Below are 230,686 nucleotides of genomic sequence, written 5' to 3'. Positions count from 1 at the left end.
CCTTCCCTCGCTTCTTCCTCATAAGCAACCAGTTTATAAGTATACTTACCGCTTGCTTTGATCAGTTCTTTAAGACTGACCGGTTCTTTCACTTCTGGAACATAACTGCGATGCGACTGCTCAGCAGCTTCCTTGGCAATCTTCTGCCAGCGATCAACCTTTTTGGCAGCTTTCTTGCCGTCCCATTTAACAATAGAGCGGGATGCGGTAAAAGGGACAAATTCAAAGGCACCCAGTTCAGTACCCTTCTGAATAATTAATTCGAGCTTATCCCCTTTGGGCAGACCGCTCGCAATCACGACATGGACCGGGAGCTCAGTAGTCCCTTCCTCCCATTTTACAACGTTTGCCACAACGATTTCATCGGTAATTTCTGCAATCTGGCAAACCGCACTTTTTCCCATGGGCATGACACAGATGATTTCGTCACCAGCCTTCATCCTCATGACACGTACAATGTGATGATAATCATCGCCGCTAACATGGAACTGGTCCATATTACCTTGTTCATCAATAAAATATCGCTGCATCACAACACCTGCTTTCTGAAAAGCGCAAGCGCCTGGATCAGCCTCGAAAAGCTTCGGGGAACTAGGCGCTGGAGCTAGACATTTCTCAGATTTAAGACATATGATTTAAAAAAGACAGAAAAAAGGGGTTAAGCTTTTCCCCTTTTCTCCACATTATTTCTTTTTACTGATGATCGCAACCCAGTCTTCCATAGAAATAATCTCCTCTATTTCAAACCCTGAGTTGATCATTGCATCCTTGACGACTTCTTTCTTCTGCTGGATGATACCAGAAGTAATGAAATATCCGCCATTTTTCACGACCTTGCCCGCATCATCAGCAAAGCGCAGAATTACTTCTGCCAGGATATTCGCTACTACAATATCCGCTCCTTCTTCAACACCGTCAAGAAGATTGTTTTGTGAAATGGTTGCGACATCGTGGACCTTGTTCAGCTTGAGGTTGAGTTTTGCAACCTGCACTGCTACATCGTCCAGGTCCATCGCTTCCACTTTCCCCGCCCCCAGCTTAGCTGCTGCAATACTGAGAACACCTGAACCAGTTCCAACATCCACGACTCGGTCACCAGGCTGGACAGTTCTTTCCAGCGCCTGGATACACATAACAGTCGTCGGGTGCGTTCCTGTGCCGAATGCCATGCCCGGGTCAAGCTCGATGATCAATTCATCGGTGTTGACTGGCGTGTAATCCTCCCATGTTGGAACGATCGTGAATTTCTCGGAAATTTTCACAGGATTGTAGTATTTCTTCCAGGCAGTTGCCCACTCTTCCTCATTCACTTCACTGATTGAAACTTTATTCAGCCCAATATCGATATTGTAGATAATCAGGCTATTGATTGCTTCTTTTATCTCATCGACTGTTTCTCCAAGAAAACTATTTACCGGCAGATATGCTTTGACAATAACTCCTTCTTCCGGATAATCGTCTGGATTAAGCTGGTATATTTCTCCGAACTGGTCCTCTCTCTCCTTTTCAAGCTCCAGCGGATCTTCGATAACAACTCCGCTCGCGCCTGCTTCGTGCAGGATATTGGAAATCGGCTCAACCGCTTCATTTGTAGTTAAAATGCTGATTTCAGACCATTTCATTTATACCAACTCCATTCGATTAATCACCTTTAAAGGCACGTTTTACTTTGGAAAAAAAGCTTTCCTCCTGCTCTCCAAGCGGAGACTGACCGCTTACTTCGGCAAACTCACGGAGAAGCTGTTTCTGCTTTTCAGACAGTTTGGTTGGAGTAACGATTCGAACCAGGACATGCTGGTCTCCAGTACCATATCCGCGGACATTTGGGACACCTTTGCCCTTCAAGCGGAACTTTGTGCCCGTTTGTGTTCCAGCAGGCACTTTCAATTTAACTTTGCCATGCAATGTAGGGACTTCAACTTCATCACCCAGTGATGCCTGGACAAATGTAATCGGCATTTCGCAATAAATATCATCGCCGTCACGCTCAAAGAATTCATGCGACCTGATGTGGAAGACAATGTAAAGGTCGCCTGGAGGACCGCCATTGATACCGGCTTCTCCTTTTCCTGCCACCCTCAGCTGCTGGCCATCATCGACACCGGCAGGAATTTTAACATGAATCTTGTTCCTTCTGGTAACCTTCCCAGTGCCAGAGCAAGTTGAACATTTTTCTTTGATTTCCTTACCTGTTCCATTACAGTAATGACACACTCGGCGGTTAACAATACGTCCAAAAGGCGTGTTTTGTTCTACACTGATTTGTCCGCTGCCATGACAGTGTTTACATGTATCGACTTTAGTACCAGGTTTGGCACCAGTTCCGTCACAAGTATCGCACTCTTCTTCACGAGGGATCTCGATATCTGTTTCCTTGCCAAATACAGCTTCCTCGAACTTCAAGGTCATTGTGTACTGAAGGTCAGCACCCTGTCTTGGCGCGTTCGGATCACGGCGCCTGCCGCCTCCGCCGCCGAAGAAGGAATTGAAAATATCTTCGAAACCGCCAAAGCCGCCGCCGAAATCGCCGCCGCCTCCAAATCCCTGGTTAGGGTCCACATGGCCGAACTGGTCATAATGAGCACGCTTTTGATCGTCGCTCAATACTTCATAAGCTTCCTTAACTTCTTTGAACTTTTCGTCTGCTCCCGGCTCTTTGTTAATGTCCGGATGGAATTTTTTAGAAAGCTTACGGTAAGCCTTCTTTATTTCATCCTTCGAAGCCGAATTACTGACTCCGAGGACTTCATAGTAATCCCGTTTACTCATGATTACCACTCCCGAATCTTTTCACATAAAGATAATTCTAACATTCCCGTACATTCATACGCAATATTTAAAATATCTGGATATGCGTTATTTTGAATCTCTTTTTTTATCCAATGGCTATGATTAATTAGTCAGTTGGCATTAAAAAAGCCAAAGCCAAGTATGACCTGACTTTGACTTTTTGGTTGCTATGACAGTTTATTATTTATCGTCATTTACTTCTTCGAATTCTGCGTCTACGACATTGTCGTCTTTCTTTGTTCCTTCTTGACCTTCTGCGCCTTGCTGTCCCTGCTGTTGCTTGGCAGCTTCTTCGTAAAGCTTGACGCTTAGGTTTGTAACGATCTCTTGAAGAGCATCCTTCTTAGTGCGGATTTCTTCAATTTCGCCTTTTTCGATTGCAGCCTTCAGCTCATCTTTAGCTTCGTTTGCCTTCTTGACTTCTTCTTCATCTACCTTGCCTTCAAGGTCCTTCAAAGTCTTTTCAGCAGTGAATACTAACTGATCAGCTTCGTTGCGAAGTTCTACTTCTTCTTTAAGCTTCTTGTCAGCTTCAGCGTTTTCTTCCGCTTCTCTTACCATGCGGTCGATTTCTTCATCAGATAATCCTGTAGAAGACTTGATTGTGATCTGCTGTTCTTTGTTTGTACCAAGATCCTTCGCACGTACGTTTACGATACCGTTCTTGTCGATATCGAATGTTACTTCGATTTGAGGTACTCCGCGTGGCGCTGGCGGGATATCAGCCAACTGGAAGCGGCCAAGTGTCTTGTTGGCAGAAGCCATTGAACGCTCACCTTGAAGCACGTGGATATCAACGGCAGTCTGGTTGTCAGCAGCTGTTGAGAATACCTGTGATTTTGAAGTAGGAATTGTTGTATTGCGATCGATCAGCTTTGTGAATACGCCGCCCATTGTTTCAATACCAAGTGAAAGCGGAGTAACGTCAAGAAGAACGACATCCTTTACATCACCAGAGATAACGCCGCCCTGGATCGCTGCACCCATGGCTACAACTTCATCAGGGTTTACGCCTCTGTGAGGGTCTTTTCCAGTTTCTTTTTTGATTGCTTCCTGTACAGCCGGGATACGTGTAGATCCACCGACAAGGATAACTTTATCCAGTTCAGATGGGCTTAAACCTGCATCTTTAAGCGCCTGGCGAGTTGGTCCCATTGTACGCTCTACCAAATCTGCAGATAGCTCTTCGAATTTAGCGCGAGTCATGTTCACTTCAAGGTGAAGCGGTCCAGCTTCCCCAGCCGTGATGAACGGAAGTGAAATCTGTGTAGAAGTTACCCCGGAAAGGTCCTTCTTTGCTTTTTCTGCAGCATCCTTCAAACGCTGAAGAGCCATTTTATCTTTTGAAAGGTCAATGCCATTTTCTTTCTTGAATTGTTCTACCAAGTAGTCAATGATTACCTGGTCAAAGTCGTCACCGCCTAGACGGTTGTCACCTGCAGTAGATTTTACTTCGAACACGCCATCGCCAAGTTCGAGGATGGAAACGTCGAATGTACCGCCGCCAAGGTCATAAACAAGGATCGTCTGGTCTTCATCCATTTTATCAAGACCGTAAGCAAGAGCAGCAGCCGTTGGCTCGTTGATGATACGCTCAACTTCAAGGCCTGCGATTCTTCCCGCATCCTTAGTTGCCTGACGTTCTGCATCGTTGAAATATGCAGGAACAGTAATGACGGCTTTAGTCACAGGCTCACCAAGATAATCTTCTGCATAAGACTTCAAGTATTGAAGAATGACTGCAGATAATTCCTGCGGTGAGTAATCTTTTCCTTCAGCTTCCACCTTATGGTCTGTTCCCATGTGGCGCTTGATGGAGATGATTGTATTAGGGTTAGTGATTGCCTGACGCTTTGCCACTTCACCAACCTGGCGTTCGCCATTTTTGAACGCGATGACAGAAGGAGTCGTTCTGTTACCTTCTGGATTTGGGATTACCTTTGGTTCGCCGCCTTCTAACACGGCAACACAAGAGTTAGTTGTTCCTAAGTCAATACCAATGATTTTACTCATTTTCAATTACCTCCTGGTTCTTTTATGTAGGCTCTTTTCGTAAACTTTGTTGCTTTTTCAAGCAAACCGTAAAAACCGGCACCTGGGTTTTTACGAGTATTAATATAATCTTTCTTCAGAAATCTCCTCGAAAAGAGCCCTGATACCTTTATTAATACGGATGCTAGAAATGGTACGAAAAGCGACAATCACTGTAAAAACAGCCTTTAATAACCACTGTTATTGGTTCACTTTTACCATTGCCGGACGAATAATGCGGTCCTTGAGCATATAGCCTTTTTGAAACTCTTCAACAACAATGTTAGGACCGAAATTTTCATCTTCAGCCTGCATAACAGCCTGGTGAAGATGCGGATCAAATTCCTTGCCGACAGCTTCAATTACCTCAACGCCTTCATTTTTAAGCGCATCAAGCAAGCTGCGGTACACCATTTCCACTCCCTGCTTAAGGGATTTCGACTGTTCATTATCCACTTCCATCTTCAAAGCACGCTCGAAATTGTCGATAGCGGGCAGAAGATCCGTAATAATGCTTTGGGCTCTATATTTAGCGCTCGCTTCAAGTTCAATCCTTGAACGACGGCGGAAGTTGTCAAAATCAGCCTGAAGGCGCAAGTAACGGTTGTCGGCTTCATCAAGCTTCCCTTGCAGTTCAGCCACTTTCTTCTCCATCGGATCTTGCTCTTCCTCTTGAGATGGCATCTCTTCAGTTTTTTCAGAAGCTTCATTTTCAGCAAAAACTTCCTCAACCGTTTCTTCATCCGTCTGGCTGTTCAATTCTTGCTCAGTATTTCTCTCTTCTGTCACGTTAACTCACCTCCCTCAAAGTATCGCGGCCGTGTAGTGCCGCTGTTCCAGGTGGTCTGGATTGGTTTATATTTCAACGAAGCAAACATGCTTCAGTAGAAAACACATGACGATTCAGGATGGAACAGGCTGCTCCACCCTTAATCAATATTTCCATGCTTATTTATTTTGATACAGCTGTGTCAGCACCTTGGACAAATCGGTACTGATCAATTGGAGCAAGCTGATGACTCTCGAATACTCCATTCGTGTCGGTCCCAAAACCGCGATGGACCCTAGCTTTTCTTCACCCATGGAATAAGTCGCAGTAATCAGGCTGCAATTTTCCATTGCAGAGTTATCATTTTCTGTTCCAATCTTGACATTGATTCCAGCCGGGTTTTGCCTGATCAGATGATATAAACCATCTTCATGTTCAATCATATTCATCAGGTTACGGATTTTCTCGACATCATTGAACTCTGGCTGACTGAGGATATTCGTCTTGCCGCCAAAGAACACCTTCTCACTGGCCGGCATGTTCAAAGTATCCATGATGGTATTCAGGAGTGTGTCATAGCTGCTGATATGCTGGCGCAGCAGCATGGCAATCTCCTTGTAGATCTTGGAATTCAGATTGGTAAGCGGAACGCCTGCCAATCGTTCATTCAGGATATTCACCATTTTTTCAACATCTGATGGATCAATGCTGGTTGGGAAATGGAAAATCCTGTTTTCTACATGCCCTGTATCAGTTATGATGATGGCGATAGCCGTATCCTTATTCAAGGGAACGATCTGCAACTTTTTCAGCCTGTTATCCTTTACAGCCGGTCCTAAAACAATCGACGTATAATTCGTCATTTCCGATAAAATTCTCGCTGATTTCTGGACGATTTTTTCTAATTCGTAGATCCGCTCAGCAAAAATCGATTTTATAGCCGCCATATCTGAATGATTCACTTTTTGCGGCAGCAGAAGGTTATCTACATAAAAGCGATATCCCTTCTCGGATGGAATCCTTCCAGAGGATGTATGGGTTTTTTCAATGAATCCCATATCCTCCAAATCCGCCATTTCATTCCGGATCGTCGCCGAACTGAAATTAATTTCTTCCTTTTTCGACAAGCTCCTTGAACCTATCGGTTGAGCTGAACGAATAAAGTCATCAACAATCACCTGCAAAATGAGCACCTGACGATCTGTTAACAACATCATCACCTCTGTTAGCACTCTATAAGAACGAGTGCTAATTCTAAAAATAATTTATCAATAAACGCTGAGGATGTCAATGATTTGATACCCCGATGAAGGATTGAAAAACTTCATTACCGAGAAGGCGCCCCTGTCTCGTGAGGAAGATTTTTTCTCCATCCGTTTTGAGCAGACCTTTTCCAGACCAATCCTTGATTTGATCTGAAAATAAATGCAGCGGATTCCGGCCGAATTTTTCTTCGAAGTGTCGAATTGAGACACCTTCCGTTTTCCTTAGTCCGAGGAACATCTCTTCTTCCATTTTTTCCTCGACGGTAACCTTGTGGGCATCCATAATCGGAAGTTCACCTTTGGATAAGGGCTCCATATATTTTTTCAAGGGCCCATAATTTGACTGCCTGATTCCATTGACATAACCATGGGCTCCGGCACCGAATCCAAAATACTCCTCGTTGTTCCAATAGGTAAGGTTGTGTCGGCTTTCAAATCCAGGGACAGCAAAATTGCTGATCTCATATTGTCTAAGGCCGCCGCTTTCCATTTGCTCCATGAGTGTTTCGTACATTTCCGCTTCCGTATCCTCGCCTGGAAGCAGCAACTTTCCTTTTTGCAATAAGTTATAGAATACCGTTTTAGGCTCAATGATCAATGAATAGCCTGAATAATGGACCAGTCCCAATCCGAGGGCTGTTTGGATTGATTGTACGAAATCCTGCTTTGTCTGGCCGGGAAGGCTGTATATCAAGTCGATGCTGATATTATCAAAGGCAGCTGCTTTCGCATTTTCAATCGATTCAAACACATCCTTCGCCCGATGGCTTCGGCCGATTTTTTTTAAAAGTTCATCATTAAAAGTCTGTACTCCAAAACTCAGACGGTTCACACCAGCATCTTTCAGAATGGCGAGTTTCTCTCTTGAGAGATCGCCTGGATTTGCTTCAAAGGTATATTCAGTGTTGCTGTCTATATGAAGCTGCCTGTTTATACTTGAAACAAGTCTCTCCAGTTGTTTTTCATTCAAGGCAGTAGGTGTGCCGCCCCCGACAAACACCGTTTCCATAATTTGTTTGTTTGCTGAAAGGCTCATTTCATTCTCCAGGGACTCCAGGTAATCATCAACCGGCTGCCCTTTCATGAATACCTTGTTAAAATCACAGTAATGGCAAATGTGGTGGCAGAAAGGGATATGGATGTATGCTGCTTTCATTATTTGTTCACTTCCCAGGTGGCTTAAAAGCCAGATTTAGCATCAATTACTTTTCAAGAGATTTATTGAAAAAAAGAGGCCAGAATCGCTTGCTTTAACAAGCACATCCAGCCTCCCCCGCTATTTTACTTCTTTGTATTGCTGTCGTCCATTTTCAGGACTGCCATGAAGGCTTCCTGCGGTACTTCTACAGAACCGACTTGCTTCATGCGTTTTTTACCTTCTTTTTGCTTCTCAAGGAGCTTACGCTTACGTGAGATATCCCCACCGTAACATTTTGCCAATACGTTTTTACGCATTGCCTTTATCGTGGAACGAGCAACGATTTTCTGTCCGATCGCCGCCTGGATAGGCACTTCGAATTGCTGTCGTGGAATTAGGTCTCTCAGCTTATCCACGATCACCTTTCCGCGTTCATATGCAAAGTCCCTGTGAACGATGAAGCTCAATGCGTCTACTTTTTCAGCGTTAAGCAGGATATCCATCTTTACAAGCTTGGAAGGCTTGTACCCGATCAGTTCATAATCGAAAGAAGCATAGCCTTTCGTGCTTGATTTTAGCTGATCGAAGAAATCATAAACAATTTCAGACAACGGGATTTCATACACGATGCTTACACGCGTTTCATCCATATATTGCATATCGATAAAGATACCGCGCTTTTCCTGGCAAAGCTCCATGATCGCGCCAACATAATCATTCGGTGCCATCATTGTAGCTTTTACATAAGGCTCTTCAACACGGTCAATCTTCTGAGGGTCAGGCATATTGGACGGGTTGTCTACCTTCAGTTCAGTACCATCAGTCATGATGACATCATAGATAACACTTGGCGCAGTCGTAATCAAATCAATCTTGAATTCACGTTCGATACGCTCCTGGATGATTTCCATGTGAAGAAGTCCGAGGAATCCGCAACGGAAACCGAAGCCTAACGCCTGTGAAGTTTCCGGTTCGAACTGTAGCGCTGAATCGTTAAGCTCCAGCTTTTCAAGAGCTTCCCTTAGATCATTGAATTTCGCTGAGTCAATCGGGTACAGACCGCAATATACCATTGGGTTTAAGCGGCGGTAACCTGGAAGCGGCTCAGCAGCTCCATTCTTCGCGTTCGTAATCGTATCACCAACACGTGTGTCGCCTACATTTTTAATTGCTGCTGTTAAAAATCCAACATCTCCGACAGTCAGTTCTTCCGCAGGAGTGGCTTTCGGAGTAAACACTCCAACCTCTGTTACTTCAAACTCTTTGCCTGTCGCCATCATCCTGACTTTGTCGCCAACTTTTACCGTTCCATCGACGACTCGGATATAAGCAACTACGCCGCGGTATGCGTCGTATAATGAGTCAAAAATCAAAGCCTTCAAAGGTGCGTCCGGGTTCCCTTGTGGCGCCGGAACCTTTTCAACGATTTGTTCTAGGATTTCCTCAATTCCGATTCCTGCTTTTGCAGACGCAAGAACAGCTTCAGAAGCATCCAGACCTATCACTTCTTCAATCTCATTTCTTACACGCTCAGGATCCGCACTCGGCAAATCAATTTTATTGATGACCGGCACGATTTCAAGATCATTGTCGATTGCAAGGTAAACGTTCGCCAATGTCTGTGCCTCAATTCCCTGGGCAGCATCGACAACAAGAACCGCTCCCTCACATGCTGCAAGGCTTCGGGAAACCTCATACGTGAAGTCTACGTGACCAGGAGTATCAATTAAATGGAATGTATAAACCTCTCCATTCTTTGCCTTATACTTCAATTGTACTGAATTCAGCTTTATCGTGATTCCGCGCTCACGCTCGAGATCCATGGAGTCCAAAAGCTGATCCTTCATTTCACGGGCAGTCAATGCATTCGTCTTTTCAAGGATACGGTCAGCCAGCGTGGACTTACCATGGTCAATATGGGCGATGATCGAAAAATTTCGTATTTTGCTTTGTCTATTAAGTCTATCTTCTCTGTTCATTGCGTTCACTCCTACTTTACTCGCGCATGTACACTATTGTTGATTATATCAGCACGAATATCAAGATTCAATAAATAATAGAGGAAGTCTCGCGGACAGCAGCCTGAACTCGGCTGGACTGCGTCCATAGATTGTTCACAGAATATTGGGAACTTATTAGGTAAAATAAACTGTAGAAAGGATGTGGATTATGTTTATAAAGAATCGCTCTGAATCGGAAGAGTTAAGAGTGCTTAAGGCGCTGAACCCAAGAATGGATTTAAAAGAGAAGCAGAAACAATATTATTTCAATCTAAAAAAAGGATTTGAAGGAGAGGTGATGTTTGATGGGTATCTCAAACGAATACTTATTCAATCTCTTATCCTTAACGATTTGCTGCTTGAACAGAATCATTCCCATTTCCAAATAGACTCACTGATGATTTCACAAAGCCTCACCTATTTATTTGAAGTTAAAAATTTTGAAGGAGAGTATTATTTTGACGGTGATACATTCAGGAAAATTAACGGGACCGAAGTTAAGAATCCACTGCTCCAACTTGAAAGGAACGTATCACTGTTAAGACAATTTTTCAATAGTATCGGATTTAAAATCCCCATCGAACCCTATCTTATTTTTGTCAATCCAGATTTCACTTTGTACCAGGCTCCCCTCAACAGGCAAATCATCCTCCCGACCAACCTAAATCGCTTTATCCAACATTTGAATAACCAGAAGTCTAGTCTAAACTATCAACATTCCAGACTGTCTGAATCATTATTATCCTCTCATTTGACCAGATCTCCATTCACTAAAATACCACCATATGAATATGCACAGCTGCGAAAAGGTGTGTTTTGTCATTCTTGCGGGGCGGTTTTGGAGGAGTTTCGAGGGGTTATACTAACGTGCAAGAAATGCGGGAGACATGAGAATACAAAAGAAGCTTTGTTAAGAAGTATTGAAGACCATCGAATCTTAAGTCCGACTAAAAAGATTTCTACGAATATCATCTATGAATGGTGTGGTGAAATATTACCCAAACCAGTAATAAGGCAGGTTTTAAAGGAGAATTACAGCGTTTCAGGCTATGGTCAATGGTCGTATTATGAATAAGTAACTTTTAAATCACTAATGCCTTAGTCGTTAGTGATTTTCTTTTGTTTTGTCTGCTTTCATGAGCGTTTTTACCATAAATTAGAGAAAAAAGATGCCAATCAACTATATTGTTGTTGAGATTTTCTTTAATCTGGATTTTTCTGTTACAAATAAGCCTTATTGGTGTTGAGAATTTCCTTAATTTGGATTTTCTCACTACGAATATGCCTTATTGGTGTTGGTAATTTCCTTAATTTGGATCCCCTAACTACCAATAAGCCATATTGGTGCTGATAATTCCCTTAATCTGGATTTTTCCGTTACCAATACGCCTTATTGATGATGATAATTCCCTTAATCTGGATTTTTCTGTTACCAATACGCCTTATTGATGTTGGGAATTCCTTAATTTGGATTCCCTAACTACCAACACGCCTTATTTGTGTTGATAATTCCCTTAATCTGGATTTTTCTACTATCGCTCATCTTAATTGGGTTATCCAATAACCTCAAAACAAAAAACAGCGGGCCAAGGCCCGCTGCTCTACTCACTTCCCTGCAATCAATTCAACTGTTTTCTCGACGATGGCGGATACTCCATCTGCGAGTTGTTTGCCTAGTGATGAGAAGAGGTTGAATGCTTTCATTTCTTCTAGTTTTTTTCGTTTTTGTTCGAGGTCATGGCTGGAAATGTCATTTCCTAAAATGGCGGTTTCAAAGCTCCCGTTTTCGTTTTCGTTTATGCTGAACGCACTTTTGAATTCAGGGTCTTCATAGCCTTTCATTTTATGGATGCCTTCATTTGCCTGCTGCATGCCGAACAATACGGATATGAACATTAAAGAAGCAAGCATGAAGCTTTTAAGCATGAACATTTTCATCTCGATCACCTATCGATTTTTTATTGTTTGTCAGAAGCTTCCTGCGATGGTGCATCTACTTTTTCCGCCTGCCAGTAGAATTCGCTGAAAACATCTGCAAGTGCGTCGGCGGACCGATTCAGCTCTTCAAAGGTGTTATCAACCCCGCCAAACTCTATTAGTAATGCATTACCGGACAAGTCCTGATTGAACTTTCCATTCGTCGAGGCACCCTTTTTCTCGATAATCCCCCTGCTTAAGCCCTTGCCGTATTTTTTATCAAGGAGATTATGCAATTCCCGGGCGAGAGCAAGGTTCTTTTCGTAATTGGCGTTTTCCCCGCCGATGACAAATGCAAGTTTCGCGTAAGGCTTTCCGTTGATATCAATCGTCGTTTTGTCTTTGCGGTAACCGTCTCGGTGGATATCAATAAAGTACTGAAGGTTCCGGTTCCCAGCCATAGCGGCTTGCACAACCGGCCGTGATTCCTGATAGGCTTTTCCAAACCCAAGCCCTTTCTTGCTGAGATTAGCCATTACATCGGTTTTATCTACTGTTGTTCCGATTCCGCGCTGCTCCAGGCTTGACTTCAGCTGGTCGCCTATCTTCGTGACATTCACCTGTGAGTGATAAGCCTTATTCGGATCGGTCACTCCCTTTAAATATGGAAGATACGATTCTCTAGTATGTGTAAAATAAATATAGACAGCTTTGCGGTCTCCAGTGGACAGTAATGGTGCCGCGGTATTTCCCGGAGACCCTGATGTAAGGTCTTCCGTATTTTGCAATGCTGCTTCCTGCTCCGCCTTTAATACATCTACTGGAGGAGCCGATTCCATTGGCATATTGGTATAATTCGTGCCTTCACCTGCAACTAATATTTTTCCGTCAAAAAGTGAGAATCCCGGAAGCTCCCTGCCGAGCAAACTCCTTGGATCATCCAAATTAATATTGGTAGAAAGCTTGAACATGACGTTCGACAGCTTCGGTGTCTCATAGTCCTCTGGAAGCGCCTGCAGGAATTGATGGTTTTCCCAGCCCATCAGGCTGAATAGCAGCTGGCCATTCAGGTTGGTCGCCGCCTGATTAACAGAATCCGAGGTGATTCGATATTCAGGCCGCAGTGAAGTCATCGCTCCGCTTATTGAAAAAATCCCAATGAGAAAAAACACAAATGCTAAAGCCGCTTTTACTACTTGAGTCCCTTGGACAGCTACAATTATTCCGGATCGTTTACTAAGTCTCATTGTTCCACCTCTCTAGTGCAAGTCTAGTAAATGTTATGACTTTGCTAGAGAAGATAGAACATAGAATCCATCCGTAATATATTTGAAATAAACCTATAAATAAAATAGCCCTAGTGTGTGTACATGCCCGTATTATCCTGGTCAATATTCGAATGCAGTGCAGAATTGAGCCCGCTGGCAATCAAATTTGCCATGTCATCTATGAATACATCCACTTCTTTAGGAGTCACCATCAGGTTGTGGCCCAATGGAGACAGAACCTCATAAATCAGCTTCCGCTTTTCTTCATCTTCCAGTGTTCCTATCATTCCGAGGAAGGTTTGACGGTGTTCTGCTTCCGGCAGGTCTTCTTCTGTCAGTTTCTTTCTTTTGCCAAAACTCATCCCGGCCGGCACAAGGGATCTCGAAGGCTTATCCCCTTCTCTCATTTCCTTTCCAAAGTGTTTCAAAATGAAATCAATCGTATCACTTGTAATCGAAACAGCATCTACTACTGTTGGCACCCCAATGGCAATCACTGGAATACCTAGCGTTTCTTTGCTAATTTCCTTCCTTTTATTACCTACGCCTGACCCAGGGTGGATACCAGTATCTGAAATCTGGATTGTCGAATTGACTCTTTCGATTGAACGGGAAGCGAGCGCATCGATTGCAATGACAAAGTCAGGCTTCGTTTTCTCGACGACCCCAAAAATAATGTCAGAGGTTTCAATACCGGTTAAACCCATTACCCCTGGGGAAAGCGCGCTGACAGAGCGATAGCCTTCTTCTACGCTTTCGGGCTGAAGATCGAACAGATGCTTAGTCACCAATAAATTTTCACATACAAGCGGCCCTAAAGCATCCGGAGTAACATTCCAGTTCCCCAAACCAACAATCAGACAGGATGCATCTTCCTTAATCCCGGATTGTTTGATAAAATGCGCAAACTCGTTTGCGAATACTTTCTCTACTTTTCCTTGCAGCTCGGTGTCCTGCTGGCGTATGCCGACCACTTCGATTGTCAAATATTGCCCCTGCTTTTTGCCGAGGCTCTTTTCTCCTTCAGCGGTCACCTCGACCAGGGAAATCTTTATATCATTTTCTTCTTTTTCCTTTATGATGACGCCTTCAATATGGGAGAGATTTTCCTGGGTATGGACAGTTGCCGCCTGGTCTGCCAGCACCATCTCCCTCGCTTCCACAGCCAGGTCAGTCCTGATTGAATACATGCTCAAGTCTACCGGTTCCTTCATTGTCGCATTCCTCCCAACACAGTTTGGCTGCTAAACAGCATACTATTGCCTATCTTTTCCTTTTACATAAAAAAACATTCACGATACACTAGACTTAAATTAACGCAGAGTATTGCATTATTAACCCCTGTTTGATAAAATATCATTTGTTCTTAATAAATAAGAAATGTACTGGAAATGTCGAGTTCCATAAAATCTCGATGCTTTTTAGGAGGTGAACGGAATGCCAAACATTAAATCTGCAATCAAACGTGTGAAAACTAGTGAAGCGAGCAAAGCTCACAACATTACTGTTAAATCTTCTATGCGTACAGCAGTTAAAAAAGCTGAATCAGCAATCGTAAACAACGATACTGATGCAAAGGCTTCATATGCTCAAGCAGCTAGCAAGCTTGATAAAGCAGCAGCTAAAGGTCTTATCCACAAAAACGCAGCTGCCCGCAAAAAAGCCCGTTTAATGAAAAAATTACAAGCTAATGGCTAATTTTTTTCATACTGCTAATAAAAAAACGACCTTTACGGGTCGTTTTTTTATTTTGCCTCCTATGTAACGGGTCATTTCCTGCCATTGATCTGGAACAAAATCATTTCAATCAGCATTTCTTTTTTCATGCCGCCGGTTTTCATCTGGTAATCAGCATCCGCAAGAAGTTTCATAATCCTGGTCAATTCCTCATCTGAAAATGCTCCTGCCTGTCCGGCTGCCAGTTTCACCCTGAACGGATGGATTTTCAAAGCCCCTGCAATCTGCTGTTGTCCATAACCCTTTCGAGCCAGCTCCTTCACCTGATAAATCAGCCTGAATTGACCCGTGATCACGGCTAGAATCTTAATCGGTTCCTCGTTTTGTTTTAACAAATCATAATAAATCCTCAAGGCAGATTCAACATTACGGTGTACAACCTTGTCGACGAGTGAGAATATATTCTGTTCCAACGATCTGGCAGTCAGACGATCGACAATCTCCCTGCTGATTGGCTGGTTTTCTCCAGCATAAAGTGCCAATTTATCAATTTCAGAAGTAAGCATGAACAAATTCGTCCCTGCAAGCGTCAATAGAAGCTCGATTGCATCGTTATTGATCAAAGCTCCATTTGCCTCAGCGCGTTCTTTTACCCAGGCTTTTGTTTCTTGTTCACTCAGCTTCTTGGCTTCAATGACCGTCGCTTTCCGCTTTAGCTCCTTCGTTACCTTCTTTCGTTCATCCAGTTTTTCGTATGGTGCAGAGAAAACAACGATTGAATAGGGCGCAGGCTGTGAAAGATATTCCTCCAGTTTCACTAAGTTATGTTCTACCTTACTTTTCGGCTTTTCCGAAGTCAAAAACACTGGATTCTGCAGGATGACCAATCGTTTTTCTCCCATGAACGGGAAAGTTTCAGCATCTTCCAGCGCTGCCTCAATCGGCGTTTCTTCTAAGTCGTAAACCGAGAAATTGAAATCTTTTTCTTCTTCATCCAATACATTGTCCACAAGCATCTGCTTTGTTTCATTTATCAGGAAGGTTTCTGTTCCAAACATTAAGTAGACAGGATCAACCTGTTTTTTACTGATTTTTTTCCAAATGTCCAATACCACTTTTTTCCGCTCCGTTCAATCCAGTTTTTCCATATATCTATCGTAAAGAAGCTTGGACATTTTGACAAGCATTCTAAGGGAATTGACCCAGGTTCGGGCCAATTCCCCTATTTATATTGAACGCTGAGATATAAGGCCTAGGATACTTAAATCTCAGCGGTGCATCGAAGTTAAGATTATTTTAGCCGCAGGCGGGAAAAGTATTTGTGACAACTCTTGGTACATGGCACAAAATAGAGGAAAGCCTGCAGAATTGTTCTGATCTCTTCAATTCGAATGCTGAGCAGACAAACACTGGATTTTTTAATTTGAATCGCTTATACTATTATAGAATTAATAGGGGGGATTGACTGTGAATCAATTCGAAGAAAATGTCCAAAGCAATCGTAATGACGCTGTTGACTCAGGTGTTGGATTCATCGTTTCTTTTGGATTCTTTGCAACAATGTTCATTATTGCGACAGTCGTGCAGTTAATCGGGAGTTAATCACGGCTACATAGGATAAACTTTTGGAGACTGCATTTACTTAAATGCAGTCTCTTTTCATGTTTTGTGATTATCAGGGGAGAAAACTGTTTGTTCTTGCTATATACTATGGAAATTGAGTCGAAAACGTTCCTGAATTGCCTGTAAACTTATAAATGATTGCGCCATCTTTATCGGTCCTGAAAATCTGGATGCCACGCTCTTCTAATCTTTTGATGACTTCCTCACCAGGATGCCCATACCTATTTTTCTCTCCAACGGAAATGACTGCAAAGTCCGGGTTTGTCCTTTCCAGGAAAAGTTCAGAACTGGAATATTTACTGCCATGATGCCCAACCTTTAAAACGTCGATGTCAAAGTCAGCGATTTTCCGGGCCATTGTGTTTTCTCCTTCAATGCCCAAATCGCCTGTAAAAAGCCATTTATTTCCTCCAATTGCTGCTTGAAGAACAATTGACTGGTCGTTTCGCTCTCCCATGCTTTCACTCGGGTTAAGAATCAAGAAATCTCCCTGGGCAGTTTTCCATCCAGTGCCCATTCCCGCTAAATAAACATCTGTACCTTTCTCACTGGCAATTTTGATTATACTTTGCTCTAAATCAGATCGATCCGATATACGCGGTATGATCAGCTGCTTTACCCGTATTTCCTCCAATAAAACAATGGCTCCCCCTATATGGTCCGCGTCTCCGTGGGTTAAAATCAATTTGTCCAAAGTCCTGATTCCTTCACTTTTTAAAAATGGAACTACAATTTTTTCACCAGGGTCGAAAGAACCCCCCCTCTGCTGCCAGTTTTCCTTTTCAAAAGACATGACACCGCCTGTATCGATAAGATAATTTCCCTGATTATACGGCATTTTAATGAAAATGCTGTCACCCTGACCGACATCCAGGAATATAACCTGCCCATATGGGTCTAAATAGGGCACGAAAACTTGGATTAAAAGCGGGATAACCGGAAGAGCAAAAATCCATAGAGGCGGCTTTAATTTTCTCAATATAAAACCTTCCCATATAAAAAAAAAGATTGGAATCAAAATGATTAGCAAAATCTGCAAAATTGGTTCCAGCTTACCAATTATGAATGTCGACACCGGAAGCACCGATAGTTGAATGGCCAAAAAATTCACCAGGTGGATAAGATTTTCCAGAAGGTTTAAAAAGAATGCAGGCAACTCTCCCAAAATTGACAAGATAATATAGGATATCAACAAAATCGGCAGCAGCACGAATGAGAATAGCGGCACAAAAAGGAGATTGGCGAAAATCGAAACCGCAGAGACTTCATAGAAGGTGGCAAGGATGACCGGAAGACTTGAGAACTGGGCTATAAAAGAAGCACCAGCAGTTTGTTTTAGAAAAGATGTAGAAGCTTTGAGTATAACTGGGGCTGAAATGATAAGGGAGAAGCTGACAGCAAAAGAGAGCTGAAATCCGGTATTAAATACGATGAGGGGCTGGAAAAGCGCCATGAGCATGAAGGCTGCCGAGACTGCGTCGAGCGGGGTCATACGCAGCGCCAAACGCCTTAAGCCGATCAGCATCAGCAACATGGCAGCCGCCCTTACAACAGGCGGAGCAAGGCCCGTCATAATGGCATAAATGGGCAGGAAGATCATTAGCAATATTTCCGTTTTTTCCTTCGTTATTCCCACCCTGATAAAAATGAAATAAATCATTCCTGTAAGCAACCCGACATGAAGGCCGGAAATCGCTAGTAAATGCACGATTCCGATTTTTTGATATGAACGTTCTGTTTCGGGATCGAAGAGATTCCTTTCACCAAATATTAACGCTGCTGCAAGAGCAGAGGTTTCCTCTGGCAGGGTATCTTTTATCCTGGCAATTTCTCTATGCCTGAAAGCTTTTAGTGATGTAATAATACCTGTTTGTTGAGAGCAGGTTTCCAGTGAAAGTGTATCGACATCTAAAATCCAGGAGATTTTGTTTCGTTGAAGATACAGTTTGTAATCAAACGCATTGGGATTTCGCGCAGGTGATGGACTATTGAGGCTCCCGGAAGCTTGACAGTACATCCCAGGGATGAGGAGTTCTTGAATTGATTGTTGTTCTGCTAATGACTTGATTCTGTATCTTACCGCAAGCTTTTCATTGGAGGGCATGGTTTTAGCATAAGCAAACACCAGGTCGCCGTCCACTTGGATTTCATCATCAAAAAAAATGAGGAAGCTTTTTTCCCTGCCAGTAAATTCGGTTTCAAATTGAACAGAATCAAAGTATCCTGCAGCTATAAATAAGAAATAGCAGCCTGTCATCAGCATCAGATGGGAAGCAGGAAGTTTTTTCAGCTTTTTTAACAGGATCATGCCGAACAGAAACATTGCCCCGTATACGAGCTGTTTTTCGGTGATTGTCAGCAGACCCAATAAGGAGACAGCCGCCAGGAAAAACAGCTGCCCTTTCATTGGCCCAAATCGAATTGGCTTCATATTTTTTTATTCCTTAATCTCATTATTTAGATAAGTGGACAACCTCTACATCCCTTAAGAACAATTCATTATACTTGTTAGGATAGGCGCTGCGGTACACGATCCTTTTAATCCCTGACTGCGCAAGTGTCTTTGAGCACTTTTCGCAAGGCTCATGAGTCACGAAGGCTGTTGCACCTTTCAGCAGACCTCTGTCGGCATGGATGACTGCGTTCTCTTCTGCATGCAAAGTCCTGATGCATCTTCCTTGTTCGTTGATCAGGCAGCCGGCGTCCTCGCAGTGGTCATGCCCATGTATAGAACCGTTGTAACCAGTTGACACAATGTGCTTGTCCTTTACAATGACACACCCAACATGCAGCCTCGGGCAGGTAGAGCGCGTGCCTACCTCTTCTGCGATATCCAAAAAGTATTGATCCCAACTCTTTCGTTCCATGCTGTTTTCCCCCTTTTAAAGACTCAAAATATGTAAAGGCATTATTAATAAACCCTTTCCCTGTCTCTAATTTTAATACTTATCATCAAAGAGTCAATTTCAATGCAGCTACTTAACTGAAATCAGGTCCTTCAGTTTTTCGAATGTTTTAACCCCTATCCCACTGATTTCCTTTAAATCTTCGATCGATTTGAACGGACCGTTTGTTTCCCGGTGCTTAATAATGGCGTCTGCTTTTGCAGGCCCTATCCCCGGTAATGTCTGCAGCTCGCTGGATTCGGCGGAATTAAGGTTCACTGTCCCTTTCCCATCACTCTCCCCCAACTGGGCTGGCAAAACTGCCTTAACCTCCTCTCCGATCCTCGGTACGTATATCGCCATTTCATCATGGACATACAGCGCAAAATTAATGGCAGCCGTATCTGCATCCTGTTCAAGGCCTCCAGCCAGTTCGATCAGGTCAATCACCCTTCCCCCTTCATTGATCTGATAGACACCCGGATTAACCACAGCTCCTTTGATATCAGCCATCATCGGTAATGCTTCTTCATCGAGGATGGTTTTGTTTTTTTCATCTGTGGCAGTTTCTTCGTTGGCAGCCAAAGCCAAAGCTTCTTTATTCATTTCGGTCAATTCTGCTTCTTTATCGAAGGAGGCATAGAGAAAAAATAATAAAGCGCTTATTCCTGCTATAATATAGATTTTGTTTTCCTTGATCCAGGCCATAAAATGTCAACACCTTTCTAAATGTCATAAACTGAAATTTAAAATCATATGGATATAGGAGAATAAATGTATGAAGGAGGGAAGGGTTATGAAAATAGGGATTATTGGCACAGGAAATATGGGGAGAATTCTCGCCGAAGCTCTCATTGATGGGAATGCCGTTTCCCCTTCTTCAATGAAGATTACAAACAGAACCTTATCAAAAGCTATAGAGATTCAAAAAATATATCCAGGCTTATCAGTTGGAAAGAATGCGGCAGAAGTTGCTGAAAATGCTGACGCCATTTTTGTCTGCGTGAAGCCTCATCATGTTTCGGGGGTCCTCAAGTCCATTAATCCTGTGCTTACTAGGGATAAATGCGTAATCTCCATAACAAGCCCAATCAGTGTGGAACAAATTGAAAGCATTGTGGATTGTTCTGTCATGAGAATAATACCAAGCATCACGAACAGGGCGCTCGCGGGTGTTTCGCTATTCTCATTTGGAACCCGATGCACGACAGAATGGAGGGAAGAACTGTTTACCCTGTTTAAAAAGGTTTCTGTTCCTCTGGAGATCGAGGAGAATATCACAAGAGTGGCGTCCGATATTGTCAGCTGCGGTCCAGCTTTCTTCAGTCATATTGTGCAGAGTTTTATCAATGCAGCCGTCAAGGAAACGGAAATTGACCAGGAAACTGCCACCAAGCTTTCAAGTGAGATGCTTATTGGATTAGGAGAACTCCTTAAGCAAAATCATTATACTTTACAAACATTACAGGAAAAGGTTTGCGTGAAAGGCGGCATTACAGGAGAAGGAATCATCGTACTCGAAAGTGAAACAGGAGATATGTTTGAAAAATTGTTTCAGGCGACACATAGAAAATTCGCAAAAGAATTGGAAAAGACGGAGGAACAATTCCGTCCTTAGAAGATTTCTCTACCAGCCTTTATAATCCTCCCTTATAAATGTGACAAATTTAGTACAAGAAAGGCTCCCAAATATTGGGAGCCTTTAAAAATCATTTCTTTTTCATAGCAAAAAACAACCGCTCTGCTGTTGGCTCAGGAGCCTTCAATGTGTAGTCCCCGGTGACCTCAATATTTGCAAAGCCTGCCTGCTCTAGCCATTTCACAAAAGAATCCTCTGGATATGTACGCTGGTAATGAAATTCTTCGACTCGGTCATATTTACCTGATAATTCATCACGGACGAAGAAAGTAAGCTCATGTTCAACACTGTGCGCGCCTTCACCTTTGAAGCTATTCCAAATATAAGTGATTTCTTCATTATCCCAGGTAAACGTCGCATCGGCAAAAATATGTTCCATTTTATAGACCGAATGGACATCAAACAGAAATAAGCCGCCTTTTTTCAAGAGGCGGTGCACCCCTTCAAGGGTCTGCCGGACCGCCTGTTCATCCTCCAAATAATTCAGGGAATCACAAAAGATGCCAATGATATCAAATTCACCTAATTCATCAAGCTCCGTCATGTCCTGCTGGAAAAATTGAATTGGCAATGACATCTCCTGAGCTTTTGCCTGGGCTACCGAAAGCATATCAGTTGATAAATCCGCGCCGGTGACATCAAAGCCTCTTTGCGCAAATCTTACAGATAGCTCCCCGGTACCGCATGCGAGGTCGAGGAGCTTCATTCCGTTCACTTGAAATTTCTCTTTGTATGCCTCTGCTATCGAAACCCATTCATCATAGGGAACGTCCTGCATAAGCTCATCATACAAATAAGCGAAACGTTCGTAAGACATTAATTTAACTCACTCTGTACGTTTTCGATCGGAGCATCTCCCCATAGGCGCTCGAGATTATAGTAGCTTCGCTCTTCTCTGTGGAAGACATGGACAACCACATCACCGATATCAATAAGCACCCATCTTGCTTCATCAAAACCTTCCATCCTCTTAAGACTATATCCCTGCTCTTCTGCTTTTTCCCTAATTTCACGGGCTATAGCCTGAACCTGCTTATCTGAATTCCCGTGGCAAATGATGAAATAATCGGCAATCAGTGAGATGCCTTTCATGTTCAGTACCATAATATCTTCTGCTCTTTTATCATCCGCTGCTTTTACCGCTGTCATTAATAATTCGCGATCACTCATTAAATCAACCTCCTGAATTTTGTACGATGCTGTTATATGCATTGAATGTATCCGGAAAGACCGGCTGGTTTTTCTTCATTAAAAAATTAATTGTATTTTTCATCGATTGAACCAAGGCCATGTCCAAATCATCCTCTGCCATTTTCCTGACTTCGTCCACTCCAGGAAAATGACGGCCTGGTTCAATATAATCAGCCAGATAGATGACCTTATCAAGAAGCGTCATGCCAATCCTTCCTGATGTATGATACCGGATTGCATCAAGGATTTCCTTGTCATCGATGCCGGCTTCCTTTTCGGCTAGATACGCTCCTACTGGCGCATGCCAGAGCTCGCTGTTAAACTCGAGCAGGATTGCCGGCATTTTTTGTTCCTCGATGATCTGTCTCATTTCATCCTTTGGGCGGAATTTAGCGTAATCATGAAAAATAGCAGCCAGTTCCGCCTTCTTTAGATCTGCTCCATGTTTCCCGGCAAGCTTGATGGCTGTCTCCATCACGCCAAGAGTATGCTGGTAACGATGTTCGGTTAGCTGCGGCTTCACAATCTGAAGTGCTTGTTCACGTTCCATATAAGCTATGCTCCTCTATATAAACCCTCACCGGTTCGGGCAGCAGATAGCGGATGCTCTTTCCGCCCTTTACTCTTTCTCTAATCATACTTGATGAGATATCCATTTGCGGTGTATCTGCATAAAGAATATCATAAGGTGATTCAGTGCTGTATGAAGGTCTGCTGACACCGACAAACTTGACCATTTTCACAAGTTCATCAATTTTATGCCATTTTGGCAGATATTCAACCATGTCTCCGCCAATGATAAAATGAAAATCAATTTCTTTATACATATCTTTTAATATTTTCATCGTTTCATACGTGTAAGATGGACCACTTCTCTCGAGCTCTGCTTTTTCAATCCTGAATTGCTGGTTATCACCTACAGCAAGCTCGAGCATAGCCAGCCTGTCTGATTGGCTGATAGGCTCATCCACTGTTTTATGAGGCGGCACCTGATTCGGCATGAACCAAACCTCATCCAGCCCATAGGCATGCAGCACCTCATTTGCAATCACTAAATGTCCGGTATGCGGCGGGTTGAAGGTTCCGCCTAAAATGCCAACCTTTTTCAAACAGGCACCTCCCAGTAATTATCTTGGAAGAACGATTTGCTTATTTTCTCGGGACTCTTTATATAAAACGATTGTATTACCGATTACCTGGACAAGCTCTGCTTTGGCACCGCGGGAAAGCTGTTCAGCCACAGTGTCCCTGTCCTCGTCACAGTTCTGCAGGATGCTAACCTTGATCAATTCTCTCGCTTCCAGCACATCTGTGATTTGCTTGACCATATTTTCATTTACCCCACCTTTTCCAACTTGAAAAATCGGAGTGAGATGATGGGCTTTCGATCTTAAAAAACGTTTTTGCTTACCTGTTAACATGTGTTAACCTCCTAAATTTCTTAAAACATTCATTTCCATTCTATCAACGTCAGGAAAAATCCCTGTCCATTTTTCAAAAGCAAGCGCTCCCTGGAAAACAAACATTCCTACACCATTCTGGACTTCAGCTCCCCTTTTGGAGGCTTCTTTTAAAAACTCTGTTTGCATTGGATTATAAATTATATCACTAACTATCGTATTTAGGGTTATGTTTTCAGGAGACAGCGGCAAACTTTCTGTATCTGGCACCATACCAATAGAAGTCGTCTGGACGATCAGCTGATAGTCAGCCAGTGACTTTTCGGCTTCTTCGCGGCCAAGAACATTTGTATCCACCTTGAAAGGGCAAGAAGCTGCAAGTTCCTCAGCTTTTTCAGCAGTGCGATTATACAGGTCAATTCGCTCAAACCCTGCCTGGGCCATCGAAAAGTAAATGGCCCTCGAAGCTCCGCCGGCACCAATAATCAAAGCTGATCTTGAATCAAGATCAGCAGCCATATATTCAAGCCCTTTAACAAAGCCCGGACCATCCGTATTATAGCCTACCAGAAAGCCATTTTCGTTTTTGACAGTGTTGACCGCTCCTATTGCTCTTGCCAGTGGATCCACTTTATCAAGGTGCGTCATGATTGCTGTTTTATGCGGAATGGTTACATTGAATCCGCTCACACCCAGCGCTTTCAATCCTTTCACAGCATCCTCAAGATTCCCTTTGCTTACATGAAATGGCAGATAAACAGCATCAATTCCATAAAGCCCGAATAAATCATTGTGCATGGCAGGAGACATCGAATGCGCAATAGGAGCACCGATGACACCGAACAATTTTTTCAATTCCTCTCCCGCCCTTTCTATTTAAGTTGGATTACGTAACCTCTTATTATAGACGGCCCTTACCGGCTCTAAATAAGTGACCTTCTCAGCATAACATGAACGCCTTTAGGGACATGCGCGGCGATTTTTGCGCCTGCGTCATTGACCGTTACCCAGCCAAGTCCTGAAAAAACAACATCAGTTTTCGCTTCCTTGATCGTGAACTCATGACGGACAAGTTCAGGGAATTCATCCATCTGCTCACGGCGCGGCGGTGTCAGCAGCTCACCAGCATGGTTCTGATACAACTCATCCGCCTTTTCAAGCTTTGTCCGGTGTATGCTGATTTCATTCGGCACATAACAGGAGAAAGATCTTCTGCCGCCAGATATATAATCGAAACGGGCCAGACCGCCGAAAAACAGCGTCTGCTGTTCATTTAGCTGGTATACCTTCGGCTTGATTTCTTTTTTTGGTGTGATGAACTTCAAATCTCGCTTATCAACGTAGTGCGCCATCTGATGATGGTTGATGATACCCGGTGTATCAACAATCGCTTTTCCATCCTCAAGCGGGATTTCTATCATATCAAGAGTAGTTCCCGGAAAGTGAGAAGTCGTGATGACATCTCCTTCCCCTGTTACTTCCTTGATGATCCTGTTAATAAACGTAGATTTCCCTACATTTGTACAGCCTACAATATAGACATCCTTGCCATTGCGATATTCATCTATTACTGCAGCAGCTTCCCTGATATTATATCCTTTTGCAGCACTGACGAGGGATACATCAATCGGATTGAGTCCCAGTTCCCTGGACTCTTTCTTCATCCAGTCAATCAATTTTCGCTGCTTGACCGATTTAGGAACAAGATCGGCCTTATTGCCAATCAATAATACCGGGTTTTTTCCGGCAAAACGCTGGATTCCTGGCAGCCAGCTCCCATTGAAGTCGAAAATATCAACAATCTTGACAATCAGGGCATCCCTGCTGCCCAGTTCATTCAATATTTTTAGGAAGTCGTCATCCGTCAGGCTAACATCCTGGATTTCATTATAATTTTTCAAGCGGAAGCATCTCTGGCAGACGACAACCTCTTTTTCCAATGAAGAGGCCGGGGCATATCCCAATTCCTCTGGCTTCTCCGTCTGGATTTTTATACCACAACCTGTACAGTTAAATTGCTCACTCAAATCTTAGTCCTCCCAATTAAGCTTTCCTTGTTTCCTGAACCAATTTAAAATTCTTCTTTCTACTTTCCTGTTGAACCTGGTCACAAACCCATCCGTCTGTGCAACTGGAACAACGAGAATCGTATGGAAGCCGCTTTTGTTACCGCCTAGTACATCGGTTAAAAGCTGGTCACCAATTACGACTGTTTCTTCCTTTTTAATTCCCATTTCCTTCAAAGCTTTATTGAAAGCTCGTCCCATCGGCTTTTTCGCCTGAAATATAAATGGTATTTTAAGTGGATCGGAAAATGCTTTTACTCTTTTTTCATTATTGTTTGAAACGATCGTTACGAGTATTTCATGTTTCCTCATATTATCAAACCACTCGATAAGCTTTGGAGTCGCACTTGGGCGGTCCCATTCAACGAGTGTATTGTCGAGATCTGTTATGATGCCCTTTACGCCCTTTTCCTTTAAGCTCTCAGGCTGGATTTCAAATATACTTTTCACATGCTGGTCCGGCAAAAAATGCTTTAGCAATTTCATTACACCTCATTAAATAAATTCCTATCATACCGTTAACATCATACCCAATTTTATCCTCGTATTCAAAACAAACATATAAATAGATAAGAAATAAAGAATTTAACCCGCTAAAGATCGTCAAAAATACTATCAATTCGCCTGTATTCGAAATTTTTAAAAAAAATCTCAAAAAACTTTTCGACAAAATCCAGCCATTTCCAGTCCTGTGGATAACCTTATACACAAAATACACATTGATTCTATTAATAATTTCCCATTTATAAACAAATTAATCACAGGTTATCCACCGCCGTTTGTGGATAATTAGAACAGTTGTTCTCTAAGTTTCATTCTGATAGAGTAAGGGTAGAACAAAACAACTTACAATTATATGCAATTAGCATCTGTTTTAGAAGATCCTTTTGGGGGTGAATGACTGGAATGCGTAAACTGTCGGACGAGCTGTTGATCGAGTCATATTTTAAAGCAAGAGAGTTGAATTTAAGCTACGAGTTTATTCGTTTGATTGAAACCGAAATACACCGGCGTTCATTATCTAACCGAATTAAAGCCTCATCCTGACAGCCCCTAAAAGGGCTTTTTTTTTGCTATTTTTCAGACAGCCTTATTCATTAACATTATAAAAATGGCTAAAGGCACAGATTCATTCTGTGCCCCCTCGCCTTTTAGACTTGTCCATTTAATGTGCCGATCTTCTCGCCATACTTAATATGATAGGGAGGAGTGATTTCCGGCAGCAGGTCAATAGAATTTTTCTCGAACAATAAGACTACAGTTGAGCCAAAGGTGAAGTATGCCATTTGCTCACCTTTTTCCAGCTTCTGGCCGTCGTGGGTTGTTTCAATCGAATTGACGAACATGGCCCCTACTTTGATTACAGCTGCCATCCCCGCTTCATGTTTGATTTCAGTAATCTTCCGATAGTTTTTAGACAATGGGTAGTTTCCATATTTCAATCCCATTTTGTTAACTGGATGCGACTTCTTTCCCAAAGTCCACTGATTAACGACCTCACCAGTCACCGGGCTATGAATTTGATGGTAGTGGCTTGGGCTCAAGTAAAAAATCATATAAGTCCCCTGCTCATACCTCGCCATCGCTTCATCATTACCGAGCATTTCGGATATAGAATAAACCTTCCCTTTTACCATGATCGTATGATCAGCTTCAATTTGGCCCACTTCTTCGATTACCGAATCTACTGGACTAACTACTGAATGAGGCTCCTGATCTATCTCCCTAGCGCCCTCTTTCAGGTTCCGGATGAAAAATTGATGGAGACTTTCATACTCCCCAATCGGCCTTTCCATTTCCTCCTGGTTGATTTTATACGTCTTAGCAAAGGAAGGAATAATCCTTTTGCTGCTTTTGGATTTTGCGAATTTATGCAGAATGGCTGAAGTCCACTTCCCATTTGTCAATTCGATGAGCAGACGATATATAGATTGGAACAATGCGATTACCTCCGATTATTATCTATGCGTGCACCGAATAGATTGTTTGTTTTGCTTTAATTAATCAAAATTTCCGAAAAGTATCAAAAAGAAATCTTTACGAAAAAGCATAATCAGCTTAGAATTATATATTATTATATAATAACCCAATGTGCCAGTTCCCTTTTCTGATTTCGAGGAGTGAAAATATGTTTCTGCATGATGTACTTGACAATACTGTCAAGAAAGTAAAATCCCAGACAGCCAATCTACTGACATTGGCAAATCTTTCTTTAGGCGGATTCGCGATCATCTTTGCCATCAACGGCAATCTGAATTTAAGTCTTTTACTGATTTTTATAGCAGCTCTGGCTGATCGTTTTGATGGCATGGTTGCAAGAAAGCTCAATATCGAATCCGATCTTGGAAAACAGTTAGATTCCATGAGTGATATTATATCATTCGGGGTCGCGCCTGCACTATTAATCTATCAGGGAATTTTATCCGATTTTGGTGCTCCCGGGGCCTTCTTCATCGTTTTCTACATAGGCTGCGGGGCCTTCCGCCTGGCACGATTCAATATCACCGAGAATACCGGGTATTTCACAGGATTGCCGATTACAGCAGCAGGAGTACTGGCAACACTGAGCTTCCTGGCCATCCCCCTCCTTCCACCACAGACATTCCTGTTCACTATGATGACCCTCAGCCTGCTGATGGTCAGTCCCTTCAAGCTGAAAAAAGTATAAAAACCCAGCCTGATAACGGCTGGGTTTTCGTATGTTTTTTATGGCTATAGAAGCCTGTGTAACCAAATTCCCTCTTTTTAGGGGGACATTACTGCTGCCAATTTGGGAACCGCTTTAGCAAAGCTATTTACTCCTCAGTCAAAGCCATAAATTCCTCGACATCCTCTACACACATACGGACAGCTTTTTCCCAGAAATCCTTTTTCGTAAGATCGACGTTCAAGTGCTTTTGAGCAAGGTCCTCGACTGTCATAGAAGCAGAGTCCTTCAACAAAGCAATATATTTCTCCTCATACCCCTTACCTTCTTCCTGGGCCAATGCATAAATCCCAAGAGAGAATAAGTAACCGAATGTATACGGGAAGTTATAAAAAGGTACTCCAGTGATAAAGAAGTGCAGCTTTGAAGCCCAGAATAATGGGTGATACTGATCCAGCGCGCCGCCGTATGCTTCTGTCTGTGCATTTTCCATCAGTTCGCCCAGTCTTTCTGCAGTGACGACTCCTTGCTTGCGTTCTTCATAGAATTTTGTCTCAAACAGGAACCTCGAATGAATATTCATCAAAAGCGCAACAGAACGCTGGATTTTATCCTCCAACAGACCAAGTTTTTCTTCTTTTGTTTTTGCGTTTTTGACAGATGCATCAGAAACAATCATTTCAGCAAAAGTCGATGCAGTTTCGGCAACATTCATCGCATAATTACGATTCAGTAAATGTAAATCCCTCATCGCATAAGTGTGGAAACCATGTCCAAGCTCGTGCGCAAGTGTAGAAACATTGGATGGTGTTCCTGAGTAAGTCATGAAAATCCGGGATTGGCTGCTCTCAGGGAAGAAGGTATGGAATCCGCCTGGAGCCTTCCCAGGGCGATCCTCCGCCTCAATCCAGTTGTTTTCAAATGCCATCTTCGCAAAGTCTGCCTTGTCCTTGCCAAATTGCTCAAAATTCTCGATGATAAAATCTGCGCCTTCCTGATAGGACATTTTCGTCTCGGTACTGCCAATCGGTGCATCTAAATCGTACCAGCTCAACTTTTCAAGTCCAAGAAGCTTTGCCTTCCGATCGAGGAACTGAACAAATGGCTCCTTATTGTCGGAAATGACCTCCCACATGGCATTAAGTGTTTCTTTTTTCATCCGGTTAATATCAAGCGGCTCTTTCAATACATCTTCCCAGCCGCGGAGTTTATAGACATTCAAACGAAAGCCCGCAAGATGGTTAAGAGTTTTTGCGAAGGCCTCCTCATTCTCTCCCCAGGCTTTTTCCCATTGAGCAAAAATCTCCTTACGGACAGAGCGGTCAGCATCGGAGAGCTTATTGGCTGCCTGGCCGACAGATAAACTTTCTTCTTTATAATTGATTTTCGTATTGCCAACAAGAAGGTCATACATCTGACCCCAGCTATGGTAGCCGTCTACACTCAAGGCATTGATTGCTGATTCTTCTTTTTCGGAAAGTTTTTCCGCAGCACGCTCGCGTCGCTCTGACAGTACAAAACGCAGCTCATGCAACAATCCTTCCTGGACAAGCTCCTCCCAAACACTTTCCGAAAAGCTGGATAGCTTCTGGTCAAAGATTGTCAGCGCCGTTTGCAATGACGCACTTAGTTCTGTGACTGCCGATTTTAATTGTCCGGCTTTTTTATCACCAGTATTCTGAGCATGCAAACAGCTTACAAAAGCCCCTGCCTGCCTTACCTTCCTGGCTGCTCCATCAAACATTTCTACAAGACTTGCCAGCCTTTTCCCCTCGCTTTTCTTGTCTGCTGGCTGCCAGCTCTCAACTTCCTTCTTGAAACTTGCGATTTCCTTACCTGCAGACTTAAGGTGCTCAGCGAATACGGGTGAATCACTTCCCCCTTCAAAAAACACGTCTAAGTCCCAAACTTCAGAGTATGTATTGGACATTGAATAGTACCCCCTTTTTTTCTATTATATTATTATAATGTTATTTTTCTAAAATTTCTATTTTTTCAAATGTTTTTCTGGATATGATTCTGCAGGATGATGCAGAAAATGTTTTTACCCTTAAAAATTTTATTATTCGTAAGGGAATAATGTAAGCAGGAATCAAAATAATAGGCTGTTTTCGTAAAGAGTGTTGTTAACATCCTAAAGCCGATTTTAACGTGATAAAAAGCCATTTTGCAGTGCGGAATTAAGTGTCAAGCTCTTTTCTCATGATAAACTTTATTTTTGTGAAGAAGCATAGGTCATTCAATCCTATTTTGTAGTTTGAGAAAAGAGCCAAAGAACAACAAGCGCAAGCGCCTCGTTAAGCCCCGACAAGCGCTGGAGGGCCTGACAGTGAAGTCGTTCTTTGACTTCATTGGCAGGACCGAAACGACTCGAGGGGCTAGGCGCTGGAGCTGGATTAATAAAACTTCAGAGAGTTATCCACAACTCAATAACTTTTATAAATTCCTTAACCATAATAAAGGTTTACCCTTGATTGCAGGATAAACCTTCTGCCTTCTATCCGTAGAAGTACCACCAGCCGCCAAAGATCAGGACTATGACCAGCAGGATGATGAACAGTGCAAACCATACACCACTTCCGCCGTAATATCCCGGATAACCTCCATAAGGTGCACCGTATGGTGGATAATAACCGTAAGGCATACTTTCACACTCCTTTTCTATATCCTATTATTACTTTATGGGATTCTGTCCATTTTGGTTTGGGCTTTTGGCGAACCTTTTCAAAAATGTTATGTAAAACTCGTTATACGTGCACAGTTTTTCCAAACTTTTAAGGTAGGATGAACTTAACAATTACATTTTCAAGGAGTTTTTTTATATGGCTACGATTTTGTTAGTAGATGATGAAACGCGAATGGTTGATTTGCTTGCGCTGTATTTAACACCATTAGGATATAAATGCATAAAAAAAACTTCAGGCAGTGAAGCCATCAGCTTTCTCGAGAACGACAACGCTGATCTCGTTTTGCTTGATGTCATGATGCCTGAGATGGATGGCTGGGAGACATGCAATGAAATTCGCAAACATTGGGATATCCCCGTCATCATGCTTACTGCAAGGAGTGAGAAGCCTGACATTGTCCGAGGCTTGAAAATTGGAGCTGATGATTATATCACCAAACCGTTCGATGAAGGTGAATTAGTTGCAAGAATTGAGGCAGTGCTGCGGAGGCAAACTGCCCAAAGTCCCCTTCTCTCTTTCAATGGTTTAAAACTTAATATAGATTCCTATGATGTGCAGTTCAACGGGACTTTGATTCCGCTTACCCCTAAGGAATTTGCCCTGCTAAGCCTTTTCCTGCAAAACGTCAACAAGGTCTTTACAAGGGAACACTTAATTTCCACTATATGGGGATATGGAGTTGATACAGAAGACCGTACGATCGATTCACATGTAAGGAACCTTAGAGATAAACTTCGCAAATCTGGTTTTGCTGCGGACAATCATCTATCTACCGTTTGGGGTGTAGGTTATAAGTGGGTTGATTGATTAAACTTTTTGCCATAAATAGTTTCAGTCATAACCCTTTGGATAAAGAGAGATAATAGTGACGTTAACTTTTAGGCAGGGGGATGATAGAATGGAGACTTTATATGATCGCCTGAGCGGACAGGAAGCCATTTCAAAAGTAGTAGATGTATTTTATGAAAAAATACTGGCTGATCAAACAGTCAATAAGTTTTTCGAGGAAACAGACATGGAAAAACAGCGCCGACACCAATCATTGTTCATAAGCTGGGCATTAGGCGGGCCTAACCAATATTCCGGAAGAAGCATGGAGCTTGCGCATAAAGGCATGAATCTTAATGATGAGCATTTTGGAGCGATCGCCAATCATCTTGCTGCTAGCCTGAGGGAATTCAATGTACCGGAAGAAGACATCAACGAAGTACTGGAGAAACTGACAGGCATGAAGAACGAAATTCTTTATAAATAATGAAGAAAAGGAGAGGAAAATCCCCTCTCCTTTTCTATTTACGCTGTTTTCGTAAACTATGTTGCTTTTAGATCCAATTGACGCATATTCGATTCGGAAGCATCTCCGAGAAGAGCCCGAAACCTCTAAGAATGCGGAAAACTGTATGTGTTCGTAAAGCAACAATCAGTTGCGAAAAACAGCCTTTATTTATTTAATTGTTTAGGCAGGTTTTGCAGGAAGGAGATCATCAATGTCATGCCTTCCCTTGTTTCTTTCTGGGTGACCGCCTTCATAAGCTGCATGGATGACAATGGCTCTTTATCCTTTGTTTCCTCTTGAGCATGATGAAAAGCAGTTAGCATTCCATCTACAAGGTCAATGGCACCAAGCTGGACGAAGGAATCTGCAAGTTCTACACCTTTGATTGCCTTCTCAGCCATATCTGTCACCATCGGGCCAGTCATGGCACCCTTCATGGCAGCTGCCATATCCGCAAGCTGCATCAAGGATTTCAAGACACCTGTTTCTTCCATGCGTTTTACTTCCATTAAAGTACGCTCAAGGTTCTCAGCCACCTCAGGAAGGGCCTTTAATAAGGAAAGCGTTTCAGGCTGAAGCAGATCGTCGGCCATCTCGACCATCTTTACCCCTGTTTCGGCAATCGTCGAGACCATTTCACCGGTTACTGCATTCATGGCAGCATCGGTGAAGCTGACAAGTTTATGTTGGTCTTTTTGTTGAGCTTGAGGTGTTTCTGTAGCCATCTCAACCACCCCTTCTATAAAATCCCTTTGGCATTTAACCAGTAAAGCTCATTGTATACAGCTTTGAACCAGTGCAGCAGGTCGGAAGTTTCTGCAGGCTGCGGTGGATTATTGTAATCGAATGTAATCATGCTGGCATCTTCAAGGCTGTTTTCAAGGAAGCACGCGACCTTTCCATTGTACACAGCAGTTTCAGGACGGCCTGTCAATCTGCTGATGATGTTCGCAACCAGCGATTCAGACTGGTAGTGTGCCGTTGAACCAGCTTTGCTGATTGGAAGATTTGTAGCATCACCAATTACATATACATCATCCCGGCCAATCATCTTCAATGTTGTACGGTTTGTCGGAATGAAGCCTGATTCATCGCCGATGCCGGAATCAATCACAGCTTTAGCGCCTGTATGGGCTGGAATAGTTATAAGCATGTCATATTCATGTTCTGAACCATCCATTGTGATGGCCACTTTGCGCTTTGGATCCACTTCTTCCAGGTTGAAGAATGTTTCGTACTTGATATCGCGTTTCTCAAACTGTGGCAAGCCCCACTCAGCAACAGGAACAAGTGAATGGATACGGCCGATTGGATAAGCGTATTTTATTTCAATATCCTTGCGTCTTCCATTCTTGCGGTAATAGTCATCCAGCATCAATGCAAGCTCAAGCGGAGCAGCAGGACATTTATGCGGCACATCAATCGTGATCAGAATTTTTCCTTTTTCCATGGCTGCAAGATCCTCGCGCAGGCGTTCAGCACCTTCAAGCGTATAGAAGTTATGCGCTCCTTCTCTTAAGCCAGGTACACTGTCGAAATCAGGATGTGATCCTGTTGCGATGACAAGGTAGTCATACTGATACTGCTTCTTGCCTTTGACCGTCTTCTTTTCAACATCAATTTTTTCAACATCATCATATACCAGGTTCACATGACGATGAACGAGTGTTTCCTGCTTTCTGATGAAATGCTCGGATGGCTTCTCATTGAAAGCGATGAATAAGTATCCTGGCTGGTAGATATGCTTTTCTGTATTGGAAATCAACGTGACTTCGACTTCATGCTTCTTGATTTCTTCCCCAAGCTGGCGGGCTAGTCTGTTTGCGACCATAGTACCCGCGCTGCCGGCTCCAAGAACGACGATTTTCTTTGTCATTTGGTCCACACCTCTTTATCGGATTCTTTGATGAAGGCTCTTACTGTTTAAACAGCAATCACTTACTTTACCTTTTTAACCGCGATCTTGAATTCATCGCCTTCATTTTCGAGGTAGGCAATTTCGTGGCCCATTTTGTTTACCCATTCAGGAATATCGACTGCTGAACCTTTATCTGTTGAAAGAACTTCTACAACATCGCCAACTTGTGCTGTCTTGATTCCTTTTACCAATTCCATTAACGGACCTGGGCAATATGCCCCTCTTGCATCGATTGATTTAGTTACTTGTACTTCACTCATGATTTTTTCCTCCTGTATAGTTAAGTGTTATGTTAAAATTAGAAAAGATTTTATATTTTTGCATGAAGGGGAAAAGGTTGAAAGGCCTGCACGCCATCCACTTTTTCCTGCTTCTGCAGCTTACATTGTAATAACTGTTGCTCCCTGAGTCATTCCAAGGAATTTCGTAACCCCGATTACTCCATCAAATACATCAATCATGTCTTCTTCTTGCCAATCCATGATGTCCATCGCTAATGCGCAGCCGTAAATATTAAGTTCTCCCATATCTTTTCCTTCCTGTAAAAGTGAATCAAATAATGGGATCTTTTTAGCCAGCATTTCCTTGCCAATAGTTCCAGTGATAAAATCAGTAGTTTCAAAGCTGTCTTTGCGGAAAGATTTTAATGCGTTCATCGTGACGAAGACATTCACAGTCATGCCTGACATTGATGCGACTGATCCGACCAATGCACCAGCATGCAGCTTCTCAAGATCTTCTGATAATAAAATAACGGCTAAAGATGGAGCTTGTTGTTCCATAATTTATTTCCTCCTAATAAATTCGAATGATTTACCTTACACTTGAATTATACCTATACCCCTATGTCTATGTCTGTTTCTTTTATGTGAACTTTCTTAGTCTAAAAAGTGACAAAACAAGGTGTTCATAGAATTATCTCTTGCTTCTACAAAATATTTTTCTGGCTTAAATTTCCAATATAAAATATTTATGCGGACAGACACAATCGTCCCCCTTCAGACATAGGAATTTATTATAGGCGAAAGCCTAAAAATGCGGGGGTGGAAACATGTCGGGCATACTAGCAGCACTCGGGTACTTAGTTAAAGAAGTGATCCTTCTTGTTTCGTATGTTAAAAACAATGCATTTCCTCAACCGTTATCTGCAGCTGATGAGCGAAAGTACTTAAGGTTGATGGCTAATGGCGATCCACACGCAAGAAATATGCTGATTGAGCACAATCTGAGGCTTGTCGCACATATCGTGAAAAAATTCGAAAACACCGGCGAGGATTCGGAGGATTTGATTTCTATCGGAACAATCGGTCTGATCAAGGCTATTGAAAGCTATTCGGAAGGCAAAGGCACCAAACTCGCAACATATGCTGCCAGATGCATAGAAAATGAAATCCTCATGCACTTAAGAGCATTGAAGAAAACCAAGAAGGATGTATCATTGCACGATCCCATCGGCCAGGACAAAGAAGGAAATGAAATTTCGCTCATCGATGTCCTGAAGTCAGAATCAGAAGATGTCATTGATACCATCCAGCTCAATATGGAGCTTGAAAAAGTAAAAGAATATATCGATGTCCTCGATGAGCGTGAAAAAGAGGTCATTGTTGGCCGATTTGGCCTTGATTTAAAGAAGGAAAAAACACAGCGTGAAATTGCGAAAGAACTTGGCATCTCAAGAAGTTATGTATCCAGGATCGAGAAGAGGGCATTGATGAAGATGTTCCATGAATTTTATCGGGCGGAAAAAGAAAAGAAGAAGAATAAAGGGAAGTAACGCAGAAACCCGGGCAACGCTCCGGGTTTTTTCAGTATCAATTTATCCAGGGAAAAGAACAAAAAGCGCAAGTGCCTCGTTAAGCCCCGACAAGCGCTGCCCGCCTATGACGCCACGTCCTGTGGCTGGCGGGTCTAGCACATCGTGTGCCTCGGAGGGCCTGACAGTGAAGTCGTTCTTTGACTTCATTGGCAGGAACGAAGCGTCTCGAGGAATTAGGAGCCGCAGCTAGACAAGCGACTCGAGGGGCTAGGCGCTGGAGCTGGATTAAGAAAACTTCAGAGAGTTATCCACAACTCAATAACTTTTATAAATTCCTTAACCACAAGAAAGGTATCAACCCAAATTGGATTGATACCTTCAGAAACTCTATTCCACGCTTACTTCTGCAGCAACTACGAGACCGACAGCGCCGCAGATCACCAATCCCATGACAATCAAGAACATGCCTATCACCCCTTCAGCATTCACCCGTATTTACACCAAATTTACCATATAATGACGGTGCTAAAAGGAAGAGGTTGTGAACATTTTGTTAACGATGGGATTTCTTTTTCCTGAATATTAGTGTTAACAGCAATACGTGCAGTGACATACAGATTACCTCCCGACCCCGTCGTTAGGTGGTGTCCTTCTCCACCCATAAGCTAGCCAGTCTTCTTTGAATTAGATAAACCATTTTCATTCCACCTTTCTTTAGTTGATTATTCAAATGAATTAAAACAGGCGCAGCATTGTTTGACGAGTTTTGTTGTCTTCAACCATTTTTTCTACCATTTCGTTATGGCGAATCTCTTCCAAAGACATTTGGCGTTTGTTAATTGTAATTGTAAAGAACAAGATATTTAAGGTCATAATCGGTTCACCTCCTTTTTTATTTCCACCCCAAAAAGCCGCAAGGATTCCTCCCCTGCGGCAAAATGGGCACAAAAAAGCCACAGGGCACGATTCTCCCTGCGGCCATGGATGTATAAGTGTCAAAAAACAGCTTAAATAATCCATTCCGATCCGGTCGAATGCGTATTGCGATATGAAGTTTGTGCGTTATCCCAGTATCCATTCATGATCATTTCACTCGACCTCCTTTTGAATTATTTAACCACACTGGTAAGTATATCCACTTTACTTTAATTTGTAAACCTTTTTTTGCCCGATTTTCCCAAAAAGCATTCGTCAAAATCCAACAAAAAAAACGCCCAAAGGACGTTTTATTTCTTCATTAATAACTCCTGGCCTTCTTCTGACTCAATCAGCTCGTTGCGGTATTTTTTCGCAAAAGAAAAAAATACGATAGAACCAGCAAGAAACACGATGGACGCACCAGTAGCAATATATATATCTGTCATCACTTTCGTTTCAGACGGAAGGATCGTTCCAAGATAAAAGAAAACTCCTACAGCAAGCAGGACTGTCGCAAATTGTTTAACGTCAACCATTTTCTCATAGAGTTGCTTAGCCTTCATTAATATCACCTGCATTTTAATAGACTTAACCACAACCCTACTGTAACATCTTTTAAACGTTTTTTACGTATGTAATTTTTGGAAAATGGGTGAGTTGAGATATTTTGTGAGGAGATTAAGGTTACGTTAATATTTTCGGATGCACCAGAGCTGCTGCTTCGGGTAAAACTAGCGGCTTCAGCTTTGATTTTGTCCGAACCCGGGGCTACTTCGGACAAAACTAGCGGACTTCCCTTTGATTTTGTCCGAACCTGGTACTACTTCGGACAAAACTGACTGCTCCTGCTGAGATTTTGTCCGAACCTAAGGCTACTTCGGACAAAACTGACTGCTCCTGCTGTGATTTTGTCCGAACCTAAGGCTACTTCGGACAAAACTGGCGGCTCCAGCTTTGATTTTGTCCGAACCTAGGGCTACTTCGGACAAAACTACCTGACATCCCTTTGTTTTTGTCTGAACCTAGGGCTGCTTCGGACAAAACTGGCGGCTCCAGCTTTGATTTTGTCCGAACCTAGGGCTACTTCGGACAAAACTAGCGGACTTCCCTTTGATTTTGTCCGAACCTGGGGCTGGTTCAGACAAAACTAGCTGCTCCAGCTGTGATTTTGTCCGAACCTGGACTACTTCGGACAAAACTACCTGACATCCCTTTGTTTTTGTCCGAACCTAGGGCTGCTTCGGACAAAACTAGCGGACATCCCTTTAATTTTGTCCGAACCTGGGGCTACTTCGGACAAAACTAGCGGACATCCATTTAATTTTGTCCGAACCTAGGGCTACTTCAGACAAAACTGGCGGCTCCAGCTGTGACTTTGTCCGAACCTAGGGCTACTTCAGACAAAACTGGCGGCTTCAGCTGTGATTTTGTCCGAACCCGGGGCTACTTCGGACAAAACTAGCGGACTTCCCTTTGATTTTGTCCGAACCTAGGGCTACTTCAGACAAAACTGGCGGCTCCAGCTTTGATTTTGTCCGAACCTGAGGCTGCTTCAGACAAAACTAACGGCTTCAGCTGTGATTTTGTCCGAACCTAAGGCTACTTCAGACAAAACTAGCTGCTCCAGCTGTGATTTTGTCCGAACCCGGGACTACTTCGGACAAAACTACCTGACATCCCTTTGATTTTGTTCGAACCTAGGGCTACTTCGGCCAAAACTAGCGGCTTCAGCTGTGATTTTGTCCAAACCTAGGGCTGGTTCAGACAAAACTAGCTGCTCCAGCTGTGATTTTGTCCGAACCCGGGGCTACTTCGGACAAAACTAGCGGACTTCCCTTTGATTTTGTCCGAACCTGGGACTACTTCGGACAAAACTACCTGACATCCCTTTGTTTTTGTCCGAACCTAAGGCTACTTTGGACAAAACTAGCGGACTTCCCTTTGATTTTGTCCGAACCTGCGCCCCCTCTCCAATTTTCCTCCAGAAAAAATAGCGTGGAATAAATTCCACGCTAAAAAAAGATTCACATTCATTAATTCTTCCAGTTCTTCACCATCTCATTGACGATCTCGAAAGAATTCTTGGATGCGAGTTTCGTAAATTCAAGGAAGTTAACGTCTGCTGAGCCGTCTGCCTGGTCAGACATTGAACGAATGATCACGAATGGGATGCTGTTCATGCTACATACTTGTCCCACGGCTGCGCCTTCCATTTCTGTACAATATCCATTAAGCTCCTCATAAAGAAACTTTACCTTATCACGGTCGGCGATGAACTGATCGCCTGACAGTATTCTCCCGCTGATAATTTTCTTATCCGCAACAATTTCTTCGGTTGCTGAAATTGCCAAATCCACCAAACGCCCGTCGGCTTTAAATACAGATACTTCCGTATATGGGATTTCCCCTAGTTTGAAGCCCAGTGCACGAACATCCATATCATGCTGCACACAATCAGTGGAGATGACAATGTCCCCAATTCTCAGGTCAGGATTTACAGCACCCGCTACGCCTGTGAAAACAATCTCGGATGCAGAGAATTCATCAATCAGGATTTGAGTACATACACTCGCGTTCACTTTCCCTACACCAGATTTACATAGTACAATGTCATACCCATTGAAGGTGCCGACATAGAAAGTGATGCCTGCTTTCTTTTTCTCATCATAATCCTTCATGGCGTCGAGGATATGCTGTATTTCTTCATCCATTGCACCAATAATACCAATTCTGCTCATCTTTTTGTCCTCCAATTTATAATAAGTTCTTTATCTAACTTCCGGTCTCTCCTGGCTTCTGCGACTGTTTTTCGTCCTATCCCCTATGTCCATTTACTAACTATGTAAAATTTCATGACAGGAGTTTCGACATTCGATTTGCTTCATAGAGTACTTTTTCTTCATCTATCGTTGTAAAATGTCCGTTGGCAAGAATTTGTTTTCCCTGTACATAGACATCCTTTACATCCCGTCCAGACCCGGAATAAACAAGGTGGGAAACTGGATTATGCTTAGGATAAAAGAAAGACTGATTGGAATTTACGACGATAAAATCTGCGTCTTTTCCTGCTTCAAGAGATCCAATCCGATCATTCAGCCAGAGGGATTCTGCTCCATGGATCGTAGCCATCCTCAAAGCTTCCTGAGCGGTGATTACCGTCGCATCCTGGGCAAATCCTTTATGGATCGTCGCGGCAGCTTTCAGCTCTTCAAATAAGTCGAGATTATTGTTGGAAGCTGCACTGTCTGTCCCAAGGCTGACGGTCACTCCCTTTTCCAGCATTTTGCCAATCGGGGCAATGCCGCTGCCCAATTTGAGGTTACTGATGACATTATGTGATACCTTCACATCTTTTTCCGCGAGGATTTGAATATCTTCGTCATTCACATGCACCGCATGGGCGACAAGCGAAGGCCGTTCAAAGAATCCTAACTTTTCCAGGTGGCGTACCGGTGTAGCGCCGTATTCCTCGATATTCTTATCTACTTCAAATTTCGTTTCGGACATATGAGTATGCAGCGGAACATTCAGCTCGGCCGATTTATCAATGATCTGGGAGATATACTCTGGTGAGCAGGTATACGGGGAGTGAGGTGACAGCATCGTCGCAATCCTTCCATTGGCGCCGTTATTCCAGCTTTTCGCAAAATCTGCCGCTTCCTTAAGCTTGCTCTGTCGAAGTTCCTCCGAACCAAAGCCTATCACACCCCGGCACAGCACTCCACGGATGCCTGCTTCCTCAACTGCCATTGCGACCTCATCCATATTGTCATACATGTCAACAAATGTCGTTGTACCAGTGCGGATCATTTCAAGGATAGATAGCTTCGCACCCCATCTTGCATGTTCAGGTGTATATTTAGCTTCAAGCGGCCAAATTTTGTCCTCCAGCCATGTCTGCAAATGCAAATCATCCGCATAGCCTCGCAGCAGTGACATCGGCGTGTGTCCATGGGTATTGACCAGGCCAGGGAGCAGGGTATTCCCTTTTAAATCTACTTTTTCCTCATAAGAGGTAAAATCATCAGGCGTGATGCCCACAAAGATGATTTTCTCCCCTTCAACGGCAATAGCCCCATTCTCGATCACTGCATGTTCTGTGTTACTCGTAACAATCGTCCCATTATAAAATATCTTCCTCGTCATATTAATCTCTCCTATGTAAGAACACTTACTTACTAGAATCTGGTGCTAGTCATTAAAATATGCCTGCCGTTTTAATTTATCAAAATAAGTTTCATTTTTATAGAGAATTTGCTATTTTATTTTGTGTAGATACTGTTGAATCAAAAGGAGAAGGAATATATGGATTTCCAATTTGAACTGATAGAAGACAAGGTTGAATTTTTTGAAGCGGTCGATTTAAAAGCTCTTGAAAAAAAAATCAATAAGCAAATCGAAATCAATAAAGCGATCATGCTGTCTGTCCATCATGTGTCCCACCAGATGCATCTAGATGATAAAGGAAGGCTGTTCTATTCCGCTGTTGTCCACTTCAAGGCAAAAAAATAAAGGGGCTGCCATTCTTTCGCCCCTTTCCCTTTACATCTTTATCGCTTATCGTTTTGAATCAATTCTTCTACCTTTACTGGCTTCCAGCCTTCGCCGTCCACCCACTGAATCCAAACTCTGAATGTCTGGTCACTGCCTTTCTCAGAAATCGTTCCAACCGCTGTATTAGGCGCACCGCCATTTTCATTCCACCATACTGTCATGTTGTCTTTATTGATTCCGGTAGCGTAGGAATAGGCCAGAATCATTTCCTGCCAATCTACTGCATTTTGGTCGAATACGGTATTATGTTCGCCGGATTGGGTAGTACCGACGGGTTTCCATTCAGGGTTTTCAATTGTTTGTTTCACATTGGCATCACTGCCGCCCTCAGTCACAATTGGATCAGCCAATTCTTCATCATTTTCAGACTCATCAACAGCCTCTTCTGACTCTGTTTCATCAGCCGCTTCCTTATCTGAATCCTGGCTATCGTCTTTTTTGGCCGTATCCTTGGTGTCCTCTTTTTTATCTGGAGAGGCTGCGTCCTTATCCTTCTCGGCCGCAACACCGTTTTGATCGGCTGCCCCTTCATCATTGCTGAAGAAAATGTTAAATGAGACAATTCCAATTAACAAAATGACGACAACAATCAAGCTATTTAAAATAAGGTTCGTTTTTCTGCGCTTAGCCCTTAATCGTGAACGTGTCCCCTCATTTAGGTTATCATAATCATCGTGCTTCAAGATCTTTCCCTCCCTTATAAGGTTGTCAACATTCTACCATGACTGGGGGCAAACTTGAAGGATTTTATATTCATCTAATGATGGCTCAATTGTTTTCAGGACCTTCAGCATGGTTAAATGCATACACCTCTTTTACTATATCTGCAAAAAGGGGATTCACACCGCCTTCATCTTCTAAAACCCCTAAGTTGACAGTTACAAGAGCATACTTAGGTTTTTCATAGGGAAAATATCCGGCGAACCACTTATTATGCAGCTGCTTGTCGCTATTATTGTAAATCCCGGTTTCCGCTGTTCCAGACTTTCCCGCCACGGCATACGGCAAGTCCCTGAACCACCTACCCGTTCCCTGCTCATTCACAACAACCTCTCGTAAAAGCTTTTGTAGTTTCATCGCGGTGAATGGAGATATTTTGTCTCCTTCAAGCTTCTGTTTAGGAAATTCAGTCATTTCAGCACCATTTTGATACTGGATGGACAGAACAGCCCTGATCATGTCTTTTTCCCCGCCCCTGGCGATTGTAGCCATCATGTTCGCAACGGCGAGGGGAGACACCCTTACTTCATGCTGGCCAATTCCCGATAAAGCTGCAAAATTTTTATCTTTCCGTGCTTCATCAGATAAAAAGACCCTTCCCTTTTCCTCGTCCTGAAGCTGGCTGAAATCTTCAAGATTGAAAATATCACCCTTCCATCCTGTACCGCCAGTGATTGACAGCTTCTCTGCGTATTTTTCGAGCATATTGGGGTCCTGCTCCTGAAGCTCCCTGGCCACTTCTCCAAAAGCCCTGTTGCAGCTTACTGCAAAGCTATCAGTGAAATTGAGCATTCCATAGTCATATTTCAAATCTGGTGCACCGCTGATTGTTTTGCTGCAATCAAATTTCCTGGCTGGATCATCAAGTCCCTGATCGATCGCTGCCGCCGCAACAACCGTTTTAAAGATGGAACCGGGTATATGCTGCTTGACCATCATATTTTCTATTCCTTCATCATCGAAGGGTTTTCCCTGATTTATGACAGGCCTTGACACCATTGCCAGTATACTGTTTGTTTCAATATCGAGAAGCACCACACCGCCTCTGTTGATGTTGTGCAAATCAACTTTGTCCTCTAAAAGCAATTGCAGGTCTTTGTCTATTGAAGTCTGGAGGTTAATTGGATAAAAAGGATTTGCTGGGTCAATGTATTTTACATTAATCCCGAATAGTGGCGCTCCTTCTCCGTCGACATGATAAACCAGCTTTGATTTCCCTTCAGCAACAAGGAACTCGTCAAAGCTCTTTTCCAATCCGGAGAGACCAATCAAGGTTCTTGGCAGGAAATCTTTCTCGCCATACCTTGATTTTAGAAGTGCTTCATTCTCGCCTATGATACCCAGAAGCTGGGCAGCCGGCACTTTCTCCATTGGATACTTCCGCTCAACGGCAAAAACTCCCGGGATTTCCAGCTCATTAATAATTTCCATCTGACTCTTTGTCAAAATCACCGGGTCCGGATCGCCAAAAGCAAATGGTTCCTTGGACTTTTCCACTGCTTTTTTCAATGAGTATACAGATATGCCTAGAGTACGCGCAACCTTGTCAGCTTCCCAGTCCATCTTCTTTAAAAAGGGGAACAGGACGAGAACGGACGAAGTTTCATAGGATAAAGGGGCCCCTGAGCGGTCGAGGAAGTTTCCTCTCCCATTATCTACGACCATTTCCTGCGACCTTTGCTTGACGCTTGCTTCTATAAGATTAATTTCATGCCTGGAAAAGGATTCCGTTTCAAATAACTGCAGCTGGGCCAGCCTTAAAATCAGCAGACAAAAGGCAGCTATACAAATGGAAATCCATGCCACCATTCTTTTTTTTCGCATAAAAAACACCTCGTCAAAAGTGTTGACGAGGTGCCGAGGTTTCAAACATATGGTATTTACTTTATTGTCGTGATGCGAACGTTCATTTCACCGCCAGGAGTCTGGACAGTCACTTCGTCCCCTACTTTTTTGCCCATCAGGCTTTTCGCAATCGGAGAGTCGTTCGAGATTTTGCCCTCAAACGGGTCAGCTTCAGCGCTTCCTACTATTGTATAAGATTCTTCATCGCCATCAGGAAGCTCGACGAAAGTCACTGTACGGCCAAGGCTGACTGCATCTGTGCTCACTTCATTTTCCTGGATGATTTTTGCATTGCGGATCATATTTTCAAGAGTCGTGATACGTCCTTCTACAAAGGCTTGTTCCTCTTTTGCGGAATCGTACTCAGAGTTCTCTGAAAGATCGCCAAAGCTGCGAGCGATCTTGATTCTCTCAACAACTTCTTTTCGTTTAACAGTCTTTAATTGTTCCAATTCTTGTTCCAGCTTTTCTTTTCCTGCCTGTGTCATAGGAAACACTTTTTCTGTAGCCAAAATACTTCACTCCTTCTAGTCTTCACAAATCCCCAATAAAATAGATTGTGTAATATTATATTATGTATCCTGAAAAATATACAGGAGCGCGTCCTTGGGCAGGGCGCGCGATTTAAATAGAGCCATTTCAGGCCATTTATTTCTCATTGGACAAAAGGAAGCACTTTATTCAAGTACTTCCATGTCCACATTATCTATGCTATTGTGTCATAAAAATGATTTTTGTTCAAGAATTGTTTGAATTTTTGTTACCATCAGGTCGATCGCAACATGGTTGTGGCCGCCTTCCGGAATGATCACATCTGCGTAACGCTTCGTCGGTTCGATGAACTGGTTGTGCATCGGCCTAACCACAGTCACATACTGTTCGATGACCGAGTCCATTGAACGGCCGCGCTCCTTGATGTCTCGAAGCAGCCTGCGGATGATCCGCAGATCGGCATCTGTATCGACATAAAGCTTGATATCCATCAGATCGCGCAATCTTTCGTCCTCAAGGATCAGGATTCCTTCAAGGATGATAACATCCTTCGGTTCAACATGGACAACTTCGCTTGATCGAGTATGGACGGCATAATCATAAACCGGCTTCTCAATCGCCTCGTGGCGGAGCAGCTTTTGGATATGCTCGATCAACAGATCATTGTCAAATGCCAGCGGATGGTCATAATTTGTTTTTAAACGCTCTTCCATTGGCAGATGGCTTTGGTCCTTGTAATAGTAGTCTTGTTCAATCATCAGGATTGATTGACTCTTAAAGCTATCATATATTGCTTTTGTTACACTAGTCTTTCCTGAGCCGGAGCCGCCGGCTACACCAATTACAACAGGTTTGCGGTCCATTGATTTACTTCTCCTTCCGCATCATGTTATTTGGGTAGACAGGCTTGTCCATCTTGAACTTGACGATTTGCAGCGGATGGCGGGCAACATCCAGTTCATTGCCATCTTCATCCCAAATCTTCTCGACAACATGAGTGAAGTTCTCGATTTCAGGCCCAAAGAATTCAACCTCGTCGCCAGGCTTGAAGTAGTTCCTTTGCTGAAGTGTCACCATTTGTGTCTCAGCATCGTAATCAAGCACTAGGCCGGCAAAATCAAAAGTTGTCTTTTTGCTATGGTTTCCAAACATTTGCTCTTTATACCCTGGAACTCCTTCAAAGAAGGCAGTTGCTGTCTCACGGTTTGCACATTTATCCAATTCCTCAAGCCATTCCTGCTTGATAACGAAGTTCTCAGGATCCGCGCAATATGCATCAATCACTTTGCGGTATACACTGACTACCGTTGCAATGTAGTGGATCGACTTCATGCGGCCTTCGATTTTAAGGCTGTCGATGCCAAGCTCGATCATGCGCGGAATTGATTCAATCAACTTAAGGTCCTTAGGGCTCATCGCGAAAGGTGAGTCGCCTTCTGCAAACAAAGCGTTCTCTTCATTTCCTTCAAGTGTATACAAATCATAATCCCAGCGGCAGGACTGGCAGCAGCCTCCGCGATTCGAATCGCGTGCCGTCATGTGGTTGCTCAATGTACAACGGCCTGAGTAAGCAATACACATTGCACCGTGGATGAAGGTTTCGATTTCGATATCTACCTTTTCCTTCATTTCCTTGATTTCATCAGCACTTGTTTCACGCGCAAGAACAACTCGCTCCAGACCTTCTTCCTTCCAGAACTGGACAGCCTTCCAGTTTGAAAGGGATTGCTGTGTGCTCAGGTGGACCTCGATTTCAGGTGCAACCCTGCGGCAAGTTTCGATGATTAATGGATCAGCAACGATGATGCCGTGCACGCCGGCTCCCTTTAAGCCTAAAAGGTAGTCCTCAAGCCCATCGATGTTTTCGTTATGTGCAAAGATGTTTGTTGTAACATAGATTTTTGCTCCGTATTTCTTGGCGAACTCCACGCCTTCCTTCATTTCCTCAAAAGTAAAATTGTCTGCGTTCGAGCGCAAGCCATATTCCTGTCCGCCAATAAAGACGGCATCTGCACCATATTGGACGGCAATCTTAAGTTTCTCAAGATTTCCGGCTGGCGCAAGCAGTTCTGGTTTTTTGACAATCACGCGTTTTCCGTCAACAATCTGTGAGATTTTATCTGCTACTGCTGTCATCATGCAACCTCCTTATTGTTCTCTCTGTTAATAAACCGTCTCTTTGAAAAAGAATCCTGTATCCAGCGGCCGGTTTGGCGGCTGCAGTGCTTCCGCCTCATCAAGCAACCCGTCTTTTTCTTCATCATATTGATCTTGATCCTCAACAGCCAAATCAATGGCTTTACGGTAAAGCTTCGTTACTTCAAGAATATATTCAGGGCTCTTCAGGATGCCGTCAATTTTAAAAGAATCGATCCCGGCTTCCACAAGCTCCGTCAGTTCATCAATAATGCAAATATCATTAGGACTCATAATATGTGTGCCATTTTCATCTTCGAAAATAGGGTACTTATTCTCGCGCTCTTTATCGTGAAGAAACATATTGCGTTCCTGTTTTCGGTTTTCAACTTCCAGCGCTTTGCCTTGATATTCAAAGTAATGTCCGAGCAACGAGCGTTTTGACTGGAACATATTCATCATTCCGTGAACCTGTACCTCAATTTCAACCTCGGCATTTTCCTTGATTTCAACAATCGCGTCCATATTGATTTCCCTTGCAAGAACGGCGCGTTTAGCACCCTTTCTGCCCCAATAGTTGCAAGTATACCAGTTCGTGCCTGTTATTTCCGTGCTCCAATGAAGCTTCATTTCCGGAGCATATTCCTTTGCGGCCATCAAAACAGCAGGGTCGCCGAATGTGACTCCGTCCGCATTGACATCCTTAAGGAAAGTCAGGTAATCACCAAGCAAGTCCACTTTTTCATTATGAAATAACGCATTCATAGCGACATACACTTTCTTGCCTTTTGAATGAGCCTGTTCGATCGCCTGCTTTACATCTTCACGGTTAAACTCGCCAGCTAAGCGCAGGCCGAATTTCTGTTCACCAATCAAGAAAGCATCTGCTCCTGCCTCTGCGAGTGGAATAATATCCTCAACGCTCTTTGGAGTTACCAATAATTCAGGTTTATTCATTCCGTTCACCTCTTCTTACTAATCGCTATACCATCGCCAATCGGAAGGATGACAGTATCATACTCCTGATTGGCAGCAAGCCAGCGATTGAATTCATCTATTTTTTTTACCAGGCTGCGAAGTCTTCTGCTATCGGCTTCCTGATTATATACAAGCCCTTTAAAAAGGACGTTATCCGTAATGATCATTCCTCCTGGTTTCAAATACCCGGAGTACATTTCGAAAAAGCGCTTATACTGCCCTTTGGCCGCATCAATAAAAATGGCATCAAACGGAGCATAGCCGGCAACTTCCTCAACCAGCTCAAGCGCATCTCCACTGATTTGGATGATCTGCTGCTGCCTGTCTGCCCTCTTAATATAATCAACAGCAAGCTTAAACCGTTCCTCATCACGTTCCAAAGTAACGATCTTTGTTTGCGGCAGGGCGAACGACATCCTTAGTGCGGAATAGCCAATTGCCGTTCCTACCTCCAGAATCGCTTTCGGCTGCTGTATTCTTAAGAGCTGCAGCATGGTTTCAATACCTGCCGGCTCCATAATCGGGACACCATTTTGATCTGCATATTCCTCCATCTCTAACAGGAGGCCATTCCTGGGCTGTATTAAAGTATCTATATAACTTTGCAGCTCTTGACTAAGCAAGCTGCTTCACCTCTATTCAAAAGCTGAATCTCAGCAAGAGTAGATATTTTTAAATGACTATCCGAACATGAAAAAAATAGCGTTCACAGGTTAAGAGGAACACCTTCAGGCAATGCTGCCTACAGGTTCATAAGCTAAAAGCCACAACTCCTACTTCTGCAATACACGCTATCAAATGAATCTGAGCTCCCATCGAGAGCCCACACTGGACAGTAATATTACTACAAAAAAACACTTGTATTATTTTATCACAATAAGAAGGGAAATGCTAACCTTTCTGCATTTCCCTTAAATTTACAGTTATTTCTTGTTTGTGATATGTTCATTCACTTTGCGGTTATGCTCTGCGAGCGTTTTAGAGAAGAGCACTTCCCCTGTAGAGGTGGCAAGGAAATACATATCATCTGTGTCAGCAGGTGCAAGCGCAGCTTCGATTGACATTAGCCCCGGATTGGCGATTGGACCCGGTGGCAGACCCTGAATTTTATAGGTATTATATGGATCATCGATTTCAAGATCCTTGTAAAACACCCTGTCTTTATGTTCTCCATGCGCATAGAGAACAGTTGGGTCTGTCTGCAGCATCATTCCATCTTCAAGGCGGTTGTAGAACACGCTGGCGATTTTATCGCGGTCTACTTTCTCAGTAGCTTCCTCTTCGATGAGCGATGCCATCGTCATCAATTCATGTGTAGTCAGTTCTTTTTCTTCCATATGCCCCTTGAATTCACCGAGCACTTCCTTCGTCTTTGTAAGCATGACAGTTACTATTTCCTCGACTGTCGGCTTTTCTGAATAAAAAGGATAAGTTGCCGGGAAAAGATAGCCTTCAAGCGGATACTTGACATTATCTTTCAGGATTTCCTCTGTGAGAACATCAGGGTATTTGCCCATCATCTTATTGATGAATTCTTTATCGTTCAGCTGTTTGAAAATCTCTTCCTCGTCCTGCTGTGTCTTTTCGGCAATAATCCCAGCAATCTGCTTTAATTGCTTACCCTCGGGAATCGTTATTTTCATGACAACTTCTTGCATGACCTTCCCGGTTTTCAAGCTTGTGATGATTTCAGGAAGCGTCATGGAAGGCTTCATTTTATAATCGCCCGCCATAAAGCCGGCTTCGTTTTTAAACTTCACATAATATTTAAAGACTCTGGCATCCCTGATGATCCCTTCATCCTCGAGAATTTGTCCGATTCCGGTTGTTGAGGAGCCTATCGGTATATTGACGTCCACTGTTTTCTTGCTGCTCTCATCCACTGGTTTCAGGGCTTCCTTGATATAATAATAGCCGCCCCCGCCAATTGCCCCAATGAGCAGAATCCCCACGATCGAGGTGATGAAGACAATCTTCCTAACGATTCTCGCTTCCTTCTGCTGTTCAACCAGCTTTTCAGCAATCAATTGCTTTTTATCTGTTTTCGAATCTTTTATATTTTTCTCGTCTGACATAGTTCCCCCTCCAGTTAACAAAAACTTACTTCCTGGATACTCTCTAATATCACATCTCGAACCATTATACTATAATTTCTATTTTTATTTGCAAATAATTACGAAAAAATACTGCAGACGACAAATTAACCTAAATTTCGGCAGCGAATTCACGCTTGTTTTTATATGAATATAACCGACTCATTAATTAGTAGTGCTGGGCTTCAATAACTCGATACGATACCTCGTTTTTATCGGACACTTTTCACGATTTCTCTCTTCTGTTTGGCCGATAGATCCCTTCTATCGGACACTTTCCGCAGACTCTCCCTTCCGTTTCGCCGATAGGAGTATCCGAGGAAAAATAAAAAGACCAGGCATTATTCGCCTGGTCCCAGTTTGAATATTTTATTCTTCGTCTTGCTCAGCAAGGAATGTTTCCAGCATTTCTTCGATCATGTCCCATTCTGCGTCAGTTTCAATTGGCATTAGTTCGCCATCTTCATTGTCTTCTGAAGGGTTGAATGCGGAAGCGTGGATTTCGATTTCTTCGTCATCGTTGTCCTCTGCACCTACTGGATAATAAAGCACATATGACTTGCCGAATTCTTCTGAGTCAAATGTGAAAAGTACTTCGCATAATTGTTCATTGCCGTTTTCGTCTACTACTGTGATGTTGTTTTCGCCGTGGTCCATTATAGTCACCTCAATTTAATTTTGGCTGTTTAAATAGCCTTGTAAAATCATTACTGCAGCCATCTTATCAATGACCTTTTTCCTTTTTTTTCGGCTCATGTCTGCTTCGAGCAAAACCCGCTCGGCAGCCACTGTCGTCAGACGCTCGTCCCAAAGGATGGCAGGCACACCGAACCTTTCTTCCAATTCACGGGCATAGAATTGGCTCGCCTCTCCGCGAGGGCCGATTGTGCCGTTCATGTTTTTTGGCAGCCCGACGACAACCTTGTCGACTTCATACTCTTTTATTATTTTACCAATTTCATCAAAACCAAACACATTTTCTTCTTCGTTGATTTTCAATGTTTCAAGCCCCTGAGCTGTCCATCCCAGTTCATCGCTCAGTGCAATGCCGACTGTTTTCGAGCCGACATCTAGTCCCATGATCCGCAATTTATTTCCCCTCTCGATGGTTCCTTAAATAGGATTTAACCAGTTCCTCGATAATTTCATCCCGCTCCAGCTTGCGGATGATGTTACGGGCATCCCGATGGCGGGGAATATAGGCCGGGTCGCCGGAGAGCAAATAACCGACAATCTGATTGATCGGGTTATATCCCTTTTCCTGCAAGGCTTCATACACCTGCAGCAGGACTTCATTGGCATCATGCTCAAAAGGCTCTTCGGGAAAATTAAATCTCATCGTCTTGTCAAACGAGCTCATCGAATGCACCTCACTTTTAAAAAATGGCCGGTAAAATTTTCTTCAAGATACCTTCATTCTACACTACTTTACTTTTATATCAAATTGATTTCACCCATTCTTCGGCAAATTGAAGCGCATTGTCGAGTTTTGAAGGGTCTTTTCCGCCAGCCTGGGCCATATCCGGACGGCCTCCGCCGCCTCCGCCGCAAATTGCCGCTGCTTCCTTGATCAGTTTCCCAGCCTGATAGCCTTTCTTGATCAGGTCATCTGTCACTGCTGCAATCAGATTCACTTTACTGCCGTCGGTCATGCCAAGGAGGATGACTGCTGAGCCAAGCTTCTGCTTCAAATCATCAGCCATATTTCGCAGGCTGTTCATATCAGCTGCATCGACACGGGCTGCCAGCAGTTGGACACCATTCACTTCTTTGACCTTAGAAGTAAGGCTTCCTGCTTCAATATTACCCAATTTTGCCGAAAGGGATTCATTTTCGCGCTGAAGCTGCTTCATTTCAGCAAGCATTGAGTCAATTCTGTTTGCAACATCTTTAGGAGATGTCTTCAATTTGGCTGCAGCATCTTTCAGGATACCGATTTGGTCATTCAGCACTTTGTAAGCCGCTTCCCCTGTTACAGCTTCAATCCTTCTAGTTCCTGCACCGATGCCGCCTTCAGATACAATCTTGAACAGTCCGATGACGGATGTGTTTGGAACATGGCAGCCGCCGCAAAGCTCAAGACTATAGTCGCCGACTTTTACGACACGGACAATATCGCCATACTTTTCGCCGAATAATGCCATCGCGCCCATGGCTTTGGCTTCAGCAATCGGCTTGAAGCTGGTCTCAACCTGAATGCTTCTCCAGATTTTTTCGTTGACGATTGATTCTACTTGCTCAAGCTCTTCTGCAGTCACCTGACCAAAATGAGAGAAGTCGAAACGCAGTCTGTCAGGCTCGACAAGAGATCCTGCCTGGTTTACGTGACCTCCGAGCACATCCTTCAATGCCTGGTGAAGCAAGTGTGTCGCTGTATGGTTCTTGATGATTCTTGCACGGTTTTCCTGGTCCACTTGAGCTGTTACTTCAAGGCCTTTGGTTACCTTGCCTTCTTCTACAACTGCATGGTGAAGGTTTTGTCCGTTAGGAGCTTTCTTTACATCCTTGACAGATACCTTAACACCATTCGCTGCAAGGGTTCCTTTATCGGCAATCTGGCCGCCGCTTTCTGCGTAAAAAGGTGTAACATCAAGGATGAAATGGATCTCATCGCCTGCATTCGCTTCTTCAACAAGCTCGCCTTCTTTGACCAATGCAACAATCTTGCTGTTTGTTTCGAAATTATCATAGCCGATGAATTCACTGCTCTCTTTAATGTCGCCAAGAATACCGCCCTGAACCTGCATGGAACCTACATCCTGACGTGCAGCACGTGCTCTTTCACGCTGCAGCTCCATCTCTTTTTCAAAGCCTTCATGGTCGACCTTCAAGCCTTCTTCCTCAGCATACTCTTCTGTCAGCTCGACAGGGAAACCATAAGTGTCATATAGGCGGAAGACATCTTCACCCTGGACCATGCCGCTGCCTTTTTCCTTCTCCTTCTTGATTAGCTCAGAAAGAATCGAAAGTCCTTCATGAAGCGTTTCATGGAAACGGTCTTCTTCATTCTTGATGACCTTCTGGATAAAGTCGGTCTTTTCTTTTACTTCCGGGTAGAAGTCATGCATGATTTCACCAACCACAGGCACAAGCTGGTACATGAATGGACGGTTGATGTTCAGCTTCTTGGCATAACGCACAGCGCGGCGCAATAATCTTCGAAGTACATACCCGCGGCCTTCGTTTGAAGGAAGGGCACCATCGCCGACAGCAAATGCTACCGTACGGATGTGGTCAGCAATAACTTTAAACGCCTCATCCTTCTCTTTGGACTGACCGTATTTTTCACCGGAGATTTCTTCAGTCGCATTGATGATGGGCATGAACAAATCTGTTTCAAAGTTTGTCGGAACGTCCTGAACGACAGAAGCCATACGCTCAAGCCCCATACCTGTATCAATATTTTTCTTTGGCAGCGGTGTGTATGTTCCGTCAGGATTATGGTTGAATTCAGAGAACACAAGGTTCCAGACTTCTAAATAACGGTCATTTTCTCCTCCAGGATATAATTCCGGATCTTCAGGATCATTGCCGTACTCTGGTCCTCTGTCATAGAAGATTTCTGTGTTCGGACCACTTGGACCTTCACCGATATCCCAGAAGTTCCCTTCAAGGCGGATGATGCGCTCTTCAGGAACACCGATTTTCTCTCTCCAGATATTGAAAGCTTCGTCGTCTTCCGGATGGATGGTTACGGAAAGTTTTTCAGGATCAAAGCCAATCCACTTTTCATCCGTAAGGAATTCCCAAGCGAATTCAATTGCTTCTACCTTGAAATAATCACCGATCGAGAAGTTTCCAAGCATCTCAAAGAAAGTGTGGTGGCGCGCTGTTTTGCCGACATTTTCGATATCGTTCGTACGGATGGATTTCTGCGCATTTGTGATACGCGGATTTGCCGGGATCACACGGCCGTCGAAATACTTTTTCAATGTAGCTACACCACTGTTGATCCAAAGAAGGGAAGGATCATCGTGAGGTACGAGCGATGCGCTCGGCTCGATTGCGTGGCCCTTTTCCTTAAAAAAATCAAGATACATTTTTCTGATTTCAGCACCTGTCAGTTTTTTCATAAAACTAACCTCCTAAACCCAAGTGAAATTTTAGCTTTCAGGGATTTTAGACAACAAAAAAAGCCCTCATCCCTGGACAGGGACGAGAGCTTGCTCGCGGTACCACCCTGATTATGGACACAAAGACACGCGCCCATCTCTCAAAAACGCTTTAACGCAGCTGCTACGGCAGGTTTTGCCTGCACTCCGGAATAGCCTTCTGTTATCCTTCACCGGGAATTCTTTCAGCCTGGGAATCCCTCTCTGGACAATGGTCTATAACATACTCGTTCCTTCTACACTTTTCGAATTATTAATCTATAGCCGAATTATATATAGCCAGGTGCGGTTTGTCAAACGACTTGGCAAAAATTATGAAGGTCGTTCTTTCTTTCTCTCAAGGATGATATGATCTTTTGCATGAATCAATGCCGCCCTCAATACAACCAGGACAGGAACAGCAAGAATCAATCCAAGAATGCCGCCAACCTCTTCTCCTGCCAGCAGCGCAAACATAATCATCAGCGGATGCATGTGCAGGCTTTTCCCGACAATAAGCGGGGAAAGGATATTACCCTCGAGGAACTGAAGCGAAAATACAATCACGAGTGATAAAAGCACCATCTTCACCGACATGGTCGCTGCGATGATCACAGCTGGAATAGCTCCGATAATCGGACCGAAATAAGGGATTACATTCGTTATCCCAACGATTGCTCCCAACAGCAGCGAATACTTGATGCCCGCCATCCAAAAAAACAACGAAGATAGAACACCAATGATCAGACAGATGAGCAGCTGGCCCCGGATATAGCTCCCGAGCGACTTGTCGACTTCGTGCAGGAACTTTGTGCCTGGCTGTCTCCATTGCCGCGGTGTCAGATACCATGCCGCTTTCTTCATGACATCGAAGTCCTTCAGCATGTAAAAAGCGATAAACGGGATAACCGCTATCGTCAATATCGAATTTATGATATCCATCAGGAAAGCCATCGTACCTGCAAGCACTCCATCAAGCCATAGCTCCATCCGTGTAATTCCCTCCTCGATTCTTTCGTGGATCCCTGCCGGCCAAGTCGAGGTCTGGTCGACAATATTGTTTACCATTTGCCTATATTGCTCGGCAAAATACGGAGCATTCTCCGCCAGGTCACCCAGCTGGCGAATCACTGCGGGGACCCCTTTGTAAAAAGCAAACCCAGCACCGCCAAAGAACAAAATATAGATGATCAGGATCGAAACCCCGCGATGAAGGCCCTTTTGATGAAGGGCCTCAACAATAGGATGGAGCAAATATGTAATAAACGCAGCCACGGAAAAAGGAACAAGCAGTGAAATCAATACTTCCAAAAACGGAATCCAAATGGACTGTAATTTTATGAAAATAAATAGCACAATGAATAAAAGGAGAAGAAATCCGAGCCGGTAATACCATTTCATCTGGATATTCAATATCTTCACCTACCTTCCTGTTTATTCTTGAAAAAAAGGTGGCGGATTATGCATTTTTGGCCTCGCGAGGATGCTTATAGAGACTTTTTTTGAGATTATGTAGCTATTTTTGTTATCAGTTAGCGAAATTTTTCCTGCTTAATGCTTTTTCGTGACTAGAAATTGTGTTTTTCAGTTAATATTTGTAAAACAAATCCAGAACAGTGCAATTGGAAAAATTATTCTCTTAATAATCGATTATAATTAAGCAAAAAAACCAAATAATCTCCCAAATATGATGCTTAATTGAGCAATGAAAGCTGATAATCATGCCGTCTGCATAAATTTAGGAAAAACAAAGCTTGTTTTCCTGTTAAACAGTAAAAAACCCCTGCAAAAATTACAGGGGTTTATCATTAAGCAAATTAAAATAAAGCTTTCGTCATTTTCCTGCCAAGCCTCTTCATTTTTCTTCCAGACAACATATTATTGTTGGACGTATAGTTGTAAGCTGCCATGCCAGCACCAAAAGCGATTACGGAGGTTAACATTCTATTCAATGTGCTTCACCTCCTCGATTTATTTTATATGCCGTATTGACGTTGATCTTCTTCAAATAAATCATCAAGTGAGCTCAATGTTCCATCTTCTTCGACTTGATGGGTATGGATCAAGCCATTGTTCAGAGACAGTTCGATGAAGCAATTCCAGCAGTAATATTGGTTGATGCCAATTTTACCGATATCCTTGCTCCTGCAATTGGGACAACTTAACATAAGGACACCTCATCTCGATTTAACAGTGACGACGATGGCATCCTTTCCGATTGCAGGTGGACCAGTGGTCTTAATGACACGCTTCCCATTCGCGATATCCGAAAAAAAGCCATCCGTTAATTCGTACCCTACAATCGTGCCCACTTCTTCCATGAAATATACATCCTCCAGCAAGCCCAGCTGCTCCCCTTCCTTCGAAAGAAGCTTTTTCCCAGCGAGGCTCTCATTATGTTCAAATGTATATTCAGGCTCTGTCTCCAATCGCTCCAAGGCTGACTTGTCTTTCACCATGACCCCATCTTCACCAAAGGATGAAACCTTGTCCACTTTGACCTGAAACGTTTTCTTGATGAACGCTCCCTTTTTTACAAGTAAGCCTACTACGCTTCCATTACCAGAAATGCTCACATCACAAACTTCGCCCAGTTTCTGACCACTCGCCAATTCATATACAGGCAGTCCCTTTAAAAGTGAAAATGTCCGCAAAAGTGTGTCCCGCCTTTCCGAACACTCTTAGTTTCCACTGACTGCAGGCAATTCATGAGGTGTAAGGTTTTCCATGGATAATATAAAAGAATCCGCAATAATCGCAGATTCTTAAGCCTCATTTTCCTCCATGAAATCATAAGGAGTCAGATTGCCCATCCCTATCAGCGGATCAGCTTTTTTGATGATGTCGATATAATCCGTTTCCTCATCTATTGGGATATTTTGTCCACTTAGATTTTCCGGCTGGGGCTTGCCTTGTTCCTTTGTGCCTGCTTCACCATTCAATCCAGGCAGCATTTGTACAAGCTTCTCAACCAGTGTGGTATTCCTTGCTGTATCCTCAGAGCGTTCAATCCCCATTTTCAGTGCTTCTTCTTCGCCAACAAGAATGAGGAATTGCTTACTTCTGGTGATCGCTGTATAAATCAGATTCCGGCGCAGCATCCTGTAGTAGCTTTTTACCACCGGAAGGACAACTATCGGAAATTCACTGCCCTGGGATTTATGTACTGAACAGCAATAAGCATGGGTGATTTGCGACAGGTCCGGCCTGTTATAAGTGACTTCAATGCCGTCAAAGGAAACAATCAGCTGATCTTGTTTTTCTGTGTTTTCCTTTGCGTAAAGGATCGCGACTACCTCACCCATATCCCCATTGAATACATTGGCTTCCGGCTGGTTGACTAGCTGGAGGACCTTATCGCCGATCCGGTATTTCACATCGCCAAACGCCAGCTCTTTCCTGGTGCCATCAGCATTCGCATTGAATAAATCCTGCAGCAGCTCATTTAAACGGTCAATACCGGCTGGACCCCTGTACATCGGTGCCAGTACCTGGATGTTCCTAGGGGAATACCCTTTCTTTTTGGCATTCGCGACTACCTTTTCGACTACCTGTGGAATCTGGCTGGTCGTACATTTTATAAACGATCGGTCCGGCTGTTGTGCGGAAATATCGTCTGGCAGATAGCCTTTTTTGATTTGGTGAGCGAGTTCAATAATCGACGAACCTTCAGCCTGCCTGTAGATATCCGTCAGCCTTACGGTCGGGACCCTTCCAGAATCCAACAGATCCTTCAGTACCTGGCCGGGTCCTACTGATGGAAGCTGGTCTTCATCTCCCACTACGATGACCTGTATATTGTCAGGGAGCGACTTGAACAATTGATGAGCCAGCCATATATCAACCATCGAGGTTTCATCGATGATCAAGATTTTCCCTTCAAGAGGCTGGTCTTCGTTATGGTCAAAGCCTTCCGCGCCATTCCAGCGCAGCAGCCTGTGGATGGTCACGGCAGGCAGGCCGGTTGACTCAGTCATCCTCTTAGCTGCACGACCAGTCGGAGCTGCAAGCAAGAACGGATAAGGTTCTTCTTTTTTATAATCTTTAGGATCCAAAGAACAGCCATGCAGCTCTGCATATAGCTCAACAATTCCCTTGATGACCGTTGTTTTCCCTGTGCCGGGTCCGCCCGTCAGGATCATCATTGGTGACATGAGCGCAGTCTGGATTGCTTCCTTCTGACTTGGTCCGTATTGGACACCCAGGCGCTCCTCTAGATTACCGAGAGCTAGCAGAAACTCTGACTCAGGAAATTGATTTTCATATTCAGTCTGGTCAAGAATCCTTTTTATGTTCACAACCAGTCCCTTTTCCGAGTAATAAAGGGACGGCAGATAAATCCTGTGCTCTTCAGCAACCAGCTTACCTTCTTCACCAAGCTGGATGATTTCGTTCGAGATATCAGTGAATTGTATCTCTATATTCTGATTGTCCTCAAGCAGTTTTTTCACATCGACGAGCAGTTCCTCTGCATCCATGAAAACATGCCCGCCCTGGATGCTTGAAGCCTCGAGAGTATAAAGACAGGCCGCTTTGATACGATCCGGATGGCTGCCTGTCAAACCCAGCTGGCTCCCCAGTTCATCCGCCCTGCCGAACCCGATGCCTTGGATATCCTCCACCAGCTTATAAGGGTTATTTTGGATTACCTCAATGGCCTGTTCTTTGTATACCTGATAAATCTTCATCGACAGCTGAGGGCCAAATCCATATTCGTTCAATGCGACCATTACTTGTTCAAGGCCCTGATGCTCCATCAAAGTGTCATATAGTTCCTTCGCTTTTTCAGGAGCCAGCTTTGGAATCTGGTCAAGTACTGACGGGTTCTCAATGATTCGCGTTATCGCCTTTTCCCCAAGTGTATCGACGATTTTCTCTGCCGTTTTTATCCCGATTCCTTTGAAGAGATCACTTGATAGGTAACTGATGATCCCCTGCTTTGACTGTGGCAGATCCTTGCGGAAATGTGTCGCATGGAATTGGGCGCCGAACTTAGGGTGCTCTTTTACCTCACCAAAGAAAATATAAGTCTCCTGCTCATGAATCCGGGGGAAATAGCCTGTTATGACTGCTTCCTTATCCTCGTACTGCTCATTCGTTTCCTCAACCCTGATCCTCAGGACTGTGTAAAGATTTTGTTCATTATGAAAAATGGTGACAAGATGCTTTCCTTTCATGAACTTACCCTGTTCTGAAAACAAATCAAGCGAGTCCTGTTTGTCCAAAGCACTTCCCCCTTCCCTCCATTGACTTTTGATTGATGACTGATTTCGCATTAATTCTTGCTTTGTATATCTTAGCCGGTTGTTGTAAGGCATCAAGCTCTCTTCTTACTGCCTCTCATTGAAGAAGTCACAACACCCGTAAAAATTCAGCAGCCAATGATTACTGAAGCAACAAAGTTTACGAAAATAGGCTAATTAATTGAGATCCTGGCCCTCAATCAATTTCTTGCCGTGTCCTGCAAGCAAGTGATCTGGCTGGACTTCCAATGCACGTTTGAACATATCGAGTGCCTTGTCGCCATCTTCTTTGTACCCATAAGCTACCCCTAGATTATAAAGTGCGTCCGCATGCTCCGGGTCCAGTTGGGTTGCCTGTTCAAGCGCAATAATTGCTTCATCGATAAAAGCTTCCCTGGCCAGGCATAGGCCATATTGAAAATGGGCTTCAGCATCATTTTCGAGAAGCTCCGTGCTGCGCTGTAAATATGGCAGAGCCAGCTTGCTGCTGCCCAACTGTGCGAGACTCATGCCCAGCATAAAAAAATTGTCTCCATTGTCCAGCCCTTTTTTCATGGCCAGCTCAAACATCTTTCTGGCTTCATCGAAATCCTGGTTATCGTAATAAACACTGCCCTTGCTGTAGTATGCTGCGGTAGCATTTTCATCAAGATTGATTGCTTTATCGTAAAAATTCATCGCTCTTTCCGTATCGCCTACCGCGGTAAGAACGTTCCCGAAATTTATGTATGCAACTGGATCCTCTGGATGGTCTTCAATCGCTTCGGCGAATGTCTTGGCTGCATCCTCCCACTTGCCTTCTTTCATAAACTGAATACCTGTCTGATTTTTATCCATATATAACACTCCATTCTCCATGAAAGTATACCATACTAAAGGGAATTTAGACTCTATAGTGGGTGACTTCCCAAACTGTAAATGCGTTAAAAACTCCTAAAAAAGCCTAGTCAAAAAACAATCCCCGGCGAAGCTGGCCCGCCGGGGATTTGATCAGGATTAGCCGACATATGTCAGTTTGCTTCCGTCCTTGAAAATCTCGTCAATCGTTCCTCCGCCAAGACATTCATCACCATCATAGAAAACGACGGCTTGTCCGGGTGTCACAGCACGAATTGGTTCTTTGAACAGGACTTTTGCTGTCCCATCATCCTGAAGTTCGACCGTCACAGCGTTATCTGGCTGGCGGTAGCGGAATTTTGCAGTACATTCGAAAGTCTTAGGCTTTTCCCTATCAGATACAAAGCCGACATTAACCGCCGTGATGCTGTCTGAATACAGCAGTTCGTTGTGGAAACCTTGTTCAACCAGCAAGACATTACGTTCAAGGTCCTTGCCGACAACAAACCAGGGTTCACCTGAACCGCCAATGCCAAGGCCCTGGCGCTGGCCGATTGTGTAATACATCAGACCGTCATGTTTTCCTTTTACAACACCGTCCATTGTCTCCATATTGCCTGGCTGTGCCGGCAGGTAATTCCCAAGGAACTCCTTGAAATTCCTTTCACCTATGAAGCAGATGCCTGTACTGTCTTTTTTGGTTGCCGTGGCAAGGTTTGCTTCCATGGCAAGCTCCCTGACTCGGGATTTTTCCAGATTCCCGATCGGAAACAATACTTTTTCAATCTGGCTTTGACTCAATTGGTTCAAGAAATAGGTCTGATCCTTATTTTCATCAAGGCCGCGGAGCATTTGGCGTTCCCCGTCCCGGTCTTCGACTCGAGCGTAATGTCCTGTCGCCAAATAATCAGCTCCAAGGTTCATCGCGTGCTCAAGGAATGCTTTGAATTTGATTTCCTTGTTGCACATGACATCTGGATTCGGCGTCCTGCCTGCTTTATATTCATCTAGGAAATAAGTGAAAACTTTATCCCAATATTGTTTTTCAAAATTGACCGCATAATATGGAATGCCGATCTGGTTGCAGACGCGGATCACATCCTCGTAATCCTCGGTCGCCGTACAGACTCCGTTCTCGTCCGTGTCATCCCAGTTCTTCATGAAGATGCCGATCACATCATAGCCCTGCTCCTTTAAAATGAGCGCAGCAACAGATGAATCAACACCGCCGGACATCCCTACCACCACTCTCGTATCCTTTGGTGATTTTTCCATTATGCTTCACCTCTTTTCTCTTCCTTTAAAACTTATTCTTCCCTTAAACCTGGCTGTTTTTCTAAAACTAGCTAGTTTTCGCAAGCCGGCTGACAATTTTCGCCGTATTCTCAGCTGCTTTTTCAATCTGTTCCTTCGTATTGTGCAACCCAAAGCTAAAGCGGATGGAATTGGTCAGCTTATCATCTTCTTTTCCGAACATCGCGACCAGCACATGGGAAGGATCGATTGATCCAGCAGTGCATGCTGAACCGCTTGAAGCAGCAATGCCAGATAGGTCAAGATTGACAAGCATCGCTTCGACATTCGTGCCCGGAAAGCTTAAGTTTAAAATATGAGGAAGTGATTTATCAAGCAATCCGTTCAGCTGGAAAGAGATTCCGCTCATTTCGAGTTGGTCAATGAACAAATTCCTTAAATCGTTATAGAAGCTGCGTTTTGTTTCAAGCTCCTTCTGGGATAGTTGAACGGCTTTGCGGAACCCGGCAATAGCCGCTACATTCTCGGTTCCGGCACGGCGCTTACGTTCTTGTTCACCACCGAATAGCTGCCTGGACAGCTTGATTCCTTCCCGGATATAAAGAAAGCCAATCCCCTTGGGTCCATTGATTTTATGGGCTGAAACTGAAAGCAAATCAACCTTCAGATCTTCGACGTCCAAATTTTCAATCCCATAAGCCTGGACAGCATCCGTATGAAAAACAGCTTGATGCTCAGCTAACATTTCACCAATCTCTTTGATTGGCTGTATTATGCCCACCTCATTGTTTCCGTACATTATTGTCACAAGGATTGTGTCATCACGTAAGGACTCATCCAATTTCCCCAAAGAAACCAGGCCATTTTCATCTACTGGGAGATAAGTGACCTCAAATCCGCGCTTCTCCAATTCCTCACAGCTGTGAAGGACAGCATGATGTTCAATCTGTGTCGTAATGATATGCTTTCCTTTAGAGCGATTGCTTTCCGCATAACCGATTATGGCCAGGTTATCTGCTTCGGTACCGCCGCTGGTAAAAATGATATTGTTTCCCCTCGTCCCGATGCTTTTCGCCAGTTCATCTCGGGTATCGTCAAGGATCTTCCTTGCCTCACGACCGAAATGATGGATGCTAGAAGGGTTACCGAATTCAGCTTCCATTACCTTGACCATTTCAGCCAGCACGTCCGGATGCATTGGTGTAGTGGCTGCATGGTCCAAATAGATTCTTTCCAAAGTCTTACCCTCTCTTCAGAAGATTTTTTAAAATTGCCGTTATTGCATTTCCCTTAATAATGGACTGTGCAGGCAACAAATTTTTACGAAGAAAATCTAAATATAAAACATATAAGCGTCAGACTCGCCAAAGTTGTCGGAATGATTGGCTAGGTCCTCGATTGTTGTATTGTCAAGTACGTCCTTGACAGCATCCCTGATTCTTGTCCAGAGTTCGCGCTTGGCAGGCTCCTCATCCTCGATACCCTCGACGATGCTGATTGGCCCCTCGAGGACACGAATGATGTCCCCAGCCGAGATGGTTGATGGTTCTGAACTGAGAATATACCCGCCATATGCTCCCCTGATGCTTTTCACCAGGCCGGCATTCCTTAGCGGAGCAACCAATTGCTCCAGGTAATGCTCTGATAAATCATTCGTTTGCGCAATGGACTTTAGTGATATCGGGCCTTCACCATATTTCTTAGCCAGCTCGATCATGATCGTCAATCCGTAGCGTCCTTTCGTTGATATTTTCATATTGCACCTCTATTCCAATTTTTCTTAAAAAGTTAGCTATTTTTTCAGATATATTCATAATGCCCCATATGGCATTCTCTCACTATAAATAGTATCAAAATCCTCAGTCAATAGGTAGGCTTTTGCAATTATAGCACAAATTGCGTGCCCCATGCGCAAGTCCCTCGTTCGTGTTATTGTATATATACGAAATATGCGTTATTGGAGCGATGAGCATGAATATTAAACCTCTTGCTTTCAGGATGCGGCCGAGGACGATAGAGGAAGTGATCGGCCAGCCACATCTTGTTGCTGAAGGAAAAATCATAAACCGGATGGTCAAGGCTCGGCAATTATCCTCCATGATCCTTTACGGTCCGCCTGGCATTGGAAAAACTTCGATTGCCAGTGCCATTGCGGGAAGCACGAATTTCGCGTTCAGGACCCTGAATGCTGTTACCAATAATAAAAAAGATATGGAAGTAGTCGCCGCTGAGGCTAAAATGTCAGGGAAGGTGATCCTGCTTCTTGATGAGGTCCACCGCCTTGACAAGGCAAAGCAGGACTTCCTGCTTCCTTACCTTGAAAATGGAATGATTGTCTTGATTGGAGCGACGACGAGCAATCCTTACCACGCAATCAATCCCGCGATCCGGTCAAGATGCCAGATTTTCGAACTGAAGCCGCTTGAACCAGATGATATTAAAACTGCATTACGCCGGGCTATTGCCGATGAAGAAAGAGGCCTTGGGGACTTAAAAATTAAGATTACCGATGCGGCTCTTACCCATTTCGCCACAGCTTCAGGCGGAGATGTGAGAAGCTCACTGAATGCTCTTGAACTCGCTGTGCTTTCCACCGAACCAGATGGAGACGGGGTCATCCATATAGATGAAGCTGATGCAGAAGAATGCATGCAGAAAAAAAGTCTCTCTCACGATAAAGATGGTGATGCCCATTACGATGTACTGTCAGGTTTCCAAAAATCGATCAGAGGCAGCGACGTGAATGCCGCCCTCCACTATCTTGGCAGATTGATAGAAGCAGGCGACCTCGTCAGCATTAGCCGCAGGCTCCTTGTCATTGCCTATGAAGATATTGGACTGGCCAGCCCGCAGGCGGGACAAAGGACGCTGACAGCCATCGAAGCAGCGGAAAGGGTCGGTTTTCCGGAAGCAAGGATCCCACTGGCCAATGCGGTTATAGAACTATGTCTGTCTCCAAAGTCCAATTCGGCGTATGTTGCTCTTGACTCCGCACTGGCTGACATCCGTTCCGGGATCAGCGGCGAGGTTCCTGACCACCTCAAGGATGCCCATTATAAAGGTGCGAAAGACCTGGGAAGAGGCGTTGATTATCTTTATCCGCATGATTATGAAGGCGGTTGGGTCAAACAGCAGTATCTCCCGGACAGGATCAAGAACAAGGTATATTACAAGCCCAAGAAAACCGGTAAATTCGAACAGGCCATTGCTGCAATCTATGAAAAGATTACAGGGCAAAAAAAATAAGCGGAAGGGCCGACTTACGGCTCTTCCGCTTATTTTTAGCTATTCACGCGTTCAATTTCAATATCTTTCAACAGCTCTCTGACAACATGACTTGCCATGATGAGTCCTGCTACTGACGGAACAAAAGCATTGGAAGATGGCGGCATCTTCGCTTTCCTGATTTCCGCATTATCATTGCCGACCTCTTTTCGGACATCTTCGCGGATTACGATTGGGCTTTCATCTGAAAATACGACCGGAATCCCCTTTTTGATGCCTTCTTTGCGTAAACGAGTACGAATGACTTTTGCAAGCGGATCAGTATGCGTCTTGAAAATATCAGCAATCTGGAAGCGGGTCGGATCCATTTTGTTAGCTGCACCCATGCTCGAAATCATCGGGATGTCACGCTGGATCGCTTCTTTGATCAAATGGATTTTATAAGAAATTGTATCCGATGCATCAACAATAAAATCCAAGTCATAGCCAAAAATCTCTTCATATGTTTCTTCTGTATAGAACATTTTCAATGCAATGACTTCGCATTCAGGATTTATATCCATAATCCTGTCGCGCATCACTTCTACCTTCTGCTTGCCGACAGTGGAAAGAAGGGCAATAAGCTGGCGGTTGACATTCGTGATATCCACATCATCCTTGTCAATCAAGATCAACTTGCCAACTCCTGACCTTGCCAGAGCTTCTGCCGCAAACGAACCGACCCCGCCTATTCCCAAAACAGCGACGGTACTGTTCTTCATTATATCAAGGCCTTCCTTGCCAATGGCCAATTCATTACGAGAAAATTGATGAAGCATCCATACTCACTCCAAATATAAGATTCATGTTACTATCTATACCCGCTTTTGAATATAACATACCCTTCATTAATTTCAAGTATTTTTATAGGAATTAATGTGTATGTTTTTGGATATGGGTTTGGGTAATTGTATTAAGCTTAAGTTTGGGGACGTTTTCACCTATCTGACGGACAAGAATTGTGGATTTTTCCGTATCTGTCCATCATCACACTTATGACGGACAAAAATGGCGCATTTTCTCTTATTTTTGTCCATCATAATCAATCACACCGCTTCGAATCAGCCCAACAAAGCAAAAAAACCATGCATTTCCGCATGGTTTTTGGTTACGTATGTAGGAAGAGTCCCAATCGTGCCGTCGTGTTGGTTGCCTTCGTCTTGAACCCGCTCTCAGCAGGTGGGTGCCCTGTTCCGGATTTCTGTAAGTCCTCTAGCCAGAGGCATTTACGCGGCCCGGAAACGCGAACTCCCGAAGGATAGATGTTAGGTCAAAACTTCAGGTTAAACAACGAACACATCAGGACTCTTCATCTGTTGTTATTATATTACCACACGCCTGAATGAACTTCAAGGATATGGCTAATGGATATTACTGGTCTTTTTTAACATTTAATGACAAGTGAAGTTCATCCAGCTGTGCTCCGCTTACCTCTCCAGGAGCGTCTGTCAGTAGGTCGCTTGCGCTTGCTGTTTTCGGGAAAGCAATCGTATCCCGCAGATTTGATCTGCCAGCAAGGAGCATGACCATTCTGTCCAGGCCAAGCGCTATTCCTCCATGAGGAGGCGTTCCATATTCGAATGCCTCAAGAAGGAATCCAAACTGCTCGACTGCCTGCTCCTTCGTGAAGCCCAGAACGGAGAACATTTTTTCCTGGACATCTCTTTCAAAAATCCTTAGTGATCCGCCGCCAAGTTCATAGCCGTTCAGGACAAGGTCATACGCTTGTGCCTTGACACTTGCCGGATCGCTCTCGAGTAAAGCCAGGTCTTCGCGAGCTGGCATCGTGAATGGATGGTGGGCGGCGAAATAGCGATCTGCTTCCTCGTCGAACTCCAATAGGGGCCAGTCTGTAATCCAAAGGAAATTGAATTTGCTCTGGTCAATCAATCCAAGCTCTTTCCCAAGCTTTAAGCGTAAAGCACCAAGCGCATCTGCTACAACAGACTTCTTATCGGCAACGAATAAGAGTAGGTCTCCAGCTGAAACTCCCAGCTTGCCTTTAAGTGAATCTTGTTCTTCTTCCCCAAAGAACTTGGAGATTGGGCCTTTAAGTCCATCTTCTTCTGCTTTCAGCCAGGCAAGGCCTTTGGCACCGTACACAGAAACAAACTCTGTCAAAGCATCAATATCTTTGCGGGAGTAGTTAGCTGCCGCACCTTTTACATTGATGGCCTTTACCTGCCCGCCGTTTGCGACTGCTGATGCAAATACCTTGAAGCCTGAGTCTTTAACCGTTTCCGACAGATCGACAAGCTCCATCCCAAACCGAGTATCTGGCTTGTCTGATCCAAAGCGGCTCATTGCTTCTTGATAGCTCATACGCGGGAATGTCGCAGGGACATCCAGGCCTTTTACATCCTTCATGACCTTTTGCATCATTTGTTCAGTCAGACCCATGATTTCTTCCTGGCTCATGAAGCTTGTTTCAATATCGATTTGCGTGAATTCCGGCTGGCGGTCAGCTCGCAGGTCCTCATCGCGGAAGCAGCGGGCAATCTGGTAATAACGCTCAAAGCCGCCAACCATCATCAACTGCTTAAAAATTTGCGGTGATTGAGGAAGAGCGTAGAACTCACCCGGATGGACACGGCTTGGTACCAGATAGTCACGCGCTCCCTCTGGCGTGCTTTTCGTTAAAATTGGCGTTTCTACATCAAGAAAGCCTTCTCCATCAAGGAAGTCACGAATCGCTTTTGTTACCTGGTGCCTCATCTTGAATGTTTCGAACATGACCGGACGACGGAGGTCAAGATAGCGGTATTTCAAGCGCACATCTTCTGATACATCTGTTTTATCAGCAATCACGAAAGGAGTCGTTTTTGCTTCATTGATGATTGTAAGCTCTTCAGCCTGGACTTCAATTCTGCCAGTCTTTAGATTTTCATTGATGCTTCCTTCACTGCGGGCGATAACCGTCCCTTTCACATCAAGAACGTATTCTGTACGAACTTTTTCTGCAAGCGACAGCGCCTCTTGTGACACATCAGGATTGAAAACAATCTGAACAAGTCCTGTCCTGTCACGCAAGTCGATGAAAATCAGCCCGCCAAGATCCCGGCGCTTCTGCACCCAGCCTTTCAGCGTTACCTTTTCACCGATTGCTTCTTCTGTTACTTCACCGCAAAAATATGATCTCCCAAACATCGAAACTCCCCCTCTACTTGCAAATATCCTTGAATTTTTCAACAAAACTTTCAAGCGGCAGTTGAATTTGCTCTCCATCCGCCATTGATTTCAGGTTAATCTTCTTCTCTTTTAATTCGTCTTCTCCCAGCACTGCTACATATCTAGCATTCATCCTGTCAGCAGCCTTGAACTGGGCCTTGATTTTGCGGTCTTGATAATCTCTTTCCGCAGAGAAACCTGCCATTCTCAAATTGTGGAGCAAGCCTACAGTATAATCCTTTGCTTCATCCCCCAATGAAACGAGGTAGCAGTCGATTTCTTCTTTTACAGGAAGTTCAATCCCTTCCGCCTCCAGTGCTGCAAGCAATCTTTCAAAGCTTAGCGCAAAACCGATACCCGGTGTTTCCGGTCCGCCGATTTCTTCGACAAGGCCATTGTATCTGCCGCCGCCGCAAAGAGTTGTGATTGCACCGAAGCCTTCTGCATCACTCATGATTTCAAATGCTGTGTGGTTATAGTAGTCCAGTCCGCGTACTAGATTGGCGTCAACCTCGAATTTAATCCCAAGATCAGTCAAATACTTCGTCACTTTACTAAAATATTGAGCAGACTCATCAGTCAGGTAATCAATGATCGATGGTGCCGACTTCATCAGTTCATGGTCACGGTCAGCTTTGCAATCCAGGATTCGCATTGGATTCTTTTCAAGTCGGTTCTGACAATCGCTGCAGAATTCCCCGATTCTAGGCTGGAAATGGCTCACTAAAGCATCCCTGTGAGCTTTCCTGCTTTCCTTATCACCGAGACTGTTCACGACAAGCTTGAGCTTTTTCAATCCAAGTTCCTTATAAAGGGACATGGCAAGGGAAATCACCTCAGCGTCAATCGCCGGGTCTGCACTGCCCATTGCCTCAACACCAAACTGGACAAACTGGCGGAAACGTCCAGCCTGCGGGCGTTCGTAGCGGAACATCGGTCCCATGTAGTAAAGCTTCACTGGCTGATTAGGACTTCCGAACATTTTATTCTCGACAAAAGAGCGAACAGCCGCTGCCGTGCCTTCAGGACGGAGCGTCAGGCTGCGGTCACCCCTGTCAGTGAACGTGTACATTTCTTTTTGGACGATATCTGTTGTATCACCAACGCTTCGCTTGAAAAGGTCTGTATGCTCAAAAATCGGAGTCCTTAATTCCCGATATTGATATCTTTCACAAAGTTCTCTTGCCTTCGCTTCTATAAGCTGCCATTTCTCTGTCTGGCCTGGCAAAATGTCCTGTGTACCGCGTGGGATATTGATTTGATTAGCCACAGTGCATCCTCCTCCATTCATTTCAAATCATTACTTTATAGGCACCTTTACTTTTTTCTTTGCTTTTAACTTGTTGGGAACTTCACAGATAAAGAACCCCTTCTTAAAGCAACATTCCAATGCAAAACCCAGCCTTATGTAAAAAAAAGAATACAAAAAAGCCCCCAATCCCTTGCTATAATAACAAGGGACGAGAGCTTTGAATTCCCGTGGTGCCACCCTAATTGAAGCGCTTGAATGCACTTCCTCTTTAACAGTTAACGCCTGATTACGTCTCCTCCTAATGATGGGACAGCCCATGTTCAGAGAAAATCCTACGGAGTGTTCATTCGCCAAGTCATCGTGCAGAAATGCTTTCAGCCAAGGCATTTCCTCTCTTTTCACTTGTTTCATGGCTACTGTGCTCCATCAACGGTATGTTTTCTATATAACATTTTATTTATATTATAATACGGAGTCCAAATGGCCTTGTCAAGCACAATTCAAGATCGTTCAATCTGTTTTTTCAGTTTTCGGACATCACGGAGTGAAAGCCCAAATTCCGAAGCTAATTCTACAGTGTTGGAGCTTTGTTCCTTTTGGATAAAATCGTGAAAATCCACTCCGAATAATTGATTCTCCCCGAATGATGCAGAATTTCCTTTGTCACTGAACCGCATGGTATCACCTTCCAATGTTTATTGCTAACTATTCTGCCCAGCCTGTGTGAAAACTTTTCATGATTTTAAGATATTCTTCAACACTTGAATTTTTTTCGTTCTTTACCGATATAAGAGAAAAGTCCTCGTGATTTTACCGGAAAAATCCGGTAATATATTTTTATAGAGAGTAAGAGAGGGAGGGAGAGTATTGCCCAGAAATAAAATGGTTCCGATCATCCTGTGCTTGATGCTCATTTTCGGGAGCCTTCCAGCTTTAGAATCGGCTCGGGCGGATAATGGAAGTGTCTCGATTACTGCCACAAGCTTGAATGTAAGGTCGGGACCGGGACTAAGTTACCCGGTAACAGGATCAGTCAAAAAAGGAGAGAAGTTTTCAATCGTAAAGGAAGAAGGCGATTGGATACAAATCAGCCTTGGCGGCAGTAAAAACGGATGGGTCGCTGAATGGTTTACCGCTAAGGAGTCTCCCAAGACAGCAGTTTCACCAGCTGTTTCGGCAAATTCCAAAGGCTCAGGCAGCGTTAACGTCAATGGGTTGAGAGTAAGAAAAGGGCCGGGCACCAACCACCAGGTCATAGGGTCTTTTAACAGTGGACAAGCTGTCGAAATTCTTGGCTTCAATGGAAATTGGGCCGAAGTGCGCAATAGTAACATAAGCGGCTGGGTCTCAAAGGAATACATATCTGTAAAAGAAAACAAGGCTGAAGAAGCACCGACACCTAGCACTAAAACAAGCGGGACGGTCACCGCTACTTCCTTGAATGTAAGAGAAAAGCCTTCATTGAACTCTAGCAAAGTGGGTCAATTAGGTTATGGAGCTGCAGTGACTGTCCATTCACAGTCCAATGGCTGGGCCGAGATTACATACGAAGGAAAAAATGCCTGGGTAAGCGCTGAGTATGTGAAAATCGGAGGAAAACCAACGGATGACAGCAGCAAGCCCTCACCCCCTGCTGATCAGTTCACAGGCACTGTAACTGCCTCACAGCTCAATATCCGGGATAAGAACTCACTGGATGGCAGCGTTATAGGTTCTGTATCAAAGGGACAAAGCTTTAAGATTCTCGATGAACAAAACAATTGGGTCCAAATTGAATACCAGCCGGGCAAAACAGGCTGGGCAGCAGGCTGGTTTTTCGAAAAAAAGAAAAACGGGCCAACAGCTGCACCTAGCCAGCCTGTTAAAAACAGCAGCGTTTCCATGCTCCACAACGGGACAAACATTCGCAAAGGCCCAGACACAGGCACAGCAGTCATTTTCCGAGCCAATCAGGGTGACAGCTTTGAAATCTTAAGCGTTGAAAAAGATTGGTATAAAATCGCGCTTCCGAATGGGGCGAGCGGGTTTGTAGCCGGCTGGATTGTTTCTGTAAAAGGAACTGCACCGCAAATAGAAAGACCGGGAGCAGAGAAACACACTAAAAATAAAACTGTCGTCCTTGACCCTGGCCACGGCGGCAGGGATAACGGGACAACGGGTGTAAGAGGTACCCTGGAGAAGGCTCTTACACTGAAAACAGCTCAGCTTTTATATGACAAACTAAGAGCTGCCGGCACAAACGTCATCCTGACCAGGAACAATGACCAATATATTTCACTTGGTTCAAGAGTCAGCAGCTCTCATTACCATAATGCCGATGCGTTTATCAGCATCCATTACGACAGCATTAACGATCGGACCGTCAGGGGCATGACGACTTACTATTACAATTCAAAACAAAAACCTTTGGGTGAACAAATCCACTCTTCTGTAATAAGCAAAACGATGTTAAAGGATCGAGGCACTCGTTTTGGAGACTATCACGTCATCAGGGAAAACAAGCAAACAGCCGTCCTCCTGGAATTAGGCTATTTAAGCAACCCTGCGGAAGAGATGCTTGTCAATACACCTCAATATCAGGAAGCAGTAGCAAACGGGATATTTGAAGGACTTGCCCGCTATTTTAAGAATAATTAAGCAGAACGACTGAAGACATCCCAACTGTCTTCAGTCTTTTTTTGTGTGAAGAAGGGAATGCCCGATAAATCATAAGGATATCTTTCGGCGCGTGAGGTGCCCTTATCTCTTCGAATCCTTCTCCATAAGGGTATCTATAGGAACGACAAGTCCGCTATATACTAAAAAAAGAATCCCGCTATCGGGATTCCTTCTTTGAATTATTTACTGTCAATGATTAATGTTACCGGACCGTCATTTGTCAATTGAACGTTCATCATTGCGCCGAATACACCTGTTTCGACCTTGATTCCCTTTTCGGAAAGGAAACGGTTGAATGCTTCATAGACAGCTTCTGCGTGGTCTGGCTTGGCTGCGTCCATGAAGTTTGGACGGCGTCCCTTGCGGCAATCACCATACAGGGTAAACTGTGAAACGGAAAGAATCTCTCCCCCTACATCGAGGAGGGACAAGTTCATCTTTCCTGCTTCATCTTCAAATACCCTGAGATTCGCAGCCTTCTCGGCAAGAAAAGCTGCATCTTTTTCCGTATCCTCATGTGTAACACCCACAAGGATGACAAATCCTTTATTGATGGAGCCTGTTACTTCCCCATCAACTGTCACTTTTGCTTCTTTGCTTCTCTGTATCACTAAACGCATCGGTAATCTCCTTACACATCGGTGTCACAGTTTTTGCTTCATGACTACTAAGTCTGCTTAACTCATTACCCTTCTGACCGCATAGATATCGGGAATTTGCTTAATCCGGTCGACGACTCTTTGCAGATGGCTGACATTATGGATGGCGATGGACATATTGATGGTTGCCATTTTATTTTTGTCAGATTTCCCCGAAACCGCGGTAATGTTCGTCTTTGTTTCATTTACCGCCTGCAGGACTTCGTTCAACAAGCCCCTGCGGTCATAGCCGCTGATCTCGATATCCACATTATATTCCTTGCGGTCATTCAAGCCGGTCTCCCATTCTACCGGAATCAATCTGGCCTGCGCATCCTCAGTGTGGATGTTCGTGCAGTCAGAACGGTGAACAGATACTCCCCTGCCTTTTGTGATGAAACCTACAATATCATCCCCAGGTACAGGGTTACAGCAGCGGGATAGCCTGATCAGCAAATTATCGATACCCGACACTCGGACTCCAGACTCTCGCTTCTTAGCAGGTGAAAATGATTTAAGCTCGGACACAGCATTCGAAATATCCTTTTCCTGTTCCAGGTCACGCTGCTTGCGGAGCTTTTCTGTCAGCCTGTTGGCTACCTGGAGAGCTGTTATTCCGTTGTAACCGATTGAAGCAAACAAATCGTCTTCATTGGTAAAATTATATTTCTCGGAAACCTTTTTCAGGTTTTCAGTTGTCAAAATCTCTTTAACATCGAAATCCATATTGCGGATTTCTTTTTCCAGGAGCTCACGGCCCTTTTCAACATTTTCATCCTTCTGCTGCTTCTTGAAGAATTGGCGAATCTTGTTTTTTGCCTGGGAGGTCTGTGCAAGCTTTAGCCAATCTTTGCTCGGTCCATAAGAATGTTTTGAAGTAAGGATTTCAATGATATCCCCAGTTTTCAATTGGTAATCCAAAGTCACCATCTTGCCATTGACCTTGGCACCGATCGTCTTATTGCCGATTTCAGAGTGGATTCGATAGGCGAAATCGATTGGCACTGAACCAGCTGGCAACTCGATAACATCGCCTTTCGGTGTGAAAATAAATACCATATCCGAGAAAAGGTCAATTTTTAGAGACTCCATGAACTCTTCTGCATTTGCAGTATCATTCTGGAATTCAAGAATTTCACGGAACCATGATAGCTTTGTTTCAAAATTGGAAGCATCAGTTGGTTTGCCCTCTTTATATGCCCAGTGGGCCGCAACCCCAAATTCCGCGATCCTGTGCATTTCATCAGTCCTGATCTGGACTTCCAGCGGATCACCTTTAGGGCCGATCACTGTCGTGTGCAGGGACTGATACATATTAGGCTTTGGCATCGCGATGTAGTCTTTGAATCTGCCTGGCATCGGTTTCCAGCATGTATGGATGATTCCCAGGATTGCATAGCAGTCCTTGATGCTGTTGACGACAATACGGACAGCCAGCAAATCGTATATTTCATTGAACTGCTTGTTTTGCAGGACCATTTTCCGATAGATGCTGTATATATGCTTAGGCCTTCCTGAAATTTCAGCCTTGATTGAAACCTCATTCAGCCTTTCCTTCACTTCATCGATGACTTCATCAAGATATTGCTCGCGTTCTGCCCGTTTCTTTTTCATCAGGTTGACGATACGGTAATATTGCTGGGGATTAAGATAGCGTAAAGCAGTATCTTCAAGCTCCCATTTGATTTTTGAGATACCGAGCCTGTGAGCCAGCGGTGCAAAAATCTCCAGCGTTTCATTCGAAATCCTCCGCTGTTTTTCACTCGGCAAATGCTTCAAAGTCCTCATGTTATGAAGGCGGTCAGCAAGCTTGATCAAGATGACACGGATATCCTGTGCCATTGCAACAAACATCTTCCGGTGGTTCTCCGCCTGTTGCTCTTCATGCGACTTATACTTGATTTTACCAAGCTTCGTGACCCCATCAACAAGCATGGCCACTTCGTCATTGAACGCCTCTCTTATATCACCAAGAGTCACATCCGTATCCTCGACAACATCATGAAGAAAACCAGCTGCGACCGTCGCCGGATCCATCTCCAGGTCAGCGAGAATCCCTGCTACCTGGATAGGGTGGATGATGTACGGTTCCCCGGATTTCCTGAATTGATCATGATGAGCCTGTCTGGCGAACTCATATGCCTCTCTTACCATTTCAACATGTTCATCATTCAAATATGATTTTGTACAGTCAATGACTTGTTCTGCGGTCATTACCTGGTCATTCGCCATAGGATCACCTAATTTAAATTTCTTTATATTAACCCGCATTTTCTCTCCAGCGGGAACCAAGGGAAAAGTCGACAAAAATATTAAACATCCTCTATATACAATAATTATTCTTATAAAGGATTGTTACTATTATCAAAGAAAAAATTGAAGATGTAAAGAGAAAGGAAGAGATTTTACAGCAGAAATTAAAAAAATTGTCGAAAGATATTTTATTATAGGTTAATTTTAGCAAACCTGCCTGCCATTGGATGAATTTCTTTTTATAAAAAGCTGTTTTCGTAAAGATTGTTGTTAAAATCCTAAAGCCGATTTTAACGTAATAGATGATCATTTTGGAGGTCGGTATAAAGCTTGCATGTTCTTTTCTCACAAAAGAGTTAACCTTTCGAAAGAAAGTAGATTATCCAATCCTATTTTGTCGTCAATAGCAACAAAGTTTGAGAAAAGAGCCTTATAAAAAAAGGGCACTTCGCAATGAAGCGCCCGGTCGATTTAATATTGCATCAAGGTTAAAATATCGTAGCCATCCAACTTGTTACGGCCATCGAGATAAGTAAGTTCAATCAGGAAGGCGATTCCTGCCACGATTCCCCCTAGTTCTTCAACTAGCTTGATCGTTGCTTCAATCGTTCCGCCAGTTGCAAGCAGGTCGTCGGTAATCAGGACTCTTTGTCCAGGCTTGATCGCGTCTTTATGGATCGTCAAGACGTCACTGCCATATTCAAGTCCGTAGTTGACCTTGATTGTCTCGCGCGGAAGCTTTCCTTCTTTTCTGACAGGAGCAAAACCTACTCCATGCGCATAGGCAACCGGGCAACCGATAATAAAGCCGCGTGCTTCTGGTCCGACTACAAGATCAATTTGCTTTTCACGGGCATAGGCCACGATTTGGTCTGTTGCATATCTATAAGCATCGCCATTGTCCATTAAGGTTGTGATGTCCTTAAATTTAATGCCGGGCTTTGGCCAATCGGGAACGATTGTTACAAATTGTTTCAAATCCATTGAATAATTGCCTCCTCATTTTTCACCGACTCTTGAATGAATTGGTCAAACCAGTTCTTCAATTGCTCATACGATGAGTAGAGCAATTCATTTTCAAGAGTGAATGCTTGCACCTTGTGCTGATATGTTTTGGATTCAGTCAGATCCCTTTTGGGGACATTTTCTTCTAGTGAAATAAACCCATTGTTTATTTTAACAAAATCTAGTTCAAAAAACACCTTCGACATGAAATCTATTGTTTCTTTTGTCCACCCTCGATGCTTGGCCAAATCGTCGCCATACCGTTTAAGATCGAATGGCCCTTTCTTGGCGAGGAAAGCGTAAAACCATTTGAAGTGCTCCCTCGTTGGCATCGTCGTGAAGAAATCGCTGCTTTCTTTATAAAAATGGACATAGACCCTTCCCGGATTTTTCCCGGAAAATAACTTCTCCAGAATCTCTTTGGATGGCGGCAGGTCCAATAGAACAACATACGAATGATCAAGATTCAGCTGTTCAGCTTGTTCATCGGTGTTTACCAGTTCCAATGAGTCTCCGATAATAGGAGAAAACTTATTTTTCAAATCAGCGTTAAAGAGAACCCACTTAATATGATCCCCCGGAATCATTTCGGGAAGCTTTTCCAGTCTTTTGAGACCGCGGAAATCGAATAGCTGCCAGGACTTGACCGCCACATCCCTGAGAAAAATTTGCGGCTTCCTGATATTGTTCCATTCGTTGATGGACAGTTCGCCAATGACTGACAGCTTCGAGCTCGGCGAGATATGATCATGGAGATGGCCTAAGCCGAATCCAATTCCATCAATAACAGTACCTTCCTCTTCCAGTGCCAGCTTAAGATGCGACTGATCTGCCCCTATCTTTCTAAGGGTTGATATATTTGCTCCATCAATCAGGACCTTGGGTTTTGGGTTGCTGACGCCATATGGAGATAGCAGCCCAAGTTCGTTTATGGTCTCAATCGTAATCTCTTTAACATCTATTCTCGCATCGATATGGGAGACAGGAGTTAAATCTTCTTCTTTCAGCTGCTCTTTTGCGAGTGCATTCAATCTTGACCTTAATTCATCAACATCATTAAGATTCAACGTCATTCCCGCAGCCATGGGATGACCGCCAAAATGCGGAAGGATTTCTCTGCAGGTTGAAAGGTTTTTGAAAAGATCGAAACCAGCGATACTTCGTGCTGACCCCTTCGCAAGTCCCTTCTCTTTGTCAAAACTAAGGACGATCGTTGGCCGGTAATATTTTTCGACAAGCTTGGAAGCTACGATGCCGATGACCCCTGCGTTCCAGCCTTCCTTACCGACGACAAGGACTGAGTTATCATGGATTGGGTAATTCATTTCCACTTCAGAAACTGCTTCTTCGGCAATTTGTGAAACGATGTTTTGCCGCTCTTTATTGATTGAATCTATTTCTTCCGCAAGCATTTTCGCTTCTTCCGAATCAGCTGTCATCATTAATTGCACAGCTGGGTCAGCACTGCCAAGCCTCCCTGCTGCATTGACCCTCGGTCCAATCATAAAACCTATTGTTTCTTCATCAATAGAAGATCTATCCGTTTTCGCGAGTTTAAGCAGCGCATTCAAGCCAGGTGTCTGGCTCGACTTCAACTTCTCGATTCCCCTCAGGGCAATCAGCCTGTTCTCTCCCATAAGTGGAACAAGGTCGGCAATGGTCCCGATAGCCGCAAACTCCAGCAAATGCTCTGGGACTCTCCCCAGCAGGGCATGGGCAACCTTAAAAGCGACACCTACACCAGCTAAATCCTTAAAAGGGTATACACTGCCGTCCAGCTTTGGATGGATGATCGCAAATGCATCCGGCAGGACCGGTCCAGGTTCATGGTGGTCTGTAATGATCAGGTCGACACCTATTTCTTTTGCAACTGCTGCCTCATGGAGAGCAGAAATGCCCGTATCGACAGTGATGATCAAGCCCACTCCGCTGTCTGCCGCACTCCTGAAAGCTTTTTCATTAGGACCATATCCTTCTGTAAAACGGTTCGGTATGTAATAGTCGGCGTTCGCCCCGAGTTCAGCCAGGGCTTTCATCATGACCGTCGTACTGCTCACACCGTCTGCATCATAGTCACCAAACACCCAAACGGGCTCCTGCGTTTCTACTGCTTTTTTGATCCGCTCAACTGTCTTATCCATGTCCTTCAGCAAATAGGGGTCGTGAAATTCGCTTTTTTGCCCAAACAAAAAATACCGGGCATCTTCCACGGTATCCAGTCCGCGATTGACTAGCAGAGAAGCAGTCAGATGATTTATGTTCAATTCCTTGGCGAGTGAATCTATTATTGTCCGGTCGGATTTTTTTACAATCCACCTTGATTTTGGCTTTAACATACGTTCACCTCTCAGCTTATTCATTATACAAAAGCAGAGAGGGTGTTTCAATGACAATGAATGCTAATAAGGGACATTACAATAAGGAAATGTATAGTACTATACTAAAATGGCAGCATAATTGTATGCTGCCATAAGTACTGGATTAATGGATATCTTCTATTTCGTGCTGGGGTGCTGTTTCCTCCGGCAGAGTTTCTTTTTGGGCCAGCTGCTCTTCTAATGAGCTGTTTTTCTTCCTCAAAGATTTTACTTCCCTTTGAAGCACAAACATCCTGAACAGACCGACAGAACCAACGATGATCCCGCCCATCAATACAGACCCCAGAATTACCAAAATTAACGGCCATTTTGATTCCCCGAATAAATAGTTCACTGTTACTGGATCGACATTGATGACGGCGAAAACAGCCACAATCAATGCAAAAGCAAGTCCCAGCAGCAATGTCCATTGAAACTTCATTCTATCCCCTCCCCTGAGACTTATTGAATATCTACGCCATCCTCGGAATCTTCACTCTCACTGAACGGATTTATATGGACCAGAACATTTTGGACATTTTTATTTTCCATCAGATTCTTTTTCACACTTTTTCCAATCCGGTGGCCCTGTTCCACGGTAATATGTGGATCGACAGATATTTTTAAATCAATGATAACATAGTGACCGTGCTCTCTGGCATGTAATTCATCCAATTTCTTTACTTCAGGAATTGATTGGACAACAGTCCTGAATTCTTCTGTATCCTCTTCATGAAGGACGTGGTCAAGTGCATTATGGATCGACTCCTTGCCAAGCTTCCATGCCATCCTGATGACCAGCAAGGCTACTAGCAGACCTGTCACCGGGTCGGCGTATTCCAGCCACCCAATTCCAAACATCCCGCCCAACACAGCCGCGCTGATCCCTATTAGTGCAGCGATGGAGGAATAGACATCCGATCTATGCTCATACGCATTGACGATCAGCGCGTCACTCTTTAATTGCTTCCCCAATCTGTATTTGTACCTGAACATTCCCTCTTTTACTATAATTGAAACGACTACAGCCACAATCGCCACAGATTTTGGAGGTTCAATAGGATGAAAAAATGCTTCGAACGATGATCTGCCGATTTCGACTCCCACAAGCATTAATAATACTGCCACAATGATGGCAGCAATTGATTCGGCCTTGCCATGACCGTAAGGATGATCTTCATCCGGCGGAGCTTTCGCCGCCTTAAGACCTATGTATACAGCTAATGAACCCACTACATCAGATGCAGAATGGACTGCATCCGCTACAAGAGCTTTACTGTTAGCATAGATGCCGACCCCCCACTTCAATCCTGCCAGTATAATATTACCGACAACGCCAACCATTGCGGCAAATTCAGCCTTCTTAAAACGAACGTCTTTTTCCAACAGCAAAACTCCTCTCTGTAAAGAGCTTTTATTCCGCGTCCTTTACTTATTCCACCATATTTAGTCTGTCGGCATTCCTTTTATTTTATCCTGAAATATGGTTGTTCTAACCAAAAGTGAAAAAAATACCACGGAAAGTCCGTGGTATTTTAGTTTGCTTTTTATTAAACTTGAGGCTCATCTGTGTAGACTTTCTTTTCCTTAAAAGTCTTGATTGTGCCTTTCTTCTTAAGCTCTTTCTTCTTCCATACATACCACAGCTGTGCTGCGATGAAAATGGAAGAATAAGTACCGGCAATTAGACCAATAAGAAGGGCGAAAGAGAAATTCCAGATTGATTGGCTGCCGAATAGCAACAGAGCCACAACTGTTATGACAACAGTCAGGATGGTGTTAACCGAACGGCCAAGTGTCTGACGAAGAGAAGCATTTACTACATCCGCAATATCTTCCGGTGTCTTTAGGCGTTTCTTCTTCACCATATTCTCACGCATCCTGTCAAAAGTAACAATTGTATCATTGATTGAATAACCAACAATTGTCAGGACAGCCGCTATGAAGGTAATATCAACTTCAAGCCTTGTGAGACTGAATAGAACAATGATAAAGAACGCGTCATGAAGCAATGCGACTATTGCAGCCAGCGCCATGTAAATCTCAAAGCGGATCGTTACATAGATAATGATCCCCACGGAAGCAATGGCAACTGCAATCATGGCATTCTTAGCCAGTTCTTTACCGATTGTCGGTGAAACTGTTCCAACATTCGGTTCGGCACCGAATTCTTCCTTGAAGTGAGATTTAAGCTTAGAGATCTCATCTTTGGTTAGAACTGTTTTAAATCTTGCAACGCCAATTTCGCCATTATCACCGGAGATGACAATATCGTTTGTTTCCAAATCAACTTGCTTAAGCTCAGCTTTTAATTGTTCCGCTGTAAGTTTGCTGTCAGACATGACCTCTACCCTTGTCCCAGCCGCAAAATCGATTCCAAGATTCAGGCGGAACACGAGGAGTGCAATCAGTCCAATACCGATAAGAATAGCAGATGCAGTAAAGAACTTTTTTCGGCTCTTAATGAAATCAAATCTATCGAACTTGGTTTTCAAATCCAGACTATCCAAACCTTCCGAAATATCATGAACCTCACTTGGCTTCACACCGAATAAGCCTGGTTTGTTTTTGAACAAGCCACTGTTCACGAGCAATCCAAGGAACAAGCGTGCACCGAAGACTGCTGTGATAAAGCTTGCCAGGATACTGATGATCAGCATGGTCGCAAAGCCTTTTACAGAGCTTGTCCCGTACGCGAATAAAACGATTGCGGCCAGCAAAGTCGTGATGTTGGCATCAAAGATCGTAGACAGAGAGCCTTTGCTGCCCGCATCAAACGCTGCTTTGATATTGCGGCCAACCTTCAATTCTTCTTTGATACGTTCATAGGTTATGATGTTTGCGTCCACCGCCATACCGACACCGAGGATCAAGGCCGCGATTCCAGGCAGTGTGAGTACACCGTTCATCCAATCAAATACAAGCAGGATGAGGTAAACGTAAATAGATAACGTAATAACTGCGACAATTCCAGGGATACGGTATAAAGCGAGCATGAATACGAAAACAGCAAGAATACCGATGATTCCAGCGAAAACTGTCTCATTTAGAGCCTGTTCCCCGAACTTCGCTCCAACAGAAGCAGAGTAAGTTTCTTCCAAATTAACCGGCAATGATCCCGCATTAAGCAGAGAAGCGAGCTGCTGGGCTTCTTCAATTGTAAAATTACCAGTAATCTCAACATTCTTTTGGTTCAGGATCTTATCTACATTAGGATTGGAAAGGAATTTAGGTTCAGGCTTCATCCTTTCTTCCTTATAGGAATCAACCCCTTCTTCGAAATCCAGCCAGATGATCAGCTGATTTTCAGGGTACATATCACGGATTTCCTTTGTGATCTCGCCGAATTTATCCCCATCTTTAAGTGTGATTGAAATGCTCGGCTTGTTTTGCTGGTCGAAGCTTTGCTTTGCACCATTTTCTTCCAGGTCACTGCCATCCATCATGACGCGGTCGTTGACGTCACGGAAGGTAAGATTCGCTTCTGTAGAAAGAATTTCACGCGCTTTGTTCTGGTCTTTTACACCAGCCAGCTGTACGCGAATCCGGTCATCTCCTTCAATCTGAATGTTCGGTTCACTGACACCGAGAACGTTGACTCTTCGTTCAAGAGCCTCAGCAGTACTCTTCAGGGTTTCACGGTCAACTTTCTCTCCCTTTTTTCCATTTAGAGGCGTGACTTCATAAAGAACCTCAAAACCACCCTGCAGGTCAAGGCCGAGCTTGATATCTTTCAATATATTCTGGGTTGTTGCACCCATGGCACTTCCGATTAAAATAACCAGCAAAAAGAAGGCCACGATGCGGCTGCGTTTTACCATTATGTATAAATCCTCCTTATTCTTCGCACAAACATGCTGCCAGACAAATAAAACATAAGACCAAGAAAATAAACAGTAGCCAATTTATAGCATTCTAATTATGTAACAGTTTAAAAAAACTGTCAATTAAGCTTTTTCCATTTCTACACCGGGAATGCTTGTCTAAGAAAAAATCGGCACCTGGATTTTTTCGAGTATCAATGAATGCGATATATCGGAAATATAGCTTTATAATAGGCGAAAAAAGCCCCTATGTATCAAGCCCCTCTAGATTTTGGAAACAGAAAAATCGGGTTATGAATGTTTGGTATCATAATTCGATATTTAGTCTAACACTTGACAAAAAGACATTTCACCGGCATTTCCTGTTCAAATATCTATTAAAACCCTTTTTAGACATTTCACGGATGTTCCCTGTCCAAAATGTCTATTAAAGACCTTTTTTTAGACATTTCACGGGTGTTCCCTGCTCAAAATGTCTATTAAAGTCCTTTTTTTAGACATTTCACTGGGGTCCCCTGTTCAAAATGTCTATTAAAGACCTCTTTTTAGACATTTCTTTAGGGGTACCTCGCTCAAAATGTCCAATGAACCATATAAAGGAGATATCAGCTATACCTATGAACCTTTTAAGTATAGAGCTTCATCATTTCAGCAGCTCTTTCCGTTCTTCTTCATTATCAAGCGCAAAGTCTCCCAGTTTGAAGGCTTCAACGGTGGTGAAATTCATTACGTCGCCGATTTTTGCGGATAAAATATCAGCGACAATTTCATACATTTGAATTTCTTCTTTCGGTTTCTTCCACTTTTTCTTCGTGAGATAATCCCATAATTCTTTTTCTCCAACTTGTTCATAACCGAATATTTTGAATTCTTCAACTTTGCTTTCCAGAGCGGGTTTCACTTGCTTGTAAAACCGTCCGTATTGATGGCTTGGATTCATTACCTGGCCTCCCCGTCCAATTTTCCAGTCTTTAAATGTCTTAACCTTGTCATGCTTTGTCCACTTTCTTGCATATAGTTAATTGTATATGAAATATGCATTTTTGAGAAGGCAGGGAGCGGAATGTCGAAGTTTTTAAAAGGAACATTTATTTTGTTAATGGCCGGCCTCGTCACGAGGGTGCTTGGATTCATAAATCGGATTGTCATCGCCCGTTTCATCGGCGAGGAAGGTGTTGGCCTTTATATGATGGCCTTCCCGACCATGGTGCTTGTCGTGACAATTACCCAGCTAGGGCTCCCAGTTGCGATTTCAAAAAATGTGGCTGAAGCTGAGGCAAGAGGCGACTTCCAAAAAATCAAGAAAATCCTTGTCGTTTCCCTTGCCACCACCATATCCCTATCGATTATCTTTACACCAGCGCTCATTCTGCTTGCTCCATACCTGTCCGAGACATTGTTCACGGATCCAAGAACACAATGGCCGCTGCTTGCCATTGCACCAATTGTTCCGATCGTTGCAGTATCATCGGTTCTCCGCGGCTACTTCCAAGGAAGGCAGAATATGCGGCCATCCGCGATATCACAAGTGATCGAACAGCTTGTCAGGATCACCTTGATTGCTGTTTTGACAAAAGCCTTCATGCCGTATGGAATTGAATATGCCGCAGCGGGTGCCATGATTGCGTCAGTGATTGGAGAGCTTATTTCATTGATTTATTTGATGACGACCTTTAAGCTGCGAAAAAAATTTAGGCTGCGAAAGAACTTCTTTCAATTCGTCCATTCCGGAAAGTCGACTTTCAATGATTTAATGGGGATTGCATTGCCAACAACAGGTTCAAGATTGATCGGATCTGTTTCCTGGTTTTTTGAACCGATTGTCGTTGCGCACAGTCTGGCGATTGCCGGAGTCGCCGCCGTAGCCGCCACGAAACAATATGGGGCATTGACTGGCTTTGCCATGCCCTTGCTGTTATTGCCATCGTTCATCACCTATTCTTTATCCACCTCACTTGTACCTGCTATCAGTGAAGCGAACTCCAGAAAGAACATGAAGGTGATTGAACATCTTCTGCAGCAATCTTTGCGATTTTCCCTATTAACAGGGGGCCTGGCAATCGTCGTTTTATATGTTCTGGCCGAACCCTTAATGACGTTGATGTACGGGACTTCCAATGGAGCACAATTCATCAAGCTCATGGCACCATTTTTCCTGTTCTACTATTTCCAGGGACCGCTGCAGGCAGCACTGCAGGCTCTTGATTTGGCCAGGGCAGCGATGATCAACAGCCTGATTGGAAATCTTGCGAAGACCGCTGTCATCTTCCTGTTGGCAAGCCAGCCTGCTTTTGGCATAAACGGCGTAGCCCTCGGTATGGTCATGGGAATTGTCCTGATCACCCTCCTCCATTTCGCGACCATGCTGAAGGCTGTTTCATTTACTTTTTATGTAAAAGATTATGTAAAGGTATTAGTTATTATCATTCTATCGGGGTCAATGGGCTTCATGCTCTGGGACTGGCTTGGTGGGAATCTTTCATTGGCAGCAAGGATTCTTATAAATGCAGGCACTGTAAGCATTCTGTACTTGTCTCTCTCTGTCGTGCTTGGGTTGATCAGAAAAAATGAGCTTTCGAAATTACGATCCGTACTTACATCATTTATAAAAAGGTAAGAAAAAAACGTGGGCGTTGTCCACGTTTTTATTTATCCTTAAGATCAATATAAAATTCTCCATTTTGGTAGCTGCAAAAGGAAATCTCTCCCGGATCTTCGTATCCCCGTTTTTTTAACTGCTCCAGCAGCCAGGAACTTGATTTGTCAACCATCCCAAGGTTATCCTTCTGGACCTCGCCATCGATGATCAGAGGAAGTGCAAGACTGCTGCTATCCTGCTCCCCATCCTGTTCACCCTGTTTCTTTTGGAAAATGGACAGGGTACCGGACGGCTCCAAAATGGCATACTCCACATCGGCAATATCCCCTACATCCTTTTCTCTTAATTGAAGCAGCAGATCATCAAAATTATATCTTTGCGACCGCATGGCTTTTTCATCGATTTTCCCATCATTAATAATGATTGTCGGCTTTCCATCCACGATATCCCTGAATCTTTTGCTTTTAAGCGAAAGCACTGCCAGTGCAATTTGTATGATTACAAATATGCCGATTGGGAGAAGAGTGTTGATCAAGGGATCCTTCGTATTTTCTATGGCCACGGATGCCATCTCAGCGATCATAATATAGACAACCAAATCAAGAACGCTTAATTCACCGATTTCCCTTTTTCCCATTAAACGAAAAATCAACAGGATCAATAAATAAAGGAGAACTGTCCTAAAAAGGATAATCAAATATTGTTCCACGGTATCCCCCGCCCTTCACACAGCATTCCTCTTTAGTCTTTAACTCCGAACTGAAAAAATACTTATTGTTTAAGTATTTTTTATAATATCTCCTGTATAAAACTGATTCTATTTGTCCTTTTTCGTGAATATGCTTGTACTAGGCATTTCCCGTTTAAAGGGATCAGATCAGAGAGGAGAGGGGTTAATGGAATCCAAAAGTTTAGGAAGGGCCGTCCTGTACGGGGTAATTGCAATATTTCTACTGGCAATCGTGAGCAGTTTGATATTTTCTCTTCTTTTAAAGTTCACTTCTGTCCAAGAAGCTTCACTTCAGTACGTCATGACATCCATTTCTTTTTTATCCATTTTCATCGGCGGCTTTATTACTGGCGGAAATGGAAAAGAAAAAGGGTGGATGATTGGAGGAGCAACGGGCCTGGTTTATTCTTTAGTTATTTTCCTGTTTCAATACCTGGGTTATGACAGCCTATTTTCAATTGAACAAATCATCTACCATATTTGCTATATTCTCACAGCTATGATGGGTGGCATTCTCGGTGTAAACATCGTTGGCGGTCCTTCAAAGGCATAAAAAAGAAGCGAACCGAGAGTTCGCTTCTTTTTCGTTTGAAAAATAGCTATTACATTTTACACTTCGATTATTGTCCAGCTCCAGCGCCCAGCCAGTTTTCATCCTAGAAATAGCTTCCTCGAGTATCTTGCAGAAGCGTTAGCTTTGAGCAGCTCGAGTCGGTTGTCTGGTTGCAGCCTTGAGACGCTTCCGCTTTTCGTTATACTCCTGCTGCTGATTCCTTGACGTCGCGGATTGCCGCGCGGTCATATGTAAGACGGCTTCCGTCTCCACATTTGATGACAACAGTACCTTCATCAAGTGCATCGACAATTCCATGCAAACCGCCGATTGTTACTACTTTATCACCTTTTTGCAGGTCGCTCTGCATTTGCTGAACCGCTTTCTGCCTCTTTTGCTGAGGGCGGATCAACAAGAAATAGAATAGTACAAACATCAACAATAGCGGGAATACTGTACCTACTAATCCTTCCATTCATTTCCCCTCCTTTCATGTTCAAGGCTGATGACGCCATGCGAGAGCAGCCTTATTAAAAAGCAGTTTATTTAGAAGTTTTTGGCATTCGGTTTATTGAAACCATATTGCTCAAAAAACTCATCTCTAAAGTCCCCCAGACGGTCTTCTCGGATCGCCTGTCTGACCTGCTCCATTAAGTTTATCAGAAAATGTAGATTATGATAAGAAGTAAGTCTAATTCCGAACGTTTCATCTGTTTTAATCAGGTGGCGGATGTAGGCCCTGCTGTAATTTTTACATGTATAGCAATCACAGTTAGGATCCAATGGTCCAAAGTCACGGGCGAATTTCGCGTTCTTGACAACCAGTCTTCCCTCACTTGTCATCAATGTGCCATTTCGGGCGATACGGGTAGGCAAGACACAGTCGAACATATCAATACCGCGCATGGCACCATCGATCAAGGAATCCGGAGAACCAACTCCCATCAAGTAACGAGGCTTATCGGACGGCAGCCATGGAGTAGTGAATTCCAGCACTCTGTTCATCACATCCTTTGGTTCGCCGACTGAAAGGCCGCCAACTGCGTAACCTGGGAAGTCCATAGAAACCAGGTCTTTTGCGCTTTGCTTTCTTAATTCCTCATATTCTCCGCCCTGGACGATCCCGAATAATCCCTGATCCTGTGGACGCTGATGGGCTGTGAGGCAGCGCTCTGCCCAGCGGGAGGTCCGCTCGACTGATTTTTTCATATAGTCATATTCAGCAGGGTATGGCGGACATTCATCGAATGCCATCATGATATCAGAACCAAGCGCGTTCTGGATTTCCATCGCTTTCTCTGGGGAAAGGAAAAGCTTGTCCCCATTCATATGATTGCGGAAGTGAACGCCTTCCTCTTCAATTTTCCTGAACTCACTCAAAGAGAACACCTGGAATCCCCCTGAATCAGTGAGGATGGCGCGGTCCCAGTTCATGAATTTATGCAGGCCGCCTGCCTCCTTGACGATCTCATGGCCTGGCCTCAGCCAAAGATGATAGGTGTTGCTCAGGATAATCCCCGCACCCATCTGGACCAATTCCTCGGGTGACATAGTTTTGACTGTTGCCAGTGTACCAACAGGCATGAAGACCGGAGTTTCAAAAGAGCCGTGCGGTGTATGCACACGCCCAAGCCTTGCTCCTGTCTGCTTACAGGTTTTAATTAATTCATAACGGATTGCTGACAATGTATAAGCTCCTTCCAGAAGTCCAATTTCAATTAAGTGTATATTTTTTAGTGATAGAACTATAAGATCAACATCGCATCCCCGAAACTGAAAAAGCGATACTTTTCCTCTACAGCTTTATTATAGGCATTAAGGACATTTTCCCGTCCAGCCAGAGCACTTACAAGCATGATCAATGTCGACTTTGGCAAGTGGAAATTCGTAATCATCCCATCGATTGCCTTAAATTCATATCCGGGATAAATGAAGATGTTTGTCCAGCCATTTTCAGCGACAAACTTACCATCATTGGCTGTCGCAATCGTCTCCAGGGTCCTTGTTGAAGTCGTTCCAACGGTGATGATTCGGCCGCCCTGCTCACGGACGGTGTTCAGCAGCAAGGCCGTTCCTTCAGTCACCTGGTAAAATTCAGAGTGCATATCGTGTTCTTCGATGGAATCCACGCTGACAGGCCTGAACGTTCCCAGTCCGACATGAAGGGTAATGAAGGCGATATGGACGCCCATGTCCTTGATTTCTTCCAGCAGCTGCTCTGTAAAATGCAAGCCTGCGGTCGGAGCTGCCGCCGATCCTCTTTCCCTTGCGAACACAGTCTGGTATCTGTCCTTATCCTCCAGCTGCTCCTTAATATAAGGAGGAAGAGGCATTTCTCCCAGCTGTTCCAGCACTTCATAAAAGATCCCGTTATAAGAAAACTTAAGATTCCTGCCGCCGTGTTCAGCTTCCCCGGTGCATTCCGCTGTCAACAGGCCGTCGCCAAAGATGATTTTTGTGCCCTCCTTTACTCTCTTTGCCGGTTTCACAAGCGTTTCCCATTCATCTCCCTCAAGCTGCTTCAAGAGAAGGACTTCTATTTTAGCTCCCGTGTCCTCTTTCATGCCAAAAAGCCTTGCCGGAAGAACTTTCGTGTCATTCAGGACGAGGCAGTCACCCGGTTTCAGATGACTTTTGATGTTCTTGAAAACATCATGTTCTATATTGCCAGATTCTTTATTCAGGACCATCAGCCTGCTTTCCGCTCTTTGTTCAAGCGGAGTCTGGGCAATCAGTTCCTCAGGTAAATGGAAATCAAACAAATCTACTTTCATGTTGTCACCCTTACTAAGTTTCTATTTATTTTGTTCATGGGCCGATCATCTGAATCGGCCGATAAAGTAAAAGATCGCAGACAAGATAATGCTTGCCAGGATGGATGTCACAATTGGGAAGTAAAAGGTCGTGTTGCCTTTTTTTATGACGATGTCTCCTGGAAGCCTTCCCAAATTGACAAACTGCATGATGAAGCCAATGATGAAAATGACGGCCCCGGCGACCATCACGAACTTAGCTGCACCTGTCATCGCTCAGGCACCTCCATTTCAAAATGCCGGTATACTGCCTCCGTTACAATTCTTCCCCTAGGTGTCCTCTGTAAAAACCCGATCTGCAATAAATATGGCTCATACACATCTTCAATTGTCTGCGATTCCTCTCCGATGGTTGCGGAAATCGTCTCTAATCCGACCGGTCCGCCGCGGTATTTTTCAATGATGCCTTTGAGCAATTTATGGTCTATATGGTCAAGTCCCAAACGGTCTACCTGCATCAGTTCCAATGCCTCCTGGGCAAGAGTTTCCTTAACAGCGCCATTGCCTCGCACCTGCGCAAAATCGCGTACCCGCTTCAATAGGCGGTTGGCGATTCTCGGCGTCCCTCGCGATCTCCTCGCAAGCTCCTGGGCGGCAGGCCAGTCGATGGCAGTTTCCAGAAGCTCGGCTGTCCTGACGACAATATCAGTTAGCTGTTTCTCATTATAGTATTCCAAACGGCTCAATACTCCAAACCTGTCTCTTAATGGAGCTGACAACGAACCAGCGCGGGTTGTCGCACCAATAAGCGTGAACGGCGGGAGATCAAGCCTGACAGATCGGGCACTTGGCCCTTTCCCTATGACGATATCAAGGCAAAAGTCTTCCATAGCGGGATAGAGTACTTCCTCGATCGTTCTTGGAAGTCTGTGAATTTCATCAATGAACAGGACATCGCCAGGTTCCAATGCCGTCAGGATGGCTGCCAGGTCCCCAGGCCTTTCGATCGCCGGTCCGGATGTCGTCCTGAGGTTGACTCCCATTTCGTTGGCGATGATTGCTGCGAGCGTCGTCTTGCCCAAACCAGGCGGTCCGTAGAGCAGCACATGGTCCAGCGTTTCACGCCTCATTTTGGCCGCTTCAATAAATACCTCAAGATTTGCTTTCACTTTATCCTGGCCGATATATTGCCTGAGTGTCTGCGGACGCAGGCTCTGCTCAAATGAAACATCCTGGTCGCCCGCTTCACTGGAGATGATTCGTTCTTCCATCTGTTTCTCACCCTTCTTTATAAGCTGGTTGACCAATCCTGAATCGTATCGGTCAATGTTAACTCAGCATTACTTTAATAGCTTTTGTAAGGCTTTCTTTATATATTGATCGGTCGTCAATGTTTCCTTCTTCAAATCTGGAGTTATTTTGCGGATTTCTTTTTCAGAATAACCCAGCGCCTTAAGTGCCAAAACCGCCTCATCAAATTCAACCGACTGGCTTATTGTGGCAGCAACCTCGTCCGAATTGAAAAGATTAGGGAAGTAATCTGGCACAAGGTCATGCAGCTTCCCCTTCAGATCGAGGATCATTTGTCTGGCGGTCTTCTTGCCTACTCCAGGGAATTTGACCAGGAACGATTCATCTTCATTTTCAATTGCCTGCACCACCTGACCAGGCTCACCCGATGCCAGGATGGCCAGAGCCCCTTTCGGTCCGATTCCCGAAACATTCAAAAGCCTTGTGAAAAGCGCCTTTTCTTCTCGATTCTTGAATCCGTATAGAGCAATGAGGTCTTCTCTGACATAATGATATGTAAAAATACAAATCTCTTTACCTGCTTCTTTTGTGAATATAAATGGGTTTGGTGTCATGATTTGATACCCAATCCCGCTATTTTCAATCACTATATATTCAGGACCGACGAAATCGACGGTACCTTTTATGAATTCATACAATACTCTCGCCCCTCTGCTTTGCTGTAACTCATTTTAACATACTCCTTTTAAAGGTATGAATAAAAATATGCAAAAAGGCGAACGTATGATCATTTTTATAAGAAAAGCGCAAGCGCCTTGGTCAGCCCCGACCAGCGCTGCCCGCCTATAACGCCACGTCCTCCCCAGTAATAAAATCTCTCCGAAACCTTGGAAAACACAAATAAGAGCCAGTCATCCCGGCTCTTCACTGTTTTCTCTCACTGTATATGGTTTAAAAGTCTCCAATACCTCTTCATAACATTGTTTATTCCGGATTGGTATGCCTTTTTTCAATTGATCACGCTTAATACTTTCAAGTCTGCCGAGGTCAATCTGAAAGAAGGATTGGATAATATTCGAACCATCCGGCCTTCCATTAAAAATAGTTAGGACTCCTTCATCTGAGAGCCCAAAATATCCATTTGCCTTCAAAAGCGGCGAAATATCATCATATTCCTGCCTGAATACCGCCTTGTTCGCTTCTATATCTACTAGCTGCCATTCGTCATATTTTGCCCAAAAGTCCTCCATAGACCAAATTGTTTCCTGAATCCGTTCCTCACTCATTTCACCATCAAGGTAGACTCTTTGCAAAATGATGGTGATCTTAAGAGGTTCGTTGATTTCCTCGACTGCTTCTTCAGGCTTCTCAGCAAAAACTGGCTCTGTCTGAAGTACTAAACTGTATCCCGATAGACCGATTAGGAGCATAACAGCTGAGCTTAATACTTTTAATAATTTGATTGAAGCCATTGCTGTCCACCTCTCTTATTTGCTAAAATATGTTTCTTTTTCACTAATAGTGTAGCCAAAATGTTCTTATTTATCCTTTTAAAATAAGGCTGTTTTCGCATTGATTGTTGCTTTTCGCATAAAACTCCTTAGCCGCATGCCGTAAGGATTTGAAGCTCTTTTCTTAATGCTCCTTACATGATACTCCTAAAAATCCAGCAGCAATTTTTACTTTTGGTTGAGCAAGCAGCAAAGTTTACGAATAGAGCCATAAATAAACATGAAATAGAAGGCTAGAGGTTACTCTGCCTTCTATCGTGCTTACGGATTGAAGTTGATGCTTTCCCGCGGGTTTCCATTCTTCCGGTCATAATCAATATTCCTTGATCTGCTGAAGGTTCCTTCATCCTCGATGATGCGAAGTTCTCTGTCTTCAGTATATGGAAGGACAGCCTGTTTGATTTTCTTGTCTGTCTGTTTTTTTAGTGACTTGTCCTTATAGGTCACGGCAATTTCTACTTTCCTGCCAAATAAAACCGACCTTACCTTATCGACATTATCGACAGACTCAGCAGCAATTCCTACTTTGCGGGCCAATCTGTTATCTTGTTCAGAATTCGTGTAGATTCTTGCCTGGCCGCTTCCCCTCTGTTCACTCAGGTGTCCATGGTAATTTAAATCACCGCGGCTGTATTTATTATCTCTTTGGAAAAAGTTATGGTCATGGTCAGAACGCGGGACGGTTGGATTCGGAGGATTGCCATTTTCATCTCTGGACTGAAGCATCCTCCGTTTCCGGTTTTCTGCGGCTATTCCCTCTTTTCCGAAATTATGGTCAAAAAGCTCCGTGACCGCACCCTCTCTGTCATCCATCACGTCAATTTCATTCCCTTTTTCGTTCGAGTAATAGCCAAGTGGCTGCCCACCGCTGGCATTCCTGCCCTGTACAGCGGCTTCCTCATTTCCATTACAAGCCGTCAGCCCTATTGTGAGCAAGGAAGCTATAGGTAAGAACAACATTCTTTTGTTCAATCGAAAAACCCCCATCCTAGCTAAAATGAGCATGTTATATGCTCATTATTAGAGTGCGGATGGGGCTGGATTTTCATTCTGACAGATACGTCCAAAAACCTAAACATCCAGTCTGGATTTAACCTCTTCCTGAAAACGTTTCCTTTGCTGAAACTGGCCGGCAGTCATTCCAACGATTGGTCCCAGACTAGATGGATTGGATTGATTTCTTTCCCTCAACAAGCGGTTCCACTCCCTTAGGATATCAGCAGGATATAATAGCCCATATAAGAAAGCATCAGAGCGCAACCATTTATTTAAATGCTTTATTTTTGCCAGTGACTCAAACCGCCAATCCAGGAATGGCAGAATCCGATTTGCGTACTGCAGCATATCATAGGCTCTCGATCCAGTGCTGATTAAATCGAAATCAATTATGAACAGCTTCCCGGCCTTCGAGCGCAGAAAATTGTGGTGGGCTACATCTCCGTGGAGGATGGCTGGCGGCTCTGTTTCGAGATCATTTTTCAACTTCGTAAAATTCATCAGCGAAAAATCCGCCCATTCCAGGAGCTCATCGGTCATGCTTTTATTAACATAGCGATTAACTGCAGGGAGGTTCTTCGTGAATTCATGTTTTCGATGCTGCCACTTTCCCGCTATATCCGTTTTCGGCAGCATAGCAGCATACGAAGGAACAAGAACTGAAGTATGATCATGGAACCTATTCAGCAGTTCAACGCCATCCTCTCTGTCCTTTTGGACTCCATAATCAAAACGCTGCTCATGATGGTCAATAAATTCAATACAACCATAGTATGACCCATGGAAATGAAGCGGATCTTTATTTTGATTATAAAACCGGTAGGATTGGTTAAAACCCGATTTCCGCAACGATGAAGCAAATGTTTCTTGAATTTTTAATTTTCGCAGATCCTTATATCCTTTTATAATAATTTTTTTGCTGACTGTTTCAACCAGATAGACATTCCCTCTCAGATGGGTCATACCTTTGATTTCCACATCGAGTTCTCTGGATAAATAAGAGAAGAGACGATTGAAAAAGAAATCGTCTCCACCCCTCTTGATGTTAATATTCATTGCTCTCTTCATCATCGAAGCGCGGCATCGGCATTCCGTAGCCTCCACCCATTGGACCTGCTCCGTAAAGATTCATGAACCCCTGCGGACCCATGCCCATTTGATATCCATGGTGCGGGTGAGGCTGCATACCCGGAGCACCGGCAAATCCGTGGTGCATCATATGCTGAGGATGGTGCATTCCTGCTCCCATCATACCGTAAGGATTACCCATTTGACCTCCGCAGCCACAATCATTGCCGGCACCCTGGACTGCCTGCTTTGGCATCATTGGAGGCTGCATCATCCCGCCTACTTGCGGCATTTGGTTATCCATCATTCCGCCTACCTGTGGAAATTGGTTATCCATCATTCCTCCGACTTGCGGCATCATCGGCATCTGGCCTTGCATCATTCCTCCGACTTGCGGCATCATCGGCATCTGGCCTTGCATCATTCCTCCGACCTGCGGCATTTGATGCGGCATCTGCCCCTGCATCATTCCTCCGACCTGCGGCATTTGATGCGGCATCTGGCCCTGCATCATACCGCCTACCTGTGGCATTTGATGCGGCATCTGATGATCCATCATTCCTCCGACCTGTGGCATTTGATGCGGCATCTGATGATCCGTCATTCCGCCTACCTGTGGCATTTGATTATTTTCCATCATTCCGCCTACTTGCGGCATCATCGGCATCTGCCCCTGCATCATCCCTCCGACCTGTGGCATTTGATTTTCCATCATCCCTCCGACTTGCGGCATTTGATTTTCCATCATTCCGCCTACTTGCGGCATCTGAGGCATTGGCATATCCGAAGATTCATCATCCATCATTCCGCCCACCTGCGGCATTTGGTTATCCATCATTCCGCCTACTTGTGGCTGTAGATGCATTTGATTATCCATCGCACCGGCTACTTGCGGCATATATGGCATCTGGTGAGGATACCCTTGTTCCGGTATACAGCCCGGTCCAGGCATTACAGGTGAAATAGGAACACCATGGAAAACAGGACCTGTCATTTGCGGTGCTGTATGATGAGGCATATTCCCCCCCATAGTCGGGCTTAATGGCATCTGCATCTGGGCAAAAGATGATGATTCCATATCCTCCGCTGGCAATGCCATGTTTGGCATCATTCCTGGGTATTGGGACATCCCCTGTACCTGTGGGTATGGCATTTGCTGTCCTTGATGGCCATAGGCGGGACCTGTCATGGAAGGTGCTCCTGGGTAACAGTTATAAGGATAAGGGATCATCGGCTGCTGGTAACCTCCTTGAACGAATGGCATCATTGATGGTGATTCATCCATGAAATCATTCTTTTCAATTTTTATATCGGGCTTTATTTCTGACTTCACATTTGGTTTCATCTCAGCTTTTGGCAACTGAGGTTTTACCTCTGGTTTAACCTGTGGTTTGGTCTGCTGCTTGACTGGAGCCTTGACCTCAGGCTTGATTTCTGGCTTGACCTCTGGTTTGACTTCCGGGAAGATATTGTCCGGCTTGGGCGGGAGCTGCGGCTTCGGCTGTGGTTTTGGCTGTGGTTTTGGCTGTGGTTTTGGCTGTGGCGGGAGCTGCATATTGGCCATATTCATCATATAGTAATTGTTAATATCAATTTCAGGCTTAATTTGCACTGGCATCTTCGGTTTATATGGTTTAACAGGCTCTTCCTTCTTAACCGGTTTAGGCATTTCCTTCTTCGGCTGTTCCTTTACGGGAGCCTCTTTTGGCACTTCTTTCTTCACTTCTGGCAATGGCATCGGTTTCTCTTTGGCAATCGGCATTTCCTTTTTGCCACCCATATTGATTTTTGCTTGAGGCGTTCCACCTGCGATCGGAGCTTCTTTCTTTATTGTTCCTCCTGCAGTTGGAACTTTTATTTTCATACCGGGCATAATCATATCAGGGTTGCTGAGCTGGGCGTTCATCTTTTTCAGCTCTTCAAAGTTCACGCCGTACTTCTTGGCGATCTTCCAAAGAGTATCCCCTTTCTGTACGATATGGATTTTCACTCTGATTCCCTCCTATGGCATAAGTCCATATATTCTATGTTGGTGTGGGCAAATTGCTAACAATCTTCAAAAAAACTTATGCTTCTATCTAAATAAATATGTTTTTCCACAGGAGATTAAGCTTTTCCCATAAAAAAAATCCTCCCCGGCCAGGGAAGGATTCAAATTATGACTGCTCAAGCATGCGGTTCAGGGCAAGCTTCGCGTTAAATGCGGTTTCTTCATCTACTTTTATAAGATTAATTTCCTGGCCCTGAAAAACACAATCGAGACTCCAGGCAAGATGCTGAAGGTCAATCCTGTTCATTGTCAGGCATGGACACATATGAGGATTCAAGGAAATAATATGCTTATCAGTGTGTTGTGAAATCAGGCGTTTGACCAAGTTCATTTCTGTCCCGATTGCCCAGGATGAGCCGGCAGGAGATGCTTCAATCGCTTCAATAATATAATTTGTAGAGCCTGCCATATCTGACAACGCAACAACTTCACGTGTACATTCAGGGTGGACAATGATTTTCATGTCAGGGTGTACTTCGCGGACATGGGCGATATTTTCCACTGTAAAATTCTCATGGACAGAGCAATGTCCCTTCCAAAGGATGACCTTAACTTTTTCAAGCGGGCCATCAAATTCAAGGATATTCTCAATCGGGTTGTATACGGCCATTTCGTCCAGGCCGATTCCAATGTTAAAAGCCGTATTCCTGCCTAAATGCTGATCCGGAAGGAATAGCAGGCGTTCTTTTTTTGAAAAAGCCCAGCGGACCATCTTCTCGGCGTTGGAGGATGTCACAGTCGCACCGCCATTCGCTCCGACAAAGGATTTAATCGCTGCTGTTGAATTCACATACGTCAACGGCAGAATAGTGTCCCCAAACAAGACCTGAAGAAAATCCCAGGCTCTTTCCGTCTGGTAAATATCCGCCATATCTGCCATCGAGCAGCCTGCCCTCATATCTGGCAGGTAGACCTTCTGGCTTTCGGTCGTTAAAATGTCTGCAGTTTCGGCCATGAAATGAACTCCGCAAAACACAATATGTTCTGCTTCCCTGTTCTCTGCCGAAAGCTGGGCTAATTTCAATGAATCCCCAGTCGCATCAGCGAATTGAATCACTTCGTCTTTTTGATAATGATGACCAGGAATAAAAAGTTTCTTTCCCATTTTCTCCTTAATCCCTTTGATCATATCCTCCAGTTCCTGAACAGACATATTTTTGTACTTATCAGGAAGCATCCTAGATTTCGCTTCGAGCGCCTCCAATATATTCATATGCTACAGCCCCTTTCGTTTCAGCCATCACTTTCGCGCTAATATCCAATGATTTTACAGAATGAGTCAGGAATCCAAGCGAAATATAGTCCACTCCGCAATCCTTATAGGCATGGAGGTTTTCGAGTGTGATGCCTCCCGATGCCTCTGTTAAAATTCCTGCAGGGACACTGCCAATCCAATCCTTGATTTGTTCAGGATGCCTGTTATCGAACATGATGACGTCAACCTTTGCTTCAATCGCTTCCCGGAGCTGTTCCATTGTTTCAATCTCGACTTCAACCTTCACCATATGCCCAAGACTTAATCTCACTGCTTCAACTGCATTGCTGATTGATCCTGCGAAGGAGATGTGATTATCCTTAATCATCACGGCGTCATACAACCCATAACGATGGTTGAAGCCGCCGCCGCAGCGAACCGCATACTTCTCAAGCATTCTGAGACCCGGGGTGGTTTTACGCGTATCACAGATTCTCGTTTTTGCGCTGTCTAAAACTCTGACAGCCTCATTCGTTTTCGTCGCAATCCCGCTCATCCGCTGTACAAGATTAAGGACGACCCTTTCTGCTTTAAGCAAAGCGGAAACTCTGCCAGTGATCAAGGCTAATTCTTGACCCTTGACTACTTTATCCCCATCTTGAACATGCAGGATAATCTGACTGCCCTCATCAAGCAGCCTGAAGCCTGTTTGGATAATTTGCTCCCCACAGAAAATTCCGTCATCCTTCGAGATTAAAACAAGGCTTCCTTTGATTTCTTTTCCGAAAATCAGTTCACTGGTGACATCACGTTCACCTATATCTTCAATAAAAAATTGTTCAAGTAGCAAGCGCAGTTTGATTGAATTCATGCTTACCATCCTTTACGTTTTTTCGTTGATGGATGATTTGTTTTTTCATCCAATTGGCGTTATCTTCATGCGGAAAATCTTTTCGGTAGTGCCCGCCCCTGCTTTCTGTCCTTTCCAAAGCCGACTGTGTTATTAAGGTTGCGGTGATGTACATGAACAGTCTGTTTAATTCAGATGGCTCCAAGTGGTCCAGACGTGCCTCAAGCCATTGACCCATATTGAATTGATCAAGCCACTCATTCTGTAAAATCAGCAATTCTTTTGTCCTGACAATCCCTGTTCGGTCCATCATGGTTTGTTTTAGTGAGTCCATGTCAGGAAGCTCACCTTCGAAGACAATTTGATTCACGTTGGCTTCTCTTTTGGCAGTTTGATGATGAATTCCCATGATACTTACTGCTTCTTTTTTGTCTGCTTGATGGCTGTTGATCCATCCAGCGAGGTTTTCGCCAACAAACATGCCTTCTAATAAGGAGTTGCTCGCCAGCCTGTTTGCTCCGTGGATTCCAGTGCATGCAGTTTCTCCGATTGCATGCAATCCGGGGATACTGGTTCTGCCATGCAAGTCTGTCTTTACCCCGCCCATGATAAAATGGCTCCCGGGAACAACAGGGATCAAGCCATTTTCAATATCTATTCCATGCTGTGCACATAGCATGCTGATCGTCGGGAACCTGCTGTTGAAATCCTGGATATTGGCAATGTCTAAATAGATTTGAATCCCTCTACGCGAGTAATCATAAATAGTCTGGGAAACAATGTGCCGTGGTGCCAGGTCCTTCAACGGATGAATTTCTTCCATGATCCGCTTTCCCTCTGCAGTAACAAGCAGGGCCCCTTCACCCCTTACTGCTTCTGAAATGAGACCCTTCGTCTTTCCATCTACGTAAAGAAGTGTAGGGTGAAACTGGATAAATTCCATATCGGCCAGCTCCGCACCTGCTCTATAGGCAAGCGCCAATCCATCCCCGGTTGCAGTTTCAGCATTCGAGGTGAGAGCGAAGACCTGCCCGCAGCCGCCCGTAGCAAGGACAATATGGGGAGCCGAATATACTTCAATCGTTCCATCCGGCAGCTTCGCTTTCACTCCGGTACAGCGAGTTTCATCATTGTTTAAAATAAGTTCATAAACAAATATGGATTGTTCAACTGAAACATTGTCATTCAAACCTGACAGCAAAAAGTCGACCATATGCTTACCGGTCGCATCGCCTCCGCTATGGACAATCCTCTTTTCACTATGAGCGCCTTCAATCCCGAGAAGCAATTTTCCATTTCCATCCTCATCAAAACGACAGCCTGATTGCCATAAGCCTTTGATCAGCTGCGGCGCTTTCTTGGTCATTTTAAGTACAGCTTCAGGGTTACTATGATGAGCTCCCGCCTCCATTGTGTCGAGATAATGGAAATAAGGATCATCACTCGCAGAAACCGCTGCCGCGACTCCACCCTGTGCAAGATATGAATTGCCCGCTGTCAATTCCCGTTTTGTGAGAATAATCACATTTAAATCCTTTGATAATTTATTGGCCAATTGCAATGCGGCAATCCCACTGCCTACAATGATTACATCTGATTGTTTCATATATTGATAGCCTCCTGGATTAACAGGTGTCTTGACATCTATATTTACACAGTTTTACACTGTTGACAAGAGCTTTTATTTTTACACCGGAGAAAGCAAGATTATGTGACCGAAATTCGTTTAAAAGTCGTCTTCGGGCACATGTTAGTTCTTCTTGTGACCGAGATTCGTTTGAAAGCCTGACTTCGGGCACATGTTGGCTCTTCTTGTGACCGAGATTCGTTTGAAAGCCTGACTTCGGGCACATGTTGACTCTTCTTGTGACCGAGATTCAAGAAGAGTCAGCTTTACAGGCATAAGCAACCAGTAAGAATGGACAGGAGCGAAAACCTATGAAATATTTTGATTACGCGGCAACATGCCCGCTCGACCGGGACGCAGCTAATATTTTCATTGAAGCGTCGACAAAGTACTATGGAAATAGTCAGAGCCTGCATGAAGCCGGGAGTGCATCTGCCAACCTCCTCGAAAGCTGCAGAAAGGAGTTTTCGCACCTGCTTGATGTCGATGAAGCAGGGATTTATTTTACGAGCGGAGGTTCTGAATCGAATTACCTTGGCATTATGGCGCTCCTCTCTGCCAAAAGAAAACACGGCAATCACATTGTTACCGGAGCAGCCGAGCATTCTTCTGTCTACAATCTGATGAAAAAGCTTGAAGGAGAGGGATGGGAAATCACATACCTCCCATTGGACGTAACCGGAAAAATAGAGTATGCAAGTTTTACAAAAGCTGTCCGGCCGGATACTGTGCTCGTTTCGATTCAGCATGGAAACCCTGAGATCGGCACAATTCAGCCAGTCATCAAGATTGCTGATTATTGCCATTCAAAAGACATACTGTTTCACACTGACTGCGTGCAAACATTTGGAAAAATCCCACTTAACACCCTGGCCGGCTGCGTAGATGCCCTTTCGATTTCAGGCCATAAGTTTTACGGGCCAAAAGGAACCGGTGCTGCCTATGTCAATCCGAAACTTGCATGGAAGCCTTACATTGATGGAACAGTACATGAAAAAGGCTTCAGGCCCGGCACGGTAAATGTCCCGGGAATCGCAGCAATGACTTCAGCAGCGCAAAAAGCACATTCACTCATGGATACAGAAACGAAAAGAGTTACTAAATTGAGAGAGGCTCTTATTGAATCCCTATCAGATGTCAGGGAATCAATTGAGATTTTTGGTGCAGATCGCGATGAACAGCTTCCGGGGATCGTGGGAATGGCGATAAAGGGATTGGAGGGACAATATGTCCTGCTTGAATGCGACCGCAGTGGGTTTGCGATTTCCACCGGAACCGCTTGTAATACAGGCATGCTGTCACCAGCGAAGACGATGTCTGCAATGGGAATCAACGGGAAACAGGCAAAGGAATATTTCAGAATTTCATTCGGGCGGGAGACTAATCAGGAAGATGCAGTTGATCTTGGGAAAATGCTTGCAGCAATCACCGCCCAGATGTCGGCCGTTTAACTTCAAGCTGATTTTATGGTAAAATTCTCGAATGAAGAAGTTGAAGGAGAGATCGGATTATGAAGGAACCTACGAAAATCCTCGGAGATGAACGCCGGGCATACATCCTGAAACGTCTGCAGGAAAGCAGTGAACCCATCACCGGAGGCGAACTTTCGGCGATAACGAATGTAAGCAGGCAGGTCATTGTTGGCGATATTACCTTGCTTAAAGCCAAAAATGAACCAATCATAGCTACCAGCCAGGGATACCTATATATGCATGCCTCTCGTCCTTCAGCAGCGGAAAGGACCATTGCTGTCTCCCACGGCCCTGAAAGGACAGAAGAAGAACTCCTGCTTCTTGTCGATCAAGGAGTAACTGTTAAGGACGTGAAAATTGAACATCCCGTGTATGGGGATTTAACTGCTTCCATCATGGTCTCAAACCGAAACGAAGTAAAACAGTTCATGGAAAAAATCAAGGCTACTAACGCTTCCTACCTATCGGAGTTAACAGACGGAATCCACTTGCACACAATCTCCGCTCCAACGGAAAAAGCCCTGGATGAAGCAGAAGAAACGCTAAGAAAAGAAAATTTACTTATTAATGTCGAATAGGGATATAAAAAAATCCATCAAATTGATGGATTTTTTATATCTTATGGCTTGAATAGCTCCCAAGCACCTTAACAGTGCAACCCAGTGCCTCTAGTTCCGCAATCGCACCCGGAACCAATACATCATCCATTTTCAAATTGATATCGATAATGAAAAAGTATCTCCCTAAGCCCGTTTTCATCGGACGTGATTCTATCTTGGATAGATTGAGTTTCCGCCAGGAGAAAGCAGATAAAACTTGATGCAGCGCTCCTGCGCGATCTGAAGGCAGTGTAATCATCAGGCTTGTCTTGCACTCTTCGGTTGAAGCCATGTGAATATCATGATCTTCCTTTGCAAGCACAGCGAAGACGGTATGATTATAGCTGTAATCATGGATATTTTCCTTAGCCGTCACTAATTCGTATTCCTCTGCAGCAAGGCTATTCGCGATGGCAGCAATATTTTGCTCTGGATGGTTTTTTACATATTTGGCCGCTGCGGCTGTAGAAGACATATCTTCAAGTGGAATTCCTTTGAATTCTTTATGTAAAAATTTATGGCACTGTGCAAGTGCGTGTGGATGGCTGCAAATTTGTTCTGCTTCCCTCCACTTTTCGATATTGTCTCGATGAACCAGCAAATGCTGCCTGATTGGCACCACCGCTTCACCAACAATCTGAAGGTCTGTTTCATGGACCAAATAATCGATGGTAAGATTAACGGAACCCTCGATTGAATTTTCCAGCGGAACGATTGCTGCGTCAATTTCTCCTGCAGAAGCGGCATCCATGCATTCTGGTATACTCACAAATGGTATCCTCTTAGCCTCTTTAAACAATTGCCGGGCAGCATAATCCGTAAATGTTGCTTCCGGTCCAAGATATCCAATAATCAAACCTATCCCCCCTGCTACAGTACCCTTTCTTTTTAAGCTCCTGACCCCAGAACTTCAACTTTTTCTACAAATTCCAGTCTTTTCAGTCTCGCGAGCAATTCATCCATTTCGACTCTCATTTCGGTGACATTCAAGCTCAGCGTTACATTTGCCCTGCTTTGCAGAGGAATGGTCTGATGGATGGTCAAAACATTGCAGCCAGTTGCAGCAACCGTGCTCAGCAGTTCAGAAAGCGTCCCAGACCGATCTTCAAGCTGAAAAAACAGCGTAATGATCCGTTCCTTCACAATTGTATGGAAAGGAAAAACGGTATCACGGTATTTATAAAATGCACTTCGGCTCAAATCGACACGTTGAACTGCATCCCAGACTGACTCTGCTTTACCGCGCTCGATCATTTCCTTTGCCTCGAGCGTTTTCTTCATTGCCTCAGGCAGGACATCTTCACGAACAAGGTAAAACTTCCTATCTTGATTTTGCTTCATCTCCACCACCCCATCCGTTTGCTGGCTTTTTTTATTCTTCTTGCTGCCACGATTCTGTTTTTTAAAGAGGAAAGCCGATTAGCCTGTTTCTGGCTAATCGACCTTCTAAAATCATTTAAGCCTATTCCACGAATTCAAATTCATATTCAAGCAGCTTCACTGTATCTCCGTCTTTCGCGCCTCTTTCACGAAGAGCATCATCAATGCCCATACCGCGCATCTGGCGGGCGAACCTTTGGACAGATTCATCTCTAGAAAAATCGGTCATCTTGAACAGCCTTTCAATACTGTCACCCGAAATGACAAATGCCCCATCCGGTTCACGAGTAATCTGGAATTCCTGCTCCGCTTTTTCGTGTTTGTACATAACTCGAGTTTCATCTTTTTCTAATTCCTCTTCATCAATGAGAGGGAACTCAGGAGTCTTTTCAATCAGGTCAGCTACCGCGAACAATAATTCACGCAGACCTTCTCTTGTTACAGCCGAAATTGGGAAAACAGGGTGCTCATCTCCCAGTTTTTCCTTGAACACTTTCAGGTTTTCTTCCGCGTCTGGCATGTCCATTTTATTGGCCACGATTACCTGCGGTCTTTCAGTCAGCCTCAAGTTATATTCCTTCAACTCATTATTGATTGTCAGATAATCCTCATAAGGATCGCGGCCTTCCGTTGCAGCCATGTCAATAACGTGGATGATGACCCGTGTACGTTCGATATGGCGCAGGAACTGATGCCCAAGACCCACTCCTGAATGTGCTCCTTCAATAAGTCCAGGCAAGTCTGCAAGCACGAAGCTTCTGCCGTCTTCTGTTTCGACCATACCCAGGTTCGGTGCAATGGTCGTGAAGTGGTATTCTGCAATCTTTGGCCTAGCTGCTGAAACAACAGACAATAACGTCGATTTCCCGACGCTTGGGAAGCCCACGAGCCCCACATCCGCAAGGAGTTTCAACTCCATGATGATTTCTCTTTCTTGTCCTGGTTCACCTTTTTCGGAAAGCTCTGGTGCCGGGTTGGCTGGTGTTGCGAAACGCGAGTTACCGCGTCCGCCCCGTCCGCCCTTTGCGATGACAGCCTTTTGCCCATGCTCTACAAGGTCAGCAATGATTGCGCCGGTCTCGGCATCGGACACGATTGTCCCTGGTGGAACCTTTACGATCATATCCTTCGAATTTTTACCATGCTGGTTTTTAGACATTCCGTGCTCGCCGCGCGGTGCCTTGAAATGGCGCTGGTACCTGAAATCCATCAGCGTGCGCAGTCCTTCCTCAACCTGGAAGACCACATTCGCACCATTACCGCCGTCGCCGCCAGCCGGGCCGCCCTTCGGTACATACTTTTCACGTCGGAACGCGACCATTCCATCGCCGCCGTCCCCGCCTTTTACATAAATCTTAACCTGATCGACAAACATTATGTCATTACCACCTGTCTGAAATTTGTTATCGCTTTTATGTTTCCCTAGAGTGATTCCATAAAAACTTCTATCGTCAATTCCCCATCGACCACGCCATCCGAGATAACTTTCATGTTATCACCAGGCTGCTGGTCGAGGAAACTTTTCAAGCGATTTTTATCATTTATTATTCCGCTAAAATCAAAAAAGAACCCGATTCCTTTCTCCTGCGGCTCAATTGTGACGGAGAGATGATTTTCCTGATATTGTTCAATCGAAGAATTCAATGTATCAAAAAGCTGCTCTGTCCAGCCAGTCAACAGCTGGTCATCTAATCTGTGGAAGTTCTGGGAGTCCATTACTTCATATTCCAATTGGAAATGATGATTCTCCCAATTGCAGGTTAACAATTTAGAGGCAAACTGAGGAAGATGTAAATTAGATAGCTTTGCATCCTGCCTGGCTTCCATGATAATTTCTTCAATAATCTCTTTAGCCCGGTCCACTTTATTCAGCGATAAATTCCCTTTAATTAATTGAAGCTTATTCATCCAATCATGGCGTGCATGGCGCAAAACCTCGATTGTATCCCACTCTTTCTTCATACACATACTCCTACTCATAAGACTGCTTGGTGTAAGTATAACAAAAAAGCCATTCTGCGTAAGCTAATTATGTATTTATATGTTGGTTGGACCTATAAAATCGTGATTTATATTAACCTTAATTACTGTCATAACACCCTATTCGGGCATTAATGAATTTTTTGCTTCATTCAGCAGATCACAATTATGGAGCATTCAATACATAAGAACTCCATAATGCCATCAATAAGCTTTCAAAATACAAGAAAACCCTAACCGCAGTGGTTAGGGCTTCTCTTTAGCTTACGCTTCTTGAGCTGCTGGATAAACACTTACTTGCTTGCGGTCACGGCCAAGACGTTCGAATTTAACGACGCCGTCAACCTTAGCGAATAGAGTGTCATCTCCACCTTTACCCACGTTTACACCTGGGTAGATTTTAGTTCCGCGCTGACGGTAAAGGATAGAACCACCAGATACGAATTGACCGTCTGCACGCTTAGCGCCAAGGCGCTTAGAGATTGAGTCACGTCCGTTCTTAGTTGAACCTACACCCTTCTTAGAAGCGAAGAATTGAAGATCTAATCTTAACATTTGTTCCACCTCCTACTGTTTGAAGGTTAATTTTATATGCTTTCCGTACTCTTTTTCCATCGATTGCAATGTAATGACCATGCTTTCGAGGAGCAGTTGGATTTTCTCCTGTGTATCCGCCGGCAAATTGTCGGGGATTTCACAGCGGAGAAAACCGTCGGCGCCTTGTTCAATGTCAGGGGTGATACCTGTCAAACCAATGATGGAATTGACAGTCCCGATCGAGATGGTCGAAACACCTGCACAGACAATGTCACTGCCATGGGCAGCGAATCCAGCGTGGCCGCTAATCGTAAACGATTGGATGCTTCCGGATTTTGTACGATTAATCGTTGCACGAATCATGGTAATCTGCCTTAATTAAGCGTTGATCTTTTCAATAACAACTTTAGTGTAAGGCTGACGATGACCTTGCTTCTTACGATTGTTCTTTTTCGCTTTGTACTTGAAAACGATGATTTTCTTTTGACGGCCGTTCTTTTCAACTTTAGCAGTTACAGTTGCGCCTTCAACTACTGGGCTACCAACTTTAACGTTATCGCCACCTACAAAAAGAACCTTGTCAAAAGTTACAGTTTCGCCTTCAGTAGCGTTCAGCTTTTCAATGTAGATTGCTTGTCCTTCTTCTACCTTTACTTGCTTGCCGCCAGTTTCGATAATTGCGTACATTCCATTGCACCTCCTCATTAGACTCAGACTCGCCAACCGCAGGCGTTTGCGAATTTGCAAAGCTTAAATACCTGAAGTGTGCGGTTGTAGCACGGGTGCTACAAACAATAACATTAAAATATTATCATATGTTTAGCGAAAGTGTCAACATAATAATACATGTTCTTTGGCTCAACCTGATTCTGTCAAAGCACCAACCTTAAGGATTTCATAAAAAGGTTTCGCCGCATCTGACAACGAGAATTTTATCTTAAGGCCCAGTGCTTTTTCAAGCCTCAGTTTATGGATATCGGCCTCACCGGAAAAATGCTTGATGACCTCATTCGTCGCTGCTATGAGAACTACTTCATATTCAGAATTTTTGTATTCCCACAACGAGCGCTCAAGTCTGTATGCAACGGTTTCCGAGCTCAGCACCTGCCCCGTACCTCCGCATGTCCAGCATTTTTCAGTCAGCGTCTCGGCCAGCGACTGCTTCGTTTTCTTTCTCGTCAGCTGAAGGATTCCCAGCTCGGTAAAGCCGATGATCCTTGTCCGCCGCTCATCCTGGAGCAGCTCTTTTTGAATGAGTTTCTGCACCTTGTTCCGTTCACTATCATTCTTCATATCAATAAAATCAATCAGAATGATGCCTGCAAGATCTCTGAGCCTGATTTGCCTTGCCGCTTCGACTGCAGCATTCAGATTCGTTTTCGTGACAGTGTCACGAAGATCCGTTTTGCCGGAAAACTTTCCTGTGTTCACATCGATCATTGTAAGTGCCTCACCCTGGTCAATGACCATGTAGGCTCCTTTATCCAGCCAGACCATCTTTTTTAGCAGCCGCTCGATTTCTTGCTCGATTTTATAAAAGGAGAAAATATTTTCTTTGCCATTATAAAACTCTGACTCTATACCTTCTGGATGATTCTGCTGAATTCTTTTTTTCATATCGAGACAATCTGTGATCACTTCCACATTTTCAACAGATAGAAGTGCCGCCATCGCCTGCTCAAAAAAGTAGTCACGGCTGTGAACGATCCCCGGCTTCTTCATGGCTGAAATGGACTTTACCATTTGAGCGTATTGATCCCGCTGCTGTTCCAGCTCACGCAAGATGACTTGCTCTGTCTGACTCAGGCTTTCAGTCCTGAAAATGAGGCCTTCTTCAGGCGTTTTAACCTGGCTGGCGAATTCTCTCCATTTATCCCTTGTTTCTGGTGATTCTGCCTTTTTAGATACAGCTATGTATTTTCCGTGAGGCATATAGACAAGGTTATCACCCTGTAATTCGATGATTCCTGTCAGCCTTGCCCCTTTTGTCCCGGCCGCATCTTTTTCAACCTGTACCAGCAGCTTTTCTCCTTGGTGGACATAGGAAGAGATTGAACGATTCGCTTTATTTTCGTCATCTGAAAGTACATAGGATGGGAGCTTATCTTTCTGCAGGAAGCCGCTTATTTCTTCGCCAAAATTGACGAATGCCGCATTCATCCCTGGAATAACTTTTTCGACAATGCCAAGGTAGACATTCCCGACCAGCGATTCCTGGCCCGGCTGTTCAATATATATTTTTTCGACTTCGCCATTCTTGACCATAGCGAAGCGCTTTTCTCTCGAATTTGCATTGATAATTAATTGGTTCATTGATTCTCCCTACTCGCAAAAAAATGCAGCGCAAAAGGTGTCTGCGCTGCATTCATTATCCTATTTTAGAAGGTGTAAAGCAAATCTCCTATTTTCGCTGATAATAACTTCTCACTGAAAAAAGCATGGAGCAATTCATTCTCGTCCATGACCATTTCCTTGCCGTCCTGCTGCTTGACGATAATGGGATGCTTGCAGCCGCGCTGGAACTTTTCCAATACATGGCCGACCATTTCATTCTCTGTTGCGTTGATCGGCTTTAGCTCTCTCAAGTCCAACTGCTTTCCATAATGCCGCTCCATCAAAAAACGCATGAAGATAAAACGCCGCTGCTTCCATTCATAATAAATAGAAAAGGCCAGGAAACCGATGATGACCCAGACATTCAATGTCAAAGGTGCGATAACGCTTAGAATCACCGAAAAGATAACGAGTGATCCTGCTGAAACAAACAATGTACGCAAATGGGCTTCCTGAAAGGATTTATTCATTGATAATAAAATGAACACCAGCTTGCCGCCATCCAATGGCCAGATTGGGATAAGGTTGAACAGCAGAATCATCATATTATATTCGATGAACAGCAGATGCCATTTTTCCGGAAGAATCCCTGCAATTAACAGCAAATAGGAGAGTGCCATCATCCAAACATGCTGCAGGGGTCCTGCCAGAACAACAATCAATTCCTCTTTTAACGGCCTGTTCCCGTGCTCATCCATTTCAGCTACCCCGCCAAATGGAAGCAGAGCGATCTTCTTGATTCTCCACGAAAAAAAAGAAGCTGCAGCACCATGTCCCATTTCATGAACAAAAATAATCAGCAGCACCATCATCAACTCTATAAAATGCGCGGTCACAACCGCAAGGGCGATGATCACCCACAACAAAGGATGGATGTGTATTTTTCGCAATAACGCAATGGCTTTATTCAAACTTGATCACCTGGACGGGATCTATGAAGTCATCCCCTTTTTTAATGGCGAAATAAAATGAACCCTTTATTCCATCCGTACTGTCCATTGCCGTACCTACCTTCGCTCCTTTAGAGATATACTCGTAGAGGCTGACATCGATTTTATCGAGGTTTCCGTACCATGTTTCACTCTTGTCTGCATGCTGCACAATGACCGTTTTACCGAAACCTTCCTTCATGCCTACAAAGTGGACAAGCCCTTCATCCATCGCTTCCACGCTGGCACCCTTGCCGGTCTCAATCTGAATTCTCTGGCCATTGTCCCCAAAATCCTCAAGGATTTTCCCGGAAGCAGGGAGTGCATATTGAGCGCCTGGGTTCAGTTCCTGATTGGTTTCTTCATCTTCACTTTTTTGTGCCGGAAGCAAAGCTAGAGGCTTGCCAAATTGGTCTTCATACCAGTTTGAAACGGCAGCAAACTGAAATTCCTGGTCCATCGTATGCTTCACATATTGCTGGATGGTTTCTGCTTTTTCTGATGGACTCCGGAAAATAATCGCAATGATCAAAACGAGGCATGCCGAAGCGAGCACTTTGAATAAAAAAACTTCCTTCTTGAATAGAGGATGCCCCCCTTCCCCCGGCCCTATGTCATAAGATGGAATCCTGTCAAAACCATGCCGTTCTTCCTCGGTTGAAAATAAGCGGTTATGGCTCATTTTCTCCATTCTTTCCCGCTCTCTTTTCCTCTTCATCATCCTTCTGCGTATATCATCAGCTCTCGAGTTCATCCAATCCCCACCATTCCCCTTGTACTCTAAGTTAGTACAAGTCTATGACCTGTCCAACAAGAGTATGACAAATTCGTATAATGGGACTGACCTAGGTGAGTTTTTTGTTGTAATCTCCAGTTTTTGGGGCAGGATTATCTTGTGTCCTCAATTTTTCAGCTCTGGATGGTCTTTAGAACTCTTCTTATGACCATGACACCCCTTTTTCCGATCTCCATGTTCTTTAGAAACCTTCTTACGACCATGACACTCTCTTTTTCCGCCTCTGGATGGTCTTTAGAAACCTTCTTATGACCAGCACAATCTCTTTTTCCGCTCTTCATGGTCTTTACCGTTTTTTCGTACCCAGAATTATTTCTAAGTGGGCAGCCAACGGCTTAATAATGCGGAGGACCTTAAGGTGATACATACATAAAAAAAAGCATCTGCCCTCGGTCAAGCGAGTTCAGATGCCTTTTGATCAGCGGACACCGAAGAACTTTTTAATCTTCGAAAATACGCCTTTATTATCATTATCCAACTGCTGCAATGGAACAGACTCACCAAGAATTCTCCTGGCAATGTTCCTGTACGCAATGGATGCTTTGCTATTTGGATTCAAAGCGATTGGCTCTCCGTGGTTTGATGCTTTGATGACCTCATCATCATCGGCCACAATCCCGATTAAATCGATAGAGAGATGTGTCGTGATTTCATCCACATCCAGCATGTCGCCATTTTTCATCATATGGGTGCGGATCCGGTTGATGACAAGCTTTGGTGATTCAACATTTTCCTCTTTTTCAAGCAGGCCGATAATCCTGTCTGCATCCCTGACCGCTGAAACCTCAGGGGTAGTAACAACAATAGCCTTGTCAGCACCAGCAACAGCGTTTTTATAGCCCTGCTCGATTCCTGCCGGGCAATCTATGATGATATAATCATAATCCTGCTTTAGTTCATTCACTAATTTTCTCATTTGTTCTGGCTGGACCGCCGTTTTATCGCTTGTCTGTGCCGCTGGAAGCAAATATAGGTGGTCATCGAAGCGCTTATCTTTTACAAGGGCCTGATGGATCTTGCATCTTCCTTCTATTACATCGACGAGATCATATATGATGCGGTTTTCAAGCCCCATGACAACGTCCAGGTTGCGCAAGCCGATATCTGTATCGACAAGGCAGACTCTTTTGCCTTGAAGGGCCAAAGCTGTACCTATATTAGCAGAAGTTGTTGTTTTGCCAACTCCGCCTTTTCCGGATGTAACTACTATCGCTTCTCCCAATTTAAAGGCCTCCTTCAAATCTAGTTAAATTAGGTCTTTTTTTCATTAAAACTTGCAATCTATCAACTACAATCTGTTGACTGTCCGATATGTAAGCACATTCCATCACACGGTTTTCTTCATCGGGAACATGGTCCGGAGCCCGGTTGATACAATCACTGATCCTAAGTTGTGATGGCTTCATGACAGAAGCAGCAATGACTGCTTCGTTATTGCCTTCCGAACCTGCATGTGCAACCCCTCTTAAAGCACCCATGATAAATATATTTCCTGTCGCTTTCACTGTTCCTCCGGGATTGACATCTCCAATGAGCAGCAAGTCACCAGTTATCTCAAGAACCTGTCCTGAACGGATCACTTTGGCAACAGACACGATTTCTGTTTCCTGACGAAGCTTGTCGGCCTCCTCCCTTGTGATCACATTCGTCTCCAGATCCTCGACGATTAAGTTCCTCTTCTGCCGGATCAGGTCTTTCAGCTCTTCTTCCTGAGCTTTTGAAAGATATCTATTTCCTACTTTCACCTTAACTGAAAGCAGCTGCTGCTCTTCCTGGACACGTGAAGAATTGGAAAGCTTCCTGTCGAGCTCCTTCTTCAGTTCATCGTAGGAGCAAGTATCATCCAAATGGAGCGTAAGTCCATCTTTTGTTCCTTTTATTGTCACATTTTGTGTTTTCTTCATACTGGATGTTCACCTCATACGAAAAGCGCAAGCGCCTTGGTCAGCCCCGATCAGCATTGGAGGGCCAACCAGTGAAGTCGTTCTTTGACTTCATTGGCCGGACCGAAACGTCTCGAGGGGCTAGGCGCTGGAGCTAGACACTAATCTAAGTGTAAAAGTTAAACTTTCTACCTCAGAACAAAAAGCGCAAGACAATTGTCTGCTATAAAAAGTAATTTCTAATATTACTGAAAGAAATTCGACAAGTATCCGCCAAACTCCTTTATTTGAAAAACCGTGCTCACTGCTTTCTAAAATCCAGCCTGCTTATATGAGTAAAAATACTTTTCCTTAAAAAAGTACAGACAACCACTATTATTCGTTTCTAAGCCAGTCTGCAGCATTCTCGAACTGTTTTTTAAATGGATAGGCAGCCAATATGATAAAGGCAAGGTTTAGAATCAATGTTGGGACTAGTCTTATTTTAACATAGGTCGAAAAGTCCAGGTCAGTAATTTTTATCAGCAGCATCAACTCGTAGACTCCTACCTCCAGAAGCACAATGCCAAGCAGGGATAGTATGGATACAATTAAAATATTGGTCTGCAGGATCCTCATCATGTTTGCGGCCAAATAAGCAATGAACGGGAACATGAATAGATAGATCCCGATGATTTCCGTGTAGACGATATCAAAAAGGAGTCCAAAAATTAGCCCATAAAGGATTCCATGTTTTGGGCTCAGGTACGCCGTCAAAAATAAAATCCCTGCCATGAGGAAATGCGGTACAAGAATCCGGTCACTGTTGAATAACTCGGCAGGCAGCAATTCAACAAACAAACTTTCCAGAATGAATAAAAAAGCGAAAAGAGCAGGGAGCAAGAAACGGATCAATTGCCTTCCTCCTCGCCTTCACTATCTTCCAAGCTTTCTTCTATGTCTACTGATATCATTGATTTTTTAACAACCATGACATGTTCCAGGTCATAGAGATTTGCTTCGGGCTTAATATATGCTGTTTGATTTAAGCCAAATTGATCAGGGACAACTTTGACAACCTTGCCAATTGGAAGATCTTTCGGAAAGATGCCGCCCATACCAGTGGTGACGACATTTTGTCCTTTTTCAATTTCCGCATTATATGGAAGTCCTTTTAATAAAAGAAGCTCATTTTTCTTGTCATATCCTTCGATCGTGCCATAAAGCGGCTTGTCAGCCTGCAGGATTGCAGAAATCCTGTTAGTCGGGTCAATTGAGCTGATTAGCTGCACGGTTGCCGAAAATGGTGTTGTGCTTTTGACTTTGCCAATTAAGCCTTTTGATGTGATAACGGCCATATTTTTTTCAATTCCGTTGGAAGCGCCTTTATTGATGATGATCAGTTCATTCCATCGTTCAGGACTTCTGGCAATCCTGATAGCCTGGATTGGCTCATAGTCTGCTAGTGATTCTTTCTTATCTAAAATTTCCTGAAGCTCCTCGTTTTCTTTTTCAAGGGAGTATACTTTCGCTTCAAGGCGGGCCATATCATCTACGCGTTTCTTCAACTCTTTGTTTTCCTGATATGTATTTTGCAAGTCTTGAAGGTTCTCAATTAAACCAGCGATATAATTGGCCGGCCTGGAAACAACGGATTGCACCCAGCTGGTCGAGTCTTTGATAAACTGCTCGGGCCACGTCAATTCTTCTCTTTCCCTTAAAGAAAATCCAATCAATGCCACGAGGACAATAATGCTCACAAGCAGCATTATCAGGCGTTTATTAAAAAAGAACTGTGGCATGATTTACACCTCTAATCTATAAAAATGGATGACAGAAAGGGAGGGAAGTGGATAATCCCCGCTTCCCTTCCCTATTACCTTGATTCTTTTGCTTTAGTCTTGAATAAATCGATATGGTCCAGTGCCTTTCCGGTACCGATTGCCACACAGTCCAGCGGATCTTCGGCAATCAAGACCGGCATCTTTGTTTCTTCACTGATGACCTTGTCCAAATTACGGAGCAAAGCACCTCCGCCTGTAAGGACAATTCCTCGGTCCATGATGTCAGAAGCAAGTTCTGGCGGTGTTTTTTCCAGGGTAAGCTTCACAGCATCAACAATGGCGTATACTGTGTCACGCAATGCTTTGGCAATTTCTTCTGCCGTGATTTCAATTGTTTTCGGCAGGCCTGTCAGCAAGTCACGACCGCGGATTTCCATATTTTCAATGCCATCCGAGTCTCCTGCTGAACCGATTTCCATTTTAATTGCTTCCGCTGTTCTCTCACCAATCATCAGGTTGTAAGTTTTACGGATATAATTGATGATAGCGTCATCCATCTCATCACCCGCAATGCGGACAGATTGAGATGTAACGATTCCTCCAAGAGAGATAATCGCGACTTCTGTCGTACCGCCGCCGATGTCGACAACCATGCTTCCAGTTGGTTCCCATACAGGAAGATTGGCTCCAATCGCGGCTGCAAACGGTTCCTCAATCGTAAAAGCATCCCTGGCGCCAGCCTGGCGAGTCGCATCAATAACCGCTCGTTCTTCAACCGCTGTAATGCCAGATGGAACGCATATCATGACATACGGCTTGCCGGCAAACCAGCCCTTATTCTTCGTTGCCTGTTTGATGTAGTACTTCATCATTGTCGCTGTTGTCTCATAATCAGCAATGACACCATCCTTCATCGGCCTTAACGCGACGACATTTCCTGGTGTACGTCCGATCATGTTCTTTGCATCATTTCCTACAGCGACGATATTTTTTGTATCCGTCTGAAGTGCCACTACGGACGGTTCTCTTAAAACGATTCCTTTTCCTTTAACATAAACAAGTGTATTAGCAGTACCAAGGTCGATTCCGAGGTCTCTTGTACCAATCCCAAACATATTTGTATCTCCCTTTCTTAACAAAAAATGCAATAAAAGAACAGGCAATCTATAACAAAATTAGTTGAATGTTCATAGGCAGATTTCCTGACAAATTTTTAACTTGTCCGCAAAAATCATAAATTATATTATATCGCAACGTCAATCAAAATCCTAGTATCATACATACCCTTTTTCCTTCAAACTAACATATTTATTTTCCCCAATGATCAAATGATCTAACAATTCAATTCCGACAATTTTCCCGGACTCGGCAAGCCGCTTGGTGACTTCGATATCCTCCCTGCTCGGAGTCGGGTCACCCGAGGGATGATTGTGGACGCAAATGACGGATGCTGCTGATCTGCGGACCGCTTCTTTGAAGACCTCTCGCGGATGGACAATCGAAGCGTTAAGGCTGCCGATGAAAATCGTCTGCTTGTGGATCACCTGATTTTTCGTATTCAAGTACAGGCAGACAAAATGCTCCTGGGTCAGGAAGCGCATATCGTTCATTAAATATTTCGCACCGTCTTCCGGTGAGCGGATCACATAGCGTTCATCAAGGGTATGGTTGGCGATGCGCCTGCCGATTTCCACAGCCGCAAGGACATGGATCGCTTTTGCTGTCCCGATTCCTTTAATTTGTGTCAGCTCTTCCAGTGTTGCATCTTTAAGAAGCCGGAGGCCCTCAAACTGGGAAAGCATTCTGTTCGCAAGCTGAAGGACTGATTCCTCCCGCGATCCCGTGCCTAACAGCAGGGCAAGCAATTCATGATTGGAAAGGCTCTGGGGGCCATTTTGGACAAATCGCTCCCGCGGCCGCTCATTTTGCGGATAATCTCTGATCATTAATGAATGTGTAGACAATAGATTTTCCTCCCAGTCATTGATTATGACGAGGGAAGTGTAGAAGAAGTTTCTGTGGTTTTCTTTTAATAAGGAAGGTTGTATCCGATTTTTCTTAACTCCCTGATCATCCTGGATACAGGCAGTCCAACAACTGTGTAATAATCCCCACTGATTTCTTTGACAAGCATACTGCCGAATCCCTGGATTCCATAGCCGCCCGCCTTATCGAATGGTTCACCGCTCTTTATATAGGTGTCGATTTCTTCATCTGACAATTCCCAGAACGTCACATCTGTTTTTTCATAGAAACGCGTTTCCTTCTCAGGGGAGATTATTGATACTCCTGTGTAGACTGAATGGGTGTCCCCAGACAGCTTCTTGAGCATCTTCAAGGCTTCTTGTCCGCTTTCTGGCTTCCCAAGGATCGTTCCATCATGCACTACGACAGTATCCGAACCAATCACGAAGCAATCAGGATAATCCTTAGCCACAGTTCCCGACTTTCTGGAAGCAAGCTCCATAACTACGTCAGCAGGGCTGAGTGTCTCACTGAAACTTTCGTCTGCATCACTGCTCGAGATTTCAAAATTCAAGCGGAGGTTTTCAAGAAGTTCTTTTCGCCGTGGAGAAGAAGAGGCTAAAATGAGGCGTTGCATAAAATCACCTTTCTTTTCTTTTTGCATCAAAGGGAGATACAAACTAATACTATCAAAGTTCACCTTTCGTAACAATCTTTAGTCGTCGGTTTGGCAAAAAAAATCAGAGCCTGGCGCATTTTGCCGAAGGCTCTGTTAATTTGTACGATTTCCCGGAAAATATTCTGGTATATTACTTTCCTATAGTCTGGTATGCAGAAAGGAATGCGAGAAGGCTTTTTTCCATTTCCGCAAGCTGATTGGTATCCTTCGTTTTCTGGTAGCTTATAAACGCAGCTCCCGCCCTCTCTAGGCTTACCTTCGCCTTCAGGACGGTTTGATCTTTAACACTGTTATCTTCAATTTTGCTTAGCATCGCCTGGTATTTTTCCACTTTCTGAACTTCTTCCGCTGCAGCTGCCGATCCGTTCATCAGGATCGTATAGATTTTCGGTGCCTGCTGGAGTAATTCGGATTCAGCTGCTGTTAATCCTGCTGCCGTGCTCCCTGCAATTTCAAATGGTTTAGCGTACACCTCATCAACCCCCTTAGCCTTGAGTGACTCCGCCTGTTGTTTGGCGGCCTCAATGCTTCCCGCTGTTGATAAATAGACGGCGAATTGGCCATTCACTGGAAATAACTCAGCTGTTACTCCCTGGCCGGCAAGGAGGTCCACCCTTTCCTTCGCAGCAGTCTCTGTTGTGAAAATACCATTCTGGACGATAAAGGTCTGGATCGATTCTAACTCAATCGACTCCTTCCCTCCTGCCGGTTTCTCTGCTGTTTGCCCTGCTTTTGGCTGCGTCGCTGCTGGTGCAGCCGTATCTGGTTCTGATGGGAGGAATTTAAGGAATGTCACTCCAAACGCTGTCCCAAGCAACACGGCAAAAACGACATTCATGATGATTGTCGTATAAAGGCGATTGCTGCGTTTTGATTTAGTATTCCAAACCGAAATGCCGATGCCCTTCTTTTTTTGCTTTTTTTCCTGTTTCGGAGCGATTTTGTATTCCTTTATGATTTCCTCGTCTACGGGATCAGGCAAAATCCAATCAAAGCTTTCCTCAGTTTGTTCCTGGGCAGCTGCACTTTCATTCAGCGCTGCTTCTTTTTCCAGCGGATAGACCTTGTTTCGGTCTCCGCGAAGGTCATTGATTTGGTAGTTGCTGCTCTTTTTTTGATCATATGGATTACTCTCATTGGGTCCTTCTTGTTTATGTTTCCTTCTGACTCCATTATCCTGCATCCTTTTGTCTGCCTGAATCGGACGGTCCTTGCCATTAATCTTGATTGTAATAGACTTTCCTTGCTTGTCCAATGCTTGTACCTCCCCCTGCCCGTTCGTGTTTGCTTCATCCTATCATAATGGCAAAAAAAAATAACAAGACTTTTGTCGTCTTGTTATAGAATGCTTTCGTCAATTTTTTTACTAGATTAGTTTTCGCCTGTTTCCTCGGTTTCATCCTCGTCGGACTGCTCTTGTTCGATAAGATTATCCTCTGAATAATCGCCGAAAGTCGGGAATGGGTTGCGTTTGTTGGCAGGTTCGGGTGCCTGGATTTTTGGGTTGTAGTCCATCAAGTCTGCAAGTTCCGGAAAATAAAACGAGTTGATCGATAACGACATTTCAATCGGCACTTCTTCATCTGATACTACGAAACTTTCTTGCGGCCCACTAAAAGAAATAGATTCTACGACCACAATGCGCATTAAGGATTCTAACGTTTCTATGAATTTCTCGAGGCTAAAGTAATTCTCTGCTTTAACATTGATTTCGACAGATGTTTTTAACAGGCCATCGGGAACCATTGTTTGCGAATTCGATACTGGCACCTCTGCTATAGTGCTTTCAACCTGATCCTCAGAGTCATTATTTAGTTGCTCAACCTTTTCTTCAGATGTTGTTTCCTGCTCCAATGGAACTCCCGCCTGTTGCTCAGCATTGAATTCGATCGAAGAGACAAAGCTGTTGGAAATCACTTCTGCTTTCTCTATGTCAAGAACTAACTGCTCTACCATTGGGTCAACCGGGAGCCTTTTTTGCAACTCAGCTGTACTGCTAAAGTCTGTTTCATTTACTGTAGCAAGTCTTGCTTCCAATGTTGCATTCAGCTCTTGCTCCATTTTCAACTGGCTTTCCTTTAACGCCAAGCTAGTATTCAAGGGATTCAAATATAAATAAAAAGCAATTAGATAAACAAAAATAGAGACGACTGCTGCTGCAAAAAGGATCATATAATGTTTTTTTTCCAGCCGAAGGTTCATGAGCCATCTCCTCCTTCGCCCGCTTCCGGTTTGAAAAATTCCGGCCGATATACAATTTTATAATCCGCACTATAGCGCGGAAGTGTTGTACCATCAGAAGAATTGTTTTCTTCAGCACCATCTGAAAGCTCAAGTGCTACCACATTCAGCAATTCAGCTTGTCTGACCCATTCCGATTGTTTCAAGGAGCTCAGGTAAAAGGCAGCGTCCCTTGAAGCATCATATTGAATCGTGACAAGAATAGAATCCATGTTGCTATATTCAAAGTTCTGGATAAATCCGCGTTCAGGCAGCAAGGAAATGATGTTCCGCACAATAGGTACTGTTTGCACCGGGTATTTCTCTGCCCATTGGACCGCTTCCTGAAGTTTGACTAATGAATTTCCGGCATTTTCTTCAGCCAATTTTTCCTGCTGGAGATTATTCAATTTTTGCAGACTAGAGATTTTCTGATCGACTTGTTTCATTTCATATTCATAGCTGCTTCCCTGAAGATAAATAATAGAAATAGTTATCGCTATGAACAAAAGGGGAACCGCGGCAATAATAAGCTGTGATGACTTTCTATGCTCTTTTTTTGGTAAAAGATTAATCTCAACCAGCATTATTACACCTCTTTCAAGCCAAGCCCAAGAGCAAGATTAAACGCAACTGGCAATTCTTCTGATTTCGAGCCAGTTGCTTTCAGATTGATTGTTGATACAGACATTCCAAACCGATCGGTCATATCGGCAATAGCCCGGTCCAGCATCGGATGGTCACCATTTACTAAAAGTTTTGTTACCTCTTTTTTTCCCTGTGTCAGGGAAAACCGATAAAAATCCATTAGTTTCGCAATATCCCGATAGATTTCCTCAAGCTGGAATATAATATCGGATACTTCACCATCATAAACGAGTTCTGGATTCGAATGACCCTCTCTCCGAAGTGATAGCTTCCAGCTATCCTTTAAATCACCTGGGATATGACGCATAAAAACTGGGATTTGCTCTTCAAATATACACAAACTGACAACGTCTAGGTCGAATTGAACAGTAAGCAATACCTCATTTCTCACCGCCATGTCTTGTTGATGATAGAGTCGGTAGATAGCCAGCGGTGAAATATCAGCTGCCACCGGCTTAAGTTTGACATTTTTAAATAAGTCCTCAAACTCAAGTATGTATTTTTCCGGGGCAGCGAATAAGAGAATCTCTTGTTTATTATTATCTGTACCTAGTTTAATTGTATCAAATACGGGATCTTCAAAAGGCAAATGGATGGTTGAACCGAGTTCCAAATATAAGTAGCCATCAATTTCATCATCTTTGACATCCCCAGGAATACTTACCTTCCTGATAATGACAAGGGAATCTGGTACGATGAAGCGAATCTCCCTTTTGGCTATTTTCCATTCAGCTATGCATTCATCCACTATATTGGATAAGGTGGCAAAATCAAGGATTTTCCCATCTGAAATAATTCCTGGCGGTAAGTACCTCTGTCCATAATGATTCACTATGACCGGGTTCTTCTGTTTTAGCTCCACAAAACGAATTGAATGGTCATTGAGCACGATATTGACAATCTTGTTTCTGCTGGAAAATAAGGAAAATGCCATGATTGAAACTCCTTAATGTATGACTGTACTTTTAATGGTGAAGATCTTGGACTTAAATTAATTGCTTATTTACAAGGCAATCACGAAAAGTTGAAGATACCATCCTAAGATTTCTGCACCATAGAAATAGGCTGTTAGAGTACCAAGGGCAATGAACGGGCCGAATGGAATTGCTTGCTTTCTTTTTACATATCCAAGCAGCATGGCAGCAATGCCAAAGAAAGCGCCATAAAAGGTAGCAAAGAAGAAGGATAGAAGCATGGTCTTAAAACCAACCACGAACCCAATCAACGCAAAAAGCTTGATATCGCCGCCACCCATTCCCCCTTTGCTGATGAGGGCAATAAACAAGAGGATCATGAATCCCGCAACTGCCCCAGCGAATGAGTCCCACCAGGGTGATAGAGGAATAATTATACGCTCGATAATAAAAATACCCGCAAATACAAGCAGCACCTTATCAGGGATCATCATGTACGCAAGGTCGGACACCGTAATGATGATGAATAATGAAATCAAAGTCAGTGCGATGACCAATTCACCGCTCCAGCCAAGCAAAAGATAGGCACCCGCAAACATCAGACCTGTCAAAAGCTCAAAAAAAGGATAAACGGGCGAAATGCCGACCTTGCACTGGCGGCACTTCCCCCTTTGAAGTAAATATGAAACTACCGGAATCAATTCAATCGCACGCAGCTGATGCCCGCAGGTGGGGCAAGAAGAACGCGGTGACACGATTGATTTTCCTTCTGGGACCCGGAGGCCTACTACGTTGTAGAAGGAGCCTAGGATTAGGCCGTAAAACAAGAATACCAAAGTATAAATGCTGTCGATATTCCCTTCCTCCTTTTAAAGTTGCTCTTGTGTTTTGTTATCTATATAAGTTTTTGAACCAACGCCCGATTTTAGCGTAACAGAATAGGTGAACTTGCCATTTGTACTTTTTGTAATTACTACAATACTAGTTTCTTTATCATACCCACCTGTTTTATCGCTAGGATTCACAACATTTTCTATATAACCCTTAGATTCCAAAGTACTAAGTTTTACTGTAGCTTTTTTGTCGGTTGACTCTGTTACGTCACTAAATGTTATTTCTGGCTCATTATTTGTAACCGCTAGTCTAGCAGCATTTAACATCTGTATTGCCGTACTTTTATGAGCGTCTTCTTTTGATTTTTCAATAATATTTCCAATACTCGGCACGGCAATCGCACTAATAATCCCCAAAATGACAACTACAGCCAAAAGTTCAACCAGAGTCAAACCTCTTTGATCTTTCATTTTTTTCTTGATTGCTTTCAACATATTCATCTTCTCCTTTTAGTTAATTTTACCTATGACTATTGGAATATATATCTAATCATATTATAAATGATAGATTATGAATTTCCTATAAAGAATGTGTAGATAATTGTCTCTTTATGGTTAACATCAATTTACGTGATTGAATATGTCGAACATTGGAATCATGATGGAAGTAACGATTGTTCCGACGAGTCCGGCAAGAATGACAATCATGATTGGTTCGATCAATGATTTTAACTGGTCCGTACTTGTCTCTACTTCTTTTTCGTAGAAGTCGGCTACTTTTCCCAGCATGGCGTCCAGTGACCCTGTTTCTTCGCCGATTGCGATCATCTGTGTGACTAATGGTGGGAATGCCCAGTGTTTTTTCATGGGGCCGGTCATCGATTGTCCGATTTCGAGAGCGTCACGTGACTCCCGGACGACTCTTCCGACCACTTCATTCTCCACCACATTTTCGACAATCGATAACGCCTGCAGAATCGGGACTGAACTCGAAAATAGTGAACTAAGGGTCCTTGTCATTCTGGCCAGGACTGCTTTTTGCATCATTTTTCCGAAAATCGGCATCCGTAAAATGGCAACATCAAGATAATATTTTGTCTGCTTATTTTTCTTCATTGCCGACAGTCCCGCAACAACTCCTATAAGCAATAACATGATCAGCCACCAAAAGGATTGCATAAATTCGCTTGCCGCAAGAACAAATTTGGTGATGGCCGGCAATTCACCGCCAAAATCCTCGAACATGCCAACGAATGTAGGGACTATTGAAACCAGCAAGAAGATGACTACCAGTATCGCCAGTATCGCAATGACGGCTGGATAGCTGACTGCGGCGATTACCTTCTGCCGGGTGTTATGTTGCTTTTCATAGTGTTCAGCGAGCCGTTCCAGCGTCTCATCCATATTACCGCCAGCTTCTCCTGCCTTCACCATATTAATATACATGGATGAAAAGATTTTACTGTGCTTGGAGGTTGCTTCTGATAGCTGGACCCCTTCCCGCAGATTTGCTTCGATGTCCATCAGTGCCTTCTTCAATGCTTTACTGTCCGTTTGTTTCGCTAAAATCTTAGTGGAATCCACAACCGAGACTCCAGCTTTTAACAAAGTAGCAAACTGGCGTAAATAGATGACCAGATGCTGTAGCTTAACAGGATTTCCGATCGTGATATCTTTTGTAAGCCAAGTTTCAGGCACTTCGATAATCTCGGTAGTCCTGATTCCGTCCTCGCGAAGCTTCTCCAATGCTTCACGTTTGGAACCAGCCGTAACCGTGCCAGAGCGTTTTTTTGTCCGGTCGCGTCCGGAATATTTAAAGCGAGCCATATTAAATCATCTTCTCCAATAAGTATGGTTCAGCAATTTCCTTGGAGACAATCCCTCTCTGGACAAGCTCCTTGATATCCATCTCAAGGGTATGCATTCCATGAATTCTGGAGGTCTGCATGATACTGATGATTTGATGGATTTTCTCGTTCCTGATTAAATTCGCTACGGCCGCATTATTGATCAGGATCTCCGTTGCGCTCCTGCGTCCCTTTTTATCGACAGTAGGAAATAACCGCTGGGAAATGACTGAAACAAGGACCGAAGCGAGCTGAATCCGTATCTGCGCCTGCTGTCCCGGCGGAAAAACATCTATTATTCTATTGATCGTGGCTGGGGCACTTGAAGTATGGAGAGTGCCAAGTACAAGATGCCCGGTTTCAGCAGCGGTAATCGCAGTCTGTATTGTATCCAGGTCCCGCATTTCCCCTACCAGGATGACATCTGGATCCTGGCGGAGTGCTGCGCGCAGTCCGTTGGCGAAATTATTGGTATCCAGACCAATTTCACGCTGGTCGATAATGCTGTTGCCATGCTTGTGCAAATATTCAATCGGATCCTCTAATGTGACGATATGCTTCCGCATAGTCATGTTCATATACTGGATCAGTGATGCCAGCGTCGTAGATTTGCCGCTTCCGGTTGGTCCTGTCACGAGCACCAGCCCCTGTGGTTTTTCGGCAATTCTTTTAAGGATATCTGGCAGTTCCAGCTCCTCCAATGTCGGAATTCTTGTAGGAACAATCCTTACTGCCAGCGAAACGCAGCCCCTTTGATGATAAGCATTCACCCTGAACCTGGAGATGCCAGGTATCCCGTATGAAAAGTCTAGTTCACCTTTTGATTTGAATACATTCCAGGAATTTTCCGGGATGATGGCTTTGGCCATTTCTTCAACTTCATCTGGAGTAATCGTATCCGTTCCATATCTTCTTAAATCCCCGTTAATTCTCATTACTGGAGGAATGCCGACAGTTATGTGAATATCTGATGCCTTAAGTTCGAAACCAGACCTCAGCAAATGCTCAATTTTTTCCTTCATGCTAACTCCCCGCTTATTCTGTTATGGCTACCCTTAAAACTTCTTCGGTCGTGGTGAGTCCCTGTTTAATTTTCAGCAGTCCATCGTCGATCAGGAAGATTGTTTTATTCCTTACTGCTATTTCCCTTAGAGCTGTAACAGGCTCTTCATTCATGATCGCTCTGCGAAGTTCGTCATCCACTGACAGCACCTCATGGATTGCCAGCCGGCCTCGATAACCGGTCATATTACAGGAAGAACATCCCCTTCCCTTCCACACAGTCTCAATCGACATCCCTCTTTTAGAAAAAATGTCTATTTCACGCTTTGTCGGCTCCTGAGCTTCTGCACAATCGCGGCACACCCTCCGAACAAGCCGCTGGGCGACAACTCCACTTAAAGAAGATGCGACAAGGAAAGGCTCTACTCCCATATCCAGCATCCTCGTAACCGAACTAAGCGCATCATTCGTATGCATTGTGCTCAGTACCAGATGTCCGGTCAAAGAGGCCCTTACTGCCACTTCCACTGTCTCTTTATCCCGTATTTCACCTACCATGATGATGTTCGGATCCTGGCGGAGGATGGACCTCAGACCGGCCCCGAAGGTCATGCCAACATTCGGGTTGACCTGAATTTGATTAATGCCCTCAATCTGGTATTCTACCGGATCCTCTATCGTAATGATGTTGACCTCTTCACTATTCAGCTTGTTCAAAGCGGCATACAGGGTAGAAGATTTCCCGGAACCAGTAGGACCAGTAATCAGGACAATTCCATTCGGTTTCGAGATCATCTTCGTAAACCGGTTGAGATTATGCGTGTTGAACCCCAGCTTCTCAATGTCATTCAATGTGCTGCCCATATCAAGAATCCGCATGACCACCTTTTCGCCAAAAACGGTTGGCAAAGTGGAAACACGAAGATCAATCGGATGAAAATCAAGATTGACTTTGATTCTTCCATCCTGAGGAGTCCTGTTCTCGGTGATATCGAGATTCGACATAATCTTAATCCTTGCGATCAGCACGTTTTGCATATGCTTCGGCAGCACACGTTCCACTCTAAGAATTCCGTCAATACGATAGCGGATGACAACCTTCGTTTCCTGTGGGTCTATATGGATATCACTGGCCTTGTTGGCAGACGCATTTGACAGCAGTTGATTCACCAGCCTGATGACCGGGGAATCGGCTTCTGTCAGATTCTCTTCCTGATCAGTTTCCATTGCCGGGCTGCTGATGCCAATCAAATCATCAAGTCCATCGTTGTTATCGTAGTATTTATTAATTGCACGGATGATATCGTCCTTGGTTGCTATCGCGGTTTCAATATGGAAGCCCGTTGACAGCCTGAGATCATCGACCGTAAAAAAATCCATTGGATCCGCCATCGCAACGAAAAGCTTTTCCCCTTCTTTTTTCAGAGGAATCACTAAATTACGCTTTGCCATCTCTTTAGGGATCAACGTGAAAAGCTTTGTATCAAATGGATAGCGGTATAAACTGATATGTGGAATACCCAGCTGGAACTCGAGAACTTCAATCAGCTGCTGTTCTGTTATCAGCCCTCTTTGCAGGAGTGCATCTCCCAATTTTTGACCTGCTGCTTTATCAGCAAGGGTTGCTTGCAGCTGAGCTTCTGAAACCAGCCCTGTTTCGACTAATAAGTCGCCAAGCCGTTTTCTCATTTGCCTCACATTGATCACTCCTGTGTTTTGGCTTACTTTGGTTCTTCATTCGGATTTCCGAATAGCCCATCGTTTTCGGTATCAGCTTCTTCATCGTCCCTTTCATCTTCAACAGGTTGCGTTTCTCCTGCGGATTGGTCTGGCTGCACGTCAGTAGTACCATCACCAGGTAAAACGATTGAATCCTCCCCATCAGCAGTTCCAGATCCAGTTTCGTTGGCAGCTATTCCTAATGGATGGACTTCTATTCGGTGGACTGGAGGATAAAAATCTTCAGACAGTACCTCTGTTTTCATCAGTTCACCCTTTTCAGAATGGGTTTCACGAACGACCTTCACGAACAGACCAGGACTTCCCTCCACTTTTACAGACTTTTGGCCGGCACTTAAAAGAGGCGAAAATTGCTTGATCATCCTCGGTTGAAATTCCTGCTTGTCCAAAGTGTGAATACTGTAATTGTATAAGAATGGTGCTCCCTTAACCGACACTTCCAGATTAGGACTTTTCCAGTCGAATTCAATTGTATAAGTCGAGGCGTTGGGGTTATAAATAATAAAATCCATTTTTCTCTCAAATTGGACTTTTGCTTCAAAACCCGGTTCACTACTATCTGGAAGCTGCCTGCTTATATGCCTTTCCGATATGAGAAAGTTCGTTGGCAAGACAGCCTGATAAATGGCAGTCGCAATCTGGCTGTATGTTTGGTCCGTCAGCTCTGGCATTCCACTGTCCCTTACGAAAGAGGCCAGCGAGAACTGTGACTCGGCTCCCAGCTCAATAGATGGAAAGGAGTCAATAAAAATTAAAACTTCTTCATATTCATCCTTCAATTGGTAAGAAACCGCCGAAACTTCGATTGGTTCTTCGGGAGGGAGATACCTCGCCAACTCAATAACAATATTCTCATTGAAACTTTGAATAGCATTTGTTAAATCGTTTTCCAGCATTTTATGATTCAATTGTTTATGGATTTGGTCAGGTAATCCTCCATTTAAAGGTTCCAGCTGAATGAGAATGTCATTCTGCTGCCCATCACTAGCAGAGCTAATTGACTGATCTGCTAAAAGGGTTAAATCTTCTGCCATAAGCGGATAAGAATGCTCTTTATACAGCAGTGCCACTTTTGCATTAGGAGCCCATTCAGACCAGTTTGCTTCCAATAAAACCTTCGCTTCATCTTTTGTTTTGTTCGATACATCGATCGACCCGATGAAAGTATGTTCAGAGTATAACGGTTCCACATTTTTTGGGGAGCTTATAGCTGAAGCACCAAAATAAGTGAAACTGTAGGTAAATAGTGAAAAAACAATGATGATCAAAGAGACTTTTACTATTTGGCGTAAATTCACATATATTCCCCTCTGGTAAAAAGATTGTATTTAAGAAGTCTTGCTATCGTAGGCAATTATTTCTTCGTCTTTTGAATCTTCGAAATTCAGGACAGGAATTACCTCTAAGTCACTCAATTCAAATGTTTGATTGTTTCTGACTTCCAAAAATGAGATATCCTCAGCTAGATGTATTTCTTCCTGTTTTGAGTTGAGAGTATTTGAGACGGGTATTTCATTCAAGTCAATGTTTTCGCCCTGGTTAACCGTTTTTTGCAGATGATTATCAACATCTAATTTTGATAGATCACCCGTTTCCGCCACCCTTGGTCTGCCTTCTTCAATTCCAGTTTCAGTTACCCTTGTAATCATTCCATAACCAGCTGAGGCAGCCAACAATATGATGACCAGCATAGATTGCCATGGAGTGGCAATGAAACTAAAAGCGATTCCAAGAGAGCCAATAACAGGCGCGGCGACAGAAATTAACTTTTTCTGTCTGATTTCTAAGCCAAATGGAATGAAGTGAATGAGAATAACACTCAAAACTGAGGACAGGATTAAAAGAATCAGGATTACCATTGTCTCACTCCACGCTATGTTGTATTTGTTGCTTTTTTACAAAATTCCGCAATATATCAGTCTATCATCTTATATTATGACAAATTTCACACTCTTATATTGTATAATAAAACCAATAGATTTAATAGACGGAGGAGCAATGACTTGGGCAAAAAGTTGTACGACCAAAGCGGAATCACCTTGCTGGAAGTTTTGTTGTCAATTGTACTCCTTGTGATTGTTCTTACATCTTTTGCTGGCTTCTTTACACAATCAGCAATGTTCGTAAAAAAAAATGAGGACAAGATCAGTACAACCCAGACAGTCCAGCAAATAGTGAATTTAATAGAAGTGAAGCTGACCAAGGATACACTGAGCACCAGCACTGAATGTCCAAGTCTTCCATGCACCCTCAGTGAGGATAGCTTGGCGGGACTATTGGATCGTTCATTCAATAGTACACATAAGATTTCCGTCAGTTTCAGTAATGGTGAAGAAGGGTTAATTCGCGTGGAAGTGTCTGTTCAAGATCGAAACAACCCAGATAGTACATCAAGGACTTTTACTTATATAAGAAGGTGATATCTTGAAAGACGAACGCGGATTTACATTATATGAACTGCTTGCTGCGATTTCGATCCTTTTTATCGCTTCTGCTCTTATTTACGGAGTGTTCTTCGGATTCAATAAAAACTATAATCTGATCTCGGAAAAAAATAATATGGACCAGTCAGCAAACCTGATTATTTCCACTATCAAGCAATATCATTTGAAGTACGATGAGTATATGATCGACTACAATGCAGCGGAACAAACTGCGAAAATCCGGGTAAATGCCAGTGAGCAAATTTTGGGCGATGACAGATATTCCCTAGAAATCATGGCAGGTTCTCCAGACCCTGAGCCTTTTACAGGTGAAAAAGTAATCTATTCAAACAGTCCTTTATCGATCCAGTTAATTCTCAAAGACAACACCGGACAAACCTATGAAATAGAAACAATGATTAAAAGATATTAGGGAGGGAATGTGATGAAAAACGAAAAAGGCTATGCGCTTGTCCTGGTTTTGCTGATTATCACCATCACCTTCACCTTCGCCCTATCCTTGAGTGGAATGGCGCTTTCTGCCCGAAAGCAGTTCAACAAGACAGATGAAATCAATAGAGCCACAGATCTTGCAGAAATGGGAGTGGCCCATTATGAAGCGCTATTGACAAGAATCGTAGAAAATGCAAATGCCGAAGCGGGACAAGCTGTGCAAAATGCTCTTGATCTATTGAGTGAGAACCCAAATTATCCTGTCCCGGATTATGACCAGGAGTTCAATGCGGCATTGGCGAGGGAAGTTAATAAGAATGCCTACTTGCCACTGGATGTTAATGAAGACAACTCCTATCAAATCTCGAATCCGGTTATTAACAGGCAAGCTAGTTATATTTTAATCACTTTCGATAGCAAGGGAAAAACAGTTAAAGAGGAAATGGTTTTAAAAGGCAAACTTACTATAAAAAAGAGTACTGGATCACGAGCCGGAGAATCGGTCCCAGAAAAGACCACCTACGTTAATATTGAGTTGGAAGACTTTGAATTAAAAGGTGGAAAACAGGAGGAGACATATAGCGGTAATACCTTTTTCAATAAAACCGTAACCTTAAGAGGTAATACAGGGCTATTCATTAAAGGAGATACCTTTTTTAATTCTCACGTTATACTAAAAGGCGGAGATACCATTATCGTTCATGGTGATGCAATCTTCAACGAGCCTTTATCTCCAGACACAAACGGAAATTCCAGTGTCTGTGTACTAGGAACCCCTTATAGAATAGAAAACCAAAAACTAGTTGAATACACTCCCTTCGATGGAGGAGATATCGATAGTTGCCCGCAGGCAGTTCTAAATAATGAGTGGTCAATTGACCCTGACAATGGTATGGAAGTTACATATTAGACAACAAGGCTGACCCACACGGGGTCAGCCTTGTTTATTTCACATACTCCGCAACCCGATTCCGTCCGGACCTTTTTGCACCAACATACAATGCACGGTCGGAATGCCTAATCAATGCCAGTGAGTCATCGGCGTCCTGCGGGGCGGTTGCCACACCGATTGACGCAGTGATATGGACTAAGAGCTGCTTTCCTTCTGCATCCATTGATTGCAGCAGTGTGAAGGGATTTTCGGCGATCAACAGCCTGATTTGTTCTGCCAGTTTAAGGGCATCGCCTTTCATCATGTCAGGCAGCAGGATCACAAACTCTTCCCCGCCGTACCTGGCAACTGTGCCAATATGGCCGATTCTTTCCCTCAGCCGCTCAGCAAGCTCGATTAATATTTCATTTCCGCTTTGGTGTCCATATGTGTCGTTGACGGATTTGAAGTGGTCGATATCGAGCAGGATCAGGGAGAGAAGGTGTCTTTCGCCTTTTTGTAATTTTCCGAATTCTGAAGACAGCATGTTTTCAAAGTAGCGATAATTATACAGTCCGGTCAATGCGCAGCGTTCACTGTATTCCTTTGTCTTTTCATGGTGCCTCGCATTCTCCACAGCAATCGCAAAGTGAGAACATAGGATATCGATGATCATCAGCTGAGATTTTTCGAATGCCCTCTTTTTGTTTGCGACCAGGACAAGAACACCGATAACCTGGTTGTTCCTGACAATCGGCACACCGAGAATACTTTCGGCACTTGCTGGAATATAGCCTGAATTTATATGCTTCCATTGTTTTTTTGAATGATAAAGTACAGGCTTTCTCTCAGCCCATACAAGGCCGCTAATTCCTTTACCTTTTCCAAGCGGCTCGGCTATAGGATCCATTACTTCCCCAAATTCCACCTTGTGAATCAGTTTCAGTTCCCTGTCATCCACCACATCCAAAATGTAGGCATAGTCAACGGGAAGCATCTCAATCACTTTTTGAACAAAGAGATCAACAACTTCATTGGACTTCAGTCTTTCAGCCAGCTGGTGGCCAATCTCAGCGGCACTCTGTAAAAAATGGTTCACCTTTCCGCTCGAATAATAGAGACTGAGAATGATAGACAGACTCGCGAAAGGAATCCCGACAAACAATAAGGAATAGAGCCCCATCTCACTATGGTACAGTTCATATAGTATGAAGCCTATAGGAAATGTAATCAATGTCGTAACGGTTTCCCAGATGAAATCTTTTCCGAAATAAGGTCCCTTCAGTTTTAGGACGACTGCTTGCAGGAATATCAGGAATAAAGTATTCACACTATAATTGCTAATGCCATATACCGTTCCCAAGATATAAGTAGATGCATCGTCGGCCAAATGAGCGCCATGTATTCCGCCCAGTGCATAAAATATCAATCCGCTCACTAATGAAACGATAAAGAACATCAATGAATTCAGAGGAAACCTGTATATATCAGATTTTTGTACCCGGAGCCTCATTAAAAGGATCAGCACCGAAATTTGCATCAAAACCATTTCCACAAAAATACCGTATGTCAGGAATACAGCGAGCGAAACCCACTGGATCAGGAATATCGGCGTATTATTGACGACCATCGGCATGGAAGCCACAATAGACATTAACACCAGAAAGGTGAGTAAATCCAATACAGAAATATTATCAGGAGGCGGATAGACTTGATAGGTCAGCCAGAGCCCAACCGGAACGATCAGGAGCCAGCTGAACCATATTGATTTTTTGATCATTGGAGTCATCTTTATCTATCCACCTCCTTTCTAGGTAAAAAGTCACACTTTTGTTAATAGTTTAGCAAATTTTTTGTCGAATGTCATAATTTTCTTATTTATTTTTCAACACGTTCACAATAAAAGGCTTTGCTTCTGATAGAAAGTAAAGAGAGCCCGTGACAATTAGAATTTCATCTTCATTTAATTCATTTATTTTCACAGAGAGAAAGTCTTGATAATCGACTGCGAGATTGTTATTTACCTTATTGCTTCCAACTTCCATTAGTTCTTCCGCAGAAGCTGCCCTTGGAAAGTCGAATGTTGTGAAAGTCAGCTGGTCGGCAGCTTCTTCAAGAGTCGCGATCATCTTGTCTAACTTCTTATCCTTAAGTGCCGCAAAAAGAATACTAATCCTTTTATCGGCAAATCGGGAATTTATTTCACTTGCCAGCGCATTAATTCCTTCTTCATTATGAGCACCATCAATCAGGACTAAAGGAGTTTCACTGACTATCTCAAGCCGTCCAGGCCAATAGGCTTCAATCAGCCCTTCTCTGATATGCTCTTCCTCAATCATAAACGAATAGTAGTTTGCAAGGACCTGGCTGGCCATTACAGCACAGGCGGCATTGTCTGCCTGATAAGAACCGATCATTGAAGTTTTCAGATTCTTGAGCTGGCCGAACATGCTGGAAAACGAAAATTTTTCTCCACGCTCCAGGGACTCTCTTGAACCAGTTGTGAATTCATCTCCAAGATGGTACATAGGGGACTTGCTTTCAAGGGCTTTTCTTCTGATTACATCCAGTGCTTCGGGCTGCTCAACTCCCGTAATGGTACTTACACCATTCTTGATGATTCCCGCTTTTTCAAAAGCTATTTGTTCATATGTATCCCCCAGGATCGCGGTGTGATCGAGACCGATACTAGTGATGATGGATAGCAGCGGGTGAATGACATTGGTCGAATCGAAGCGGCCGCCAAGCCCAACCTCATAAATGACAACGTCTACAGGTGACATCTTTGCAAAGTAATAGAGTGACATCGCAGTAATCACTTCGAATTCAGTCGGTCCGCCCAACTCCGTATGATCCAGTTCGTCAGCAAGCGGCTTGATTGCATTCGTCAGTTCAAGCAATTCTTGATCACTGATTGGCTGGCCATTGATGCTAATCCGCTCATTGAATTGTTCAAAATATGGCGAAGTAAACGTACCGACCCTGTATCCTGCTGTCTGCAGGATGGAACGCAGGAACGTGACTGTTGAACCTTTCCCGTTCGTGCCGCCGACATGGATGGTTTTGATCCATCTTTCTGGATGGTCCATTCTTTCAAGCATCCATTCCATCCTTGAAAGTCCTGGCTTCATACCCAGCCGCAGCCTTGCATGGATCCAATCAATTGCCTGTTCATATGTATTAAACATCAAACACACCTCAATTCAAGATGAAGACGAACCAATACTGGTTCGCCTTCAAATTTTTTATCTAAAATTAGTTTCTTAATTCACTGATACGCGCTTCGACTGCTGCACGTTTTTCCAGATAGTCTTTTTCTTTTGCGCGCTCTTCTTCGATGACTTTCTCCGGAGCTTTTTTAACGAAGCCTTCGTTAGCAAGCTTCTTCTGTACACGTTCTACTTCTTTATCGAGCTTCTCTTTTTCCTTTTGAAGGCGGGCAATTTCTTCATCGATGTTGATCAGGCCTTCAAGCGGCATGATGATTTCAAGTCCAGTAGCGACAGCTGTCATCGCTTTTTCAGGAGCGTTGACTTGAAGCCCGATTTCCAGGTTCTCTGGATTACAGAAACGGACGATATAGCCGCGGTTATTCTCAAGCATGCTTAATGTCTTTTCATCCTTTGCCTTCAGGAACATATCAACCTTCTTGCTGAGCGGAGTATTTACCTCCGAGCGGATGTTCCTCACTGCGCGGATGACTTCAACCAGCAGCTTCATATCGTCTGCTGCATCTTTATCAGTCAGAGCAGGATCAACCTTCGGCCAGCTTGCAACCGTGATGGACTCCCCTTCATGCGGAAGGTTCTGCCAGATTTCTTCTGTAATGAATGGCATGAATGGGTGAAGCAGACGCATTGTGTTATCAAGAACGTATGCAAGAATCGATCTTGTCGTCTTCTTGGCTGCTTCATCTTCGCCGTAGAGCGGAAGCTTTGCCATTTCGATATACCAGTCACAGAAATCATCCCAGATGAAGTTGTATAGAGCCCTGCCGACTTCGCCGAACTCATAGCGGTCTGACAGCCTTGTCACTGTTTCAATCGTTTCATTCAGCCTAGTCAAAATCCACTTGTCGGCAACGGATTTCTCCCCGCTCAAATCGATTTCTTCATATTTCAGGCCATTCATGTTCATCAAGGCAAAACGTGATGCATTCCAAATTTTATTGGCAAAATTCCAGGTCGCTTCAACCTTTTCAGTGCTGTAGCGCAGGTCCTGGCCCGGTGAGCTTCCTGTTGTCAGGAAGTAGCGGAGTGAGTCGGCGCCGTACTCGTCGATGACATCCATCGGGTCAACACCATTTCCAAGTGACTTACTCATCTTGCGGCCATCTTCTGCACGAACGAGTCCGTGGATCAGTACATCTTTGAATGGTCTCTGTCCAGTGAACTCAAGTCCCTGGAAAATCATCCGTGATACCCAGAAGAAGATGATGTCATAACCCGTTACGAGGGCATCAGTTGGATAGTGTCGTTTATAATCCGCTGCATCTTCATCCGGCCAGCCCATTGTTGAGAACGGCCATAACGCCGAGCTGAACCAAGTGTCTAGAACATCATTGTCCTGTTCCCAGTTCTCAGGGTCTGCTGGAGGCTCATGGTCAACGTATACCTCGCCTGTTTCTTTATGGTACCAGGCAGGAATTCGGTGGCCCCACCAAAGCTGACGGGAAATACACCAGTCGCGGATGTTTTCCATCCAGCGCATATAAGTGTTTTCAAAGCGATCAGGAACGAAGTTAACCTTCTCATCTTTGCCTTGAAGTGCGATTGCTTCATCAGCAAGCGGCTGCATTTTAACGAACCATTGAGTTGAAAGATAAGGCTCTACTACTGCTCCGCTTCGCTCAGAGTGTCCTACCGAGTGCATGTGCTCTTCAATCTTGAACAGTACGCCTTCATCCTGAAGATCCTTGACGATTTGCTTGCGGCACTCGAAGCGGTCCATACCCTGATATTTGCCGGCTTTTGCGTTCATTGAGCCGTCTTCGTTCATGACTAGGACTCTTTCAAGGTTATGGCGGTTGCCAATTTCAAAGTCGTTAGGGTCATGTGCAGGAGTGATTTTAACTGCGCCTGAACCAAACTCCATATCAACATAATCGTCGCCGACAATCGGGATTTCACGGCCAACGATTGGCAGAATAACCGTTTTGCCGATTAAATGCTTGTAGCGGTCATCTTCCGGATGAACCGCAACCGCAGTATCGCCAAGCATGGTTTCCGGTCTTGTCGTCGCGATTTCGATATGGCCGCTGCCATCTGCCAGAGGATATCTTATATGGTAGAAAGCACCCTGGACATCTTTATGGATAACCTCAATGTCAGATAAAGCCGTTTTCGCTGCAGGGTCCCAGTTGATGATGTATTCGCCGCGGTAGATAAGGCCTTTGCGGTATAAAGAAACGAATACTTCTTTTACCGCCTTGGATAGACCTTCATCCAATGTGAAGCGCTCGCGGCTGTAATCCAGTCCCAGCCCAAGCTTTGACCACTGCTTCCGGATATGCTGAGCATATTCCTCTTTCCACTTCCACGATTCTTCCAAAAACTTTTCACGGCCAAGCTCGTATCGGTTGATGCCCTGGCTGCGAAGTTTCTCGTCGACCTTCGCCTGTGTCGCGATGCCTGCATGGTCCATCCCCGGGAGCCAAAGTACATCATAGCCCTGCATGCGCTTCATTCGCGTCAGGATATCCTGAAGCGCTGTATCCCATGCATGGCCAAGGTGAAGCTTTCCAGTTACGTTTGGCGGGGGGATCACGATTGTATAAGGCTTTTTCGTTTCGTCATCCTTTGCTTCGAAAAACTTACCCTTGATCCACCATTCATAACGTCCTTGCTCAATTGAAGACGGATCGTATTTAGTCGGCATAGACAAATTCTCTTCCATCAGTTTTTCCTCCATTCAAATGCATTTCAAAAATAAAAAACTCCATTCGCCATAAAAGGACGAATGGAGTTTGTTCGCGGTACCACCTTTTTTCCCAGCAACGGTAAAAACAGTTTTGTTGCTGGCTCAAATATGGATAACGGTTCTTCACCGTCGCCTGTTACTGGGAGTCATTCCGTTCCCAGGCGATGCTCAAGGGCGACCTTCCATGGTTCCGCTTAGAAGTCCTCGCAGCTAATGGACTCCCTCTCTTTAAGCTGGCTGCTCATGTACTCTTCCCTGTCAAAGCTTTGCTTTATTATGTGTTTTGTATATTAGATATACTACCCAAAAAAGTGGATTGACGTCAATCATCATTTCCTTTTTTTTATTATTTTATACTTTTTGCTCCTTGATGTGCGAACAATAAGCACTTTTTCGGCCTCTCACTCATAGAATAAAAAAAGGGATACCTGATTGTTTGGAGGGATGGCGATGAAGAGACGAAGGTATAATCCTTATACACTCCCAAAGTGGGCAAGGACGGCGCGGGCAGTATGCGCTCAGCTCATTATTCCTTTTTGCGTTTTCCAGGGAATCCGAACCCTGTTTTTTCCGACGACATTTGATGTCTTCCTGTTAACGATATTCATCCTTATTGCCCTTGCGATAAAATTCGAAATAATTTAAGGAGCCTGAGAGCATCTTTTAGCTCTGGGCTCCTTCTTGTTTTGCCTGCTCCTTTTGTTTTTCCATTTCGTCAATCTTGGTCACTACGTAACCCGTATTGCTCAAGAGCCAGTATTGTCGCTGCAGCTTTTGGACAAACTTCCTTTCATCCACTTCTGTCCTGCGCTGATGGTACATCTCCGCAACCCGGATAATGCCTGACGGAAAAGCAAGATAACTCATAAATAGCTGCATTTCGTCCTCTCGGAAAGGAAAGTATTTCAGATATACATAAATCCAGTCGATAATTTCATCTCCATACTTGGGCTGGGTTTTCAGAGACCTTGCCAGGAATGGGAGCATATCCTGGATTGGGGACCCTTGCCTCGCCTTCTCGAAATTGATGAAATACCCGTACCCTCTTTCATCAAACAGGAAGTGTTCAGGAGAGACCTTACCGTGAAGCGTGACTGTCCTCGTTTTCTTTTGCTCCTTCGTTTTTTCACTCCATGTCTCCAGCTTTTGCTTGGCGAACTGGATTGCCTGGCGAATCTGGATATAATACAGGCAGAATGTCAGTTCAAACGGGGACATATATACCCTGTTCTCACAGCTTTCAAGAAAACCATTAATGAATTCTTCTTCCTTTTCCCATTCTTTCAATGTCCTTTCATAATGCTCCTGCTTCACTTCTGCACTTATTTCAAGTTCCTTGACGGACAATGTATGCATCCTCGCCAATTCCCTGAACAGCTGCTGGTGTCTTTGAGACTGTTCCTCTCTTGTCTCATTCGGCATCCACGGCATTAAATAATACAGGGACTTATTATGCAACACTGCATATCTTCCGTCATTTGCCGGATAGACTGGGACAATCCTGTTATAGCCTTTTTGATAAAGGTGCTGGATATGTTTGATAAAATCTGTCCCCTCATACGGGTGGATTTTTTTCAAAGCGAAAGTCCCCGATTTTGTATAAACTTTTTTCACTTTGCCAAAATCCTCTGCAAAATAAGGATCGATAGGATATTGCTTTAATACTGCAGACTCTTCTTTTAAAAAATTGCGATCATCCATCGAATCTCGCCTACTTTCTGGACATATATTTAGAAAAGCCTAAGCGCCTTGGTCAGCCCCAACAAGCGAAGAAGCTGGACAATTCTCGAATTGAGCATTAGACCTATTTATTCTTGAATAAATAAATCTGGGCAGGTGTTAGACACCTGCCCATACTAAAAGCTATAGCAATCCCAGCCAGCAGCCAAGCCAGCCCTGACAACCAGCCTCCTTTTGGACAAGGCGTTGCTACAAATAAAAGCGCAAGCGCCTTGGTCAGCCCCGCCAAGCGCTGCCCGCCTAAAAACGCCATATCGTGTTGCTGGCGGGTCTGCACGTCCTGTGCATAGAGGGCCGACCGCTGAAGTCGTTCTTTGACTTCATGGGACGGCCGAAGCGACTCGAAGGGCTAGGCGCAAGAGCTGGACACTAATCGTAGTGCAAAATTTTTATACTTATAAAGTGAAAAATGTTAGCTATTGTGAACGGCTACGCCCGGGACATATAGTACCTGGCCTTCATGTACCTCATGGTCGATGCTCAGATGATTCACCCGCAGAAGCTGCTGGACTGGCACATCATATCGTTCGGAAATCGATTGAAGTGAATCGCCTTGCTGGACAATACACACTCTTATTTTTGCAACCTCAGTTCCTTCTTCCTTACGAGCTAAGAATTCAGCAATCGAAATGCCTTGTTTCATATTCGGCTTCTTCTTTTTCAATATTGGGGAGGATGAGCTTTCAGGAGACTCTTCCATTTCAGCAGGCTGATTTTCTGCTTCTGGCTGGTCCTCTGCCTCCAGTTCGACTTCCGCTTCCTCTTGCTCTATTTCGACCTCCGCAACCGGCTCCGGCTCACCTCTGAAGTCATTTAAAGCATACTCAGGAACTTGTTGTTGCTCTCTTTGCTCTTGCAATTCAGGTTCAGATGCTTCTTCTGCATCTAGCGATTTCTTTGCTTCTGCCCTGAATGGCGCATACAGTTCTTCTTCGTAGGAGTCCTGCTCTTCCTGTTCATTTAATGTTTCATTTTGCTGGACGAAGGAATAGGCAGGAGCTTCCGGGAACTCTTGTTCCTCTCTCTCTTCCTGGTTATCGGTCTCTGAATCTGCTTCAGCTTCCGCTGCAAAGTCATCCTCAACCTCTGCAGTAGCCTCCTCGCGGTAGCTGACTTCCAGTTCCTCCGCCTCTTCACGGTCAGCATCCTGATCGGCTTCATGCTGCTGTTCGCCGTACAGGCCAGTGATGGCAAGGTCAGCATTCAGCTTCAGGCGGTCTTTTTCTGGAAAAACATAATCGAAACCTTCCACCTGAATGTCAATGTCATAGATGCTTTCGATCCGGTTTTTAGGAATTGTGATATCTACCGGGAAACGATGAAGGAATTCATAGACCCCTTCTTCCCTTTCCATGACAGAATGCACGTACTTAAGAGCTGCGATTTGACTATCATCCTCTTGCTGCTGTTCATGGCATGTATATTCCCCAGTCAACTCCAGCGATCCGCGAATGGATACGTATTGTTCATTTTCCTGGATGGTTATATTCGGATCGAGTGAAATCGAGACTAGCTCCGCGACTTCCTGTCCTCTTTGAAACCACACAGACTCTTCTAATGAAAATCGCAGGCACGATTGATTCCCCTGAGACAAAGCGACTCCTCCTTTCATTCCTTAAACGTAAAATCACTATGTCATTAACACTTTATGAGTCTGTATTTACTTTTATGATAATTTAGAACATAAAAAGGAGTTGGAAAGGGATTGTTTGAAGCGGATTCCTACTTAAGGAAAATGCTTGAGCAAAATTAAAGCCAGGGAGATATTCACGTGGAAAATGACGGGGTTTTGTCCGAACCTGGAGCTACTTCGGACAAAGCTTAGTGAAACCAACCGCCTTTTGTCCGAACCTGGGGCTACTTCAGACAAAGTTACAAGAATACGACCATCTTTTGTCCGAACCTGGGACTACTTCGGACAAAGTTAAGTGAAACCAACCGCCTTTTGTCCGAACATGGGACTACTTCGGACAAAGTTACAAGAATACGACCATCTTTTGTCCGAACCTGGGGCTACTTCAGACAAAGTTACAAGAATACGACCATCTTTTGTCCGAACCTGGGACTACTTCGGACAAAATCAAAAGAATACGACCGTGTTTTGTCCGAACATGGGGCTACTTCGGACAAAGTTAAGTGAAACCAACCGCCTTTTGTCCGAACCTGGACTACTAAAATCCAGTTGAGATCTCTCAATTTTGTCTGATCAAAATACAGCATAGACCAATAAAAAACACTCCCCAAAAATGGAGAGTGTCATCCTAATTATTTTTCCTGAAGCTTCGCAAATGCCTTCTCAGCTGCTTCGATTGTTTTCTGCAGGTCTTCGTCAGTGTGTGCTGTTGAAAGGAATAATCCTTCGAACTGTGATGGCGGCAGGAAGACTCCTTCATTCGCCATTTCACGATAGTATGCTGCAAAGAATTCCAGATTCGATTGTCTGGCCAATTCATAGTTGATGACATTTTCATTTGTGAAGAAGATGCCGATCATTGATCCTGCACGGTTGATTGTGTGCGGGATCCCGTATTTCTCAGCCGAAGCTTTCAAACCGTTTTCAAGAATAACGGCTTTGCGTTCAAATTCTTTGTACGATTCCGGTGTCAGCTGCTTCAATGTCTCGAGGCCAGCTGTCATCGCCAGCGGGTTGCCTGATAGCGTTCCCGCCTGGTAAATAGGACCGCTTGGAGCGATTTGCTCCATGATCTCCCTCTTACCGCCGTATGCGCCTACCGGAAGTCCGCCGCCGATTACTTTTCCGAGGCATGTCAGGTCTGGCGTTACATTGTAAAAGCCCTGCGCACAGTTATAGCCTACACGGAAGCCTGTCATGACCTCATCAAAAATCAATACCGTGCCATACTGGGTCGTGATTTCGCGCAAACCTTCCAGGAAGCCTTCAACTGGAGGAACAACACCCATGTTCCCGGCCACTGGTTCAACGATTACACCAGCAATATCATCACCAAACTGCTCGAATGCGTAACGGACGCTTTCAAGGTCATTGTAAGGTACTGTAATCGTGTTTTTGGCAACTCCCTCTGGAACACCCGGGCTGTCTGGCAAGCCTAGTGTAGCGACGCCTGAGCCTGCTTTAATCAGCAATGAGTCGCCATGTCCATGGTAGCAGCCTTCAAACTTCAGGATTTTATTCCGGCCTGTATACCCACGCGCCAGGCGCAATGCACTCATCGTTGCCTCAGTTCCCGAAGATACCATCCTCACCATTTCGATTGATGGCACACGGTCAATGACTAATTGTGCAAGCTCATTCTCGACAACTGTCGGTGCGCCGAAGCTTGTCCCAAGCTCCGCCACTTTCTTGATTCCCTCTACGACCTTCTCGTTCGTGTGTCCAAGAATCAGTGGTCCCCATGACAATACATAGTCTATATACTCGTTGCCATCGATGTCATAGATTTTAGAACCTTTTCCTTTTTCCATGAAGATAGGATCCATATCGACAGACTTGAATGCGCGGACGGGACTGTTAACTCCTCCCGGCAAAAGTTCTGTCGCTTCCTTGAAAGCTTCTATCGATTTATCATATGAGCGCATATTATCCCTCATTTCTATTAATTGACTCCAGAGATTCAGTTCCAGCCATTATGACTGCCAGAGACATCGTCAAAGCATTTATCTTTATTGTTCCTTCAGCCAGCGTGCTGCATCCTTCGCGTGATAGGTGATGATCAGGTCTGACCCTGCGCGTTTCATACCTGTCAGCATTTCCATGACGATGCTCTTTTCGTCGACCCAGCCGTTCTGAGCTGCTGCTTTGACCATTGAATATTCACCGCTGACATTATAAATGACAACTGGCAGGTTGAAGTTGTTTTTCACGTCACGGACGATATCAAGGTAAGGCATGCCTGGCTTGACGATCAGGAAGTCAGCTCCTTCCATGACATCTGATTCAGCTTCACGCATCGCTTCGATCCGGTTTGCCGGATCCATCTGGTAGGATTTACGGTCACCGAACTGTGGCGTGCTTTCTGCCGCTTCACGGAATGGACCGTAAAATGCAGAAGAATATTTAACAGCGTAAGACATGATCGGCACATCCTGGAATCCTGCTTCATCCAAAGCAAAACGAATCGCTGTAACAAAACCGTCCATCATATTCGATGGTGCGATGATGTCCGCTCCAGCTTTAGCCTGACTGACAGCTGTCTTTCCGAGCAGTTCAAGGGATGGATCATTGAGAACCTTGCCATCCTCGATGACGCCGCAATGGCCATGGCTAGTGTATTCACACAGACATGTATCGGCGATGACAACCATATCAGGAAAATCCTTTTTAATGACTCGAATCGCTTCCTGCAAAATTCCGTGATCATGATACGCCTGACAGCCTACTTCATCTTTTTCATTCGGAACACCGAAAAGCAGCACGGATTTAATGCCCAAAGAATCCACTTCATTGATTTCTTCTTTTAGGTTATCAAGGGATAGTTGATAGACTCCGGGCATTGAAGAAACTTCTTTTTTCACATTTTCTCCTTCAACGACAAAAAGCGGGTAGATCAGGTCTTCAGTGCGAAGATAGTTTTCACGTACTAGAGCGCGCATATTCGCTGATTGGCGAAGACGGCGGTGTCGGCTGAATTCAAGGTGTTTCATGGATTACCCTCCAATATTTATAAACTTGGCAACGCTTTTCAGCATCTCTTCAACGGTGTATTTTTCCGGCATGGCATGCACTTTCAATCCCCGCTGCTCTGCCTTCCTTTTGGATACAGGGCCGATGCAGGCAACGATGCGGTGCTCCAGCTTGTCTCTTAATTGATTTTCCTCAACGATTTTCATAAAGTGGTCAATCGTAGAAGGGCTTGTAAATGTAAGTATATCAAGACTTTCTTCAGATAGCATCTTAACGAGCTTGCTTCTGCTTTCATCAGGCATGAATGTTTCATAGATGATGATTTCATCAACAATTGCGCCCTTTTCTTTCAATGCAGCAGAGATATAATCCCTGGCCAGGTTCCCTTTTGGAATCAGGACTCTCTCACCCTGATTGACATGTGGTAAAAACTCATCGATAAATCCTTCGGCAACATATTCTTCTGGAACAAAGTCGACCGTTTCACCCATGTCCAAGAGGACTTTTTTCGTTTTTTCGCCGATCACGGCTATTTTTGGCGGAAGAGCCTGTCCCTTTTTCAAAAAGGTATAAAAGGTTTCCACCGTAACATTACTCGTAAAAATAATCCAATCGTAGGTATGTAAATTAGCAAGTGTTTTAAGTAGTTTTTCAGATGCTGCAACCGGCTGAAAGGCAATAAGAGGGATCTCCACCGGAATCCCTCCATTTCTAGCAACCAATTCGGAGAAAGACTTCGCGTGAGCCTTTCCCCTTGGAATCATGACCGTTTTATTTTGCAGCGAATGCGCTGGAATCATTCACTATCAAGCTCCTGTTTTACCTGGTCGATCAGGTCTTTCGCTCCCTGGCTGATCAGCTTGTCAGCTGCAAGCTCGCCTAGCTCCTCAGGGTTTGTTCCTGTTACCTGTTCCTTGAAAATGGTCTTTCCATCTGGAGAACCAACAAGTGCTGTCAGGACGATTTCTTCCTTGTCATTAAGATATGCATATCCTGCAATCGGTACCTGGCATCCGCCCTCCATCTTGTGAAGGAATGCTCTTTCGGCCCTGACAGTCGCACTTGTTTCAGCAGAAGTGAATTTTTGGAGCAATTGAAGAAGCTCTTCATCATCGCCGCGGCACTCGATTGAAAGCGCGCCCTGGCCGACAGCTGGTACACAAATATCCTCATTGATGAACTCAGTTACTGTATCACTGGCCCATCCCATGCGCTTCAAACCGGCAGCAGCAAGGATAATGCCATCATAGTCTTCTGTTTCAAGCTTAGCGATCCTTGTATCGATATTTCCGCGAATCCACTTCATTTCAAGATCAGGCCGCTGAGCCAGCAGCTGGGCACTCCTGCGCAGGCTGCTTGTTCCGATGACAGAACCTGGTTTCAGATCGTTAAAAGCAACATGGCCGTTTGAAATCAGGACATCACGGTGGTCTTCCCTCTCTGGAATTGATCCGATGACAAGTCCATCAGGAAGTACGGCAGGCATATCCTTCATGCTGTGGACAGCCATATCTATTTCTTTATCAAGCATAGCCTGTTCGATTTCTTTTACGAAAAGGCCTTTTCCGCCAACCTTTGATAAAGTTACATCAAGAATTTTGTCTCCTTTTGTGACAATTTCTTTCACTTCGAACTCAAAAGGCGCACCTAGTTTTTTCAGCTGCTCTATTACCCAGTTTGTTTGTGTCAATGCTAGCTTACTCCGTCTGGAGCCAACGATAATTTTTCTCATGACAGCCTCCTATTATTGGTACCAAAAATGGAAAGATGATAATTTTCCGAAAAGGAAAAAGTTGATTAATACAATCAGGAACGATGCGACATTCCAAAGGGCAAGCGATTTCCCATACATTTCTTTGCCAACCCTTAAATACAGGTAGATGCTATAGACAGCGAGTACGATGAACGAGCCTATCAGCTTGGCATCATACCAGGCAAGGTCAGGTACCTTGATCCATGCCCATTGGAGCCCGAGAATCAGGCTCAGGATCAGCATCGGCACTCCGATGACATTCAATATGTATGACCAATAATCCAATTTCGTTAAATCTGTTATCCTCCATAACAGCTTCCCCCACTTTTTTCGCTTTAAAAGGTCATATTGAATGAGATATAGCAGCGAAAAGACCACTGAGATCGAAAATGCCCCATATGACAAGATCGCCATCGTGATATGGATGAGCAAAAGTTCCGATACAAGCTGTTCGGACATAACATTTGAATCATATTGGACTGGTGCGAATGTATGGATCGCCATGATGATGAATCCAAGGATATTTGTAAAAAAGACAATGAAATCTACTTTTAAAAGCTTATTGATTGCCAGCGACAGCGTGACCAGCACCCATGCATAAAAGTAAAGCCCCTCAAAAAGGGTCAGAACTGGGAACCGGCCTTGGTCAATCATGTAATACAACAGGAAAATCGTCTGGAAACCCCAAACAAATGCAAGTAACCAGAAGGCAATTTGGTTTGCCCTCCGGTTACTGTTAAGAAAATCGATAAAGTATAAGAGCACGCTGGCCGCATAAATCACAATGGTTATTTCATGGAGACGTGTAATATAAAGATCACCCATGGGCACCACCTCTACGGCTGAAAAGAAGCCTGAGGCGAAGGAACTTTTACCTGCTTGGTTTCAGCTGTTTTCATTCCTTCTTGTTCAGCGACGAGCTGTTCAATATTGAAAATCTTCACGAATAAATCGAGTGCTTCCTCAGCAGCCGGACCAGCCGCAAGCTCTTTCGCCTGCAGGATTGGGTCCTTAAGGAGCTGATTAATGATGCTTTTTGTATGCTTGTTAAGGACTTTAATATCACGATCAGATAGATGAGGCAGTTTGCGTTCGATGCTGTCCATTGTTTCTTGCTGGATTGAAAGGGCTTTGACCCTCAACGCAGAAATGACCGGCACGACACCAAGTGTATTGAGCCACTGTTTGAATTGGACGATCTCACTTTCAATCATGATCAGAATTTTCTCTGCTGCCTTCTGACGTTCCTGCAGATTCGCTTCCACGATGCCCTCTAGATCATCGATATCATAAAGGAAGACATTTTCAAGCGTCGCGATTTCCGGATCAAGATCACGCGGCACCGCAATATCCACCATGAATAATGGTTTTCCTTTTCGCTTTTGCTCGACCTTTGCCATCATATCCTTCGTGACAACAAAGTTCTTCGCACCTGTTGAACTGATTAGGATATCCGCATCCACAAGCGCAGTTTGAAGTTCATCCAGTGTTTTCGCCTTGCCTGAGAAACGGTTCGCCAAATCCTCAGCTTTCTGGTAAGTACGGTTGATGACTGTCACCTTCTTGGCACCATTTGCATGAAGGTTCTGGATCGCAAGCTCACCCATTTTCCCAGCACCAAGAATCAGGACATGCTTCTGGTCAAGAGTGCCGAAAATCTTCTTGGCAAGCTCAACAGCCGCGTAGCTTACAGAAACAGCATTCGCACCGATATCTGTTTCAGAATGGCCGCGCTTGGCAATAGTGACTGCCTGTTTGAACAGCTGGTTGAAGACTGTTCCAGTCGTGTTCCTTTCAAGTCCTAGCATGAAACTTGAACGCACCTGCCCAAGGATCTGGGTTTCACCCAGTACCATGGAATTCAAACCGCATGAAACCTTGAATAAATGCTCAATAGCCCCGTCTTGTTCATAGATGAACAGGAAGGGCGTAAATTCTGTCTGAGGAATCCCGAACCATTCAGATAAAAACTCCTTGATATAATATCTGCCTGTATGAAGCTGATCCACGACAGCATATATTTCTGTACGGTTGCAAGTTGATACGATGACATTTTCCAGGATGCTCTTCTTTTCCTGAAGTGCACCCATTGCTTCACCAAGGTTTGCTTCGTTGAATGTCAATCTTTCACGGATTTCGACAGGGGCAGTTTTATAGTTAAGACCGACAACGATAATATGCATTATGAATTGACACCCCCACATAGAAATTGCATAATTGGCTAAGGCAATTATACATGACGTTTTTTCCCTTTTAACGTTGTAAATGTGAACAACTATTGAAAAAATATATATAATAGCTTTGATTAAATTGAACGATCTCTTCAGTCTGTTTGTTATACTTTTATACTATATCAAAAGCAAATAAACATACTCCCTAATGTACCTTATCAAAGTTTGTCCTTTAATTCAAGTGAGCCTTTCTGGAAGTGGTGAAAGAATGAAAAATCAGAGAATTATACCAGGAATGATATTAATCGGTTTTGGAATCTATTTTTATCTTCAGCAGGAAAATGTTTCATTGTTCAATGAATTTTATACTTGGCCGACACTTTTGATCATCGTCGGAGCCGCCTTTTTAGTTCAGGGTTATTGGGGCAGGGATTTTGAAGCGATCTTTCCGGGCGTGATACTCGTTGGCTTCGGTGTTCACTTTCATGTGGTCAACCAATTCACACTCTGGCCAGATCACCTTGGAGCTTTCATTTTAATTATCGCCCTTGGCTTTTTGCTGCGATATCAGAAAACAGGCAACGGCTTGTTCCACGGTGTCCTCTTTCTCATTCTAGCAGGACTGCTGCTGTTTTATGACAGAGTCAGCGGATGGCTTGGTTTATTGGAAAATGGCGTTTCGACAGCATGGAGATTTTGGCCGGCAGCTTTGGTACTCATTGGTGTTTACCTGTTGTTTATTAAAAGGAAGTAAGAAAAGCACCGAAGCTAGACCTAATCTAGTTAAAAGATTATTTTCAATATGATAAAAAGACCCGCACCGTGATCGATCTCGGTGCGGGTTTCTTATTGGTCGTGGACTATTTCATGAAACTCCCTAATACTGACCAGGCTTTGTCTTTCCCTTCCCCTGTTTCTGAAGAGAAAAGAATGATTGTATCATCCGGGTCTAAATCAAGAGTTTCTTTTGTAATCTTCAAGTGCTTTTGCCACTTTGATTTTGGGATTTTATCGGCTTTTGTCGCGATGATAATGACTGGGATATCATAGTGCTTGAGGAAATCATACATCATCACGTCATCCTTTGAAGGCGGATGCCTAAGGTCCACGATCAGCAGCATTGCTCTTAACTGTTCTCGGGAAGTAATGTATGTCTCAATCATTTTTCCCCATGCTTCACGTTCGGACTTGGATACTTTAGCGTACCCGTATCCTGGTACATCAACAAAATGAATCATTTCATTGATTAAATAAAAATTCAGCGTTTGAGTTTTCCCTGGCTTTGACGAAGTCCTCGCCAGCGCTTTTCTATTAAGCATTTTATTGATAAAAGAAGACTTGCCAACATTTGACCGGCCTGCAAGGGCGAACTCCGGAAGATTTCCTTCCGGATATTGATTCGGCCTTACAGCACTGATCACGATTTCTGCACTATTTACTTTCATTGAGAATCACCGCTGGCAAGAGCGTGCTTCAATACTTCATCTACATGGGAAACTAACACAAATTCAAGCTCCTTACGTACACTTTCAGGAATATCGTCAATATCTTTTTCATTATCTTTTGGACAAATAACCTTGGTAAGGCCTGCCCTGTGGGCACTCAACGACTTTTCCTTGAGCCCGCCAATTGGCAATACACGACCTCTGAGCGTTATTTCTCCAGTCATTCCTACTTCCCTGCGAATCGGCTTTCCTGATAAAGCTGAAACGAGAGCAGTAGCAATCGTAATCCCGGCTGAAGGTCCATCTTTCGGGACAGCGCCTTCTGGAACGTGGATGTGAATATCATTTTTTTCATGGAAATCCGGATCAATGTCCAGATCCTTCGCTTTAGAACGCACATAGCTGAATGCAGCCTGCGCAGATTCCTTCATGACATCCCCGAGCTTACCAGTGAGGACTAGTTTGCCTTTTCCTGGTGACAGGGAGACTTCAATCTGAAGTGTGTCGCCGCCGACTGTTGTATATGCAAGGCCCGTGGCTACTCCCACCTGGTCTTCGAGCTCTGCCTGCCCATACCTGAACTTGGTCTTGCCAAGGAATTCTTCAACATTTTTCGCATTTACGATTACGCGCTTTTTATCACCTGAAACAACGATTTTCGCTGTTTTCCTGCACACTGCTGCAAGCTGTCTTTCAAGTGAACGGACACCAGATTCGCGTGTGTAATATCGAATTACCTTCGTCAATGCTTCATCCTTCATTTGAAGCTGGGACTTGGATAAACCATGGTCCTTGATTTGTCTAGGGAGAAGATGGTCTTTGGCGATATGAAGTTTTTCCTGCTCTGTGTAACCTGCGATATTGATAATCTCCATCCTGTCCAGCAATGGTCCGGGGACAGTAGAAAGATTATTGGCAGTAGCGATGAACATTACTTTTGAAAGGTCATATGCCTCTTCAATGTAATGATCGCTGAAATTATGGTTTTGTTCCGGATCCAGTACCTCGAGCATTGCAGAAGAAGGATCACCACGGAAATCATTGGACATTTTATCGATTTCATCAAGAAGGAACACAGGATTAATCGTTCCTGCCTTTTTCATTCCCTGAATGACTCGTCCTGGCATAGCGCCGACATAAGTCCTTCTGTGGCCGCGAATTTCTGACTCATCCCGGACACCGCCTAAAGACACCCTTACAAAGTTGCGGTTCAGGGATTTAGCGATCGACCTGGCCAAGCTCGTTTTACCGACTCCCGGAGGTCCAGCCAAACAAAGAATTGGTCCTTTTAATGAGTTTGTAAGCTTCTGGACAGCTAGATACTCAAGTACCCTTTCCTTTACCTTTTCCAGTCCGTAATGGTCCTTATCAAGGATTTTTTCTGCCTTGCTTATATCCAGGTCATCCTCTGTCGACTTTGACCACGGCAAAGCAACAAGCCATTCAATATAATTCCGGATTACTGCGCTTTCAGCAGAAGTCGTCGGGACTTTCTCGTAACGGTCGAGTTCCTTCAAAGCAGTTTCCTTCACATTTTCAGGCATCCCGGCAAGCTCGATTTTTTCGGTAAGCTCAGCAATTTCACCTGTCTTTCCTTCCTTTTCACCAAGTTCCTTCTGGATGGCCTTCATCTGCTCACGCAAATAATATTCCTTTTGGGTACGTTCCATCGAACGCTTTACACGCTGGCCAATCTTTTTCTCGAGACCCAGCACTTCTTTTTCATTATGGATGATTTCGATGACACGATTCATCCGTTCCTTGATGTCAATCGTCTCGAGGATTTCCTGCTTCTCTTTGAGCTTAAGAGGCAGATGGGAGGCAATGATGTCCGCCATCCTTCCAGGCTCCTCAATATCAGAAACAGATGCATACGTTTCCGCAGAAATCTTCTTGGACATCTTTATGTATTGTTCGAAATACTCAAGCATTGTCCTCATCAATGCTTCATCTTCGACATCTTTTGATTCATCATCCTCGAAGGTTCTTACTTTGCAGGAAAAATGGTCATTCTCATCAAAAAGTTCAGTGATTTCAGCTCTGGACAACCCTTCAACCAACACGCGGATCGTTCCGTTCGGGAGCTTCAGCATTTGTTTCACTCGAGTCAATGTACCCATTTGGTACATATCCTCCTCGCCTGGTTCATCTATGGATATATCCTTTTGGGTTGTAAGATAGATTAAATGGTCATCCACCATTGCCTTTTCCAATGCCTGTACCGATTTTTCTCGTCCTACGTCCAAATGCAGAACCATCGTCGGGTACACAAGCAAACCGCGCAGCGGCAGGAGTGGGACAGTGTGCTCATTCTTATTCGCCATGACATTGCACCTCCAACATGCATTGTATCAAACCATAAGTATAATAATACTTTGTTGTTCAATTCTATCGTATTTATTTTCAAGTGTCTAATAACAAGAGCATTTAGCATCGTTTTGACTCATTGATTAGTATCCTGATATTTATGCGAAAATATGTCCACATCTGAAGTTACTTTCAAAAGAAAACGGCATCTTATTTTTTGCAAGTTCCAACTTCAATATGGCAACCTCTATTACACCCTCTTTCCTTTTTCAGGGAAAAATAAACCCGCTTTTCTTCGTAAGTTGCTAGGTGATGTATTGTTGGACGTTATTTGAGTTTTTTTGCCTAAATGATTGATAGCTTCCAGAGCAATCCACGAAGGCTCATTGAGGCAGGTAAACACTGCTTCGTAAAAAAACCTAAAAAAAGAACGCCTGCAAGCGTTCTTTTTAACGATAGGCTCTTTTCTCTCATACTTTGTTGCTATTGACTACAAAATAGGATTCAATGACCTCTGTTTCTTCACAAAAATTAAGGCTTATTATGAGAAAAGAGCTTGCACTCTAAATACCGAACTACAAAATGGCTTTTTATCACGTTAAAATCGGCTTTAGGATTTTAACAAAAACCTTTACAAAAACAGCCTAACGATATTAGCTCGTCTCTTTTTGAGTCAATTCATCGGCTGCCTTGATAATCTGCTCTCTCGGATGATCTTTCACAAGAGCAATTTCAAAAACTTCATCCAGGTGGGTAACTGGAATGATTTCGATTCCTGTGATTTCATTCAGGATGGTCTGCACATTTTCCTTTGGAATGATGACCGTCTTGGCACCTGCTTTTTTCGCTGCTTTCACTTTTGGATAAACACCGCCAATTGGCTTCACATTACCGTGAATGCTGATTTCTCCTGTCATCGCGACAGTATTGTCCATCGGGATTTTATAGATGGCTGAATAAATTCCCGTCGCCATCGCAATCCCGGCAGATGGGCCGTCGATTGGTGTACCGCCAGGGAAGTTGACATGGATGTCGAATTCATCAGCTGGAACACCCATCGACCGGAGAACTGTGATGACATTTTCAATTGACCCCCGCGCCATACTCTTTCTGCGTATAGATTTCCCCTGTCCGCCGATGCTCTCTTCATCGACGATGCCCGTGATATTGATTGAGCCTTTTTCCTTTGCTTTAATGACCGTCACTTCGATTTCAAGAAGCGCGCCTGTATTTGGGCCATACACAGCCAGCCCATTGACAAGACCGACTGCCGACTTTTCATTAATCCTTCTTTCCATCCTTGGTGTCAGCTGACTTGAATGCACCACCCATTCGATTTCCTCTTCTTTAATGTAGGTACGTTCATCTGTTATGGCCAATCCTGCGGCAATCTGTACCATATTAACGGCTTCGCGCCCATTTCGTGCATAGTTTGACAGGATTTCAATCGCTTTATCACTCATAGTCAGTTGTACTTTTTCAGCAGCATTCCTGGCTACTTCAGAAATTTCCTCTTGGGTTAACTCACGGAAAAATACTTCCATGCATCTCGACCTGATTGCCGGAGGGATTTCGCTTGGAGTTCTTGTCGTCGCTCCTACAAGGCGGAAGTCTGCCGGGAGCCCATTTTTGAAGATGTCGTGGATATGGCTCGGGATTTGCGTGTTTTCTTCATTATAATACGCACTCTCTAAGAACACTTTCCTGTCTTCCAGTACTTTCAACAGCTTGTTCATTTGGATCGAATGCAACTCTCCAATTTCATCAATGAATAATACTCCGCCGTGAGCATTGGTAACAGCCCCCTGTTTCGGCTGAGGAATTCCTGCCTGTCCCATCGCTCCGGCCCCTTGATAAATCGGATCATGAACAGAACCAATCAGTGGGTCAGCGATTCCTCTCTCATCAAACCTGGCTGTCGTAGCATCCAGCTCAACGAATACTGATGATTTTTTGAAGGGGGATTTTTGGTTTTGCTTTGCTTCCTCCAACACGAGCCTGGCCGCAGCGGTTTTCCCGACTCCCGGCGGACCATAGATGATGACATGCTGCGGATTAGGTCCACATAAGGCAGCTTTTAGTGCCTTGATTCCATCTTCCTGTCCGACAATGTCCTTGAAGCTTGATGGTCTGACTTTTTCAGCTAGCGGTTCACTCAGGGAGACCGATCTCATCTTCCTTAACTGTTCCATTTCCTTTCGGGATTCCCTATCAATTGACACTTTTTGAGTCCGCTGATTCTTAAGTAAATTCCAGAAATACAGCCCGATGATGATTCCGAAAAACAGCTGTATGAACAAGGCGATTCCGGTCCAACTCAATTATATTCCCTCCCGTAAAGTTGATACTATTGGCTTTAACCTAGTATCTCCCTGACAGTGTTGGAATAAACAATATTTTCAAGTGAATTTTCCCGCCAGCTGAGACCTTAATCTGATTGGAAATTATTGAATTTCTGCCAAGATAATCGAAGGTTTTTCTGGTTTTGACAGCTTTTCTTCTTTTTCCGCTGACCCTGTCCGAAGTTGGTACTAGTTCTGACACCTTTTTCTCTTTCTCCACCAAACCTGTCTGAAGTTACTCTTACTTCTGACAGCTTTTCTCTTTTATCACCAAACTTGTCTGAAGTTGCCCCTACTTCTGACAACTTTGCCCCTTTCACCACCAAACCTGTCAGAACTTTGGTTTGCCATATCAATCTCAATTTCAGAGACGGCCCACAAAGAAAAAATCCCGGTGAATATTCACCGGGATTTATGTGTATTAAGCTGAATTTCTTTCGTCTTTAAGGACTGTACCGTCCTCTAACACGAGCTTTGGCGGCATGTTGTTTTCGACTGTTTCCTTTGTGATGATACATTTAACAATATCTTCACGGGAAGGAAGGTCGAACATTACATCCAGCATGATGCCTTCGATGATTGAACGAAGTCCGCGGGCACCTGTCTTGCGCTCAATTGCTTTTTTGGCAATTTCAATCAGTGCGTCGTCTTCAAATTCAAGCTCGACATCATCCAGCTCAAGCATTTTTTGATACTGTTTTACAAGAGCGTTCTTCGGTTTTGTCAGGATTTCGACTAGCGCTTCTTCATCAAGCGGAGTCAGGCTGGCAATTACCGGAAGACGACCGATGAATTCAGGGATCAACCCGAATTTCAGCAAGTCTTCAGGAAGCACTTTTGAAAGCAGTTCCTTCTTGTCTAGATCTTCCTCTTTCTTTTCAGAGCCAAAGCCAATTACTTTCTGGCCAAGGCGTCGCTTGATGATTTGTTCGATACCGTCAAATGCTCCGCCGCAAATGAACAGGATATTCGTCGTATCGATCTGGATGAACTCCTGATGAGGGTGCTTTCGTCCACCTTGTGGCGGTACGCTTGCAACTGTTCCTTCAAGAATTTTCAGAAGCGCCTGCTGTACACCTTCACCGGAAACATCTCTAGTAATAGATGGGTTTTCGGATTTTCTGGCGATTTTATCGATTTCATCGATATAAATGATTCCTTTTTCAGCCTTTTCCACATCGTAATCAGCTGATTGGATCAATTTTAGCAGGATGTTTTCAACGTCTTCACCCACATAACCTGCTTCAGTCAGCGATGTTGCATCCGCGATTGCGAATGGTACATTGAGAATACGGGCCAAAGTTTGTGCCAGCAACGTTTTACCGCTGCCTGTAGGTCCGATCATCGCAATATTACTCTTCGAAAGTTCAACATCATCAATCTTGCTGTTTGAGTTGATACGCTTATAGTGATTGTAAACGGCTACAGATAAATTCTTCTTCGCCTGGTCCTGCCCAATTACATACTCATTAAGAATATCGCGGATTTCCTGTGGTTTTGGAACATCCTTAAACTCAACTTCTTCTTCAGTGCCAAGTTCTTCTTCAACGATTTCTGTGCATAATTCAATACACTCGTCACAGATATAGACGCCTGGCCCTGCTACCAATTTGCGGACTTGATCCTGCGTCTTGCCGCAGAAAGAACATTTGAGCTGTCCTTTTTCATCATTAAATTTGAACAATGCCTTCACCCCTTGAGAACTTCTAAACATATATAAAGCTGCGATTCATAAGCAAACGATCAGGTAAGTAACAGTTTTTCTGCTGCTGTTGAGCAGGTATGTATTGCATTGTATCACATTTTGCCAGGGTACAGGAAATAATAACCCTCGGCTATTCAGTTTCGCGCTTATGAATCGAAAAAAATATGTACTAACACATCTTAACCATAAATCAAGCCATTAAATCGACTTAAAGCAAATTGCTTAAAAAAATTATGTATGTATATTGGTGCTAATTGTAGAAAACAAGGCACGATTTACTCGCGCCTTGTTTCTATATTATATCCTGATTCTATTATGCAACAGTTTTGCTGTTTTCTACAAGGAAATCAACCGCTTTTTTCAATTGAAGGTCGCCTTTGATTCCGTCAAGGCTTCCTCCTAGTGCTGCCTGGATTTGATCAGCAGTCATATTGTACATTTCAGACATCTTTTGAAGTTCTGCACTTACTTCTTCATCTGTAACTTCGATGTTTTCAGCTTTTGCGATTGCTTCAAGAGTAAGGTTCACACGCACGCGTGTAGCAGCCTCTTCTTTCATTTGTTCGCGAAGAGCAGCTTCGTCCTGTCCAGAGAACTGGTAGTACAGGTCAAGGTTCATGCCTTGCATTTGCAAGCGTTGTTCGAACTCATTTACCATGCGGTCGATTTCAGTATCGATCATTGATTCAGGAACATCGATTTCAGCGTTAGCTGCTGCTTTTTCTACAACAGTGTCACGTTCGAAATGTTCTTTTTGGTGAGCTTTGTCATGAGCAAGACGATCTTTGATCTTTGTCTTAAGCTCATCTAAAGTTTCAACTTCTTCATCAGCATCTTTAGCGAACTCATCATCTAGAGCTGGAAGTTCTTTTCCTTTGATTTCGTGAATTTTCACTTTGAAAGTTGCAGGCTTACCAGCAAGTTCAGCTGCATGGTACTCTTCTGGGAAAGTAACCTCTACATCTTTTTCTTCGCCAGTAGCTGTTCCAACTAGCTGCTCTTCGAAGCCAGGGATGAATGAACCTGATCCAAGTTCAAGTGCATAGTTTTCAGCTTTTCCGCCTTCGAAAGCTTCGCCATCAACGAATCCTTCGAAATCGATGACAACACTGTCGCCATTTTCAGCTGTGCCTTCTTCTTTAACAACAAGCTCAGCCTGCTTTTCCTGCATTGCTTTCAATTCATTTTCAACTTCTTCATCTGTTACGTTTGTGTCGAATGCTTCTACTTCAAGTCCTTTGTACTCGCCAAGCTTAACTTCAGGCTTAACTGTTACAGTTGCCTTGATGATCAAGCTCTTGCCCTTTTCGATTTGTTCTACATCGATTTCCGGGCGGTCAACTGGCTCGATACCAGTTTCATCGATTGCATTTGCATATGCTTCTGGAAGAAGGATATCAATTGCATCCTGATATAAAGACTCTACGCCGAAACGCTTTTCGAACATTTGGCGAGGCATTTTTCCTTTACGGAATCCTGGTACGTTAATTTGCTTAACGACTTTCTTGAATGCAGCGTCAAGACCTTGGTTGACCTTTTCTGCATCTACTTCAATTGTTAGAACCGTTTGGTTCCCTTCTCTTTTTTCTACCTTTGCAGACATACAGTTCCCTCCAACAATAATCTATTGTCATTTTCATTCGACGATGAATACTCTTGTTAACCAAGCAATATTCCAGATTAAATGTAAAATAGAATGATTTTTACATAATACAACCACTACATTATAACACAGGATTATTTCGTTTCAACAGCCAGGACTATATTATCGGGTAAGAAATTTCTTCTAGCTTCCGGATAAAGTCCAAAACCTGTTCTGCCGCCTCGGCCTCGCTATGGTATATTTCAGCAAATGACTCAAGCGGATCTTCAAATCCATAGTACTCATTGGCGATGAAATGGCAGGCAGAAGCCCAGGCTGAAGCATCCCCGACTGGCAATTCGAAAGGATAAACCAAAAAGAAGTACCTTTCGACCAGTCTTTGTACATTTTCAAATAAAACAGGATCATCACTTTCAATCTCCCGGCTTAATAGCTTGATGACACCGCTGTTCTCGATATAATCCTTCAGTTCGGGTATATCTGCTGGATTGAACGATTCTTCCCAATCGAATTTACGCACCTGTGTTTCTTCTGCATACTCTTGTTCTTTCAATATATTAAGCAGCATGGTTTTTAAAAACGGATGGCCTTCTCCTGATACGACATATTCCTTGATTTTTTCAATATAGGGACGTATGTTTACCTTCGCGAGTTCAGCAGCAACCATTACCTGATCGTTCGGACTCTTATAGTCAAACAGATTAAGCTCTTCCTCTTCAGGCTCTTCAAAACTCTCAATGGGCTCCATTTCTGTTTCGCCATTCAGCATACGCTTGCCAAATTCAAGCATGGTGATGAAATGCTCATGCTTGTCCGCTGGGATTTCCCGTTCCTCCAGAAGAGCTTCTATGGTCGCAACAACTTCTTTGTATTCATTCAACTGGACAAGGATCATTAGATACATGTCAATCACTTGTAAGTAATCACCCAGTCCGCACCGCAGCATCTCCGCCACGATTTCCTTGGCCTGATGGGTATTGCCTGCTTCATAATTAGCAAGCGCGAGGCCAACGTAGACATCACTGTTCTCAGGGTCATGCTCTAAAGCCTGCTCAAGAAACTGAATCGCATCCCTGTACTTTTGCTGTTTTAAATAATCCAGACCCTTTTCCAACAGACGCTTTTCCAGACCGGGAAACAGGATCACATTATCCTTGTTTGATTCCCGTTTTTTCATATACATACCGCCTTACTTTTAATAGTTCACCCTATTAATCCCAAAAAATTTTTCTTTGAGTTCAGCTTTTTTAGAAAGTTTAGCACGAATCCCTGAAAAAACAAAAAGATTCACAAGCTATGCCTGTGAATCAATCGTTTTTTTATTAGTTAGATTGCTTTTTCTATATGCTTATTCTCATATTCTCTGATACTGTCTTCAAGCTGGAGCGTTAATTCAATTTCATCCCAGCCATTAAGGAGCATGTTATACCAATATGGAGAGATATCAAACTCTGCCTTGAAGCCCCCGTTGTCATAAACCACCTTCTGTTCCAGAGATACATTCAGTTCATATTGCTGCCCGCTTGCTTTAGTAAGCAAATAGGTAACGTCTTCCTCTTGCAGTACGATCGGGAGAATTCCGTTTTTCAGGCAATTTTGTTTAAAAATATCCGCAAATGATGGAGCGACCAAAACCTTGAATCCGTAATCCAGCAATGCCCAAGGTGCATGTTCCCTGGATGAACCGCAGCCGAAATTCTCATTCGCTATTAAAATGGATGTACCTTCGTTATCTGGATGATTGAGCTCAAAGTCTTCATTGAGCTCACCGTTTGTTTTATAGCGCCAATCGTAAAACAGATACTGGCCAAACCCCGTCTTTTCGATTTTCTTAAGGAATTGCTTTGGAATGATCTGGTCAGTATCAACATTTGTCCGGTCCATCGCAGCGACTTTCCCCTTCATTTCTGTAAATCTGGTCATTTCAAGCTCCTTCCATCGAAAAATATCTTTTTGTAAAACTAAATTCATCAAATTCGTAGTTAAATATATGTTTTTTCAAATTTACGTTTTCGGGTCATTATTGCGTCTGTATTTTTAGCTGGAAAAATTATTCTCTTAATCAACGAAGATATTCGCCTGATGAAAACTGATAATTGCCCCATTCGAGCGATTAATTAATCCAAAAATCACATTAATTGCCCATTCAATACGATTAATTGCCCCTTCGTCCTTATTATGGTAAAAAAGGAAGTTAAACGGTAATGCCAGCCACCGACCTGACATCGACAAAATGCCCATGAAGTGCGGCAGCTGCTGCCATGGCGGGACTGACTAAATGGGTGCGCGCTCCGGCTCCCTGTCTGCCCTCAAAATTCCGGTTTGAAGTGGAAGCACAGTGCTCGCCAGCTGGTACAATGTCTGCGTTCATACTCAGGCACATGCTGCAGCCGGATTCCCGCCATTCAAATCCTGCTTCAATAAAAATTTTGGCGATACCTTCTGCTTCTGCCGCCTTCTTGACCTGCTGGGAGCCAGGTACGACAATCGCATCGACTCCTGTGGCCACTTTTTTACCTTTGACGACGTCGGCCGCTGCCCTGAGATCCTCCAGTCTTGAATTTGTGCAGGAACCGATAAAGACTTTAGTTACATTAATATCTGTAATCAGCTGGCCTTCTGCCAGGCCCATGTAATCAAACGCTCTTTGAACGGACTTCCTTTCTGCCTCAGTCTCACATTCTGCCAGATAAGGGACTCTCTCTGTTACTGGAGCAGTCATCGAAGGGTTCGTACCCCAGCTGACCATCGGTGAAATGGAGTCGCCATCTACCGTGATGGTATGGTCATACTCCGCATCATCATCAGAGCTGAGCTGCTGCCATTCAAGGATCTTATCGAGGTAGGCATCTCCCTGTGCAACATATTTTCTTCCATTCAGATAAGCGAAGGTTTTGTCATCAGGGGCAACGAGGGAAGCCTTGGCTCCTCCTTCAATAGACATATTGCAGATGGTCATCCTTTCCTCCATCGACATCTTCCTGATCGCCTCGCCGCAAAATTCAATCACGTAACCAGTACCGAAATTGACTCCATATTTACTGATAATGGATAGGATGAGATCCTTTGCACTCACCCCCGGTGCAAGAGAACCAGAAACCTCAACTTTCAGTGTCTTTGGCTTTGTCTGCCAGAGTGTTTGAGTTGCCAGCACATGTTCAACCTCGCTGGTGCCAATTCCGAATGCGAGCGCTCCGAACGCACCATGCGTAGACGTATGGCTGTCCCCGCAAACAATCGTCATTCCCGGCTGTGTCAATCCCAATTCAGGTCCGATGACATGGACGATGCCCTGTTCAGGACTGTCTAGGTCCGCCAGTGCAATGCCGAATTCAAGACAATTATTCCTTAAGGTATCCATCTGGATTTTCGCAACAGCATCAGTGATCTCACGCCGGTTAACTGTTGGTACATTGTGGTCCATCGTCGCAAACGTCAAATCCGGGCGTCGGACAGACCGTTTTTTCTGCCTTAGTCCCGAAAAAGCCTGCGGGGAGGTTACCTCGTGAACAAGATGGAGGTCAATATACATAAGGTCTGGTTTGCCTTCCTCCGTACTAACTATATGCTTCTCCCAAATTTTTTCGATGATCGTTTTCCCCAAAAATACCCTCCCCTTTTTCAAATCATTTTTCATCTATTTATTTGCAAACTGCCTGATAGTTTAAATTCCTGCTTTATGCGTAAGCACCCATGATATTGAGGATTGCTTCATTGTCCAGCAGTGCGGCTTTGATTTCTTCAACCATCCCTTCAGTTGTTAAAAATGGTGTGCCAAATACGGCAATGTCGCGGGTTCTGCTGCCAGCGTCAAGCACCTGCTCTACCGCATTCTCGATTGCCTCGGCTTCTTCTTCAAGACCGAAGGACAGGCGCAGCAACATTGCGGCTGACAGGATCATCGCGATCGGATTGGCCGCGTTCATGCCAGCGATATCCGGGGCAGAACCGTGGATTGGCTCATATAGATATGGCCCTGCAGCCGAAACACTTGCTGACGGCAGCATGCCAAGCGATCCGGTCAGTACGGACGCTTCATCGCTTAAAATATCTCCAAACATATTCTCTGTGACCAGTACATCAAACTGGCGCGGATTCTTGATCAGCTGCATCGCCGCATTATCGACCAGCATATGGTCAAGCTGGACATCTGGAAAATCCCTGGCCACCTCTTCCGCTGTTTCCCGCCACATTCGGCTAGATTCCAGAACATTCGCTTTATCCACAGAAGTGACCTTGCCTTTTCTCATGGCAGCCAGTTCAAATGCATAGCGGATGACTCTCTCCATCTCGTTTTTCTGGTAAAACAATGTATCGACTACAGAAGCCTCGCCTTTCTGGACAGTTCTCTCACTTGGTTTTCCAAAATAGAGCCCGCCCGTCAACTCCCTGACCACTACCATGTCAACCCCTTCAACGACATCTTTGCGCAGTGGCGAGATCCCGGAAATGCTGGAGTAGTATTGAACCGGACGGACATTCGCATAAAGCCCGAGCTCTTTCCGGATTTTCAGCAGTCCTTTTTCAGGGCGAATATGACCAGGCATTCGATCCCATTTAGGGCCGCCCACTGCGCCTAACAGGACAGCATCACTGCCCTTGCAGAGGTCGAGTGTGTGCTCCGGCAGCGGCGTTCCAAATTCATCGATTGCTGTTCCGCCGATTTCTCCATAAGTAAAATGGAACTTATGGTTAAAAAGCTCAGCAACTGCCTGGAGGATTGTAACCGCCCCCCTGCTTACTTCTTTGCCTACGCCATCTCCTGGCAGGATTGCGATCCTTTTTTCCATTACATTCGCCTCCGATTTCTTAAGTATATTTTTTTATCCGTTGACTGCGACTTTCTTCGTTTCTTCCATATATAAAACTCTATTGACTGCATTTAAGTAGGCTTTTGCCGAAGCTTCGAGAACGTCCTGTGCGAGGCCTCTTCCACTTGTCTCGACACCGCCGAATTCCAGCTTTACATATACCTGAGCCAGGGCATCCCTGCCGGCTCCAACTGACTGAATCCTGTAATCTAGCAAGCTGGCTTTTTCTTCCATGCATTTTTCAAGCGTATTATATAAAGCTTCAATACTGCCAGAACCTGTAGAGGCTTCCTGGATCTTTTCATTTTGGCAGCCATAAAGGGTGACCGTCGCAGTTGGCACCTGGTTGGTACCATACTGGACCTGAATGGAATCAAGACGGTAGTATTGCTGCTCTTTTGACAGGTTCTCTTCGAGGATGATGGCCACGAGGTCATCATCTGTCATTTCTTTTTTCCTGTCTGCAAGTTCCTTGAAAACGGAAAATAATTTATTGATATCCTGCTCAGGAACCGTCAGCCCGATCTCATTTAATCTGTTGCGGAACGCGTGGCGACCGGAATGCTTTCCAAGAACCATCGAGTTATTCTGTAAACCTACAAGTTCCGGCGATATGATTTCGTAAGTTGTTTTCTCCTTCAAAACCCCATCCTGGTGGATTCCCGATTCGTGGGCAAATGCATTCCTTCCCACCACGGCTTTATTGGCTGGTACCGCCATACCGGTCAACTTGCTGACAAGACTGCTCGTTCTGCTGATCTCTTTAAGGTTCAATCCAGTTTCCGCCTGGTAAAAATCTTTGCGGATATGAAGGGCAACCGCGAATTCTTCGAGTGCTGCATTTCCTGCCCGCTCCCCTATCCCATTGATCGTTCCTTCAACCTGTGTGGCTCCTGCAGATACAGCAGCAAGTGAGTTGGCGATCGACATTCCAAGGTCATCATGACAATGTGCTGATAGTTCGACCTTACCAATAGAAGGAACATGCTCTCGCAAGTAAGTGAATATTTGGCCATACTCCTGCGGCGAAATATAACCGACAGTGTCAGGAATATTAATGACCTTTGCACCGGCTTTAATAACCTCTTCTACAATTTCAGCAAGGAAATCAAGCTCGGTCCGGCAAGCATCCTCGGCGGACCATTGAATGACCGGAAACTTGGCTGCTGCATACTTAACGGTCCTTACCGCTGTCTCGATGACCTCAGCTTTTGTCTGCTTCAGCTTATGGATCCTGTGGATTGGCGAAGTGGCGATGAACAGGTGGAGCCTTGGCTCTGCACCATGTCTCAACGCTTCCCAGGCAGCGTCAATATCTGTTGTAACCGATCTTGCAAGCCCAGTAACCGAACATCCTTTAATTTGGCGTGCAATTTCAGCTACGGAAGCAAAGTCCCCTTTGGAAGCGGCTGGAAATCCCGCTTCAATAATATCAACATTCAACCTCTCTAATTGCCTGGCAATCTCCAGCTTTTCGGAAAAATTCAGATTGACACCTGCTGACTGTTCCCCATCCCTCAATGTCGTATCAAATATTTTAATTCTTCGCACTGGCAGCCACTTCTCTCTGCTTTTGTTTGTTGACAAACGGCATCATCTTTCTCAATTCTCTTCCTACCTCTTCGATCTGGTGGCGGTTTTCTTTTTCATTGATGGCATCGAACACCGGTCTGTTATTTTCATTTTCCTCAATCCAGCCTTTTGCGAAAGTTCCTTCCTGGATGTCTTTCAGAACTCTTTTCATTTCTTCTTTAACCTGTTCATTTACCACTCTCGGACCGCTGACAAAGTCGCCCCATTGAGCTGTGTCAGAAATCGAATAGCGCATTCCTTCGAGTCCGCCTTCATACATCAGGTCCACGATCAGCTTCAGCTCATGCATCGTTTCGAAATATGCCAATTCCGGCTGATATCCTGCTTCGACAAGTGTTTCAAAGCCTGCTTTCACTAGTGAGGTCAAACCGCCGCATAATACAGCCTGTTCACCGAATAAATCTGTTTCGGTTTCTTCCTTGAAGGTTGTTTCGAGTGCCCCTGCCCTCAATGCACCGATCGCTTTTGCGTAGGCAAGCGCAAGTTCTCTTGCAGTTCCCGATACATCCTGATGGATTGCAAACAGTGCCGGGACACCTGCTCCTTCTTGATAAGTCCTTCTGACCAAATGCCCAGGACCCTTAGGTGCGACAAGTAAGACATCACAGCTTTCCGGCGGGACAATCTGGTTAAAATGAACGTTAAAGCCGTGAGCGAACATAAGCGCCTGCCCAGAAAGCTGAGGTTCAATTTCATTTTTGTACACAGCAGTCTGCCGCTCATCCGGAAGAAGAATCATGACTACATCTGCTGCTGCCACAGCTTCAGCAACTGTTTTAACTTCAAAACCATCCTGTTCCGCCTTCTCCCATGACTTTCCTTGCCTTAATCCAATGACAACCTCAACACCACTGTCACGAAGATTCTGCGCATGGGCATGACCCTGTGATCCGTAACCAACTACTGCCACTGTTTTCCCGTTAAAATAAGCCTCATTTGCATCACCGTTATAGTACATTTTCGCCATAATTAATCTCCCTCTCCGAATATAAATTTTGTGTAATTCAGCTGTTTCCCTTTGGATTGCTGCTTTTCATATCAGTTATTGCATCCGCAATATTAAAGGTATCAAGGCTCTATCCGAGTTAACTTCTCCATACGTTTATGATTGGGAAAAACAAAGTTTATGAAAAGAGCCTTATCAAACAAATGAAAATGTTTTTTGCTGCCCGGTCCGCTGGTTCCCCCTTGGGAATGCTGTTGTTCCGGTACGGGCCAATTCTCTGATTCCATATGGTTTAATCAAATCGATAAACGCCTCGATTTTTTCCGTTTCACCTGTCAGCTGGATGATGATGCTATCCTTGCTGACGTCAATCACCGAGGCCCGGAATGGTTCAATGATCGAGTAGATTTCTGCCCGGTTGTGCGGAAGGACGGGCACCTTCATGAGAATGAGCTCTCGGGCGACAATCGCCTGGTCACTTATATCTGCCACCTTAAGGACATCAATCTGTTTATTGAGCTGTTTCGTGATTTGTTCGACCATCCCGTCATTCTCCACATGGACAACACAGGTAATCCGCGAAACTCCCTCTTGCTCGGTAAGGCCTACTGAAATGCTTTCAATATTGTAGTTCCTCTTCGAGAATAAATTCGTGATCCTGTTCAGTACTCCTGGCCGGTTCAAAACCGTCATCGTTATGATCCTTTTCATTTCTTCACTCCCACCATTTCGTGGATTCCTTTCCCGGGCGCAATCATCGGGTAGACATTTTCGGCTCCATCGACCCTGAAATCGAGCAATACCGGCTCTTTGTCGTGCAGGACCTGATCCAGAATTAAATGTGCTTCTTCCTCTGAGTGGATTTCAAACCCTTTGATGCCATAGGCCTCTGCCAGTTTTACAAAAGAAGGCTGTACCGGATTTTTACTGTGGGAATACCTTTCTTTATAGAAAATTTCCTGCCATTGTCTGACCATCCCAAGCGCCTTGTTATTGAAAATCGCTATTTTGATCGGCAGCTGAAATTCAGCGATGACCGCCAACTCCTGCGTTGACATCTGGAAGCCGCCATCTCCGAGAACGGCCACAACACAGGCAGATGGGTCTGCCAGCTGTGCTCCAATGCTTGCAGGAAGGCCAAATCCCATTGTCCCGAGTCCTCCGGAGGTCACCCATCGATCTGCTTGCTGGAGCTGATAATATTGTGCTGCCCACATTTGATGCTGGCCGACATCGGTGACGACAATCGCTTCACCTGCCGTTTTTTCATATAGGAGTTCCATAACCTTTTGCGGTTTTAGCACTTCACTGTTTTCGTAATGATAAGGATGATCCTCCTTCCAGACTGCAAGCGTTTCTGTCCATTCTTCCTGGAGAGGCGGACTGCCTTCCAGCTTTAACAACTGTCTTAACGCCTCTCCTGCATCACCGACAACCGGGATATGCGTCGGCACATTTTTGCCGATTTCAGCCGGGTCGATATCGATATGGGCAACAGTTGCTTTCGGAGCGAAATGCTTCAAATTTCCGGTCAGCCGGTCATCGAATCTTGCTCCAATATTGATGAGCAGGTCACAATTATACAGCGCCATATTTGCTGTATAGCAGCCATGCATCCCGGCCATTCCAAGGAATAGTTCATGTCCCGCCGGAAAGCCCCCCAAGCCCAATAATGTGTGGACAACATGAAGCTTCTGCTGTTCTGCGTATTCTTTTAAAAGATTAGAAGCCTTCGCATGAAGGACACCAGCACCGGCAAGAATCACCGGACGTTTCGCCTTGCTGACAGCTTCTGACAGTTTTCTTACTTGAAGGAAATTCGGCTCCACTGTCGGCTGATAGCCTGGAAGATGGATTTCCTCCTCAGCTGGTACCGTCGATACACCTGCTGCCATGTCCTTAGGGAAATCTATGACGACTGGTCCGGGCCTTCCGCTTGTCGCTATATAAAATGCTTCCTTGATGATTCTGGGGATGTCTTTGATATCCCGAATCTGATAATTGTATTTGGTAATAGGAGTCGTGATACCAAGGATGTCGGCTTCCTGGAAGGCGTCTGTACCGATCACCCCTGTGGCAACCTGGCCCGTGAAGACGACCAGCGGCAATGAGTCCATCATCGCATCAGCAATGCCGGTGATAATATTGGTCGCTCCGGGGCCAGAAGTCGCGATCACTACTCCAGGTTTCCCGCTGATTCTCGCGTATCCTTCTGCCGCGTGGATCCCTCCCTGTTCATGCCTTGGCAGAACATGAAGAATGTTAGAATCATAGAGTTTGTCGTAAATCGGAAGGACAGCCCCTCCCGGGTAGCCGAAAATGACTTCGACGTTTTCCTTTTCCAGGGCCTTAAGCAGCAAATCAGCACCGCTTACTTTACTCGTTTTAGCCTTTGTTTCCTTCAAGGCAGCTTCCATTTATCGAACCTCCCATTGTGTATTCAGTGTTTTTTTCAAAATAAAAAAGCCCACTCCATCTCCATATGCCTAAGGTTGCCCAGGCAAAGGGATGGAATAGGCTTTATCTCCTTGTTCCACGGTACCACCCTTATTCACGCATGATGCGTGCACTCGTGACAGCTTCAGCTGCCGGTTTTGATAACAAGTGCAGGACACTCGACCAGTTTTACTAGGTTTCCTTTCAAACTGGCGCTCCAGGGTGAGTTCACTTATCGCGGCATCGCCGGTTCCCAGCAACTCCGGCTCTCTGTGCATGCTCATCGCAATAAATTACTTGTCCCTGTCTTCGCTTTATCTATATTTAATTATACTTTTCATATCAACTGACTTGATGGGCTTTTTCTGGATAGACCTGGATCCCATCCGCAACTACTCTTGCCCGGAACTCATCCAGGATGTTTTGTGTATGCTCTCCTGGCACTCCATCGCCAATGACTCTTCCATCTACTTTTACGACTGCGATTACTTCTGCTGCAGTCCCTGTAAGGAATACTTCGTCAGCTGTGTATACATCATGGCGGGTAAATGGTTCCTCCTTGACCTCATACCCCAGTTTTTTGGCGATTTCAATGACGGCATTCCTGGTGATTCCTTCTAGTGCTCCTACATACCCTGGCGGTGTTAGGAAAGTGCTGCCTCTCACGATAAAAATATTATCCGCGGATCCTTCGGCAACATAGCCCTGGTCATTCAGCATAAGTGCTTCACTTACATTTGCCAGATGCGCTTCAATTTTTACAAGGACATTATTCAAATAATTCAGTGATTTCACTTTAGGACTTAACACATCAGGACGATTTCTCCTTGTCGCGACTGTGACAATCTCCAGTCCCCGTTCATACAATTCCTTTGGAAAAATAGCCAGGGGCTCAACAATGATGACGACATTCGCTTTCGGGCACTTATAGGGGTCCAACCCAAGGTCCCCGACACCTCTGGAAACGACAATGCGGATATAAGCATCTCTCAATTGATTCCGTTCGACCGTTTCAACCACCAGGCCGGTGAACTCCTCCTTAGAGTGTGGCATGTTCAGCATAATGGACTTCGCTGACCGATAAAGCCGGTCCATATGTTCTTCCATCCTGAAAATATTGCCGCTGTATACCCGTATCCCTTCAAAAATACCATCTCCGTATAGAAATCCATGATCATATACCGAAATCTTAGCATTTTCCTTGGTGACAAATTCACCGTTTAAGTAGATCCACTGATCGGGCACAATAAACACTCCTTTAACAAATAGACGCTTTAAATTATTAAATTTACAGGTTAAAAAAATACAGTTTTACATTATTCTAAAATTAATTTAAAACTATGACTCGCTTTGGTTGCAATCAACTTGTTTTTTTATTTGAGGATTATCTTACGCCCAATTTCCACACTCGTCAACACCCTTATTCTAAATTATTTGATAATTTAGATTAATTAGTTTATTTGTATACGCTTACATTGTTGATATATTCACATTTAAATAAAATTAATTTTTTTTTTACTGACCCCTTATGGACTTCAGTTTTGGAGAGCTAGTAAGAACTATAGGACATAAAAAAAAACTCACCTTCAATAAGGTGAGTTAAGGTATGTAGTTTAAATGGCGTCCCAGGAGAGATTCGAACTCCCGACCGTACGCTTAGAAGGCGTAAACTAACGCTTCCTATAAACGCTGATGCAACGGTCATTGAACGGCATTTAAATCGTCAATATGTAACGGTCATTTGCCGAACTTTCGACCAATTTCATTATAGCACGCTTATTCAGATGAAGAAAGTGTTATTTTATCAAGCATATAGCCGCATTTAGTCCTAAATTTTGCTACAAGATAATAAAGAAACGTAAGCTTTTGGCCTACGTCTTCTCATTGTTATCTAGGTCGATATCTGTAGGCATTTTCACGCCTGGCAACCGCTACTCCACGCCAATTACGGTCTGTGTTCGTTCTTTCTGCGTAATCTTCGAGAATCGTAAATTCTTCTTTAGTCGTGCGTTTATTGATGGTCTTGTAGATTCTATGCCTGATTGCTTCTGCCTGTATCTGTAGCTCTTCGAATGTTAGTTCTTTAGGATTCATTATCGTTTTTCCCCTTCGTTTACTTTCGTCCATGATTTATGATTTACGATTCTATTTACTGTCGTTTGTTGGATTCCGTACTCTTTCGCTAGTTCTGCCTGTGTTACGTCACCTTTCGAATATTTGGCTCTAATTTCCCTTACGATAACTTCGCTTCTTGCGCCTTTGCTCGGCTTCCATAAGCCCGTTTCCCTTGCGTGCCGTAGGTTTTCGGCTGCTGTTACGGTTTCTATGTTTACGAGCCTATTGTCGGTCTTGTTACCGTTTATGTGATTCACTTGCTTGTTGATAATTTCTAGCCCTGCGAAAAAAGCTACTAGCTCGTGAACAGTGTAAAATCCATGTTTCCCGTTGTGGTGCAAATTTACGTAGTGATATCCGTTTGTTACAAGAATCGGCTTAAGTGGCTTATTCCTAACCCCGATTATCGTCCCTGCTTCTACGTCTACCTTGTATTGCGCATTGTCTACTAGTTCCAGTAATCGTAAATATCTCCTTGCGTTCATGTCTAACGATCCCCCGTTGATTTTTTTTGTCTCCCGACGTTCCTATAGGCGCAGGCTACGAGCACTTTTGGTATCAAAAAAAGAGTAACGCCGTTAAGCGCTACTCTAGGTCTTACTCTTCGTGTTGCTCTTCGGTGTCCTGTTCGTTCTCTTCTAGCTTAGCTACTTCTACGTGCTTCTTCGCTACTGCGTATAGCGTTAAGTTATCTGTGCTAGAGTTCATCGCAGCCTGTTGCTTAATCGCTTCTAGTTCGCTAGCCGTAATACTTTCGCCGCTCCGTAGCTTTTTCTTGATTCCTTCGACTTGTAGCCGTAGTTTCTTATATCCGCTCATTAGTTAATCGCTCCTTTACGCTGTTCGGCACTTCTCCACGTTGTAGCGTCTGTATGTCGTAGCTCGTTACGCAAACTTTATCGATTGCCTGCTGTGTCTGGAATCCTACACTGTAAGGGATAGTGTAACCGCCATAACGGGGATTGATTGTATTAAAAGCTTTCCTTGCTTCGTCTTCGAAAAACTTAATACGACGCTGAATTTCGATAAACTGCACAAGATACTCGATTTTAAGCTTTTCGAGCTTCTTGACTTCTGGATTGATGTGTTCATTCTGAAACTTCGTTTGATACTCCTTTAACCCGTTCTCTAAGTCTTCTAGCCTGATCGAGCCGCTATTAATCGCCCGTGCTGCTTTTTGCATTTCTCGAGCGTGTTCTAAATTGGCAATAGCTGCCGATTGCTCTTTCCTAATCTTAGCTAGCTCCTTTCGATTGTCTGCGCCTTCTGCTACAGCTTTCTTAATTGCCTCGTTGTAGCGGTATTCTAGCCCCTTAACTTCTAACTCTGCTACGGTAACCATCTCCGCATATTCCTGCTGCACTTGTAAGCCCTGCTGCTTCTCTTCGTTGTACTTCTCGAATAGTTCGTATCTTGGTAGTTTGTTTGTCATTTCTCTTAGCCCCTTTTATTTTGTTAAGGCGTTCTCACCTTACACAACCATAGGCGCTGTTACTTTTAAGCTTTGGTATTAAAAGATTATTTTTTAAAAAATTTGTGCGAAGTCTATCTGAGCTAACGAATTAAATAACGTATTGGAACGGGAAAAAAGCTCTAAGAGAAGGCGTAGAAGTAAAAGGAAAGGTTATGATAGTCGATTAATTTTTATTATCGAATGCAGCTAATTTAATCTTAAGCCTTTTAAATAACCTCGTTACTTCCTGATGATGTTTGAGCCCTAACGCACTGGAAAGTTCCACTTTAGATAAGTCGGGATTATCGTACTTAGTTCGCAATAGTTTGCGCTCCTGCTCCGTTAAAGTCGGTACGGCTAGAATCTGAGCAACTAGTAAGCTATTAACAGAACTGCCCTCTACGTCCGTCTGCGTGTCTGGAATATAATCGGCAGCTTCTTCTTTTAATCGCCGAACTTTAAGCTCGAAAGCGCCTTGCTGCGTCCTTGTCCGATTCCTTGTTAGGTCGATTCCTCTTCGCTTAATTACGAGTAATAGCGTCTCGTAGAAGTAGAACTCGCCGAAGTGATTATAGTTATCGCATAGCTTCCATGCTTCCTCAAAAAAGATACTCTCGAAGTCTGCTGCGCTTAGGCGGCTATTGTTCCATTGTTTGCCCGCTTCTTTCGCCCGCCACTTAATCGAATGACTTAGCTGCTTTAAGAGCGTTTCTAAGCGTTGTTCTTTTTTCGCAGTATCTAGCTCTAAGGCATAACGCTCCCATAACTTTTCGATTTGTAGAATGTAATCTATAGAGGGACGATTTTTGTATCGCCGCCTTAGCCCCTCTAGCTTTGTTTCAGTTTTCGACTTGGTATTTTCTTTCTCGTTAATATTGACTGGACTAAATATTTTTGTCATGCGTCTACCCCCTTTAAAAAGATAGGCGCGGATAGTAAACTTTATTGGATAAATATATTAAAAATCTCTTATTCTCTATTGTTAAAAACATATATAATTGGAATAGGTAATTTTTAGGGGGAATAGAATTGAGAAAGATTTTGTTGGCAATCATTACATTAGGTGTTCTATATTTTATAGGGGGCTTCGTTGCTGTAAAGTTAAATTGGATTAGTAGTAATACTTACAATTCGTATGCAACTATCGTTGGTGGAGTTGCAACATTATGCGGGTTAATAACATTTGCCTTACCGAAGTTAACACCAAAAGACTTAGAAATACTAGAAATACAAAGCCTCGAAAGAGTTACAAAAATTGCTGAGGATTTAAATTCAAAAAAAAGCGAACTTAACTTAAAAGAGACTGAGTTAAGCAAACTGGATAAACAAAAAAAGGAAATGGAAATTCTAGTAATAAAGGCAAGTACAAGTTTATTTTTACAGGATCAAATTAAAAGAAATGAGAGCAGAGTACTCAACTTAATTAATCAGAATAAAGAAATCATTCGTTTACTCGAAGAAATAAAACTTAACAAAGAAAAGCTTGCTGCACTAGACGAAGAGATTAAGAATAGTGAACAAGTAGAATTATTGGAAGAGATTATTGAAAAGGCAAGAAGGAATGATAATAAAAATAATCAATCTATAGTTATTGGTGGGTTGTACCCTTTAGAAATACCTTTAAATCTATTCACCAATGTAGCAGGGAATTTTAGTGCTACTCTTAGAAAAAAAAGAAGAAGGTAATAACCCTTTACGGCGTACGTTAGTCTGTTAACAAGTACTAATGTTTACGCTTTTCTTATTTCTTACCTACCGAGTCTGATTACATACACGGAATTTAAAAGGTACAATTGCAGGTATAATTTATAGGGGGCTTGGGGGCGTGTAAAATTGTCCCTTATAGCCCCGTGTAAGATTAAAGCTACGCTCAATGATTCTTCTATGGTGTTTCCCCACATTACTTAACGATTCAATGCGAGTCTTCTTGCTCTTCTCTGAGCGATTGAATACACAGATTATACAAGAAAGATACGAATAGAGTTCGATTAGCTTTTCGCTGCTCACTGTGCTGCTACTTTCGGATACAAGATAGATAGACGATAGAATGCGGCTTACATATCCGTAACGTGTCATCGTATAACGCCCCGTAATAATGTAAAAATGTTGTGGCGTGATATATTCGGGTATGCAGGCATAAAAAAGAGCGCTCTATTGCGCCCTAATTACTTTAAGCCTTCACGTTCTAATAATCTATACAGCGTACCTGTACCAATCGATAGCGTCTTCGTTATATAGCGAACTGATTTCCCTTCCTTATACCAATCTATCGCCTGTGCCGCCTTCTCCGCTTTCTTGCCGCCCTCTACTACTTCTAGCTTACGTCCTTTAAACTTGCCCTCTTTTTTCGCTATTTCGATTCCTTCTCTTTGGCGTTTAAGCGTAAGCCCTCGCTCTAGCTGCGCAAGACTGCCGAAAATGTTTAGTAAGAACTCATTCATAGGATTGTCCCTTGTAGTATCGAGCCATGATTCGCCTAGCGACTTAAGACAAGCGCCTCTTTCCTTAATACGGTCTACTATATCGATAAGGTCTTTAACTGAGCGAGATAGACGGCTTATTTCATGTACGATTACTATGTCTCCCTCTTCCAGTTCCGCGAGCAAGCGTTGTAGCTCTGGACGTTCTGTATTCTTGCCGCTTACTTTCTCTTCGTAGAATACTTCGCAGCCTGCCGCTTTAAGAGCTTTCTTTTGTCTAGCCGTTTTCTGTGATTCGCTGCTTACTCGTATGTATGCTTTTATCATTATCGTTACCCCCGATATCCGTTACTGTTATTGCTTTAACTTTAGCTTTAATTTCAGTAACAGTCAAACGGTAACAATACAAATAGCCGCAAACCCTTGTTATTACTGCCTTCCTGTTTTCCCTTGAAACGTTACCGTATAAGTACACTCTATCGAAACACTGAGCGGAGTTTTTGAATATTAATTTTCAATAGATATGCGTCTACCCCCTGAGTTTTGAGCGGACACTCTGGCAGGAAGGTCGAGCGGCTGTAGACTACTCGTTCTTTATATGCGTAAACTATCGTACATTATAACGAACATCAAACGATAGCCTTCACACTTAGAGCCGTCTACGATTACGCTTTTCCGAAGCTATTTCGATTCCAGTTTACATTTAGATACCAAAAATTCTAGGTTTTCAAGAAATCAAAAAGAGCGCTTCGTTGCGCTCTGTTTCTTAATTATTGCCATGACACTTTTTATACTTGACTCCGCTTCCACAAAGGCAAGGAGAGTTCCTGCCTATTTTTTCTGATTTTATAGGTATTTGTTTTACTCTATCATCTTTAATCGCTGTAGTAGGTGTTGGAGCATTTAAAGTTGCTGCAGGCTGATTATTTACGTAGATTTGATTAATAACTTGATTTACTTCTATCTTCTGCGCTCCTTGTGCATTTTCTTCACTCGCACTTGAAAAGAAGGCGAGAAGAGCGAACAGAACTTGCAATAACATTTCAATAGCCCATTTATAGTCCTCTCTCTTTTCTTCTCTTGTTTTTGGTAAGAGGTCAAGGATTGGAGAAAGTTCAGGTACTTCTTGTTCCACTTCATTCTGTAATTCTTCTTGTGGTATTCTTTGTTCACTAACGTCCTCTAATATCCTAGTAAACTTTCTTAATTCTAAAACCGTTCTCTCAGGCGCATTCAAAATTTGAATAGCATTTTCTACGAAATTGAAAACTCCATCAGGAATATGTCCCATCTTTCCGCATTTAGGGCAGGGTCCTGCTTTATTCCCTTTAAAAGTTCCCATAGTATTTTCCAAAAATACCCCAGAAGAAAATATAGTACCGCAGTAATCACATACAGCCGGCATAACTGGCATAAAAAATCCTCCTATTTAAGTTTAGACTAATCCAATTATACTATAAAATGGAATTAACTAGTCGATTCCAAAATACCTAATCTCCTTTTCGAATAAAAAAGAACGCTGTTATAGCGTCCTCTCTACTTATTATCCTAAAAGCTGCTGTTTCTTGGCATTAAACTCGTCGTCTGTTATTATTCCTGCGTCACGCAACTCTGCAAACTTCTTTAATTCGTCGGCAATTGATAGCGGCTGAATCGTTGTAGTTTCGCTTTGAACGGCTACGTCTCGGTAGTCTTCGATCAATTGCTTACAACGTTGAAACTCAGGATAGTCTTTCTTGCGGAACATTACAGTATTCTCGTCTTTCGCAGCGTCAAAGTTTGAGCGTCCCTTTGATTCACCTGAGCCTGAGAAAATAATTTGCATGTGTCCTGCTAATATCGTCCCTGGCTCTTTCATTTGAATTCCCGTTATGGACTTAATTTGTATATCCTTTTCTTTGCGACTATGATAAGTACCTTTTTTATGTTTGATAGTAACCTTTAAAGGACTTACTTCTACAATCGCAGTACCACTTTCGAAAATATGCTTCTCACTCACAAATATTCCCCCTCTATGTTTTCATCGAATATCTTCAATTTCTAGCAGCAAGCTTTATTCACTGAAGATAAATGCCATAGATTTAAGCTTGTCTTTGCATGCTATCTTTTATTTTTCGAATTCTTATTATGCCCGCCTAACCCTCTCTGAATAGCACTGGCACATGCTTCCGTCAATGGTTGACCGATAGCTTCCTTATAATTAAAGCCTAATAACTGCATTGTTTTTAATGTATCCTTATTTATCAATTCAATTAAAAACTTCATATTTTCGCGATTTTCATCAAGTTTTGGAGAAAAAGAACTTAATAGTTCTACTACACGTTGAAGGGTGTTCTGAAGGTGTTCAATGTCTTCGTCACTTATGGTAACTCTTTCGTATAAGCCTTTATATTCGCGCGCTACCATTTCTAGTTCCATTTTATCTTGTAATAGATTATTAATGATTTCTTCATAGATAATTTGCTTCTCGTTTTCTGCTTTCTTTTCTTTAGCTTGTGTAATTTTTGTACTAACCCAATCATACGAGCTCTTCCCCATTGCTTCTGTAAATCTAATAGCTAATTGAGCAACCTGTTCTTCCATTATTGAACTTCCTCCTTTGGTTTAATAACTCTATTATACAATTATTTCCTTTCCACATATAGAAAAAGAGCGCTAGGCATAATCGCCTGCGCCTAAAGTAATTATAAAAATTTACGTAAGTTCTCCGCTACTTCTTCTTTATCCAGATGTAAGTACTGGCTGGTTACCGCTAAATTACTGTGTCCTAAAGCTTTTGAAATATGGGCGATATTAGCGCCTTTTTCGAGCAGATTCTTCGCAAACCCTCTTCGTAAAGCGTGCGGATTAATATTTTTCAGTCCATATTCTTTAGCATACTTATTCAATCTCTTTTGTATGTTATTATGCGTTTGGCTCGTCGCAATAATGCCGCCTTGCTTAGTTATAAAAACATAATTATTTTCTCTATGATATTCCGTACGGATAGCCTCATTCTGGTTGAGTAGAACTGTTAGCAAGCGATTTAAAGTCCCATCGATCGGTAATAAAAGTTGGTCGTGATTCTTTATGATTGAGCCGTCAATTTTCATAAGATTGTTTTCTAGGTCGATATGTCGATTTTCTAAGTGAACGATAGTATTTATACGTAGACCTGTCTTATACATTAATAATAGCGCAGTAGCGTCTCGAAGCTGCACAAAATCATTTAAATTTAATACCGATAGCAGAATATTAATATCGCGTTCGGCAGCGCCTTCCTTAACAATATTATCGACTTTTATATTTATTGGACGCCAAAATTTTCGCTCTATCCAACCATTGTCGAAGCACCTAGAAAGAAATGCCTTCAAACATTTTAGGCGAGTTAACTTAGTTTGCTTAGAAACGTCCATAATCGCAAGCCATTCGTAAATATGGTCGGCGTTTAGTTCGTCTACATACGTTGTCCTTACCGTCCCAATAAAATGCATAACATAAATGTTATAATCGCTAATTGTGCGTGGACGGTTGCCGCTTATCTCCATTTGACGGGTAACAGTAGCGAGTGCCTTTTCGATAGTGAGACGGTCTTTATCTCCTTCTTTCAACAACTTTGCCTTCTTAACCTTTCCGCCGAATCGCTCTGATTTTCCGTTAAATAATCCACTTAAATCTTCTGTTACCGTGAGTACCGCTTTCTTTTTTGTCATAAATAAAAAACCTCCTATGCGTAAATGGCTAAGTCGATTTCGGTAATACTTTCGTATTTGACCGATACATTGACCGTTTCATTTAACGTCATAGAAGGTTAGTTTAGCGGGCTTTAGCGCCGCTGTTCGTAGCGTCCCAGGAGAGATTCGAACTCCCGACCGTACGCTTAGAAGGCGTATGCTCTATCCAACTGAGCTACTGGGACTTGGTTGTTTTTTAAAGACAAGATTTATTATATTAGCCAAATGACTAAATGTCAATAAAAAAATCAAAACTTTTTTCTGAGGGAAACCTGCTGATTCCCCTCAGAAAATCATTATAGTAGTTTTAACTTGTTTTGTGAAGTGAAAACTCCTGTCTTAATTCAGACATCTCACCATTTCCATAGTCATAGATCCGCAATACCGCTTTTCCATTTTCCAGTTCGAGAATGGCATAGCTCTTTTCTGACCTGCCGCGTGGAAGCCTGATGCTTCCCGGATTGATGAACAGTACATCATCTACCATTTCTGCTCCCAGCAAATGCGAATGACCGAAGCATACGACTTCAGCCTCTAGTTCTTTTGCCTTATAGTACAAGTTTGCGAGTGTAGACTTCACCGAGTATAGGTGCCCATGTGTCACAAAAATTTTCACGCCATTTATCACATGGATTTCATCATCAGGAAAATGGCCATAGAAATCGCAATTCCCCTTCACCGATTTGAAATTCTTAATAGCAGCATCATCTTCATCTAGCTCTGAGTCACCGCAGTGGATCATCAAGTCCACATCATTGCCATGCAGCTTCTCAATTCCCTCCAGTACCTCTGTTGACCCGTGGCTGTCACTGACAATCAGCACCCTACTCATGGCGTTCCTCTCGCTTTTTAAGAAGATCATCCAGCTTTCTGATCGCATTGGCCCTGTGGCTGATCTTGTTTTTTTCCTCTGATGCCAATTCAGCCATAGATTTTCCCTTTGTTTCTGCGAAGAAAATGGGATCATAGCCAAAACCGTTGGTACCGCGTCGTTCATTAAGGATTTTGCCTTCACATGTACCGAATACAGTCACTGTTTCCTTGCCTGGCTCTGCCATTGCGAGTGCACAGCAGAATCTTGCGGTGCGCTCACTTTCTGGCACATCCTGAAGTTCATCGAGAACTTTGTCGATGTTGTTTTCATCATTTTTCTCGGGACCTGCGTAACGTGCCGAATACACACCCGGCCGTCCTTCCAATGCGTCAATCTCAAGCCCAGAATCATCTGCAATTACTTTGACTCCAAGAATATTAGCGATTGCCTCAGCTTTTAGGATCGCATTCTCTTCAAAAGTTGTACCTGTTTCCTCTACATCATCAAGCTCTGGGTAATCGAGCAAAGTTTTTACCGCCAGCCCTTTTGGCAAAAAAAGTTTCTCGAATTCTTTAGCTTTTCCTTTATTTTTTGTCGCGATTATGACTGATTCCATTTTGAGAACTCCCCTATCTCTGTTTTCCGCCCGCAATTTTGGCCGTCAACTCTTCTCCCAGAGCTTCCTTCTGTTTTTCGAATAGTTCTGTGATTCCATCTTGTGCGGCCTTTAAAAGTTCTTGCAGCTGGCTGTATGAAAAAGTAGCTTCTTCCCCAGTACCCTGCAGCTCGACGAATTCCCCATTGCCGGTCATGACAACATTCATGTCGACACGGGCAGCAGAATCCTCGACATAATTCAAATCAACGACAGCCTCACCGTTTTTAAGAATTCCGACACTCGTCGCGGCAAGAAAGTCAGTCACAGGATAAGCAGAAAGCTTCTTTTGCTTGCTCAGCTTCTCAAGTGCCATAGCCATCGCAACAAAAGCTCCTGTGATTGAAGCAGTACGAGTGCCCCCGTCCGCCTGGATGACATCACAATCGACCCAAACAGTACGTTCGCCAATAGCCTCAAGATTTACGACTGCGCGCAAAGCTCTCCCGATCAAACGCTGGATTTCCATCGTTCTTCCGGATATCTTGCCTTTTGCCGCCTCACGAATATTCCTCTGTTCTGTAGCGCGCGGAAGCATAGAGTATTCTGCCGTAATCCATCCCTTTCCTTCGCCCCTCATAAACGGAGGAACGCGGTCCTCAATGCTGGCAGTACATATCACCTTCGTATCTCCAACAGAGATCAGCACAGAGCCTTCTGGATGTTTCAGGTAATCTGTTTCAATATGTATTGGTCTTAATTGCAATGGTTCACGCCCATCAAATCGCATGATAAATTTCCTCCTTAGCATGATAAAAAGCAGGCAGCCTGCCCGGTAACCAAAATATAAATAAGAGGCAGGAAATAAGCCTGCCTCTTTGAATGTCTTTAATTAGTATATCAAAATCCGGCTATTAAAAACTACCTGTGTTCACTTTTTCAGGCCTTGTAACCGGCTCAGCCAGCTTTTCTCCAGATTCTGTAAGGACATCTGCCTTTCCGTTAACCGTAAGGGCCACACTCTCAACACCTGTCTGTTCTGTCAGTGACAGCACAAGGGAATTCAGCAAGTGTTCGGACACCATTTTTTCTTCAAAGCTGCCGTAAATGGATTCATTGAAGTTCAAAGTTACCTTGCCATCCTCAACTTTAGGTGTGTCAAGCAGCTTCACACCCGACTGGAAATCCGACAGAAGATTGGATGCATACGCTGGCCCTTCAACAAGCTCGTTTACGATTGCAGTAATGTTATCCTTCACATCATTGCTGACGCGTTTTGTTACTGGTACATAATAATATGCGCCTTCCTCTCCACCAATATAATATACAGTGACCGCTTTCGTATTTGTGATATCTACAACATCGGTATTGTCAGCATTGATGCCATCCGCACGGCTCAACTCTCCCCCGATAGGAGTGCCGCCAACAGGCATCGCTTCGAGAGGGGTGCCATTCATCTGAAGCTTCACTTCATCAATGGTATCAAACTGCGTGAGCGTCCATGTCACAGCCTGAAGAATCCTTTTCTCATCCTCTTTTTGATAGGAACCGAATTCCTTTGAAAAATCAACCGTTGCCGTCCCATCCTTAATGTTCACTGTCACTTGTGTATCAGCTGGAAGGACGGCCCTGAAGCCATTTGGAAGCATTTGCTCGACTGGCCCATTTGCAACAAGGTATTCCAGTGCCTGCTTGGCGACACTTTCTGTTTTCGGAAGATCCATTGTCTGTGAGACAACATAGCCATTTTTATCGATTAAATACAATTCTGTCTGGATGGATGTTTCAACCGCTTCTTTACCATCCTCAGTTGTTTCTGTAGAAACATTTTCATCGAGAGCCTCCCCATCTTCCATGAAAGTGACATCCTGTGGAGGATCGATCTTTTTCTTTTCCTCGCCCCCGAACAGCCCGCAGCCTGATAGGAATACCGTAGTTGCCAATGTAGCAGCTGTAACGACCACAGCCTTTTTATTTTTTGACATATAAATCCCTCCAAAGACAGTTTGTACTAATATGTATACGAGCCTCTGGATATTTTAGACCGCCTTAGAGAAGATTTTTAGAATTAAAATCGAATAAGCAGAAAAAAAGACCTCCGTCTCCGGAAGCCTTTCTAACCTAATTTAATTTTCTCAACGTGTTCTATCGGCCTCTCCAGCCACTGGGATGCTATGGCAGAAAAAATTGTTCTGGAGCCTGTCATGTAATAGAAATGCTCCGGAAGTTCTTCCCTTTCAGCAAACATGTCGTTATGGCCGAGAATCGTGCTTACTTCTCGCGCTGTTTCCTCGCCTGAACTAATCACCTTGACCTCAGGCCCCATCACTTCCTTAATGAGCGTTTCGAGCAAAGGGTAGTGAGTGCAGCCAAGGATCAATGTATCAAGCCCCTGTCCCTGCAGGGGCTGAAGGGTTTCAGTCACCACTTTCTTTGCGACACGCCCATCATATTCTCCGCTTTCTACAAGCGGCACGAATTTTGGGCAGGCGAGTGCTTCAATGGCAGTCTTGCGATTGATTGATTTCAGCGCATGCTCATACGCACGGCTTTTTACCGTGCCTTCGGTTCCAATAATGCCAATTTTATAATTGTCCGTTACCTTGATCGCTGTCCGTGCACCAGGCTGGATGACACCTAACACAGGAAACGGGAGTTCACTCCTTATCTCATCAAGGACCACAGCCGTCGCTGTATTGCACGCAATGACCAGCATTTTAATATTTTTTTCCAAAAGAAAACGGGTCATTTGCCAGGTGAATCTCTTCACTTCCTCAACGGGTCGAGGGCCATATGGACAGCGTGCCGTATCACCAACATAGATGATCTGCTCATATGGCAGCTGTCTCATGACTTCCTTGGCAACGGTTAACCCGCCTACTCCTGAATCAATGATTCCTATTGGTCGATTCAAAAAACTCGCCTCATTCTCCACGCATTTCTTGATGTAATTTCGCTAACCCCTCTTTAAGGGACAATATTTCCACACCTGAAAAGTCTTTCAATACCTCTTGAAGGTACAGCTGGCGTTTCTTGATTACTTCATCGATGATTCTTTCGCCTTCGTCCAGAAGATGAATGCGAACTACACGCCTGTCATTAGGATCCTTCACCCTGACAACAAGCTCATTCTTCTCCATCCTGTCTACTAGATCCGTGGTCGTGCTGCAAGCCAGGAACATTTTATTCGACAGCTCCCCAATTGTCATATCCCCATCCTCAAACAGCCATTGCAGCGCAATGAACTGGGGAGGTGTGATCGTGTAATTGCTGAGGAGCTCGCGGCCCTTCTGCTTAATAATACCTGATATGTACCGGAGATCCTTTTCGATATCAGCAACCGTCTCCAGTCCCTGATTCTTGTCTACCCCTTCAACTTTCATCCGTAACAACTCCTAAAAATCTATTTCCTTTATCCATAAAACTTGTTTTCCAAGCTGTGATGATTTTTACTATTGCCCTTATTTTCTACTTTTTTCGAGCAAATTTCAAGACAGAATTCCGATAAGAGCCTGTTTTGCCCTATTAAACATCTTAACCGGCCCCCCATTCGGGTTGGCCGGTCATGATTAAAGTTCTAGCTCTCCCATACGCAGGAGCTCTACAACAGCTTGGGAACGCCCCTTTACACCAAGCTTTTGCATGGCGTTTGAAATATGGTTCCGAACCGTTTTTTCGCTGATAAATAATTCACTAGCGATCTCTTTTGTTGTCTTGTCTTGTACTAACAGTTCGAAAACTTCTCTTTCGCGTTTTGTGAGTAATGGCTTGTGAGTATATTCATTTTCCTTCAAGTATTGTAACCCTCCTTGCCTTCGCCAGCTGTGAACTGCGGGGTGGGTATAAATTTAGTCAAAATATCATATGTGAAGGAAAGAGGTGTAGTGACAACATTTAATGGACTTCATGCCAATTTTTATTTTTACATGCAAAACTTATTTAACGACAGATTTTTTGCTTTCTGAAAACAATTGCCTCATTTCTTCTGTCCAGGATACTCCCTTGCCTGTTCTCTTGGAAATTTGCACGATTGTGCCCCTTCCAGTCAAGCAGATCGAGCCATCCGCTTTTTTGACCATATAGTGAAGGTCAACTGAGGAATTCCCAATTGAATTGGCCTTCACATATATTTTCAGGTCTTCATCAAAGAAAATCTGGCTTAAATAATCACATTGGAGATCGGCCACAACGGGAATCGTCTCGTTCTCTGGTTTGACCCAATCCTGCATGAATCCCTGGCTCTTGAAATATTCAATTCTCGCCTGTTCGAAATATGTAAACGGAACTGTGTTGTTTAAATGCCCAAACATATCAGTTTCCGAAAACCGAACCTTCACCTGATAAAAAAATCCAAACTCCTCTTCCCAGCTTACAATCTCGTTAATGTATTCCATCTTTTTCATGCTGAAACCTCCCGTAAACTGAATGAACATTCATTCTTTTCTTTATTATAAATATATTTAGTCATTTTGGGAATAAAAAAGGCTAAAACAAAAGCCAGCACAGGGATGTTTCATGCTGGTTAACTAGTTTTTATCTAAAATTCTTTTTGCATAGATAATATATCTTTCTGGGGCATCGCCAATATAACTGAATGGGTAGCATGTTGTTAAAAGGAGCTCTTCTTCGGAATTCTGGAGGTTTATGATACTGGTATCATCTGCGCTGACTATTTTTGTTCCGGTTATCACATATGTATAATCCCCATATGGCATTTTCATCGTCAGGAGATCACCCAATACCAGTTCCCCAGCTTTTTGGAAAACCGTATCACGGTGGCCTGAGAGGACAATTTGGCCATTTTCCTCCGGGTAGAACGAGCCTTTATAGTGGCCAACACCTTTTTCCAGGTCGTCCGGGTCCGTTCCTTCAACAATAGCCAATTCTGCATCGATTTTTGGAATCAGCAGTAATCCGGATGCCTCTCCGGTCACAGGCTTGAATTCTTTCTTATTTGCCATTGGTGTATTTTCCTGGACCAATTCCTTTGCCGCTGCAAGAGAAACCTGCTCCTGTTTTTTAATGTCCCATATTTGAAATAATCCAATGCCCAGGATGATCACACCACTTACGACAATACCAATCGCTAATATCTTTGAAAGATTCATATACCGCTCCCAATTATGCCTTTTAGGTAAAGTATACCAAGGGAAGCACACTGTAAAAAAGTCCTATTTTAGGTGCAAAGGAAAAAACCTCCCTTTCCGAAGAAAAGGAGGCTGTTTTGTTTAAAATTAAGTATAAACTTTTACACTTAGATTAGTGTTCAGCTCCAGCGCCTACCCCCTCGAGTCGCATGTCCAGTGTCGCCTCCTAGAAACTCCGAAACTTCAACTCCGCCGGCAGAAGCAAAAAGCGCTTCTTTGTCGGAGTCTCCAGTTTCTGCGTTTCTGGGCAGTCGGCTATACTTTTCGGTTTCGGTCCGCCCAATGAAGTCAAAGAACGACTTCACCGGTCGGCCCTCCAGCGCTTGTCGGGGCTGGACAAGGCGCTTACGCTTCTTTATACTTGATCGCTTCCGAAGAAGTTCTTGAATGACTGGAATGTTGTATCACGATTCAAGGCTGCGATTGATGTAGTCAATGGAATTCCTTTAGGGCAAGACTGAACGCAGTTCTGTGAGTTACCGCAGTTCGCAAGTCCGCCGTCTCCCATGATTGTTTCAAGACGCTCGCCTTTGTTCAAAGCACCAGTTGGGTGGGCGTTGAAAAGACGAACCTGTGATAATGGCTGCGGCCCGATGAAATCTGACTTGTCGTTTACATTAGGGCAAGCCTCAAGGCAAACGCCGCAAGTCATACACTTCGAAAGTTCATAAGCCCACTGACGCTTTTTCTCCGGCATACGTGGACCAGGTCCAAGGTCGTAAGTACCATCAATAGGAACCCATGCCTTGACGCGCTTCAATGAGTCGAACATGCGGCTGCGGTCAACCTGAAGGTCACGGACAACCGGGAATGTTCTCATAGGTTCAAGCCTGATTGGCTGCTCAAGCTGGTCAACGAGCGCAGAACATGACTGGCGCGGGCGTCCATTGATGACCATTGAACACGCACCACATACCTCTTCAAGGCAGTTCATATCCCAGGAAATTGGGGTAGTGGCTTCACCTTTTGTATTTACAGGATTACGACGAATTTCCATTAGCGCGGAAATGACGTTCATATTTGGACGGTAATCAAGTTCGAACTCTTCCTGATAAGGGGCTGAATCAGGAGTATCCTGGCGGCTGATGATAAAACGGACAGTTTTTTTCTCTGACATGCTCTATTACTCCCCTTTCTTCTTAGAATAATCGCGCTTACGCGGTTGGATTAATGAAGTATCAACTTCTTCATAATGGAAAGCTGGCGCAGAGTTTGCATCAACAAACTTCGCCATAGTTGTTTTCAAGAAGTCCTCGTCATTACGATCAGGGAATTCTGGTTTATAGTGTGCCCCACGGCTTTCATTACGGTTATAAGCACCGATTGTGATAACACGTGCAAGCTGGAGCATGTTTTGAAGCTGGCGTGTGAACACAGCACCCTGGTTGCTCCATTTAGCAGTATCATTGATATTGATATTTTTATATCGCTCCATCAACTCGACGATCTTTTCGTCTGTTTTCTGAAGTCTATCATTGTAGCGAACTACAGTTACATTGTCTGTCATCCACTCGCCAAGCTCTTTGTGAAGGACATATGCATTCTCTGTTCCATCCAGTGACATGACATTGTCCCACTTCTCCTGCTCCATCTTGACAGCATCATCGAAAAGTGCTGAAGAAATAGCATCTGAGCTCTTTTCAAGGCCGTTAATGTAACGGATTGCGTTTGGACCTGCAACCATACCGCCGTAGATTGCTGACAACAATGAGTTGGCACCAAGACGGTTCGCACCGTGCTGAGAATAATCAACCTCACCTGCAGCAAACAGGCCTGGAATATTTGTCATTTGATCATAGTCAACCCAAAGTCCACCCATAGAATAGTGAACGGCAGGGAATATTTTCATAGGAACTTTTCTTGGGTCATCACCCATGAATTTCTCATAGATTTCGATGATACCGCCAAGCTTGATATCAAGCTCTTTCGGATCCTTGTGTGATAGATCGAGGTAAACCATGTTCTCGCCGTTGATGCCAAGCTTCTGGCTTACGCAAACGTCAAAGATTTCACGTGTAGCAATGTCACGCGGCACAAGGTTTCCATAAGCAGGATACTTCTCTTCAAGGAAGTACCATGGCTTGCCATCTTTGTACGTCCAAACTCGTCCACCTTCACCACGGGCAGATTCACTCATCAGACGAAGCTTGTCATCTCCCGGGATTGCAGTAGGGTGAATCTGGATGAATTCCCCGTTAGCGTAATAACCTCCCTGCTGATAAACGATCGCAGCAGCTGAACCAGTATTGATAACTGAGTTCGTTGTTTTACCGAAAATGATACCAGGACCACCCGTAGCCATAATTACAGCATCAGCAGCAAATGATTTGATTTCCATTGAAGTCAGGTTCTGTGCTACGACACCGCGGCACACGCCTTCCTCATCCTTAACTATTCCGAGGAATTCCCATCCTTCATACTTTGTAACCAAACCAGCCACTTCATGGCGGCGAACCTGCTCATCCAAAGCATATAGAAGCTGCTGTCCAGTTGTCGCACCCGCAAATGCTGTACGGTGGTGCTGCGTGCCTCCAAAGCGGCGGAAATCAAGCAAGCCTTCCGGTGTACGGTTGAACATTACACCCATACGGTCAAGAAGGTGGATGATTCCAGGTGCTGCTTCAGCCATCGCTTTTACAGGCGGCTGGTTCGCCAGGAAGTCTCCGCCGTATACTGTATCATCAAAGTGCTCCCATGGAGAGTCACCTTCACCTTTAGTATTTACTGCACCGTTGATTCCGCCCTGTGCACATACAGAGTGGGAACGTTTTACCGGCACAAGAGAAAACAGTTCAACAGGAGTTCCTGTTTCTGCAACTTTTATTGTAGCCATTAAGCCGGCCAAACCGCCGCCGACTACGATCACCTTACCTTTACTCATCGTGACTCACTCCCTTAAATCCATGTCTGTCTTTCATATCCGATCAATAGTTGTTCTTTTTTCCAGCCAAAGCTCCGGACTGAAGCACTGGAAAATGACTTATACAAATGCCAGGATTGCGCGGACACCTACAATGGAAAGCGCAATGAAAACTCCGATAGTGACGTAAGTGGAAATCACTTGAGAACGTGGTGTTACAGTGATTCCCCAGCTTACGAAGAATGACCATAATCCGTTCGCAAAGTGGAAAGTCGTAGAGATGACACCGATTAAATAGAACCAAAGCATGAATGGAGAGGAAAGGATTGTCTCCATCATCTGGAAGTTAACTTCTGCACCAAATGCTGCGGCGATACGAGTTTCCCATACATGCCAAGCTACGAAAATCAAAGTAATCACACCGGACACACGCTGAAGCATGAACATCCAGTTTCTGAAATAGCTATATTGGCCTATATTATTTTTTGCCGTAAAAGCAATATAAAGACCGTAAATTGCATGGAATAATAATGGTAAGAAGATAATGAAAATTTCTAAAAAGTACCTGAAAGGCAACTGCTCCATAAAATGTGCTGCGTTATTGAATGATTCTTCTCCCCCTGTAGCGAAATGGTTGACTACAAGGTGCTGCATTAGGAAAAGACCTACTGGAATGACGCCCAGCAAAGAATGCAGCCTCCGCCAATAAAACTCTTGTCTACCTGCCATAAGTATACCCCCCTGAAATTTGGCCGTGATGTTCCGGTTTCTCTCCCCATCCCTATTAATCTAACAGAATGATCCAACCTAACATCAAAAAAATAAGCATTTCTTACAATTATGTGACATGTTCATTTTACTCCCATCATAATAGAGCGTCAAGAAAACGGATACATAAAAATGCTTATATAAATAAAATTTTTTAAATATATTGATATTGTAAAAATCCCTCTTTCTAATTATTCCAACGCATTAAAGAGTATATTAAAATAATACTATTGCCTAATGGATACGACTTATAAAAATTTCCCGATGCAATAATTTTTGATTAAGAAAGTTTCGGGTATGGTATAAACATGGAAAAATTTTATAGAATTTCTTATGCCATGCAAAATTTAACACTTTTAATTTAATGAACACAGGTTGTTTTCGCGGCAAATTGTTTATAATAGAGTGATAGAAAGAGGGGAGAACATGAGTGAAATAACTACTTCAGAGCAAAAAACAGAGAGCGCGCCACTGGCTGTCCCTGCATTCGGTTATGAACTGGTCAGGGAAGTCCTCCTGCCGGAATTGCTCGGCAAAGATACACCAGAAATCCTGTATTGGGCCGGAAAACGCCTCGCCCGGAAATATCCATTATCAACCCTTGACGAAACCATCCGTTTTTTCCAGGATGCCGGCTGGGGAACGCTAACCATCAAAGAAGAATCCCGAAGAGAAATGGTGCTTGTCCTTGGAAGCGAGCTCATTTCCTCCCGATTGAAAAACAACCCAAACACCACATTCCAGCTAGAAGCAGGTTTCATTGCCCAGCAAATGGAACAACAGAAAAAAGTAACAGCCGAAGCCTTCGAACACCCCAATAAAAAATCATCGAAAATCCAGTTTACGGTTAAGTGGGACAAGAATGATTTGATTGAGTAGTAGTTTATTATGACATGGGCACAGCGATACCCTTGCTGTGCCCATGAAAATTCTGATATCTTCCCCTGCCTTTTCTTATCCATTCCACAGTTGCCGCGTTTTCGCCTTTGCCCACATCAACCTAATGAATGTGACGATCATCCTGTGTTTTTCTTTTTTATCCGCACATTAACCGCTTTTATGTTTCGCTTTTTCCTTTTATCCGCACATTAACCGTTTTAATGTGACGATACTTCTTCGCTTTTTCCTTTTATCCGCACATTAACCGTTTTAATGTGACGATACTTCTTCGCTTTTTCCTTTTATCCGCACATTAACCGCTTTTATGTGACGATACTTCTTCGCTTTTTCCTTTTATCCGCACATTAACCGTTTTAATGTGACGATACTTCTTCGCTTTTTCCTTTTATCCGCACATCAACCGCTTTTATGTAACGATACTTCTTCGCTTTTTCCTTTTATCCGCACATCAACCGCTTTTATGTGACGATTAGCCTGCGCATTTTCTTTTATCCGCACATTAACCGCTTTAATGTGCGGATCCCCCCCACTTCTCCTATTTATCCGTCATAATCACTAATATAAGAATAAATCTCTGAGAATCTCTTTAACGATTACATAGCATGATTTATAAAAGCCTTCCCGAGTTCACAACAAGGAAAGCTTTATACCATCTCCCTCTCTTAATTCGTCTTAACAGCTTCGGAGTATAGCTCAAATGCTTCATGCAATGATTCTACTGCGCTTACCATTTGTTTTTCATCAACTACGGTAGAGACTTTGATTTCGGATGTGCTTACCATCTTCACCTGGATACCGTGTCCTTCAAGGACTTCAAACATTTTGGCGGCTACCCCTGGATTTGAAACCATTCCCGAACCCACAATCGACACCTTTGCAAGGCCGGTTTCGGATTCGACCGCCTGATAGTTCAATGTTTCTTTATTGCGTTCCAATACGTCCAATGCCTCCGGGAGGTCGTTACTCTTAATGGAGAACGAAATATTCGCTAACCCTGCTTCTGTACGGCTCTGGACGATGATGTCGACATTGATGTGGTTCTGTGCAAGTGTTGTGAATATAGTTGAAAGTCCTTTTAATGAAGTGCTTACTCCAAGGACTGATACTCTCGTGATTTGGTCTTCAAACGCTACTCCGCGTACGATTAAATTCTGTTCCATTTCATTCTCCTCCTCGATGATCGTGCCTCTTTCTTTTTCCATACTGGATCTTACTTCAAGCGGCAATCCATAGTTTTTCGCGAATTCCACCGCACGCGGGTGAAGCACGCCTGCCCCCAGATTGGCCAGCTCTAACATTTCATCATAGGAAACGCTCAGCAATTTCCTCGCGCTTTTCACATATCTTGGATCGGTCGTGAACACGCCGGTCACATCGGTATAGATATCGCATTTATCAGCCTTCAGAGCCGCCGCAAGGGCTACTGCCGTGGTATCTGAACCGCCGCGGCCAAGTGTGGTGATTTGACCATCATCCGTAACTCCCTGGAATCCCGCGACAATGACCACCTTGCCACTTTCTAAATCTTTAGCAATCCTGTCTGTCTCGATATCAACAATCCTTGCGTTCCCATGGACAGGTTCAGTTTTGATCCCTGCCTGCCAGCCTGTATAGGAAACTGCGTCAATGCCATTTTGCGCTAGTGCCATTGAAAAAAGTGCGATTGTAATTTGCTCTCCTGTCGTCAACAGCATATCCATCTCTCTTTTTGATGGCGCGCTGGAAATATCATTCGCCATGTCGACAAGATGGTCTGTCGTCTTGCCCATTGCTGATACGACAACGACCACATTATTTCCGTTCTGCAGTTCTTCCGCTGTCCTGCTGGCAGCGTTCCTGATCCTTTCGACATTGCCAACCGATGTTCCGCCAAATTTCTGTACAATCAATCCCATAAGTTTCCCCTGCCTCTTCATTCGTATTTTGCCTCTAATAGAGTTTCATGGCCAATCCGCATATGTATTTTTTCCAGTCCTTCTTTAAAAAAGATCCAGAAAAACAGAAAAAGCAATGGAAGTGGCTCCCATTGCTTGATAAACGTGTATATACGCTGCAACATGAGATAGCACTCCAAGATGGCAATCTTGACAATCCAGCGTTTATTCAACGAAGGACCAGCGAGAAAATCGATAGGCATTTCCCCACTTCGGCGAACGTCCCCTTTCAAAGTCCATCCCCGAATCCTACAATTCTCTAGACTTTTACTCTTGAAGCTCGCACCTCTATCTACACTTTAATGCTCTAAAGTGATAGCTATATGAATTTTTTTATCATTATAGCATACCTAAAAATAGAATGCTACCTTAATTCTGTAATTTCTGAAATAGCTCCTCTGCCACATTTGCCGGCAGGCCGGCAGCGTTCAACTCTTCCACAGAGGCTTCCCTCATTTTTTTCACCGAACCGAAATGCTTCAGCAGAGCCTTCTTGCGCTTTTCGCCAATGCCTGGAATATCATCGAGCAGTGACTGAAATGCACTTTTGCCTCTTAGCTGGCGGTGGAAGGTGATTGCGAACCGGTGGACCTCATCCTGGATTCTTTGCAGCAGGTAAAACTCCTGGCTGTTACGCGCCAGTTCGATCACCTGCAGCGGGTTTCCGTAGAGCAGCTGGGAGGTCCTGTGCTTGTCATCCTTCGCCAGGCCGGCAATCGGGATGTCGAGCCCTAGCTCATTTTCCAGTACATCACGCGCTGACTCGATATGTCCTTTTCCTCCATCGATGATAATCAAATCCGGCAGCGGCAACCCCTCTTTCAGGACACGTGTATACCTGCGCCTTACGACTTCCCTCATGGACTCATAGTCATCCGGACCTTTGACTGATTTAATTTTGTATTTGCGATATTCCCTTTTTTCAGGCTTGCCGTCGATAAAAACAATCATCGCTGATACCGGATCGGTCCCCTGGATGTTCGAGTTATCGAAGGACTCGATCCGATGAGGGGTGTAAATGCCCATTTGCTTGCCAAGGTTCTCAACAGCCTTGATGGTCCGTTCCTCATCGCGATCGATTAATGAAAACTTTTCTTTCAGGGCGATGCCCGCATTCTTGGACGCCAGATGGACAAGCTCCTTCTTCTTTCCACGCTGCGGTTTTAGGACTTTCACTTCAAGCAGACCCTCTGCCAATTCTAGGTCCACACCCTCAGGCACCAATACTTCCTTCGGCTTGAAATGCTCATTTTTCGAATAAAATTGCCCCAGGTATGTGAGGATATCTTCTTCAGGTTCATTGTGGATCGGAAACATTGAAACTTCCCGTTCGATCAACTTTCCTTGACGAATGAAGAAGACCTGAACACACATCCAGCCCTTGTCGACAGCATAGCCAAACACATCGCGGTCGGTAAAATCCGTCGTCGTCATCTTCTGTTTTTCCATCGTTGCCTCTATATGGGCGATCTTGTCGCGAAATTCCTTCGCACGTTCAAAATCCAATTCCTCGGCAGCAGCCGCCATTTTAGCCGTCAAATCTACCTTGATTTCCTTATAGCCCCCATTGAGGAAGCGAGTGATTTCATCCGTAATCTGCTTATATTCGTCCCTGCTGACGTCCTTGATGCATGGTGCTAGACATTGGCCCATATGGTAATAGAGACAGACACGGTCTGGCAGTGTCGAGCACTTTCGGAGCGGATAAATCCTGTCCAGCAGTTTTTTTGTCTCATTGGCCGCCTGTACATTTGGATACGGCCCAAAATATTTGCCGCTGTCCTTCTTTACTTTTCTCGTAATGATCAGCTTTGGATGCCGTTCCGCGGTCAGCTTGATGAACGGATATGATTTATCATCCTTAAGCATGATATTATATTTTGGATCATATTTCTTGATTAAATTGATTTCAAGAAGCAGTGCTTCCATATCGGAGGAAGTGACGATATACTCAAAATCCTCAATTTCATTGACAAGCCGAAGAGTTTTACCGTCATGCGATCCTGTAAAATAAGAACGCACCCTGTTCTTCAATACTTTGGCTTTCCCAACATAAATGATGGTCCCCTGCCTGTCCTTCATCAAATAACAACCTGGCTGAGCAGGGAGAAGAGCAAGCTTATTCCTGATTTGTTCATTCAAGCCGTTCACCTCCTGTTACGGTGTCCATTTATATAAAATAATCTTATGATAGACTGGATCAAAAAGTATATCCGAAGTAAATGTTTCTACCTTCTCGAGCTTCCCGTCAAGATCAAAGCCCTGCAATCGGAAACCCTCGACAACACTGTTGGTTAGATAAACCGTCTTTCCTTTATATAACCCCTGGTCATGGAGGAAATTTCCATAGGTATAGATTCGCTTATGCGGGTAAGGCATTTCGAGATACTGGAGTACCCTTGTTTCTTCCCACGTATACAAAACGAAGTCCTCTGACTGTTCCTCTAAATAATGCGCAAGCTGGTAGACCGCCGGCTCGACTGCTGCCTGTTTTTGTATATAGCTTGAAGAAATAATTGCCTGGGCAATGATGACTACAACCACTAGCAGGCTGGCATATACCTCTGCCCTTTTTTTAAAATAGGCAGTAAGTCCGAGAAACAGGAGCAATAGCGCCAGCGGCAGTATATGCCGCGGTTTTTCGATATTCTGGGCAAAGAGCGCCCAGACAGCGTAAGCGAGGAACAGCAATGCGCCGATCCGGACGCTATTTTCCTTGAAAGCTTTGCTTTTAGATGCCGGCAAAAATAAAACTATGCCAATAACTATATATAATACCATCAAAACAGTTGTTCGTGAAAAAATTCCCCACCATAAAATGTTGGTAAACAGGAATGCTTTAAGCCTTGCAAAAAAAGACAGATCATTCGATGCCGATGTGCCGCCCCATTCCTGAAAATGCCCGCCAGTGAAACCAAAAGCAAGCTCCAGGAAATTAGAAAGGCCACCTTCAGAAATAATCAGGCCGATAACCCAGACCAACTGAAGCAATCCAGCGAGAACCACATATTTGATAACGCTGCCCAATGTAATCTCCCGTTTTGCCCATTTCCTGTAAAGCAGATAAATCAGCCCGATTCCCATAGGGATATAGCTAAGCCTGATTCCCAACAGCACACTGAATAAAATCAGGGGAAGCAGCATCCATTTGCCTGCTGGCCTGGACTCTGCGGCCGCGATACTCCAGAAGAACCACCAAAAAGCAGCAAGGGCGGCACCCTCTGACATTGGCTGGTTCACGATGATCAATGGATAGCTGGCAGTATAAATGGCAGCTGCAATGAGGAAGGCATTCGTCCTGCTCAAAACTCTTGATGCAAGTAAATACACAGGCAGGATGGAGCTGGCATACACTAAAACATTAAATATAACCAGTGCCTTATTTGGAAAACCAACGAAAAACTTCAGCAGCATACCGCCAAGAATAAAATACGGATATCCGGGAAAATGCGGCTGCATCGCACGAAGGTCAAACCGGTCCATAGCCAGGGTAAAATCAACTTGATCCCAAGAAGCGACGAAGGAATTAAGTGAATTCAACTGGACGGCGAATATGTAAAGGACCGCAAGCGAACTTAGTCCAAGAATAATTATTCTGTTCATTTTTTCTAAATTCATCATTTTACACCAACTAACTTCCACAGGGGGCGTTTTTACGTATGAAAAAAGTACAAGGAAATTCCCTGTACTTTTCTGGAGAGAGGATCATGCTGCCTCAAATCAAATTGATTATTTAACTTGTGGGTTCAATACTACTTGCTTGTTTTCTGCTTCTTTATTGACAGCAGCCTTTTCTTTCCCGGGACTGCGTGATGAAGTCAGCAGGAAAATCGCAGCAAAGTATCCGATATAGGCAATGACTTCTTCAATTGAAGGCATTGATGAGTATCCAAACAGAGCCTTCAGGAAGATGCCCACATCGCCAGAGATAATCGGTGCGACACCAGTATCACGTAGATAATGTGCATGATCAATCGGATGTTCCGGCAATAGCCACGTAATATCATAAACATGATACATAACGCTTCCAATTATGTTTACATCCTGCATCATCGAAATCGCCTGTACGAGCAATCCGGCAGAAATCAGGATGATAAAGGCACCAGTGATTTGGAAAAACGTCTTTAGCTTTACCTTCATCGTGCCTTTGAAGAACATGTAAGAGACGGCAACGGCAATCAATGTACCTGTGATCGCTCCCCATCCCTGCATGGCAGCACCGATGTTACCACCTGTGATTGCCGCAAAGAAGAAGACCGTTTCAATACCTTCACGCAAGACGACAAGGAATGAATGGATGACCATACCGACAATATTTCCTGTCGAGATGAATTTCTTCATTTTCCCTTCCATGTTCCCTTTTAGGTCCTTACTGTGACTCGCCATCCAGAATACCATCTGGGTCAAGAGAACAGTGGACACAATCATGATTCCTATTTTCAAATAAATCTCACTGCCCATAGCAGCGAAGCCAGTGAACACAACCTGGAACAAAATCGCAACTCCGATACTTGCCAGAACAGCAAGTCCGGCACCCAGCCATACATACTTTGTATACTTTGGATTACCAGTTCTCTTTAAATAGGTTGTGATGATTCCGATGATTAATAACGCTTCCAATACTTCACGAAAAGTAATCAATAACGCTTGAACTTCCATTGCTGATTCTCCCCCTCTCCAAGGTGTCATCTATCTATTTACTTTCTTCGTTTAATGCCAATAACAACTATCGCACCAATGACCGCGACTATGAGGATCAAAGGAATCCAGTTACGGATATTTGAACGATCTGTCCAGTCCTTTTTGCCTGGTCCTTCTTCTTCCTCTGTATCTGTAAAATGCCCGACTTCCAGGCTCGGAAGATCAAATTCATCTTGCAATGTATTCAGGATATTTTCTTTTTTCTCTTTAAAAACTTCTATGTCAGAAGGCTTCTTCCCTACTCCAAAGAGCCCGGGATTTCCTAGTGCCTCAAGTGCAGCATCAAAGTCAGCTTTTATTTGTTTATCCACTTCAGGGTTATTGCCCTCTACCTTTGGCGATAGCGCTTGATATGTAGCATATCCCTTTGCCAGCAGCTTCTTTGAAGTGTCATACTCCTCAAAGCTTTTCTCAATGCTTTCTAGCCTTCTCGCAACATTCAATACGAGGAGTTTCTCCATATTTTCAATCGTTGCTTCTTTATCTTCTGCTTCCAGGCTTTCCATGATCACTTCTCCTGGCTCGTTTCCCATGTGCATATCGACTTCTTCTTTAACCGTTTCAAACAGGGAGGTTGCGGCCGAGAAGTTTGGAGGGTCCTCATCCAGCTTCAATTGCATTTCCTTATAGACTTCCGCGACTTTTTCTTCATTTGGATCACCATATGAATAAGCGCTGGCAGTCTGTGGAATGCCGTTAATGAGAATAAATATCAATGTAAAACAAAAAAATATAGCTTTTTTCATTTACTGTTCCCTCCTACAATGATAATGATAATGATTATCATTTCTAATGTCAATCATATTTGATAATCGTCACTTTATTGTCACTATTTTTACTGTTTTTAGATGGGGATTTTTCTACCCCGATAACCTTTGAGACAGGCCTGGACATTTCCCGGTAGACTGCTGGCACAACATTCGTCATATATTTCTTGAATGAAATGAACGATGTTCCCGTTGTCCTGACGCGGTATTTAATCGGGATTTCAAGGACCCGGAATCCCTTCCTGACAAGATTGAGTGTCAGCACTTGCGCATAATTGTAATCATGGATAATTTCCGCATGCTCAAGAACTCTTCGAGAAAAAGCCCTCATCCCGGACTGGCCGTCATACAGCCATTTTCTCAACAATAATGTTTGCAGGAGGGTGAAACAATAGTTCCCTATCCTGCGATGAAATTTCATCCCTTTAATTGTGCCCATAAATCGGGAACCCATTGTATAATCCGCTTCTCCATTTAGAATCGGCTTGACTATATCAGGAATCTGCCAAGCAGGGTACTCTCCATCAGCATCAATCATCACACCGACGTCGGCACCCCTCCGGAAGCATTCTTCTATTCCTTTTCGGACCGCGGCTCCCAGGCCGCGGTTTTTCTCGAAGCTTATAATATGGTCGGCCCCTGCTTTTTTCGCTTCAGCAACAGTTCCGTCCGTCGAACCATCATCAATGATTAAAACCTCTACTTGATCCGCTCCGGCAAAGGTACGAGGGATATTTACAATCACTTCCCCAATGGATTCTTCTTCGTTAAAAGCCGGCAAAAATACGATAACTTTACTCAATTACATTCTCATCCTTCTCTGCTTTTATTGCATCCATTAGAACTTTTCCTCTGCTGCTCGCCGGATAAGGGGCACCCATCAGATAAGAAATCGTCGGTGCCAGGGATACAAGGCTGTGTTTTTCTTGGACTTTAACTCCCTTGGCGATATGTGGGCCATGCATGAAAAATGGAACAAATCGTTCTCCTTCATCCAGGTGTCCGTGACCGCCGATCCCATCAGCCTGTCCGTGGTCTGCACAGACTACAAGTGTTGTGTTCTCCATCTTCCCTTCGCTTTCCAGCCATTGAACAAACTCCTGAATGAGCGCGTCTGCTTCCTCAATCTTTTCAATATAATCATCATAGAGGACACCTCGGCTGTGGCCAACCTGATCCGTGCCGATCATCTGGACTATAAACAGATCCGGGTCCTGTTCATCCATAATTTTTCTTGCCCTAGCAAGCATGTTTGTATCCGCTTTGTCCTTATGCATGACAGCTGTAACGGTCTCGACATCACTGCCCATCGCATCAACGAGGTGGGCAATGCCAAGAAGCCGCCCTCTTTTGCCCACTTTGCGAAGCGAGTCAAATATTGTTTCTGTGTTAACTCCAAGTTTATAGACCATATTCGACTTGATGCCATGCTCAAACGGATAGGTCCCAGTGAACATGGAACTGAAGCAAACAACGGTCCTGGCAGGATACAATGTTTCCATATTCAAGTATTCAGTACCGTTCTCTTTTAGCTGATCGAGAAATGGTGTATTCGCTTCATAAAAGCGCTCTTTGCGCATTCCGTCAATAACGATGACAATTACCTTATCGGACAGGCCATTCTCCGGCACTTCCGGTCCATCATCCTTCGTGTAGCTCTCATATGCCTTTGGCTTCCAGTCAAATAAATATCGGTGCAGAATAAAGGCAAAGAGGAGGACAAAGCCATAAAAAATAGCCATATCAAAAAAAGGTATATTCGCACCGGCGGTTAAGGTACCGAATGACAGTTCCCAGAGAGAAAGCAGCAGGAAAACTTTCGGAAGCTGCTCCTGTGCATTCCCGCTGGTAGAGTCACTATTCTTTAAAACAAGCTTCCAAAACCTTGTGAAATTAAGCCATGAAGTACCAATCCTTAGATGATAGTAAAGCGTTCCCCAGAAAAACACTGTAAAGAAAAAGTACAATCCGGCTGCGAAAAGCAGAAGATTAATATCAGGCTCAGGCCAAACAATCATAAAAACAATTAATGGTATCCACAAATAGTTTCTCAAGAATAGTGGAAAATCATAAATAAAATAGATGATGAACAGCGGAAGCACAGTCAGGAAGGAGAGTAAAAAATCAGCTATGCTGCCTGTACTCCCTAAATCTCCGAGATGAAATAATACCATGGTGCCAACTGTAAAAATTGGCGTAAAGGGCTTCCCCTCATTAAGCAAATTCCAGCTTCGGGCCGCGAATTTCTCAAACTTTGAAGCACTTTTCATGATTCGTTGCCCCTTTCCCTAGTCCATTTTTTCAGTAAGTGCGCCGGTACAGGATAAGCAGCCAATGCAATCCCTCCGACTATGAAAGAAAATAAATATTTCAATCCATGGGTAATGACCGCAGCTGTATAGGCATTTTCGGGAGCTATTCCATTTGCTCCTAACGCAAAAACCATAATGGCCTCATAGCTGGCAATTCCTCCTGGTGTGATCTGGAAGATCTGCCCGGCAACCGTAATGCTGTTTACCCAAATTGCCTGTACAAAGCTGATGATGCTTCCGCCATTCAATATGACCCCATAAATGACTGCTGCTTCGAGGATCCAGCTTATCAGGGTCAGCATAATGATCCAGACTCCCCGCCAGCCAGTGAAAGCATTTTTCACTATAGTTAATTGTCTGTCAAAGAAAGCACGGAATTTATAGTAAAGAATGATTGTGACAACAACACCGCTTGCTCCCAGCCATACGAGAAACTTTCCATTCAAAGGCAGCTCAAGAAAAGCCAATCCTGCCGAAGCCATTCCAAATAGAATTAACGTATCCATAACCCGTAGGACGATCACTGAATTAAATGCTTCTAACCCCGTAATATCCGGCTCCCTCGCTTTCAAGACACCAATCCTCGCAAAATCTCCCGCTTTGACTGGAAGGAGATGATTCAGCAGCAAGCTGTAAAACAGGCCGTACATGCAGGTTGTAAGTCGTACTCTATTGTTCAGATAAAGCTTCCAGGCTGCCCCCCTTGCCAAAAAAGCAAGGAAATAACTGCAGAAAATGAGCAGCAGGATTCCTGGTTTTGTTGCGATTGCCTTTATTTCCTCTATAATCATGCCAGCATCAAGATAATAAAACGTCATAATTAGAAATGCGGAAATCAGCAAAATGGAAATTAGTTTCTTAAAGGTAGTCTTCATACTGCTCAGCCCATGCCACAGTCTCTGCAATTCCTTTTCTGAAGTCCACCTCTGGTTGATAACCAAGCAATTCCCTTGCCAGGGTAGTATCAGCCCATGTCCGGTCCACGTCTCCCGCACGGTTTTCCTCACGCCTGATTTTCATATCAGGATAGTAAATCCGGAGCTCGTCCAAAAGCTGGTCCATCGAAACCGGCCTGCCGGATCCAATATTGATAATGGCACTTTGTTCCAAATTTTTCAGAGCAAGGCTAATGCCGTTCACAATGTCACCTACATATGTATAATCACGAGATCCGCCCTGGCCAAAAATCGTGATTTCTTCACTGTTTTTCAATTTTTTTATGAAATTAGCGATTGCCATATCCGGCCTTCCCCATGGACCGTAAACAGTAAAGAATCTTAGGATCTTAACATCCAGTCCATATAGATGGCCATACACATGGCAAAAAGATTCAGCCGCGTATTTTGAGGCCGCGTAAGGAGAAATAGGTTTCCCAGCTGCCATCTCTTCTTTGAACGGGATATTTCTCATCATTCCATATACAGATGATGAAGAAGCAAAAATGACCTGCTTCACACCAGCCTTTCCGGCTCCTTCAAGTACGTTGACCGTAGCCTTCACATCATAATCTATGTATTCAAGCGGGCGAAGAATCGAATAAGCGACTCCTGGCAATGCCGCCAGGTGGACAATTGCTTCCGGTGATATTCTTTTGATGATGTCAATGGTCTTTTCACGGTCCAGAAGATCTGCTTGATAAAATTGAAAATCACCGGCTTTTTTAATGACATCCAGATGCTGTTTTTTTCTCTCAACAGAGTAATAAGGGTGCATGTTATCGATGATCGCCACCTCATGATGCTCCTTCAGCATTTTTACGGCAAAATGGCTTCCAATGAACCCTGCTCCTCCAGTAATCAAAATTCTCACGATTACACCTCTTTCTTTCTCAAGCCATTTTACCATAGTATTTCATCTAGGCTCTTTTCTCAAACTTTGTTGCTATTGACTACAAAATAGGATTGTATTACCTAAGTTTCATGACAAAATTAACGCTTATTATGAGAAAAGAGCTTGCTAACTTAGTACCGACATACAAAATGACTTTTGTCACGTTAATATCGGCTTTAGGATTTTAACAACAATCTTTACGAAAACAGCCTTCATCTAAAAAACGAAAATAGAGCCGCATCGCTGCGGCTCCCGTTTTTTAAAGCAGACCATCTACTGCTGAAATAACTGCGTCGCCTTTTGCTTTTGCATCTTCCGGCTTATTTTCCGCAATGGCATTATACCATGCTTCAGCATCTGCAAATACGGCCTGAGTTTTTTCTTCACCTAATTTTTCAGTCATCTGCCCTTGAAGCATTTTCAGGAACATGTTCCCTTCCATTGCACTTACTTTAGCTTCAACCGCATTGTTTTCTGCTAACAGATTCGGAGCCTTTTCGTAGTAGCCTTTGATTTTGCCAGCCACTGCCTTAGCGAATAAAGCATTTGTTTCTGCCGCTTTAATCGCAGCTGGATCAGTAGTGTTCAAAGTGAATAATTTATCTAACTGAGCAGCAGCCGCTTCATCTCCGCCGCTAAGAGAACCCTTGATTGCTTGATAGAAGCCCCATGCCTCAGCCTGCATGATGGATAGTTCCTGCTTATCTTTTCCTTCTTTAACTCCTGCTTCAATTTTCTCAGCATAAGATTTTGCTGCAAGATAGTAGCTTCTGTAGATTGACTTATCCGTTACCTGAAGATATACCTGGAAATCTTCAGCATTACCAGCATTAAGCGCTTCTTCCTGTGCGGATAGTCCGGAATTAATGTTCTCGACAAGGCTAGCATCTCCGCTAAGCTCGTAATACTTATCACGTTTTTCAGCTGTTGGAATGAAAACTTTTTCCGTCAGATGCTTAATTTGCGCGAATGCAAGATTTGCGTCTTCCTTCTTGTCCTCAGTCAGTGCAGCAACAGCTTCCTTTTGAAGTGCCTTTTGATTTTGATAGAAATAGGATTGAATTGTCTTATCCGTCAATTGAACAGCGATAATTGGTTCCATTTCTCCGCTTTTTCCAGCTGTAAGTGCAGCCTGGATTGCCTGGTCGAATTCAGGACTAAGCTCGGCTACATCCTTTTGAAGACCTGCTTCATATTGTTGCTGGACAGTATCCCAGTTCACTTCCTGGCCTTCTTTGGCTTTTACTAGTTCGGACATCATATCAGAATAAGCAGCAGCTTGCTTTGCTGCATCTGTATCTTCAACGTTCACTTCCTTGGTTTCTTCATTATTATTTTCCTTAGTTTCTTCAGTCTTTTTTTCTGTTTCAGCCTGTTTGTTTTCTTTAGGCTTTTCTGCTGTTTCGTCTCCTCCGCACGCTGCCAATACTGTACTTGCCATTAAAAAACTTGCAAAAATTGCTTTCAGATGCTTTTTCTTGTTCATGTTTTAAATCCCCCTATGTAATGTGAGTAGTCTTATAAATGATAATGATTTTCATTGACAATTGTTATTATAGGCGAGAATGATTATCACTGTCAACGAACTTTGTAAGAAAACTTTGACAAACTTGTGAAATGTTAATTTTACACTTAATCTGAACGAGATCTAAGCAGCAAAAGTGATAGCAAAGCTGATTGAATACTATTTAAATTTTCGACATCTAGGTGCATAACCTATCAATCTTCTACCAAAGAAGCATTGTTATTATGTTTCAAATAAAGTTCTGCATTCAGTTCATAAAAAAATCCCGCCTTCTCTGAAGGCGGGATTTTTTGCTTTAATCTTAGATATGCTGCTGCAGGCGTCCTGCAAGTGCTTCTTTTGGTTGGAATCCGACTACTTTATCAACCGGCTGACCATCCTTAAGGACAAGTAGTGTCGGGATGCTCATGATGCCATATTGAGCTGCAGTCTGCTGATTGTCATCAACATCAAGCTTCACGATTTTTACTTTATCGCTCATTTCTGAATCTAATTCTTCAAGCACAGGAGCGATCATTTTACATGGGCCGCACCAAGGTGCCCAAAAGTCAACAAGCACTAGGCCTGATCCTGTTTCGTTAGCAAAAGTTGCGTCAGTAGCATGTGTAATAGCCATTTGAATGCCTCCTAAATAAATCTGAATACTAACGTCAGTATATCATCGTTTACCAATTGATGCTATTTATCTGCTCTTGTTGTAATTTACCCTTTTCACATATGAATATTCCCATTTTATTCGTTTTTACAGGAACAAAAAGCGCAAGCGCCTTGTTCAGCCCCGACAAGCGCTGGAGGGCCTGCCAATGAAGTCGTTCTTTGACTTCATTGGCAGGACCGAAATCGAAATGTGTAGCCGACTGCCCAGAAACGCAGAAACTGGAGACTCCGACAAAGAAGCGCTTTTTGCTTCTGCCGGCGGAGTTGAAGTTTCGGAGTTTCTAGGAGGCGAAACTAGACAAGCGTCTCGAGGGGCTAGGCGCTGGAGCTGGATTAAGACACCCATATGTAGTTATCCACACAAAAAATGCTTTTATAATTTCCTATACAGACAAAAAAACGGACGAATGTGACGTCCGTTTTTTTAAGTTAAAAATAATTATGCGTTGACTTTAAGCTTCTTGAATTCTTCAGTAAGCATCGGAATAACTTCGAATAAATCGCCTACGATACCGTAGTCTGCGACTTTGAAGATATTAGCTTCTGGATCCTTATTGATTGCGACAATGACCTTGGAGTTGGACATGCCTGCAAGGTGCTGGATTGCTCCGGAAATACCGGCAGCAATATATAAGTCTGGAGTTACGACTTTACCTGTCTGACCGATTTGCAGTGAATAATCACAATAGTCAGCATCACATGCACCACGTGAAGCTCCAACAGCTCCGCCAAGAACGTCAGCAAGTTCCTTCAGCGGCTCGAAGCCTTCTTCGCTCTTCACACCGCGTCCGCCCGCTACTACAACTTTTGCTTCGGAAAGATCTACACCTTCAGTTGCTTTACGGACAACATCCTTGATGATCGTTCTCAAGTCCTTGATTTCTGCAGAGACTGCTGAAACCTCTCCGGATTTACCTGCATCTCTTTCCAGTGGAGCGATGTTGTTAGGACGGATTGTCGCAAACACTAGTCCATCGGTAACAATCTTCTTTTCAAAAGCTTTACCAGAATAGATTGGACGAGTGAAAACAAGGTTTCCGCCTGCTTCTTCAACCGCTACAGCATCAGAGATTAATCCTGAACCCAATTTGCTTGCGATTTTAGGTGCAAGGTCTTTTCCAAGAGATGTATGACCAAAAATAATTCCTTCCGGGCTTTCCTGCTCGATTACAGCCATCAAAGCTTGTGAGTAACCGTCAGGTGTGTATTGTGAAAGCTTGGCGTCTTCTACTGCCACCACTTTGTCAGCACCATACTGGTAAAGGTCATTCCCTAAAGCGTTTACAGACTCTCCGATCAATACTCCAATTACTTCTCCGCCCTCAGCAACTGTTTTTGCAGCTGCAATTGCTTCGAAAGAAACGTTTCTAAGTTGTCCGTCACGTGATTCTCCCAATACTAATACTTTTCTCGCCATTTGATTTACCTCCTGCGTATTTATTCTTCCTTTATGTCTTAAACGACTTTCGCTTCTGTGTGAAGCAGGTTGACAAGTTCCTTAACCTGGTCAGCAAGTTCGCCTTCAAGGACTTTTCCTGCCTCTTTTTGCGGAGGAAGATAAATTTCAATAGTCTTTGTCTTAGCTTCTACATCGTCCTCATCCAGATCAAGATCATCAAGCTCAAGCTCATCAAGCGGCTTTTTCTTTGCTTTCATGATTCCTGGAAGAGATGGATAGCGAGGCTCATTAAGCCCCTGTTGTGCTGTTACAAGAACAGGAAGGCTTGTCTCAATGACTTCTGAATCCCCTTCTACGTCTCTAGTAATCGTAGCAGTCGTTCCATTGATTTCTAGTTTCGTAATCGTTGTCACATAAGGCATTCCCAGCTGTTCCGCAACACGAGGTCCTACCTGGCCTGATCCGCCATCGATCGCGACATTACCGCCAAGAATAAGGTCAGCCTCTTTATCCTTTAGGTATTCAGAAAGGATTTTGGCAGTTGTGAACTGGTCGCCGTCTTCAACGTCATCCTCGATATTGATCAATACTGCTTTGTCTGCTCCCATAGCCAGCGCTGTGCGCAGCTGCTTCTCTGTTTCTTCATTGCCTACAGAAACGACAGTCACCTCGCCGCCATGAGCGTCCCTTACCTGGATTGCTTCCTCAATCGCATATTCATCGTAAGGATTGATGATGAATTCAGCACCATCTTCATTGATCTTGCCGTTTGCGATCGTGATTTTTTCTTCTGTATCGAATGTCCTTTTCATTAGAACGTAGATATTCATTTGTTCCCCTCCTAAGTATTCAAACATTTTAGCTGTTCTAAAGATTAGAAAAATTTATTTCAAAAAAAATGATGCTAAAAGGTTGGCTTATCTGCCTTTAAAATCAGGCGGCCTTTTTTCCAGGAAAGCCTTGATTCCCTCCTGGCCGTCCTCAGACAGGAAGACATCGCCAAAATACTGGGCTTCTTCCTTAACTCCTTTGTAAAAGGATTCGTGCTTGGAATAGTTCAATAGCTTAATAGCTGCCCCCAGGGAAACTGGACTCTTTTTCGCAATTTTCCCGGCAAGCTTGTATGCGTTTTCAAGCAACTGCTCCTCAGGGTAAGCATGGTTGGCCAATCCATATTTGACTGCTTCCACACCTGTGATAGGGTCGCTTGTAAACAGCATCTCGGCCGCTCTTGCTACGCCCATATATCTTGGCAGTCGCTGGCTGCCTGCAAACCCTGGAATCAGACCAAGCTGCAGCTCTGGCAATCCCAATTTAGCGTTTTCGGCTACAAGGCGGAAGTGGCATGCCATTGCAAGCTCCAGGCCGCCGCCCAATGCCGCGCCATGGATGGCAGCGATAATCGGCTTTGGAAAATGCTCCATACGCTCGAAAAGATCCTGGCCATATTCAGCAAGTTTGGCAAAGTCTTCTCCGGTTTTAATTGTGGTGAATTCTTTGATATCCGCTCCTGCAGAGAAGAACCTGCCTTCACCATGGATTAAAACAACCCTGATTTCTTCATTCCCTTCAATCTCATCCAATACTCCTGAAACTTCTTTCAGCAGTCCGGATGCAAGGGCATTCGCCGGCGGACGGTCAATCGTGATCGTAGCGATCCTGTCCTCCGCAGACCATTTAAGATACTCCACATTTTCCCCTCCTTTTACATGAAGGCAAGTTTCGCATCCTGGAAAATCTCCTTTCTGCGAAACTAGCCTTTTTCCCCTGCCTTTTCCGCTTACAGGTATTCAAAGCGACGGAAAGTCGGGAAAGACGTGATTTAAAGGACCGGTTTGGTGTCCTGGTAACCGCAGCCATTGATCAGCAGCTGGTGTACCGCTTTTGCCAGGTCAGTAAGATTGTATTTCTGTTCATTCATTACCCATGAAGTCGCAGTTTCATCTACTGTACCAAAAATCATCTGCCTTGCAAGACGCAAATCCAGGGAGCTTGAAAACTCTCCATTCTCTATGCCTTCCAAAATGATTTTGTCGATCAGCATTAAGTAGCCCTTAAGCACCTCGTTGATTTTATGCCGGAGATCCTTATTTGACTGCCTTAGCTCCAGCTGGGTTACAATTGCAAGATGCCGGTCATCTGAAAGAATCTTGAAATGCGTTTCGACCAACATATATAACTTCTCTGTTGCTGTTTGTTTTCCTGCAATTTTTTCTTCAATACTTCCCACGAAGTAACCCATTTTCTCCTGGAACAGAGAAATCAGTATGTCTTCCTTATTCTTGAAATACAAATAAATGGTCCCATCAGCCACTCCAGCCTGCTTTGCTATTTTAGACACCTGCGCCTGGTGGTAGCCGTTTTCTGCGATAATGACCACTGCTGCGTCAATTATTTGCATATATTTCGGCCTGTTTTTCTTCATTTCTTTCACTCCCGCTCCAGGAAAAGCACAAGCATTAAATGCTACAGTGGCACACTCCCGTTTACGATTTTTGTCTGCAACCCTATTCACTGAATGAATCGTCATTCATATTTTTATAATAGTATTCACTCACATTTCTGTCAAGGAAATGTGTTTCATTTGGACAAGCCTTCTAATTCAAAAAGAAAGAGCCGATATCGGGAGACGGCTTTTTTAAGTTAAGCTCGCTTCTGCTGGTCTTCCTGGTTCTTTGCTTTCTCTTCATCCACCAATGCTCTTCTGAGAATTTTACCTACCGCGGTTTTGGGAAGTTCTGCCCTGAACTCATACAATCTTGGCACCTTGAATGCAGCAAGATGTTTCCGGCAATATTCATTCAGTTCTTCTTCTGTCGCGTGTGAACCTTCCTTGAGCACGATATATACTTTTACCGTTTCTCCCCGATAAGGATCCGGGATTCCTGCTGCTACTACTTCCTGAACAGCTGGATGCTCGTAAAGGACTTCTTCAATCTCACGCGGGTAAATATTAAAGCCACCGGCAATGATCATGTCCTTCTTCCGGTCGACAATATAGAAATACCCTTCCTCGTCCATATAGCCAAGGTCTCCGGTCAAAAGCCAGCCGTCCTTAAGCACTTGCTCTGTTTCTTCCGGCCTGTTCCAATAGCCTTTCATTACCTGCGGGCCCCTGACTGCTATTTCACCAATTTCACCAGGCGGAAGCGGTTCTCCGGTTTCCATTGAAAGGACGACAGAATCCGTATCCGGCCAAGGAACACCTATGCTTCCTTTTACCCGCTTTTTATCCCATAGGAAGTTTGCATGTGTCACCGGAGAGGATTCGGTCAGGCCATAACCCTCAACAAGCTTTCCGCCTGTGACTTCCTCGAATTTCTCCTGCACTTCCACTGGCAGCGGAGCTGATCCGCTAATACATGAATCAATCGATGACAGATCATATTTTTTAATGTCTGGATGATTCAAAAGCCCGATGTAAATGGTAGGTGCGCCAGGAAAGAGTGTTGGCTTTTGTTTTTGTATCGTCTTCAGTGTCGTTTCAGGGTCGAATTTCGGTAAAAGCACCATTTTCTGGGCCTGCATGACAGAAAGAATCAATACTGCCGTCATACCATACACATGGAAAAATGGAAGGATTCCCAGGACTGTCTCTTCACCCTCTTTACATTTGTACAGCCAGGCATTGCTCATTGCCGCATTCGCAATCAGATTTTTATGAGTCAGCATGACCCCTTTCGGAAACCCTGTCGTTCCGCCGGTATATTGCAATAAAGCCAGGTCTTCTTCAAAATCCATTTCATATTCTTTAATGTTTCCGGCAGGCTCTTTCATAATCTCGGTAAAAAGATGGTTCTGGCCTTCATGCTTTACGTTTACAATGATGCCATATTGTTTTTTCTGGATGAATGGATAGACAAGATTTTTTGGGAAAGGAAGATAGTCCTTGATAGCGGTTACAATTACATTCTCTAAATCCGTATTTGCGATGACCTTTGAGACCCTAGGGAATAAAATGTCGAGCGTAATGATCGCCTTAGCCCCTGAATCCTTCATCTGGTATTCAAGCTCTCGTTCCATATACAGAGGGTTTGTTTGGACGACAATTCCGCCAGCCATCAGGATTGCGTAGTAACTGATGATAGACTGAGGAGTATTAGGGAGCATGATCGCAACCCTGTCTCCTTTACCAATTCCCAAGTCTTGCAAATAAGCAGCCAGTTTTTTCGCATAGTTGTAAACTTGCTTATAGGTCAGTTCTTTGCCCATGAAGTGGATAGCAATCTTCTCTGGGTATTTTTCAGCTGTCTGCTTTAAATAATCCTGGACCGTTGCCTCCTTAAGATCCAAATGAGCTGGTATTTCTGGAGGGTATTGCGACAGCCATGGCTTTTCTACTTCCATCTTGTTGCCTCCTTATTTAAAATTTTTTGAAAATTCTATCTCTCATTATAATATAATGGTCTTTTTATGACAATTAGAATAGTTTTTTGGGGGATTATAGGGACAAACACCCAAACATATTACCTGATTCTGAACCTTCCTCTCTTTATTAAGAACAAAAAAACCGCCAACAAGGCGGTTTTAAGCTTTTTATGCAAAAAACATCATATAGACAATGCCGACTAACAGGAATACTCCGCATAGAATCAGCAATATTTTAGCCAGTTTTTCCACTCTTTTAGATCCCCCTGTTAAATTCCTGCGCCGATGATATAAGACAGGCCGATAGAAATGACCATAGATATCAGGCCTACTGCACGGTTGTCGTTTTCTATTTCTTTATCGATGTTGAACTTGGGTGTCAGGAATTCAAAAATAAAGTATCCGATCAAAAGCAGGACGAAGCCAAAAACTCCCCAGCTGATCATCGTAAGCAGTGAATCATGCTGATTGATGGAATGGCGGAATATATTAGCTACACCGAAGATTTTCCCGCCTGTGGCCATCGCAACGGAAAAATTGCCTTTTTTGATTTCCTCCCAGTTGCGATATTTTGTCACTAGTTCAAAAACAGCAAGGAATACGACGATACAGAGAATCGATACACTGTAGTAGCCAGCTGTCACTATAAATTCATTTTCCCAGAAATGATCCATATCCATTCTCCCCGATAAAAATTTACCCCACATCCTATTATAAAGTGTTCAGATAGGGATTTACATTTATTTAGGCTCTTTACGCAAAACTTTATAGCTTTCACAAACAATGAGCGTTTATACCGTCACACTACTTGAATTCTACTACAGTCACACCTGTTCCGCCTTCTCCTGCATCCCCGAATCTTATTTTCTTGACAGAGCGATGGTTGCGAAGATATTCCTGCACTCCCTGTCTTAGTGCTCCGGTTCCTTTGCCGTGGATGATATTGACCCTTGGGTAGCCGGCAAGCAAGGCATCATCAATATATTTCTCTACTCTCATGAGAGCATCTTCATAACGCTCACCCCTCAGGTCAAGCTCAAGGCCGACGTGGAAGTCCTTGCCTTTTACTATCGCTATTGGTTTTGTTTCTGCCGGCTTGGGAGTATTTATATATTCCATATCCGATTCTTTTACTTTCATCTTGAGAATGCCAATCTGCACTTGCCATTCTTTCGCGTTAACGCGCTCGACAAGATGTCCTTTTTGATCAAAGGTCAGGACCTTGACCTCATCCCCTGGCTTGAATTCGTGTTTGGCAGGTTTCGCTTTGCCGCCGCCCTTCTTCACCTGGTTGAGCTCTGGAGTGGCATCGCTAAGGCGCCTTTTGGCGTCGATCAATTCATGTTCTTTAATCTCGGCACCTTTTTCAAGCCGCAGCTTGCGAAGGTATCGAATGATTTCTTCCGCTTCTTCCTTCGCTTTTTCTAAAATTGATGCTGCCTTTCCTTTTGCCTTTTCGGCTAGTTCATCTTTTTTCTCGTAATACTCCGCCATTTGTTTTTGCAGATCCTTATGCAGGTGGTCGGCATCTTTTAACAGCTGATGCGCCTCTTCCCGGTCTCTCTCCGCCTGCTTCCGGCTGGACTCAAGGGAAGCAATCATATTTTCGACCTCATTGCTGTCTGCGCTAATATAGGATCTTGCTGTATTGATGACAGACTCTCTCAATCCAAGCCTCTTGGAGATTTCGAAAGCATTGCTTCGCCCAGGCACTCCGATCAATAGTTTATATGTCGGACTCAATGTTTCCACATCGAATTCAACGCTGGCATTAATGACGCCTTCCCGGTTGTAGCCATAAGCCTTTAACTCTGGATAGTGGGTTGTCGCAATCACCCTGGCCCCCCGCTGATACACTTCGTCCAGGATCGAGATCGCCAGTGCGGCTCCTTCCTGGGGATCAGTACCGGCACCAAGCTCATCGAAAAGAACAAGGCTGTTGTGGTCAACCTTTTCAAGGATGTCCACAATATTGACCATATGGGACGAAAAAGTACTCAAACTTTGCTCGATTGACTGTTCATCACCAATGTCAGCATAAACTGATCCAAAAACAGCCACTTCAGAACCGTCGAGTGCCGGAATCTGCAATCCGGCCTGCGCCATCAGTGTACAAAGTCCGACCGTCTTCAAAGTAACGGTTTTCCCTCCGGTATTCGGTCCCGTTATAACGATTGTCGTATAATCATTACCTAATGTGACACTATTAGGGACAACTTCATCCATCGAGATCAATGGATGTCTTGCCTGGAAAAGGTTGATTCTGCCCTCATCATTGACAATTGGTTTTGAGCCCTTGATTTTGCTCCCGTAACGTGCCTTCGCAAACATGAAGTCAAGCTCGCCCATGATGCTGACAATCTTCAGGAGCTCATCATGGTGATCGGCGGTAAGTGCCGAAAGCTCAGTAAGAATCCGTTCGATTTCCTGCTGTTCTTTTACACGGATGCTCTGAAGTTCATTATTCAACTGGACAACAGATTGAGGTTCAATGAAAAGGGTCTGCCCGGATGAACTCTGGTCATGGATGATCCCTCCGTAATGTCCCCGATATTCTTGTTTTACAGGAATGACAAACCGATCATTCCTTATGGTGATGATGGCATCCGAAAGCATTTTTGCCGCGTTGGAAGAGCGGATCATACCTTCCAGTTTTTCACGTACTCTTGCTTCTCGTGTACGCATCTGCTGGCGGAGCGACCTCAGTGCTTCACTCGCTCCGTCAAGAACCTCGCCGCCTTCATCGATTGCGTTCCGGATCGATTCTTCAAGATTTGCCAGCACAATGATTCCCTCAGTATAGCCCAGTAAAATCGGGACTTCGGTAACCTCCTGCAAATCGTCGACAAAGCGCTTCATCTGCCTGCTTGCATGGACAGTGCTTGCCACCTGGACCAGTTCAAGCGGACTGAGCATCCCGCCGATTTGCGCCCTTTTCACATGCGGCCTAATATCATGGATTCCGCCTAACGGTACATTCCCCTTTAGTCTCAGAACCTTTGCCGCTTCATCTGTTTCTTCCTGCAAACGGGATACTTCCGAGAAATCAACAGAAGGCATTAAAGCAATTGCTTTTTCCCGTCCTAACGAGGATGAGACGTGTTCAATCAGCTGGTTCCTGATCTTATCAAATTCAAGTGTTTTCAAAACTCGCTGCTGCACAAAATTTCCTCCTTCTTCTTTAGCGAAGGTACTTTTTTAGGCTCCTTTGCATTAGAAACCCGTTATTGATTACGGCCGTGCAGGAATTCGAGCAATCCGTTCAGATCCAATGCATTCAGGACGGATGATTCCTTGATCCAGCCTTTCCTTGCGGCTGTTACGCCTATCTTCATATGCTCTAGCGTATCCACTTTATGTGCATCTGTATTAATGACAAGCTTGACACCTTCATCCTGTGCTTTCCTTAAATGTTCGGATGCCAGGTCAAGTCTGTTCGGATTGGCGTTCAATTCAAGTGCTGTATTTGTTTCTTTTGCCAGCTGTATCAGCATGTCGATATCAACTGAATATCCTTCACGACGTCCGATCAGCCTTCCAGTCGGATGGGCGATGATATCAACATTTGCATTTACAAGAGCAGTCTTCAAACGATTCATGATTTTTTCGGTTGGCTGGGAAAAAGAAGAGTGGATCGATGCAATGACCAAGTCGAGATCTGCAAGCAAATCATCTTCAAAATCCAATGTACCATCCGGCAAAATATCCATTTCTATACCTGTCAAAATCGTAAAATCATCAAACTTTTTGTTCAGTTCCTTCACTTCTTCAATTTGCTTCCTGAGACGTTCTGGCGTCAGACCGTTCGCTACCTTCAAATACTGGGAATGGTCGGTGATCGCCATGTATTTATAGCCTCTTGCGATACACTCCTGTGCCATTTCCTCGATTGAATGGCCGCCATCGCTCCATGTTGAATGCATATGAAGATCACCTTTAATGGCCTCCAGGGTTATGAGTTTCAAATCTTCTTTATATAACTCGACTTCCGAGCCGTCTTCTCTTAACTCAGGCGGGATGAAAGGAAGACCGAAATACTGGTAAAAATCCTCTTCCGATTTGAAAGTAGTGATTTCTCCTGTTTCTACATTCTCTACACCATATTCGCTGATTTTTTCTCCTTTTTCCTTCGCAAGCTGCCTCATTCTCACATTGTGGTCTTTTGAACCAGTGAAGTGATGGAGCGCAGTCGCAAATTCTTCCGGATCAACAAGGCGGAAGTCGACGTTCACATCATAATCCAAACCAAGTGTGACCGATACCTTCGTATCGCCTGCCGCGATAATTTCTTTGATTTTCGGCAGCTTGACCAGTTCGTCCTTCACAGCCAGAGGTTTTTTTGTAGCAATGATAAAGTCCAGATCCTTGATTGTCTCTCTCATCCTGCGAAGGCTGCCTGCTTTTGAAAATTGTTCGATTTCCTCTATCTTTTGAAGATATGATTCAATTAATTCCGCAACCGGCAGCATATATGCAAGCGGCAGTCTATCCGGCCTTGTACCAAAGTTTTCAATTGCCGCAAGAATCTTTTCTTCCGATTTCTTGCCAAATCCTGCTAGGTCTTGGATTTTCCCTGCCTTCGCAGCTTCCTCAAGGTCATGGATACTTTCTACTCCAAGCTCCTTATAAAGCTTGGCAATCTTCTTGCCACCCATTCCCGGCAGCTGCAGGAGCGGGATCAGCCCGCTCGGCACTTCTTCCTGCAATTCCTTGAGTTCTGTTGATTGTCCTGTATCCATGAATTCCCTGATCACACCAGCAGTGCCCTTACCGATTCCTTTGAGTTCAGTGAGCTCGCCCATCTCTGACATGCTGCGCTCATCTCCCTCAAGTGCAGCCGCCGCTTTACGGAATGCGGAGACCTTGAATGGATTTTCACCTTTTAATTCCATATATATAGCGATCGTTTCAAGTAATTGTACGATATCTTTTTTATTCACAGACATGATGTCCACCTGCCTTTTCAATTTCTCGACCGGATTATGCCGGACGCAGTCATTGTCTTCTATTTTATAGAAAACAAGCCCAGCTGTGAAATTAAATGAAAAATTTCAGGATGAAGATTTAAAAATAGCCTGTATGCAGGCAGTTTTCACCCTGGTTATTTCCTTTCCACACAATGGCGACCCTTTATGTAAAAAAACAGTAAAATAAAAAACTTCTCCGCAACAGAGAAGTTATGCAGCCATATGTTCGATCCAAAGTTGTTTAATTTGCTGGGAAAATACCGGGGTATTTTTTATGATATTTTCGGCTAGAATTGAATCGTTCAGCGGTCCTTGAACAGCCTGGATCGGCAATAAAGCAGCGATGTAGAGAACGATAAACAAAAGCAGGTATACTTCGACAAAGCCGAGTAACCCTCCGGCCCAGACGTTCAATTGCTTCAGAACTGGAAGGTGGGCGACAAAATCGAGCATCGAACCGATGATCTGGAGCAAAATTTTTACGGCAAAGAAGATGGCTGCAAAAGCAATTGCCCGATAATATGCATCTTCTAAATTGGCATTCTCAAATAGCAGATTCAACGTTGTATTGCTGCCAAGATTCGGATATGGAATCCACAGAGTCAGCTTGGGCGCAAGCTGCTCATAATATATGTATGCAACGATGAAGGCTGCGATAAATCCAGCCAAATGGATGGTCTGCAGGATGAACCCTCTCTTCAATCCAACGATGAAGCCAATAAGCAAAATAGCTAATACAGCAAGATCAAGCATTCATTTTTCAGTCCTTTAACCTTTTAATTTCCGCTTCGAGCGATTCTACACGATCTTTCATTTTTATGTAATCATTAACGGCATTCACAGCCGTCAACACAGCTAATTTACTAGTATCAAGTGAAGGATTCGCTGAACCGATTTCTCGCATTTTATCGTCTACCATCGAGGCAATGAGCCGGATATGGCTGGTGCTTTCTGAGCCGACTATTGTGTATTGCTGTCCGTATATATCGACAGTCGACCGATTTTTTTTTGTGTCTGACAACATTTATGCCCCCATTCATAAGAATCCTATCTTATACTATAACATGAACGCAAAAGGCTGGGAAGTGTTTGCCTGTCAGTTCTGTATGAATTTTGGAAGAAAATGTCTAATGATGAAATAGTTAACCAGGGAGTGTAGTTCAATGGGAAATAGTGTCCTTCAGAAAAGTCCGGAAGAAATCAAAAAGATGAAAGAGTATTATAGTAAATTTCTAACTGATAAGCTTCCCCCAGGCAGCGTTTTTGCAGCCAAAACTCCTTCCTGTGCCATCACTGCCTATAAATCAGGAAAAGTATTGTTCCAGGGAAAAGATGGCGAGGCCGAGGCAGCCAGGTGGGGAACAGCAATGGCCCCTTCTGCTAAAAAAGCAGCGGCATCAGTACCAGGATCGCATTTACCTAAGAATATCAGCGAAATGTCCATCATTGGTTCGGACGAGGTTGGCACGGGCGATTTCTTCGGCCCGATTACTGTTGTTGCGGCCTATGTCAGGCGGCAGGATATACCCGTATTAAAGGAACTAGGTGTCCAGGATTCAAAGAATCTCAAGGATGATAAAATCATCGAGATCGCCAGACAGCTAGTAACCTTTTTGCCCCACAGCCTGCTGACACTGCATAATGAAAAGTACAATCAGATGCAGATGAAAGGTATGTCCCAGGGAAAGATGAAAGCCCTCCTGCACAATCAGGCGATCAATCATGTTCTTGAAAAAATTGCCCCTGAAAAACCTGAAGCGATTCTAATTGATGAATTCGCGAAAGAACCCATTTACTTTGCACATTTGAAGGGCCAGCGAAAGATCATCCGGGAAAACGTCCTGTTCAGCACAAAAGCAGAAGGAATTCACCTCGGTGTGGCAGCAGCTTCGATGATTGCCCGCTACGCGTTTGTCCGTCACTTTGAAAGCTTGAGCAAACGAGCGGGATTCACGATTCCGAAAGGCGCCGGTGCAGCTGTGGATAAAGCAGCGGCCAGACTCATCTTGGACAAAGGTATCGATGTACTGCCTGAATACGTCAAACTTCATTTCGCCAATACTGAAAAAGCGAAGAAAATTGCGAGAGTATAAACATATGAAAAAGACAGCCCACGGGCTGCCTTTTTCATATTTATCCTCTTAATACTGCTCCAGCTTTTTCTTCAAGAGCTGCAAGGACTTTATTATGTGCTTTAGCAATGTCTTCGTCTGTCAGTGTTTTTTCTGGATCGAAGTATTTCAGTGAGAATGCAAGTGATTTCTTGCCTTCTTCCATTTTTTCACCTTCGTAAAGATCGAAAACATGTACTTCTTTTAAAAGTACTCCGCCTGCTTCAGTGATGATCTTCTCCAGGTCGCCGGCGGCAGTTGCTTTTTCCACAACAAGGGCTATATCCCTTGTGATGGATGGGAAGCGCGGGATTGCAGTGTACTGCAGCGGTGCAGTTTCTGCTTCCAATAATGCTTTTAGTGATAACTCGAAAACATAAGTTTCTTTCAGGTCGAGTGATTTTTGCATGGTTGGATGAACTTGGCCGATGAAGCCGACCACGCGGCCGTTCAGCATAATTTCTGCCGTACGTCCAGGGTGCAGTCCATCCAGCTGAGCCTTTAGGAATCCTAGCTGGCTTTCAAGGCCCAGCTTGGCAGACAGGCCTTCTACAATTCCTTTTAATACAAAGAAATCTACAGGCTTCTTTTCACCTTGCCATGGATGGCTTTCCCACAGGCCTGTGATGGCTGCAGCAAGGTGTTCGCGCTCCTCTGGAAGCTCTTCGTTGTTGTTTTTCAGGAAGACTGCTCCCGTTTCATAAACAGCTACACTGTCAATCTGGCGAGCATTATTGTATTTCAATACTTCGAGCAGCTGGGGCACGATGCTTAAGCGCAACAGGCTGCGGTCTTCACTCATCGGCATTGCCAGTTCAACAGGCTCTCGCTTATCCAATGCGTACTGTGTCGCTTTCTCCGCGCTGGTAAGGGAATACGTCACTGCCTGGTAAAGGCCTGCGCCCTCCATGTAGCGGCGGACAACACGGCGCTTTTTCTGATATTCAGAAAGATGTCCAGGTGTTGACTGACCTTCAGGAAGGGTTGTCGGCAGATTGTCATAGCCATACAGACGGCCAACTTCCTCAATAAGATCTTCTTCAATTGTAATGTCCCCGCGGCGAGTAGGAACTGTGACTGTAATTATGTCATTGTCGACAGTAGTTTCGAACTTCAGGCGGGCAAAAATGTTCTCGACCTGCTTCATTTCAAGCTCTGTTCCCAATACTTTATTGATTTTTCCAAGAGTGGTTGAAACAACAGCTGGCTTCACATCGAGGAAATCTGCTTCCACTACGCCGCCAAGAAGTTCCCCTCCAGCAAGCTCGATCATCAATTCAGCCGCACGTTCCGCAGCTGGACGCACCCTTTCAGGATCCACGCCTTTTTCATAACGCGAGCTTGCTTCGCTTCGCAAACCATGGTCCTTTGAAGCCTTTCGGATCGCACCTCCTGTAAAATAAGCAGACTCAAGCAGGACAGTCGTTGTATCGCTGCCTACCTCGGAATTTGCTCCGCCCATTACGCCTGCAAGCGCAACCGGCTCTGTTCCGTTAGTGATGACTAGGTGATCAGGAGTCAATGTGCGTTTCACATCATCAAGTGTTTCGATCACTTCGCCATCCTTTGCGCGGCGGACTAGGATATCTTTTGATCCCAATTTATCGTAATCGAATGCGTGAAGCGGCTGTCCGTACTCCAATAAGATAAAGTTCGTGATATCAACCACGTTATTGTGTGGACGGATGCCAGCAGCCATCAATCTTGTTTGCAGCCAGACTGGTGATGGGCCAACTTTTACATTCTTGATCACTTTCGCAACGTATAGAGGGTTATCTTCTTTGGCCTCAACCGTTACGTTAATATAGTCGCTTGCCTGCTCTGATGAAGTCTCAGGCTGTGGATTCGGGAGTTTAACATCCTTACCTAGAATCGCTCCAACCTCATAGGCGACACCAAGCATGCTCATCGCATCAGCACGGTTTGGAGTCAAACCAAGCTCAAGGATTTCGTCATCCCTGTTAAGGACTTCAAGCGCGTCCTGGCCGATTTCCGTGTCAGGAGTGAAATTGTAGATTCCCTCAGCATACTCCTTCGGTGCCAGCTTGCCTTCAATGCCAAGCTCCTGAAGCGAGCAAATCATACCGTGGGATTCTTCCCCGCGAAGTTTTGCTTTTTTAATTTTGAAGTTGCCAGGCAAAACAGCACCTACTGTTGCAACGGCAACCTTCTGTCCTTTACCGACATTCGGTGCACCGCAGATAATCTGGACTGTCTCACCGTTTCCAAGGTCAACGAGTGTTTTGTTCAGCTTCTCTGCATTCGGATGCTTTTCGCATTCAAGTACATGGCCGACAACTACGCCCTTCAAGCCTTCATTTAATTTTTCAACGCCTTCTACCTCGATGCCGCTTTTCGTGATTTTTTCGGCAAGCTCTTCAGCAGATACGCCTTCCAAATCGATATATTCCTGCAGCCATTTATATGATACCAACATGGTTTTACCCTCCTAATCCTTATTCTTCCACTGAAAATTGCTTCAAGAAACGGACATCGTTTGTATAGAAATGACGGATGTCATCGACTCCATACTTGAGCATCGCAATACGCTCAGGTCCCATTCCAAAGGCAAAGCCAGTGTATTTCTTTGAATCATATCCAGCCATCTCCAGTACGTGCGGATGGACCATCCCAGCTCCAAGGATTTCGATCCAGCCGGTACCCTTACATACGCTGCAGCCTGATCCACCGCAGATTTTGCAGGAGATATCCATTTCGACAGATGGCTCAGTGAAAGGGAAGAAGCTAGGGCGCAGACGGATTTCGCGGTCTTCGCCGAACATTTTCTTTGCAAAAACTTCAAGAGTACCTTTAAGGTCACTCATCCTGACATTCTCGTCAACTACAAGGCCTTCAATTTGCATGAACTGGTGGGAGTGTGTCGCATCATCGTTGTCACGGCGATATACCTTGCCCGGGCAGATGATTTTCACAGGACCCTTGCCCTGATGTTTTTCCATTGTCCTTGCCTGGACTGGGGATGTATGTGTGCGCATCAGTGTTTCTTCTGTGATGTAGAATGAATCCTGCATGTCACGCGCGGGGTGTCCTTTCGGAAGGTTCAATGCTTCAAAGTTATAGTAATCTTTTTCAACTTCTGGACCTTCTTCTACTGTGTAACCCATGCCGATGAAAAGATCTTCAATCTCCTCGATGATGCTTGTAAGCGGATGATGGCTCCCAGTCTTTACAGGTCTGCCAGGAAGGGTAACATCAATTTCTTCAGCTGCCAATTGTTTTTGAACGGCTGCTTCCTCGAGTTCCTTTTGCTTCACTTCAATCTGGCCGGAAATCGCATCGCGGACTTCATTGGCCAGGGCACCCATTTTCGGCCTTTCTTCAGCCGATAACTTGCCCATTCCTTTTAACACTTCTGTGATTGGACCTTTTTTCCCAAGATAGGAAACGCGGATATCATTCAATTCTTTAAGGTCAGCTGCTGCAGCGACTTTTGCAAGAGCCTCAGCCTGCAGTTCTTTTAAACGATCCTGCATGGTAAATCCTCCTTCAATTTCTTCTTTTTTTGAACACAAAAAGACCTCATCCCGGATAAAGGGACGAGGTCTTGGTTATCGCGGTACCACCCTTTTTAACAGGCAATACAGTTATGTATTACGTGTTCGCTTCATTGAGATAACGGCTTTTGTGCCGATGCATCTTTACGCTTATAAAAGCGGTCCCGACGCCAACTCAGGAGGTGAACTTCGCTTGCCTGGTTCCATAAAAATGCTTCCAGTCATCGGCATTTTCTCCCTGGATGGCCATCCTCAAGCTACTTTTCTCCGTCATCGTTTTTAAAATATTAATTTTGGTGTTTATTATAGTATATTCTTTGCGCAGTATCAAATGGTTTTAAGAAAAAATGAGCCTATTTTGCTGTTTTTAAATAATATAGTAAAATACCTGCTGCGACCGCGACATTCAGCGACTCACTTTTGCCGTAGAGTGGGATATAGAGATTTTGCGTTGTTTTTTCCAGCAGTTCTTTATTTACGCCGCTTCCTTCATTTCCAACGAGGAGGGCGAATGCTTCGTTGCTGTGCGCCTCTGTGTAAACAACTCCATTTTCAAGGGCAGTTCCATAAACCGGTATGTTTTTAGCTTGAAGCTCAGTGATCCATTCCGAAAGATCACCATTTACAACTGGCAAATGGAAATGGCTTCCCTGGGCAGAACGCAGAACCTTTGGATTATACATATCGACACTGCCTTTGCCGACAACGACTGCATCAATCCCGGCTGCATCGGCTGTCCTGATCATCGTGCCAAGGTTGCCCGGGTCCTGGACAGAATCAATCAGCAAATAGCTTTTTCCTTCTGTCAGCGTCTGCTTAGATTGCCGGCATACTGCAAATATCCCCTGAGTTGTTTCCGTATCAGCGAGCTGCTTGCTGATTTCATCCGTTACAACCGTAACCGAAATGGAGCCGTAATCGAGACCAGGCGGCAACTCCGTTTTTTCGCTTAAAATAATTTCGTCAACATCTTCTTTTTTCGTGAGTGCTTCTTCAACTAAATGGAAGCCCTCGACAAGAAACATGCCGGACTTGTCACGTTCCTTGCGCGTCAGCAATTTCTTCCACTGTTTAACTTGCGGATTTTTATCAGATTGAATGTACTTCAACTCTGGCTCTCCTTTAATATGGCTTGTCAATTTTACTATTATAGCTCAAAACAGATACATAATAAAACCAAAATTGTTAATCCTATAACCATCTTGGTATTTTGAAAGGAGTTTAAGCAAAGGATGAATTTAAACCTTAGGAATGCTGTCATTTCAAATGTAGCAGGAAACTCACAGGACGAGCTTAAAGATACGATCGTCGACGCAATCCAGAATGGCGAGGAAAAAATGCTTCCGGGACTGGGAGTTTTGTTCGAGGTAATCTGGCAGAACGCTTCTGAAGAAGAAAAGCAGGAAATGCTGAATGCACTGGAAGATGGATTGAAAGGAAAGCAATAAATTGGGAAGGACTCCTTCATTTTGAGGAGTTCTTTTTTTTGGCTCTTTTCGTAAACTTTGTTGCTTTATCAAAGAGGTGTAACCTTTAAGAATCTAGATTACCAACAGTCAATGTGAAAAACCTAAAGCCGCTTTTAAAGTGATATAAGCTAAATAGTAGGTCGGTATTAAGTTGCATGCTCTTTTCTCATCAGTAGAGCCACCTTTGCAAAGTAACATAGTTTATTCAATAGGATTTTGCGGTCAATAGCAACAAAGTTTGAGAAGAGAGCCTTAAAACAGAGAAGAGGAAGCCATCGGCTCCCTCTTTTATTGCTTATTCGAAAGTGATTTTTTCAACTGTTTCTTTATCAAGACGCTTGATGACTTCAACGATCAGCTTTACAGCGTTTTCGTAGTCGTCACGGTGAAGCATTGCTGCGTGCGAGTGGATGTAGCGTGTCGCAATTGTGATGGACAACGCTGGTACACCGCGATGTGTCAGGTGGATAGCACCAGAATCCGTTCCTCCGCCTGCTACTGCATCGAACTGATATGGAATGTTCAGCTCATCAGCCAGGTCTGTGACAAAGTCACGAAGTCCCTTGTGTGATACCATCGATGCATCATAGATGATGATCTGTGGTCCGTCACCCATTTTGCTGAGCGCCTCTTTTTCGGTAACGCCAGGAGTATCTCCGGCGATTCCTACATCAACGCCGAAAGCGATGTCAGGCTGGATCATTTGAGCGGAAGTTTTCGCACCGCGAAGGCCGACTTCTTCCTGAACTGTTCCGACGCCATATACGACGTTCGGATGCTCAGCATCTTTAAGACCCTTCAGGACATCGATCGCAATCGCACAGCCAATGCGGTTATCCCATGCTTTTGCAAGAAGCATCTTTTCATTGTTCATGACAGTAAATTCGAAGTAAGGTACGACCATGTCGCCAGGAGTAACTCCCCATTCCTTCGCTTCGTCACGGCTTGATGCACCGATATCGATGAACATATCTTTGATATCAACTGGCTTTTTGCGTGCTTCTGGCGGAAGGATGTGAGGCGGTTTAGAACCGATGACCCCAGTGATTTCCCCTTGGCGGGTAACGATGGTCACGCGTTGTGCAAGCATGACCTGGCTCCACCAGCCGCCGACTGTCTGGAAGCGGATGAATCCTTTGTCATCGATGCTTGTCACCATGAAGCCAACTTCGTCAAGGTGGCCAGCAACCATGATTTTCGGTCCATTCTCATTGCCGACTTTCTTTGCGACCAGGCTGCCCAGGCCGTCCGTCGTTACTTCATCAGCTAATGGAGTTATGTATTTCTTCATTACTTCTCTAGGCTCACGCTCATTGCCGGGAATGCCCTTGGCATCGGTTAAATCTTTTAGCATTGTTAATGTTTCATCTAATTTCGCCATTATTTCGACTCCCTTAATATGTAGTTTCGAGTTCCATTATACTAGACATCACGGGTATTGTACAAAAAATTCTGCCTAATAACCTTTTCGCTGCCTCTCATAATTTACTTCATTTTTCTTAATATATGCCTGCTCAATTTGATCCTCATTCAGACCAAGCATCTGGGCAAGCTTCAGGTAGCCCTGAAATAATTGTTCGTAATCTTCTTTCCTGCGGCTGTTCCTGAATTTATGGACGGACTTATAAATCGAGAGAAACTGCTTGCTTGTATCGGTTTCCTCAGATCCGTTTTGAGTAATGGACTCAAGACTTTCAAATCCACACTCAATGCCCAGAGACAGGATAAAATGAACTCCATCCACAAATTCCTCAAGGATGATCTCTGTTTGGGAGGGCGGCTTTACACTCCAAAACTTGAAGCATCTCGTTTCATTCGCAAGCTCGCCGATTTCAACAAGCAGCGCAAGGACCTTCCTGTCAAATAAATCCTCATGCTCTAATTTATGCTGCGATTCAATATGTTGGTCCAGTGCTTTTTGCATTTTAAATAGGGTAATTGTATTCATTGTCAGCTCCATCTAGTCATTTTATCACTTAAAAGAAACCGGCTTCCGGATAACAGACAGCCATTAACTTCTTATACTCCAATTCTGTATCAAATCCGATGTTATTTTGACAGCTTTTCCTTGTCTCCCTTCAAACCTGTCATAATTCCGGCTTTATTTTGACAGGTTTCCCTCGTTCTCAGTCAAACCTGTCCTAACTTGACCTGACTACGGTCAGCTTTCCCCGGTTTCCCTCAAACCTATTTTCTGCTCGTGCCGATACGCCACTAAAAAAAGTATAAATCAATTATAAAATAGTTGAAACTATTTGGAATCTCATCCGTAAATAAGGAAAGTTCGCATTGGAGGGGCAGTCATGATCCTGCTTTTACGTCTTATTTTATTACTCATATTCATTTTCCTGATATATAGCGCGGTGAAGTATTTATTTCATCCGAAAAGGAAGCTGGAGCTTGCTCATGAGCAGAAGCGCTATTTCTTATTGGATGACACAAACAATGTCCGGAAGAATTTCTTGTTAACATATAAGGGTGTTTTATTTGAAGGTGAAAAGTATTTAGGCACAACTCCATCTGCATTTGAAGTTGTTTCCATTTTCATCTGGCCTAAAAAAACGTCTGCGTTGAAGGGACTCGTCTTGGAAGATTTCCAATTCATCGAACGGAAAATCCGCGAGAACTATCCGGCCGCTAAAATCGACTGGAAAAGTCCGATCAAGGAATTCATGGCGAATCATGACCAGAATGAAGAGCTATAAATGAAAAAGCGTCCGGCCAATACCGGACGCTTTTTCTAATGCCATCAGAATCATACAATCCAGCACTTGTCTTGCACTTTTCCTATGATGTCGCATCAAAAAATTCCCGCCACCTAATGAAGGTAATTTTCTCCCGTAACATATAGGCTAACACCAAAAATAAAATCATTAATATGATGCCTGTTGCTGAGTTAAACTCTCCGACATACTCCCCGAATAACGTATAAAAGATAACGAATGGAATATTCGCGAGAAATGAAGCAAACAGAAAGTCTTTAAAACTACTTTTCCGCTCGTATAGGCAAAAGCTTAGCAGCTGATAATGAATCACCGGCACAAGCCTCAACAGCGCGACCTGGGCGACGGTCAGATCCCTAAAGCGCCCTACAAGCCTTTTTTTCAGCCTGCTTAGCTTGTTCATCATCTCTGGAATCTGTCTCATTAAAAAGTAGAATAATATACTTGCCCCCGACAAACCGAGCAGCGAATATACAATTCCGGGTACGACCCCAAACATTAATCCGCCAGCGATACAGACAACCGCAGGAGGTATGAAAACAAATTGGCGGAAAACATGAAACAAGATGAATACAACCGGTGCATACCAGCCTCCAGATTCCACAATTATCAGCAGCAATGACCACGCATCTTCCATTCTTGTCACCTGCCCGCGAGTCTTTGTTGCTACTAGCTTATAAAATCATACAAGCTGTTATGCCAAAAGCTTAAATAAATATGTAAATATACCAATCTCAATGATTGCCAGCAGCGGCAGTCCATATTTAAACTGGGCATGCTTCGTCTTATGTCTGTAATGCTTCATTCCAGCTGTTGCCCCGGTCGCTCCTCCAAGAAATGCAATATTCCATAATGTTTTTTCGCTTATTCGATAATGATTGTTTCTTGCCCGCTTTTTATCCATTCCCATGATTAAGAATCCTGCAAGATTCATGACTAAGATCACGCCAGCCAAGAACAAGTTCTCCACATCTCCACTTCCCCTTCAAGTTCCTATGGACTCATTATATCTTAAAAAAGATTGTCTTTCCCTTGATTACTGCTTTCGAACATGTACTTTTGCTCAGCATTATTAAAGGTATCTGGGCTCTTTTCGAGGAGATTCTGGAACAAGGGTTGCGGTAAAAAACGTAAAAAACAGCTGCCGGTTTTCCTTTCCTCGAGAAGTTTCCAAAAAGATCCTTATAAAAGAAAAAACCACTCTCATTATGAGAATGGTTCGTCTTATCGGTTTGATTAATTGTTGAATTGTTGCTTAGCTGTTTCAGCCAATTGAGCGAATGCTGCTGCATCGCTTACTGCAAGTTCAGCAAGCATTTTGCGGTTTACTTCGATACCTGCAAGCTTAAGGCCGTGCATCATACGGCTGTAAGAAAGGCCGTTCATGCGAGCTGCTGCGTTGATACGAGCAATCCAAAGTTTGCGGAAGTCGCGCTTCTTCTGGCGACGGTCGCGGAATGCATACATTAGGGACTTCATAACCTGCTGGTTAGCAACTTTGTATAATGTATGTTTAGAACCGAAATAACCTTTTGCTAATTTAATGACTTTTTTACGACGCTTGCGCGTAACTGTACCGCCTTTTACACGTGGCATGTAATTTCCCTCCTATATAAATCGAGCTCGCTCGAGTTTACTTAATGTTGTCAAGCATGTGACGAATACGTTTGAAATCGCCTTTTGAAACAATTGCAGATTTGCGAAGCTTACGCTTAGCTTTTGTAGACTTGTTAGCAAATAAGTGGCTAGTGTAAGCGTGTGAACGCTTAAGCTTGCCAGTTCCAGTTTTCTTGAAACGCTTGGCAGTGCCGCGGTGAGTTTTCATTTTTGGCATAGGGACTTCCTCCTCGTTACTTTTCAGTTTTAGGTGCTAGTACCAGGAACATGCTTCGGCCATCCATCTTTGGATGCGATTCAATTGTCGCTACATCTTTGCAAGCTTCAGAGAAGCGATCAAGAACACGCTGACCGATTTCCTTATGAGTTATAGCACGGCCTTTAAAACGGATTGATGCTTTAACTTTATCGCCTTTTTCCAGGAACTTGATAGCATTGCGCAACTTCGTGTTGAAGTCATGCTCATCAATTGTCGGGCTAAGACGTACTTCTTTTGTTGTGATGATCTTCTGGTTCTTACGTGCTTCTTTTTCTTTCTTTTGCTGTTCGAACTTGAATTTTCCGTAGTCCATGATTCGGCCTACAGGAGGCTTCGCGTTCGGAGCAACAAGCACAAGATCAAGATTGACGCGCGCTGCGATCTCAAGAGCCTCAGCTTTGGATTTAATTCCTAATTGCTCGCCGTTTTGATCGATCAGACGAATTTCGCGAGCACGAATTCCCTCGTTTAGTAACATCGCATCTTTGCTAATAATTAGCCACCTCCAGGGTTTTATCGAATACATTGTCAAGGAGAAGAAGTACATTGCCAGGCCGAAGCCTCATCTTGCTCACACAATGACATACGATATAGTCCAATTTTTATTTTGCAATAAAAAAAGTGCAGGCGACGACACCCACACTTACGGAAACAAAATAATTAGACGTTTACGTATTACCTGCCAACAGCCTTAACGCGTCAGCCAGGTGAGAAGCGGGTGCTTCTTCTTTCCTAAAACTTGTATTCAGTTCACTCTTGCTAATATAGCATAAAGAAATTGATGTGTCAAACGAATCACTTTCGTTAACTGCAACAAAAAGTATTGTATCAGATAGAAATTCAGGCTGCAATACTTTTTTTCGCGCTTCCTTGAATTCAACTTTAAAAAGGCATCCCTAATATGTTAATTTATCATATTTCCACTTATGATTTCTTGGTATAATCGATGGTAGAAATAGACAGGAAAGCTGGTGTACATATGCTGATCGCAATCATCATTACCGGTGTGGTCACTGGACTGCTCGCTGGCACCGCATTGAAATTTTTCAGGACTGGCTATGGTTTTTCGAATGATATTGACAATAAGCCTGTAAACATCAAATCATGCCGGAATTGCGGCCAGAGGATTCAACGCAGTTATACAAAGAATTTGTGTCCTACCTGTTCCAAACCAATTGAATAATTTATAAAAATAAGAGGAGCCAGCAGGCTCCTCTTATTTTATGTCCAGCCCCAGCGCTTGTCCGGGCTGATCAAGGCACTTGCGCTTTTCTTATTTCTTCGCTTCCTTCCTGAATGACTCCAGGAATTCATCAAATGAAATTGTTTCGGATTTCTGTTCGCCGTATTTACGGACGTTGACTGCTTTGTCAGCGACTTCATTGTCACCGACAACGAGCATGTAAGGAACCTTCTGCATTTGCGCTTCACGGATCTTATAGCCGATTTTTTCGTCGCGGCCATCGATTTCAACGCGGAAGCCTTCTGCTTTAAGCTTCTCTTTGATTTCTTTTGCATAGTCATAGTGAACTGCAGGTGAAACAGGGATAATTTGTGCCTGGACTGGAGCCAGCCAAGTCGGGAACGCTCCTTTGTATTCTTCGATCAGGAAGGCTACAAAGCGTTCCATAGTCGATACGACACCGCGGTGGATGACGACAGGACGATGATGCTTTCCATCTTCACCGATATAAGTCAGGTCAAAGCGTTCGGGAAGCAAGAAGTCCAGCTGGACAGTTGAGAGAGTTTCTTCTTTGCCAAGTGCAGTCTTAACCTGGACATCAAGCTTCGGTCCGTAGAATGCCGCTTCGCCTTCAGCTTCGAAGTAATCAAGACCCATTTCATCCATCGCTTCCTTAAGCATAGCTTGAGCCTTTTCCCACATCTGGTCATCATCGAAGTATTTCTCTTTGTCATCAGGATCGCGATATGACAGACGGAACGAATAATCATTCATATCAAAATCCTTGTAGACTTCAAGGACAAGCTCTACTACACGCTTGAACTCTTCCTTGATCTGATCAGGACGGACAAAGAGGTGAGCATCGTTCAAAGTCATGCCGCGCACACGCTGCAGCCCAGCCAGCGCGCCAGACATTTCATAACGGTGCATAGTCCCAAGCTCGGCAATCCTGATTGGAAGTTCTCTGTAGCTGTGGATGCTGTTTTTGTACACCATCATATGGTGCGGACAGTTCATCGGTCTTAAAACAAGCTGTTCATTTTCCATCTCCATTACCGGGAACATGTTTTCCTGATAGTGTTCCCAGTGTCCGGAAGTTTTATAAAGGTCGACACTTCCCATTACCGGAGTGTAGACATGGTCATAACCAAGGCTCACTTCTTTATCAACGATATAGCGTTCGATAATGCGGCGGATTGTCGCACCTTTTGGAAGCCATAACGGAAGCCCCTGGCCTACCTTCTGTGAATTTGTAAATAAACTTAGTTCTTTACCAAGTTTGCGGTGATCACGCTCTTTCGCTTCTTCAAGCAGCCTCAAGTGCTCTTTCAAATCTTCCTTCTTGAAGAAAGCGGTACCGTAAATACGCTGGAGCATCTTGTTGTCACTGTCGCCGCGCCAGTATGCACCAGCAATGCTCAACAGTTTGAATTCCTTCAGCTTGCCAGTCGATGGAACATGTACGCCGCGGCAAAGGTCGACAAAGTCTCCCTGTTCATAAAGAGTGACCTTTTCATCCGCCGGGATTGCTTCAATCAACTCAAGCTTATATGGGTCACCAAGCTCTTTGAAAAACTTGACTGCTTCCTCACGGCTTACCTCTTTACGGACAATCTCAATGTTCTCATTGATGATTTTCTTCATTTCCTTTTCAATTTCCGGCAAGTCTTCCGGAGACAAGGAATGTTCCATATCGATATCATAGTAGAAGCCGCCTTCAATTACCGGCCCTACTCCGAGATTAACATCTTTATACAGACGCTTGATTGCCTGTGCCATTAAGTGAGCTGAGCTGTGGCGCAGGATTTCAAGCGCTTCTGGATGGTCCGGAGTGACGATTTCAATTGCTGCATCCTCCTCGATCGCTCTCTTGAGATCATACGGCTGTCCATTGACCATACCGGCAATGGCTTTCTTCTTTAGGCCCGGGCTGATTGAGCTGGCAATATCTTCAGTTGTTGTGCCTGCCGGAAACTCCTTCACTGCTCCATCTGGAAACGATATTTTTAACATGTCTGCCATTGGCTTTTCCTCCCTTTAAAAAGTGGCGCAATTTTTTGCGCGAAAAATAAAAAAACCCGTCCCTGAAACAGGGACGAGTTTGATCACACGTGGTTCCACCCAATTCCCACTCTTGCGCAAAATTAACGCAGGAATGGCTCTGGTTGCGGTAACGGCTTCTGCCGCCAGCCAATACTTGCCCTATGGCGTTCATAGCTGGAGTTCAGAGGTGGTAAGCGTTTCTTTTAGTGTTAGGAAGTTTTCAGCCAAGCCTTCCCTCTCTGGAAACCATTCAAGAATGCCCATGTCCTCATCATTACATTTACTATTGATTCAGTATGTACGTAATTATAGTTTGTAATGTTTTGAAAATCAAGTGGGCTATTGTATATTTTCACGTTCCTCTTTAAAAAAGTTTACCTTTTCATCTTGGAAAGCGGAAACCGGACTGACTTTCACACGTTCTTCAAAAAGATTGATAATCGTCCTCACTAACGGCTGGTGGGGATCGTCCGTGTACAAGTAAATGGTCTCAGGCGCAATTGACAGCAGCGGAGCAATCGTTCCAGAGTCAACATAGACAGGATGGTTGACAAGCAGCTTGCGGTCAATCGTTTTAAACAGATCACTCCGTTTCATTTCTGTGAATTGCTGATTATAGAAGGCCATATTTTCGTCAAACACCAGATATAAATAGGACATCTGCGGTTTCCTGTCCTCCAGGAAATCTCTCAGTGTATGCAGGAAAACCTGGTATTCTTGTTCCATCTTATACTCATCGATCGCAACCTCTACCCATTTCGAGAGCTGTTCAATATAGGCCTTCAGCCTGAACATCACAAATGAGTCGAAAGAAAATGAAATTCTCTCATTGAAAATTTCATTGATTGAACTCTGGATGATCCCTTGTTCCTCGACACCTTCCATGAAAGGAACAAGTTCTTTACGGCTGCCTTCTATGACGGAGTAAATGATATCAAGGATTTGATCCTGTTCTTCACTGTCATTATAAAAATATGATTCTGCCAGGATGGCTCTTAGCCAATCATCACGTTTCACCTTTAAAATAAAATCATAAACACTTTTTTTGAGTACCGGCATTTTTTCATTTTTATAAAATTCTTCTGGAATAAGCACTCTATTTCGATCTTCATGAAGAAGAATTGAATTCGTTTCCTGCCATGAAGCAAGCCTGGCGACTAAATGCTGATACAAATTCCAGGCATCCTGCTTTTTTTGGAAGATGATTTCAATCAACCATATCCCCCCTCTTAAATAATCCCTGATTATATATATGGGGGACTTGGACAATTTAGAAGTATCCATATGATGTATAAATGGTTATAAGTGCAAAAAAAATGCGCCGCAGCTTGATTAGCGGCGGCACATTTTTATATTCTGCGATTCTTGCCTTCGACTTTTACCGGATCGGCAAGATATTTAATCCGTTCCATGATTCTTGCTGCCTTCAATTGTTCTTCTTCTCCCCGCTGGCTGTGCGTTAGATGATGCTCCAGCCCTTTCAGGTCGAAGTTCGATGTAAAGAAGGTTGGAAGGTTCTCCAGCATGCGGAACTGCAGGATTGTCCCTAGGATTTCATCCCTTGCCCAGCTGCTCATGGTTTCTGCTCCGATGTCATCAAGCATGAGAACATTTGCCTTTTTGATGGCTTCCAGCTTGTCATTGACAGTATGGTCACCAATCGCATTTTTCATTTCACGGAAAAATTCAGGCACATACACGATTAATGAGCTGACTTGTTTCTGCGACAGTTCATTCGCGATTGCCCCAAGCAAGTAGGATTTACCTGTTCCGAACGGTCCATGAAGGAACAGGCCCTTTTGCTTTTGGCCCGGATCATAATTCTGAACAAAATCTTTTGCCATCTTGATCGCATTAAACCTTCCGGCGTCAACCTCAATATCCCCGAACGATGCCTTCAAAATTTCCTTAGGCACAAAAATGCTGTTGATCAGGCGTGCGTTCTTTTGCTGCTCATCATGCAAGACCTTCTTTTTGCATCGGTCATATTTTATGTCAATGAAATTTCCTTTTATGAAAAGCTCTGGCTCATAGCCCTTGATCATATTCTTGCAGCCTGCGAGGCTCTCGCAATCTTCACAGCCTTTGCTCTGGTTTGAGAACTCATACAGCTTTGACATACTGCCGTCAAGCATTTCCCTGGTGATATACTCCGCATTCTCATCCAGGAATTCCTTGATGTGCTTATCTTGCATGACCTGCCTCTTAATCGCTTCATAGCGCTCCTGGAAATTCTGGTTATTTGCCAGCTTCTTCAATGTTTCATTAATGTTTTGCAAAAGGATCACCTCCCAGATTTGAATTTCTTCAGTTCTTCTTCAAGCTTTTTCTTTTCTATTTCAAAATCAGGGTCTGCGCCTGCAGGATCCGTTTGTTGCTGAGGTTCACCCTCGCCCTTTTTCCCAAACCAATCCGGCAGTACCTCTTTGCGGACCGGCTTTCTTTTGCCTGAAGAGGAAGAAGGTGTCTTCTTGCCATCAGCCCATTCAAGATACTGCCTGTGCTCGCTTTTAGCCAGCTGCATCGCATCCTTGACCGTCGATATCTGCTTCCTGGACCAGTGGCTGGCGATTTTTTCGATATAACCCTTTGCCAGCTTCATATCCGTCTTGAGCATAACATATTGAACTAAAACATTCACGACTCCCGGCAGCAGCTTTTGCTTGAACATAACCTCTTCGATGATCTGCAGGTCCCCTTTGGACGGCTCGGCACCACCTGAGAGATCGATCAGAAGCTGACGAGGGGATGTTTTTTCAAAATAAACCACCAATTCCTCTTCCTGCGTTTTCGGCTTCTCAATCCCAGCTTTATGCTGGACTGGCTGCGTCCGGTCCATAAGTGCAGGAAGCTGGTCCTGGTGTTCAAATTGGTACCAGTCACGGGCGGCTTTCCGTAATTCCTCTATATCAATTTCATTCTCAGCATTCACAGAGCTCAACACGATGTTCTTCATCTTCAGGGCATCAATTCCATATAGGAAAGCAAGATTGCTGATTGCTTCTTTAACCCTCGAGGTAAAAGCCTTTTTTGGTATGAGAGATTCCTGAAGTCCTCCCAAAAGCAAATCAAAGTTGAACTCCACAGGGTCAATCTGTATTTTGGAAGCCTCTGCCCTGCCAATGAATGCGTTGCCTTCCTCCGTGTCCAGATCGGCAGCTGAATCCTCATTATAGATAAGCGCCTGAGTAGGTACAGATAAGAAAACGTCCTGGAATGCCTTCGTAATCTCCTCATATCCAGGCTCGGATTCTGTACTTTTATCGCTGAAAAATCGCTTGAGCCGCAAAAACTGATTTTTTCCGACCTTGCGATACAAATAGACATTTAACATGCCATCAAGGAAGTATTGTTCAGGAGTCAGCGGCGGCTGCAATTCATAAATGAATGAACGCCCTTCCTCGCCATTTTTCACATAAGTCTTCAGCAATCCCATGCCTTCAAGTTTTTGGCGAGCCTGATAAATATCCTTCAGGTTCATATCCATGATTGTCATCAAGTTATGGTGTGTGACAGGCTGTGACCAAAGCCGGTTCTCTTCCAGTTCAGCCCATAGTGTCATATAAAGGCTTAAACAAGCTGGCCCAATCAAAGGCTGGTATAAGAAAGTGAGCACCTTGCGATCGTAGTCATGCAATAAGCCGCCAGATGCCACAATATATTGGTCTACAGGCAAAGTCTCCTGCCAATGCTGAGCCATCCTATTCCCTCCATTCCTCATCGTAAAAATAGAACTTTGTTTTATGGATTTTTAATCCCTTGCCGAAAATTAAGGGCAGCCTTAAAAAGAGCTGAAGTTCCCTTCAGCTCTTCAGGTGGTACCGAGGTGTTATGATTGTTCTCTCTTTAATAACTCTTTCAATTCATCAATAAAGACATTGATATCCTTAAACTGGCGGTAAACTGATGCGAATCGCACATAGGCGACTTCATCAATCTTAGCCAGCCTGTCCATGACCATTTCCCCAACGGCTTCGCTCTTAACTTCAGAGACTCCATGGCTGCGAAGTTCTTTTTCTACTTCGGAAACCAGATCCTCAAGTTCCTTCAAAGCGACTGGACGCTTTTCACAAGCTTTAATCAGACCGCGAAGGAGTTTTTCACGATTGAACTCTTCGCGCGTACCTTCTTTTTTTACGACAATCAAAGGAATTTCTTCAACCTTCTCAAATGTGGTGAAGCGAAATCCGCAAGCTTCGCATTCGCGTCTGCGTCGAATTGATCGGCTATCGTCAACCGGTCTTGAATCAAGAACCCGGGTAGAGTTATTTTGGCAAGTTGGACATTTCATCTCGATCAGCTCCGAATATTTTGAAATATAGAATGAGCGAAGGACCATTCACTTTTTTCGCCAATACGTCCCTAAGCATTCTCCTTATTATTATCTTATAAAAAAGATGGTGTCTGGACAAGTGGAACTATTGATTTCTATATTTGCCTGAGCCAATAAATGTGTGCGTTTTGTCCAGCTTTTCATATATCTTGACCAATTCTTGTTTGAGGGCAGGGTTGATGCCTGCCAATGAAAACTTTTCAGTAGAGATATGTAAGTCGACAGCGGTCTCAAATGGTTTTGTCGTGATCACAGTGGCCGTTAAAAAGGCAGGAATCTTCCCCTTCAGCTCGGCTGATATTTCTCCATGTTCCTTGGAAACATTCGTTATTTTGTATGAGGAGTCAGCCTTCAGCAAGTCTTCGACCGTCTGGAACACCTGGTTAAAGTTCGCTTTATAATAACGTGTCTTTAGCTGATCGTCCCTGTTGTTTTCACTTGTTCCGCTGAATTTCTCGTACCGTCCTGTTATGGATTTTAATAAAGACATCAAAAATCCTCCTGCATATTATTTCTACTAACAGTTTACCGTATTTTCAGGTAAATTAAAAAGAGGTGTATCGCTACACCTCTTGTGAATTTTCATATTTTCAATTATAGAGCCTTAGCTTGTGCTTGCTTTACATGCACAGGGCCCATGCCGCGTGGAATTTCGATATTCTCACGAGTTTGAGCACCTAAAGCTTCTGCAATATAGTCAGCTGCAATGTTAGGATTCAGATCGCCGCACGTATATACATCAATGCTGGCGTACCCGTGTTCTGGGAAGCTGTGAATAGTTAAATGAGATTCGGAAATAATGACAACTCCGCTTACACCTTGTGGCGCAAATTTGTGGAATGCCACCTCGCGGATTTCAGCACCCGATTTCAATGCTGCTCCAACAAAAGTTTGTTCAATAAAATCCATATCATTCAATTTTTCAAAATCGCAACCCCAAAGTTCAGAAATTACATGACGACCCATTGTTTCCATATTCAATTTCCCCCTCTAACAGTATTAGAATGAAATCCTTAGCTTCAATGGTATCTTAACTACCACGGGGGAAAGTTAGTCCAGAGAGGTCCTAACCCTTTAAGTAGCCAATTGGTACCGTTATTAAGAAGTTCACGATGACTAGTATACTTTGTTTATATTTTTTTTGCAACACATGAAAACAAATTTTTTTCATGAATTTCAGGCTTGAATTTTTATAGTCTGATAGATGGCCATCCCAAGGCCTTCCTTAGGGTCTTCCGCTTAAAAACCGGTATGTATTTTACATGGTGATCTCTGAAAATCACGAGTTAAAATGGGGAGTGATATTATACAAAAATAAAAAGCTTGCCGATAAGCAAGCTTTTTACATTATAAGAATTATCCTACCTTTACAGCTGCAGAGTTAGACATTGCATGAGCTACATGCTTTGTCAGGTCCACAACCCTGCTGGAATAGCCCCATTCGTTGTCATACCATGCAAGAACCTTTACTTTGTTGGCACCAATGACCATAGTAGACAAACCATCAATGATCGCAGAATGTTCATTCGTGTTAAAGTCGATTGAAACTAGCTGATCTGTCGTGATATCAAGGACGCCTTTAAGCTTTCCTTTTGATGCTGAATAAAAGGCATCATTGATTTCGTCCACTGTTACCTCACGATTCAAATCGACAACCAGGTCAACTAGTGAAACATTTGGAGTCGGTACCCTCAGCGCCATGCCATGCAGCTTTCCTTTAAGCTGAGGCAGCACAAGTGAAAGTGCCTTTGCTGCTCCGGTTGAGGTTGGAATGATAGATTGGCCGCAAGAACGCGCCCTGCGCAGATCCTTGTGCGGATTATCGATATTATTCTGGTCATTCGTATATGCATGTACAGTCGTCATCAAACCGTTTTCGATACCGAAAGTATCATCCAGCACTTTCGCGACCGGTGCCAGACAGTTTGTCGTGCATGATGCATTCGAAATGATATCATGTTTTTCAATGTTTAATGCGCTTTCATTTACTCCCATGACAATAGTGATATCTTCATTCGTACCAGGTGCTGTCAAAATGACCTTCTTAGCGCCAGCATCAAGGTGAAGAGCAGCCTTGTCACGTGAGTTAAATTTACCTGTAGCTTCTATGACAATATCAATCTTCATTTCCTTCCATGGAAGCTCAGCAGGATTTCGATTGCTTAATAGCTTAACTGTCTTACCGTTGACAACCAGGTGATCATCAGACGGGATGACTTCTCCAGCAAATTGCCCATGAGTGGAATCATATTTTATTAAATGCGCCAGAGTTTCAGCTGGATAGCTCGCATTAATCGCAACAACCTCAAGATTTTCTTCAAGAATGGCTCTTCTGAACACCATTCTTCCAATTCTCCCAAAACCGTTAATCGCAATTCTCGCCTTCATTGTACGGCCCCTTCCGAATTAGTGTTATACTCAATTACCCCTTTGTATGGTATTAGTATAACATATTAAAAATTATTTGTGATAAATAAATGCACACATTTAAAATATAAAATAATTCTGATAATAATAATCATTTAGGGTGATTAAAAAGTTAATGAAAAACCATCAAGGATATAAAATGACTCTTGATGACTGTGGAACCTTGACTACTTCGGTTGAAAAGCAGCTTGAATACTCTTCATAACTTTTCTTACGACCATCTATTGAGAATTAATTAGCTTTCATGGTCTTTATAACCTCTTTATTGACCATCCTCCTAGATTCAATCAGCTTTCATGGTCTTTATAACCTCTTTATTGACCATCCTCCTAGATGAAATCTGCTTTCATGGTCTTTATAACCTCTTTATTGACCATCCTCCTAGATGAAATCAGCTTTCATGGTCTTTATAA

At 43.8% G+C, this 230,686-nt stretch carries 228 protein-coding genes, 1 tRNA gene, 1 other RNA gene, 1 riboswitch and 7 other annotated features (1 of these 238 cut by a window edge); of the genes, 29 read left to right on the top strand and 201 right to left on the bottom strand.

Annotation, left to right across the window (positions count from 1 at the left end; translation table 11 throughout):
* The 8 genes from J7E35_RS06735 to lepA all read right to left on the bottom strand — a co-directional run.
* Positions 1-530, bottom strand: partial view of a 16S rRNA (uracil(1498)-N(3))-methyltransferase gene (locus tag J7E35_RS06735; protein WP_214778211.1) — the 5' portion only. Its footprint begins 220 nt before the window's first position; only the first 530 of its 750 coding nucleotides appear in the window; the start codon lies at positions 528-530; its stop codon lies off the left edge, out of view.
* Between the two features lie 153 nt (positions 531-683).
* The gene (prmA, locus tag J7E35_RS06730) at positions 684-1,622 is read right to left on the bottom strand and encodes a 50S ribosomal protein L11 methyltransferase (protein WP_214778209.1); all 939 of its coding nucleotides are present in this window, start codon (positions 1,620-1,622) and stop codon (positions 684-686) included.
* A 19-nt stretch (positions 1,623-1,641) separates the two neighbouring features.
* The gene (gene dnaJ / locus J7E35_RS06725) at positions 1,642-2,769 is read right to left on the bottom strand and encodes a molecular chaperone DnaJ (protein ID WP_214778207.1); all 1,128 of its coding nucleotides are present in this window, start codon (positions 2,767-2,769) and stop codon (positions 1,642-1,644) included.
* Positions 2,770-2,970: 201 nt separating this feature from the next.
* A complete protein-coding gene (gene dnaK / locus J7E35_RS06720) occupies positions 2,971-4,803 on the bottom strand; it encodes a molecular chaperone DnaK (RefSeq protein ID WP_214778205.1) in 1,833 nt (610 codons plus the stop codon).
* A gap of 219 nt (positions 4,804-5,022) precedes the next feature.
* Complete coding sequence (grpE, locus tag J7E35_RS06715) at positions 5,023-5,610, bottom strand: nucleotide exchange factor GrpE (protein WP_214778203.1); 588 nt, start codon at positions 5,608-5,610, stop codon at positions 5,023-5,025.
* A 159-nt stretch (positions 5,611-5,769) separates the two neighbouring features.
* On the bottom strand, positions 5,770-6,801 hold the full coding sequence (gene hrcA / locus J7E35_RS06710; RefSeq protein WP_214778202.1) for a heat-inducible transcriptional repressor HrcA: 1,032 nt from the start codon (positions 6,799-6,801) through the stop codon (positions 5,770-5,772).
* Positions 6,802-6,877: 76 nt separating this feature from the next.
* The gene (gene hemW / locus J7E35_RS06705; RefSeq protein ID WP_483297653.1) at positions 6,878-8,014 is read right to left on the bottom strand and encodes a radical SAM family heme chaperone HemW; all 1,137 of its coding nucleotides are present in this window, start codon (positions 8,012-8,014) and stop codon (positions 6,878-6,880) included.
* A gap of 122 nt (positions 8,015-8,136) precedes the next feature.
* Positions 8,137-9,972 (bottom strand): translation elongation factor 4, encoded by a 1,836-nt coding sequence (lepA, locus tag J7E35_RS06700; RefSeq protein WP_214778198.1) that lies wholly within the window; start codon positions 9,970-9,972, stop codon positions 8,137-8,139.
* A gap of 190 nt (positions 9,973-10,162) precedes the next feature.
* On the opposite strand from lepA, the gene J7E35_RS06695 reads away from it, so the two are divergent.
* On the top strand, positions 10,163-11,068 hold the full coding sequence (locus tag J7E35_RS06695; protein WP_214778191.1) for a nuclease-related domain-containing protein: 906 nt from the start codon (positions 10,163-10,165) through the stop codon (positions 11,066-11,068).
* A 530-nt stretch (positions 11,069-11,598) separates the two neighbouring features.
* Here the strand turns inward: J7E35_RS06695 and J7E35_RS06690 are convergent.
* From J7E35_RS06690 to gpr, 3 genes are all read right to left on the bottom strand, one after another.
* Positions 11,599-11,931 carry a YqxA family protein gene (locus J7E35_RS06690; protein ID WP_214778705.1) on the bottom strand — a complete coding sequence of 111 codons (333 nt, stop codon included), beginning with the start codon at positions 11,929-11,931 and terminating at the stop codon, positions 11,599-11,601.
* Positions 11,932-11,951: 20 nt separating this feature from the next.
* The gene (gene spoIIP / locus J7E35_RS06685; protein ID WP_214778189.1) at positions 11,952-13,157 is read right to left on the bottom strand and encodes a stage II sporulation protein P; all 1,206 of its coding nucleotides are present in this window, start codon (positions 13,155-13,157) and stop codon (positions 11,952-11,954) included.
* 110 nt (positions 13,158-13,267) lie between these two features.
* Complete coding sequence (gene gpr, locus J7E35_RS06680) at positions 13,268-14,392, bottom strand: GPR endopeptidase (protein WP_214778187.1); 1,125 nt, start codon at positions 14,390-14,392, stop codon at positions 13,268-13,270.
* Between the two features lie 223 nt (positions 14,393-14,615).
* Between gpr and rpsT the strand changes: the two genes are divergently transcribed.
* Positions 14,616-14,876 (top strand): 30S ribosomal protein S20, encoded by a 261-nt coding sequence (rpsT, locus tag J7E35_RS06675; RefSeq protein WP_214778185.1) that lies wholly within the window; start codon positions 14,616-14,618, stop codon positions 14,874-14,876.
* 71 nt (positions 14,877-14,947) lie between these two features.
* Here the strand turns inward: rpsT and holA are convergent, their stop codons facing one another.
* On the bottom strand, positions 14,948-15,970 hold the full coding sequence (gene holA / locus J7E35_RS06670) for a DNA polymerase III subunit delta (RefSeq protein WP_214778183.1): 1,023 nt from the start codon (positions 15,968-15,970) through the stop codon (positions 14,948-14,950).
* 352 nt (positions 15,971-16,322) lie between these two features.
* Between holA and J7E35_RS06665 the strand changes: the two genes are divergently transcribed.
* Positions 16,323-16,457, top strand: coding sequence for a YqzM family protein (locus J7E35_RS06665; RefSeq protein ID WP_023627242.1), 135 nt, complete (start codon positions 16,323-16,325; stop codon positions 16,455-16,457).
* A gap of 106 nt (positions 16,458-16,563) precedes the next feature.
* Here J7E35_RS06665 and J7E35_RS06660 read toward each other — a convergent pair whose 3' ends face one another.
* The 3 genes from J7E35_RS06660 to J7E35_RS06650 form a co-directional block, all read right to left on the bottom strand.
* Entirely contained in the window at positions 16,564-18,909 is a 2,346-nt protein-coding gene (locus J7E35_RS06660; RefSeq protein WP_214778181.1) for a DNA internalization-related competence protein ComEC/Rec2, read from the bottom strand.
* Between the two features lie 22 nt (positions 18,910-18,931).
* Complete coding sequence (locus J7E35_RS06655; protein WP_214778179.1) at positions 18,932-19,345, bottom strand: deoxycytidylate deaminase; 414 nt, start codon at positions 19,343-19,345, stop codon at positions 18,932-18,934.
* Positions 19,346-19,453: 108 nt separating this feature from the next.
* Positions 19,454-20,071: a helix-hairpin-helix domain-containing protein gene (locus J7E35_RS06650; protein WP_214778178.1), complete on the bottom strand. Its 618-nt coding sequence runs from the start codon at positions 20,069-20,071 to the stop codon at positions 19,454-19,456.
* Positions 20,072-20,159: 88 nt separating this feature from the next.
* Here J7E35_RS06650 and comER point away from each other — a divergent pair, with 88 nt between their 5' ends.
* Positions 20,160-20,981, top strand: coding sequence for a late competence protein ComER (comER, locus tag J7E35_RS06645; protein ID WP_214778177.1), 822 nt, complete (start codon positions 20,160-20,162; stop codon positions 20,979-20,981).
* Positions 20,982-21,072: 91 nt separating this feature from the next.
* Here the strand turns inward: comER and J7E35_RS06640 are convergent, their stop codons facing one another.
* From J7E35_RS06640 to J7E35_RS06605, 8 genes are all read right to left on the bottom strand, one after another.
* Positions 21,073-21,819 (bottom strand): class I SAM-dependent DNA methyltransferase, encoded by a 747-nt coding sequence (locus tag J7E35_RS06640; protein WP_214778176.1) that lies wholly within the window; start codon positions 21,817-21,819, stop codon positions 21,073-21,075.
* A complete protein-coding gene (rsfS, locus tag J7E35_RS06635; protein WP_214778175.1) occupies positions 21,819-22,172 on the bottom strand; it encodes a ribosome silencing factor in 354 nt (117 codons plus the stop codon). Before rsfS ends, J7E35_RS06640 begins: the two co-directional genes overlap by 1 nt.
* A gap of 4 nt (positions 22,173-22,176) precedes the next feature.
* Complete coding sequence (gene yqeK / locus J7E35_RS06630) at positions 22,177-22,743, bottom strand: bis(5'-nucleosyl)-tetraphosphatase (symmetrical) YqeK (RefSeq protein ID WP_214778168.1); 567 nt, start codon at positions 22,741-22,743, stop codon at positions 22,177-22,179.
* Complete coding sequence (locus J7E35_RS06625; protein ID WP_214778165.1) at positions 22,733-23,302, bottom strand: nicotinate-nucleotide adenylyltransferase; 570 nt, start codon at positions 23,300-23,302, stop codon at positions 22,733-22,735. Before J7E35_RS06625 ends, yqeK begins: the two co-directional genes overlap by 11 nt.
* 18 nt (positions 23,303-23,320) lie before the next feature.
* Positions 23,321-23,614 (bottom strand): ribosome assembly RNA-binding protein YhbY, encoded by a 294-nt coding sequence (gene yhbY / locus J7E35_RS06620; protein ID WP_214778163.1) that lies wholly within the window; start codon positions 23,612-23,614, stop codon positions 23,321-23,323.
* A 3-nt stretch (positions 23,615-23,617) separates the two neighbouring features.
* Positions 23,618-24,448: a shikimate dehydrogenase gene (gene aroE / locus J7E35_RS06615; protein WP_214778160.1), complete on the bottom strand. Its 831-nt coding sequence runs from the start codon at positions 24,446-24,448 to the stop codon at positions 23,618-23,620.
* 68 nt (positions 24,449-24,516) lie between these two features.
* Positions 24,517-25,620: a ribosome biogenesis GTPase YqeH gene (yqeH, locus tag J7E35_RS06610; protein WP_214778158.1), complete on the bottom strand. Its 1,104-nt coding sequence runs from the start codon at positions 25,618-25,620 to the stop codon at positions 24,517-24,519.
* Between the two features lie 3 nt (positions 25,621-25,623).
* The gene (locus J7E35_RS06605) at positions 25,624-26,139 is read right to left on the bottom strand and encodes a YqeG family HAD IIIA-type phosphatase (RefSeq protein ID WP_214778156.1); all 516 of its coding nucleotides are present in this window, start codon (positions 26,137-26,139) and stop codon (positions 25,624-25,626) included.
* 426 nt (positions 26,140-26,565) lie between these two features.
* Here J7E35_RS06605 and sda point away from each other — a divergent pair, with 426 nt between their 5' ends.
* A complete protein-coding gene (sda, locus tag J7E35_RS06600) occupies positions 26,566-26,706 on the top strand; it encodes a sporulation histidine kinase inhibitor Sda (protein ID WP_102265137.1) in 141 nt (46 codons plus the stop codon).
* A gap of 104 nt (positions 26,707-26,810) precedes the next feature.
* Here sda and J7E35_RS06595 read toward each other — a convergent pair whose 3' ends face one another.
* Positions 26,811-27,599, bottom strand: a complete 789-nt coding sequence (locus J7E35_RS06595; RefSeq protein WP_214778154.1) for a phosphatidylserine decarboxylase — start codon at positions 27,597-27,599, stop codon at positions 26,811-26,813.
* A gap of 188 nt (positions 27,600-27,787) precedes the next feature.
* On the opposite strand from J7E35_RS06595, the gene pssA reads away from it, so the two are divergent.
* Complete coding sequence (gene pssA, locus J7E35_RS06590) at positions 27,788-28,327, top strand: CDP-diacylglycerol--serine O-phosphatidyltransferase (RefSeq protein WP_214778152.1); 540 nt, start codon at positions 27,788-27,790, stop codon at positions 28,325-28,327.
* A gap of 127 nt (positions 28,328-28,454) precedes the next feature.
* On the opposite strand, the gene J7E35_RS06585 is transcribed toward pssA, so the two are convergent.
* Positions 28,455-30,236: a M3 family oligoendopeptidase gene (locus J7E35_RS06585; RefSeq protein WP_214778150.1), complete on the bottom strand. Its 1,782-nt coding sequence runs from the start codon at positions 30,234-30,236 to the stop codon at positions 28,455-28,457.
* Positions 30,237-30,635: 399 nt separating this feature from the next.
* Between J7E35_RS06585 and J7E35_RS06580 the strand changes: the two genes are divergently transcribed.
* On the top strand, positions 30,636-30,791 hold the full coding sequence (locus tag J7E35_RS06580) for a hypothetical protein (protein ID WP_214778148.1): 156 nt from the start codon (positions 30,636-30,638) through the stop codon (positions 30,789-30,791).
* Positions 30,792-30,803: 12 nt separating this feature from the next.
* On the opposite strand, the gene J7E35_RS06575 is transcribed toward J7E35_RS06580, so the two are convergent.
* Positions 30,804-30,950, bottom strand: coding sequence for a hypothetical protein (locus J7E35_RS06575; protein WP_170029993.1), 147 nt, complete (start codon positions 30,948-30,950; stop codon positions 30,804-30,806).
* Between the two features lie 178 nt (positions 30,951-31,128).
* On the opposite strand from J7E35_RS06575, the gene J7E35_RS06570 reads away from it, so the two are divergent.
* Together J7E35_RS06570 and J7E35_RS06565 are read left to right on the top strand one after the other, a co-directional pair.
* Positions 31,129-31,800 (top strand): response regulator transcription factor, encoded by a 672-nt coding sequence (locus tag J7E35_RS06570; protein ID WP_214778146.1) that lies wholly within the window; start codon positions 31,129-31,131, stop codon positions 31,798-31,800.
* Positions 31,801-31,891: 91 nt separating this feature from the next.
* On the top strand, positions 31,892-32,248 hold the full coding sequence (locus J7E35_RS06565; protein WP_214778144.1) for a group I truncated hemoglobin: 357 nt from the start codon (positions 31,892-31,894) through the stop codon (positions 32,246-32,248).
* A 185-nt stretch (positions 32,249-32,433) separates the two neighbouring features.
* On the opposite strand, the gene J7E35_RS06560 is transcribed toward J7E35_RS06565, so the two are convergent.
* From J7E35_RS06560 to J7E35_RS06545, 4 genes are all read right to left on the bottom strand, one after another.
* Entirely contained in the window at positions 32,434-32,994 is a 561-nt protein-coding gene (locus J7E35_RS06560; RefSeq protein ID WP_214778142.1) for a helical membrane plugin domain-containing protein, read from the bottom strand.
* Between the two features lie 14 nt (positions 32,995-33,008).
* A complete protein-coding gene (locus J7E35_RS06555) occupies positions 33,009-34,145 on the bottom strand; it encodes an NAD(P)/FAD-dependent oxidoreductase (RefSeq protein ID WP_214778140.1) in 1,137 nt (378 codons plus the stop codon).
* Positions 34,146-34,207: 62 nt separating this feature from the next.
* Positions 34,208-34,447 (bottom strand): sulfurtransferase TusA family protein, encoded by a 240-nt coding sequence (locus J7E35_RS06550; RefSeq protein WP_023627220.1) that lies wholly within the window; start codon positions 34,445-34,447, stop codon positions 34,208-34,210.
* Positions 34,448-34,567: 120 nt separating this feature from the next.
* The gene (locus tag J7E35_RS06545; RefSeq protein WP_041965171.1) at positions 34,568-34,969 is read right to left on the bottom strand and encodes a DsrE/DsrF/DrsH-like family protein; all 402 of its coding nucleotides are present in this window, start codon (positions 34,967-34,969) and stop codon (positions 34,568-34,570) included.
* Positions 34,970-35,238: 269 nt separating this feature from the next.
* On the opposite strand from J7E35_RS06545, the gene sigK reads away from it, so the two are divergent.
* Positions 35,239-35,961: an RNA polymerase sporulation sigma factor SigK gene (sigK, locus tag J7E35_RS06540; protein WP_214778138.1), complete on the top strand. Its 723-nt coding sequence runs from the start codon at positions 35,239-35,241 to the stop codon at positions 35,959-35,961.
* 717 nt (positions 35,962-36,678) lie between these two features.
* Here sigK and J7E35_RS23210 read toward each other — a convergent pair.
* The 4 genes from J7E35_RS23210 to J7E35_RS06520 form a co-directional block, all read right to left on the bottom strand.
* Positions 36,679-36,900, bottom strand: coding sequence for a YrzI family small protein (locus J7E35_RS23210; protein ID WP_353050339.1), 222 nt, complete (start codon positions 36,898-36,900; stop codon positions 36,679-36,681).
* 269 nt (positions 36,901-37,169) lie between these two features.
* Complete coding sequence (locus tag J7E35_RS06530; RefSeq protein WP_251009380.1) at positions 37,170-37,424, bottom strand: YrhC family protein; 255 nt, start codon at positions 37,422-37,424, stop codon at positions 37,170-37,172.
* 1,470 nt (positions 37,425-38,894) lie between these two features.
* Entirely contained in the window at positions 38,895-39,599 is a 705-nt protein-coding gene (locus J7E35_RS06525; protein ID WP_214778136.1) for a 5'-methylthioadenosine/adenosylhomocysteine nucleosidase, read from the bottom strand.
* Positions 39,600-39,711: 112 nt separating this feature from the next.
* Positions 39,712-41,007, bottom strand: coding sequence for an amidohydrolase family protein (locus J7E35_RS06520; RefSeq protein WP_214778134.1), 1,296 nt, complete (start codon positions 41,005-41,007; stop codon positions 39,712-39,714).
* Between the two features lie 159 nt (positions 41,008-41,166).
* Between J7E35_RS06520 and J7E35_RS06515 the strand changes: the two genes are divergently transcribed.
* Entirely contained in the window at positions 41,167-41,373 is a 207-nt protein-coding gene (locus tag J7E35_RS06515) for a YrzA family protein (RefSeq protein WP_214778132.1), read from the top strand.
* A 38-nt stretch (positions 41,374-41,411) separates the two neighbouring features.
* On the opposite strand, the gene J7E35_RS06510 is transcribed toward J7E35_RS06515, so the two are convergent.
* The 21 genes from J7E35_RS06510 to cymR form a co-directional block, all read right to left on the bottom strand.
* Positions 41,412-42,098, bottom strand: a complete 687-nt coding sequence (locus J7E35_RS06510; protein ID WP_214778130.1) for a YrrS family protein — start codon at positions 42,096-42,098, stop codon at positions 41,412-41,414.
* A gap of 85 nt (positions 42,099-42,183) precedes the next feature.
* A complete protein-coding gene (locus J7E35_RS06505; protein ID WP_214778128.1) occupies positions 42,184-43,959 on the bottom strand; it encodes a peptidoglycan D,D-transpeptidase FtsI family protein in 1,776 nt (591 codons plus the stop codon).
* Positions 43,960-44,015: 56 nt separating this feature from the next.
* Positions 44,016-44,492 (bottom strand): transcription elongation factor GreA, encoded by a 477-nt coding sequence (greA, locus tag J7E35_RS06500; protein WP_214778126.1) that lies wholly within the window; start codon positions 44,490-44,492, stop codon positions 44,016-44,018.
* Positions 44,493-44,699: 207 nt separating this feature from the next.
* Positions 44,700-45,335 carry a uridine kinase gene (udk, locus tag J7E35_RS06495; RefSeq protein ID WP_214778124.1) on the bottom strand — a complete coding sequence of 212 codons (636 nt, stop codon included), beginning with the start codon at positions 45,333-45,335 and terminating at the stop codon, positions 44,700-44,702.
* Positions 45,336-45,339: 4 nt separating this feature from the next.
* The gene (locus J7E35_RS06490) at positions 45,340-46,608 is read right to left on the bottom strand and encodes a peptidase U32 family protein (RefSeq protein ID WP_214778122.1); all 1,269 of its coding nucleotides are present in this window, start codon (positions 46,606-46,608) and stop codon (positions 45,340-45,342) included.
* Positions 46,609-46,635: 27 nt separating this feature from the next.
* Positions 46,636-47,565 (bottom strand): peptidase U32 family protein, encoded by a 930-nt coding sequence (locus tag J7E35_RS06485; RefSeq protein ID WP_214778114.1) that lies wholly within the window; start codon positions 47,563-47,565, stop codon positions 46,636-46,638.
* A 5-nt stretch (positions 47,566-47,570) separates the two neighbouring features.
* Positions 47,571-48,209 carry an O-methyltransferase gene (locus tag J7E35_RS06480; RefSeq protein ID WP_214778112.1) on the bottom strand — a complete coding sequence of 213 codons (639 nt, stop codon included), beginning with the start codon at positions 48,207-48,209 and terminating at the stop codon, positions 47,571-47,573.
* A gap of 300 nt (positions 48,210-48,509) precedes the next feature.
* A complete protein-coding gene (gene mltG / locus J7E35_RS06475) occupies positions 48,510-49,661 on the bottom strand; it encodes an endolytic transglycosylase MltG (protein ID WP_214778110.1) in 1,152 nt (383 codons plus the stop codon).
* A 387-nt stretch (positions 49,662-50,048) separates the two neighbouring features.
* Positions 50,049-50,336 carry a DUF1292 domain-containing protein gene (locus tag J7E35_RS06470; RefSeq protein ID WP_214778108.1) on the bottom strand — a complete coding sequence of 96 codons (288 nt, stop codon included), beginning with the start codon at positions 50,334-50,336 and terminating at the stop codon, positions 50,049-50,051.
* 15 nt (positions 50,337-50,351) lie between these two features.
* Positions 50,352-50,768 (bottom strand): Holliday junction resolvase RuvX, encoded by a 417-nt coding sequence (gene ruvX, locus J7E35_RS06465; protein WP_214778106.1) that lies wholly within the window; start codon positions 50,766-50,768, stop codon positions 50,352-50,354.
* 1 nt (position 50,769) lies between these two features.
* Positions 50,770-51,039, bottom strand: coding sequence for an IreB family regulatory phosphoprotein (locus J7E35_RS06460; protein WP_023627198.1), 270 nt, complete (start codon positions 51,037-51,039; stop codon positions 50,770-50,772).
* Positions 51,040-51,118: 79 nt separating this feature from the next.
* Complete coding sequence (alaS, locus tag J7E35_RS06455; RefSeq protein WP_214778096.1) at positions 51,119-53,752, bottom strand: alanine--tRNA ligase; 2,634 nt, start codon at positions 53,750-53,752, stop codon at positions 51,119-51,121.
* Between the two features lie 75 nt (positions 53,753-53,827).
* Positions 53,828-54,039: a binding site (T-box leader), on the bottom strand.
* Between the two features lie 64 nt (positions 54,040-54,103).
* Positions 54,104-55,183: an AI-2E family transporter gene (locus tag J7E35_RS06450; RefSeq protein WP_214778700.1), complete on the bottom strand. Its 1,080-nt coding sequence runs from the start codon at positions 55,181-55,183 to the stop codon at positions 54,104-54,106.
* A 404-nt stretch (positions 55,184-55,587) separates the two neighbouring features.
* Positions 55,588-55,713, bottom strand: coding sequence for a YrzQ family protein (locus J7E35_RS06445; RefSeq protein ID WP_251040823.1), 126 nt, complete (start codon positions 55,711-55,713; stop codon positions 55,588-55,590).
* 33 nt (positions 55,714-55,746) lie between these two features.
* Positions 55,747-55,938, bottom strand: a complete 192-nt coding sequence (locus J7E35_RS06440) for a hypothetical protein (protein WP_214778092.1) — start codon at positions 55,936-55,938, stop codon at positions 55,747-55,749.
* Between the two features lie 9 nt (positions 55,939-55,947).
* The gene (locus J7E35_RS06435; RefSeq protein ID WP_214778090.1) at positions 55,948-56,424 is read right to left on the bottom strand and encodes a PRC-barrel domain-containing protein; all 477 of its coding nucleotides are present in this window, start codon (positions 56,422-56,424) and stop codon (positions 55,948-55,950) included.
* A 111-nt stretch (positions 56,425-56,535) separates the two neighbouring features.
* Positions 56,536-58,995 carry an SF1B family DNA helicase RecD2 gene (recD2, locus tag J7E35_RS06430; RefSeq protein ID WP_214778088.1) on the bottom strand — a complete coding sequence of 820 codons (2,460 nt, stop codon included), beginning with the start codon at positions 58,993-58,995 and terminating at the stop codon, positions 56,536-56,538.
* 195 nt (positions 58,996-59,190) lie between these two features.
* A complete protein-coding gene (locus J7E35_RS06425; RefSeq protein ID WP_214778086.1) occupies positions 59,191-59,850 on the bottom strand; it encodes a tetratricopeptide repeat protein in 660 nt (219 codons plus the stop codon).
* A 159-nt stretch (positions 59,851-60,009) separates the two neighbouring features.
* A complete protein-coding gene (gene mnmA, locus J7E35_RS06420) occupies positions 60,010-61,125 on the bottom strand; it encodes a tRNA 2-thiouridine(34) synthase MnmA (protein WP_214778084.1) in 1,116 nt (371 codons plus the stop codon).
* A gap of 67 nt (positions 61,126-61,192) precedes the next feature.
* On the bottom strand, positions 61,193-62,341 hold the full coding sequence (locus tag J7E35_RS06415; protein ID WP_214778081.1) for a cysteine desulfurase family protein: 1,149 nt from the start codon (positions 62,339-62,341) through the stop codon (positions 61,193-61,195).
* A 96-nt stretch (positions 62,342-62,437) separates the two neighbouring features.
* Complete coding sequence (cymR, locus tag J7E35_RS06410; RefSeq protein WP_041967745.1) at positions 62,438-62,860, bottom strand: cysteine metabolism transcriptional regulator CymR; 423 nt, start codon at positions 62,858-62,860, stop codon at positions 62,438-62,440.
* A gap of 221 nt (positions 62,861-63,081) precedes the next feature.
* Here cymR and J7E35_RS06405 point away from each other — a divergent pair, with 221 nt between their 5' ends.
* A complete protein-coding gene (locus J7E35_RS06405; RefSeq protein ID WP_214778698.1) occupies positions 63,082-64,350 on the top strand; it encodes a replication-associated recombination protein A in 1,269 nt (422 codons plus the stop codon).
* 35 nt (positions 64,351-64,385) lie between these two features.
* Here J7E35_RS06405 and J7E35_RS06400 read toward each other — a convergent pair whose 3' ends face one another.
* The 5 genes from J7E35_RS06400 to J7E35_RS06380 form a co-directional block, all read right to left on the bottom strand.
* Positions 64,386-65,147, bottom strand: coding sequence for a tRNA threonylcarbamoyladenosine dehydratase (locus tag J7E35_RS06400; RefSeq protein ID WP_214778079.1), 762 nt, complete (start codon positions 65,145-65,147; stop codon positions 64,386-64,388).
* 342 nt (positions 65,148-65,489) lie between these two features.
* A non-coding RNA gene (gene ssrS / locus J7E35_RS06395) (6S RNA) lies at positions 65,490-65,677 on the bottom strand.
* Between the two features lie 62 nt (positions 65,678-65,739).
* Complete coding sequence (aspS, locus tag J7E35_RS06390; protein ID WP_214778077.1) at positions 65,740-67,515, bottom strand: aspartate--tRNA ligase; 1,776 nt, start codon at positions 67,513-67,515, stop codon at positions 65,740-65,742.
* Between the two features lie 13 nt (positions 67,516-67,528).
* Positions 67,529-68,806 (bottom strand): histidine--tRNA ligase, encoded by a 1,278-nt coding sequence (hisS, locus tag J7E35_RS06385; protein ID WP_353050338.1) that lies wholly within the window; start codon positions 68,804-68,806, stop codon positions 67,529-67,531.
* Between the two features lie 183 nt (positions 68,807-68,989).
* Positions 68,990-69,227 (bottom strand) — a binding site (T-box leader).
* A 61-nt stretch (positions 69,228-69,288) separates the two neighbouring features.
* Positions 69,289-69,465 carry a hypothetical protein gene (locus J7E35_RS06380; RefSeq protein ID WP_214778068.1) on the bottom strand — a complete coding sequence of 59 codons (177 nt, stop codon included), beginning with the start codon at positions 69,463-69,465 and terminating at the stop codon, positions 69,289-69,291.
* A 190-nt stretch (positions 69,466-69,655) separates the two neighbouring features.
* Here J7E35_RS06380 and J7E35_RS06375 point away from each other — a divergent pair, with 190 nt between their 5' ends.
* Positions 69,656-71,425 (top strand): N-acetylmuramoyl-L-alanine amidase family protein, encoded by a 1,770-nt coding sequence (locus J7E35_RS06375; RefSeq protein ID WP_214778065.1) that lies wholly within the window; start codon positions 69,656-69,658, stop codon positions 71,423-71,425.
* Positions 71,426-71,625: 200 nt separating this feature from the next.
* On the opposite strand, the gene dtd is transcribed toward J7E35_RS06375, so the two are convergent.
* The 8 genes from dtd to J7E35_RS06335 all read right to left on the bottom strand — a co-directional run bounded on the left by dtd (position 71,626) and on the right by J7E35_RS06335 (position 82,463).
* On the bottom strand, positions 71,626-72,066 hold the full coding sequence (gene dtd / locus J7E35_RS06370; protein WP_214778063.1) for a D-aminoacyl-tRNA deacylase: 441 nt from the start codon (positions 72,064-72,066) through the stop codon (positions 71,626-71,628).
* A 57-nt stretch (positions 72,067-72,123) separates the two neighbouring features.
* Positions 72,124-74,316, bottom strand: a complete 2,193-nt coding sequence (locus J7E35_RS06365) for a RelA/SpoT family protein (protein ID WP_214778696.1) — start codon at positions 74,314-74,316, stop codon at positions 72,124-72,126.
* A 492-nt stretch (positions 74,317-74,808) separates the two neighbouring features.
* Positions 74,809-75,321: an adenine phosphoribosyltransferase gene (locus J7E35_RS06360; protein WP_214778061.1), complete on the bottom strand. Its 513-nt coding sequence runs from the start codon at positions 75,319-75,321 to the stop codon at positions 74,809-74,811.
* Positions 75,312-77,678 (bottom strand): single-stranded-DNA-specific exonuclease RecJ, encoded by a 2,367-nt coding sequence (gene recJ, locus J7E35_RS06355; RefSeq protein WP_214778058.1) that lies wholly within the window; start codon positions 77,676-77,678, stop codon positions 75,312-75,314. The genes J7E35_RS06360 and recJ overlap by 10 nt, the downstream gene beginning before the upstream one ends.
* A 145-nt stretch (positions 77,679-77,823) precedes the next feature.
* On the bottom strand, positions 77,824-78,141 hold the full coding sequence (locus J7E35_RS06350; protein ID WP_214778056.1) for a LapA family protein: 318 nt from the start codon (positions 78,139-78,141) through the stop codon (positions 77,824-77,826).
* A gap of 20 nt (positions 78,142-78,161) precedes the next feature.
* Entirely contained in the window at positions 78,162-79,085 is a 924-nt protein-coding gene (locus J7E35_RS06345) for a cation diffusion facilitator family transporter (RefSeq protein ID WP_214778054.1), read from the bottom strand.
* 164 nt (positions 79,086-79,249) lie between these two features.
* Positions 79,250-81,520: a protein translocase subunit SecDF gene (gene secDF, locus J7E35_RS06340; protein ID WP_214778053.1), complete on the bottom strand. Its 2,271-nt coding sequence runs from the start codon at positions 81,518-81,520 to the stop codon at positions 79,250-79,252.
* Positions 81,521-82,166: 646 nt separating this feature from the next.
* Positions 82,167-82,463: a post-transcriptional regulator gene (locus J7E35_RS06335; RefSeq protein ID WP_214778052.1), complete on the bottom strand. Its 297-nt coding sequence runs from the start codon at positions 82,461-82,463 to the stop codon at positions 82,167-82,169.
* A 123-nt stretch (positions 82,464-82,586) separates the two neighbouring features.
* Here J7E35_RS06335 and spoVB point away from each other — a divergent pair, with 123 nt between their 5' ends.
* Entirely contained in the window at positions 82,587-84,140 is a 1,554-nt protein-coding gene (gene spoVB, locus J7E35_RS06330) for a stage V sporulation protein B (protein ID WP_214778051.1), read from the top strand.
* Positions 84,141-84,168: 28 nt separating this feature from the next.
* On the opposite strand, the gene J7E35_RS06325 is transcribed toward spoVB, so the two are convergent.
* Entirely contained in the window at positions 84,169-84,831 is a 663-nt protein-coding gene (locus J7E35_RS06325) for a DUF421 domain-containing protein (RefSeq protein ID WP_214778050.1), read from the bottom strand.
* Between the two features lie 187 nt (positions 84,832-85,018).
* Here J7E35_RS06325 and J7E35_RS06320 point away from each other — a divergent pair, with 187 nt between their 5' ends.
* Entirely contained in the window at positions 85,019-85,405 is a 387-nt protein-coding gene (locus tag J7E35_RS06320; protein WP_214778048.1) for a TIGR04086 family membrane protein, read from the top strand.
* A gap of 199 nt (positions 85,406-85,604) precedes the next feature.
* Here J7E35_RS06320 and yajC read toward each other — a convergent pair whose 3' ends face one another.
* The 13 genes from yajC to nadB form a co-directional block, all read right to left on the bottom strand.
* Positions 85,605-85,880 (bottom strand): preprotein translocase subunit YajC, encoded by a 276-nt coding sequence (yajC, locus tag J7E35_RS06315; protein ID WP_214778046.1) that lies wholly within the window; start codon positions 85,878-85,880, stop codon positions 85,605-85,607.
* A gap of 71 nt (positions 85,881-85,951) precedes the next feature.
* A complete protein-coding gene (tgt, locus tag J7E35_RS06310) occupies positions 85,952-87,091 on the bottom strand; it encodes a tRNA guanosine(34) transglycosylase Tgt (RefSeq protein WP_214778044.1) in 1,140 nt (379 codons plus the stop codon).
* Between the two features lie 59 nt (positions 87,092-87,150).
* Entirely contained in the window at positions 87,151-88,179 is a 1,029-nt protein-coding gene (queA, locus tag J7E35_RS06305; RefSeq protein WP_214778042.1) for a tRNA preQ1(34) S-adenosylmethionine ribosyltransferase-isomerase QueA, read from the bottom strand.
* A gap of 45 nt (positions 88,180-88,224) precedes the next feature.
* Positions 88,225-88,431, bottom strand: coding sequence for a DUF2905 domain-containing protein (locus J7E35_RS06300; protein ID WP_214778040.1), 207 nt, complete (start codon positions 88,429-88,431; stop codon positions 88,225-88,227).
* A complete protein-coding gene (gene ruvB, locus J7E35_RS06295; RefSeq protein WP_214778037.1) occupies positions 88,428-89,429 on the bottom strand; it encodes a Holliday junction branch migration DNA helicase RuvB in 1,002 nt (333 codons plus the stop codon). Before ruvB ends, J7E35_RS06300 begins: the two co-directional genes overlap by 4 nt.
* A gap of 69 nt (positions 89,430-89,498) precedes the next feature.
* Entirely contained in the window at positions 89,499-90,107 is a 609-nt protein-coding gene (gene ruvA / locus J7E35_RS06290; RefSeq protein WP_214778035.1) for a Holliday junction branch migration protein RuvA, read from the bottom strand.
* A 213-nt stretch (positions 90,108-90,320) separates the two neighbouring features.
* Entirely contained in the window at positions 90,321-90,881 is a 561-nt protein-coding gene (locus tag J7E35_RS06285; protein ID WP_251009378.1) for an intercompartmental signaling factor BofC, read from the bottom strand.
* A 300-nt stretch (positions 90,882-91,181) separates the two neighbouring features.
* On the bottom strand, positions 91,182-91,892 hold the full coding sequence (locus J7E35_RS06280) for a YhcN/YlaJ family sporulation lipoprotein (protein ID WP_214778033.1): 711 nt from the start codon (positions 91,890-91,892) through the stop codon (positions 91,182-91,184).
* 99 nt (positions 91,893-91,991) lie between these two features.
* A complete protein-coding gene (locus J7E35_RS06275; RefSeq protein ID WP_214778031.1) occupies positions 91,992-92,987 on the bottom strand; it encodes a phosphotransferase in 996 nt (331 codons plus the stop codon).
* The gene (safA, locus tag J7E35_RS06270) at positions 92,962-94,974 is read right to left on the bottom strand and encodes a SafA/ExsA family spore coat assembly protein (protein WP_214778029.1); all 2,013 of its coding nucleotides are present in this window, start codon (positions 94,972-94,974) and stop codon (positions 92,962-92,964) included. Before safA ends, J7E35_RS06275 begins: the two co-directional genes overlap by 26 nt.
* Positions 94,975-95,140: 166 nt before the next feature.
* Entirely contained in the window at positions 95,141-96,247 is a 1,107-nt protein-coding gene (gene nadA / locus J7E35_RS06265) for a quinolinate synthase NadA (protein WP_214778027.1), read from the bottom strand.
* Positions 96,213-97,100, bottom strand: coding sequence for a carboxylating nicotinate-nucleotide diphosphorylase (gene nadC, locus J7E35_RS06260; protein WP_214778025.1), 888 nt, complete (start codon positions 97,098-97,100; stop codon positions 96,213-96,215). Before nadC ends, nadA begins: the two co-directional genes overlap by 35 nt.
* Positions 97,069-98,685, bottom strand: coding sequence for an L-aspartate oxidase (gene nadB / locus J7E35_RS06255; protein WP_214778023.1), 1,617 nt, complete (start codon positions 98,683-98,685; stop codon positions 97,069-97,071). Before nadB ends, nadC begins: the two co-directional genes overlap by 32 nt.
* A 332-nt stretch (positions 98,686-99,017) precedes the next feature.
* Between nadB and J7E35_RS06250 the strand changes: the two genes are divergently transcribed.
* Both J7E35_RS06250 and J7E35_RS06245 read left to right on the top strand, forming a co-directional pair.
* The gene (locus J7E35_RS06250; protein WP_214778021.1) at positions 99,018-100,157 is read left to right on the top strand and encodes an IscS subfamily cysteine desulfurase; all 1,140 of its coding nucleotides are present in this window, start codon (positions 99,018-99,020) and stop codon (positions 100,155-100,157) included.
* A 59-nt stretch (positions 100,158-100,216) separates the two neighbouring features.
* The gene (locus J7E35_RS06245; protein ID WP_214778019.1) at positions 100,217-100,756 is read left to right on the top strand and encodes a transcription repressor NadR; all 540 of its coding nucleotides are present in this window, start codon (positions 100,217-100,219) and stop codon (positions 100,754-100,756) included.
* Between the two features lie 34 nt (positions 100,757-100,790).
* Here J7E35_RS06245 and pheA read toward each other — a convergent pair whose 3' ends face one another.
* The 29 genes from pheA to J7E35_RS06100 form a co-directional block, all read right to left on the bottom strand.
* On the bottom strand, positions 100,791-101,633 hold the full coding sequence (gene pheA / locus J7E35_RS06240; protein ID WP_214778017.1) for a prephenate dehydratase: 843 nt from the start codon (positions 101,631-101,633) through the stop codon (positions 100,791-100,793).
* Positions 101,634-101,665: 32 nt separating this feature from the next.
* A complete protein-coding gene (locus J7E35_RS06235) occupies positions 101,666-102,118 on the bottom strand; it encodes an ACT domain-containing protein (RefSeq protein ID WP_214738747.1) in 453 nt (150 codons plus the stop codon).
* Between the two features lie 121 nt (positions 102,119-102,239).
* Positions 102,240-103,532 (bottom strand): GTPase ObgE, encoded by a 1,293-nt coding sequence (obgE, locus tag J7E35_RS06230; RefSeq protein ID WP_214778015.1) that lies wholly within the window; start codon positions 103,530-103,532, stop codon positions 102,240-102,242.
* Positions 103,533-103,579: 47 nt separating this feature from the next.
* Positions 103,580-104,119 carry a Spo0B C-terminal domain-containing protein gene (locus tag J7E35_RS06225; protein ID WP_214778012.1) on the bottom strand — a complete coding sequence of 180 codons (540 nt, stop codon included), beginning with the start codon at positions 104,117-104,119 and terminating at the stop codon, positions 103,580-103,582.
* Between the two features lie 282 nt (positions 104,120-104,401).
* Positions 104,402-104,692 (bottom strand): 50S ribosomal protein L27, encoded by a 291-nt coding sequence (gene rpmA, locus J7E35_RS06220; RefSeq protein ID WP_041964011.1) that lies wholly within the window; start codon positions 104,690-104,692, stop codon positions 104,402-104,404.
* 12 nt (positions 104,693-104,704) lie between these two features.
* Entirely contained in the window at positions 104,705-105,037 is a 333-nt protein-coding gene (locus tag J7E35_RS06215) for a ribosomal-processing cysteine protease Prp (protein WP_192471523.1), read from the bottom strand.
* 15 nt (positions 105,038-105,052) lie between these two features.
* Positions 105,053-105,361, bottom strand: a complete 309-nt coding sequence (gene rplU, locus J7E35_RS06210; RefSeq protein WP_214778011.1) for a 50S ribosomal protein L21 — start codon at positions 105,359-105,361, stop codon at positions 105,053-105,055.
* Positions 105,362-105,376: 15 nt separating this feature from the next.
* Positions 105,377-105,457, bottom strand: a sequence feature (ribosomal protein L21 leader region).
* 75 nt (positions 105,458-105,532) lie between these two features.
* The gene (locus J7E35_RS06205; RefSeq protein ID WP_214778009.1) at positions 105,533-106,987 is read right to left on the bottom strand and encodes an Rne/Rng family ribonuclease; all 1,455 of its coding nucleotides are present in this window, start codon (positions 106,985-106,987) and stop codon (positions 105,533-105,535) included.
* Positions 106,988-107,052: 65 nt separating this feature from the next.
* The gene (locus tag J7E35_RS06200) at positions 107,053-107,919 is read right to left on the bottom strand and encodes a M50 family metallopeptidase (protein WP_214778007.1); all 867 of its coding nucleotides are present in this window, start codon (positions 107,917-107,919) and stop codon (positions 107,053-107,055) included.
* Entirely contained in the window at positions 107,912-108,691 is a 780-nt protein-coding gene (locus J7E35_RS06195) for a M23 family metallopeptidase (RefSeq protein WP_214778005.1), read from the bottom strand. The genes J7E35_RS06200 and J7E35_RS06195 overlap by 8 nt, the downstream gene beginning before the upstream one ends.
* A 155-nt stretch (positions 108,692-108,846) precedes the next feature.
* Positions 108,847-109,014 carry a hypothetical protein gene (locus J7E35_RS06190; RefSeq protein ID WP_214778002.1) on the bottom strand — a complete coding sequence of 56 codons (168 nt, stop codon included), beginning with the start codon at positions 109,012-109,014 and terminating at the stop codon, positions 108,847-108,849.
* A 137-nt stretch (positions 109,015-109,151) separates the two neighbouring features.
* Positions 109,152-109,955: a septum site-determining protein MinD gene (minD, locus tag J7E35_RS06185; RefSeq protein WP_192471519.1), complete on the bottom strand. Its 804-nt coding sequence runs from the start codon at positions 109,953-109,955 to the stop codon at positions 109,152-109,154.
* Between the two features lies 1 nt (position 109,956).
* Entirely contained in the window at positions 109,957-110,637 is a 681-nt protein-coding gene (gene minC / locus J7E35_RS06180; RefSeq protein WP_214778000.1) for a septum site-determining protein MinC, read from the bottom strand.
* Between the two features lie 354 nt (positions 110,638-110,991).
* Positions 110,992-111,510, bottom strand: coding sequence for a rod shape-determining protein MreD (mreD, locus tag J7E35_RS06175; RefSeq protein WP_214777997.1), 519 nt, complete (start codon positions 111,508-111,510; stop codon positions 110,992-110,994).
* Positions 111,507-112,397, bottom strand: a complete 891-nt coding sequence (gene mreC, locus J7E35_RS06170; RefSeq protein ID WP_214777995.1) for a rod shape-determining protein MreC — start codon at positions 112,395-112,397, stop codon at positions 111,507-111,509. The genes mreD and mreC overlap by 4 nt, the downstream gene beginning before the upstream one ends.
* Positions 112,398-112,471: 74 nt before the next feature.
* Positions 112,472-113,494 carry a rod shape-determining protein gene (locus J7E35_RS06165; RefSeq protein ID WP_214777993.1) on the bottom strand — a complete coding sequence of 341 codons (1,023 nt, stop codon included), beginning with the start codon at positions 113,492-113,494 and terminating at the stop codon, positions 112,472-112,474.
* Between the two features lie 159 nt (positions 113,495-113,653).
* Positions 113,654-114,325: a RadC family protein gene (radC, locus tag J7E35_RS06160; RefSeq protein WP_192471542.1), complete on the bottom strand. Its 672-nt coding sequence runs from the start codon at positions 114,323-114,325 to the stop codon at positions 113,654-113,656.
* Between the two features lie 83 nt (positions 114,326-114,408).
* Entirely contained in the window at positions 114,409-114,981 is a 573-nt protein-coding gene (locus J7E35_RS06155) for a Maf family protein (protein WP_214777991.1), read from the bottom strand.
* A 172-nt stretch (positions 114,982-115,153) separates the two neighbouring features.
* Entirely contained in the window at positions 115,154-116,278 is a 1,125-nt protein-coding gene (locus J7E35_RS06150; RefSeq protein ID WP_214777989.1) for an SPOR domain-containing protein, read from the bottom strand.
* 116 nt (positions 116,279-116,394) lie between these two features.
* Positions 116,395-117,225 (bottom strand): hypothetical protein, encoded by an 831-nt coding sequence (locus J7E35_RS06145; RefSeq protein WP_214777987.1) that lies wholly within the window; start codon positions 117,223-117,225, stop codon positions 116,395-116,397.
* Positions 117,222-117,830, bottom strand: coding sequence for a hypothetical protein (locus J7E35_RS06140; protein WP_214777985.1), 609 nt, complete (start codon positions 117,828-117,830; stop codon positions 117,222-117,224). Before J7E35_RS06140 ends, J7E35_RS06145 begins: the two co-directional genes overlap by 4 nt.
* 2 nt (positions 117,831-117,832) lie before the next feature.
* The gene (gene pilM, locus J7E35_RS06135; RefSeq protein WP_214777983.1) at positions 117,833-118,825 is read right to left on the bottom strand and encodes a type IV pilus biogenesis protein PilM; all 993 of its coding nucleotides are present in this window, start codon (positions 118,823-118,825) and stop codon (positions 117,833-117,835) included.
* Between the two features lie 69 nt (positions 118,826-118,894).
* Entirely contained in the window at positions 118,895-119,650 is a 756-nt protein-coding gene (locus tag J7E35_RS06130) for a prepilin peptidase (protein WP_214778692.1), read from the bottom strand.
* Between the two features lie 24 nt (positions 119,651-119,674).
* Positions 119,675-120,133 carry a pilus assembly FimT family protein gene (locus J7E35_RS06125; RefSeq protein WP_214777981.1) on the bottom strand — a complete coding sequence of 153 codons (459 nt, stop codon included), beginning with the start codon at positions 120,131-120,133 and terminating at the stop codon, positions 119,675-119,677.
* A gap of 126 nt (positions 120,134-120,259) precedes the next feature.
* Positions 120,260-121,465: a type II secretion system F family protein gene (locus J7E35_RS06120; RefSeq protein ID WP_214777979.1), complete on the bottom strand. Its 1,206-nt coding sequence runs from the start codon at positions 121,463-121,465 to the stop codon at positions 120,260-120,262.
* A gap of 1 nt (position 121,466) precedes the next feature.
* Positions 121,467-122,507, bottom strand: coding sequence for a type IV pilus twitching motility protein PilT (locus tag J7E35_RS06115; RefSeq protein ID WP_214777977.1), 1,041 nt, complete (start codon positions 122,505-122,507; stop codon positions 121,467-121,469).
* Between the two features lie 13 nt (positions 122,508-122,520).
* Positions 122,521-124,176 carry a GspE/PulE family protein gene (locus J7E35_RS06110; RefSeq protein WP_214778690.1) on the bottom strand — a complete coding sequence of 552 codons (1,656 nt, stop codon included), beginning with the start codon at positions 124,174-124,176 and terminating at the stop codon, positions 122,521-122,523.
* A gap of 32 nt (positions 124,177-124,208) precedes the next feature.
* On the bottom strand, positions 124,209-125,525 hold the full coding sequence (locus J7E35_RS23660) for a VanW family protein (protein WP_214777975.1): 1,317 nt from the start codon (positions 125,523-125,525) through the stop codon (positions 124,209-124,211).
* A 30-nt stretch (positions 125,526-125,555) separates the two neighbouring features.
* Positions 125,556-126,086 (bottom strand): hypothetical protein, encoded by a 531-nt coding sequence (locus J7E35_RS06100; protein ID WP_214777973.1) that lies wholly within the window; start codon positions 126,084-126,086, stop codon positions 125,556-125,558.
* 144 nt (positions 126,087-126,230) lie between these two features.
* On the opposite strand from J7E35_RS06100, the gene J7E35_RS06095 reads away from it, so the two are divergent.
* The 3 genes from J7E35_RS06095 to J7E35_RS06085 are packed head-to-tail and all read left to right on the top strand — an operon-like array spanning position 126,231 to position 128,013.
* Complete coding sequence (locus tag J7E35_RS06095) at positions 126,231-126,647, top strand: type IV pilus modification PilV family protein (RefSeq protein WP_214777971.1); 417 nt, start codon at positions 126,231-126,233, stop codon at positions 126,645-126,647.
* Positions 126,648-126,651: 4 nt separating this feature from the next.
* On the top strand, positions 126,652-127,083 hold the full coding sequence (locus tag J7E35_RS06090; protein ID WP_214777969.1) for a PilW family protein: 432 nt from the start codon (positions 126,652-126,654) through the stop codon (positions 127,081-127,083).
* Between the two features lie 12 nt (positions 127,084-127,095).
* Positions 127,096-128,013, top strand: a complete 918-nt coding sequence (locus J7E35_RS06085) for a hypothetical protein (RefSeq protein ID WP_214777967.1) — start codon at positions 127,096-127,098, stop codon at positions 128,011-128,013.
* A gap of 34 nt (positions 128,014-128,047) precedes the next feature.
* Here J7E35_RS06085 and J7E35_RS06080 read toward each other — a convergent pair whose 3' ends face one another.
* From J7E35_RS06080 to J7E35_RS06070, 3 genes are all read right to left on the bottom strand, one after another.
* Positions 128,048-129,763, bottom strand: coding sequence for a sensor domain-containing diguanylate cyclase (locus J7E35_RS06080; protein WP_214777965.1), 1,716 nt, complete (start codon positions 129,761-129,763; stop codon positions 128,048-128,050).
* Between the two features lie 85 nt (positions 129,764-129,848).
* Positions 129,849-131,162 (bottom strand): bifunctional folylpolyglutamate synthase/dihydrofolate synthase, encoded by a 1,314-nt coding sequence (locus J7E35_RS06075; RefSeq protein ID WP_214777963.1) that lies wholly within the window; start codon positions 131,160-131,162, stop codon positions 129,849-129,851.
* A gap of 67 nt (positions 131,163-131,229) precedes the next feature.
* Positions 131,230-133,869, bottom strand: coding sequence for a valine--tRNA ligase (locus tag J7E35_RS06070; RefSeq protein WP_214777961.1), 2,640 nt, complete (start codon positions 133,867-133,869; stop codon positions 131,230-131,232).
* Between the two features lie 52 nt (positions 133,870-133,921).
* Positions 133,922-134,164 (bottom strand) — a binding site (T-box leader).
* Positions 134,165-134,343: 179 nt separating this feature from the next.
* Here J7E35_RS06070 and J7E35_RS06065 point away from each other — a divergent pair.
* Positions 134,344-134,538 (top strand): hypothetical protein, encoded by a 195-nt coding sequence (locus tag J7E35_RS06065; RefSeq protein ID WP_214777953.1) that lies wholly within the window; start codon positions 134,344-134,346, stop codon positions 134,536-134,538.
* Positions 134,539-134,556: 18 nt separating this feature from the next.
* Here J7E35_RS06065 and ysxE read toward each other — a convergent pair whose 3' ends face one another.
* The 8 genes from ysxE to hemA form a co-directional block, all read right to left on the bottom strand.
* On the bottom strand, positions 134,557-135,594 hold the full coding sequence (gene ysxE / locus J7E35_RS06060; protein ID WP_214777951.1) for a spore coat protein YsxE: 1,038 nt from the start codon (positions 135,592-135,594) through the stop codon (positions 134,557-134,559).
* A 451-nt stretch (positions 135,595-136,045) separates the two neighbouring features.
* On the bottom strand, positions 136,046-137,227 hold the full coding sequence (spoVID, locus tag J7E35_RS06055) for a stage VI sporulation protein D (RefSeq protein WP_214777949.1): 1,182 nt from the start codon (positions 137,225-137,227) through the stop codon (positions 136,046-136,048).
* A gap of 671 nt (positions 137,228-137,898) precedes the next feature.
* Positions 137,899-139,191, bottom strand: coding sequence for a glutamate-1-semialdehyde 2,1-aminomutase (gene hemL / locus J7E35_RS06050; RefSeq protein WP_214778688.1), 1,293 nt, complete (start codon positions 139,189-139,191; stop codon positions 137,899-137,901).
* 84 nt (positions 139,192-139,275) lie between these two features.
* Positions 139,276-140,256 (bottom strand): porphobilinogen synthase, encoded by a 981-nt coding sequence (gene hemB / locus J7E35_RS06045; protein ID WP_214777947.1) that lies wholly within the window; start codon positions 140,254-140,256, stop codon positions 139,276-139,278.
* A gap of 3 nt (positions 140,257-140,259) precedes the next feature.
* The gene (locus tag J7E35_RS06040) at positions 140,260-141,036 is read right to left on the bottom strand and encodes a uroporphyrinogen-III synthase (protein WP_214777945.1); all 777 of its coding nucleotides are present in this window, start codon (positions 141,034-141,036) and stop codon (positions 140,260-140,262) included.
* A complete protein-coding gene (hemC, locus tag J7E35_RS06035) occupies positions 141,033-141,968 on the bottom strand; it encodes a hydroxymethylbilane synthase (protein WP_214777943.1) in 936 nt (311 codons plus the stop codon). Before hemC ends, J7E35_RS06040 begins: the two co-directional genes overlap by 4 nt.
* Positions 141,969-141,980: 12 nt before the next feature.
* The gene (locus tag J7E35_RS06030) at positions 141,981-142,814 is read right to left on the bottom strand and encodes a cytochrome C assembly family protein (RefSeq protein ID WP_214738713.1); all 834 of its coding nucleotides are present in this window, start codon (positions 142,812-142,814) and stop codon (positions 141,981-141,983) included.
* 11 nt (positions 142,815-142,825) lie between these two features.
* Complete coding sequence (gene hemA, locus J7E35_RS06025; RefSeq protein WP_214777941.1) at positions 142,826-144,172, bottom strand: glutamyl-tRNA reductase; 1,347 nt, start codon at positions 144,170-144,172, stop codon at positions 142,826-142,828.
* 256 nt (positions 144,173-144,428) lie between these two features.
* Here hemA and J7E35_RS06020 point away from each other — a divergent pair, with 256 nt between their 5' ends.
* Positions 144,429-144,914 (top strand): LiaI-LiaF-like domain-containing protein, encoded by a 486-nt coding sequence (locus J7E35_RS06020; protein ID WP_214777939.1) that lies wholly within the window; start codon positions 144,429-144,431, stop codon positions 144,912-144,914.
* Between the two features lie 106 nt (positions 144,915-145,020).
* Here J7E35_RS06020 and yihA read toward each other — a convergent pair whose 3' ends face one another.
* The 20 genes from yihA to J7E35_RS05920 all read right to left on the bottom strand — a co-directional run bounded on the left by yihA (position 145,021) and on the right by J7E35_RS05920 (position 167,817).
* Entirely contained in the window at positions 145,021-145,605 is a 585-nt protein-coding gene (yihA, locus tag J7E35_RS06015) for a ribosome biogenesis GTP-binding protein YihA/YsxC (RefSeq protein ID WP_214777937.1), read from the bottom strand.
* Positions 145,602-147,929, bottom strand: a complete 2,328-nt coding sequence (lon, locus tag J7E35_RS06010; protein ID WP_214777935.1) for an endopeptidase La — start codon at positions 147,927-147,929, stop codon at positions 145,602-145,604. Before lon ends, yihA begins: the two co-directional genes overlap by 4 nt.
* A 636-nt stretch (positions 147,930-148,565) precedes the next feature.
* Positions 148,566-150,233: an ATP-dependent protease LonB gene (gene lonB, locus J7E35_RS06005; protein WP_214777933.1), complete on the bottom strand. Its 1,668-nt coding sequence runs from the start codon at positions 150,231-150,233 to the stop codon at positions 148,566-148,568.
* A gap of 107 nt (positions 150,234-150,340) precedes the next feature.
* The gene (locus J7E35_RS06000) at positions 150,341-150,616 is read right to left on the bottom strand and encodes a hypothetical protein (protein WP_214777931.1); all 276 of its coding nucleotides are present in this window, start codon (positions 150,614-150,616) and stop codon (positions 150,341-150,343) included.
* Positions 150,617-150,675: 59 nt separating this feature from the next.
* Complete coding sequence (gene clpX / locus J7E35_RS05995; RefSeq protein ID WP_214777929.1) at positions 150,676-151,938, bottom strand: ATP-dependent protease ATP-binding subunit ClpX; 1,263 nt, start codon at positions 151,936-151,938, stop codon at positions 150,676-150,678.
* 334 nt (positions 151,939-152,272) lie between these two features.
* Complete coding sequence (tig, locus tag J7E35_RS05990; RefSeq protein ID WP_214777927.1) at positions 152,273-153,562, bottom strand: trigger factor; 1,290 nt, start codon at positions 153,560-153,562, stop codon at positions 152,273-152,275.
* Positions 153,563-153,719: 157 nt separating this feature from the next.
* Positions 153,720-154,739 carry a tetratricopeptide repeat protein gene (locus J7E35_RS05985; RefSeq protein ID WP_214777925.1) on the bottom strand — a complete coding sequence of 340 codons (1,020 nt, stop codon included), beginning with the start codon at positions 154,737-154,739 and terminating at the stop codon, positions 153,720-153,722.
* A 149-nt stretch (positions 154,740-154,888) separates the two neighbouring features.
* Complete coding sequence (gene leuD, locus J7E35_RS05980) at positions 154,889-155,485, bottom strand: 3-isopropylmalate dehydratase small subunit (RefSeq protein ID WP_214777923.1); 597 nt, start codon at positions 155,483-155,485, stop codon at positions 154,889-154,891.
* Between the two features lie 271 nt (positions 155,486-155,756).
* Positions 155,757-157,166, bottom strand: coding sequence for a 3-isopropylmalate dehydratase large subunit (gene leuC, locus J7E35_RS05975; protein WP_214777921.1), 1,410 nt, complete (start codon positions 157,164-157,166; stop codon positions 155,757-155,759).
* Between the two features lie 73 nt (positions 157,167-157,239).
* The gene (gene leuB / locus J7E35_RS05970; protein ID WP_214777919.1) at positions 157,240-158,352 is read right to left on the bottom strand and encodes a 3-isopropylmalate dehydrogenase; all 1,113 of its coding nucleotides are present in this window, start codon (positions 158,350-158,352) and stop codon (positions 157,240-157,242) included.
* A 33-nt stretch (positions 158,353-158,385) separates the two neighbouring features.
* Complete coding sequence (locus tag J7E35_RS05965; protein ID WP_214777917.1) at positions 158,386-159,924, bottom strand: 2-isopropylmalate synthase; 1,539 nt, start codon at positions 159,922-159,924, stop codon at positions 158,386-158,388.
* Entirely contained in the window at positions 159,911-160,933 is a 1,023-nt protein-coding gene (gene ilvC, locus J7E35_RS05960) for a ketol-acid reductoisomerase (RefSeq protein ID WP_214777915.1), read from the bottom strand. Before ilvC ends, J7E35_RS05965 begins: the two co-directional genes overlap by 14 nt.
* 174 nt (positions 160,934-161,107) lie before the next feature.
* A complete protein-coding gene (gene ilvN / locus J7E35_RS05955; protein ID WP_192471479.1) occupies positions 161,108-161,623 on the bottom strand; it encodes an acetolactate synthase small subunit in 516 nt (171 codons plus the stop codon).
* Positions 161,620-163,329, bottom strand: coding sequence for an acetolactate synthase large subunit (ilvB, locus tag J7E35_RS05950; protein WP_214777913.1), 1,710 nt, complete (start codon positions 163,327-163,329; stop codon positions 161,620-161,622). The genes ilvN and ilvB overlap by 4 nt, the downstream gene beginning before the upstream one ends.
* An 84-nt stretch (positions 163,330-163,413) precedes the next feature.
* Positions 163,414-163,667 (bottom strand) — a binding site (T-box leader).
* Positions 163,668-163,690: 23 nt separating this feature from the next.
* The gene (ilvE, locus tag J7E35_RS05945) at positions 163,691-164,593 is read right to left on the bottom strand and encodes a branched-chain-amino-acid transaminase (protein ID WP_214777911.1); all 903 of its coding nucleotides are present in this window, start codon (positions 164,591-164,593) and stop codon (positions 163,691-163,693) included.
* 642 nt (positions 164,594-165,235) lie between these two features.
* Positions 165,236-165,442, bottom strand: coding sequence for a hypothetical protein (locus J7E35_RS05940; RefSeq protein ID WP_214777909.1), 207 nt, complete (start codon positions 165,440-165,442; stop codon positions 165,236-165,238).
* On the bottom strand, positions 165,442-165,720 hold the full coding sequence (locus J7E35_RS23655) for an HNH endonuclease (RefSeq protein ID WP_214777907.1): 279 nt from the start codon (positions 165,718-165,720) through the stop codon (positions 165,442-165,444). Before J7E35_RS23655 ends, J7E35_RS05940 begins: the two co-directional genes overlap by 1 nt.
* Before the next feature lie 340 nt (positions 165,721-166,060).
* Complete coding sequence (locus tag J7E35_RS05930) at positions 166,061-166,282, bottom strand: hypothetical protein (protein ID WP_214777905.1); 222 nt, start codon at positions 166,280-166,282, stop codon at positions 166,061-166,063.
* Positions 166,269-166,895, bottom strand: a complete 627-nt coding sequence (locus J7E35_RS05925) for a hypothetical protein (protein WP_214777903.1) — start codon at positions 166,893-166,895, stop codon at positions 166,269-166,271. The genes J7E35_RS05930 and J7E35_RS05925 overlap by 14 nt, the downstream gene beginning before the upstream one ends.
* Before the next feature lie 205 nt (positions 166,896-167,100).
* Entirely contained in the window at positions 167,101-167,817 is a 717-nt protein-coding gene (locus J7E35_RS05920; RefSeq protein ID WP_214777901.1) for a hypothetical protein, read from the bottom strand.
* Positions 167,818-167,945: 128 nt separating this feature from the next.
* Here J7E35_RS05920 and J7E35_RS05915 point away from each other — a divergent pair, with 128 nt between their 5' ends.
* Positions 167,946-168,602, top strand: coding sequence for a hypothetical protein (locus J7E35_RS05915; protein ID WP_214777899.1), 657 nt, complete (start codon positions 167,946-167,948; stop codon positions 168,600-168,602).
* A 479-nt stretch (positions 168,603-169,081) separates the two neighbouring features.
* On the opposite strand, the gene J7E35_RS05910 is transcribed toward J7E35_RS05915, so the two are convergent.
* The 19 genes from J7E35_RS05910 to J7E35_RS05820 form a co-directional block, all read right to left on the bottom strand.
* Positions 169,082-169,663 carry a recombinase family protein gene (locus tag J7E35_RS05910; RefSeq protein WP_214777897.1) on the bottom strand — a complete coding sequence of 194 codons (582 nt, stop codon included), beginning with the start codon at positions 169,661-169,663 and terminating at the stop codon, positions 169,082-169,084.
* Positions 169,664-170,102: 439 nt separating this feature from the next.
* On the bottom strand, positions 170,103-170,750 hold the full coding sequence (locus J7E35_RS05905; protein WP_214777896.1) for an SEC-C metal-binding domain-containing protein: 648 nt from the start codon (positions 170,748-170,750) through the stop codon (positions 170,103-170,105).
* 129 nt (positions 170,751-170,879) lie between these two features.
* The gene (locus J7E35_RS23650) at positions 170,880-171,335 is read right to left on the bottom strand and encodes an SHOCT domain-containing protein (RefSeq protein ID WP_353050337.1); all 456 of its coding nucleotides are present in this window, start codon (positions 171,333-171,335) and stop codon (positions 170,880-170,882) included.
* Positions 171,336-171,436: 101 nt separating this feature from the next.
* Positions 171,437-171,919, bottom strand: a complete 483-nt coding sequence (locus J7E35_RS05895; RefSeq protein WP_214777895.1) for a hypothetical protein — start codon at positions 171,917-171,919, stop codon at positions 171,437-171,439.
* Positions 171,920-172,020: 101 nt separating this feature from the next.
* Positions 172,021-173,028: a tyrosine-type recombinase/integrase gene (locus J7E35_RS05890; RefSeq protein WP_214777894.1), complete on the bottom strand. Its 1,008-nt coding sequence runs from the start codon at positions 173,026-173,028 to the stop codon at positions 172,021-172,023.
* A 132-nt stretch (positions 173,029-173,160) separates the two neighbouring features.
* A tRNA-Arg gene (locus tag J7E35_RS05885) sits at positions 173,161-173,234 on the bottom strand.
* Positions 173,235-173,356: 122 nt separating this feature from the next.
* Positions 173,357-173,881: a metallophosphoesterase gene (locus tag J7E35_RS05880; RefSeq protein WP_214777893.1), complete on the bottom strand. Its 525-nt coding sequence runs from the start codon at positions 173,879-173,881 to the stop codon at positions 173,357-173,359.
* Positions 173,874-174,479, bottom strand: a complete 606-nt coding sequence (locus J7E35_RS05875) for an XTP/dITP diphosphatase (protein WP_214777892.1) — start codon at positions 174,477-174,479, stop codon at positions 173,874-173,876. Before J7E35_RS05875 ends, J7E35_RS05880 begins: the two co-directional genes overlap by 8 nt.
* A gap of 13 nt (positions 174,480-174,492) precedes the next feature.
* Positions 174,493-175,248, bottom strand: coding sequence for a ribonuclease PH (gene rph / locus J7E35_RS05870; protein WP_214777891.1), 756 nt, complete (start codon positions 175,246-175,248; stop codon positions 174,493-174,495).
* Positions 175,249-175,372: 124 nt separating this feature from the next.
* On the bottom strand, positions 175,373-176,443 hold the full coding sequence (locus J7E35_RS05865; protein ID WP_214777890.1) for a GerMN domain-containing protein: 1,071 nt from the start codon (positions 176,441-176,443) through the stop codon (positions 175,373-175,375).
* A gap of 131 nt (positions 176,444-176,574) precedes the next feature.
* Positions 176,575-177,372 (bottom strand): glutamate racemase, encoded by a 798-nt coding sequence (gene racE, locus J7E35_RS05860; protein WP_214777889.1) that lies wholly within the window; start codon positions 177,370-177,372, stop codon positions 176,575-176,577.
* 10 nt (positions 177,373-177,382) lie between these two features.
* On the bottom strand, positions 177,383-177,841 hold the full coding sequence (locus J7E35_RS05855; protein ID WP_214777888.1) for a MarR family winged helix-turn-helix transcriptional regulator: 459 nt from the start codon (positions 177,839-177,841) through the stop codon (positions 177,383-177,385).
* A 186-nt stretch (positions 177,842-178,027) separates the two neighbouring features.
* Positions 178,028-178,252 (bottom strand): spore germination transcription factor GerE, encoded by a 225-nt coding sequence (gerE, locus tag J7E35_RS05850; RefSeq protein WP_019154738.1) that lies wholly within the window; start codon positions 178,250-178,252, stop codon positions 178,028-178,030.
* A 141-nt stretch (positions 178,253-178,393) separates the two neighbouring features.
* Positions 178,394-178,861 (bottom strand): acyl-CoA thioesterase, encoded by a 468-nt coding sequence (locus J7E35_RS05845; RefSeq protein ID WP_214777887.1) that lies wholly within the window; start codon positions 178,859-178,861, stop codon positions 178,394-178,396.
* 123 nt (positions 178,862-178,984) lie between these two features.
* Positions 178,985-179,566 carry a class D sortase gene (locus J7E35_RS05840; RefSeq protein WP_214777885.1) on the bottom strand — a complete coding sequence of 194 codons (582 nt, stop codon included), beginning with the start codon at positions 179,564-179,566 and terminating at the stop codon, positions 178,985-178,987.
* A 158-nt stretch (positions 179,567-179,724) separates the two neighbouring features.
* Positions 179,725-179,910, bottom strand: a complete 186-nt coding sequence (locus tag J7E35_RS05835; protein ID WP_214777883.1) for a hypothetical protein — start codon at positions 179,908-179,910, stop codon at positions 179,725-179,727.
* Positions 179,911-179,960: 50 nt separating this feature from the next.
* Positions 179,961-180,722, bottom strand: a complete 762-nt coding sequence (gene sdhB / locus J7E35_RS05830; protein ID WP_192471469.1) for a succinate dehydrogenase iron-sulfur subunit — start codon at positions 180,720-180,722, stop codon at positions 179,961-179,963.
* Between the two features lie 6 nt (positions 180,723-180,728).
* Positions 180,729-182,486 carry a succinate dehydrogenase flavoprotein subunit gene (sdhA, locus tag J7E35_RS05825; RefSeq protein WP_214777881.1) on the bottom strand — a complete coding sequence of 586 codons (1,758 nt, stop codon included), beginning with the start codon at positions 182,484-182,486 and terminating at the stop codon, positions 180,729-180,731.
* Positions 182,487-182,585: 99 nt separating this feature from the next.
* A complete protein-coding gene (locus J7E35_RS05820; RefSeq protein WP_214777879.1) occupies positions 182,586-183,194 on the bottom strand; it encodes a succinate dehydrogenase cytochrome b558 subunit in 609 nt (202 codons plus the stop codon).
* A 465-nt stretch (positions 183,195-183,659) separates the two neighbouring features.
* Between J7E35_RS05820 and J7E35_RS05815 the strand changes: the two genes are divergently transcribed.
* Entirely contained in the window at positions 183,660-184,112 is a 453-nt protein-coding gene (locus tag J7E35_RS05815; protein ID WP_214777877.1) for a YslB family protein, read from the top strand.
* 683 nt (positions 184,113-184,795) lie between these two features.
* Here J7E35_RS05815 and J7E35_RS05810 read toward each other — a convergent pair.
* The 12 genes from J7E35_RS05810 to trxA all read right to left on the bottom strand — a co-directional run bounded on the left by J7E35_RS05810 (position 184,796) and on the right by trxA (position 197,818).
* The gene (locus tag J7E35_RS05810) at positions 184,796-186,028 is read right to left on the bottom strand and encodes an aspartate kinase (RefSeq protein ID WP_214777875.1); all 1,233 of its coding nucleotides are present in this window, start codon (positions 186,026-186,028) and stop codon (positions 184,796-184,798) included.
* A 17-nt stretch (positions 186,029-186,045) separates the two neighbouring features.
* Entirely contained in the window at positions 186,046-186,192 is a 147-nt protein-coding gene (locus J7E35_RS05805; RefSeq protein ID WP_215023958.1) for a hypothetical protein, read from the bottom strand.
* Positions 186,189-186,366, bottom strand: a riboswitch (Lysine riboswitch). Its footprint overlaps the gene before it by 4 nt.
* A 70-nt stretch (positions 186,367-186,436) precedes the next feature.
* A complete protein-coding gene (gene uvrC, locus J7E35_RS05800) occupies positions 186,437-188,209 on the bottom strand; it encodes an excinuclease ABC subunit UvrC (protein WP_214777871.1) in 1,773 nt (590 codons plus the stop codon).
* 15 nt (positions 188,210-188,224) lie between these two features.
* A complete protein-coding gene (locus tag J7E35_RS05795) occupies positions 188,225-189,670 on the bottom strand; it encodes a glycosyltransferase family protein (protein ID WP_214777870.1) in 1,446 nt (481 codons plus the stop codon).
* Between the two features lie 126 nt (positions 189,671-189,796).
* Positions 189,797-190,726, bottom strand: coding sequence for an FTR1 family iron permease (locus tag J7E35_RS05790; RefSeq protein ID WP_214777867.1), 930 nt, complete (start codon positions 190,724-190,726; stop codon positions 189,797-189,799).
* Between the two features lie 38 nt (positions 190,727-190,764).
* Entirely contained in the window at positions 190,765-191,514 is a 750-nt protein-coding gene (locus J7E35_RS05785) for a hypothetical protein (protein ID WP_214777865.1), read from the bottom strand.
* 49 nt (positions 191,515-191,563) lie between these two features.
* Positions 191,564-192,337, bottom strand: a complete 774-nt coding sequence (locus J7E35_RS05780; RefSeq protein WP_214777863.1) for a glycosyltransferase family 2 protein — start codon at positions 192,335-192,337, stop codon at positions 191,564-191,566.
* Positions 192,330-193,805 (bottom strand): alkaline phosphatase family protein, encoded by a 1,476-nt coding sequence (locus tag J7E35_RS05775; RefSeq protein ID WP_214777860.1) that lies wholly within the window; start codon positions 193,803-193,805, stop codon positions 192,330-192,332. The genes J7E35_RS05780 and J7E35_RS05775 overlap by 8 nt, the downstream gene beginning before the upstream one ends.
* The gene (locus J7E35_RS05770) at positions 193,802-194,722 is read right to left on the bottom strand and encodes a lysylphosphatidylglycerol synthase transmembrane domain-containing protein (RefSeq protein ID WP_215023950.1); all 921 of its coding nucleotides are present in this window, start codon (positions 194,720-194,722) and stop codon (positions 193,802-193,804) included. The genes J7E35_RS05775 and J7E35_RS05770 overlap by 4 nt, the downstream gene beginning before the upstream one ends.
* Positions 194,706-195,656 carry an NAD-dependent epimerase/dehydratase family protein gene (locus J7E35_RS05765; protein WP_214777856.1) on the bottom strand — a complete coding sequence of 317 codons (951 nt, stop codon included), beginning with the start codon at positions 195,654-195,656 and terminating at the stop codon, positions 194,706-194,708. The genes J7E35_RS05770 and J7E35_RS05765 overlap by 17 nt, the downstream gene beginning before the upstream one ends.
* Positions 195,657-195,936: 280 nt before the next feature.
* Positions 195,937-197,163: a hypothetical protein gene (locus J7E35_RS05760; RefSeq protein WP_214777853.1), complete on the bottom strand. Its 1,227-nt coding sequence runs from the start codon at positions 197,161-197,163 to the stop codon at positions 195,937-195,939.
* Between the two features lie 340 nt (positions 197,164-197,503).
* Positions 197,504-197,818 (bottom strand): thioredoxin, encoded by a 315-nt coding sequence (gene trxA / locus J7E35_RS05755; RefSeq protein ID WP_214777851.1) that lies wholly within the window; start codon positions 197,816-197,818, stop codon positions 197,504-197,506.
* Positions 197,819-198,005: 187 nt separating this feature from the next.
* Here trxA and J7E35_RS05750 point away from each other — a divergent pair, with 187 nt between their 5' ends.
* A complete protein-coding gene (locus J7E35_RS05750; RefSeq protein WP_214777849.1) occupies positions 198,006-198,272 on the top strand; it encodes a hypothetical protein in 267 nt (88 codons plus the stop codon).
* A 26-nt stretch (positions 198,273-198,298) separates the two neighbouring features.
* Here J7E35_RS05750 and J7E35_RS05745 read toward each other — a convergent pair whose 3' ends face one another.
* From J7E35_RS05745 to zapA, 10 genes are all read right to left on the bottom strand, one after another.
* Entirely contained in the window at positions 198,299-199,276 is a 978-nt protein-coding gene (locus J7E35_RS05745) for an electron transfer flavoprotein subunit alpha/FixB family protein (protein WP_214777847.1), read from the bottom strand.
* 38 nt (positions 199,277-199,314) lie between these two features.
* Complete coding sequence (locus J7E35_RS05740; RefSeq protein ID WP_214777845.1) at positions 199,315-200,088, bottom strand: electron transfer flavoprotein subunit beta/FixA family protein; 774 nt, start codon at positions 200,086-200,088, stop codon at positions 199,315-199,317.
* Positions 200,089-200,175: 87 nt separating this feature from the next.
* On the bottom strand, positions 200,176-200,949 hold the full coding sequence (locus J7E35_RS05735) for an enoyl-CoA hydratase (RefSeq protein ID WP_214777843.1): 774 nt from the start codon (positions 200,947-200,949) through the stop codon (positions 200,176-200,178).
* 131 nt (positions 200,950-201,080) lie between these two features.
* A complete protein-coding gene (locus tag J7E35_RS05730) occupies positions 201,081-201,683 on the bottom strand; it encodes a fatty acid metabolism transcriptional regulator FadR (RefSeq protein ID WP_167832747.1) in 603 nt (200 codons plus the stop codon).
* A 218-nt stretch (positions 201,684-201,901) separates the two neighbouring features.
* Entirely contained in the window at positions 201,902-203,605 is a 1,704-nt protein-coding gene (locus J7E35_RS05725) for a long-chain-fatty-acid--CoA ligase (RefSeq protein WP_214777841.1), read from the bottom strand.
* Positions 203,606-203,895: 290 nt separating this feature from the next.
* Positions 203,896-204,300 carry a DUF350 domain-containing protein gene (locus J7E35_RS05720; protein ID WP_214777839.1) on the bottom strand — a complete coding sequence of 135 codons (405 nt, stop codon included), beginning with the start codon at positions 204,298-204,300 and terminating at the stop codon, positions 203,896-203,898.
* 130 nt (positions 204,301-204,430) lie between these two features.
* Positions 204,431-206,788 carry an endonuclease MutS2 gene (locus tag J7E35_RS05715; protein ID WP_214777837.1) on the bottom strand — a complete coding sequence of 786 codons (2,358 nt, stop codon included), beginning with the start codon at positions 206,786-206,788 and terminating at the stop codon, positions 204,431-204,433.
* A gap of 62 nt (positions 206,789-206,850) precedes the next feature.
* Positions 206,851-208,572 (bottom strand): DNA polymerase/3'-5' exonuclease PolX, encoded by a 1,722-nt coding sequence (polX, locus tag J7E35_RS05710; protein WP_214777835.1) that lies wholly within the window; start codon positions 208,570-208,572, stop codon positions 206,851-206,853.
* 231 nt (positions 208,573-208,803) lie between these two features.
* Entirely contained in the window at positions 208,804-209,346 is a 543-nt protein-coding gene (locus tag J7E35_RS05705; protein ID WP_214777834.1) for a CvpA family protein, read from the bottom strand.
* Between the two features lie 7 nt (positions 209,347-209,353).
* Positions 209,354-209,614, bottom strand: a complete 261-nt coding sequence (gene zapA, locus J7E35_RS05700) for a cell division protein ZapA (protein ID WP_192471538.1) — start codon at positions 209,612-209,614, stop codon at positions 209,354-209,356.
* A 142-nt stretch (positions 209,615-209,756) separates the two neighbouring features.
* Here zapA and rnhC point away from each other — a divergent pair, with 142 nt between their 5' ends.
* Complete coding sequence (gene rnhC, locus J7E35_RS05695; RefSeq protein WP_214777833.1) at positions 209,757-210,686, top strand: ribonuclease HIII; 930 nt, start codon at positions 209,757-209,759, stop codon at positions 210,684-210,686.
* Positions 210,687-210,726: 40 nt separating this feature from the next.
* Here rnhC and pheT read toward each other — a convergent pair whose 3' ends face one another.
* The 3 genes from pheT to J7E35_RS05675 form a co-directional block, all read right to left on the bottom strand.
* Positions 210,727-213,141 (bottom strand): phenylalanine--tRNA ligase subunit beta, encoded by a 2,415-nt coding sequence (pheT, locus tag J7E35_RS05690; RefSeq protein WP_214777832.1) that lies wholly within the window; start codon positions 213,139-213,141, stop codon positions 210,727-210,729.
* Between the two features lie 19 nt (positions 213,142-213,160).
* Positions 213,161-214,198: a phenylalanine--tRNA ligase subunit alpha gene (gene pheS, locus J7E35_RS05685; RefSeq protein ID WP_214777831.1), complete on the bottom strand. Its 1,038-nt coding sequence runs from the start codon at positions 214,196-214,198 to the stop codon at positions 213,161-213,163.
* Positions 214,199-214,254: 56 nt separating this feature from the next.
* Positions 214,255-214,502 (bottom strand) — a binding site (T-box leader).
* Between the two features lie 70 nt (positions 214,503-214,572).
* Entirely contained in the window at positions 214,573-215,328 is a 756-nt protein-coding gene (locus J7E35_RS05675; protein ID WP_214777829.1) for a TrmH family RNA methyltransferase, read from the bottom strand.
* Positions 215,329-215,451: 123 nt separating this feature from the next.
* Here J7E35_RS05675 and sspI point away from each other — a divergent pair, with 123 nt between their 5' ends.
* Complete coding sequence (gene sspI, locus J7E35_RS05670) at positions 215,452-215,667, top strand: small acid-soluble spore protein SspI (protein WP_023627056.1); 216 nt, start codon at positions 215,452-215,454, stop codon at positions 215,665-215,667.
* 316 nt (positions 215,668-215,983) lie between these two features.
* On the opposite strand, the gene J7E35_RS05665 is transcribed toward sspI, so the two are convergent.
* A complete protein-coding gene (locus tag J7E35_RS05665; RefSeq protein WP_214777827.1) occupies positions 215,984-217,069 on the bottom strand; it encodes a M42 family metallopeptidase in 1,086 nt (361 codons plus the stop codon).
* Between the two features lie 75 nt (positions 217,070-217,144).
* Positions 217,145-217,636, bottom strand: coding sequence for a dUTP diphosphatase (locus J7E35_RS05660; protein ID WP_214778684.1), 492 nt, complete (start codon positions 217,634-217,636; stop codon positions 217,145-217,147).
* 355 nt (positions 217,637-217,991) lie between these two features.
* Between J7E35_RS05660 and J7E35_RS05655 the strand changes: the two genes are divergently transcribed.
* Complete coding sequence (locus tag J7E35_RS05655; protein WP_214777825.1) at positions 217,992-218,393, top strand: sigma-w pathway protein ysdB; 402 nt, start codon at positions 217,992-217,994, stop codon at positions 218,391-218,393.
* Positions 218,394-218,475: 82 nt separating this feature from the next.
* On the opposite strand, the gene J7E35_RS05650 is transcribed toward J7E35_RS05655, so the two are convergent.
* The 5 genes from J7E35_RS05650 to infC all read right to left on the bottom strand — a co-directional run bounded on the left by J7E35_RS05650 (position 218,476) and on the right by infC (position 220,783).
* Positions 218,476-219,048, bottom strand: a complete 573-nt coding sequence (locus tag J7E35_RS05650; RefSeq protein WP_214777823.1) for a TVP38/TMEM64 family protein — start codon at positions 219,046-219,048, stop codon at positions 218,476-218,478.
* A 57-nt stretch (positions 219,049-219,105) separates the two neighbouring features.
* Positions 219,106-219,381: a DUF1294 domain-containing protein gene (locus J7E35_RS05645; protein WP_353050011.1), complete on the bottom strand. Its 276-nt coding sequence runs from the start codon at positions 219,379-219,381 to the stop codon at positions 219,106-219,108.
* A 266-nt stretch (positions 219,382-219,647) separates the two neighbouring features.
* A complete protein-coding gene (rplT, locus tag J7E35_RS05640; RefSeq protein WP_214777821.1) occupies positions 219,648-220,007 on the bottom strand; it encodes a 50S ribosomal protein L20 in 360 nt (119 codons plus the stop codon).
* A 37-nt stretch (positions 220,008-220,044) separates the two neighbouring features.
* Positions 220,045-220,245, bottom strand: a complete 201-nt coding sequence (gene rpmI / locus J7E35_RS05635; protein WP_023627047.1) for a 50S ribosomal protein L35 — start codon at positions 220,243-220,245, stop codon at positions 220,045-220,047.
* A gap of 16 nt (positions 220,246-220,261) precedes the next feature.
* Positions 220,262-220,783 carry a translation initiation factor IF-3 gene (gene infC / locus J7E35_RS05630; RefSeq protein ID WP_167832854.1) on the bottom strand — a complete coding sequence of 174 codons (522 nt, stop codon included), beginning with the start codon at positions 220,781-220,783 and terminating at the stop codon, positions 220,262-220,264.
* 113 nt (positions 220,784-220,896) lie between these two features.
* Positions 220,897-221,023 (bottom strand) — a sequence feature (ribosomal protein L20 leader region).
* A 210-nt stretch (positions 221,024-221,233) separates the two neighbouring features.
* On the opposite strand from infC, the gene J7E35_RS05625 reads away from it, so the two are divergent.
* Positions 221,234-221,470, top strand: a complete 237-nt coding sequence (locus J7E35_RS05625) for a hypothetical protein (RefSeq protein WP_214777819.1) — start codon at positions 221,234-221,236, stop codon at positions 221,468-221,470.
* Positions 221,471-221,560: 90 nt separating this feature from the next.
* Here J7E35_RS05625 and thrS read toward each other — a convergent pair whose 3' ends face one another.
* From thrS to J7E35_RS05585, 8 genes are all read right to left on the bottom strand, one after another.
* Positions 221,561-223,492: a threonine--tRNA ligase gene (gene thrS / locus J7E35_RS05620; RefSeq protein ID WP_214777817.1), complete on the bottom strand. Its 1,932-nt coding sequence runs from the start codon at positions 223,490-223,492 to the stop codon at positions 221,561-221,563.
* Positions 223,493-223,852: 360 nt separating this feature from the next.
* On the bottom strand, positions 223,853-224,728 hold the full coding sequence (ytxC, locus tag J7E35_RS05615) for a putative sporulation protein YtxC (RefSeq protein ID WP_214777815.1): 876 nt from the start codon (positions 224,726-224,728) through the stop codon (positions 223,853-223,855).
* A 134-nt stretch (positions 224,729-224,862) separates the two neighbouring features.
* Entirely contained in the window at positions 224,863-225,792 is a 930-nt protein-coding gene (gene dnaI, locus J7E35_RS05610; protein WP_214777813.1) for a primosomal protein DnaI, read from the bottom strand.
* A gap of 5 nt (positions 225,793-225,797) precedes the next feature.
* Positions 225,798-227,213, bottom strand: a complete 1,416-nt coding sequence (locus J7E35_RS05605; protein ID WP_214777812.1) for a replication initiation and membrane attachment family protein — start codon at positions 227,211-227,213, stop codon at positions 225,798-225,800.
* 129 nt (positions 227,214-227,342) lie between these two features.
* Complete coding sequence (gene nrdR / locus J7E35_RS05600; protein WP_041967634.1) at positions 227,343-227,804, bottom strand: transcriptional regulator NrdR; 462 nt, start codon at positions 227,802-227,804, stop codon at positions 227,343-227,345.
* A gap of 127 nt (positions 227,805-227,931) precedes the next feature.
* On the bottom strand, positions 227,932-228,336 hold the full coding sequence (locus tag J7E35_RS05595) for a hypothetical protein (protein ID WP_214777811.1): 405 nt from the start codon (positions 228,334-228,336) through the stop codon (positions 227,932-227,934).
* Positions 228,337-228,440: 104 nt separating this feature from the next.
* Positions 228,441-228,821 carry an adenosylmethionine decarboxylase gene (speD, locus tag J7E35_RS05590; RefSeq protein WP_192471432.1) on the bottom strand — a complete coding sequence of 127 codons (381 nt, stop codon included), beginning with the start codon at positions 228,819-228,821 and terminating at the stop codon, positions 228,441-228,443.
* Between the two features lie 381 nt (positions 228,822-229,202).
* Complete coding sequence (locus J7E35_RS05585; RefSeq protein WP_214777810.1) at positions 229,203-230,234, bottom strand: glyceraldehyde-3-phosphate dehydrogenase; 1,032 nt, start codon at positions 230,232-230,234, stop codon at positions 229,203-229,205.
* Positions 230,235-230,686 lie beyond the last annotated feature (452 nt).

The organism is Bacillus sp. ISL-45 (genome assembly GCF_018613195.1).
Classification (GTDB): domain Bacteria; phylum Bacillota; class Bacilli; order Bacillales; family Cytobacillaceae; genus Mesobacillus.
Note: the sequence above shows the minus strand (reverse complement) of the source record. Positions and strands in the feature narration are given on the sequence as shown.

Excerpts from the sequence above, each read along its gene's own strand:
- J7E35_RS06245 (WP_214778019.1), top strand. The coding sequence starts at position 100,217 with ATGAAGGAACCTACGAAAATCCTCGGAGATGAACGCCGGGCATACATC.
- J7E35_RS05655 (WP_214777825.1), top strand. The coding sequence starts at position 217,992 with ATGATCCTGCTTTTACGTCTTATTTTATTACTCATATTCATTTTCCTG.
- J7E35_RS06195 (WP_214778005.1), bottom strand. The coding sequence starts at position 108,691 with ATGAACTCGAGAGCTGATGATATACGCAGAAGGATGATGAAGAGGAAA.
- J7E35_RS05930 (WP_214777905.1), bottom strand. The coding sequence starts at position 166,282 with ATGAGCGGATATAAGAAACTACGGCTACAAGTCGAAGGAATCAAGAAA.
- nadB (WP_214778023.1), bottom strand. The coding sequence starts at position 98,685 with ATGAAACAATCAGATGTAATCATTGTAGGCAGTGGGATTGCCGCATTG.
- J7E35_RS05795 (WP_214777870.1), bottom strand. The coding sequence starts at position 189,670 with ATGAACAGAATAATTATTCTTGGACTAAGTTCGCTTGCGGTCCTTTAC.
- J7E35_RS06380 (WP_214778068.1), bottom strand. The coding sequence starts at position 69,465 with ATGCGGTTCAGTGACAAAGGAAATTCTGCATCATTCGGGGAGAATCAA.
- hemL (WP_214778688.1), bottom strand. The coding sequence starts at position 139,191 with ATGCGCTCATATGATAAATCGATAGAAGCTTTCAAGGAAGCGACAGAA.
- J7E35_RS06110 (WP_214778690.1), bottom strand. The coding sequence starts at position 124,176 with ATGAGAAAACGGCTTGGCGACTTATTAGTCGAAACAGGGCTGGTTTCA.
- J7E35_RS06490 (WP_214778122.1), bottom strand. The coding sequence starts at position 46,608 with ATGACAGCAGTAGCAGATAAAATCTCACAGATTGTTGACGGAAAACGC.
- gpr (WP_214778187.1), bottom strand. The coding sequence starts at position 14,392 with ATGAAGGAACCGGTAGACTTGAGCATGTATTCAATCAGGACTGACCTG.
- J7E35_RS06485 (WP_214778114.1), bottom strand. The coding sequence starts at position 47,565 with ATGAATAAACCTGAATTATTGGTAACTCCAAAGAGCGTTGAGGATATT.
- J7E35_RS05890 (WP_214777894.1), bottom strand. The coding sequence starts at position 173,028 with ATGACAAAAAAGAAAGCGGTACTCACGGTAACAGAAGATTTAAGTGGA.
- dnaJ (WP_214778207.1), bottom strand. The coding sequence starts at position 2,769 with ATGAGTAAACGGGATTACTATGAAGTCCTCGGAGTCAGTAATTCGGCT.
- J7E35_RS05725 (WP_214777841.1), bottom strand. The coding sequence starts at position 203,605 with ATGGAAGTAGAAAAGCCATGGCTGTCGCAATACCCTCCAGAAATACCA.
- J7E35_RS06030 (WP_214738713.1), bottom strand. The coding sequence starts at position 142,814 with ATGGGTGATCTTTATATTACACGTCTCCATGAAATAACCATTGTGATT.
- J7E35_RS06695 (WP_214778191.1), top strand. The coding sequence starts at position 10,163 with ATGTTTATAAAGAATCGCTCTGAATCGGAAGAGTTAAGAGTGCTTAAG.
- ysxE (WP_214777951.1), bottom strand. The coding sequence starts at position 135,594 with ATGGATGATCGCAATTTTTTAAAAGAAGAGTCTGCAGTATTAAAGCAA.
- sigK (WP_214778138.1), top strand. The coding sequence starts at position 35,239 with ATGTCGGGCATACTAGCAGCACTCGGGTACTTAGTTAAAGAAGTGATC.
- pheT (WP_214777832.1), bottom strand. The coding sequence starts at position 213,141 with ATGTTGGTATCATATAAATGGCTGCAGGAATATATCGATTTGGAAGGC.
- J7E35_RS05650 (WP_214777823.1), bottom strand. The coding sequence starts at position 219,048 with ATGGAAGATGCGTGGTCATTGCTGCTGATAATTGTGGAATCTGGAGGC.
- sspI (WP_023627056.1), top strand. The coding sequence starts at position 215,452 with ATGAATTTAAACCTTAGGAATGCTGTCATTTCAAATGTAGCAGGAAAC.
- J7E35_RS06640 (WP_214778176.1), bottom strand. The coding sequence starts at position 21,819 with ATGTCTTACGAACGTTTCGCTTATTTGTATGATGAGCTTATGCAGGAC.
- nadC (WP_214778025.1), bottom strand. The coding sequence starts at position 97,100 with ATGAATTCAATCAAACTGCGCTTGCTACTTGAACAATTTTTTATTGAA.
- lepA (WP_214778198.1), bottom strand. The coding sequence starts at position 9,972 with ATGAACAGAGAAGATAGACTTAATAGACAAAGCAAAATACGAAATTTT.
- ilvB (WP_214777913.1), bottom strand. The coding sequence starts at position 163,329 with ATGGAAGCTGCCTTGAAGGAAACAAAGGCTAAAACGAGTAAAGTAAGC.
- pilM (WP_214777983.1), bottom strand. The coding sequence starts at position 118,825 with ATGGCATTTTCCTTATTTTCCAGCAGAAACAAGATTGTCAATATCGTG.
- pssA (WP_214778152.1), top strand. The coding sequence starts at position 27,788 with ATGTTTCTGCATGATGTACTTGACAATACTGTCAAGAAAGTAAAATCC.
- J7E35_RS06555 (WP_214778140.1), bottom strand. The coding sequence starts at position 34,145 with ATGACAAAGAAAATCGTCGTTCTTGGAGCCGGCAGCGCGGGTACTATG.
- secDF (WP_214778053.1), bottom strand. The coding sequence starts at position 81,520 with ATGGTAAAACGCAGCCGCATCGTGGCCTTCTTTTTGCTGGTTATTTTA.
- yqeK (WP_214778168.1), bottom strand. The coding sequence starts at position 22,743 with ATGGAACGTGAACAAGCACTTCAGATTGTGAAGCCGCAGCTAACCGAA.
- J7E35_RS06525 (WP_214778136.1), bottom strand. The coding sequence starts at position 39,599 with ATGAGCAGAATTGGTATTATTGGTGCAATGGATGAAGAAATACAGCAT.
- polX (WP_214777835.1), bottom strand. The coding sequence starts at position 208,572 with ATGTCTGTGAATAAAAAAGATATCGTACAATTACTTGAAACGATCGCT.
- rpsT (WP_214778185.1), top strand. The coding sequence starts at position 14,616 with ATGCCAAACATTAAATCTGCAATCAAACGTGTGAAAACTAGTGAAGCG.
- J7E35_RS06360 (WP_214778061.1), bottom strand. The coding sequence starts at position 75,321 with ATGGATTTGAAACAATTTGTAACAATCGTTCCCGATTGGCCAAAGCCC.
- dnaK (WP_214778205.1), bottom strand. The coding sequence starts at position 4,803 with ATGAGTAAAATCATTGGTATTGACTTAGGAACAACTAACTCTTGTGTT.
- J7E35_RS05905 (WP_214777896.1), bottom strand. The coding sequence starts at position 170,750 with ATGCCAGTTATGCCGGCTGTATGTGATTACTGCGGTACTATATTTTCT.
- J7E35_RS06545 (WP_041965171.1), bottom strand. The coding sequence starts at position 34,969 with ATGGAACAACAAGCTCCATCTTTAGCCGTTATTTTATTATCAGAAGAT.
- J7E35_RS05605 (WP_214777812.1), bottom strand. The coding sequence starts at position 227,213 with ATGGCTCAGCATTGGCAGGAGACTTTGCCTGTAGACCAATATATTGTG.
- prmA (WP_214778209.1), bottom strand. The coding sequence starts at position 1,622 with ATGAAATGGTCTGAAATCAGCATTTTAACTACAAATGAAGCGGTTGAG.
- tig (WP_214777927.1), bottom strand. The coding sequence starts at position 153,562 with ATGTCTGCAAAGGTAGAAAAAAGAGAAGGGAACCAAACGGTTCTAACA.
- ilvN (WP_192471479.1), bottom strand. The coding sequence starts at position 161,623 with ATGAAAAGGATCATAACGATGACGGTTTTGAACCGGCCAGGAGTACTG.
- J7E35_RS06440 (WP_214778092.1), bottom strand. The coding sequence starts at position 55,938 with ATGTTAAGTTGTCCCAATTGCAGGAGCAAGGATATCGGTAAAATTGGC.
- J7E35_RS06585 (WP_214778150.1), bottom strand. The coding sequence starts at position 30,236 with ATGTCCAATACATACTCTGAAGTTTGGGACTTAGACGTGTTTTTTGAA.
- J7E35_RS05845 (WP_214777887.1), bottom strand. The coding sequence starts at position 178,861 with ATGAAAAAGATGGAATACATTAACGAGATTGTAAGCTGGGAAGAGGAG.
- J7E35_RS06250 (WP_214778021.1), top strand. The coding sequence starts at position 99,018 with ATGAAATATTTTGATTACGCGGCAACATGCCCGCTCGACCGGGACGCA.
- J7E35_RS06470 (WP_214778108.1), bottom strand. The coding sequence starts at position 50,336 with ATGGACCACGGCGAAAACAACATCACAGTAGTAGACGAAAACGGCAAT.
- J7E35_RS05865 (WP_214777890.1), bottom strand. The coding sequence starts at position 176,443 with ATGTCAAAAAATAAAAAGGCTGTGGTCGTTACAGCTGCTACATTGGCA.
- mnmA (WP_214778084.1), bottom strand. The coding sequence starts at position 61,125 with ATGGAAAAATCACCAAAGGATACGAGAGTGGTGGTAGGGATGTCCGGC.
- rpmI (WP_023627047.1), bottom strand. The coding sequence starts at position 220,245 with ATGCCAAAAATGAAAACTCACCGCGGCACTGCCAAGCGTTTCAAGAAA.
- hemB (WP_214777947.1), bottom strand. The coding sequence starts at position 140,256 with ATGAAACACCTTGAATTCAGCCGACACCGCCGTCTTCGCCAATCAGCG.
- leuB (WP_214777919.1), bottom strand. The coding sequence starts at position 158,352 with ATGGAAAAAAGGATCGCAATCCTGCCAGGAGATGGCGTAGGCAAAGAA.
- radC (WP_192471542.1), bottom strand. The coding sequence starts at position 114,325 with ATGATCAGAGATTATCCGCAAAATGAGCGGCCGCGGGAGCGATTTGTC.
- J7E35_RS06400 (WP_214778079.1), bottom strand. The coding sequence starts at position 65,147 with ATGCTTCATCAATTTTCTCGTAATGAATTGGCCATTGGCAAGGAAGGC.
- rpmA (WP_041964011.1), bottom strand. The coding sequence starts at position 104,692 with ATGTTAAGATTAGATCTTCAATTCTTCGCTTCTAAGAAGGGTGTAGGT.
- J7E35_RS05895 (WP_214777895.1), bottom strand. The coding sequence starts at position 171,919 with ATGGAAGAACAGGTTGCTCAATTAGCTATTAGATTTACAGAAGCAATG.
- lon (WP_214777935.1), bottom strand. The coding sequence starts at position 147,929 with ATGGCGAATAAGAATGAGCACACTGTCCCACTCCTGCCGCTGCGCGGT.
- sdhB (WP_192471469.1), bottom strand. The coding sequence starts at position 180,722 with ATGTCAGAGAAAAAAACTGTCCGTTTTATCATCAGCCGCCAGGATACT.
- queA (WP_214778042.1), bottom strand. The coding sequence starts at position 88,179 with ATGAAAGTAGATTTGTTTGATTTCCATTTACCTGAGGAACTGATTGCC.
- rplU (WP_214778011.1), bottom strand. The coding sequence starts at position 105,361 with ATGTACGCAATTATCGAAACTGGCGGCAAGCAAGTAAAGGTAGAAGAA.
- yihA (WP_214777937.1), bottom strand. The coding sequence starts at position 145,605 with ATGAAAGTAAATAGTGCAGAAATCGTGATCAGTGCTGTAAGGCCGAAT.
- J7E35_RS05820 (WP_214777879.1), bottom strand. The coding sequence starts at position 183,194 with ATGGCAGGTAGACAAGAGTTTTATTGGCGGAGGCTGCATTCTTTGCTG.
- J7E35_RS06120 (WP_214777979.1), bottom strand. The coding sequence starts at position 121,465 with ATGGCTCGCTTTAAATATTCCGGACGCGACCGGACAAAAAAACGCTCT.
- comER (WP_214778177.1), top strand. The coding sequence starts at position 20,160 with ATGAAAATAGGGATTATTGGCACAGGAAATATGGGGAGAATTCTCGCC.
- J7E35_RS06235 (WP_214738747.1), bottom strand. The coding sequence starts at position 102,118 with ATGAAGCAAAATCAAGATAGGAAGTTTTACCTTGTTCGTGAAGATGTC.
- J7E35_RS06570 (WP_214778146.1), top strand. The coding sequence starts at position 31,129 with ATGGCTACGATTTTGTTAGTAGATGATGAAACGCGAATGGTTGATTTG.
- sdhA (WP_214777881.1), bottom strand. The coding sequence starts at position 182,486 with ATGAGTAAAGGTAAGGTGATCGTAGTCGGCGGCGGTTTGGCCGGCTTA.
- pheS (WP_214777831.1), bottom strand. The coding sequence starts at position 214,198 with ATGCAGGATCGTTTAAAAGAACTGCAGGCTGAGGCTCTTGCAAAAGTC.
- J7E35_RS06690 (WP_214778705.1), bottom strand. The coding sequence starts at position 11,931 with ATGAAAATGTTCATGCTTAAAAGCTTCATGCTTGCTTCTTTAATGTTC.
- J7E35_RS05745 (WP_214777847.1), bottom strand. The coding sequence starts at position 199,276 with ATGGCGAGAAAAGTATTAGTATTGGGAGAATCACGTGACGGACAACTT.
- nrdR (WP_041967634.1), bottom strand. The coding sequence starts at position 227,804 with ATGAAATGTCCAACTTGCCAAAATAACTCTACCCGGGTTCTTGATTCA.
- J7E35_RS05770 (WP_215023950.1), bottom strand. The coding sequence starts at position 194,722 with ATGAAGACTACCTTTAAGAAACTAATTTCCATTTTGCTGATTTCCGCA.
- J7E35_RS06100 (WP_214777973.1), bottom strand. The coding sequence starts at position 126,086 with ATGGTAATCCTGATTCTTTTAATCCTGTCCTCAGTTTTGAGTGTTATT.
- spoVB (WP_214778051.1), top strand. The coding sequence starts at position 82,587 with ATGTCGAAGTTTTTAAAAGGAACATTTATTTTGTTAATGGCCGGCCTC.
- J7E35_RS05815 (WP_214777877.1), top strand. The coding sequence starts at position 183,660 with ATGAGTGAAATAACTACTTCAGAGCAAAAAACAGAGAGCGCGCCACTG.
- J7E35_RS06425 (WP_214778086.1), bottom strand. The coding sequence starts at position 59,850 with ATGGATAAAAATCAGACAGGTATTCAGTTTATGAAAGAAGGCAAGTGG.
- yajC (WP_214778046.1), bottom strand. The coding sequence starts at position 85,880 with ATGGAAGGATTAGTAGGTACAGTATTCCCGCTATTGTTGATGTTTGTA.
- obgE (WP_214778015.1), bottom strand. The coding sequence starts at position 103,532 with ATGTTTGTCGATCAGGTTAAGATTTATGTAAAAGGCGGGGACGGCGGC.
- J7E35_RS05790 (WP_214777867.1), bottom strand. The coding sequence starts at position 190,726 with ATGGAAGTTCAAGCGTTATTGATTACTTTTCGTGAAGTATTGGAAGCG.
- J7E35_RS06140 (WP_214777985.1), bottom strand. The coding sequence starts at position 117,830 with ATGCTGGTTGAGATTAATCTTTTACCAAAAAAAGAGCATAGAAAGTCA.
- J7E35_RS06040 (WP_214777945.1), bottom strand. The coding sequence starts at position 141,036 with ATGATTCCAGCGCATTCGCTGCAAAATAAAACGGTCATGATTCCAAGG.
- J7E35_RS06575 (WP_170029993.1), bottom strand. The coding sequence starts at position 30,950 with ATGCCTTACGGTTATTATCCACCATACGGTGCACCTTATGGAGGTTAT.
- J7E35_RS05805 (WP_215023958.1), bottom strand. The coding sequence starts at position 186,192 with ATGTTGCAGCGTATATACACGTTTATCAAGCAATGGGAGCCACTTCCA.
- rnhC (WP_214777833.1), top strand. The coding sequence starts at position 209,757 with ATGGGAAATAGTGTCCTTCAGAAAAGTCCGGAAGAAATCAAAAAGATG.
- J7E35_RS06225 (WP_214778012.1), bottom strand. The coding sequence starts at position 104,119 with ATGAAGAAAGAGTGGGATACAATCGAGGTTTTGCGCCATGCACGCCAT.
- J7E35_RS06155 (WP_214777991.1), bottom strand. The coding sequence starts at position 114,981 with ATGCAACGCCTCATTTTAGCCTCTTCTTCTCCACGGCGAAAAGAACTT.
- ilvC (WP_214777915.1), bottom strand. The coding sequence starts at position 160,933 with ATGGCGAAAATGTACTATAACGGTGATGCAAATGAGGCTTATTTTAAC.
- J7E35_RS06515 (WP_214778132.1), top strand. The coding sequence starts at position 41,167 with ATGGATTTCCAATTTGAACTGATAGAAGACAAGGTTGAATTTTTTGAA.
- J7E35_RS05910 (WP_214777897.1), bottom strand. The coding sequence starts at position 169,663 with ATGATAAAAGCATACATACGAGTAAGCAGCGAATCACAGAAAACGGCT.
- speD (WP_192471432.1), bottom strand. The coding sequence starts at position 228,821 with ATGGAAACAATGGGTCGTCATGTAATTTCTGAACTTTGGGGTTGCGAT.
- J7E35_RS05925 (WP_214777903.1), bottom strand. The coding sequence starts at position 166,895 with ATGACAAACAAACTACCAAGATACGAACTATTCGAGAAGTACAACGAA.
- aspS (WP_214778077.1), bottom strand. The coding sequence starts at position 67,515 with ATGTTTGGGAGATCATATTTTTGCGGTGAAGTAACAGAAGAAGCAATC.
- J7E35_RS06530 (WP_251009380.1), bottom strand. The coding sequence starts at position 37,424 with ATGAAGGCTAAGCAACTCTATGAGAAAATGGTTGACGTTAAACAATTT.
- J7E35_RS06215 (WP_192471523.1), bottom strand. The coding sequence starts at position 105,037 with ATGATTCGTGCAACGATTAATCGTACAAAATCCGGAAGCATCCAATCG.
- hemA (WP_214777941.1), bottom strand. The coding sequence starts at position 144,172 with ATGCATATTATCGTTGTCGGTCTTAACTATAAAACTGCCCCTGTCGAA.
- J7E35_RS06565 (WP_214778144.1), top strand. The coding sequence starts at position 31,892 with ATGGAGACTTTATATGATCGCCTGAGCGGACAGGAAGCCATTTCAAAA.
- J7E35_RS06205 (WP_214778009.1), bottom strand. The coding sequence starts at position 106,987 with ATGAACCAATTAATTATCAATGCAAATTCGAGAGAAAAGCGCTTCGCT.
- trxA (WP_214777851.1), bottom strand. The coding sequence starts at position 197,818 with ATGGCTATTACACATGCTACTGACGCAACTTTTGCTAACGAAACAGGA.
- J7E35_RS06660 (WP_214778181.1), bottom strand. The coding sequence starts at position 18,909 with ATGAAGCCAATTCGATTTGGGCCAATGAAAGGGCAGCTGTTTTTCCTG.
- mltG (WP_214778110.1), bottom strand. The coding sequence starts at position 49,661 with ATGTCAGACGAGAAAAATATAAAAGATTCGAAAACAGATAAAAAGCAA.
- J7E35_RS05625 (WP_214777819.1), top strand. The coding sequence starts at position 221,234 with ATGGTAGAAATAGACAGGAAAGCTGGTGTACATATGCTGATCGCAATC.
- J7E35_RS06505 (WP_214778128.1), bottom strand. The coding sequence starts at position 43,959 with ATGCGAAAAAAAAGAATGGTGGCATGGATTTCCATTTGTATAGCTGCC.
- J7E35_RS06550 (WP_023627220.1), bottom strand. The coding sequence starts at position 34,447 with ATGAGTGAAGTACAAGTAACTAAATCAATCGATGCAAGAGGGGCATAT.
- J7E35_RS06460 (WP_023627198.1), bottom strand. The coding sequence starts at position 51,039 with ATGAGCTCGTTTGACAAGACGATGAGATTTAATTTTCCCGAAGAGCCT.
- J7E35_RS06065 (WP_214777953.1), top strand. The coding sequence starts at position 134,344 with ATGAAGAGACGAAGGTATAATCCTTATACACTCCCAAAGTGGGCAAGG.
- J7E35_RS06445 (WP_251040823.1), bottom strand. The coding sequence starts at position 55,713 with ATGTTAACCTCCGTAATCGCTTTTGGTGCTGGCATGGCAGCTTACAAC.
- thrS (WP_214777817.1), bottom strand. The coding sequence starts at position 223,492 with ATGGCAGACATGTTAAAAATATCGTTTCCAGATGGAGCAGTGAAGGAG.
- J7E35_RS05985 (WP_214777925.1), bottom strand. The coding sequence starts at position 154,739 with ATGAAAAAACGGGAATCAAACAAGGATAATGTGATCCTGTTTCCCGGT.
- J7E35_RS05920 (WP_214777901.1), bottom strand. The coding sequence starts at position 167,817 with ATGACAAAAATATTTAGTCCAGTCAATATTAACGAGAAAGAAAATACC.
- dtd (WP_214778063.1), bottom strand. The coding sequence starts at position 72,066 with ATGCGTTTAGTGATACAGAGAAGCAAAGAAGCAAAAGTGACAGTTGAT.
- udk (WP_214778124.1), bottom strand. The coding sequence starts at position 45,335 with ATGGACCGCAAACCTGTTGTAATTGGTGTAGCCGGCGGCTCCGGCTCA.
- J7E35_RS06075 (WP_214777963.1), bottom strand. The coding sequence starts at position 131,162 with ATGTTTAATACATATGAACAGGCAATTGATTGGATCCATGCAAGGCTG.
- rsfS (WP_214778175.1), bottom strand. The coding sequence starts at position 22,172 with ATGAGTGATCGCGAATTATTAATGACAGCGGTAAAAGCAGCGGATGAT.
- J7E35_RS06020 (WP_214777939.1), top strand. The coding sequence starts at position 144,429 with ATGAAAAATCAGAGAATTATACCAGGAATGATATTAATCGGTTTTGGA.
- J7E35_RS06190 (WP_214778002.1), bottom strand. The coding sequence starts at position 109,014 with ATGAAGAGCGGAAAAAGAGATTGTGCTGGTCATAAGAAGGTTTCTAAA.
- J7E35_RS05705 (WP_214777834.1), bottom strand. The coding sequence starts at position 209,346 with ATGCTTGATCTTGCTGTATTAGCTATTTTGCTTATTGGCTTCATCGTT.
- J7E35_RS06320 (WP_214778048.1), top strand. The coding sequence starts at position 85,019 with ATGGAATCCAAAAGTTTAGGAAGGGCCGTCCTGTACGGGGTAATTGCA.
- spoIIP (WP_214778189.1), bottom strand. The coding sequence starts at position 13,157 with ATGAGACTTAGTAAACGATCCGGAATAATTGTAGCTGTCCAAGGGACT.
- J7E35_RS05775 (WP_214777860.1), bottom strand. The coding sequence starts at position 193,805 with ATGAAAAGTGCTTCAAAGTTTGAGAAATTCGCGGCCCGAAGCTGGAAT.
- J7E35_RS05585 (WP_214777810.1), bottom strand. The coding sequence starts at position 230,234 with ATGAAGGCGAGAATTGCGATTAACGGTTTTGGGAGAATTGGAAGAATG.
- rph (WP_214777891.1), bottom strand. The coding sequence starts at position 175,248 with ATGCGATTTGATGGGCGTGAACCATTGCAATTAAGACCAATACATATT.
- rplT (WP_214777821.1), bottom strand. The coding sequence starts at position 220,007 with ATGCCACGTGTAAAAGGCGGTACAGTTACGCGCAAGCGTCGTAAAAAA.
- J7E35_RS06335 (WP_214778052.1), bottom strand. The coding sequence starts at position 82,463 with ATGAATCCAAGCCATCAATACGGACGGTTTTACAAGCAAGTGAAACCC.
- J7E35_RS06560 (WP_214778142.1), bottom strand. The coding sequence starts at position 32,994 with ATGGCTACAGAAACACCTCAAGCTCAACAAAAAGACCAACATAAACTT.
- J7E35_RS06070 (WP_214777961.1), bottom strand. The coding sequence starts at position 133,869 with ATGGAAGAGAATTTGTCTATGCCGACTAAATACGATCCGTCTTCAATT.
- J7E35_RS05730 (WP_167832747.1), bottom strand. The coding sequence starts at position 201,683 with ATGAAGAAAAACAGGCCGAAATATATGCAAATAATTGACGCAGCAGTG.
- mreC (WP_214777995.1), bottom strand. The coding sequence starts at position 112,397 with ATGCCACAGTTCTTTTTTAATAAACGCCTGATAATGCTGCTTGTGAGC.
- J7E35_RS05740 (WP_214777845.1), bottom strand. The coding sequence starts at position 200,088 with ATGAATATCTACGTTCTAATGAAAAGGACATTCGATACAGAAGAAAAA.
- J7E35_RS06365 (WP_214778696.1), bottom strand. The coding sequence starts at position 74,316 with ATGGCGAATGACCAGGTAATGACCGCAGAACAAGTCATTGACTGTACA.
- cymR (WP_041967745.1), bottom strand. The coding sequence starts at position 62,860 with ATGAAAATATCAACGAAAGGACGCTACGGATTGACGATCATGATCGAG.
- ruvB (WP_214778037.1), bottom strand. The coding sequence starts at position 89,429 with ATGGAAGAACGAATCATCTCCAGTGAAGCGGGCGACCAGGATGTTTCA.
- recJ (WP_214778058.1), bottom strand. The coding sequence starts at position 77,678 with ATGTTAAAGCCAAAATCAAGGTGGATTGTAAAAAAATCCGACCGGACA.
- J7E35_RS06085 (WP_214777967.1), top strand. The coding sequence starts at position 127,096 with ATGAAAAACGAAAAAGGCTATGCGCTTGTCCTGGTTTTGCTGATTATC.
- J7E35_RS05665 (WP_214777827.1), bottom strand. The coding sequence starts at position 217,069 with ATGGCGAAATTAGATGAAACATTAACAATGCTAAAAGATTTAACCGAT.
- nadA (WP_214778027.1), bottom strand. The coding sequence starts at position 96,247 with ATGAATATATTGGAGGCGCTCGAAGCGAAATCTAGGATGCTTCCTGAT.
- J7E35_RS06520 (WP_214778134.1), bottom strand. The coding sequence starts at position 41,007 with ATGACGAGGAAGATATTTTATAATGGGACGATTGTTACGAGTAACACA.
- yhbY (WP_214778163.1), bottom strand. The coding sequence starts at position 23,614 with ATGTTAACAGGTAAGCAAAAACGTTTTTTAAGATCGAAAGCCCATCAT.
- J7E35_RS05875 (WP_214777892.1), bottom strand. The coding sequence starts at position 174,479 with ATGGAATCAGTCATAATCGCGACAAAAAATAAAGGAAAAGCTAAAGAA.
- J7E35_RS06300 (WP_214778040.1), bottom strand. The coding sequence starts at position 88,431 with ATGACAGGTGCAGCTAAGTTCGTGATGGTCGCCGGGGCCGTCATTTTC.
- J7E35_RS06125 (WP_214777981.1), bottom strand. The coding sequence starts at position 120,133 with ATGTTGAAAGCAATCAAGAAAAAAATGAAAGATCAAAGAGGTTTGACT.
- J7E35_RS06650 (WP_214778178.1), bottom strand. The coding sequence starts at position 20,071 with ATGGCCTGGATCAAGGAAAACAAAATCTATATTATAGCAGGAATAAGC.
- J7E35_RS06285 (WP_251009378.1), bottom strand. The coding sequence starts at position 90,881 with ATGGCTTCAATCAAATTATTAAAAGTATTAAGCTCAGCTGTTATGCTC.
- J7E35_RS05810 (WP_214777875.1), bottom strand. The coding sequence starts at position 186,028 with ATGGGATTGATTGTACAGAAATTTGGCGGAACATCGGTTGGCAATGTC.
- J7E35_RS06115 (WP_214777977.1), bottom strand. The coding sequence starts at position 122,507 with ATGAAGGAAAAAATTGAGCATTTGCTGAGGTCTGGTTTCGAACTTAAG.
- J7E35_RS05720 (WP_214777839.1), bottom strand. The coding sequence starts at position 204,300 with ATGGATCATTTCTGGGAAAATGAATTTATAGTGACAGCTGGCTACTAC.
- leuD (WP_214777923.1), bottom strand. The coding sequence starts at position 155,485 with ATGACCAGATTTACAGAAATGAAGGGGAAAGTCGCTGCGATGGACCGG.
- J7E35_RS06350 (WP_214778056.1), bottom strand. The coding sequence starts at position 78,141 with ATGAAGTTTCAATGGACATTGCTGCTGGGACTTGCTTTTGCATTGATT.
- J7E35_RS05940 (WP_214777909.1), bottom strand. The coding sequence starts at position 165,442 with ATGAATCCTAAAGAACTAACATTCGAAGAGCTACAGATACAGGCAGAA.
- J7E35_RS06655 (WP_214778179.1), bottom strand. The coding sequence starts at position 19,345 with ATGGAACGAAAGAGTTGGGATCAATACTTTTTGGATATCGCAGAAGAG.
- sda (WP_102265137.1), top strand. The coding sequence starts at position 26,566 with ATGCGTAAACTGTCGGACGAGCTGTTGATCGAGTCATATTTTAAAGCA.
- J7E35_RS05660 (WP_214778684.1), bottom strand. The coding sequence starts at position 217,636 with ATGAATACAATTACCCTATTTAAAATGCAAAAAGCACTGGACCAACAT.
- J7E35_RS05760 (WP_214777853.1), bottom strand. The coding sequence starts at position 197,163 with ATGAACAAGAAAAAGCATCTGAAAGCAATTTTTGCAAGTTTTTTAATG.
- J7E35_RS05855 (WP_214777888.1), bottom strand. The coding sequence starts at position 177,841 with ATGAAAGTTGAAGGGGTAGACAAGAATCAGGGACTGGAGACGGTTGCT.
- hemC (WP_214777943.1), bottom strand. The coding sequence starts at position 141,968 with ATGAGAAAAATTATCGTTGGCTCCAGACGGAGTAAGCTAGCATTGACA.
- J7E35_RS06165 (WP_214777993.1), bottom strand. The coding sequence starts at position 113,494 with ATGTTTGGGATTGGTACAAGAGACCTCGGAATCGACCTTGGTACTGCT.
- J7E35_RS05785 (WP_214777865.1), bottom strand. The coding sequence starts at position 191,514 with ATGAAAAAAGCTATATTTTTTTGTTTTACATTGATATTTATTCTCATT.
- J7E35_RS06145 (WP_214777987.1), bottom strand. The coding sequence starts at position 117,225 with ATGAACCTTCGGCTGGAAAAAAAACATTATATGATCCTTTTTGCAGCA.
- J7E35_RS06080 (WP_214777965.1), bottom strand. The coding sequence starts at position 129,763 with ATGACTCCAATGATCAAAAAATCAATATGGTTCAGCTGGCTCCTGATC.
- J7E35_RS05750 (WP_214777849.1), top strand. The coding sequence starts at position 198,006 with ATGAAGTCGTTCTTTGACTTCATTGGCAGGACCGAAATCGAAATGTGT.
- minC (WP_214778000.1), bottom strand. The coding sequence starts at position 110,637 with ATGAAGAAAACACAAAATGTGACAATAAAAGGAACAAAAGATGGACTT.
- J7E35_RS05595 (WP_214777811.1), bottom strand. The coding sequence starts at position 228,336 with ATGTCTTTATTAAAATCCATAACAGGACGGTACGAGAAATTCAGCGGA.
- J7E35_RS05880 (WP_214777893.1), bottom strand. The coding sequence starts at position 173,881 with ATGAGTAGGGTGCTGATTGTCAGTGACAGCCACGGGTCAACAGAGGTA.
- J7E35_RS05840 (WP_214777885.1), bottom strand. The coding sequence starts at position 179,566 with ATGAATCTTTCAAAGATATTAGCGATTGGTATTGTCGTAAGTGGTGTG.
- J7E35_RS06275 (WP_214778031.1), bottom strand. The coding sequence starts at position 92,987 with ATGATGAAGAGAGCAATGAATATTAACATCAAGAGGGGTGGAGACGAT.
- alaS (WP_214778096.1), bottom strand. The coding sequence starts at position 53,752 with ATGAAAAAACTGACAGGTGCTGAAATCAGAAAAATGTATCTTGATTTT.